The sequence below is a fragment of the Streptomyces sp. NPDC050433 genome (assembly GCF_044458565.1).
GTDB lineage: Bacteria > Actinomycetota > Actinomycetes > Streptomycetales > Streptomycetaceae > Streptomyces.
This window is the reverse complement of the sequence record NZ_JBITIB010000013.1, coordinates 1-190,779: the sequence shown is the minus strand read 5'-3', so window position 1 is coordinate 190,779 and position 190,779 is coordinate 1. Positions and strand designations below refer to the sequence as shown.

Annotated in this window: 175 protein-coding genes, 3 tRNA genes and 7 pseudogenes; 104 read left to right on the top strand and 81 right to left on the bottom strand. The window is 69.8% G+C overall.

The window, feature by feature from the left end:
- Positions 1-454: 454 nt before the first annotated feature.
- From rsmG to rpmH, 6 genes are all read right to left on the bottom strand, one after another.
- Positions 455-1,171, bottom strand: a complete 717-nt coding sequence (gene rsmG, locus ACIBLA_RS18405) for a 16S rRNA (guanine(527)-N(7))-methyltransferase RsmG (protein WP_363240666.1) — start codon at positions 1,169-1,171, stop codon at positions 455-457.
- 110 nt (positions 1,172-1,281) lie between these two features.
- The gene (locus ACIBLA_RS18400; protein WP_363240665.1) at positions 1,282-1,794 is read right to left on the bottom strand and encodes a R3H domain-containing nucleic acid-binding protein; all 513 of its coding nucleotides are present in this window, start codon (positions 1,792-1,794) and stop codon (positions 1,282-1,284) included.
- 50 nt (positions 1,795-1,844) lie between these two features.
- A complete protein-coding gene (yidC, locus tag ACIBLA_RS18395; protein ID WP_363240664.1) occupies positions 1,845-3,119 on the bottom strand; it encodes a membrane protein insertase YidC in 1,275 nt (424 codons plus the stop codon).
- Between the two features lie 3 nt (positions 3,120-3,122).
- On the bottom strand, positions 3,123-3,488 hold the full coding sequence (yidD, locus tag ACIBLA_RS18390; protein WP_363240663.1) for a membrane protein insertion efficiency factor YidD: 366 nt from the start codon (positions 3,486-3,488) through the stop codon (positions 3,123-3,125).
- Positions 3,485-3,856 (bottom strand): ribonuclease P protein component, encoded by a 372-nt coding sequence (gene rnpA, locus ACIBLA_RS18385; protein WP_363240661.1) that lies wholly within the window; start codon positions 3,854-3,856, stop codon positions 3,485-3,487. Before rnpA ends, yidD begins: the two co-directional genes overlap by 4 nt.
- A gap of 18 nt (positions 3,857-3,874) precedes the next feature.
- Entirely contained in the window at positions 3,875-4,012 is a 138-nt protein-coding gene (gene rpmH / locus ACIBLA_RS18380; RefSeq protein ID WP_014047156.1) for a 50S ribosomal protein L34, read from the bottom strand.
- 358 nt (positions 4,013-4,370) lie between these two features.
- Here rpmH and dnaA point away from each other — a divergent pair, with 358 nt between their 5' ends.
- From dnaA to ACIBLA_RS18320, 12 genes are all read left to right on the top strand, one after another.
- Positions 4,371-6,179, top strand: coding sequence for a chromosomal replication initiator protein DnaA (dnaA, locus tag ACIBLA_RS18375; protein ID WP_399199140.1), 1,809 nt, complete (start codon positions 4,371-4,373; stop codon positions 6,177-6,179).
- A 903-nt stretch (positions 6,180-7,082) separates the two neighbouring features.
- On the top strand, positions 7,083-8,213 hold the full coding sequence (gene dnaN / locus ACIBLA_RS18370; RefSeq protein ID WP_189106438.1) for a DNA polymerase III subunit beta: 1,131 nt from the start codon (positions 7,083-7,085) through the stop codon (positions 8,211-8,213).
- A 135-nt stretch (positions 8,214-8,348) separates the two neighbouring features.
- Entirely contained in the window at positions 8,349-9,287 is a 939-nt protein-coding gene (gene gnd / locus ACIBLA_RS18365) for a phosphogluconate dehydrogenase (NAD(+)-dependent, decarboxylating) (protein ID WP_363240659.1), read from the top strand.
- Positions 9,288-9,339: 52 nt separating this feature from the next.
- On the top strand, positions 9,340-10,479 hold the full coding sequence (recF, locus tag ACIBLA_RS18360) for a DNA replication/repair protein RecF (RefSeq protein ID WP_363240658.1): 1,140 nt from the start codon (positions 9,340-9,342) through the stop codon (positions 10,477-10,479).
- On the top strand, positions 10,476-11,042 hold the full coding sequence (locus tag ACIBLA_RS18355; protein ID WP_363240657.1) for a DciA family protein: 567 nt from the start codon (positions 10,476-10,478) through the stop codon (positions 11,040-11,042). Before recF ends, ACIBLA_RS18355 begins: the two co-directional genes overlap by 4 nt.
- A 489-nt stretch (positions 11,043-11,531) precedes the next feature.
- Positions 11,532-13,610 (top strand): DNA topoisomerase (ATP-hydrolyzing) subunit B, encoded by a 2,079-nt coding sequence (gene gyrB / locus ACIBLA_RS18350; RefSeq protein ID WP_363240656.1) that lies wholly within the window; start codon positions 11,532-11,534, stop codon positions 13,608-13,610.
- A gap of 55 nt (positions 13,611-13,665) precedes the next feature.
- On the top strand, positions 13,666-16,293 hold the full coding sequence (gene gyrA, locus ACIBLA_RS18345; RefSeq protein ID WP_363240655.1) for a DNA gyrase subunit A: 2,628 nt from the start codon (positions 13,666-13,668) through the stop codon (positions 16,291-16,293).
- 89 nt (positions 16,294-16,382) lie between these two features.
- Complete coding sequence (locus ACIBLA_RS18340) at positions 16,383-17,030, top strand: DUF3566 domain-containing protein (RefSeq protein ID WP_399199139.1); 648 nt, start codon at positions 16,383-16,385, stop codon at positions 17,028-17,030.
- Between the two features lie 81 nt (positions 17,031-17,111).
- A tRNA-Ile gene (locus ACIBLA_RS18335) sits at positions 17,112-17,188 on the top strand.
- Positions 17,189-17,476: 288 nt separating this feature from the next.
- Positions 17,477-17,716, top strand: coding sequence for a hypothetical protein (locus ACIBLA_RS18330; protein ID WP_363240652.1), 240 nt, complete (start codon positions 17,477-17,479; stop codon positions 17,714-17,716).
- Between the two features lie 413 nt (positions 17,717-18,129).
- Positions 18,130-18,264 (top strand): DLW-39 family protein, encoded by a 135-nt coding sequence (locus ACIBLA_RS18325; RefSeq protein ID WP_363240651.1) that lies wholly within the window; start codon positions 18,130-18,132, stop codon positions 18,262-18,264.
- A gap of 258 nt (positions 18,265-18,522) precedes the next feature.
- Positions 18,523-19,824 carry a hypothetical protein gene (locus tag ACIBLA_RS18320; protein WP_399199138.1) on the top strand — a complete coding sequence of 434 codons (1,302 nt, stop codon included), beginning with the start codon at positions 18,523-18,525 and terminating at the stop codon, positions 19,822-19,824.
- Here ACIBLA_RS18320 and ACIBLA_RS18315 read toward each other — a convergent pair.
- A complete protein-coding gene (locus tag ACIBLA_RS18315) occupies positions 19,815-21,281 on the bottom strand; it encodes a protein kinase (RefSeq protein WP_399199137.1) in 1,467 nt (488 codons plus the stop codon). The two genes, ACIBLA_RS18320 and ACIBLA_RS18315, sit on opposite strands and share 10 nt — an antisense overlap.
- 98 nt (positions 21,282-21,379) lie before the next feature.
- Complete coding sequence (locus ACIBLA_RS18310; protein WP_363240647.1) at positions 21,380-21,928, bottom strand: DNA-binding protein; 549 nt, start codon at positions 21,926-21,928, stop codon at positions 21,380-21,382.
- A 180-nt stretch (positions 21,929-22,108) separates the two neighbouring features.
- Between ACIBLA_RS18310 and ACIBLA_RS18305 the strand changes: the two genes are divergently transcribed.
- Positions 22,109-22,181 (top strand) — tRNA-Ala (locus ACIBLA_RS18305).
- A gap of 46 nt (positions 22,182-22,227) precedes the next feature.
- Here the strand turns inward: ACIBLA_RS18305 and ACIBLA_RS18300 are convergent.
- Positions 22,228-23,310 (bottom strand): annotated as a pseudogene (locus tag ACIBLA_RS18300) (sensor histidine kinase); the annotation flags it as partial.
- Positions 23,303-23,998, bottom strand: a complete 696-nt coding sequence (locus tag ACIBLA_RS18295) for a response regulator transcription factor (protein WP_399199135.1) — start codon at positions 23,996-23,998, stop codon at positions 23,303-23,305. The pseudogene ACIBLA_RS18300 and the gene ACIBLA_RS18295, both read right to left, overlap by 8 nt.
- 322 nt (positions 23,999-24,320) lie before the next feature.
- On the opposite strand from ACIBLA_RS18295, the gene ACIBLA_RS18290 reads away from it, so the two are divergent.
- On the top strand, positions 24,321-25,304 hold the full coding sequence (locus ACIBLA_RS18290) for an endonuclease/exonuclease/phosphatase family protein (protein ID WP_399199157.1): 984 nt from the start codon (positions 24,321-24,323) through the stop codon (positions 25,302-25,304).
- Positions 25,305-25,550: 246 nt separating this feature from the next.
- Positions 25,551-26,705 carry a peptidoglycan bridge formation glycyltransferase FemA/FemB family protein gene (locus tag ACIBLA_RS18285; RefSeq protein ID WP_363240645.1) on the top strand — a complete coding sequence of 385 codons (1,155 nt, stop codon included), beginning with the start codon at positions 25,551-25,553 and terminating at the stop codon, positions 26,703-26,705.
- Between the two features lie 31 nt (positions 26,706-26,736).
- Here ACIBLA_RS18285 and murF read toward each other — a convergent pair whose 3' ends face one another.
- Entirely contained in the window at positions 26,737-28,080 is a 1,344-nt protein-coding gene (murF, locus tag ACIBLA_RS18280; RefSeq protein WP_399199134.1) for a UDP-N-acetylmuramoyl-tripeptide--D-alanyl-D-alanine ligase, read from the bottom strand.
- A 196-nt stretch (positions 28,081-28,276) separates the two neighbouring features.
- On the opposite strand from murF, the gene vanH reads away from it, so the two are divergent.
- Genes vanH through vanX form a run of 3 tightly spaced genes read left to right on the top strand, consistent with a single transcriptional unit; the run spans position 28,277 to position 30,925 of the window.
- Positions 28,277-29,287 carry a D-lactate dehydrogenase VanH gene (gene vanH / locus ACIBLA_RS18275; protein WP_399199133.1) on the top strand — a complete coding sequence of 337 codons (1,011 nt, stop codon included), beginning with the start codon at positions 28,277-28,279 and terminating at the stop codon, positions 29,285-29,287.
- Positions 29,280-30,320 carry a D-alanine--(R)-lactate ligase VanA-Sc gene (vanA-Sc, locus tag ACIBLA_RS18270; RefSeq protein WP_399199132.1) on the top strand — a complete coding sequence of 347 codons (1,041 nt, stop codon included), beginning with the start codon at positions 29,280-29,282 and terminating at the stop codon, positions 30,318-30,320. The genes vanH and vanA-Sc overlap by 8 nt, the downstream gene beginning before the upstream one ends.
- On the top strand, positions 30,317-30,925 hold the full coding sequence (vanX, locus tag ACIBLA_RS18265; RefSeq protein WP_399199131.1) for a D-Ala-D-Ala dipeptidase VanX: 609 nt from the start codon (positions 30,317-30,319) through the stop codon (positions 30,923-30,925). The genes vanA-Sc and vanX overlap by 4 nt, the downstream gene beginning before the upstream one ends.
- Here the strand turns inward: vanX and ACIBLA_RS18260 are convergent.
- A complete protein-coding gene (locus ACIBLA_RS18260; RefSeq protein ID WP_363240638.1) occupies positions 30,918-31,553 on the bottom strand; it encodes a TetR/AcrR family transcriptional regulator in 636 nt (211 codons plus the stop codon). The two genes, vanX and ACIBLA_RS18260, sit on opposite strands and share 8 nt — an antisense overlap.
- A 91-nt stretch (positions 31,554-31,644) precedes the next feature.
- On the opposite strand from ACIBLA_RS18260, the gene ACIBLA_RS18255 reads away from it, so the two are divergent.
- Both ACIBLA_RS18255 and ACIBLA_RS18250 read left to right on the top strand, forming a co-directional pair.
- Positions 31,645-32,535 carry an NAD(P)-binding domain-containing protein gene (locus ACIBLA_RS18255; RefSeq protein WP_363240637.1) on the top strand — a complete coding sequence of 297 codons (891 nt, stop codon included), beginning with the start codon at positions 31,645-31,647 and terminating at the stop codon, positions 32,533-32,535.
- A gap of 165 nt (positions 32,536-32,700) precedes the next feature.
- Positions 32,701-33,087, top strand: coding sequence for a DUF6344 domain-containing protein (locus ACIBLA_RS18250; protein ID WP_363240636.1), 387 nt, complete (start codon positions 32,701-32,703; stop codon positions 33,085-33,087).
- A gap of 93 nt (positions 33,088-33,180) precedes the next feature.
- Here ACIBLA_RS18250 and ACIBLA_RS18245 read toward each other — a convergent pair whose 3' ends face one another.
- Entirely contained in the window at positions 33,181-33,861 is a 681-nt protein-coding gene (locus ACIBLA_RS18245; protein WP_399199130.1) for a DUF5324 family protein, read from the bottom strand.
- Positions 33,862-34,247: 386 nt separating this feature from the next.
- On the opposite strand from ACIBLA_RS18245, the gene ACIBLA_RS18240 reads away from it, so the two are divergent.
- A complete protein-coding gene (locus tag ACIBLA_RS18240; RefSeq protein ID WP_363240634.1) occupies positions 34,248-34,775 on the top strand; it encodes a peptidylprolyl isomerase in 528 nt (175 codons plus the stop codon).
- Positions 34,776-34,930: 155 nt separating this feature from the next.
- Complete coding sequence (locus ACIBLA_RS18235; protein ID WP_363240633.1) at positions 34,931-35,824, top strand: rhomboid family intramembrane serine protease; 894 nt, start codon at positions 34,931-34,933, stop codon at positions 35,822-35,824.
- Between the two features lie 300 nt (positions 35,825-36,124).
- On the opposite strand, the gene crgA is transcribed toward ACIBLA_RS18235, so the two are convergent.
- Positions 36,125-36,382: a cell division protein CrgA gene (gene crgA / locus ACIBLA_RS18230; RefSeq protein WP_363240632.1), complete on the bottom strand. Its 258-nt coding sequence runs from the start codon at positions 36,380-36,382 to the stop codon at positions 36,125-36,127.
- Between the two features lie 142 nt (positions 36,383-36,524).
- Between crgA and ACIBLA_RS18225 the strand changes: the two genes are divergently transcribed.
- The 5 genes from ACIBLA_RS18225 (at position 36,525) to ACIBLA_RS18205 (ending at position 40,545) form a co-directional block, all read left to right on the top strand.
- Complete coding sequence (locus ACIBLA_RS18225) at positions 36,525-37,292, top strand: DUF881 domain-containing protein (RefSeq protein WP_363240631.1); 768 nt, start codon at positions 36,525-36,527, stop codon at positions 37,290-37,292.
- A 179-nt stretch (positions 37,293-37,471) separates the two neighbouring features.
- The gene (locus ACIBLA_RS18220) at positions 37,472-37,645 is read left to right on the top strand and encodes a hypothetical protein (RefSeq protein ID WP_363240630.1); all 174 of its coding nucleotides are present in this window, start codon (positions 37,472-37,474) and stop codon (positions 37,643-37,645) included.
- Entirely contained in the window at positions 37,642-38,283 is a 642-nt protein-coding gene (locus ACIBLA_RS18215) for an aminodeoxychorismate/anthranilate synthase component II (protein ID WP_399199129.1), read from the top strand. Before ACIBLA_RS18220 ends, ACIBLA_RS18215 begins: the two co-directional genes overlap by 4 nt.
- Positions 38,280-39,635 (top strand): class E sortase, encoded by a 1,356-nt coding sequence (locus ACIBLA_RS18210; protein ID WP_363240628.1) that lies wholly within the window; start codon positions 38,280-38,282, stop codon positions 39,633-39,635. Before ACIBLA_RS18215 ends, ACIBLA_RS18210 begins: the two co-directional genes overlap by 4 nt.
- Positions 39,636-39,882: 247 nt before the next feature.
- A complete protein-coding gene (locus ACIBLA_RS18205) occupies positions 39,883-40,545 on the top strand; it encodes a class E sortase (RefSeq protein WP_363240679.1) in 663 nt (220 codons plus the stop codon).
- A 93-nt stretch (positions 40,546-40,638) separates the two neighbouring features.
- Here the strand turns inward: ACIBLA_RS18205 and pknB are convergent, their stop codons facing one another.
- From pknB to ACIBLA_RS18175, 6 genes are all read right to left on the bottom strand, one after another.
- Positions 40,639-42,642 carry a Stk1 family PASTA domain-containing Ser/Thr kinase gene (pknB, locus tag ACIBLA_RS18200; protein WP_399199128.1) on the bottom strand — a complete coding sequence of 668 codons (2,004 nt, stop codon included), beginning with the start codon at positions 42,640-42,642 and terminating at the stop codon, positions 40,639-40,641.
- A 334-nt stretch (positions 42,643-42,976) separates the two neighbouring features.
- A complete protein-coding gene (locus ACIBLA_RS18195; protein ID WP_363240626.1) occupies positions 42,977-44,437 on the bottom strand; it encodes a penicillin-binding protein 2 in 1,461 nt (486 codons plus the stop codon).
- Positions 44,434-45,843, bottom strand: a complete 1,410-nt coding sequence (locus tag ACIBLA_RS18190) for an FtsW/RodA/SpoVE family cell cycle protein (RefSeq protein WP_399199127.1) — start codon at positions 45,841-45,843, stop codon at positions 44,434-44,436. The genes ACIBLA_RS18195 and ACIBLA_RS18190 overlap by 4 nt, the downstream gene beginning before the upstream one ends.
- 25 nt (positions 45,844-45,868) lie before the next feature.
- Positions 45,869-47,389, bottom strand: a complete 1,521-nt coding sequence (locus ACIBLA_RS18185) for a Stp1/IreP family PP2C-type Ser/Thr phosphatase (protein ID WP_363240624.1) — start codon at positions 47,387-47,389, stop codon at positions 45,869-45,871.
- Positions 47,390-47,530: 141 nt separating this feature from the next.
- A complete protein-coding gene (locus ACIBLA_RS18180) occupies positions 47,531-48,043 on the bottom strand; it encodes an FHA domain-containing protein (RefSeq protein WP_363240623.1) in 513 nt (170 codons plus the stop codon).
- A 10-nt stretch (positions 48,044-48,053) separates the two neighbouring features.
- Entirely contained in the window at positions 48,054-48,917 is an 864-nt protein-coding gene (locus ACIBLA_RS18175) for a DUF3662 and FHA domain-containing protein (RefSeq protein ID WP_363240622.1), read from the bottom strand.
- A 314-nt stretch (positions 48,918-49,231) separates the two neighbouring features.
- Between ACIBLA_RS18175 and ACIBLA_RS18170 the strand changes: the two genes are divergently transcribed.
- A tRNA-Leu gene (locus tag ACIBLA_RS18170) sits at positions 49,232-49,318 on the top strand.
- Between the two features lie 198 nt (positions 49,319-49,516).
- Here ACIBLA_RS18170 and ACIBLA_RS18165 read toward each other — a convergent pair.
- The 4 genes from ACIBLA_RS18165 to ACIBLA_RS18150 all read right to left on the bottom strand — a co-directional run bounded on the left by ACIBLA_RS18165 (position 49,517) and on the right by ACIBLA_RS18150 (position 53,747).
- On the bottom strand, positions 49,517-50,020 hold the full coding sequence (locus tag ACIBLA_RS18165) for a hypothetical protein (protein WP_399199126.1): 504 nt from the start codon (positions 50,018-50,020) through the stop codon (positions 49,517-49,519).
- 386 nt (positions 50,021-50,406) lie between these two features.
- Positions 50,407-51,588 (bottom strand): aldo/keto reductase, encoded by a 1,182-nt coding sequence (locus tag ACIBLA_RS18160; protein WP_399199125.1) that lies wholly within the window; start codon positions 51,586-51,588, stop codon positions 50,407-50,409.
- Positions 51,589-51,861: 273 nt separating this feature from the next.
- Positions 51,862-52,695: an ABC transporter permease gene (locus tag ACIBLA_RS18155; protein WP_399199124.1), complete on the bottom strand. Its 834-nt coding sequence runs from the start codon at positions 52,693-52,695 to the stop codon at positions 51,862-51,864.
- Positions 52,692-53,747, bottom strand: a complete 1,056-nt coding sequence (locus ACIBLA_RS18150) for an ABC transporter substrate-binding protein (protein WP_399199123.1) — start codon at positions 53,745-53,747, stop codon at positions 52,692-52,694. Before ACIBLA_RS18150 ends, ACIBLA_RS18155 begins: the two co-directional genes overlap by 4 nt.
- Before the next feature lie 179 nt (positions 53,748-53,926).
- Between ACIBLA_RS18150 and ACIBLA_RS18145 the strand changes: the two genes are divergently transcribed.
- The 6 genes from ACIBLA_RS18145 to ACIBLA_RS18120 all read left to right on the top strand — a co-directional run bounded on the left by ACIBLA_RS18145 (position 53,927) and on the right by ACIBLA_RS18120 (position 63,007).
- On the top strand, positions 53,927-54,985 hold the full coding sequence (locus ACIBLA_RS18145; RefSeq protein WP_363240609.1) for a LacI family DNA-binding transcriptional regulator: 1,059 nt from the start codon (positions 53,927-53,929) through the stop codon (positions 54,983-54,985).
- A 37-nt stretch (positions 54,986-55,022) separates the two neighbouring features.
- On the top strand, positions 55,023-56,087 hold the full coding sequence (locus ACIBLA_RS18140; RefSeq protein ID WP_399199122.1) for an amidohydrolase family protein: 1,065 nt from the start codon (positions 55,023-55,025) through the stop codon (positions 56,085-56,087).
- A 292-nt stretch (positions 56,088-56,379) separates the two neighbouring features.
- Positions 56,380-58,788 carry an MMPL family transporter gene (locus ACIBLA_RS18135; RefSeq protein ID WP_363240607.1) on the top strand — a complete coding sequence of 803 codons (2,409 nt, stop codon included), beginning with the start codon at positions 56,380-56,382 and terminating at the stop codon, positions 58,786-58,788.
- 132 nt (positions 58,789-58,920) lie between these two features.
- Positions 58,921-60,219, top strand: coding sequence for a sensor histidine kinase (locus tag ACIBLA_RS18130; RefSeq protein WP_399199121.1), 1,299 nt, complete (start codon positions 58,921-58,923; stop codon positions 60,217-60,219).
- Between the two features lie 896 nt (positions 60,220-61,115).
- On the top strand, positions 61,116-62,354 hold the full coding sequence (locus ACIBLA_RS18125) for a histidine kinase (RefSeq protein WP_363240604.1): 1,239 nt from the start codon (positions 61,116-61,118) through the stop codon (positions 62,352-62,354).
- Entirely contained in the window at positions 62,351-63,007 is a 657-nt protein-coding gene (locus ACIBLA_RS18120; protein WP_363240603.1) for a response regulator transcription factor, read from the top strand. Before ACIBLA_RS18125 ends, ACIBLA_RS18120 begins: the two co-directional genes overlap by 4 nt.
- A 96-nt stretch (positions 63,008-63,103) precedes the next feature.
- Here ACIBLA_RS18120 and ACIBLA_RS18115 read toward each other — a convergent pair.
- Positions 63,104-63,370, bottom strand: a pseudogene (locus ACIBLA_RS18115) (translation initiation factor IF-2); the annotation flags it as partial.
- Between ACIBLA_RS18115 and ACIBLA_RS18110 the strand changes: the two are divergent.
- A pseudogene (locus ACIBLA_RS18110) lies at positions 63,370-63,636 on the top strand (response regulator transcription factor); the annotation flags it as partial. The pseudogenes ACIBLA_RS18115 and ACIBLA_RS18110 overlap by 1 nt on opposite strands.
- A gap of 55 nt (positions 63,637-63,691) precedes the next feature.
- On the opposite strand, the gene ACIBLA_RS18105 reads toward ACIBLA_RS18110, so the two are convergent.
- The 6 genes from ACIBLA_RS18105 to ACIBLA_RS18080 all read right to left on the bottom strand — a co-directional run bounded on the left by ACIBLA_RS18105 (position 63,692) and on the right by ACIBLA_RS18080 (position 70,564).
- Entirely contained in the window at positions 63,692-65,164 is a 1,473-nt protein-coding gene (locus tag ACIBLA_RS18105; RefSeq protein WP_399199120.1) for an MFS transporter, read from the bottom strand.
- A gap of 191 nt (positions 65,165-65,355) precedes the next feature.
- The gene (locus ACIBLA_RS18100; RefSeq protein ID WP_399199119.1) at positions 65,356-66,213 is read right to left on the bottom strand and encodes a DedA family protein; all 858 of its coding nucleotides are present in this window, start codon (positions 66,211-66,213) and stop codon (positions 65,356-65,358) included.
- Positions 66,214-66,331: 118 nt separating this feature from the next.
- Positions 66,332-67,507: an NAD(P)/FAD-dependent oxidoreductase gene (locus ACIBLA_RS18095; RefSeq protein ID WP_399199118.1), complete on the bottom strand. Its 1,176-nt coding sequence runs from the start codon at positions 67,505-67,507 to the stop codon at positions 66,332-66,334.
- Positions 67,504-67,701, bottom strand: coding sequence for a ferredoxin (locus tag ACIBLA_RS18090; RefSeq protein ID WP_363240597.1), 198 nt, complete (start codon positions 67,699-67,701; stop codon positions 67,504-67,506). Before ACIBLA_RS18090 ends, ACIBLA_RS18095 begins: the two co-directional genes overlap by 4 nt.
- A gap of 71 nt (positions 67,702-67,772) precedes the next feature.
- Positions 67,773-69,002, bottom strand: coding sequence for a cytochrome P450 (locus tag ACIBLA_RS18085; protein ID WP_399199117.1), 1,230 nt, complete (start codon positions 69,000-69,002; stop codon positions 67,773-67,775).
- Positions 69,003-69,358: 356 nt separating this feature from the next.
- A complete protein-coding gene (locus ACIBLA_RS18080) occupies positions 69,359-70,564 on the bottom strand; it encodes a cytochrome P450 (protein WP_399199116.1) in 1,206 nt (401 codons plus the stop codon).
- Positions 70,565-70,824: 260 nt separating this feature from the next.
- Between ACIBLA_RS18080 and ACIBLA_RS18075 the strand changes: the two genes are divergently transcribed.
- Positions 70,825-71,454, top strand: a complete 630-nt coding sequence (locus ACIBLA_RS18075; protein WP_363240594.1) for a helix-turn-helix domain-containing protein — start codon at positions 70,825-70,827, stop codon at positions 71,452-71,454.
- A gap of 461 nt (positions 71,455-71,915) precedes the next feature.
- A pseudogene (locus ACIBLA_RS18070) lies at positions 71,916-72,509 on the top strand (transposase); the annotation flags it as partial.
- Positions 72,510-72,519: 10 nt separating this feature from the next.
- Here the strand turns inward: ACIBLA_RS18070 and ACIBLA_RS18065 are convergent.
- Positions 72,520-73,314 carry a helix-turn-helix transcriptional regulator gene (locus ACIBLA_RS18065; RefSeq protein WP_399199114.1) on the bottom strand — a complete coding sequence of 265 codons (795 nt, stop codon included), beginning with the start codon at positions 73,312-73,314 and terminating at the stop codon, positions 72,520-72,522.
- 181 nt (positions 73,315-73,495) lie between these two features.
- Here ACIBLA_RS18065 and ACIBLA_RS18060 point away from each other — a divergent pair, with 181 nt between their 5' ends.
- A complete protein-coding gene (locus ACIBLA_RS18060) occupies positions 73,496-74,233 on the top strand; it encodes an SDR family oxidoreductase (protein ID WP_363240592.1) in 738 nt (245 codons plus the stop codon).
- Positions 74,234-74,388: 155 nt separating this feature from the next.
- A pseudogene (locus ACIBLA_RS18055) lies at positions 74,389-74,505 on the top strand (IS481 family transposase); the annotation flags it as partial.
- A gap of 9 nt (positions 74,506-74,514) precedes the next feature.
- Here the strand turns inward: ACIBLA_RS18055 and ACIBLA_RS18050 are convergent.
- Positions 74,515-74,643 (bottom strand): hypothetical protein, encoded by a 129-nt coding sequence (locus ACIBLA_RS18050; protein WP_363240591.1) that lies wholly within the window; start codon positions 74,641-74,643, stop codon positions 74,515-74,517.
- Positions 74,644-74,648: 5 nt separating this feature from the next.
- Here ACIBLA_RS18050 and ACIBLA_RS18045 point away from each other — a divergent pair, with 5 nt between their 5' ends.
- Positions 74,649-75,233, top strand: a complete 585-nt coding sequence (locus ACIBLA_RS18045; RefSeq protein WP_399199113.1) for a DinB family protein — start codon at positions 74,649-74,651, stop codon at positions 75,231-75,233.
- A gap of 260 nt (positions 75,234-75,493) precedes the next feature.
- Here the strand turns inward: ACIBLA_RS18045 and ACIBLA_RS18040 are convergent, their stop codons facing one another.
- The gene (locus tag ACIBLA_RS18040; protein ID WP_363240589.1) at positions 75,494-76,105 is read right to left on the bottom strand and encodes an NAD(P)H-dependent oxidoreductase; all 612 of its coding nucleotides are present in this window, start codon (positions 76,103-76,105) and stop codon (positions 75,494-75,496) included.
- A gap of 151 nt (positions 76,106-76,256) precedes the next feature.
- On the opposite strand from ACIBLA_RS18040, the gene ACIBLA_RS18035 reads away from it, so the two are divergent.
- From ACIBLA_RS18035 to ACIBLA_RS18020, 4 genes are all read left to right on the top strand, one after another.
- Positions 76,257-76,613, top strand: a complete 357-nt coding sequence (locus tag ACIBLA_RS18035; RefSeq protein WP_363240588.1) for a helix-turn-helix domain-containing protein — start codon at positions 76,257-76,259, stop codon at positions 76,611-76,613.
- 100 nt (positions 76,614-76,713) lie between these two features.
- Entirely contained in the window at positions 76,714-78,159 is a 1,446-nt protein-coding gene (locus ACIBLA_RS18030) for a DUF2252 domain-containing protein (RefSeq protein ID WP_363240587.1), read from the top strand.
- A gap of 102 nt (positions 78,160-78,261) precedes the next feature.
- Positions 78,262-79,203 carry a J domain-containing protein gene (locus tag ACIBLA_RS18025; protein WP_363240586.1) on the top strand — a complete coding sequence of 314 codons (942 nt, stop codon included), beginning with the start codon at positions 78,262-78,264 and terminating at the stop codon, positions 79,201-79,203.
- A gap of 68 nt (positions 79,204-79,271) precedes the next feature.
- A complete protein-coding gene (locus ACIBLA_RS18020; RefSeq protein ID WP_363240584.1) occupies positions 79,272-79,616 on the top strand; it encodes a rhodanese-like domain-containing protein in 345 nt (114 codons plus the stop codon).
- Between the two features lie 68 nt (positions 79,617-79,684).
- Here the strand turns inward: ACIBLA_RS18020 and ACIBLA_RS18015 are convergent, their stop codons facing one another.
- From ACIBLA_RS18015 to paaA, 5 genes are read right to left on the bottom strand one after another with little or no spacing between them, the layout of a single operon-like run.
- Positions 79,685-80,749 carry a 2Fe-2S iron-sulfur cluster-binding protein gene (locus ACIBLA_RS18015; protein WP_363240583.1) on the bottom strand — a complete coding sequence of 355 codons (1,065 nt, stop codon included), beginning with the start codon at positions 80,747-80,749 and terminating at the stop codon, positions 79,685-79,687.
- A complete protein-coding gene (gene paaD / locus ACIBLA_RS18010) occupies positions 80,750-81,247 on the bottom strand; it encodes a 1,2-phenylacetyl-CoA epoxidase subunit PaaD (RefSeq protein WP_363240582.1) in 498 nt (165 codons plus the stop codon).
- Positions 81,241-82,011 carry a 1,2-phenylacetyl-CoA epoxidase subunit PaaC gene (gene paaC / locus ACIBLA_RS18005; protein ID WP_399199156.1) on the bottom strand — a complete coding sequence of 257 codons (771 nt, stop codon included), beginning with the start codon at positions 82,009-82,011 and terminating at the stop codon, positions 81,241-81,243. The genes paaD and paaC overlap by 7 nt, the downstream gene beginning before the upstream one ends.
- A 53-nt stretch (positions 82,012-82,064) precedes the next feature.
- Positions 82,065-82,355, bottom strand: a complete 291-nt coding sequence (paaB, locus tag ACIBLA_RS18000; RefSeq protein ID WP_189106154.1) for a 1,2-phenylacetyl-CoA epoxidase subunit PaaB — start codon at positions 82,353-82,355, stop codon at positions 82,065-82,067.
- Complete coding sequence (gene paaA, locus ACIBLA_RS17995; RefSeq protein ID WP_399199112.1) at positions 82,352-83,392, bottom strand: 1,2-phenylacetyl-CoA epoxidase subunit PaaA; 1,041 nt, start codon at positions 83,390-83,392, stop codon at positions 82,352-82,354. The genes paaB and paaA overlap by 4 nt, the downstream gene beginning before the upstream one ends.
- 177 nt (positions 83,393-83,569) lie before the next feature.
- Here paaA and ACIBLA_RS17990 point away from each other — a divergent pair, with 177 nt between their 5' ends.
- From ACIBLA_RS17990 to ACIBLA_RS17980, 3 genes are read left to right on the top strand one after another with little or no spacing between them, the layout of a single operon-like run.
- Complete coding sequence (locus ACIBLA_RS17990; RefSeq protein ID WP_399199111.1) at positions 83,570-84,292, top strand: DUF5819 family protein; 723 nt, start codon at positions 83,570-83,572, stop codon at positions 84,290-84,292.
- A complete protein-coding gene (locus tag ACIBLA_RS17985; protein ID WP_363240580.1) occupies positions 84,289-85,623 on the top strand; it encodes an HTTM domain-containing protein in 1,335 nt (444 codons plus the stop codon). Before ACIBLA_RS17990 ends, ACIBLA_RS17985 begins: the two co-directional genes overlap by 4 nt.
- Positions 85,624-85,657: 34 nt before the next feature.
- The gene (locus ACIBLA_RS17980; RefSeq protein ID WP_363240579.1) at positions 85,658-86,410 is read left to right on the top strand and encodes an RNA methyltransferase; all 753 of its coding nucleotides are present in this window, start codon (positions 85,658-85,660) and stop codon (positions 86,408-86,410) included.
- Between the two features lie 51 nt (positions 86,411-86,461).
- Here the strand turns inward: ACIBLA_RS17980 and paaN are convergent, their stop codons facing one another.
- Positions 86,462-88,171, bottom strand: coding sequence for a phenylacetic acid degradation protein PaaN (paaN, locus tag ACIBLA_RS17975; protein ID WP_399199110.1), 1,710 nt, complete (start codon positions 88,169-88,171; stop codon positions 86,462-86,464).
- Between the two features lie 255 nt (positions 88,172-88,426).
- Between paaN and ACIBLA_RS17970 the strand changes: the two genes are divergently transcribed.
- Both ACIBLA_RS17970 and ACIBLA_RS17965 read left to right on the top strand, forming a co-directional pair.
- On the top strand, positions 88,427-89,959 hold the full coding sequence (locus ACIBLA_RS17970) for a 3-hydroxyacyl-CoA dehydrogenase (RefSeq protein ID WP_363240577.1): 1,533 nt from the start codon (positions 88,427-88,429) through the stop codon (positions 89,957-89,959).
- Complete coding sequence (locus tag ACIBLA_RS17965; protein ID WP_363240575.1) at positions 89,956-90,552, top strand: TetR/AcrR family transcriptional regulator; 597 nt, start codon at positions 89,956-89,958, stop codon at positions 90,550-90,552. Before ACIBLA_RS17970 ends, ACIBLA_RS17965 begins: the two co-directional genes overlap by 4 nt.
- Positions 90,553-90,555: 3 nt before the next feature.
- Here the strand turns inward: ACIBLA_RS17965 and ACIBLA_RS17960 are convergent, their stop codons facing one another.
- Entirely contained in the window at positions 90,556-91,074 is a 519-nt protein-coding gene (locus ACIBLA_RS17960) for an Lrp/AsnC family transcriptional regulator (protein ID WP_363240574.1), read from the bottom strand.
- A gap of 175 nt (positions 91,075-91,249) precedes the next feature.
- Between ACIBLA_RS17960 and pdhA (ACIBLA_RS17955) the strand changes: the two genes are divergently transcribed.
- The 7 genes from pdhA (ACIBLA_RS17955) (at position 91,250) to ACIBLA_RS17925 (ending at position 99,287) form a co-directional block, all read left to right on the top strand.
- Positions 91,250-92,434: a pyruvate dehydrogenase (acetyl-transferring) E1 component subunit alpha gene (pdhA, locus tag ACIBLA_RS17955; protein WP_399199109.1), complete on the top strand. Its 1,185-nt coding sequence runs from the start codon at positions 91,250-91,252 to the stop codon at positions 92,432-92,434.
- The gene (locus tag ACIBLA_RS17950) at positions 92,431-93,462 is read left to right on the top strand and encodes an alpha-ketoacid dehydrogenase subunit beta (RefSeq protein ID WP_399199108.1); all 1,032 of its coding nucleotides are present in this window, start codon (positions 92,431-92,433) and stop codon (positions 93,460-93,462) included. Before pdhA (ACIBLA_RS17955) ends, ACIBLA_RS17950 begins: the two co-directional genes overlap by 4 nt.
- Positions 93,462-94,775: a dihydrolipoamide acetyltransferase family protein gene (locus ACIBLA_RS17945; protein WP_363240571.1), complete on the top strand. Its 1,314-nt coding sequence runs from the start codon at positions 93,462-93,464 to the stop codon at positions 94,773-94,775. The genes ACIBLA_RS17950 and ACIBLA_RS17945 overlap by 1 nt, the downstream gene beginning before the upstream one ends.
- Before the next feature lie 143 nt (positions 94,776-94,918).
- Positions 94,919-95,815: a DUF6457 domain-containing protein gene (locus tag ACIBLA_RS17940; RefSeq protein ID WP_363240674.1), complete on the top strand. Its 897-nt coding sequence runs from the start codon at positions 94,919-94,921 to the stop codon at positions 95,813-95,815.
- Positions 95,812-97,119: a molybdopterin molybdotransferase MoeA gene (locus ACIBLA_RS17935; RefSeq protein WP_399199107.1), complete on the top strand. Its 1,308-nt coding sequence runs from the start codon at positions 95,812-95,814 to the stop codon at positions 97,117-97,119. Before ACIBLA_RS17940 ends, ACIBLA_RS17935 begins: the two co-directional genes overlap by 4 nt.
- 20 nt (positions 97,120-97,139) lie before the next feature.
- Positions 97,140-98,195: a potassium channel family protein gene (locus tag ACIBLA_RS17930; protein WP_363240673.1), complete on the top strand. Its 1,056-nt coding sequence runs from the start codon at positions 97,140-97,142 to the stop codon at positions 98,193-98,195.
- A gap of 105 nt (positions 98,196-98,300) precedes the next feature.
- Positions 98,301-99,287, top strand: a complete 987-nt coding sequence (locus ACIBLA_RS17925) for an NAD(P)H-quinone oxidoreductase (RefSeq protein WP_363240569.1) — start codon at positions 98,301-98,303, stop codon at positions 99,285-99,287.
- 65 nt (positions 99,288-99,352) lie between these two features.
- On the opposite strand, the gene ACIBLA_RS17920 is transcribed toward ACIBLA_RS17925, so the two are convergent.
- The 7 genes from ACIBLA_RS17920 to ACIBLA_RS17890 form a co-directional block, all read right to left on the bottom strand.
- Complete coding sequence (locus ACIBLA_RS17920) at positions 99,353-100,315, bottom strand: hypothetical protein (protein WP_399199106.1); 963 nt, start codon at positions 100,313-100,315, stop codon at positions 99,353-99,355.
- Positions 100,316-100,578: 263 nt separating this feature from the next.
- Positions 100,579-101,133 (bottom strand): bacterial proteasome activator family protein, encoded by a 555-nt coding sequence (locus ACIBLA_RS17915; protein WP_363240567.1) that lies wholly within the window; start codon positions 101,131-101,133, stop codon positions 100,579-100,581.
- 88 nt (positions 101,134-101,221) lie between these two features.
- The gene (locus ACIBLA_RS17910) at positions 101,222-104,206 is read right to left on the bottom strand and encodes an ABC transporter permease (protein ID WP_363240566.1); all 2,985 of its coding nucleotides are present in this window, start codon (positions 104,204-104,206) and stop codon (positions 101,222-101,224) included.
- On the bottom strand, positions 104,203-104,943 hold the full coding sequence (locus tag ACIBLA_RS17905; protein WP_363240565.1) for an ABC transporter ATP-binding protein: 741 nt from the start codon (positions 104,941-104,943) through the stop codon (positions 104,203-104,205). Before ACIBLA_RS17905 ends, ACIBLA_RS17910 begins: the two co-directional genes overlap by 4 nt.
- Positions 104,944-105,038: 95 nt before the next feature.
- Positions 105,039-105,704 carry a PadR family transcriptional regulator gene (locus tag ACIBLA_RS17900; RefSeq protein WP_363240564.1) on the bottom strand — a complete coding sequence of 222 codons (666 nt, stop codon included), beginning with the start codon at positions 105,702-105,704 and terminating at the stop codon, positions 105,039-105,041.
- A 160-nt stretch (positions 105,705-105,864) separates the two neighbouring features.
- On the bottom strand, positions 105,865-106,581 hold the full coding sequence (locus ACIBLA_RS17895; protein ID WP_399199105.1) for a hypothetical protein: 717 nt from the start codon (positions 106,579-106,581) through the stop codon (positions 105,865-105,867).
- Between the two features lie 126 nt (positions 106,582-106,707).
- Complete coding sequence (locus ACIBLA_RS17890) at positions 106,708-108,354, bottom strand: protein kinase (protein WP_363240562.1); 1,647 nt, start codon at positions 108,352-108,354, stop codon at positions 106,708-106,710.
- A gap of 386 nt (positions 108,355-108,740) precedes the next feature.
- Between ACIBLA_RS17890 and ACIBLA_RS17885 the strand changes: the two genes are divergently transcribed.
- Positions 108,741-110,339: a protein kinase gene (locus ACIBLA_RS17885; protein WP_363240561.1), complete on the top strand. Its 1,599-nt coding sequence runs from the start codon at positions 108,741-108,743 to the stop codon at positions 110,337-110,339.
- Between the two features lie 12 nt (positions 110,340-110,351).
- Here the strand turns inward: ACIBLA_RS17885 and ACIBLA_RS17880 are convergent, their stop codons facing one another.
- The 3 genes from ACIBLA_RS17880 to ACIBLA_RS17870 form a co-directional block, all read right to left on the bottom strand.
- Entirely contained in the window at positions 110,352-111,356 is a 1,005-nt protein-coding gene (locus ACIBLA_RS17880) for a phosphotransferase (RefSeq protein ID WP_363240672.1), read from the bottom strand.
- Positions 111,357-111,476: 120 nt separating this feature from the next.
- Positions 111,477-111,977 (bottom strand): pyridoxamine 5'-phosphate oxidase family protein, encoded by a 501-nt coding sequence (locus ACIBLA_RS17875; RefSeq protein ID WP_363240560.1) that lies wholly within the window; start codon positions 111,975-111,977, stop codon positions 111,477-111,479.
- Positions 111,978-112,128: 151 nt separating this feature from the next.
- Positions 112,129-112,788, bottom strand: a complete 660-nt coding sequence (locus ACIBLA_RS17870; protein ID WP_399199104.1) for a response regulator — start codon at positions 112,786-112,788, stop codon at positions 112,129-112,131.
- 325 nt (positions 112,789-113,113) lie between these two features.
- Between ACIBLA_RS17870 and pdhA (ACIBLA_RS17865) the strand changes: the two genes are divergently transcribed.
- The 4 genes from pdhA (ACIBLA_RS17865) (at position 113,114) to ACIBLA_RS17850 (ending at position 118,057) form a co-directional block, all read left to right on the top strand.
- Positions 113,114-114,283, top strand: a complete 1,170-nt coding sequence (pdhA, locus tag ACIBLA_RS17865; protein ID WP_363240558.1) for a pyruvate dehydrogenase (acetyl-transferring) E1 component subunit alpha — start codon at positions 113,114-113,116, stop codon at positions 114,281-114,283.
- Positions 114,284-114,285: 2 nt separating this feature from the next.
- Complete coding sequence (locus tag ACIBLA_RS17860; RefSeq protein ID WP_363240557.1) at positions 114,286-115,266, top strand: alpha-ketoacid dehydrogenase subunit beta; 981 nt, start codon at positions 114,286-114,288, stop codon at positions 115,264-115,266.
- A gap of 14 nt (positions 115,267-115,280) precedes the next feature.
- Positions 115,281-116,669: a dihydrolipoamide acetyltransferase family protein gene (locus ACIBLA_RS17855; RefSeq protein ID WP_399199103.1), complete on the top strand. Its 1,389-nt coding sequence runs from the start codon at positions 115,281-115,283 to the stop codon at positions 116,667-116,669.
- Between the two features lie 224 nt (positions 116,670-116,893).
- Positions 116,894-118,057 carry a methyltransferase domain-containing protein gene (locus ACIBLA_RS17850; RefSeq protein ID WP_399199102.1) on the top strand — a complete coding sequence of 388 codons (1,164 nt, stop codon included), beginning with the start codon at positions 116,894-116,896 and terminating at the stop codon, positions 118,055-118,057.
- Positions 118,058-118,075: 18 nt separating this feature from the next.
- Here the strand turns inward: ACIBLA_RS17850 and ACIBLA_RS17845 are convergent, their stop codons facing one another.
- The 3 genes from ACIBLA_RS17845 to ACIBLA_RS17835 all read right to left on the bottom strand — a co-directional run bounded on the left by ACIBLA_RS17845 (position 118,076) and on the right by ACIBLA_RS17835 (position 120,453).
- Positions 118,076-118,540: a hypothetical protein gene (locus ACIBLA_RS17845; RefSeq protein ID WP_399199101.1), complete on the bottom strand. Its 465-nt coding sequence runs from the start codon at positions 118,538-118,540 to the stop codon at positions 118,076-118,078.
- Between the two features lie 9 nt (positions 118,541-118,549).
- Positions 118,550-119,413: an RNA methyltransferase gene (locus ACIBLA_RS17840; protein WP_399199100.1), complete on the bottom strand. Its 864-nt coding sequence runs from the start codon at positions 119,411-119,413 to the stop codon at positions 118,550-118,552.
- Positions 119,414-119,547: 134 nt separating this feature from the next.
- On the bottom strand, positions 119,548-120,453 hold the full coding sequence (locus ACIBLA_RS17835) for a serine hydrolase (protein ID WP_363240552.1): 906 nt from the start codon (positions 120,451-120,453) through the stop codon (positions 119,548-119,550).
- A gap of 252 nt (positions 120,454-120,705) precedes the next feature.
- Here ACIBLA_RS17835 and ACIBLA_RS17830 point away from each other — a divergent pair, with 252 nt between their 5' ends.
- On the top strand, positions 120,706-121,380 hold the full coding sequence (locus ACIBLA_RS17830) for a GntR family transcriptional regulator (RefSeq protein ID WP_399199099.1): 675 nt from the start codon (positions 120,706-120,708) through the stop codon (positions 121,378-121,380).
- A gap of 110 nt (positions 121,381-121,490) precedes the next feature.
- Positions 121,491-122,732, top strand: coding sequence for a nitrate/nitrite transporter (locus ACIBLA_RS17825; RefSeq protein WP_399199155.1), 1,242 nt, complete (start codon positions 121,491-121,493; stop codon positions 122,730-122,732).
- A 21-nt stretch (positions 122,733-122,753) separates the two neighbouring features.
- On the opposite strand, the gene ACIBLA_RS17820 is transcribed toward ACIBLA_RS17825, so the two are convergent.
- On the bottom strand, positions 122,754-123,578 hold the full coding sequence (locus tag ACIBLA_RS17820; protein WP_363240549.1) for a maleylpyruvate isomerase family mycothiol-dependent enzyme: 825 nt from the start codon (positions 123,576-123,578) through the stop codon (positions 122,754-122,756).
- A gap of 177 nt (positions 123,579-123,755) precedes the next feature.
- Between ACIBLA_RS17820 and ACIBLA_RS17815 the strand changes: the two genes are divergently transcribed.
- The gene (locus ACIBLA_RS17815) at positions 123,756-124,568 is read left to right on the top strand and encodes a carbon-nitrogen family hydrolase (protein WP_399199098.1); all 813 of its coding nucleotides are present in this window, start codon (positions 123,756-123,758) and stop codon (positions 124,566-124,568) included.
- Positions 124,569-124,620: 52 nt separating this feature from the next.
- Here ACIBLA_RS17815 and ACIBLA_RS17810 read toward each other — a convergent pair whose 3' ends face one another.
- Both ACIBLA_RS17810 and ACIBLA_RS17805 read right to left on the bottom strand, forming a co-directional pair.
- Positions 124,621-125,115 carry an LURP-one-related/scramblase family protein gene (locus ACIBLA_RS17810; protein WP_399199097.1) on the bottom strand — a complete coding sequence of 165 codons (495 nt, stop codon included), beginning with the start codon at positions 125,113-125,115 and terminating at the stop codon, positions 124,621-124,623.
- Entirely contained in the window at positions 125,112-126,350 is a 1,239-nt protein-coding gene (locus ACIBLA_RS17805) for an MFS transporter (protein WP_363240546.1), read from the bottom strand. The genes ACIBLA_RS17810 and ACIBLA_RS17805 overlap by 4 nt, the downstream gene beginning before the upstream one ends.
- Before the next feature lie 82 nt (positions 126,351-126,432).
- Between ACIBLA_RS17805 and ACIBLA_RS17800 the strand changes: the two genes are divergently transcribed.
- On the top strand, positions 126,433-127,422 hold the full coding sequence (locus ACIBLA_RS17800) for a winged helix-turn-helix domain-containing protein (RefSeq protein WP_363240545.1): 990 nt from the start codon (positions 126,433-126,435) through the stop codon (positions 127,420-127,422).
- Between the two features lie 187 nt (positions 127,423-127,609).
- On the opposite strand, the gene ACIBLA_RS17795 is transcribed toward ACIBLA_RS17800, so the two are convergent.
- Positions 127,610-128,533 carry a hypothetical protein gene (locus ACIBLA_RS17795; RefSeq protein WP_399199096.1) on the bottom strand — a complete coding sequence of 308 codons (924 nt, stop codon included), beginning with the start codon at positions 128,531-128,533 and terminating at the stop codon, positions 127,610-127,612.
- Between the two features lie 111 nt (positions 128,534-128,644).
- Here ACIBLA_RS17795 and ACIBLA_RS17790 point away from each other — a divergent pair, with 111 nt between their 5' ends.
- Complete coding sequence (locus ACIBLA_RS17790; RefSeq protein WP_399199095.1) at positions 128,645-130,480, top strand: NHL domain-containing thioredoxin family protein; 1,836 nt, start codon at positions 128,645-128,647, stop codon at positions 130,478-130,480.
- 94 nt (positions 130,481-130,574) lie between these two features.
- Here ACIBLA_RS17790 and ACIBLA_RS17785 read toward each other — a convergent pair whose 3' ends face one another.
- Together ACIBLA_RS17785 and ACIBLA_RS17780 are read right to left on the bottom strand one after the other, a co-directional pair.
- Entirely contained in the window at positions 130,575-131,879 is a 1,305-nt protein-coding gene (locus ACIBLA_RS17785) for a M18 family aminopeptidase (RefSeq protein WP_399199094.1), read from the bottom strand.
- 301 nt (positions 131,880-132,180) lie between these two features.
- A complete protein-coding gene (locus ACIBLA_RS17780; protein WP_363240540.1) occupies positions 132,181-134,007 on the bottom strand; it encodes an acyl-CoA dehydrogenase in 1,827 nt (608 codons plus the stop codon).
- A gap of 218 nt (positions 134,008-134,225) precedes the next feature.
- Here ACIBLA_RS17780 and ACIBLA_RS17775 point away from each other — a divergent pair, with 218 nt between their 5' ends.
- The 3 genes from ACIBLA_RS17775 (at position 134,226) to ACIBLA_RS17765 (ending at position 137,056) form a co-directional block, all read left to right on the top strand.
- Positions 134,226-134,690 carry an SseB family protein gene (locus ACIBLA_RS17775; protein WP_363240671.1) on the top strand — a complete coding sequence of 155 codons (465 nt, stop codon included), beginning with the start codon at positions 134,226-134,228 and terminating at the stop codon, positions 134,688-134,690.
- Positions 134,691-134,879: 189 nt separating this feature from the next.
- Complete coding sequence (locus ACIBLA_RS17770) at positions 134,880-135,833, top strand: pirin family protein (RefSeq protein ID WP_399199093.1); 954 nt, start codon at positions 134,880-134,882, stop codon at positions 135,831-135,833.
- A gap of 152 nt (positions 135,834-135,985) precedes the next feature.
- Positions 135,986-137,056 carry an AI-2E family transporter gene (locus ACIBLA_RS17765; protein WP_399199092.1) on the top strand — a complete coding sequence of 357 codons (1,071 nt, stop codon included), beginning with the start codon at positions 135,986-135,988 and terminating at the stop codon, positions 137,054-137,056.
- Between the two features lie 35 nt (positions 137,057-137,091).
- Here the strand turns inward: ACIBLA_RS17765 and ACIBLA_RS17760 are convergent, their stop codons facing one another.
- Complete coding sequence (locus ACIBLA_RS17760) at positions 137,092-139,227, bottom strand: SpoIIE family protein phosphatase (protein WP_363240536.1); 2,136 nt, start codon at positions 139,225-139,227, stop codon at positions 137,092-137,094.
- A gap of 210 nt (positions 139,228-139,437) precedes the next feature.
- Here ACIBLA_RS17760 and aspS point away from each other — a divergent pair, with 210 nt between their 5' ends.
- Together aspS and ACIBLA_RS17750 are read left to right on the top strand one after the other, a co-directional pair.
- Positions 139,438-141,201: an aspartate--tRNA ligase gene (aspS, locus tag ACIBLA_RS17755; protein WP_363240535.1), complete on the top strand. Its 1,764-nt coding sequence runs from the start codon at positions 139,438-139,440 to the stop codon at positions 141,199-141,201.
- 277 nt (positions 141,202-141,478) lie between these two features.
- Positions 141,479-142,276, top strand: coding sequence for a L,D-transpeptidase family protein (locus ACIBLA_RS17750; RefSeq protein ID WP_399199091.1), 798 nt, complete (start codon positions 141,479-141,481; stop codon positions 142,274-142,276).
- 2 nt (positions 142,277-142,278) lie between these two features.
- On the opposite strand, the gene metG is transcribed toward ACIBLA_RS17750, so the two are convergent.
- The gene (gene metG, locus ACIBLA_RS17745; RefSeq protein ID WP_363240532.1) at positions 142,279-143,892 is read right to left on the bottom strand and encodes a methionine--tRNA ligase; all 1,614 of its coding nucleotides are present in this window, start codon (positions 143,890-143,892) and stop codon (positions 142,279-142,281) included.
- Between the two features lie 207 nt (positions 143,893-144,099).
- Between metG and ACIBLA_RS17740 the strand changes: the two genes are divergently transcribed.
- Positions 144,100-144,771, top strand: a complete 672-nt coding sequence (locus ACIBLA_RS17740) for a response regulator transcription factor (RefSeq protein WP_363240531.1) — start codon at positions 144,100-144,102, stop codon at positions 144,769-144,771.
- Positions 144,768-145,907 (top strand): ATP-binding protein, encoded by a 1,140-nt coding sequence (locus ACIBLA_RS17735; RefSeq protein ID WP_363240530.1) that lies wholly within the window; start codon positions 144,768-144,770, stop codon positions 145,905-145,907. Before ACIBLA_RS17740 ends, ACIBLA_RS17735 begins: the two co-directional genes overlap by 4 nt.
- A gap of 61 nt (positions 145,908-145,968) precedes the next feature.
- Here the strand turns inward: ACIBLA_RS17735 and ACIBLA_RS17730 are convergent, their stop codons facing one another.
- From ACIBLA_RS17730 to ACIBLA_RS17720, 3 genes are all read right to left on the bottom strand, one after another.
- Complete coding sequence (locus tag ACIBLA_RS17730; protein ID WP_363240529.1) at positions 145,969-146,463, bottom strand: hypothetical protein; 495 nt, start codon at positions 146,461-146,463, stop codon at positions 145,969-145,971.
- 85 nt (positions 146,464-146,548) lie between these two features.
- Positions 146,549-148,357, bottom strand: coding sequence for an alpha/beta hydrolase (locus tag ACIBLA_RS17725; protein WP_399199090.1), 1,809 nt, complete (start codon positions 148,355-148,357; stop codon positions 146,549-146,551).
- Positions 148,358-148,366: 9 nt separating this feature from the next.
- The gene (locus tag ACIBLA_RS17720) at positions 148,367-148,828 is read right to left on the bottom strand and encodes a hypothetical protein (RefSeq protein WP_363240527.1); all 462 of its coding nucleotides are present in this window, start codon (positions 148,826-148,828) and stop codon (positions 148,367-148,369) included.
- A gap of 138 nt (positions 148,829-148,966) precedes the next feature.
- On the opposite strand from ACIBLA_RS17720, the gene ACIBLA_RS17715 reads away from it, so the two are divergent.
- Complete coding sequence (locus ACIBLA_RS17715) at positions 148,967-149,464, top strand: hypothetical protein (RefSeq protein ID WP_363240525.1); 498 nt, start codon at positions 148,967-148,969, stop codon at positions 149,462-149,464.
- Positions 149,465-149,539: 75 nt separating this feature from the next.
- Positions 149,540-149,965: a GNAT family N-acetyltransferase gene (locus tag ACIBLA_RS17710; protein WP_399199088.1), complete on the top strand. Its 426-nt coding sequence runs from the start codon at positions 149,540-149,542 to the stop codon at positions 149,963-149,965.
- On the opposite strand, the gene ACIBLA_RS17705 is transcribed toward ACIBLA_RS17710, so the two are convergent.
- From ACIBLA_RS17705 to ACIBLA_RS17685, 5 genes are all read right to left on the bottom strand, one after another.
- Positions 149,958-150,434: an HIT family protein gene (locus ACIBLA_RS17705; RefSeq protein ID WP_399199087.1), complete on the bottom strand. Its 477-nt coding sequence runs from the start codon at positions 150,432-150,434 to the stop codon at positions 149,958-149,960. The genes ACIBLA_RS17710 and ACIBLA_RS17705 overlap by 8 nt on opposite strands.
- A gap of 12 nt (positions 150,435-150,446) precedes the next feature.
- Positions 150,447-150,773 (bottom strand): MazG nucleotide pyrophosphohydrolase domain-containing protein, encoded by a 327-nt coding sequence (locus ACIBLA_RS17700; protein ID WP_399199086.1) that lies wholly within the window; start codon positions 150,771-150,773, stop codon positions 150,447-150,449.
- Between the two features lie 77 nt (positions 150,774-150,850).
- Entirely contained in the window at positions 150,851-151,042 is a 192-nt protein-coding gene (locus ACIBLA_RS17695) for a DUF397 domain-containing protein (RefSeq protein WP_399199085.1), read from the bottom strand.
- Positions 151,035-151,244, bottom strand: coding sequence for a DUF397 domain-containing protein (locus ACIBLA_RS17690; RefSeq protein ID WP_399199084.1), 210 nt, complete (start codon positions 151,242-151,244; stop codon positions 151,035-151,037). The genes ACIBLA_RS17695 and ACIBLA_RS17690 overlap by 8 nt, the downstream gene beginning before the upstream one ends.
- Positions 151,223-152,068, bottom strand: coding sequence for a helix-turn-helix domain-containing protein (locus ACIBLA_RS17685; protein WP_399199083.1), 846 nt, complete (start codon positions 152,066-152,068; stop codon positions 151,223-151,225). The genes ACIBLA_RS17690 and ACIBLA_RS17685 overlap by 22 nt, the downstream gene beginning before the upstream one ends.
- 122 nt (positions 152,069-152,190) lie before the next feature.
- Between ACIBLA_RS17685 and ACIBLA_RS17680 the strand changes: the two genes are divergently transcribed.
- The 7 genes from ACIBLA_RS17680 to ACIBLA_RS17650 all read left to right on the top strand — a co-directional run bounded on the left by ACIBLA_RS17680 (position 152,191) and on the right by ACIBLA_RS17650 (position 156,550).
- Entirely contained in the window at positions 152,191-152,373 is a 183-nt protein-coding gene (locus tag ACIBLA_RS17680) for a hypothetical protein (protein ID WP_399199082.1), read from the top strand.
- 35 nt (positions 152,374-152,408) lie between these two features.
- A complete protein-coding gene (locus ACIBLA_RS17675; RefSeq protein WP_399199081.1) occupies positions 152,409-152,639 on the top strand; it encodes a hypothetical protein in 231 nt (76 codons plus the stop codon).
- A gap of 120 nt (positions 152,640-152,759) precedes the next feature.
- A complete protein-coding gene (locus ACIBLA_RS17670; RefSeq protein WP_399199080.1) occupies positions 152,760-153,230 on the top strand; it encodes a hypothetical protein in 471 nt (156 codons plus the stop codon).
- Positions 153,227-153,844: an RraA family protein gene (locus ACIBLA_RS17665; protein WP_363240515.1), complete on the top strand. Its 618-nt coding sequence runs from the start codon at positions 153,227-153,229 to the stop codon at positions 153,842-153,844. The genes ACIBLA_RS17670 and ACIBLA_RS17665 overlap by 4 nt, the downstream gene beginning before the upstream one ends.
- Before the next feature lie 195 nt (positions 153,845-154,039).
- Positions 154,040-154,705 (top strand): helix-turn-helix domain-containing protein, encoded by a 666-nt coding sequence (locus ACIBLA_RS17660; protein ID WP_363240514.1) that lies wholly within the window; start codon positions 154,040-154,042, stop codon positions 154,703-154,705.
- 9 nt (positions 154,706-154,714) lie between these two features.
- Complete coding sequence (locus ACIBLA_RS17655; protein ID WP_399199079.1) at positions 154,715-155,482, top strand: SDR family NAD(P)-dependent oxidoreductase; 768 nt, start codon at positions 154,715-154,717, stop codon at positions 155,480-155,482.
- Between the two features lie 27 nt (positions 155,483-155,509).
- Entirely contained in the window at positions 155,510-156,550 is a 1,041-nt protein-coding gene (locus ACIBLA_RS17650; RefSeq protein WP_399199078.1) for an NAD(P)-dependent alcohol dehydrogenase, read from the top strand.
- On the opposite strand, the gene ACIBLA_RS17645 is transcribed toward ACIBLA_RS17650, so the two are convergent.
- Together ACIBLA_RS17645 and ACIBLA_RS17640 are read right to left on the bottom strand one after the other, a co-directional pair.
- Entirely contained in the window at positions 156,531-156,671 is a 141-nt protein-coding gene (locus tag ACIBLA_RS17645) for a hypothetical protein (RefSeq protein ID WP_399199154.1), read from the bottom strand. The genes ACIBLA_RS17650 and ACIBLA_RS17645 overlap by 20 nt on opposite strands.
- A 210-nt stretch (positions 156,672-156,881) precedes the next feature.
- Complete coding sequence (locus tag ACIBLA_RS17640; RefSeq protein WP_399199077.1) at positions 156,882-157,706, bottom strand: IclR family transcriptional regulator; 825 nt, start codon at positions 157,704-157,706, stop codon at positions 156,882-156,884.
- A gap of 153 nt (positions 157,707-157,859) precedes the next feature.
- Here ACIBLA_RS17640 and ACIBLA_RS17635 point away from each other — a divergent pair, with 153 nt between their 5' ends.
- Genes ACIBLA_RS17635 through ACIBLA_RS17625 form a run of 3 tightly spaced genes read left to right on the top strand, consistent with a single transcriptional unit; the run spans position 157,860 to position 161,475 of the window.
- Complete coding sequence (locus tag ACIBLA_RS17635) at positions 157,860-158,816, top strand: DUF1177 domain-containing protein (RefSeq protein WP_363240509.1); 957 nt, start codon at positions 157,860-157,862, stop codon at positions 158,814-158,816.
- Complete coding sequence (locus ACIBLA_RS17630) at positions 158,813-160,174, top strand: cytosine permease (protein ID WP_399199076.1); 1,362 nt, start codon at positions 158,813-158,815, stop codon at positions 160,172-160,174. Before ACIBLA_RS17635 ends, ACIBLA_RS17630 begins: the two co-directional genes overlap by 4 nt.
- On the top strand, positions 160,171-161,475 hold the full coding sequence (locus ACIBLA_RS17625) for a M20/M25/M40 family metallo-hydrolase (RefSeq protein WP_399199075.1): 1,305 nt from the start codon (positions 160,171-160,173) through the stop codon (positions 161,473-161,475). The genes ACIBLA_RS17630 and ACIBLA_RS17625 overlap by 4 nt, the downstream gene beginning before the upstream one ends.
- Here ACIBLA_RS17625 and ACIBLA_RS17620 read toward each other — a convergent pair.
- The 3 genes from ACIBLA_RS17620 to ACIBLA_RS17610 form a co-directional block, all read right to left on the bottom strand.
- Positions 161,394-162,476 (bottom strand): leucine-rich repeat domain-containing protein, encoded by a 1,083-nt coding sequence (locus ACIBLA_RS17620; RefSeq protein ID WP_399199074.1) that lies wholly within the window; start codon positions 162,474-162,476, stop codon positions 161,394-161,396. The genes ACIBLA_RS17625 and ACIBLA_RS17620 overlap by 82 nt on opposite strands.
- Before the next feature lie 254 nt (positions 162,477-162,730).
- Positions 162,731-163,267: a hypothetical protein gene (locus ACIBLA_RS17615; protein ID WP_363240505.1), complete on the bottom strand. Its 537-nt coding sequence runs from the start codon at positions 163,265-163,267 to the stop codon at positions 162,731-162,733.
- Positions 163,268-163,346: 79 nt separating this feature from the next.
- Positions 163,347-164,336: an esterase/lipase family protein gene (locus tag ACIBLA_RS17610; RefSeq protein WP_399199073.1), complete on the bottom strand. Its 990-nt coding sequence runs from the start codon at positions 164,334-164,336 to the stop codon at positions 163,347-163,349.
- Between the two features lie 370 nt (positions 164,337-164,706).
- Here ACIBLA_RS17610 and ACIBLA_RS17605 point away from each other — a divergent pair, with 370 nt between their 5' ends.
- Together ACIBLA_RS17605 and ACIBLA_RS17600 are read left to right on the top strand one after the other, a co-directional pair.
- Positions 164,707-165,750 (top strand): NlpC/P60 family protein, encoded by a 1,044-nt coding sequence (locus tag ACIBLA_RS17605; RefSeq protein WP_399199072.1) that lies wholly within the window; start codon positions 164,707-164,709, stop codon positions 165,748-165,750.
- Positions 165,751-165,911: 161 nt separating this feature from the next.
- A complete protein-coding gene (locus ACIBLA_RS17600; RefSeq protein WP_399199071.1) occupies positions 165,912-166,862 on the top strand; it encodes a hypothetical protein in 951 nt (316 codons plus the stop codon).
- A gap of 14 nt (positions 166,863-166,876) precedes the next feature.
- Here the strand turns inward: ACIBLA_RS17600 and ACIBLA_RS17595 are convergent, their stop codons facing one another.
- Together ACIBLA_RS17595 and ACIBLA_RS17590 are read right to left on the bottom strand one after the other, a co-directional pair.
- On the bottom strand, positions 166,877-167,692 hold the full coding sequence (locus ACIBLA_RS17595) for an alpha/beta hydrolase (protein WP_363240501.1): 816 nt from the start codon (positions 167,690-167,692) through the stop codon (positions 166,877-166,879).
- Between the two features lie 47 nt (positions 167,693-167,739).
- Complete coding sequence (locus ACIBLA_RS17590; RefSeq protein WP_399199070.1) at positions 167,740-168,408, bottom strand: DUF4097 family beta strand repeat-containing protein; 669 nt, start codon at positions 168,406-168,408, stop codon at positions 167,740-167,742.
- Positions 168,409-168,654: 246 nt separating this feature from the next.
- On the opposite strand from ACIBLA_RS17590, the gene ACIBLA_RS17585 reads away from it, so the two are divergent.
- The gene (locus ACIBLA_RS17585) at positions 168,655-169,395 is read left to right on the top strand and encodes a helix-turn-helix domain-containing protein (protein WP_399199069.1); all 741 of its coding nucleotides are present in this window, start codon (positions 168,655-168,657) and stop codon (positions 169,393-169,395) included.
- Between the two features lie 40 nt (positions 169,396-169,435).
- Positions 169,436-169,741, top strand: a complete 306-nt coding sequence (locus ACIBLA_RS17580) for a hypothetical protein (RefSeq protein WP_363240498.1) — start codon at positions 169,436-169,438, stop codon at positions 169,739-169,741.
- Here the strand turns inward: ACIBLA_RS17580 and ACIBLA_RS17575 are convergent.
- The gene (locus tag ACIBLA_RS17575; RefSeq protein WP_399199068.1) at positions 169,731-170,480 is read right to left on the bottom strand and encodes a VWA domain-containing protein; all 750 of its coding nucleotides are present in this window, start codon (positions 170,478-170,480) and stop codon (positions 169,731-169,733) included. The two genes, ACIBLA_RS17580 and ACIBLA_RS17575, sit on opposite strands and share 11 nt — an antisense overlap.
- On the opposite strand from ACIBLA_RS17575, the gene ACIBLA_RS17570 reads away from it, so the two are divergent.
- Both ACIBLA_RS17570 and ACIBLA_RS17565 read left to right on the top strand, forming a co-directional pair.
- A complete protein-coding gene (locus ACIBLA_RS17570) occupies positions 170,473-170,913 on the top strand; it encodes a hypothetical protein (RefSeq protein ID WP_399199067.1) in 441 nt (146 codons plus the stop codon). The two genes, ACIBLA_RS17575 and ACIBLA_RS17570, sit on opposite strands and share 8 nt — an antisense overlap.
- Before the next feature lie 418 nt (positions 170,914-171,331).
- On the top strand, positions 171,332-173,398 hold the full coding sequence (locus ACIBLA_RS17565; protein ID WP_363240495.1) for a PhoX family phosphatase: 2,067 nt from the start codon (positions 171,332-171,334) through the stop codon (positions 173,396-173,398).
- 63 nt (positions 173,399-173,461) lie between these two features.
- On the opposite strand, the gene ACIBLA_RS17560 is transcribed toward ACIBLA_RS17565, so the two are convergent.
- Positions 173,462-174,769, bottom strand: a complete 1,308-nt coding sequence (locus tag ACIBLA_RS17560) for a sensor histidine kinase (RefSeq protein WP_399199066.1) — start codon at positions 174,767-174,769, stop codon at positions 173,462-173,464.
- A gap of 412 nt (positions 174,770-175,181) precedes the next feature.
- Between ACIBLA_RS17560 and ACIBLA_RS17555 the strand changes: the two are divergent.
- The 4 genes and pseudogenes from ACIBLA_RS17555 to ACIBLA_RS17540 all read left to right on the top strand — a co-directional run.
- A pseudogene (locus tag ACIBLA_RS17555) lies at positions 175,182-175,952 on the top strand (ATP-binding cassette domain-containing protein); the annotation flags it as partial.
- Positions 175,953-176,075: 123 nt separating this feature from the next.
- Positions 176,076-176,817, top strand: a pseudogene (locus tag ACIBLA_RS17550) (ATP-binding cassette domain-containing protein); the annotation flags it as partial.
- A 204-nt stretch (positions 176,818-177,021) separates the two neighbouring features.
- Positions 177,022-177,486 (top strand): RNA-binding S4 domain-containing protein, encoded by a 465-nt coding sequence (locus tag ACIBLA_RS17545; RefSeq protein ID WP_399199065.1) that lies wholly within the window; start codon positions 177,022-177,024, stop codon positions 177,484-177,486.
- Positions 177,487-177,515: 29 nt separating this feature from the next.
- Complete coding sequence (locus ACIBLA_RS17540; RefSeq protein ID WP_399199064.1) at positions 177,516-177,914, top strand: ATP-binding protein; 399 nt, start codon at positions 177,516-177,518, stop codon at positions 177,912-177,914.
- A gap of 76 nt (positions 177,915-177,990) precedes the next feature.
- On the opposite strand, the gene ACIBLA_RS17535 is transcribed toward ACIBLA_RS17540, so the two are convergent.
- Positions 177,991-179,985: an FUSC family protein gene (locus tag ACIBLA_RS17535; RefSeq protein ID WP_399199063.1), complete on the bottom strand. Its 1,995-nt coding sequence runs from the start codon at positions 179,983-179,985 to the stop codon at positions 177,991-177,993.
- Between the two features lie 249 nt (positions 179,986-180,234).
- Between ACIBLA_RS17535 and ACIBLA_RS17530 the strand changes: the two genes are divergently transcribed.
- From ACIBLA_RS17530 to ACIBLA_RS17505, 6 genes are all read left to right on the top strand, one after another.
- On the top strand, positions 180,235-180,564 hold the full coding sequence (locus tag ACIBLA_RS17530; protein WP_399199062.1) for a hypothetical protein: 330 nt from the start codon (positions 180,235-180,237) through the stop codon (positions 180,562-180,564).
- 101 nt (positions 180,565-180,665) lie between these two features.
- Entirely contained in the window at positions 180,666-181,730 is a 1,065-nt protein-coding gene (locus tag ACIBLA_RS17525) for a hypothetical protein (protein ID WP_399199153.1), read from the top strand.
- A 105-nt stretch (positions 181,731-181,835) separates the two neighbouring features.
- On the top strand, positions 181,836-182,441 hold the full coding sequence (locus ACIBLA_RS17520) for an NAD(P)H-dependent oxidoreductase (protein ID WP_363240489.1): 606 nt from the start codon (positions 181,836-181,838) through the stop codon (positions 182,439-182,441).
- A gap of 92 nt (positions 182,442-182,533) precedes the next feature.
- Entirely contained in the window at positions 182,534-183,529 is a 996-nt protein-coding gene (locus tag ACIBLA_RS17515) for an ATP-binding cassette domain-containing protein (protein WP_399199061.1), read from the top strand.
- Complete coding sequence (locus ACIBLA_RS17510) at positions 183,526-184,386, top strand: ABC transporter permease (protein ID WP_363240486.1); 861 nt, start codon at positions 183,526-183,528, stop codon at positions 184,384-184,386. The genes ACIBLA_RS17515 and ACIBLA_RS17510 overlap by 4 nt, the downstream gene beginning before the upstream one ends.
- Before the next feature lie 151 nt (positions 184,387-184,537).
- On the top strand, positions 184,538-185,677 hold the full coding sequence (locus tag ACIBLA_RS17505) for a MerR family transcriptional regulator (RefSeq protein ID WP_399199152.1): 1,140 nt from the start codon (positions 184,538-184,540) through the stop codon (positions 185,675-185,677).
- 161 nt (positions 185,678-185,838) lie between these two features.
- On the opposite strand, the gene ACIBLA_RS17500 is transcribed toward ACIBLA_RS17505, so the two are convergent.
- Positions 185,839-189,237, bottom strand: coding sequence for an ATP-binding protein (locus ACIBLA_RS17500; protein WP_399199060.1), 3,399 nt, complete (start codon positions 189,235-189,237; stop codon positions 185,839-185,841).
- Positions 189,238-189,372: 135 nt separating this feature from the next.
- Between ACIBLA_RS17500 and ACIBLA_RS17495 the strand changes: the two genes are divergently transcribed.
- The 3 genes from ACIBLA_RS17495 to ACIBLA_RS17485 form a co-directional block, all read left to right on the top strand.
- Complete coding sequence (locus tag ACIBLA_RS17495; protein WP_363240483.1) at positions 189,373-189,996, top strand: GrpB family protein; 624 nt, start codon at positions 189,373-189,375, stop codon at positions 189,994-189,996.
- 76 nt (positions 189,997-190,072) lie between these two features.
- Positions 190,073-190,660 carry a TetR/AcrR family transcriptional regulator gene (locus ACIBLA_RS17490; protein ID WP_363240482.1) on the top strand — a complete coding sequence of 196 codons (588 nt, stop codon included), beginning with the start codon at positions 190,073-190,075 and terminating at the stop codon, positions 190,658-190,660.
- Between the two features lie 11 nt (positions 190,661-190,671).
- The coding region (locus ACIBLA_RS17485; protein ID WP_399199151.1) for a PHP domain-containing protein at positions 190,672-190,779 on the top strand (108 nt) is incomplete at its 3' end.

The following is a 190,779-nucleotide window of genomic DNA, read 5'->3' as shown; positions in this document are numbered from 1 at the left end:
CCCCGGGCGCGCCCGGGGCCCCCCGCCCCCGGGGGGGGCGCCGGGGGGGGGGGGGGGCGCGGGGGGGGGGGGGGGCGTCACCCCCCCCCCCCCCCCCCCCCCGACGACTCGGAACGGGGGCCGGGGACCGGATCGGTCATCGGTCCCGCGATGTTGGCGTCGGACCGCAAGGATTCACTCTCCTCGACTTCAGGCTCGCAATGAGGAGAGCCTGCCATGCTTTCGGGGTCGGGAACCAGCGAGGCCCGTGGTTCTGTGGATGAATCCATATCTGTGGCCAACCCGGTACCTCTTACGAGGGGTTTCTTGCCCCGCGGTTCGGAAGCGGCGCGACCTCGGCCGATAATGCCCTGCAGCAGTGAGCGACGTTTCACGTGAAACACGATGCACTCGCCGCAGGGTCAGACCGTCACGACACTCCGCAGTCGATGGCCAGGGCTGCTTCTATGGAGCATCACCGGCGACGGCGTACCCGGTCCGCACGGGCGGCCTTGGCACGCTTCGCGGCGAACCGCACCCCTCCGGGACTCTCCCCGACCTCGGCACGCACCACGGTGGCCGGCGGATCCACCAGCCCCTCCCCGACCCGCAGCACCGAGGAATCGATCACACCGAGCTTACTCAGCGCCGACCTGGCGCCCTTCAGCTCCTCCTCGGCCGTGTCCCCCTTGAGCGCCAGCATCTCCCCGTACGGCCGCAGCAGCGGTACGCCCCAGCCGGCCAGCCGGTCCAGCGGCGCCACGGCGCGGGCCGTCACCACATGGACGGGCTGGAGGGTCCCGAGTACTTCCTCGGCCCGCCCCCGTACCACCGTCACATGGTCCAGGCCCAGCAGCTCGACCACTTCCTGGAGGAAGTTCGTCCGCCGCAGCAGCGGCTCCAGCAGCGTGATCCGCAGATCCGGCCGTACCAGCGCCAGCGGGATCCCCGGCAGCCCCGCGCCCGAGCCGACGTCGCAGACGCTCACGCCCTCGGGCACGACCTCGGAGAGCACCGCGCAGTTCATCAGGTGCCGCTCCCAGAGCCGCGGCACCTCACGCGGCCCGATGAGCCCGCGGGTGACGCCCGCGTCGGCGAGAAGCTCCGCGTACCGGACGGCTGCCGGGAGGGAGTCTTTGAACACCGTCCTCGCCTCGTCCGGCGCAGGGGGAAGCTCTGCTGCCTCCGTCACGGGAACCGTCCTTCCGTACCGAACCACCGGACGGTGGTTCACAGTCACTGTCAGGCTGACAAAGTTCGGCCCCGTCTGTGGACAGACGGGGCCGAGAACCGGGAGACCGCTCAGGCGGGGAGCACGACGACGAAGCGCTGCGGCTCCTCGCCCTCGGACTCACTGCGCAGTCCGGCCGCCGCGACGGCGTCGTGCACGACCTTGCGCTCGAAGGGCGTCATGGGGTTCAGCTTCACCGGCTCACCGGTGCTCTTCACCTCGTCGGCCGTCCTGGCGCCCAGCTCGGCGAGCTCGGTGCGCTTCTTGGCCCGGAAGCCCCCGATGTCCAGCATCAGCCGGCTGCGGTCGCCGGTCTCCCGGTGCACCGCGAGCCGCGTCAGCTCCTGGAGCGCTTCGAGCACCTCGCCGTCCCGCCCGACGAGCTTCTGCAGATCACGGCCGCTCACATCGCTGATGATCGAAACCGCGGCCCGGTCGGCCTCGACGTCCATGTCGATGTCGCCGTCGAGATCGGCGATGTCGAGCAGACCTTCGAGATAGTCGGCCGCGATCTCGCCTTCCTGCTCAAGGCGGGTGAGGGTGTCGCCACCCTCGACGGCGGCGGAGATGGTGCCTTCCGACACGGAGGGACTCCTTCTTGCTACGGACTGGCTACGGGCTACGGGGGCTGCGCTTACTTCTTGGTCGGGTGCTTGGGCCGCTGCTGACCACCGCGCGGCCCGGACTTGGCCCGTGCTCCGCCGTTGCCCTTCTTGCGCGGAGGCTGCTTGGGCTGACGGTCCTCAGGCTCGTCGTTCTTCTGCAGCGACGTCTTCGGCGCCTCGTCGGTGGCGTCGGAAGGCTTCGCCCCCGAGGTCTTGGACGGGGTCTGGTGACCGCCGCCGGCCTGCCGCTTCGACTTGGGCTGACGCTTGGGCTGCTGCCGCTTCGCGGCGTGCGACTCGCCCTCGGGCAGGGCCTCGCCCTTGATCACGGTGCCGTCCGGCTGTGCGACAAGACCCGTCTTGGAGAGGCTGGTGATGAACTTGCGCTCATTGTCGTTGCGGTCGGGCCCCTTGGCCACGATCGCCGAGACGATGTTGCGCCGGCGCTTCGAGCGGACCTCGTTGTGCGTGGCGATGCTCTTGAGCAGCCGCTCCAGGTACTGGTCCTGGGCCTTGCTGCCCGGCGTCGGGTTCTGGTTGATCACGTACATCTGCTGGCCCATGGTCCACACGTTGGTGGTCAGCCAGTAGACGAGGACACCGACGGGGAAGTTGATGCCCGTCACCAGGAAGATCACCGGGAAGATGTACATCAGCATCTTCTGCTGCTGCATGTACGGCGTCTTGACCGTCAGGTCGACGTTCTTCGTCATCAGCTGGCGCTGCGTGTAGAACTGCGACGCCGACATCAGGACGATCATGATCGCGGTGACGACACGTACGGAGGTCAGCGTCGCGTCCAGGGAGGCGACCTTGTCGGCGCTGTCCGTGAACTTGGCCGCCAGCGGGGCGCCGAAGATGTGCGCCTGGCGCGCGCTGTCGAGCAGCGACTGGTTGATGACACCGACCGTCTTGCCCGACGCGATGCTGGACAGCACGTGGTACAGGGCGAAGAAGAACGGTGACTGCGCCAGGATGGGGAGGCACGAGGAGAGCGGGTTGGTGCCCGTCTCCTTGTACAGCTTCATCATCTCTTCGGACTGACGCTGTTTGTCGTTCTTGTAGCGCTCCTGGATGGCCTTCATCTTGGGCTGAAGGACCTGCATGTTCCGGGTCGACTTGATCTGCTTGACGAACAGCGGGATCAGACAGATCCGGATCAGGACCACCAGGGACACGATGGACAGCCCCCAGGCCCAGCCCGTATCGGGACCGAAGATCGCCCCGTACACACTGTGGAACTGGACGATGACCCACGAGACGGGCGTGGTGATGAAGCTGAAGAAACTGGCAATCGTGTCCACTAATCAGGCTCCTTGAGCATGGGACGAGGTCTCTGCGGCCGGACTCGGGGTTTCGGCGGCCGATGCCGAACCCCCGGAAGGCACGCCGGCGGCGGATTGCCCGCCCTTCGTGCCGCGCCACGCGTTGCGCAGCAGTTCATGCCACCGCGGGCGCTTGCGCGGTGGGACGTGGTCCACCCCGCCCGGCGACCACGGATTGCACCGCAGAATGCGCCAGGCCGTCAGACCGATGCCCTTGACCGCGCCATGCCGGTCGATGGCCGTGTAGCCGTAGTGCGAACACGACGGGTAGTACCGGCAGACGGGCCCGAGCAACGGGCTGATCGTCCACTGGTACAGCTTGATCAGAGCCAGCAGCGGGTACTTCATCGCGCGCCCCCTCCCAGCAGCCGCTCAAGGGCGGCGTCCAGGTCTTGGGCCAGCTGTGCATGGTCGGCGTCGCCCGCACCGGGCAGCGCTCGTACGACAACCAGGCTACCGGGGGCCAGCCGGGACAGCCGATCGCGTATGAGGTGACGCAGTCTCCGCTTCACCCGCGTCCGTACAACGGCCCCGCCCACGGCTTTGCTTACGACGAAACCCGCCCGCGTCGGGGGATCGCTCTCCCCAGGCGCGTGCGGGCCCGTAGTACCGCTACGAAGATGTACGACAAGGAGCGGGCGTCCGGCCCGGCGTCCCCGGCGTACCGCGGTCGCGAAATCCTCGCGCCGCCTCAGCCGATTCTCGGTAGGCAGCACGTCATAACCTGTTCGCGATCAGGCGGACAGGTTGGCGCGACCCTTGCCACGGCGGTTCGCGAGAATCGCGCGGCCGGCGCGGGTGCGCATACGGAGCCGGAAGCCGTGGGTCTTGGCACGACGGCGGTTGTTCGGCTGGAAGGTGCGCTTGCTCACTCGGGGGCTCCAGAGATGATGATGGGAAGGCGGGACATCGCCTGGCTGTCACCGTGCGCCCACGAGTAGCTCGCGTTACGCCCGAGTGCACCGCTTCACAACCACGGATCGTGATCTTGCCCATCGGAGGCAGGCGGCAGCAGCCATCGACAACTCGACCTGGTCACGGTACGCGCGGCTACGCCATACGGTCAAACCAGCCAGCTGCCACGGTCCATTATGCACAGCCTGTGGACAACAACTTGAACCGCGCGGGTCGGCCTGACTACCGTGACCGAACTCCGGATTCTTTTCCGCCGGTCTTCCCACCCCGTCCCGAGAACCACACATTCGTGGGACCAGCGAGAGAGCGTGCCCTGTGGCTGACGTACCTGCCGATCTTGCCGCAGTGTGGCCACGAGTGCTGGAGCAGCTGCTCAGGGAGGGCCAGCAGGGCGTCGAGCCCAAGGACAAACAGTGGATCGAGCGCTGCCAGCCCCTCGCGCTGGTGGCCGACACGGCTCTGCTGGCGGTGCCCAACGAGTGGGGCAAGAGGGTGCTCGAAGGCCGCCTCGCCCCGCTCATCAGCGAGACCCTGAGCCGCGAGTGCGGCCGGCCGATCCGTATCGCCATCACCGTCGACGACTCGGCCGGGGAGCCCGTCCCTCCGCTGCCGCAGCAGAACCGCTACCAGAACACGCAGCACGACGACGTCCGCGACCCCCGCGACCGTGATCCCCGTCACGACAACCCGCGGTCGGACGACTCCCGGCACGACGACATGCGCCCGGACGGCGGCGGCTACCACCCCTACGGCCGCCGCTCGCCCGACGACGACGGCATGCCGACGGCCCGTCCCGCGTACCCGGACTACCAGCAGCAGCGCCCCGACCCCGGCTCCTGGCCCCGGACCCAGGAGGACCTGTCCTGGCAGCAGCAACGGCTCGGCGGCTTCCACGACCGTGACCCGTACGCGACCGCGCGACCGCAGCAGCCCCAGCACGACTACCGGGGGCCGCAGCCACCGGAGAGCCGGCCGTACGAGCCGCAGCGCCCCGAGCGGCACGACCAGGACCAGGAGCTGCCGCGGCACGCCGGCCGGACGACCGGGCCGCTCGGCGCGCAGGTCTCGCCGCCGCCGGGACCCGGTGAGCACCACGCACGTCTCAACCCCAAGTACCTCTTCGACACCTTCGTCATCGGGGCGTCCAACCGGTTCGCGCACGCGGCGGCCGTCGCCGTCGCGGAGGCACCGGCCAAGGCGTACAACCCGCTCTTCATCTACGGGGAGTCGGGACTCGGCAAGACGCACCTGCTGCACGCCATCGGCCACTACGCGCGCAGCCTCTATCCCGGCACGCGGGTGCGGTACGTCAGCTCGGAGGAGTTCACCAACGAGTTCATCAACTCCATCCGTGACGGCAAGGGCGACACCTTCCGCAAGCGCTACCGGGACGTCGACATCCTGCTCGTCGACGACATCCAGTTCCTGGCGAGCAAGGAGTCGACGCAGGAGGAGTTCTTCCACACCTTCAACACGCTCCACAACGCGAACAAGCAGATCGTGCTGTCCTCGGACCGGCCGCCCAAGCAGCTGATCACCCTGGAGGACCGGCTGCGCAACCGCTTCGAGTGGGGTCTGACCACCGATGTGCAGCCGCCGGAGCTGGAGACGCGAATCGCGATCCTCCGTAAGAAGGCCGTGCAGGAGCAGCTGAACGCACCGCCCGAGGTGCTGGAGTTCATCGCCTCGCGGATCTCGCGCAACATCCGTGAACTGGAGGGCGCGCTGATCCGCGTGACGGCGTTCGCCTCACTGAACCGGCAGCCGGTGGACCTCGGACTGACCGAGATCGTGCTCAAGGACCTCATCCCCGGCGGCGAGGACTCGGCCCCCGAGATCACCGCGGGCGCCATCATGGCGGCGACGGCCGACTACTTCGGGCTGACCGTGGAGGACCTGTGCGGTTCGTCCCGCAGCCGGGTCCTGGTGACGGCGCGGCAGATCGCCATGTACCTCTGCCGTGAGCTGACCGATCTGTCACTGCCCAAGATCGGCGCGCAGTTCGGCAACCGCGACCACACGACGGTGATGCACGCGGACCGGAAGATCCGCGCGCTGATGGCCGAGCGGCGCTCCATCTACAACCAGGTCACCGAACTCACCAACCGCATCAAGAACGGCTGACGGGCCGGCACAAGGACCCGCACAGGGGTCGGCCGCCGGGTTCAGGGCGCTTCGGGACACCGTTCCGGGGCGCCCTTCGTCATGTCCGGGGAGTCAGCGGCGGGTGACGCGCGCTCAACCGCTGTTCGAATAGAGGGCGTTGCGGGCGGCTTCTCCACAGAAAGCGGCCCGATCTCCCGTCCACACCCTGGGGATCGATAAGTTGTCCAGACTGCGTCCACAGGCGGGCCGACCGGAAGTGGATCATGCCAGGTCAGACCCCTGGGGATTTGTGGCCAACTTTCCTCCACAGCCTGTGGACAGTTTTTTCGCCCACAGGCACGCGCTCCGGTTGTCCACCGGCGGCCCACAGGCAACGGCCCGTTGCCCACAGCTTCGCCCCGCTTCTCCACATCGCTGTCCACTGTTCGGCAACGAAACACGGCTGTTCACCGAGTCGAGTGAAAGGCGTCACACCGAGGTTGCCTCGGCCCCTGTGGGGAACCCCGGAAAACCTGGGGACGGCCCTGGGGAGAAGTCGGGGTGACCTGTGCACCGCATGTGCAGAACTTTCGGCCGTCCACAGAACGACGGGGTTGTCCACCGTCGGCGCCCACAGGACCGGTGGACAAAAAAGCTGGCCTGAGCTGCGGGAACGACGTTATCCACGGAATCCACAGGCCCTACTACTACTAACACCTGGAGTTACCTGGGAATCCGTTTGCAAGTGGGTGCTGTGCACAACTCGGTGCCCGACCGCACCCCGCCGGTTGTCTCGACTTGACCCCGAGCAGCACCGAGTGTCGGTGCCGTACGTCAGACTGTTCCCCGGCAAGCTCACCCTGCCCATGGCGGAGTGAGCTCATGCCGACGACGAAGAAGAAGGCCGGCAGGGCGAGTCAGCAACAGCAGGAGGCGGTTCCGGTGAAGATCCGGGTGGAGCGCGATGTACTGGCGGAGGCGGTGGCCTGGGTGGCCCGTAGCCTCCCGGCCCGTCCGCCGGCCCCCGTTCTTGCGGGCCTTCTGTTGAAGGCCGAGGAGGGCGCGCTCAGCTTCTCCAGCTTCGACTACGAGGTCTCGGCCCGTGTCTCGGTGGACGCCGAGGTCGAGGAGGACGGCACCGTCCTCGTCTCCGGCCGGCTTCTCGCCGACATCTGCCGCGCCCTCCCCAACCGGCCGGTGGAGATTTCCACAGACGGTGTACGGGCGACGGTGGTCTGCGGCTCCTCGCGGTTCACACTGCACACACTGCCTGTGGACGAGTATCCGGCGCTGCCGCAGATGCCCACCGCCACCGGCACCGTGCCCGGTGAGGTCTTCGCCTCCGCCGCCGCCCAGGTGGCCATCGCGGCGGGCCGTGACGACACGCTCCCGGTGCTCACCGGCGTACGGATCGAGATCGAGGGCGACACGGTCACCCTCGCCTCGACCGACCGCTACCGCTTCGCCGTCCGCGACTTCCTGTGGAAGCCGGAGGTCTCCGACATCTCCGCGGTCGCCCTGGTGCCCGCCAAGACGCTGCTGGACACCGCCAAGGCCCTCACCAGCGGTGACACGGTCACCCTGGCGCTCTCGGGCTCCGGTGCGGGCGAGGGGCTGATCGGTTTCGAGGGCGCCGGCCGGCGGACCACCACCCGGCTACTTGAGGGCGACCTCCCGAAGTACCGGACGCTGTTCCCGACGGAGTTCAACTCGATCGCGGTGATCGAGACCGCGCCGTTCGTCGAAGCCGTCAAGCGCGTGGCGCTGGTCGCCGAGCGCAACACCCCGGTGCGGCTCAGCTTCGAGCAGGGTGTGCTCATCCTCGAAGCCGGTTCCAGCGACGACGCACAGGCTGTGGAGCGGGTCGACGCGAAGCTCGACGGCGACGACATCTCGATCGCCTTCAACCCGACGTTCCTGCTCGACGGCCTCAGCGCCATCGACTCGCCCGTCGCGCAGCTCTCCTTCACGACCTCCACCAAGCCCGCGCTCCTCAGTGGGAAGCCGGCGCTGGATGCCGAGGCCGACGACGCGTACAAGTACCTGATCATGCCGGTGCGGCTGTCGGGCTGATCGGCGCGCACCGCCGGGCTGGGGCGTAAGGACCGTCCCACCGGGCCCGGCGTAGGCTCGGGCCGGGGCCCGCGGCACTGTCGCCGCCCGCCCCGTGCCTGAACGACTGTCGGCTCAACGCTTAAGGAACCACTGATGGAGCTCGGTCTCGTCGGCCTCGGCAAGATGGGCGGCAACATGCGCGAGCGCATTCGCCGCGCAGGCCACACCGTCATCGGATACGACCGGAACGCGGACGTCGCGGACGTCCACAGCCTCGAAGAGCTGGTGGGCAAGCTCAAGGGCCCCCGTGTCGTGTGGGTGATGGTCCCCTCGGGTGCGGCCACGCAGTCGACGATCGACGAGCTGGCGGAGCTGCTGTCCCCCGGCGACGTGGTCGTGGACGGCGGCAACTCCCGCTGGACGGACGACGAGAAGCACGCGGTGGAGCTGGGCATCAAGGGCATCGGCTTTGTCGACTGCGGTGTCTCCGGCGGCGTCTGGGGCCTGCAGAACGGCTACGCGCTGATGTACGGCGGCGACGCGGACCACGTCGCGAAGGTCAAGCCGATCTTCGACGCCCTCAAGCCGGAGGGCGACAAGGGCTCGGTCCACGCGGGCAAGGTCGGCGCCGGCCACTTCGCGAAGATGGTCCACAACGGCATCGAGTACGCCATGATGCAGGCCTACGCCGAGGGCTGGGAGCTGCTGGAGAAGGTCGACTCGGTCACCGACGTCCGCGAGGTGTTCCGCTCCTGGCAGGACGGCACGGTCATCCGTTCCTGGCTGCTGGACCTGGCGGTCAACGCGCTGGACGGTGACGAGCACCTGGACGCCCTGCGGGGTTACGCGGACGACTCCGGCGAGGGCCGGTGGACGGTCGAGGCGGCCATCGACCACGCGGTGCCGCTGCCCGCGATCACCGCGTCGCTGTTCGCCCGGTTCGCGTCCCGGCAGGACGACTCGCCGCAGATGAAGATGGTCGCCGCGCTGCGCAACCAGTTCGGTGGCCACGCGGTCGAGCAGGCGGACGAGAGCACACCGGGCAAGCCCGGTAAGCCCGTCAAGCCGGCCGGTCCCAAGAACAAGAAGTAGGCCCTTCGCACACGCGGGGGCGACGCGGGAACAGGGGAGGTCGGGTCGGTCCATGCACGTCACGCATCTCTCGCTGGCCGACTTCCGTTCGTACGCCCGGATCGAGGTGCCGCTCGATCCGGGCGTCACCGCGTTCGTGGGGGCCAACGGGCAGGGGAAGACCAATCTGGTCGAGGCGGTCGGCTATCTCGCCTCGCTCGGCAGCCACCGGGTCTCCTCGGACACCCCGCTGGTGCGGATGGGCGCCGAGCGCGCGGTGATCCGCGCCGCCGTGACTCAGGGCGAGCGCTCGCAGCTGATCGAGCTCGAACTCAATCCGGGCCGTGCGAACAGGGCCAGGATCAACCGGTCTTCGCAGGTCAGGCCGCGTGATGTGCTGGGGATAGTGCGGACGGTGCTGTTCGCGCCGGAGGATCTGGCGCTGGTGAAGGGCGATCCCGGTGAGCGCCGGCGCTTTCTCGACGAGCTGATCACGGCGCGCTCCCCGCGCATGGCGGGCGTGCGCTCGGACTACGACCGGGTGCTCAAGCAGCGCAACACCCTGCTCAAGTCGGCGGCGATGGCACGTCGGCACGGCGGGCGCGGGATGGATCTCTCCACGCTCGACGTGTGGGACCAGCATCTGGCCCGTGTGGGCGCGGAGTTGCTGGCGCAGCGGCTGGACCTGATCGAGACGTTGCAGCCGCTGACGGACAAGGCGTACGAGCAACTGGCGCCCGGTGGCGGGCCGGTGGCGCTGGAGTACCGTTCCTCCTCCGCCGGCTCCGAGGAGTCGGGCGAGGAGCCGCGTACGCGCGAGGAGCTGTACGGGCAGTTGATGGCCGCGCTGGCGGGGACGCGTAAGCAGGAGATCGAGCGGGGGGTCACGCTGGTGGGTCCGCACCGGGACGAACTGCTGCTGAAGCTGGGCCAGTTGCCGGCCAAGGGATACGCGAGCCACGGCGAGTCCTGGTCGTACGCGCTGGCGCTGCGGCTGGCCTCGTACGACCTGTTGCGCGCCGAGGGCAACGAGCCGGTGCTGGTCCTCGACGACGTCTTCGCCGAACTGGACGCGCGGCGCCGGGAGCGGCTGGCGGAGTTGGTGGCGCCGGGCGAGCAGGTGCTGGTCACGGCGGCGGTGGAGGACGATGTGCCGGACATTCTTGCCGGGGTGCGGTTCACGGTGGCCGACGGCACGGTGGAGCGGGCATGAGCGGCCCGGAGCGGCCCGATCCGGCCGGTGCCGCGGCGCAGCCGGCCGCTGCGGCGCCCGTCGAGGCGTCGGGCGTCGACCTGGCGCGGGTCGCGCTGCGGGCGGCGAAGGAGCAGGCGCGGGCGCGTGGCGCCGAGGCCCAGCAGAAGAAGCAGGCCAGACGGGGTGGCGGCCTGCGGTCGGGCTCGGGGAGAGACGGCCGTGATCCGCTGTCGCTGGGCGCCGCGATCAACCGGCTGATCACCGAGCGCGGCTGGGAGACGCCGGCCGCCGTGGGCGGGGTGATGGGCCGCTGGCCGCAGATCGTGGGCGACGACCTGGCCAAGCACTGTGTGCCCGAGCGGTACGAGGAGGACGAGCGGATCCTGACGGTGATCTGTGACTCGACGGCCTGGGCGACGCAGCTGCGGCTGCTGGCGCCGCGGCTGGTGGCCCGGCTGAACGAGGACCTGGGGCACGGCACCGTGAAGGTGATCAAGGTGCGCGGCCCGGCCGGTCCGCCGCGGCGCTTCGGCGGACTGCGGGCGCCGGGCAGCAAGGGGCCGGGGGACACGTACGGCTGAGCCGGAGGCGTACGCGGGCGAACACCGCCCGTACATCCCCGTACATCCCCCCGACAGGCCCGGAGAGCTGCGCCCACCGTTGCCCCTTCACGCCGCCCGGAGCGCCCCGAGGGTCCCAACAACCCCTCTGCTGACCCCACTTCACGTACGTCCCCAGGCACCGCACCTGACCCTTCCGAAGACCGCTGTGACCTCCTCGTACGGCTGCGGAGGGTGAGGTGTCCCTCACGGTAGCCGGAGGTTGACAGCCCGAAGCGCTCAAAGCCCGTGTGAGCCTCTTGGAGCCCCTGCCCGAATATGGGGAGTCGGCAGCCGCTGGTTCAGGGCGGCACATGCGGACTCAGGTACCGGCAAACCCCCATTCGGGTCGCCGCTACCGGTAGACTGATGAAGAATCCCGCCTCGTCGGCGGGACTCGCTTACCAAGACTGTCAAACACTGTCGCAAGCCGAACGACGCAGCCGCTCCCGCCTGCCCGGAGAACGGCCTGTGCTGTGCCAGAAAGGGCGCTTCGTGGCCGATTCCGGCAACCCCAACGAGAACACTCCGTCCGTAGCCACCGGTGAGAACGGCGAGGTAACAGGCTCGTACAACGCCAGTGCCATCACGGTGCTGGAGGGCCTGGACGCGGTCCGTAAGCGTCCCGGTATGTACATCGGCTCGACCGGTGAACGTGGCCTTCATCACCTGGTGACCGAGGTCGTCGACAACTCTGTCGACGAGGCCCTGGCCGGGCACGCGGACACCATCGACGTCACGATCCTCGCCGACGGCGGCGTACGCGTGGTCGACAACGGCCGCGGTATCCCCGTGGGCATCGTCCCGTCCGAGGGCAAGCCGGCCGTCGAGGTCGTGCTGACGGTCCTGCACGCGGGCGGAAAGTTCGGCGGTGGCGGCTACTCCGTCTCCGGCGGTCTGCACGGCGTGGGTGTCTCCGTGGTGAACGCGCTGTCGACGAAGGTCGCCGTCGAGGTCAAGACCGACGGCCACCGCTGGACGCAGGACTACAAGCTCGGGGTGCCGACGGCGCCGCTGGCGCGCAACGAGGCGACCGAGGAGACGGGCACGACGGTCACCTTCTGGGCCGATCCCGATGTCTTCGAGACGACGGAGTACTCCTTCGAGACGCTGTCGCGGCGCTTCCAGGAGATGGCCTTCCTCAACAAGGGCCTGACCCTGAAGCTGACGGACGAGCGTGAGTCGGCGAAGGCCGTCGTGGGCGCCGACGTCGCGGGTACGGACTCGGCCGAGACGCCCGGCGAGGAGCCGGTGCGCAGCGTCACGTACTTCTACGAAGGCGGCATCGTCGACTTCGTGAAGTACCTCAACTCCCGCAAGGGCGAGCTGATCCACCCCACGGTCATCGACATCGACGCCGAGGACAAGGAGCGGATGCTCTCGGTGGAGATCGCGATGCAGTGGAACTCGCAGTACAGCGAGGGTGTGTACTCCTTCGCGAACACGATCCACACGCATGAGGGCGGTACGCACGAGGAGGGCTTCCGCGCGGCGATGACCGGCCTGGTCAACCGCTACGCGCGCGAGAAGAAGTTCCTGCGCGAGAAGGACGACAACCTGGCGGGCGAGGACATCCGCGAGGGTCTGACCGCGATCATCTCCATCAAGCTGGGCGAGCCGCAGTTCGAGGGCCAGACGAAGACCAAGCTCGGCAACACGGAGGCGAAGACCTTCGTACAGAAGATCGTGCACGAGCACCTGACGGACTGGTTCGACCGGCATCCCAATGAGGCGGCCGACATCATCCGTAAGGCGATCCAGGCCGCCACGGCCCGCGTCGCGGCCCGTAAGGCGCGGGATCTGACCCGTCGCAAGGGCCTGCTGGAGTCGGCGTCGCTGCCCGGCAAGCTGAGCGACTGCCAGTCGAACGACCCGGCCAAGTGCGAGATCTTCATCGTCGAGGGCGACTCGGCCGGCGGCAGCGCGAAGTCCGGCCGCAACCCGCAGTATCAGGCCATTCTGCCGATCCGCGGAAAGATCTTGAACGTCGAGAAGGCGCGGATCGACAAGATCCTCCAGAACACCGAGGTGCAGGCGCTGATCTCGGCGTTCGGCACCGGTGTGCACGAGGACTTCGACATCGAGAAGCTCCGCTATCACAAGATCATCCTGATGGCGGACGCCGATGTCGACGGCCAGCACATCAACACGCTGCTGCTGACGTTCCTCTTCCGCTTCATGCGCCCGCTGGTCGAGGCCGGGCACGTGTTCCTCTCCCGTCCTCCGCTCTACAAGATCAAGTGGGGCCGGGACGACTTCGAGTACGCGTACTCGGACCGGGAGCGCGACGCCCTGGTGGAGCTGGGCAAGCAGAACGGCAAGCGGATCAAGGAAGACTCGATCCAGCGCTTCAAGGGCCTCGGTGAGATGAACGCCGAGGAGCTGCGCATCACGACGATGGACGTCGACCACCGCGTACTCGGCCAGGTCACGCTCGACGACGCGGCGCAGGCCGACGACCTGTTCTCGGTGCTGATGGGCGAGGACGTCGAGGCCCGGCGCTCGTTCATCCAGCGCAACGCCAAGGACGTCCGCTTCCTCGACATCTGAGTCGGTCCCCCGCTGACGACCGCTTCGCACAGGCCGAAAGGAACACTGACCAGCAATGGCCGACGAGAACACCCCCGTGATGCCCGAAGAGGTGCCCGCCGTGGAAGGCGTGGGCATGCGTGTCGAGCCCGTAGGGCTTGAGACGGAGATGCAGCGCTCGTACCTCGACTACGCGATGTCCGTCATCGTGTCGCGTGCGCTGCCCGATGTACGGGACGGTCTGAAGCCCGTCCACCGCCGGGTGCTGTACGCGATGTACGACGGCGGCTACCGGCCCGAGAAGGGCTTCTACAAGTGCGCCCGCGTCGTCGGTGACGTCATGGGCACGTACCACCCGCACGGTGACTCCTCCATCTACGACGCGCTGGTGCGTCTCGCCCAGCCGTGGTCGATGCGGATGCCGCTGGTGGACTCCAACGGCAACTTCGGCTCTCCCGGCAACGACCCGGCCGCCGCCATGCGGTACACCGAGTGCAAGCTGATGCCGCAGTCGATGGAGATGCTCCGCGACATCGACGAGGAGACCGTCGACTTCACGGACAACTACGACGGCCGCAACCAGGAGCCGACGGTCCTGCCGGCGCGCTTCCCGAACCTGCTGATCAACGGATCGGCCGGCATCGCCGTCGGTATGGCCACCAACATCCCGCCGCACAACCTGCGGGAAGTCGCCGCGGGCGCGCAGTGGGCGCTGGAGCACCCGGACGCCTCGCACGAGGAGCTGCTGGACGCGCTGATCGAGCGCATCAAGGGCCCGGACTTCCCGTCCGGCGCGCTGGTCGTGGGCCGCCGGGGCATCGAGGAGGCGTATCGCACGGGCCGTGGCTCGATCACGATGCGCGCGGTCGTCGCGGTCGAGGAGATCCAGAACCGGCAGTGCCTGGTCGTCACGGAGCTGCCGTACCAGACCAACCCCGACAACCTCGCGCAGAAGATCGCCGACCTGGTGAAGGACGGCAAGGTCGGCGGCATCGCCGACGTGCGTGACGAGACGTCCTCGCGTACGGGGCAGCGGCTGGTGGTCGTGCTCAAGCGCGACGCGGTCGCCAAGGTCGTGCTGAACAACCTGTACAAGCACACCGATCTTCAGACGAACTTCGGCGCGAACATGCTGGCGCTGGTGGACGGTGTGCCGCGCACGCTGTCGATCGACGCGTTCATCCGGCACTGGGTGACGCACCAGATCGAGGTCATCGTCCGTCGTACGCGCTTCCGGCTGCGCAAGGCCGAGGAGCGCGCGCATATCCTGCGTGGCCTACTCAAGGCGCTCGACGCGATCGACGAGGTCATCGCGCTGATCAGGCGCAGCGACACCGTCGAGACGGCGCGCGGCGGCCTGATGACGCTGCTGACGATCGACGAGATCCAGGCGAACGCGATCCTGGAGATGCAGCTGCGCCGGCTGGCGGCGCTGGAGCGGCAGAAGATCGTCGCCGAGCACGACGAACTCCAGGCGAAGATCGACGAGTACAACGCGATCCTGGCCTCGCCCGAGCGGCAGCGGCAGATCGTCAGCGAGGAACTGGCGGTGATCGTCGACAAGTTCGGTGACGACCGGCGTTCCAAGCTGGTGCCGTTCGACGGTGACATGTCCATCGAGGACCTGATCGCCGAGGAGGACATCGTCGTCACCATCTCGCGTGGCGGCTATGTGAAGCGTACGAAGACCGACGACTACCGCTCGCAGAAGCGCGGCGGCAAGGGTGTGCGCGGCACGAAGCTCAAGTCGGACGACATCGTCGACCACTTCTTCGTGTCGACGACGCACCACTGGCTGCTGTTCTTCACGAACAAGGGCCGGGTGTACCGGGCGAAGGCGTACGAGCTGCCCGACGCCGGACGGGACGCGCGGGGCCAGCACGTGGCCAACCTGCTGGCGTTCCAGCCGGACGAGAAGATCGCGCAGATCCTCGCCGTGCGGGACTACGAGGCGGCGCCGTATCTGGTGCTGGCCACGAAGGCCGGTCTGGTCAAGAAGACGTCTCTGAAGGATTACGACTCACCCCGTTCAGGCGGTGTGATCGCGATCAACCTCCGTGAGACGGACTCGGGCGCGGACGACGAGCTGATCGGTGCCGAACTGGTGTCGGCGGACGACGATCTGCTGCTCATCAGCAGGAAGGCGCAGTCGATCCGGTTCACGGCGACGGACGACTCGCTGCGTCCGATGGGCCGCGCGACATCGGGCGTGAAGGGGATGAGTTTCCGCGAAGGGGACGAGCTGCTGTCGATGAATGTGGTGCGGCCCGGTACGTTCGTGTTCACTGCTACCGACGGCGGCTACGCGAAGCGGACCAACGTCGACGAGTACCGCGTTCAAGGACGTGGCGGCCTCGGTATCAAGGCCGCGAAGATCGTGGAGGACCGCGGGTCGCTGGTCGGTGCGCTGGTGGTGGAGGAGACGGACGAGATCCTCGCCATCACCCTGGGCGGCGGCGTGATTCGTACGCGAGTCAACGAAGTCAGGGAGACGGGCCGTGACACGATGGGTGTCCAACTGATCAACCTGGGCAAGCGCGATGCCGTGGTCGGCATCGCTCGTAATGCCGAGGCAGGTCGTGAGGCTGAAGAGGTCGAGGGAGTCGTCGGCGAGGATGCCGACGAGGCTCCGGCGACCGATGGGGCCGCGGCTGCCGAGGACGCTGAGGGCACCCAGCCCTCGGTGGCGGAGCACGAGGAGTAGACAGCGTGAGTGGAGCCACGGGCGCCGGATCGGCCGCTTCAGGAGCGAACGGTGCCCGTGGCCCTGCCACGGACTCCCAGGGGGTTACGGTGACCGACACCCGGGGGCAGCAGCCCCCCTACGACACGTACGGATCCGAGCAGCCGCAGCAGGCGGCGCAGCCGTACCACCCGCCGCAGGCGTATCCGACGCCGTCGGGCGGGGGGACACAGGGCGGACAGCAGCGACCGGGCGTACAGCCGCCGCAGGCCCAGCCGCATGTCCAGGTCGGCCACGGGCCGGGACAGACGACACATACGGGCGGCGGCCGGCAGCCCACGGCGGCGGGCGTACGCCTGCCGCGCACGGGGGCGCGTACGACTCCGCGCACCCGCAAGGCGCGGCTGCGGGTGGCGAAGGCCGACCCGTGGTCGGTGATGAAGGTCAGCTTCCTGCTCTCGATCGCGCTCGGTGTGTGCACGGTCATCGCGTCGGCGGTGCTGTGGATGGTCATGGACGCGATGGGCGTCTTCTCGACGGTGGGCGGGACGATCAGCGAGGCGACGGGCTCGAACGAGAGCAACGGCTTCGACCTCCAGTCGTTCCTCTCGCTGCCGCGGGTGCTCATCTTCACGTCGGTGATCGCCGTGATCGACGTGGTGCTGGCGACGGCTCTGGCGACGCTCGGATCCTTCATCTACAACCTGTCGGCGGGCTTCGTGGGCGGCGTCGAGCTGACGCTCGCCGAGGACGAGTAAGAGGCCGGGCAGGAGGAGAGAGCGGTCCCCTTATCGATTTTGGGACTGGCCCTGGAGTGCGCTAATCTTCAGGGGCAGCGCGGGGCTATAGCTCAGTTGGTTAGAGCGCATCCCTGATAAGGATGAGGCCACAGGTTCAAATCCTGTTAGCCCCACCAGAATTGACGTGGCTGTCAGAAGCCCGGCGGATCTCAGGATCTGCCGGGCTTTTCTGTGTGTGCGTGGTGTGTGTGGTGCTGCGGTCACGACCAGGACACCCCCCCAGGGCCCAAGCTTCCGGTTGGGCCTGGGGTTGGGCCTTGGGGCCCATGCCGGGGGGTCCGGTGCCGCCGTATGTTTCTCATGTCGCCAGCGAGACCGGCCAGGAGGAAGCCGGAAACGCGAGTGACACCAAGGACTCGTACGAGTCGGCCGGTACACGGCCGGCCGACACAAAGGGGAATCTCATGTCGAACGTCACGCTGAAGGCCGCCACCAACGCCAAGCTCTACGTCGGCACCTGGGCCAACACCGCCGTCACCGCCCTGAAGCGCCGCAGCGACAAGGGCCAGGGTGCGGTCGAGTACGTGGGCGTCATCGTGCTGGTGGCGCTGATCATCGCCGCGATCGTCGGGTCCGGTGTCGACGAGTCGATCTCCGAGGGCCTGTCGAACACCGTGGACGAGATCCTCGGCGGCGGAGAGTAAGACCCCACAGCCTCAGCGGTTGTAGTACGACCGCTGTCGCTCCGGCGGGGTTCGCCGGCCGCACCGCTGACGGCCACGGCGCGCGGCACCCGGAGCGACAGCGTGTGTGGACTGAAGGAAGCAGTCGTAGAGGCAGATCAGCGAGGGTACGGCGCTGAACTGCGGGCCATTCGAACCGCGTGGCGAGTCCTGACGAGGATGACGCCGCAGGCTCGAATCCCATTGCCCCACAAGGGCTGATCCGCCCGGACAGTGAGACTCCTGTCCGGGCGGATCGCTTTCTGTTGTTTGGGTGTTGACTGGACGTCGTGGCCCTTGAGTTGGGGGCGCATGTAGGTCACCGATCGGTATCGGTCGGTGTGTATAGTCGGGCGCCAGAAGGCCCCTAAGACAAGGAAAGACGAGGTCGCGCGGTGAAGAAGCTTCTCCTGGTCGTACTGGCCGCCATCGGCGGGCTCCTCGTGTACCGCCAGATCCAGGCGGATCGCGCCGAGCAGGATCTGTGGACGGAGGCTACCGACTCCGTGCCCGCAGGTTCGGGTGTGTGAGACCCAGTAGTCGGTAACGGGCCCCGGTCGCTGAGGCGACCGGGGCTTCGTGCTGTCCGGGGCTCGTCGGCTTCGCCTTGGTGAACGATTTGATTGCTTTTGTGAAATTCCGGCCGGGTGGGAGCGTACGGATCGGCTGCCCGCGCAGACAGGGGCGGGAGCGGCGGGGCAGGATGGACCGGCACCCTCACCGTCCTGCGGCGGGTGCGGGCTGTTGGCGGTGGGCGGCGCGGTCGCCGGGACGACAAGGGGAAGCTCGTGAAGAGGCTGCGCGACAGGGGCCGGGTCGCGGTGGTCGCGGCGGTGGCGATGTGCGCGGTGGCGGCGCAGCCGGGGCTGCCGGGACTGGCCGGTACGGCTCGGGCGGCGGACGGGTCCAGTGAGTACGCCTTCGATCCGCAGGCCGTGAACATCAAGGGTGCGGAGAGCGCCGACGCCGCGGACCAGCTCGAACCGGGCTCCACGTACCGCGATTCGATCGAGCCGGGGAAGAAGCTCTACTACCGGCTGGAACTGGACGACGAGAAGAACGCGTACGTGTCGGCCACCGCGGTGCCCGAGTTGAGGACGCGGGTGGCGTACGGCGACGAGCTCACCGTCACGGTGCAGGACAGCGAAGGCGAGGAGTGCGACTCCGGACAGGCCCGGGTCCTGCCGACCAGTGACTATCCGCAGCCGCTGACCGCGTACGCGTCCCGGACGCTCGGCCCCGATGGGGACGGGGCCTGCCGGGAGGCCGGTACGTACTACGTGGTCGTGGAGCGGGAGTCGAAGGCCACGTTCACGCAGGGCGCGTGGGGGCTGGAGCTGCGCCATCTGTCCGAGCCGAACCTGAAGTCCGGGATGCCCACCGAGGCGGACGAGGACTGGTCGAGCGAGGCCCCCGAGCCGCCGTCCGGCGCTCGGGGGAAGCAGGGCGGCGCCGGTTTCAGTAACGCGGTGGCTCTGGAGACGGGCAGGTGGACGGCGGACATCGATCCCGGTGAGTCGCTTTTCTACCGGGTGCCGGTCGACTGGGGCCAGCAGCTGTTCACCAGTGCGGACCTGGGCAGTTCGCAGGGAACCGGCATTGTCATCGGGGCGATGACCCTCGCCGTCTACAACCCGGCGAGAGGGCTCGTCGACAGCACCGGATCGATGTCCTACAGGGGCAAGCAGAAGTCGTTGTCGACGGATCCGGCGCCGCCGGTGGATTACGCGAACCGCTTCGGTTCCACCGCCGACGAGAGGGCGATGCGTTTCGCCGGCTGGTATTACGTGCGGGTGAGCCTCAACCCCAAGGTGGGCGAGGAGTTCGGGTTGGGGCCGCACGAACTGACGCTGAGCGTGACGGTCGACGGTACGGCGACGGGCGGGCCGGGGTACGACGGTCCGGCGGGCGAGTTCGACGTGTCGTACAACGGCCCGGATCAGGCGGACGCCGGGGCCGTGGGCAGCGACGACAGCGGCAGGATGCAGCTGATCGCGGCGGGTGGGATCGGCATGGGGACGGTGCTGATGCTGGGGCTCGGCGGGTGGATGCTGGTCGCCCGGCGGCGGGGGCTTGGCCGTCAGGTCTGAGCGAGGGCCCAGAACCCGACGGCGAAGCAGACCAGTGCGAGCAGGAGAACCGGGATCGTCACCTTGGGTGGCGGTCCCGGTCGTCTGTGCGGGGCCGGAGTGGGGGCCGTGGCCGGAGTTGGGGCGGGGGCGGGCGCCGACGCGTACGGGGCTGGTGGGTACTGGGTGGGAACTCCGGGCTGCTGAGCGGTGTATCTACGAGTGTGCTGGAGGTCGTGCGGCACCGCGGCGGTGGGTGCCTGCGACGGATCGGGTGCGGCGGGGGAAGGGGACGCGAGCGGATGCGGGGACGGCTGCAACGGGTGGGGCCCGGAGGGGGGTTGGTGAGTGTGCTGTTGCTGGTCCGTGGGCGGCGGTGGGGGGAGATGGAAGCTGCCGGTCTCCGACATGGAGGTCCCAGGCGCCGGCTGCTGCTGGTCGGCGGGCGTGCCGGCCGTCCAGGTGGCGCTCTGGGCGCTGTGCGGCGGCTGCCCGCCGCTCACCCCGCCCGTCACTCCCCCGGTGATTCCACCCGTGTACGGGTCTCCGTACGAGGGCGCCTGCGGAGCCGGTGCCGGCCGTCTCGGGTCCGTCTCCGTGACGGGCCCGTCGGGACCGAACGGGTGCGGCAGCGGCCCGAGTTGGTCGAAGACCTCGACCGGCTCGTCGTCCAGCGCCTGCTCGGGCAGCAGCTCGACGGCCGACGTGAGCGCCTTGCGTGCCCCCGTCGCCGTACGGAACCGGGCGTCCGGGTCCGGCTGGAGCAGCCCGGCGAGCACCTGCCACAGCGGCTCGGGAATCCCTTGCGGCGCTCCTGGGGTGCCGTGCGCGGTGAAGTACTCCACCAGGGCCTTGGAGTCGGGTTTCTGGCCCTCCAGCAGATAGAGCGCGACCAGGCCGACGGCGAAGAGGTCGGCGGGGAAGTCCGGCTCCGCGCCCATCATCTGCTCCGGTGCGAAGTAACCGGGCGTGCCCACCACGTAGTTGGTCTCCGTCAGGCGCGGCTCGCCCTTGCGCATGGAGATCCCGAAGTCGGACAGCCTCAGATGCGGCCGGCCGGTCCCGGTGGCGTCCAGCAGTATGTTGGCGGGCTTGATGTCGCGGTGGACGACCCCCTCCGCGTGCACCGCCGCGAGACCGGAGAGCAGCTGGTCGAGCAGGAGGCAGACGAAGCGCGGCGGCAGCGGACCGTAGTCGCCGATGACATGTGCCAGAGATCCGCCGCTCACCAGGTCCATGGTGAAGAGGACCTTGTCGTCGTCGGCGGCCCAGCTGGCCGGTGCGAGCACATGCGGGTGATCGATCCGCAGGGCCTGTTCGCGTACGAAGCGCAGCAGGGTGTGCGCGTCGCTCTGCTGGAGCACCTTGGCCGCCACGTACCGGCGGCGCCGGTGGTCCCAGGCACGCCAGACGGCGCCCACACCGCCACGTCCGATCGGGTCGACCAACTCGTACCGACCAGCGAAGACCTCACCCATTGCGCCGCGCTCGCTCCCAGTCGTCCTGTCCGGCGGACCGTCGCCCTCGTGCCGCGGTCACTGTCGTGCCCGCCATGCCTGCCGTGCCCAGCCCCGGTCTAGTTCTGGTGCGCCTCGTAGTGCGCGACCGCCTCGGCGGTGCGCCCGGCTCCGTACACCCGGAGGAACTCTGCCAGTTCGGGGTGGCTCGGAGCGAGGGAATCCGCCGCGTCGATGATGTCACCAGCGGCGGCCACCGACCGCAGCAATGACTGGATCTCGCGGACGACCCGCCGCACGGTCGGTGCGCCCGTGCTGTTCGTCGTCTGGCTGGTGCCGGTGAGGACGGAGCCGCCCTGCGACTTCTTGACCTCCTCCATCCGGGAGGTGGCCTCGGCGGCGCTGACGCTGCCGTCGGCGACCTGTCCCGCCAGATCCTGGAGCGCCTGAACGCGCTGGACCACGGCGGGATTGCCGATCTTGGCGCGCTGGCCGCTCATCAGCTGGGAGAGCATCGGGGCCGACAGACCGAGCACCGCGGCGAGCCTGGCCTGATTCAGACCCAGGTCATCGATGAGCCGGCGGAAGAGTGCTCCCAGTGGCTCCCCGTACCAGCTGCGCTGGAGTTCTCTGGCTCTGGCTGTCGATTCCTGCTGTGCGGCGTCCATTCGCGTCTCCCCATCGCTTCCCCAGGCGGCAGCTTCGCTGCTGCGAACCTCTGGGGCATCCTACGGAGCGGCGTCGCACACCGGGAGTCCCAATCCTTTTGCGGGATCACGGTGGACACCCGGTACTCTGGTCCCCGGCGGTCACCGAGACGTCCTGCGGAACCGTCGTACACCCCTTTCGGGGCCTTAGCTCAGTTGGTAGAGCGCTGTCTTTGCATGGCAGATGTCAGGGGTTCGACTCCCCTAGGCTCCACTCCTTGAAAGCTCCTCTGACCTGCGGAAACGTGGCTCGGAGGGGCTTTTTGCGCTGTCGCGGGCAGTACGACGGTGATGCGGAGCCCGCCGTCGGTGCGCGGGGTGACGGTGAGCGTGCCGTCGTGTGCGTGGGCGATGGTCTTGACGATGGCCAGGCCGAGGCCGACACCTGCGTGATCGGTGTGCACGCGTTCGGTGCCGCGCTGGAACGGTTCGGTGAGTGTCGCGGCCAGTTTCGGTGTGATCTGGTCGCCGGTGTTCTCGACGGTGAGAACCGCGGTCCTGGGCCGGACGCGGGTAATCACCCACACGGTGCCCTGTTCGGGCAGGTTGTGGACTATCGCGTTGTGTACGAGGTTCGTGGTCAGTTGCAGCAGGAGCGCCTGGGAGCCGAGAGCCGGGGCGATGTCACCGGTGGTTTCGATGGTGACACCGCGCTTCTCGGCGAGCGGGAGCAGTGTCTCGGTGGCCTCTTCCGCGAGTAGGGACAGGTCGACATGTTCTCCCGTGAAGGACCTCTGTTCAGCGCGACTGAGCACGAGTAGCGCCTCGGTGAGTTCGATCGCGCGGGTGTTGACGGCGCGAAGACGGTCGACGAGTTTGCCGGGCTCTTGGGTCGGATCGTTGTGGGCCACGTCGAGGAGCGACTTCGAGATCGCGAGCGGCGTGCGCAGCTCGTGAGAGGCGTTGGCGGCGAATCTCCGCTGTTCGGCGACGTGAGCTTCGAGCCGGGCGAGCATCGTGTCGAAGCCGTCGGCGAGTTCACGGAACTCGTCTCTGCGGCCCGGCAACCGGATCCGGTGGGAGAGCGATCCGTTCGTGGCCATGCGGGTGGCGTCGGTGATGCGAGTCAAGGGGGCAAGCATACGGCCGGCGAGGATCCACCCTCCCAGGAGGCCGAATATCAGGAGGAACACCATGACGGCGGCTGCCGTTGGGGCGAAACCGAGCACGAAGGCGGTGCCTGGAGTTGCTCTCCATGCCCCCTCTTCGTTGGTCTGCAACCACCCCTGCCGCACGAGAAACAACCCGATGGCGGCAAGTAGCAGCGCACCGGCGACCAGGAGGAATCCGGTGTAGCTGAGGGTGAGTTTGAGGCGCACACTCAGACCGGGCTGCCTATTCACCGTCTTGTCCCTCGCGTTGGGTGCCGGGTGCTGCGTCGATGCGGTAGCCGACGCCCGGCACGGTGGTGATGATCCGGGGTTCGCCGAGACGTTTGCGCAGTGCCGAGACGGTGATGCGTACGGCGTTGGTGAACGGGTCGGCGTTCTCGTCCCACGCGCGTTCCAGGAGTTCTTCGGCACTGACGACCCCGCCCTCGGCGGCGACGAGGACTTCGAGCACGGCGAACTGCTTCCTGGTGAGCGCGACGTAGCGCCCGTCCCGGTAGACCTCCCGGCGGAACGGGTCCAGGCGCACACCCGCGATCTCCCGCACGGGGGGCCTGTTGATGGCGCGCCGGCGGTCGAGGGCTCTGAGCCTGAGCGCGAGTTCCCGGAGTTCGAAGGGTTTCGTGAGGTAGTCGTCGACGCCGAGTTCGAACCCGGTGGCCTTGTCGTCGAGACGGTCCGCCGCGGTGAGCATGAGGATCGGCATGCCGCCGCCGGAGGCGACGATGCGTCTGGCGATCTCGTCACCGGAGGGGCCGGGAATGTCGCGGTCGAGGACGGCGATGTCGTAGGTGTTGACGCTCAGCATCTCCAGAGCGGTGCCGCCGTCACCCGCGATGTCGGCCGCGATCGCTTCCAGGCGTAGGCCATCGCGGATGGCTTCCGCCAGATAGGGCTCGTCCTCGACGATCAGCACACGCATGGCATTGAGGCTACGAGCCGCCGCATATGGTCGGCGTATCGAAAACCGCATACGTGCCGACAACACCGCACCGCCTTGACTGGCGGTAAGACGGCTGCCACCGACGACGGGGTGGAGTTCTCGGTCGACAGCGGCCGGCGTTCCCCGGCGTACCGGAATCAGCTTCTGCCGATCCCACCCAGGACCCGAGGACGCAAGAGTGACAGGCCGTGAGCGAGGACAGACGACGACGCGGGTGGAAACGGCGGAGGCCGGGCAGGAGGGCGTCGCCGGCCACCGGGACACCGGCTCCGCTCCCCGGCGCGCGGGTGTCCGCCGGGCACTGCGCACGGTCTCCCGGCCGGAGCCGTGGAAGCGCGGCCCGGTGCTCGTGGCGCTCGCGCTGCTGCTCGGCCTGGTCATGCTGTTTCACGCGCGGATCACGGGCCGCGGGGGCATCGGCAGTCTGGTGGAGACCTTCCTGCCGTGGTTGGGCCTGTTCGTCCCGGTGCTGCTGGTGGGCGCGCTCCGGCGTCGCTCCGCTGCCGCGGTGGCCGCTCTGCTGCTGCCGGTCCTGGTGTGGCTGAACCTCTTCGGTCCGCTGCTCGCCGACAAGTCCCGCGCGGGCGGCGACCTCACCGTCGTCAGCCACAACGTCGGCGCCGACAACCCCGACCCGGTCGGCACCGCCCGCGACCTGGCCGCCTCCGGGGCGGACGTACTGGCGCTGGAGGAGATCACCCCGCAGGCGAAGCCGCTGTACGAGAAGGAGCTGGCGACGGCGTACCCGCACCACACGGCGCAGGGCACGGTCGGGCTGTGGAGCACGCTGCCGCTGTCGGACACCCGGCTGGTCGACATCAAGCAGGACGCCGGGCCGCTGGGGGCCACCAAGCCGGCCGAGGTCACGAGGGACTACGCGCGGGCGCTGCGTACGACGCTGGCCACGGACCAGGGGCCGCTGGCGGTGTATGTGGCCCACCTGGGGTCCGTACGCGTGAACCCCAGGGGTGGCTTCTCGACGGGGTCGCGGGACAGGGGAGCGCGGGCGCTCGGCGAGGCGATCGCCGCCGAACGCAACGAGCGGGTGGTGCTCCTCGGCGACCTGAACGGCTCCATGGACGACCGCGCGTTCGACGGCATCACCTCGCGGATGCGCTCGGTCCAGGCCGTGGCCGGGGACGGCTTCGGTTTCACCTGGCCCGCGACGTTCCCGATGGCGCGCATCGACCAGATCCTTGTCCGCGGCGTGGAGCCGCGGAGCTCGTGGTCGCTGCCGGCCACCGGCAGCGACCATCTGCCGGTGGCGGCCAAGATCAGCTGGTGAACACGCGTCATGCCGCCGGATCCGTCCCGCGCCTCCCGCAGGCTCCGCCGGCGCGACGCCTCGTGAGGCTACGCGCGGGCGCATATCGTCGGCGTATCGAAAACCGCATACGTGCCGACTACACCGCGATGCCTTGACTGGCGGCATGCCCTACAGCGAACCAGCCCGAACAGCGGCCCCGACCTGGTGGTACCCGAGGTGCGTGAGCGCCCCGTCCGAGAACGCCGACGTGAGGATGACGGACCAGTGAGCCGGACCGCGCACCACCGAGGGGTTGGCGCCGCGGGCGCGGGTCTGACCGTCGAACCGATCAGCGCAGCCGAGCACTTGGCGTTCGTACGGACACAGCGGTCGGTCAGCTTTCTGCAGACCCCGGCGTGGGGCCGCGTCAAGACCGAGTGGCGCAGCGAGTCCCTCGGCTGGTACGACGGCGGGCGGCTGGTCGGTGCCGGGCTCGTCCTGCACCGACCGGTGCCGCGGCTCGATCGCTTCACGCTGGCCTACCTGCCCGAGGGCCCGGTCATCGACTGGACGGGCGATGTCGACGCGTGGCTCGACCCGCTGGCGGCCCATCTCAAGGCGCACGGCGCGTTCGCGATCCGGCTCGGCCCGCCGGTGTGTACGGACACCTGGAGCGCCGCCCAGGTCAAGGAGGGCATCGCCGACCGGGGCATCAAGCGGCTCACCGAGATGCCCGGCCAGGAGACCGACCCGGTCGGCGCCCGCGTGACCGGCCGGCTCAGGGACGGCGGCTGGTTGCCGCAGAACCCGCAGGACGGCTTCGGCGTCGGGCACCCGCAGTTCAAGTACGAGATTCCGCTGGCCGGCAGAACTGAGGACGACCTGCTCAAGGGCATGAACCAGCTCTGGCGCCGCAACATCAAGAAGGCGGCCAAGGAGGGCGTCGAAGTCACCGTCGGAGACGACCTGAAGGCGTTCCACGACCTCTACGTCCACACCGCCGAACGCGACCGCTTCACACCCCGGCCACTGCGCTACTTCGAGACCATGTTCGCGGAGCTGAGCGCCGAGGACCCCGAGCGGATCAAGCTCTATCTGGCCCGGCATCAGGGCGATCTGGTCGCCGCCACCGTCCTGATCCGCGTCGGCGCCCACGCGGTGTACTCCTACGGAGCCTCCTCCACCGAGAAGCGCGAGGTGCGCGGCTCCAACGCCTGCCAGTGGGCGATGATCCGCGACTCGCTGGCGGCCGGCTGCGACGTCTACGACCTGCGCGGCATCACCCCCACCCTCGACGCCGACGACCCGCACGTCGGGCTGATCCACTTCAAGGTCGGCACCGGCGGTCAGGCGGTGAGATACGTCGGCGAGTGGGACCTGCAACTGCGGCCGATGGTCTACCGGGCCTTCGACTTCTACATGAAGCGGCGCGCGCGATAGGCCCGGAGCTCGTGCGCTCTGCGGACACGGCTTACGCGAGCGCGGCGGCGACCTCGTCGAGGCGTGCCCCGCGGGAGGCCTTGACGAGCACTACATCGCCGGTGGTGATGTGCTCGCGCAGCCAGTCGACGGCGGCGTCGTTGTCTGCCAGTACCACCGCCCGCTGCCCCGCTCCGTCGGCGATCGGCCGGGCGGCCTCGCCGACCACCGCCACCACATCGGCTCGGGAGGCGGCGTACTCCCCGACGCGGCGGTGTTCGGCGGCGCTGTCGTCGCCGAGTTCGAGCATCTCGCCGAGGACGGCGATGCGCCGCCCGCCCTCGACCGCCGCCAGCGCGTCCAGGGCGGCGCGGGTCGAGTCGGGGTTGGCGTTGTAGGAGTCGTTGAGCAGCCTCGCGCCACTTGCGAGGTCGCGCGGCTCCATACGCCACCGCGACAGCGAGGCGGTGGCCAGCTCCGCCGTGGCCAGGTCGAGGGTTACGCCGGCGGCCAGCGCCGAGGCCGCGGCAGCCGACGCGTTGAGCGCCTGGTGGGCCCCCACGTGCGGCAGCGCGACGGGAACCGAGGCGTCGGCGGTCCGCAGCGTGCAGGACGGCCGGCCGAGCGGGTCCAGCACCAGGCCGAGAACCCGCACGTCGGCGTGGTCCGCCCGGCCGAAGGTCAGCACCGGGCCGTCGGTGAGCGCGCGCATCGCGACCACACGGGGATCGTCGGCGTTGAGTACGGCGGTGCCGCCGGGCGCCAGCCCGCGTACCAGTTCGCCCTTGGCCTCGGCGATGGCCGCGCGCGACCCGAACTCGCCGAGGTGGGCCTGGCCGACGTTGAGGACGACGGCGATGTCGGGCGCGACCAGGCCGGTGAGTTCGGCGATGTCGCCGATGTGGCGGGCTCCCATCTCCAGGACGAGATACCGGGTGGCCGCGCCGGTGCGCAGCATGGTGAGCGGCACGCCGATCTCGTTGTTGAGCGAGCCGATCGTGGCGATCGTCGGCCCGGCGCTCGAAAGCACGGCCGCCAGCAGGTCCTTGGTGCCGGTCTTGCCCTGGGAGCCGGTCAGCCCGACAACGGTCAGCCCGCCGCGCAGCCGGGCCACGACGTGGGCGGCGAGCGTCTGGAGCGCGGCCCGGACGTCGACGACGACGACGGTGGGCAGTGGTGTGGGCCGGGAGCCGAGAACGGCAACCGCGCCGGCCCGGCCGGCCTGGCCGGCGTAGTCGTGGCCGTCGACGTACTCGCCGGCGAAAGCGACGAAGAGGCCGCCCGGCTCGGCCTGCCGGCCGTCGAGTACGGCGGGGGCGGTCACCGTCACGGCGCCGTCACCCTCGACCGTCCCGCCGACGACCGCGGCGATCTCGCCGAGGCTGAGCGGGATCATGGCCGGGCGCCGTGGAGGTGGTGGCTGACGGAGTCAGGTTCGTCGTAGGTCATGCCGCCAAGTCAAGGTGGTGTGTTGTCGTCGCCACGTATGCGCTTTTCGATATGCCGACGATATGTAACCGCTGGGTAATATATCGTCGGTATATCGAAAACGGCATACGCGCCGACAACACCGTGATGCCTTGACTTGGGGCATGACCCACAGCGAACCAGCGCGAACAGCGGCGGCCCCCCGCACCCGATCGCCGGGAATCACCATTTATGGATGCGGGCAGGACGAGGCCGTTCTGTTCCGGGCGACGGCACCCCGCTTCGGCGTCATTCCCACCATTACGGAGGCGGCGGTATCCGAGGCGAACATCGAACTCGTCTTCCGGAACCGGTGCATCAGCGTAGGTCACAAAACGCGGATCGAAAATTCCACCCTGCTTGCCCTCGGTAAAGCCGGTGTCACATACATCTCCACGAGGAGCATCGGTTACAACCACATCGATGTGGAGTACGCGGACCGTGTCGGAATTACGGTGGAAAATGTCGCCTACTCGCCCGACAGCGTGGCCGACTACACGCTGATGCTGATGCTGATGGCGGTACGGAACGCGAAATCCATGGTCCGCCGCGCGGACATGCACGACTACCGCTTGAACGATGTGCGCGGGAAGGAACTGCGCGACCTGACCGTCGGAGTGGTCGGAACAGGGCGCATCGGCACGGCAGTCGTGGACAGACTGCGGGGTTTCAGCTGTCGAGTACTGGCGTATGACATTCACCCCGAGATCGCCGCCGATTACGTTCCTCTCGACGAGTTGCTGCGGCTGAGCGACATCGTGACGCTCCACGCACCGCTCAACGCGGATACGCACCATCTCCTGAATCGTCAACGCATCGATCGCATGAAGCGCGATGCGTTCGTCATCAATACCGGCCGCGGTCCTCTGCTCGACACCGAGGTCCTTGTTGCGGCACTGGAAAGCGGCAAATTGGGCGGTGCGGCGTTGGACGCCCTCGAAGGAGAGGAAGGAATATTCTACGCCGACTGCCGAAACGAAGCCATCGAAAGCAAGCTGCTGGTGCGGCTGCAAAAGCTGTCGAACGTGCTCATCAGTCCGCACACCGCGTATTACACAGACCATGCCCTGAGCGACACGGTCGAGAACTCCATCGCCAACTGCCTGAAATTCGAGAGCAGGAATCAGCATGGCTAGGTTGAAGGTCGGAATCATATTCGGAGGCTGCTCCGAAGAACACCCCGTCTCCGTCAAGTCCGCGCAGGAGGTCGCACGAAACCTCGATATCGAGAAGTATGAACCGTTCTACATCGGGATCACCAGGAGCGGCGCCTGGAAGCTCTGCGACCATCCTGACCCGAACTGGGAGAACGGAAGTTGCCGTACGGTCGTGCTGTCACCGGACACAGGCGCACACGGACTGCTCGTTCTGGAGCAGGGACGATACGGGACGATCCGTCTGGACGTCGTCCTGCCCGTTCTGCACGGCAAGCTCGGTGAGGACGGTGCGATGCAGGGCTTGCTGGAACTCTCCGGAATTCCCTACGCGGGCTGCGATGTCCAAAGCTCTGCCCTGTGCATGGACAAATCCCTTGCCTACATCGTCGCCAGAAGCGCGGGAATCGCCACACCGATGTTCTGGACCGTCGCGGCGGACGAGAAAATCGATCCCGACCCGCTCACCTACCCTGTCTTCGTGAAGCCGGCCCGTTCGGGGTCGTCCTTCGGAGTCAGCAAGGTATCCGGAAAAGAGGAACTGCCGAGCGCGGTGGAAACCGCGAGGCAGTACGACTCGAAGGTGCTGATCGAAGAGGCCGTCGTCGGCAGCGAGATCGGCTGTGCCCTCCTGGGGACCGATCTGGATCTGGTCGCGGGCGAGGTGGACCGTATTTCCCTCTCGCACGGCTTCTTCAGGATCCATCAGGAGGAGGAGCCCGAAAGCGGCTCTGAGAACTCCATGGCGATCGTTCCCGCCGACATTCCGGTGGAGTCGCGATTGCTCGTTCAGGAGACAGCCAAGGCCGTGTACCGCGCCTTGGGGTGCAGGGGACTTGCGCGGGTGGACATGTTCCTCAGGGACGACGGAGAAGTGGTCCTCAACGAGGTCAACACGCTGCCGGGTCTGACGTCGTACAGCCGTTATCCGAGGATGATGGCAGCCGCCGAGTTGCCGCTCGCCGACGTGATCGACCGGTTGGTGTCGCTGGCACTGACGGGGAAAAGCCGATGAAGATTGATTTCGCCTTCGTGGACGATCTTGTGTCCGGAATACGCTGGGATGCCAAGTACGCCACCTGGGACAACTTCACCGGCAAACCGGTGGACGGCTACCTGGCAAATCGAATCGTCGGCACGAGGGCTCTCTGTGCGGCTCTTGAGAAGGCGCAAGAAAAGGCCGGATCCCTCGGCTTCGGCCTGCTTCTGTGGGACGGTTACCGCCCTCAACGCGCCGTGGACTGCTTTCTGCGCTGGTCACAGCAGCCGGAGGACGGCCGGACGAAGCCACGGCACTATCCGAACATCAACCGGGCCGAGATGTTCGACCTGGGATACGTGGCCGCCAAGTCGGGCCACAGCCGGGGCAGCACGGTTGACTTGACGCTCTACCACCTGGCTACCGGTGAACTCGCTTCCATGGGCGGCGGCCATGACCTGATGGATTCGATTTCCCACCATGGAGCGAACGGGATCACGCAGACCGAAGCGACAAACCGCGAACATCTGCGCTCCATCATGGATGCCTGCGGTTTCAGCTCGTACGCGTGCGAGTGGTGGCACTACACACTCAACGGTGAACCCTATCCGGGCACCTACTTCGATTTTCCCGTCACGTAGGTGAGCCGGCGGCCGTCGGGGGCGCGTACAGGTTGATCAGCTGGGCGAGGTGGTGGCCGGCGGTCAGCAGTGGGCGTTCGTTCCGGGAGACCTGGGCCGCAAGTTCGGCGCCTTCCAAGGTGCTGATCACCGTATGGGCCAGGTCGTGGGCGTCGTCCTCCGCGATACCGGCGCGGCGAAGACGGGCATACACCAGGTCGCGCCAGTTCGCGAACGCGGCAGCCGCGGCCTCCTGGATGTCCGGAGCGCGGCCGGCCGTACCGAGTGCCGTGGCGGTGACCGGGCAGCCCTCGACCCAGTCGGACTCGCGCAGCCCCTCCGCGAGGCGGTGCGCGCAGTCCATCACGGCCTGGGCCGGGTCGGAGGCCGAGTCGAGGGCGAGGGTCAGTTCGTCGGCGAACTCGCGCTCCCCGTGGCCGATCGCGGCGACGGCCAACTGCTGCTTGCCGCCGGGGAAGAAGTGGTAGACCGAGCCGAGTGTGGCTCCGGCCTCGGTCGAGATCTGTTTGATCCCCGTGCCGTCGTAGCCCTGACGCTGCATGAGCAGCGAGGCCGCCCGGACGATTCTCTCGCGCGTGCCGACCGGGCGTTCCGCTCCCGTGGTGGGGTCCTGCTCCGCTGTCCTCACAGCCGCATCCTACTGGATAGAGCGCTCGCTCTAGGGCGTGCTATGTTCCTCGCTGGATAGAGCGTTCGTTCTAGCGAGAGTGGCATACCTGATGAACACGCATACGAGTGCGCCCGCGGTGACGGTGATCGGTCTCGGTCCCATGGGGCGGGCGATGGCGGGCGCGTACCTGGACAAGGGGTACGCGGTGACGCTGTGGAACCGCAGCGCGGGCAAGGCCGACGAACTCGTGGCCAGGGGCGCGACCCTCGCCGCCTCGGTCGACGAGGCCCTGGCGGCAGGCGGGCCGGTCGTTCTCAGCCTGACCGACTACGACGCGATGTACGCGATCCTCGAACCCGCCGCGGCCGGCCTGCCGGGGAGGGTGGTCGTCAATCTGACCTCGGACACCCCGGAGCGGGCGCGTGCCGCGGCGGACTGGTTCGCCGGCCACGGTGCCCGGCATCTGACCGGCGGGGTGAACACTCCGCCCTCAGGCATCGGCACGTCGGAGGTCTTCACCTTCTACAGCGGCCCCCGCGACCTGTTCGACGAACTGGCCCCGACGCTGGAGGTGCTGACGGGCACCGACTACCGGGGTGAGGACCAGGGGCTGGCGGCGCTGTACTACCAGATCGGGATGGACCTGTTCTGGACGACGATGCTCAGTTGGGTGCACGCCCTCGCGGTGGCGGACGCCAACGGTATCTCGGCTGCGGAGTTCCTGCCGTACGCGTCGGAGAGCACCGCCGGGATGTCACGGTTCTTCGAGTTCTACACACCCCGGATCGACGCGGGCGATTTCCCCGGTGACGTGGACAGACTCGCCATGGGGGTGGCCAGCATCGAGCACGTCCTGCACACCACGGAGGCGGCCGGGGTCGACACGGCACTGCCGGCGGCGGTGCTGGAACTGTTCCGGCGAGGCATGGCGGACGGCCGTGCCGACTCCAGCTTCACCAGCCTCTTCGAGGTCATGAGGGGGAGCCGGAAAGCCGCCTGACCCGGCATCAATAACGATTAACGGCGCCCGTTGCACCGTACGGGTGGTGTTCATCAGAAGAACTGCGCAGTGCTGGCGTTGGTCCCTCGATTCCCAAGATGCGTACACATCATGAGGAAGGTATGTAGATCGCTCAACCCGAGCGCAACCTGAAAGCGAGGGGCCATGGCCGCCTTCAAGGTCAGAAAACTGTGGACCGTCTTCCTGACCGCGTTCTTCGCGGTGCTCACCACCCTGGGGCTGACCGCCCCCGCCGCGGCGTCGGACGCCGCCGTACAGCAGCCCGCCGAGCAGCCCGCGAAGGGTCAGTCGCCGGTCGCCGCCGATGAGCGGGGCGGAGGCGAACCGGCACCCGCCGTGCGACGGGCACACCCGGAGAACGCGCGGCCCGCGGACACCTCCCGGCCGCCGACCATCGAGCAGCGTATCCGCGCCGAAGCACACGGCTCGTCACCTTCGGTTCGGCGCCTGCCCGTCGACACCCGTACGGCCGCCGACGTGGCGCGTGACAACGAGTCGGCCGCCGACGCGGCGCTCACGGCCGCCGCGTGAGGAACCGGGATTCCCTGAGGACTCCCGGCGCCCGCACTCCGCGCGTCACCGGCGGCGACAGCACCACCGGTCCCGCGGATCACCGGTCACCCGTCACGGGCGGTCGTTGCGATCCTTCGCCTCCTGCTCGGCCTGCTTGGCCCGTGCCTCCGGATCGAGCGCGCCCTGGCTGCCGTCGACGGACGACAGCGACGTGTTGTGCTCGGAGACCTCTGTAGGAGCGGGCGGTTCCACCAGCCAGTCGGGATTGGCCTGCTTGTCCCACCACTTCCACGCGGCGACAGCGCCACCGGTCAGTACACCGAGGACCACCAGGCCCTTGGCGAGCCGTCCGGCCCTGGCCCGTCGCTCATGCTTTCGCACAAGCTTCTGGACCTCCTTCACCGTGATCTGACCGCGCAGCGCGGCGAGAGCGGCAGCGGAACGAGCCGCTGCTTCCCCCGCGACCGGCTGTGCGACAGAGACCGCGTGCTCGACGCGCGGCACCGTGTAGCAGGCCGCCTGACGCGCCGCTTGGCGCGTCCGAGCCGCCGCACGCTGTGCTGCCATGTCGACCTTCGGGGGCACATGCGGCGCCACGCGGGCGCCGTACTGAACACGAGCCTGCTTCGCGGCCTTCGACACCTTCGGTGCGAGCCGGACGCGGGCCTCTTCGGCGTACAACGCGGCCTGCTCCTTGGCCGTTTCGGCGTAGGGCGCCACCGCTTCCGCGGCGTGCAGCACGCTCTCCCTCGCCGAATCGGTAGCGGCGCGCACGCTGTCCATGCGGGTCACAGGATCCTCCTCCTCGGTGGCGGTCAGGGGCTTGGGGGTTTCCCCCGTTATTGGACAAAGATCCGCCTGTCCACCCAGACCGAAATCATGCCTGGCGCCCGCCGGACCGGCATGTGGTGCGGGCATCCGGGTCATGGACGGCCGCGGACGGTCGTGGCAGACGACTTGGGTCGATGCCTGGGCATTGCGGTACAAGAGGGCTTGTCGACGACAATGCCACGGTTCGCCGCGCCGTGTCCCGCCAAGGGCACGACTGCCCCGCCGACGGACGTTGATTCCCCGTTCACAGGACGGCCCGCGGGCCCTTGAGGGGTACGGGGCGGGCGGCGCGATCGCCGTCCGTGCGAGGATCGGCAGGGTCAGAGCAGACTTACGGAAGGCAGATCGTGGCCGAGCAGCTTTACGCCACCCTGAAGACCAACCACGGCGATATCGAGATCCGGCTCCTGCCGAACCACGCGCCGAAGACGGTCAAGAACTTTGTGGAGCTCGCCAAGGGCGAGCGCGAATGGACGAACCCGGCGACCGGCAAGAAGTCCAGCGACCCGCTGTACGACGGCACCGTCTTCCACCGCGTCATCAGCGGTTTCATGATCCAGGGCGGGGACCCGCTGGGCAACGGCACCGGCGGTCCGGGCTACGAGTTCGAGGACGAGTTCCACCCGGACCTCTCCTTCGACAGGCCCTACCTCCTGGCCATGGCGAACGCGGGTCCGGGCACCAACGGCTCGCAGTTCTTCGTCACCCTGGCGCCCACCGCGTGGCTGACCCGCAAGCACAGCATCTTCGGCGAGGTCACCGACGAGGCGAGCAAGAAGGTCGTGGACGCCATCGGAGCCACCCAGACCAACCCGCGCACCGACCGTCCGGTGGAGGAAGTCAAGATCGAGTCGGTCGTCGTCGAGTCCCGCTAGGCCGGACACGACCGCCGCCCCCGAAGACGCGTCTCCGCCGTCTCGGATTCCCCTTCGGGGAACCTCCCGCCCTGCCCGTCCGTAGTGGTTACATACCGGACGGGGAGGGCGGTGCGCTGTGCGCCCTCCCGCCGCCACGAGTACCGAGGGGACCGATGGACCAGCAGACCGGGGGGCCGGAGCGGCCCGCCGCCGACACCACACCCCACTGTTACCGGCACCCGGACCGTGAGACGGGCATACGCTGCACCCGCTGCGAGCGCCCCATCTGCACGGACTGCATGATCAGCGCCTCCGTCGGATTCCAGTGCCCGAACTGCGTACGGGAGGGGTCCGGTACGGGCATGTCCCCGACCGCCACCCGTCCGCGCACGATCGCCGGCGGCACCATCGCCGCCGACCCTCGGCTGATCACGAAGATCCTGCTGGGGCTGAATCTCGCGGTCTTCGTGGCCGTCCTCGTCAGCGAACAGCGGGTCGTGGGTGAGCTGGATCTCATCGGGTACGCGATCAACCCGCAGCTCGGCGAGATCGTGGGCGTCGCCCACGGGCAGTGGTATCGCCTGTTCACGGCGATGTTCCTGCACCAGGCCGTGTGGCACATCGCCTTCAACATGCTGGGGCTGTGGTGGCTCGGCGGTCCGCTGGAGGCGGCGCTCGGCCGGGTGCGCTTCATCGCGCTGTATCTGATCTCCGGTCTGGCGGGCAGCGCCCTGACCTATCTGATCGCCGCGCCGTACCAGCCGTCGCTCGGTGCCTCGGGGGCCATCTTCGGGCTCCTGGGCGCCACCGTCGTACTCATGCGCCGGATGAACTACGACATGAGGCCGGTCCTCGCGCTGCTGGCGCTGAACCTGCTCTTCACGTTCACCTGGTCCGGGATCGCCTGGGAGGCGCATCTCGGCGGTCTGGTGGCGGGCACGGCGATCGCCGTCGGCCTCGTGCACGCGCCGCGTGAGCGCCGGGCGCTGGTGCAGTGGGGCACCTGCGCGGTGGTGCTGCTGGCGACCGTCGTAACCGTCGTGATCAGGACCAGTCAGCTCACCTGACGTCCTCGCGCCCCAGGATCAGGGCCCTCGGAGACCTGTGAACCACACAGTTGTCCACAGCGTGTGCCGGATCTTGTGCAATCTGTGGGGGAACATCAGTGCCCCTTGTCGCTGATCAGGGTTTTCCCAGCAGAGACAAGGGGCGAGACGCTTCATCACAACGGCCGAGGAGGGTCTTCCAGTCACACCGGCGTCAACCTGCCGTGGAGTTATCCACAGATCGTCAGACCTTTTCCCCCGGCTGTGGACAGCGCTGTGGATAAGTCTCTGGGTAGAGCTTGACGCCGGTCGCCGACGCCGCTATTTCCACTGCGTGGAGACACCGAAGCCGGCGGCGATGAACCCGAAGCCGACCACGATGTTCCAGTTGTCGAAGGCGTCGACGGGCAGCGAGCCCTCCGTCACGTAGAAGACGACGATCCAGGCCAGCCCGACGAGGAACAGGGCCAGCATGACCGGCGCGACCCAGCTCCGGTTGGTCAGCTTTATCGTGGTCGACTGCTTCGCCGCGGGGGGCGGCGTGAAATCGGCCTTCTTGCGGATACGTGACTTCGGCACGAGGGACTCTCCTGTCGATGCGCTGCGTGACCGCGCAGGTAACTGAAACGGAGTGCCGGGGGTGAGGAGCAGGGGGAACGCAGCCTCTTCCGGGCGTCCGTTAGCGTAGTGCTTCCGCGGCGCCTAAGGAGATAAGGGTACGTTGAGCAATTCCGCCGACTCCCCCGAAGGGCCGGTCCGCCGACCGATCTGGCGACCGGTCCGGCTGCTCACGGCCGGGGTCTTCGCCCTTGCCGGCCTTATCTTCGTCACCAGCTTCAACACGGCGAAGGGCACCAACCTCCGTACGGACGACTCCCTGCTCAAGCTCTCCGACCTGATCCAGGAGCGCAGCGACAAGAACGCCGAGCTGGAGGAGTCCACCGGTGCCGTGCGGAAGAACGTCGACACCCTCGCCAACCGCGACGACGGCTCCACGAAGGCGGAGGACGCCGAACTGCGCGGGCTGGAGAACGCGGCCGGGACCAAGAAGGTCTCCGGCCAGGCCCTCACCGTCACCCTGGACGACGCCCCGCCGGACGCCACGGCCAACCCCGGATACCCCGAGCCGCAGCCCAACGACCTGGTCATCCACCAGCAGGATCTGCAGGCCGTCGTCAACGCCCTCTGGCAGGGCGGCGCGAGCGGCATCCGTGTCATGGACCAGCGGCTGATCTCCACCAGCGCGGTGCGCTGCGTCGGCAACACCCTGATCCTCCAGGGCCGGGTCTACTCACCGCCGTACAAGATCACGGCCGTGGGGGACCAGGGCAAGCTCCGCAAGGCGCTGGAGGATTCGCCGGCGATCCAGAACTACCAGCTGTACGTGCAGGCGTACGGACTGGGCTGGAAGGTCGACGAGCACCGTGAGACCACGCTCCCCGGCTACACGGGCACCGTGGATCTCCACTACGCGAAGCCGGTGAAGTAGCCCGGCCGTGCGGCCCGGCGCGGCCCTCCTCCTGAAGAAGCCTGAGAAGAAGGAGGCCAACGGCACACCTGACCCATGCGCCGCCCACGTGACCCCGCGGCCCCTTAGTCTGGTTCGGTACCGCGCGACGCCGGAACGGCGGTGTGGGCGGGGAACGGGTACGGAACGGAAGGGACAGCATGTACGGCTGGATCTGGCGGCATCTGCCGGGCAACGTGTACGTGCGGGCGGTCATCGCGCTCGTGCTGGCGCTGGCGGTCGTCTTCGTGCTGTTCCAGTACGTCTTCCCGTGGGCGGAGCCGATCCTCCCGTTCGGGAACTCGACGATGACCGGCGCGGGAGGCACCCCGTGAGCGGCGCCCGTGTGCTCGTCGTGGACAACTACGACAGCTTCGTCTTCAACATCGTCCAGTACCTCTACCAGCTCGGCGCCGAGTGCGAAGTGCTGCGCAACGACGAGGTGTCGACGGCGCACGCCCAGGACGGCTTCGACGGTGTGATGCTCTCCCCCGGTCCCGGCGCGCCCGAACAGGCCGGTGTCTGCGTCGACATGGTGCGCCACTGCGCCGCCACCGGTGTTCCCGTCTTCGGGGTGTGCCTCGGCATGCAGTCGATGGCGGTGGCGTACGGCGGTGTGGTCGGCCGGGCCCCCGAGTTGTTGCACGGCAAGACCTCGCTGGTCACGCACGAGGGCAAGGGCGTGTTCGCCGGGCTGCCCTCGCCCTTCACCGCGACCCGCTACCACTCGCTGGCCGCCGAGCCGGCCGAGCTGCCGGACGAGCTGGAGGTCACCGCGCGCACGGCCGACGGCATCATCATGGGCGTGCGCCACCGGGAACTGGCCGTCGAGGGCGTGCAGTTCCACCCGGAGTCGGTGCTGACCGAACACGGTCATCTGATGCTGGCCAACTGGCTCGCGCAGTGCGGTGATCCGGGCGCCGTGAGCCGGTCGGCGGGCCTGGCGCCGGTGGTGGGCAAGGCGGTCGCGTGACCGCACGCCGCCCCGAGCACGACGCGGGATACGGCGCCTCGTACGAACAGCGTGAACCGTACGAGGAACCAGGCGCGTTCGAGGCGGCGGTGGACGGACTCGCGGATCCGTTGAACGATCCCCTTCCCGGGCAGGGCGCCGCGCCGCCCCCGGCGTCGACTTCCGCTCCTTCGGAGCCCTCGCAGCCTCTGTCGCCCGGCCCCTGGGCGGCGGGTGACGGGATATCGGGGCCGCCCTCGACGGAGTGGCCGGGTTACGGGCCGTACCCGTACACGACGGAGGCGCCCGCCGGGTACGGGCAGGACTGGGCGGCGCAGGCCGCCCCGGAGCCGGCGCCGGTCCCTGCGCCTCCGCCCGTATCCGCGCCCGCGCCTGTACCGCCGCCTCGACCGGATCCCGGTCCGCCCTACGTCCCCGTCCGGGACGACGTGACCGCCGGGGGCGCCGAGGAGGCCACGGCCCTCCTGTCCACCGTCTCCGAGGAAACCGGCCCGGAGCGGCCTGTGCGGGCCGAACCGCCCACCGGGGGCCGTGCCGAGCGCCGTAGAGCGGCCAAGGGAGGCCGTGGACGCGGTCGTACGCGCCCGCCGGCCGCAGGAGGTCCGGGAGGTGCTCCGGCAGCCTCGACGCCCGCCAGGCCGCTCTCCCGCGTCGAGGCGCGGCAGGCCGCCCGTGCGCTCAAGGACAGTCCGGGAGTGATCCTCAGCCGCGCGGTCGGCGAGATCTTCATCAGCCTCGGCGTGCTGATGCTGCTGTTCGTCGCGTACCAGCTGTGGTGGACGAACATCCAGGCCGATCTGTACGCGGGCAAGGAGAAGGACAAGATCCAGGAAGGCTGGGCCAAGGGCCGCCAGCCCGGTGCCTTCGAGCCCGGCCAGGGATTCGCGATCATGCACATCCCCAAGCTGGACGTGGTCGTTCCGATCGCCGAGGGCATCGACAAGGCCAAGGTCCTGGACCGAGGCATGGTCGGCCACTACTCGGAGGGCAGGCTCAAGACGGCCATGCCGTCGGACAAGCAGGGCAACTTCGCGGTCGCGGGGCATCGCAACACCCACGGTGAGCCGTTCCGCTACATCAACCGCCTGAAGCCCGGCGACAAGATCATCGTCGAGACGCAGGACACCTACTTCACGTACGACATGGCGAGCATCCTTCCGCAGACCGCGCCGTCGAACACGGGCGTGATCGGCCCCGTGCCGCCCGGCTCCGGATTCTCGGAGCCGGGTCGATACATCACGTTGACGACCTGTACGCCGGAATTCACCAGTACGTATCGAATGATCGTGTGGGGCAAGATGGTTGAGGAACGGCCACGCGGCGAGGGGAAGCCCGACGCCCTCGTCGGCTGAACGGATCACGACGGAGACCAGGGACCAGGGGACGGGTGCTGTGGCAGCGGGAACAGGGCACGACGACGGGCGTGCGAGCACACCCGAAGAAGCAGGGAAAAACGATACATCCGCGACAACCGGGGTGGTCGAGCCCGCGTCTGAGCCTGCTGGGCCCGAATCCACCGAGCGCGAGCCCGAGGCCGAGCCCGGAGAGGCCCCGGCCCCGGCCCCGGCGCCGGTCCGCCCGCGGCGCCCGCGGAGCCGTATCGCCGCCGCCGTCAGCGTCTTCGGTGAACTCCTCATCACCGCGGGCCTGGTGCTCGGTCTCTTCGTCGTCTACTCGCTGTGGTGGACGAACGTGCTGGCCGACCGCGAGGCCACGAAGCAGGGCAACCAGGTACGCGACGGCTGGACCGAAGGCCGCGGCGGCCCCGGCGCCCTCGACGTCAAGGACGGCATCGGCTTCCTGCACGTGCCCGCGATGAAGAACGGCGAGGTCCTCGTAAAGAAGGGCACGGAGCCCAAGTCCCTCAACGACGGCCTCGCCGGCTACTACACCGACCCGGTCAAGTCCGCGCTGCCCCAGGACAAGCGGGGGAACTTCTCGCTGGCCGCGCACCGCGACGGGCACGGTGCGAAGTTCCACAACATCCACAAGCTCAAGACCGGTGACGCGATCGTCTTCGAGACGAAGGACACCTGGTACGTCTACAAGGTCTTCAAGGACCTCCCGAAGACCTCGAAGTACAACGTGGACGTGCTCCGGCCGGTCCCCAAGGAGTCCGGCAAGAAGAAGCCCGGCCGCTATCTGACGCTCACGACGTGCACGCCCGTCTACACGTCCGACTACCGCTACATCGTGTGGGCCGAGTTGGAGCGCACGGAGAAGGTCGACGAGAACCGGACGAAGCCGGAAGAGCTGCGCTGACTCGCCCCCTGCGACGCACCCGAAGCACGAAGAAGCCCCGGCACCCTCCACAGGATGCCGGGGCTTCTTCACCTTCTCAGGAGGTGCCGAACCTCAGCCGCCGCCGTCGTTTCCGTTGGGGCCGCCGATGAAGCCTCCGTTGCCGCCGCCCCCGTTGTTCCCGCCCACAGGAGCCACGAACAGCGTCACCGTGCTGCCCTTGTCGACCTGCTGGCCGCCCTGCGGGTTGGTCGCGAGCACGCGCGCGTTGGGATCGTTCGGCGAGTTCGGCCCCAGCGCGACGACCAGCCCCATGGCTTCCAGCTGGGCCTTCGCCTCGGCCACCGTCTTGTTCGCCAGGTCGCCGGGGATCTGCACCTTCTCCGGCTGCGCCGGTCCCTTCGAGACCTGGAGCGTGACCTGACTGTTCTTGGGCGCCTTGGAGTTGCCCTCAGGGGTCTGGCCGACGACCGTGTTCACCGGCTTGTCGGAGTCCACGTCCGTACGCGCGACCGTGAAGCCGAGCGTTTCGAGCTGGCTCTTCGCCGCGTCGAACGTCTGGTCCGTGACGGACGGCACCGAGACCTGCGCCTGCTTGGCGACGGAGAGCGTGACCGTCGAGCCCTTCTCCGCCTCCGAGCCGCCGTTCGGCTTCTGGCTGACGACCGTGCCGGGGTCCTGGTCGCTCTCGACCTGCTTGGTCTCGACCTCGAAGTCCGCTTCCCGAAGCGTCTTCGTGGCGTCCTCGACGGTCTCGTCGGCGACGTCGGGCACCTGGACCTTCGGCGCGCCCTCCGAGACGACGACCTGGATGGTGTCTCCCTCGGTCATCTTCTCGCCGGACTTCGGGGTCTGAGAGCAGATGGCGCCCTTGGGCTGGTCGCAGCGGTCCGTCCCGGACTGGGAGACCTTGACCGACGCGTTGCTCGCCAGTCCCTTCGCCTCCTCCAGCGTCACACCCACCAGCTGCGGTACGGGGATCTGGTCCGAGCCGCCGCCGTCGCCGCCGAAGACCGCCTTGCCGATCAGGATCGCGCCCGCGAGCACCAGGATGCCGGCGAGGATCAGCAGGATCGTCGAGGTGTTGGACTTCTTCTGCCGGCGCCGGTCAGGGCGGTCGTCGTAGTTGCCGTAGCCGCCGTCGTCGGGGTTGACCGGCGGCATCATCGACGTCTGGCCGCCGCCGGGCGGGGCGGTGCGCAGGGCCGCGGTGGGCTGGTCGTCGCCGTAGCCGCCCGCGTAGCCGACCGCGCCCATCGCCGCCGTGGCCGCGACGGGCTGGCCGTCGAGGCAGGCCTCGATGTCGGCGCGCATCTCGTCCGCCGACTGGTAGCGGTAGTCCGGGTCCTTGACGAGCGCCTTCAGCACGATCGCGTCCATCTCGGGCGTGATCTCGGGGTCGAAGGTGCTCGGCGCCTGCGGCTCCTCCCGTACATGCTGATACGCGACGGCGACCGGTGAGTCCCCGATGAAGGGCGGGCGCACGGTCAGCAGCTCGTAGAGCAGACAGCCGGTGGAGTACAGGTCGGAGCGCGCGTCGACCTGCTCGCCCTTGGCCTGCTCGGGGGAGAGGTACTGCGCGGTGCCGATGACCGCGGAGGTCTGGGTCATCGTCATGCCGGAGTCGCCCATGGCGCGGGCGATGCCGAAGTCCATGACCTTGACCTGGCCGGTGCGCGTCAGCATGACGTTCGCCGGCTTGATGTCGCGGTGGACGATCTGGGCGCGGTGCGAGTACTCCAGCGCCTGGAGGATCCCTACGGTCATCTCCAGCGTGCGCTCGGGCAGCAGTCTGCGCCCGGAGTGCAGCAACTCGCGCAAGGTGGACCCGTCGACGTACTCCATCACGATGTACGGGATGGACACCCCGTCGACGTAGTCCTCGCCCGTGTCGTAGACAGCGACGATCGCGGGGTGGTTGAGCGAGGCGGCCGACTGGGCCTCTCGGCGGAACCGGGCTTGGAAGGACGGGTCGCGGGCGAGGTCGGCCCGAAGCGTCTTCACAGCGACGGTGCGGCCGAGCCGGGTGTCGTGCGCGAGGTACACCTCGGCCATGCCACCACGGCCGAGCACCGAGCCCAGCTCGTACCGGCCGCCGAGGCGACGCGGCTCTTCCATACTGTTCCAGCCCTCTCCGTCTGTCCCGACCGCACCGGTGTGCGGTCCGGCGGTGTGCTGTTCGCGCATACGCTACCGGCCACGCCGCATCCGGTCCGACCGTCCCTGGTAGCTGATACAGGACTGGTACTTCAATGGCCACATATCGGTCGTTAACGCTCTGGGCTTCGACCGTGAGGCAGATCACCGGCCGGCCATCGGCGGCCCGTCACCGGGACGCCGAGGCGATACCGGGCGCCGAATTCCGATTCTCTTCGGACAATGGCCCGGACAGCGTCTCGACAGCTGTCCGGGCCATTGTCCGGCCAATACGGGAATGCCCGACTGGTTCCGGCTATTTCTTGCTGTCGATCACGGCCTCCATGACGTCCTTGGCGATCGGGGCGGCGAGACCGCCGCCGGAGATGTCGTCGCGGACCGCGTCGCTGTCCTCGACGACGACCGCGACCGCGACCTGCGACCCGTTGTCGTCCTTGGCGTAGGAGATGAACCAGGCGTACGGGTTCTTGCTGTTGTTCTCGCCGTGCTGCGCGGTACCGGTCTTGCCGCCGACGGTCGCGTCGCGGATCTGCGCGTTCTTGCCGGTGCCCTCGTTGACGACCGTCTCCATCATCTCCTGGACCATCTGCGCGTGCTCCTGGCTGAGGGGCTGGCCCATCTCCTCCGCCTCGGTCTTCTTGATCACGTCCAGGTTCGGCGCTTCGAGCTGGTCGATCATGTACGGCTTCATCAGCTTGCCGTCGTTGGCGATCGCGGAGACGACCATGGCCATCTGGAGCGGGGTGGTCCGGGTGTCGAACTGCCCGATGGAGGAGAGCGCGGTCTGCGAATCGTTCAATTCCTCGGGGAAGACGGAGGCATTGGCGCGGACCGGGACGAACTGCTCCTCGTTGAAGCCGAATTTCTTGGCGGTCTCCAGCATCTTGTCCTTGCCGACGTCATAGCCGACCTTGCCGAAGACGGTGTTGCACGAGACCCGCAGCGCTTCCCTGAGCGTCGCGTTCTCGCAGGGCAGGTCGCCGTCGTTCTCCAGGGGCGTCTGCGTCCCCGGCATGATCCACGGGAGCGGGGAGTCGGTCTTGGCGTTGATGTCGTCGACAACGCCGTGCTCCAGGGCCGCCGCGGCCGTGACCACCTTGAAGGTGGAGCCGGGCGGATACGTCTCGCGCAGCGCGCGGTTGAGCATCGGCTTGTCCGCGTCCTTGCCGAGCTTCTTCCACGACTTGGCGTCCTTGTCGCCGTAGCCCGCGAAGGACGCGGGGTCGTACGAGGGCGTGGAGGCGAGCGCGAGGATCTTGCCGGTCCTCGGCTCCAGGGCGACGACGGCGCCCTTCTTGCTGCCCAGTCCCTCGAAGGCCGCCTTCTGCGCGGCACCGTTGAGGGTCGTGACGACGTTGCCGCCCTTCGCCTCGTCACCGGTGAACATCGCCATGGTGCGGTCGAAGAAGAGCTGGTCGTCGTTGCCGGTGAGGATGCCGTCCTCGATGCTCTCGATCTGCGAAGCGCCGAAGGCCTGGGAGGCGTAACCGGTGACCGGTGCCCACATGGGGCCGTCGAGATAGGTCCGCTTGTACTTGAAGTCGGTGTCGTCCGTCTTCGCCGATCCGGTGATGCGCTTGCCGTCGACGACGATGTTGCCGCGCTCGCCGGCGTAACGCTCGATCAGGACGCGGCGGTTGCGCTCATGGCTGTTCAGCTCGTCCGCCTCCACGTACTGGAGCCAGTTGGTGCGCAGCAGCAGGGCCAGGACGAGCAGCCCGCAGAAGATCGCGATGCGTCGCAGGGGCTTGTTCACGGTCGGACCACCTGGGTCATCTCGGCGTCGGTTGACGGGGCCGGCGCGGGGGCGGGACGGCGCGCGGTGTCGCTGATACGGATGAGAATGCCGATCAGCGCCCAGTTGGCGATCACCGACGAACCACCGGCCGCGACGAACGGCATCGTCATACCGGTCAGCGGGATGAGGCCCATGACGCCGCCGGCGACGACGAAGACCTGGATGGCGAAGGCGCCGGAGAGGCCGATCGCCAGGAGCTTGCCGAAGGGGTCACGGGCGGCGAGCGCGGTCCGTACACCGCGCTCCACGATCAGGCCGTAGATCAGCAGGAACGCCATCGTGCCCGCGAGACCGAACTCCTCGCCGACGGTGGAGAGGATGAAGTCGGAGTTGGCGGCGAAGCCGATCAGGTCGGAGTTGCCCTGGCCGAGTCCGGTACCGAGTGTGCCCCCGGCGCCGAAGGACATCAGCGCCTGGCCGACCTGTTCGCTCTGGTCCCAGGTCGACTGCGCGAAGGGGTTGAGCCAGAACTCGACGCGCTGCTGGACGTGCGGCTCGAACGTGGCGACACCGACCGCGCCCGCGGCCGACATCACCAGGCCGAAGATGATCCAGCTGGTGCGCTCGGTCGCGACGTACAGCATGATCACGAAGAGGCCGAAGAACAGCAGCGAGGTGCCGAGGTCGGTCTCGAAGACCAGGATCAGGATGGACATGGCCCAGACCATCAGGATCGGGCCCAGGTCGCGTCCGCGCGGCAGGTAGATGCCCATTACACGGCGGCTGGCGAGTGCCAGGGCGTCGCGCTTCACCATCAGATAGCCGGAGAAGAAGATCGCGATGATGATCTTCGCGAACTCTCCCGGCTGGACGTTGATGGGGCCGAGGCTGATCCAGATCTTCGCGCCGTTCCTCGCGGGGAAGAACATCGGCAGGATCAGCAGGACCAGTGCCACGGCCATGGAGATGTACGTGTAGCGCTGAAGGATGCGGTGGTCCTTGAGCAGCAGCAGGACGGCCACGAACAGCGCGATGCCGATCGCCGAGTACATCAGCTGCTTGGGCGCGTCCGGTGAGAACGACCCGTACAGATTCGTGGCGCGGGTGTGCAGCCGGGGCGACTGGTCCAGCCTCCAGATGAGGACGAGTCCGAGGCCGTTGAGCAGGGTGGCCAGCGGCAGCAGCAGCGGGTCGGCGTACGGGGCGAACTTACGCACCACGAGATGGCCGACACCGGCCAGCAGCCCGATGCCCAGGCCGTACCCGATCATGCCGCTGGGCACCTCGTCGTTGACCGCCAGGCCCACGTTCAGATAGGCCAAGACCGGGATGGCGACGGCGAAGGCGAGCATGGCGAGCTCGGTGTTGCGGCGGCTCGGTGCTTCGATCGCGCCGATGGTGGTCGTGTTGGTGACAACGCTCATGGTGGTGAAGGCCCCCTACGGCCGGCTACTGCTTACCGCAGTTCGAGGCGAGCTTCTGCTCCTCCTCCGAGAGGCTGGGGCCCGGAGTGGGAGTCGCCGATGTCGACGTTTCTGGCTTGGTCGTACTGCTGCCGGTCTGGGGCTTCGTCCCGGTCGTGCCGCCGGCCTCGCCCTCGCCGGTGATCGCGTCCGCCGCTCGCTCGGACTCGCGGCGCTGTTCGTCCTTCTTGCACGCCTCGGCCTGCTTGGAGAGGTCTTCGATCTTGGTGCGCGCCGAGGCCTTGCTGCCCTCGGCGATCGTGTCCTCGACCTGCTTGCGCTGGTACGGCGGCAGGTACTTGAGTTCGACCTTGGTGAAGTCCTGTTCGACCTTCGACAGCGACACCCAGGCCAGATCCTGGCTGATGCCCCGGTAGAGCGCGACGTGCTCCTCGTTGGCCCCGACGTAGTACTGGGTCTGGGTCCAGCGGTAGCCGCCGTACAGACCGCCGCCGACGACCGCGAGCGCGAGCACGGTGAAGAACGACCGCTTGAGCCACTTGCCGCCCGAGCGCGGCTTGCTGAAGTCGTCGTCGTTGTACGCGCCGAAGCCGGCCTCCGGCGGCATGCCGCCGTAACCGGCTCCGTCTCCGCTGCCCGGCGGGCCGAAGCCCCCCGGAGGGGGCTGGTGCTGCTGCGGTACGGGACGGCCCAGGCCGGCGGCGCGGCCGGCGGGCGTCTGCATCGACGGGTCGCTCTCGGCGGCGTGCAGCTGCTGGTTCTCGGCGACGGCGCCGACGACGACCGGGGTGTCGCTGAGCTGCCCGGCCAGGGTGTCGTTCGACTCGACGTCCAGGACGTCGGCGACGATGCAGGTGATGTTGTCGGGACCGCCGCCGCGCAGAGCGAGCTGGATGAGGTCCTGGATGGTCTCCTGCGGGCCCTGGTAGCTCGCCAGGGTCTCTTCCATGGTCTGGTGCGAGACGACGCCGGAGAGGCCGTCGGAACAGATCAAGTACCGGTCGCCCGCCCGCACTTCGCGGATCGAGAGATCAGGCTCGACATGGTCGCCACTGCCCAGCGCGCGCATCAGCAGGGAGCGCTGCGGGTGGGTGGTGGCCTCTTCCTCGGTGATGCGCCCCTCGTCGACGAGGCGCTGCACCCAGGTGTGGTCCTGCGTGATCTGCGTGAGCACGCCGTCGCGCAGGAGATAGGCGCGGGAGTCCCCGACGTGTACGAGGCCGAGACGCTGGCCCGTCCACAGGAGGGCGGTGAGCGTCGTGCCCATGCCCTCCAGCTGGGGGTCCTCCTCGACCATCACGCGCAGCTGGTCGTTGGCGCGCTGCACCGCCGTACCGAGCGAGGTGAGGATGTCCGATCCCGGCACGTCGTCGTCGAGCTGCACGAGCGTGGAGATCACCTCGGACGAGGCGACCTCACCGGCGGCCTGGCCGCCCATGCCGTCGGCGATGGCCAGGAGGCGGGGACCGGCGTAGCCGGAGTCCTCGTTCCCCTCCCGGATCATGCCTTTGTGCGACCCGGCGGCGAAGCGCAGAGAAAGACTCATGCGCGCCTCTCCTGTCGGTTCGCCAGCCGAATGTGGCGCCAGCCGGTCTCGAGCCACACTGCCCACCCTCCGGTCGGGAGCCTGTCGCGGTCCCACGTCAGGACCGCCGCGGCTCGCTCGCTCCGCTCGCTCATTGTCGTACTACTTCCGCAGCTCGATGACGGTCTTGCCGATGCGAATCGGCGCGCCCGGCGGAATCGGCGTCGGCGTGGTGAGCCGGGTCCGGTCGAGATACGTGCCATTGGTGGACCCGAGATCCTCGACGATCCACTGGCCGTCCCGGTCCGGGTAGATCCTGGCATGCCTGCTGGACGCGTAGTCGTCGTCCAGCACGATCGTTGAGTCGTGCGCCCGGCCCAGAGTGATGGTCTGCCCCTGGAGGGCCACCGTGGTGCCGGTGAGGATCCCCTCCGAGACGACCAGCTTCGTGGGCGCCCCCCGGCGCTGGCGACCACCCTGCTGCCGCTGTGCGGGCGGGGCGGCCTGGCGCGCGGCGCCCTGCGGCGGACGCGCGTCGGCGTTGCGGCGTGAGCCGCGCTGCGTGACACGTGTGCCGAACAGGTCGCTCCGAATGACCTGCACGGCCACAATCACGAACAGCCACAGAACGGCTAGGAAACCTAGCCGCATGACCGTCAGGGTCAGCTCTGACATTGCCCCCGCTTCACCCTTCGGCTTGCCGGTAAACGATGGTGGTTTGGCCCACGACGATCCGCGAGCCGTCGCGGAGCGTAGCGCGGGTGGTGTGCTGTCCGTCTACCACGATGCCGTTCGTGGACCCGAGATCCTGGATCGTCGAGGGCGTTCCGGTCCGAATCTCGCAGTGCCGGCGGGAGACGCCGGGGTCGTCGATCCGCACGTCGGCGTCGGTGCTGCGGCCCAGCACCAGCGTGGGGCGCGAGATCTGGTGGCGATTGCCGTTGATCTCGATCCAGCGGCGGACCTGGGCTCCCGGCATCGCTCCGGGGGGCGGTGTCGAGGGGGGCTGTGCGGCCTGTCCCGGACGCCCGGCGCCCGGCGGGGGCGTCGCGGGCATGGGAGGCGGGGACGAGGGCGGGTAGCCGTAACCACCGGGCGGTGCGGCCGGCGGGGCGGCGGGGCCCCGGCCGTGGGCGGGTGCGGGTCCCGGTCCGTGCTCGGGGCCCTGTGACGTACTCGACGCCAGGGTGCGGCTGCGCACCCGGTACAGACCGGTGTCGAGGTCGTCGGCCTTCTCCAGATGGACCTTGATCGGACCCATGAAGGTGTAGCGCTGCTGCTTCGCGTAGTCCCGGACGAGCCCGGAGAGTTCGTCGCCGAGCTGTCCCGAGTACGGGCTGAGGCGCTCGAAGTCCGGCGCGCTCAGCTCGACGATGAAGTCGTTGGGGACGACGGTTCGCTCGCGGTTCCAGATCGTGGCGTTGTTGTCGCACTCACGCTGAAGGGCGCCGGCGATCTCCACGGGCTGGACCTCGGACTTGAACACCTTCGCGAAGGTGCCGTTGACCAGACCTTCGAGTCGCTGCTCGAAGCGCTTCAGGACTCCCATGGGGCACCTCCTTCGTCGTTGCCGTCCTGGTACTGCTTACTGATCGTATCCACGCGTAGGGAAATCGGCTGGTTCCCCTTGTCTGCCCCGTCGATGAGTGTCACCTCTCACACGGATCGTAGAGGCGGCCCCAGGACAGTGTCCCGCATGCGGGGTGCACTCCGGAGGAGTGGGGGAGGCCGCTCCAGGTTGCCTGTTCCCCGGCAGGGATGCCGAGACAAACGGATGTGATTCCACCCTGTGCACCGTGCTAATCTTTTCGATGTCGCCAGGCGATCACACCAGCAGGTGAGAGACCGGACGGCACACCCAATGCGCGGGTGGCGGAATAGGCAGACGCGCTGGATTCAGGTTCCAGTGCCCGCAAGGGCGTGGGGGTTCAACTCCCCCCTCGCGCACCAAGGTCAACCGACCCAATGATGCCGGTCGAAGCGACGGAATGTCGCTTTGACCGGCATCTTTGCGTGGTCAGAGGTCTGGAGAGTTGTCGAGCCAGGCAGCGAGTTTGCGCCTGTTGGCGTGGGCGATCTGAAAGGACAGCAGGAGGCTCTGGGCGGCCAGACCGCGGACGCGGCGGGTCTGGCAGCGTTCGATGGAAATTAGCGGTGCACCCAGAGCGCGGAGCCGTGTTCCGTCTCTTGCCAGAAGCGGCTTCCGGTACGGCGGTTGAACGTGACCGATTCGCGTCGGCAGATCTCGGGCGGTCCGGCCGGTGAAGGGGTGACATCCACCACAGCGAGTCGTGGGTCGCGTCCGAGGCTCCGTCGTTTGAGAGGACAGGCCGCTGTGGGGCGGGTGCCGGCGCGGGGCAAAGCAGGCGCTGGGCGCCGCGTGCGTCCGGTGAGGGCCTTGGGGCAGTGCCGGCCGCCGTCGATCAGGAGCGCTCGCGCGTTGGAACCCTGCACGCCGAGCTGGTCGATGCGGTAGGCGAAGACCAGCCGGTAGTCCAAGTCGCGAGCGAGGTCGTGAAAAGTCTCGGGCCTCGCGCTGCTGTAGGCGCGGTCGACGGCCAGGATGCCCGCGGGGTAAGCGCGGCGTCGGAGGTGGGTGAGAACGGCGATGGCGTCTCCTGCCGGGTCGTGGCCAGGCCGGTCGACGGACATGCCGAGCCCAGGGCCGGGACCCGCAAGGACGAGTCTGTTCGGCCGAAAGATCAAGGGCCTGTCCGTTGGCGTGGTTGGCCGCCATGTTGCGGTCTCGAAAGGGCCTCAGAACGTCGGCCATGAGTCAATTTCACCTACGGGCAGCGACACCGGCTCGGCTCGTTGCCCACCGGCGCACCGACCGGTACGAGGTAGGCGCGCCGGCGCCTCAATCCCACCCGCCTCGTACCGGGTCCGCCACGCGATCACCGTTTGGGCACGCCTGCCCGGCGGCCGATCTCGGTGTCCGGCAGTCCCTCGGAAGTCGGCGACTCCTTCCGAGTCCGCTGCACATGCCCACCGCAGCCGTCGGAGCCGATGGAGCCGATGGAGCCGACGTCCTTTGGTCACACTGTTTGGTCGACCATCTCCATCTGCATTTCATTCATACGGTCGCCGCGCACTTCAATTTCAGCGAAAGCGGTTTCGATGTCGCCAAGATCTCCGGGCGAGAGCTGAACTTTGATTGCCCCCAGGTTCTCGTTCAGGTGCTCCAGGTTTCGGGTGCCCGGGATCGGTACAATCCATGGCTTCTGCGCCAGAAGCCAGGCCAGGGCAACCTGGGAAGGTGTCGAGTTCTCGTTCTCCGAAATCCTCCTGAGTAAATCAACGACAGGCATGTTGGCTGCCAGGTTTTCTGGAGAGAAACGATCGAACGTGGATCGAATGTCTGTCTTCGGGTCGAACTTTGAGCGAGCGCTTATTTTCCCCGTGAGGTATCCCATTCCTATGGGGCCCCACGGGACAAAACCGATTCCAAGTTCCTCGCAGATCGCGAGCACACCGTTCTTCTCCGGGTCCCGTTCGAGTAGCGAATATTCCGTCTGGACCGCTGTGACGGGCTGAACGGCATGCGCTCGGCGGATTGTTCTGGCGCTCGGCTCGGAAAGACCGAAGTGCAGAACTTTTCCTTCCGCGATGAGTTCCTTGACCGTGCCGGCCACATCCTCAATCGGCACATCCGGATCTACCCGGTGCTGGTAATACAGATCGATGTGGTCCGTTCGAAGGCGTTTGAGTGAGCCCTCGACCACTTTTCTGATGTGGTCCGGCCTGCTGTTCAGCCCGCTTTTTGCTTCGCTGTCAAAGCCGAACTTGGTCGCGATCTTGACCTCGTCGCGGAAAGGTTCGAGTGCCTTGCCCACAAGCTCCTCGCTTGTGTGCGGGCCGTACACTTCGGCGGTGTCAAAGAACGAGACACCCCTTTCGCGGGCCTCGCGAAGAACCCTGATTCCCTGGTTTATGTCGGTGGGAGGACCATAGTTCGCGCTAATACTCATAGCGCCGGCCCCCATTTCCGACACTTCCAGTTCTCCGAGCTTTCGTGCCTTCATTCCGTTGCCCCCAGTAGATGCGACTTCATCGCTCCGGCTGCTGTTGGATTGGGACTGATCCGAGCAAGCAGACAAGAGCGTTGGAGCGACGACCAATCCGGCTCCGAGAAATCCGCTCCTGGCCATGAATTTGCGGCGGCTGAAGGCGCCGTCATCCCGATTGTTCGGATCAGTTGCGTGCTTGCGATTCTTCATGAAGATTCCTTCGGATCGGTGCAGCTATCGTCTTCATAGTTGCTCGGCTGGGGTATGCGTCTCCTTCTCGTGCCTCAAGGGGGAAAAGTCCATACGACACCGACGGTGCAGAGCTGAATTCATTGCTTTACTCGGCGCCCTTCTCCGGTGCAGACCATGCAACCGGTTGCCGGGAGGGGGAAGAAGGCGCTGCCGGAACGTGTACTGACAGCCCACCCCGCGTGAACGTCGCTGCCCTCACGGCCGGTGAACTTCTTGGTGACGCCTCGGATCTCAATCACGTGTGCTCCTTGCGGAATTCCTGGGGGCTGCCCACGGTGTGGCTTTGCGTTCGGCCCAACGGGCGGCGGCGATCAGCGCGAGTGCTTCGGCGAGAATGATGACGATGGTCGCGTACAACTTGGGAGCCTCGAAGAGGCTGCGGTACTCGAGAATGAGACCGCCGAAACCGACCGACACCATGAGCAGTTCGACGATGACCATTCCGGTGACGGCACGGCCGAGTGCGAGCCGGACGCCGGTCATGATGGCGGGCAGGGCGCCGGGAATGAGAACGCGCCGCCAGATCTGGGCTTCCGACGCTCCGTAGGTACGGCTCATTTCGATGAGCGAGGCGTCGATCTGCCGTATTCCGGCACGGGCGTTGACGATTACCATGACGATCGAGAAGAGAGTCACCAGGATCACCCGGGACAGCAGACCGAATCCCACCGACATCACCAGCAGCGGAATGACGGCGGCCATCGGCGTCACCAGCAAAATGCTGAGGTAGATGTCGGTGTAGCGCTCGACGGTACGGAAGCGTCCCAGCAGCAGTCCGGCCGGCACGCCCAGGACGACGGAAGCGACGAAGCCGAGCACCAGTGCCTGGTTGCTCAGCCAGAGGGCCTTCCACAGCTCGGCCTCGCCGAGCAGTTGTACGGTCGCCACCGCCGTGTCGGAGAAGGGCGGGAGCAGGATGCCGCCCCAGTACCGGCCGTAGATCTCCCAGGCGGTCGCGAACACGGCGAAGGTGAGCAGTTGGTAGGGGAAGGTGCCGTGCGCCGCCTTCCGTAGCAACCGGGGTGTGGTGCGACGGCTGGTGGCGGAGATACCGGGAGCGGTCATGAGCCTTCTCCCCGTTCCTGTTCGGTTGTGGCGCGGTTGACGAAGCTGAGATCGGCCACGTCCTCGGTCCGCATGTGTTTGATGATTCCCGCGTCGGTGAAGAAGTCGACCGTCCGTTGGAGGCTCGTCGACGTCAGCCCCCCGGCGTCGAACAGCCCGGCCTCCACGTACCGTTGACTGGTGGCCTTCGCCGTGGCGTCGTCATAGGCGTCCGGCAGGTATTTCTTGGTCAGGGACGCGAGACGGCCGGGGTCCGCGTTGATCTTCTTGTGCTCGGCGACGAGCGCGCCGATGAACGTCTGACTGGCCTCGCTGTGCTGGTCGAGGTAGTCCTCGTTGGCGTACACGGTCTGCGGATGCAGCCCGGGAAAGACGTCCTTGAAGTCCGCCAGTTTGTGCAGTCCGTTGCCCCCGCCGGTCCGCTCCAGGGTTATGGCGTCGGTCAGCTCGAGGGCGGTGGCGTCGATCTGGCCGGACAGCAGCGCCTGCGCGCGGGCGTCGGAGCCGCCGATGGTCAGGAACTCCGGTTCGGAACCGTCCCGGCAGTCCTTGCTCACCCACTGCCGGACCATCGCCGTCGCCACGGCACCCTCACTGAAGATCCCGAAGGGACGGCCCTTCAACTGGTCGCAGGTGTCGCGGTTCCCGGCGCCGTACACCGCCCACTGGTTGCCGACGACATCGGCGACGATACGAATCGGCGCACCTTTGGAAATCGCGATCAGCGCCGGGCTCGTCGACTCCGCCGAGAACTGGTAGTCCCCGCGGACAAGTCCTTCGATGGCGAGTTCCGGTTCGGCGGCCTCCTCGACCTTGACGTCGAATCCCTCCGCACGGACGGCATCGACGGCAGCGAGAAGCGGAACCGTGGTGATGTCGGGCTCGATCAGCGCGATCGTGAAGGAAGTGTCGCCGCCTCCACCACCGCACCCGGTCAGCATGAGGGACGCCATGAGGATGGCGGAGCCGTACGCCCCAGGCCTTTTCCAGCGTTTCGGGAAGTGCCCGGAACCGGGCACTTTGGACTTCATCTTCACCGAGCGACTCGACAATGGGTCGCTCCTCTCTGCGAAAAGCCGCCGAGGCCTTGTCACCTTGCCAGGACAGCGTGCCATACTGGTTATGCATTCGATTGCGCTTACGTGTGCATAATCATGAACAGGCCGGAACGAGCCCGTCAACCCGGCTGCACCAGGAAAGTTCCCCGCCGCCGACCAGAGAGAGAGCACCGGTGACCGCATCAGGCGGTACGACACCCGGCCCCGCGCAAGGCGCCCGGCGCCGCCCGACCATGGCCGATGTGGCTCGCGAGGCGGGCGTGAACCCGTCGACGGTCTCCCGCGCCCTGGACGAGCGCCACGCGTTCTCCCGAAGCGCCACGGCCAACCGGATCAAGGAGGTCGCGCAGCGCATCGGGTACACGCCCAACGCGGCGGCGGCCAGCCTGCGCCGGCAGAGCACCCGCACGATCGGCGTCGTCGTCCCGAGACTCTCGGACACGGTGATGGCGATGCTGTACGAGGAGATCGCCGACGCCTGTCGCGACCACGGGCTGCACGCCCTGGTCGCGACCACCCACGACGAGCCGACGGCCGAAGCCGTCCAGGGCAAGCTACTGCTGGACCGCATGGTCGACGGCCTGGTGCTCACCACCGCCCGGCTCGACACCGAGAGCGAGCTCGTACGGGAGCTGGCCGCGCGGGACATCCCGTACGCCCTCGCCCTCCGCACCGACGGACGTGGTCCGGCCGCCGTGGGCGACGACAAGCTCGGCGGATATCTGGCGGCCCGCCATCTGCTCGACCTGGGGCACCGCCGGATCGCCGTGATCGCGGGTCCCTCGTACGCCTCCAACGCCCGGGGCAGGCTGGATGGTTACCGCACCGCCCTGCGGGAGGCGGCGACGCCGGTGGACGAACGGTTCGTCCGGGCCTCGGAGTTCTCCATGGAGAGCGGCGAGCAGGTGGCGACGGAGCTGCTGTCCGGCCTGTCCGCCGGTGAGCGCCCGACGGCCGTCATGACCGTCAACGACAACACCGCGGTCGGTGTACTGGCGGCGGCCAGACGCCTCGGAATCGGCATCCCCGGAGAGCTGTCGCTGGTCGGATACAACGACACCCCTCTGGCCGCGCGTCTCCCGGTTCCCCTGACCAGCGTCCGTGTGCCGCTGCGCGAGATCGGACGCGGCGCGGTCGACATCCTGCTGCGAGCCATCGAGAACAAGCCGACGACCTCCTCCGTCCACGCACCCACACTCATCCCACGCGAGTCGTCGACTCCCGCCCCCTGAACGCCCGGCCGCCATCAACCACTTGGAGAGGAACAGCGTGTCCGAGACGCCCGAGACGCTTGAGAAAATCGACGCCTTCTGCCATGTGCTTCCCCGCGACTACGCCGAGCGCCTGGTCGCGCTCGACGGCGTCCCCGCCGTCGCCAACCTGCGCAAGCGGATCATGAACATCCCCGCGCTGGTCGACCTCGACGTGCGCTTCCGGCAGATGGACGAGTTCGCCGACTACCGCCAGATCATCAACCTCGCAGCCCCGCCAGTGGAGGACTTCGGCAGCCCGGCCATCTCCGCCGAGTACGCCCGCATCGGAAACGACGGCCTGGCCGCGCTCACCGCCAAGCACCCCGACCGCTTCGTGGGCTTCTGCGCCGCCGTCGCGCTCAACGACGTGGACACCGCTGTCGCGGAACTCGACCGTGCCGTGGGCGAGTTGGGTGCGGTGGGTGTCCAGATATACACCCACGTCAACGGCCACCCCCTGGACGAGCAGCGTTTCGAACCGTTCTGGCAACGCGCCGCCGAGCTCGGACTACTCGTCCAGGTCCACCCCTGCCGCAACTCTTCCTGGGCCGACTACCCGACCGAGGAACGCTCCAAGTACGAGATCTGGTGGACCTTCGGCTGGGAGTACGACCTGTCCGCCTTCATGGCCCGCATCGTCTTCGGCGGCGTACTCGAACGCCATCCGAACCTAAAGCTCCTCATCCACCACGGCGGCTCCATGATCCCGCACTTCTCCGGCCGGGTCGGCCCGGGCTGGGACCAGCTCGGCTCCCGCACCCCGGATCACCTGCGCGAGGACGTCACCGGCTACCCGCTCACCAAGCGCCCGCTGGACTACTTCAAGATGTTCTACGCCGACACCGCACTGTTCGGTGCCCCCCACGCCCTGCGCTGCGCCCTGGAGTTCTTCGGCCCCGACCGCGTGCTGTTCGGCTCCGACTCGCCTTACGACCCCGAGAAGGGCCCCGGCTACATCCGCTCCGGTATCGCCGATCTGGCGGAGATGGACCTCACCGCCGTCGAGCGCGCCGCCATCTTTTCCGGCAACGTACGCAGACTGACCGGCTCCCGGCTGACGGCCAAGACTGCCGCGCGGTGAGACGCGTGTGGCTCTTTCCCGTACAGGGCGCAGAGCAGCACGGCCCAGGCGGTGGCGTCGACGAGGGGGAACGCACGCGGCGGCCGTGGCCCGGCCGCCGCTTCTCTCGATCAGGGCATCGCCGACCGGCGGGCTTCGAGGAGGACAGGGAGTAGCACCGGGGTACTAAGGGACCACGCCGGATTCGGTTCCGCGGTACAGGATGGTCGCCCGGTACCGCTCCTAGGTTTGAGATCGCGGGTCAGTCAGGCCCAGCTCACCCAATGATCTCTTCTCCTGGTGGGAGTTATCTGTGGCCACCTTTCTCTATCGACTCGGTCGACTGACCTTCCGACGACGGCGCCTCGTCGTGATGCTGTGGATCGCCGTCCTGGCCGCCATCGGCATCGGCGCCATGAGTGCGCCCGGCACCTCCTCGGGGAGCTTGAGCGTTCCGGGTACGCAGTCGCAGCAGGCCATCGACCTGCTGCGGAAGGAGTTCCCGCAGGCATCCGCCGACGGCGCCACCGCGCGCGTGGTCTTCGAGGCGCCCGGCGGGCAGACACTCACCTCCGGCGTCAACAAGGCCGAGGTCGAGTCCCTGGTGGCCAAGCTGGAGCAGTCGCCGCAGGTCTCGGGCGTCTCCGACCCCTTCACCAGCGGCATGGCCAGCGAGTCCGGCACCATCGCCTACGCCCAGGTGTCCTACAAGGTTGCCGAGGCCGACGTCAGCGGCGCGGCCCACGCCGTCCAGGCCGACGTCGTCGCGCAGGGCGAGAAGGCCGGTCTGAAGGTGAGCCTGGGCGGCAACGCCGTCGAGGGCAAGTCTGCGAGCAAGGTGGCAGAGCTGATCGGCGTCGGGGTCGCCGCCGTTGTTCTGGTGATCACCTTCGGCTCGATGATCGCGGCCGGACTGCCCCTGCTCACCGCGATCCTCGGGGTGGCCGCGGCAGTCCTGTCGGTCACGCTCGCCACGCACTTCTTCGACCTGGCCTCGTCCTCCACGACTCTGGCACTGATGCTGGGCCTGGCCGTCGCCATCGACTACGCCCTGTTCATCGTCTCTCGCTACCGCAACGAGATCCGTGACGGCCACGAACCCGAGGAAGCGTGCGGACGGGCCCTGGGCACCGCCGGCTCGGCGGTCGTCTTCGCGGGCCTGACCGTGATCGTCGCGCTGAGCGGCCTGAGCGTCATCGGCATCGCCATGCTCACCTCGATGGGTCTGGCCTCCGCTTTCGCCGTCGCCGTCGCTGTGGTCATCGCACTGACCCTGCTGCCCGCCATGCTCGGCTTCGCCGGGATGCGGATCATGAAGGGGAAGCTGCTCACCCGCCGTAAGAAGGCGCTGGAGCGCGGTGAGGGCGAGTCGCTGGGCGTGCGCTGGGCGAAGTTCGTCACCCGCAACCCGGTCAAGGTGCTCGCGGTCTCGGTGGCCGGGCTGGCCCTGCTGGCCATCCCTGCGATGTCCCTGCAGATGGCCCTGAACGACGACTCCGGCAAGCCCCCTGGCAGCACCCAACGTATCTCCTACGACACGCTCAGTAAGGGTTTCGGGCCGGGCTTCAACGGCCCGCTCACCGTGGTCGTCGACGCCCGGGACAGTGACAGTCCCAATGCCGCCGCCCAGGACGCGTACGCCATGCTGGGCAAGCTGGATGACGCCGCCGCTGTTCGTCCCCCTTCCTTCAACCAGGCCGGCGACGTGGCTCTGCTCGGTGTCGTCCCCAAGAGCGCCCCCACCAGTGAAGCCACCAAGGACCTCGTCAACGAGATCCGCGACAAGAGCGCCGCCCTGCACCAGGACACCGGCGCCGACCTGATGGTCACCGGCCTGACCGCCGTCAACATCGACGTCAGCACCAAGCTCTCCGACGCGCTCGTGCCCTACCTGGCCATTGTCGTGGGCCTGGCCCTGGTCCTGCTCCTGTTGGTCTTCCGGTCGATCGTGATTCCTCTCAAGGCCGCCCTCGGCTTCCTGCTCAGCGTGTTCTCCACCCTCGGAGTCGTGGTCGCGGTCTTCCAGTGGGGCTGGCTGAAGGACCTCTTCGGTGTCGACCAGACCGGCCCCATCGTCAGCCTGCTGCCCATCGTGCTGATCGGCGTGGTGTTCGGACTGGCCATGGACTACGAGGTCTTCCTCGTCTCCCGCATGCGTGAGGAGTACGTGCACGGTGCCGGACCCACGAAGGCCATCGTGCAGGGTTTCCGGCACAGCGGCCGGGTGGTGACCGCAGCCGCGGTCATCATGGTCTCCGTCTTCTCCGGATTCCTCCTCGACGTCGAGGTGCTGATCAAGTCCATCGGCCTGGGGCTCGCCGTCGCCGTGTTCTTGGACGCCTTCGTCGTCCGGATGACCATCGTCCCGGCGGTGATGGCCCTGCTCGGCCACCGCTCCTGGACCCTGCCGCGGTGGCTGGACCGGGTCCTGCCGAACGTGGACGTCGAGGGCGAGAAACTGCGCCACGCGCTCGAAGCCGAGCAGACGGACTCCGCGCCCGTACCCGTGCTCGCCGGTGTCGCCGCCGGGGTCCACACGGGCTCGGACGACCACAGGGACGTACCCGCGCCTGCCCAGCAGGCGCGGGGGAAGGCACGAGGACTGTCCAGGCTCAAGCAGCGCCCGGCACGAGGTGGCGACGCCACCGTCCCCGCCGACACTTCGGAGCCGACGGCGCCGGCACGCAGGAAGCTGCTGAAGAACCCGATCCGCAGGCGTTGACGAGAGCGAGCACTGGCCTCCGCTCAGCTGCTGACATGGCGGCCGACTCTCACCGGCCGTCTCTCCTGCCCCGCCCGCCGGTCCGATCCCCCCGGGCCGGCGGGCGGTCTCGACACCGCGAAGGGCCCACCCGTGACCGCACCGAGCACGCCCGCTCCCGGCCCACGCCCGGTCGAGCACCAGTTCCTTCAGGCCCTGACGAACGATCCCGAGCAGCGTGTGATCGTCTCGGTCATCTCCCGGTTCGCCTCGTGGCGGCGGGCCGACCGGGCTCGTCCCTGGGTCCGGCGGTGGGGTGTCCCGGTCTTGTGCTTCGCGGGCGGCAGCGACGCCTACCTCAACCCTTACAACGTCAGCGACCCCCAGCTGCCGATCATCCTCGCCTTCTGCGTCCCGCTGCTGTGGCGGGAACGACACTCCATGCTGGTCTTCGCCCTCACCACGGCCGTTTCCATCGTGTCTCTCCCCCTGGGTGTGCTGACCAGCGCCGAATTCGCCCGGATGGTCGCCCTGTTCAACGTCGGCCGCCACTGCCCCCCACGCCTGCTGGCCGCCGCCACCGGCATCACCCTCGTCCAACTCGTCGCATGGGCCTACTTCTTCTGGCGCGGACACCAGTTGGAGTACGTCACGCGTCCGGAGCCCGTGACGTTGCTGGCGATGATCACCGTGGTGGCGTTCGCGGCACTCGGCCTGCTCCTGCGGCTGGCCAACGCGTACATCGACGCCCTGAAGAAGCAACGCGACCAGCAGGCCCGTCTCGCCACGGCGCAGGAACGCGCCCGTGTCTCCCGCGAGATGCATGACATCCTGGGCCACACCCTCGCCGTCATCGTCAGCCTCGCAGACGGTGCCGCCGGGCTCGCCGAGACCAAGCCCGAACGCGGCGCCCGGACCCTCCGCACCATCAGCGCCAGCGGCCGAGACGCCCTGGCCGAACTGCGCCGCCTGCTCGCCGTCATCGACGACGACCGTGACGGCCGGGACCGCTGTCACGACGTCCCCCTCGCCCCACAGCCCGGCCTCGCCGACCTCGACGCGCTGCTCGACCGGGTCCGCGCCGCCGGCCCCACCGTCGCTCTGCACGTGCACGGCAACCTCACCGACCTGGCCGTGGGACTACAGCTGTCCGTCTACCGCATCGTCCAGGAGGCCCTGACCAACACCGTCAAGTACGCCGCCTCCGACACCTCGGTCCATGTCTCCATCGCCGCCGATCCCGACACCGTCCGTCTCACGGTCGAGGACACCGGACCGCCCAGTACTCCAGGTGCGGGCCGTGGCCGGGCGGGCAGCGGACGGGGCCTGGTCGGTATGCGTGAGCGCGCCGCCCTCTACCGGGGTGAGGTCACCGCCGGGCCCAACCCTCACGGCGGCTGGACCGTCCACGCCATCCTCATCCCCAACCCGCCGACCAACTCCCCGGAGTAGCACTCCGCGTGACCACCGGCCCCGTGGTCGACAACCCTGCACCACGGGTCTTCCAGCCGTCGGCGACCGGCCCGGCCGATCCCCCGCTCCGCGCTCGTCCCCGGCACGGCTTCCCACAGAAAGAACACCGGCCGCATGCCCACCGTTCTCATCGTCGGCGATCAGGAGCCGCAACGCCTCGGACACCACCACCTGCTGCGCCAGGCGGGACTTTCGCAACGCGCCCTACAGTTAGTACCGCAGTACTAACCGATGCCGCCGCATTCCCGCCCGCAGTGCCGTAGCGCCGGCCGATACCGCTTCTAGGTTGAAGCCCCGGGCCTGATCAGGCCCGTCCACACAAAGACCTCTTTCCTGGCGGGAGCAATTCCGTGGCCACCGTCCTCCACCGACTCAAGCCGGTCGGTATTCCACCCACTCAGGATGGCCGGACCGGTCACGATGCCGCTTCCGCTGTTCTTCCGCTCGCTCCCGGACCCGCCCAAGCCGCGTTCGTCCTGAGACTCAACGTGGCGTCGGACTGCGTCTCGCCTCCCATATTCGAAGCCGAGAAGCCGCGCCGCCCACTTGTGGCCCAGCAGAACGCCCACTCCATGGCCGCCTTCTCCCCGGGGCCGGTGCCCGGCTCCGACGACGCGTGCGCCGACCAGGCCAGGACGACCGCCGACCCGGAGCCGTTGTCAGCCGTACGATCACGGAAGAGCGGTCGGCCCCGGTCGTCGCTCTCCCCAGTCGCCGCCCGTCCGTCCCATCCCCCGAGACAGGCGCGCGGCTCGCCTGCACCGCGAAGGGCACAGACCTTGACCCCTCCGCCGCCGAAGGATTCCCGGCCCGGTCGACGCGTCCCCGGCCGGCCAGAACTGCCTGAGGCACTGACGAACGACGCTGAGCAACGGGTGGTCGTTTCGATCATCGCGCGGCTGTCCGCCTGGCGGTGGGCGGACCGGGCCCACCCTCGGGTCCGGCGGTGGGGTGTACCGCTGTTCTGCGCCGCCCTGGGCCTGCCGTCGATACTCAACCCCGCCGGCGAATCCGGTCTCGCCGAAGAGCTGGTCCTCACCGTCGCTCTGACCGTTCCCCTGCTGTGGCGGGAGCGCCGGCCCATGCTGGTCTTCGTACTCACCACAGCCACCGCCGCGCTGACGGCCTATGCGGGGTCCCTCCACGGCGCCGACGCCAGCGCCGACGTGGCCCGCATCGTGGCGCTGTTCAACGTGGGCCGTTTCGGCACCCCACGCCAACTGCTCATCGCCGTCGCCATCGCTCTGGCACAACTGGTCGCCTGGGCGGCCACGTTCGGGAGCGACGGGCAGCTGGGATACGCCGGACGCCCGGAACCGGTGGTGCTGCTGGGGATCGTGACGGTGACGGCCATCGCGGGCCTCGGCCTGGCCACCCGCTTGGTCAACGTCGTCATCGCCGCCCTGCAGAAGGAGAAGGACCAGCAGGCCCGCCTCGCGGTCGCTCAGGAACGCGCCCGCGTCTCGAAGGAGATGCACGACATCCTCGGCCACACCCTCGCCGTGATCGTCGGCCTCGCCGACGGCGCCGCGGGCCTGACCGAGAAAAAGCCCCAGCGCGGTGCCGAGACCTTGCGGACCATCGCAGACAGCGGCCGCGGGGCGCTTACCGAACTGCGCCGGCTCCTCGCCGTCGTCGGCGATGACAACGACCGGCCGCACGATGCCCCGCTCGCTCCGCAGCCCGGACTTGCCGACCTCGATCCGCTGATCGACCGAGTCCGCGCCGCCGGACCGAGCGTCACCCTCAGCACCGACGGCGACCTCACCGCGCCGGCCCCAGGCCTCCAGCTCGCCGTTTACCGCATCGTCCAGGAAGCGCTCACCAACACCCTCAAATACGCCGCCCCCGACACTTCCCTCAGCGTCCGGGTAACCGTCGGCTCCGGCACCGTCCGCGTCGACGTCGAGGACACCGGCCCCTTCCGCACTCCCCGCTCGCGACGACGGAGCGCTGGAAACGGCCGCGGCTTGGTCGGCATGCGCGAACGCGCGGCCATCTACCAGGGCAGGGTCACCGCCGGACCCAATCGCCAAGGCGGCTGGAGCGTCCACGCCCGTCTCCTGACCACCCCGCCCGCCGTCACGACCACAACGGAGAACCCCCGCGCATGACCACCGTGCTCATCGTCGACGACCAGGCCCTGCAACGCCTCGGCTTCAGCATGCTTCTGGAACAGCACCCGGACCTTACCGTCATCGGTGAAGCCACCCACGGCGCCGAGGCCGTCCGCAAGGCCGCCGAACTCAAGCCCGACGTCGTCCTCATGGACGTCCGCATGCCCGGCATGGACGGTATCGAGGCCACCAGACGCATCATCGAGTCCGGCGGACGCTCCCGCATCCTGGTCCTGACCACCTTCGACCTCGACGAATACGCCTACGACGCCCTGCGCGCCGGAGCGTCCGGGTTCCTGCTGAAAGACGCCCTGCCCGACGAACTCATCGCCGGCATCCGCGCTGTGGCCGCCGGAGACTCCGTCATCGCTCCCGGCCTGACCCGCAAGCTCATCGACGCCTTCACCAGCCACCTGCCCGGCCACACGCTCGAACAGCAGCGGCAGCTCGCCCGCCTCACCAACCGCGAACGCGAAGTACTCACCGCCATAGCGACCGGCTTGACCAACACCCAGATCGCCGAACAGCTCTCACTCGCCGAGTCCACCGTCAAGTCCCACGTGAGCAGCATCCTCACCAAGATCGGGGTCCGGGACCGGGTCCAGGCCGTGATCTTCGCCTACGACACCGGCCTCGTCAGACCCGCCTGAAACGGCCGGAGCGCCGCGTAGCGCTCCCGGACGCCGGTTCCTGGGCCTCAGGAAGCGGGCGTTTGTGCGACGAAGTCCCCGGTGGCGTCAGGATATTCATCGTGCCTTCTGGCCCTGAGGAGACTGGTCGTTCGGATCGTCGGCTCGGGGACGCCGCAGTTGCCAGACGTGGGCGGGAGGCAGATTGGCCCACACGGCCCACCGGCCTGTCCCGTACCTGCTCTGGTAGGTGGCCATGACCTCGTCGACCGCCGCGTGGCGGCGCGCTTCTGTGCGTGAGGCGGTCAGTGACCTGGCCGCCCTGGTGCCCTGGTGGGCGAAATAGGTCAGAGTGCCGCCGGGGTGAAGCAGGTCGATGTATCGCGGCCCGGCGCCTCATCGACCGCTACCACGCGGCCAGCCGGCCGCAGGTCACCGCGGCCCAAGCCCGGCTGGACCGGCTCACGCCCCGCGAACGCGACGTACTCGCCCTGCTCGCCCAAGGCAGCACCAACGCCGACATCGCCACCCGCCTCGCCATGCGCGAGAGCACCGTCAAGGCCCACGTCAGCCGCATCCTGACCTCACTGGAGGTCACCAACCGTGTCCAGGCCGCCCTCCTGGCCCGCGACGCGGGGCTCACAGCCTGACGAGCGGAGACAGGGAACAGGGAAGGCGAGTTTCGACAGCCTCGAAGCAATGCCCCTACTCCGCCCCCGCTGCCTCCGCGGCGGCTGGCTCCGCCGAGGCGGGGACCGCCGTCGGCGCTCTGCGGGGAATGAGGCTCGCGAAGGTGAAGGTGAGGACCCCCGCACCCACACCCAGGGCCAGGACAGCCCGCAGGCCGTTCTCCGTCGGGATGTGCACGCCGTTGAAGTCGGTGGTCATGTGGGCCAGGATCAGGCCGGCGACGGCGCTGGAGACGGTCGTGCCGATGGAGCGCATGAGCGCGTTGAGGCCGTTGGCGGCGGCGGTCTCGGACACCGGCACGGCTTCCATGATCAGCGCGGGCAGCGCGCCGTACGCGAAGCCCACTCCGGCCGCCACGATGCAGGAGGCCACGATGACCTGCCAGATCCCAGACATCATCACCATGGTGATGAGGTAGCCCACTGCCACGATCGCGGACCCGATCATGAGGGTCACCTTCGGCCCCTTGCTCTTGGTGATGCGCGCTCCGTACGGAGAGACCGCCATCATCACCAGGCCCTGCGGAGCCATGACCAGGCCGGTGACGATCAGGGACCTGCCCAGACCGTAGCCGGTGGCCTCAGGCATCTGGAGGAGTTGAGGCAGCGCCATGTTCATCGAGAACAGGACGAGGCCCAGTGCCAGCGCGGCGAGGTTGGTGAGCAGTATCTGCGGTCGTGCGTTGGTGCGCAGGTCCACCAAGGGCTGCGGCGTGCGCAGTTGGAACCAGCCCCACAGCGGCAGCACGATCACGGCCGCGGCGAACAGGGAGAGGACCGTGCCGCTACCCCATCCCCAGTCGTGGCCCTTGGAGACCGCGAGCAGCAGGCAGACCAGGCCCAGTGCCATGCCGGCCGTCCCCGTCAGATCGAAGCGCCCGCCCGTACGCGCCCTCGATTCGGGCACCAGCAGGACGACGAGTCCGGCGGAGACGGCACTGAGGACCGCGGAGACCCAGAACAGTACGTGCCAGTCGAAGTTGTCGACCATGACCGCGGAGACGGGCAGACCCAGGGCGGCGCCGACGCCGAGGGAGCCGACCATCGCCGACATCGCCGCGGGCAGTTTCTCGGCGGGCAGAACCTCACGCATGATGCTCACGCCCAGCGGCACCACGCCCGCCGCCAGGCCCTGCGACGCCCGGCCGACGATCATCGGAGCGAGGGAGTCGCTCAGCGCGCAGATCACCGAGCCCACCAGCATCAGGTAGATGCCGAGCAGGAGCATGCGCCGCTTGCCGTACATGTCGCCGAGCCGACCCGCCACGGGGGTGGCGACGGCGCCGCACAGCAGCGTGGCCGTGATGGCCCAGGCGGTGTCCGAAGCCTTGGCGTCCAGCAGTTGGGGCAGGAGGGGAACGATCGGGATCACCAGGGTCTGCGTCAACGCGCCAATGATGCCGGTGAGGGTGAGGGCCGCCACCATGGCGCCCAGCCGCGGTGGCAGGGAATTCCGCGCCTCGGCGGCCGACGGGTGTGTTCTGGACATGGGTGGGCCTCCGTGTGTCTGGTGCGGGGCCGGGAGCGGCCGCGACGGGCTGGGTGGGGGTTCCTCCTGCGAGCCCTGGCCCGTGTGCACCGGCCTGGAGCGCGGTGGGTTGTGCCGGCAGGCGACATCGCCTGCCCCGTTCAGGTTCGGCGCGACACGGCAGTACGCGTGCCTCCTTCCCCGCGGCCACCTCACCCGGATGTGTTCGTTTCGACGTTCGCGGTCGCTGCGCTCTTCCGGCGTCGGTTGCGGCGCCTGAGGAAGAGGGGGACGCCCACGGCGAGGGCGCCGAGGAGGGCATACGGGACGTAGCCCATGACGTCGACCACTCGGTGCCAGTTCTCGCCGAGCAGGTATCCGGAGCCCAGCAGCATGGCGTTCCACAGCAGGCTGCCGATCGCGGAGAGGGCCACGAACTTCGGCAGCGGCATCCGCTCGACCCCGGCCGGGATCGAGATGAGGGGACGGACGACGGGCAGCATCCGGCCGAACAACACCGCCTTGGCGCCGTGCCGGGCGAACCAGGCCTCGGCGCGGTCGACGGTTTCCCGCTTGATGCCCGGGACCTTCACCAGCAGCACTCGCGCGCGGTCACGGCCGAGCCGCGCGCCGAGCGTGTACTGGACGAGACTGCCCGCGACCACTCCCGCGGCGGCGCAGACGATGGCGACGCCGATGTTGATCGCGCCCTGGCTGGCGGTGTACCCGATCAACGGCAGCAGCACGTCGACGGGGAGGGCCCCGAAAGCCAAGCTGTCCAGGGCGGTGAGCACCCCGACCCCCGGCCCGCCGAGTGCGTCGATCACATCGAAGGCCCAGCCGGCCACGCCCCCTGTCGGTTCGCCGGCGGTCTGGGCGAGGTACAGCGTCATGTGTTTCCTCCGGGAGATGTCGACAGGGATGTGAGCTGAGCCCCGGTCCTCGGCCTTGGACACCGGGAGCAGCAGGCGCATCCGTCCGGTTGTCGGACCGACGGCACCGGTGAGTTCGGAGCGTCCGCCCGTGCCTACCTTCGACTCGGGCACGGGCAGCACGACGAGGACGGCCACGACGGTGCCGAGGGGAGCCGGTGGGGACGGCGATACGGAAAGGGGACCTTGTGGCGGTCACAGGGCTGGGCGCGCCTTGCGGGGTTCCTCAGCCCCGCGCCGCGTACACGCGTGTCGCCTACGGCCGATTCGGAACGGCGTCGTGCCAGGCGGCGCGGACAGCGATGACCTGTCGCCATTCCCGGACGACCCTGGGCGGCATGCCCACCGCGAGGGCTCCGGTGATCCGGTCGCCGGAGCGGTACACGGCAAGGAAACGGCGCTCGGCCAAGTCCCCTTCGACAACGGCGACTTCGTCATGGCCGCGCAAGTAGCCGTACGCCTGGATCTTCATGTCGTACTGGTCGGACCAGAAGTACGGCACCGGCGTGAACGGTTTGAGCGCCCCGGGAGCCGCGAGCAGGTTGCGGGCGGCGGCCATGCCCTGCTCGGCCGCGTTGGTGCGGTGCTCGATCCGCATCGAGGTGCCGAACAGAGGGTTGTACCAGCGGGCTACGTCCCCGGCCGCGTAGACGTCTGGCGCGGCCTGGCAGTACTGGTCGCAGACCACGCCGTCGTCGACCGTGAGACCGCTGCCGGCCAGCCAGTCGGTGTTCGGCAGTGAGCCGATCGCGACCAGGATCTCGTCGCCCTCCACGACCTCGCCGTCCGCCAGCCGCACCCCGTTCTCGGTTGCTTCCGTGACGGTGACCCCGCACCGCAGCTCCACGCCCCGCTCCCGGTGAGCCTGTGCCAGCGCCTGCCCCACCTCCAGGCCCACCGCGTGCGCCAGCGGTACCGGCGCCGGCTCCAGCAGGGTCACTTGAGCGCCCAGTTTCGACGCCACCGCCGCTGCCTCCGCCCCCAGGAATCCGGCACCGACCACCACCAGCCGTTGTCCCGGTCCTATCCGGTCCCGCAGGGTGAGCGCGTCGTCGAGGGTGCGCAGGACGTGGGTGCCACGGTCCCCGGGAAGGCGCCGTGGCCGTACGCCGGTCGCGACGACCAGCCCGTCGTACGGCACTGTCGAGCCGTCCGCCAGCCGCACCAGACGTCCGACGGGGTCGAGGCCGGCCGCTGCGACGCCGAGCCGCAGATCGAGGCCGAGGGCGGCGAGGTCCTCAGGGGTCCGCAGGGCCGTCCTGTCGCCGTCCCACTGACCGGACAGGACCTGTTTGGAGAGTGGCGGCCGGTCGTAGGGCGGGTGGGGTTCGTCGCCGACCAGGGTGAGCGTGCCGTTGTAGCCTTCCCGGCGCAGTGTCTCGGCCGCCGCCAGCCCGGCGGCCGAGACACCGACGACCACGATCCGCTTCACAGCTCGGCCAGGCGGATCGCCGCTGCCGGGCAGACGGCTACGGCCTCCCGCACGCTGTCCAGGAGTTCGGCGGCGGGATGCTCCTCCAGCACCACGGCGACGCCGTCCTCGTCCCGTTGGTCGAACACCTCAGGGGCGACCACTACACACTGTCCGGCCGCGACGCATTTCGGTTCGTCCAAGTCCACGCGCATGGTTCTCGTCCTCGGTTCTTCAGGGGGGTGGGGCTTCAGGGAGTGGTTCTTCAGCGGTGGCGGCCTTGGGGCTACCAGGCGACGGGCAGCTCGTGCACTCCGTAGACGACCATGTCGTGCCGGAAACGCACTTCTTCCAGAGGTACGGCCAGGCGCAGGTCCGGCAGCCTGCGCAGCAGCGCGGGCAGGGCCTCCTGCAGTTCCACGCGGGCGAGGGACTGTCCGAGACACTGGTGGACGCCGTAGCCGAAGGCCACGTGGCCCTGGGCGTCGCGGTCGAGGTCCAGGGCGTCGGCGGTCCCGAAGACGCCGTCCCGGTTGGCGGAGGGCAGACCGGAGACCAGCATCTCGCCCTCCCGCACGAGGTGACCGCCGACGATGATGTCCTCGGTCGCTACGCGCACGAGCATGTCTTGGGCGATCGTCAGATAGCGCAGCAGTTCCTCGACGGCGGTGGCGACGACCTTGGGGTCGTCGGTGTCCCGGATGCGGGCGGCCTGCTCGGGGTTCTCCAGCAGGGCCAGCGTGCCCAGCGCGATCATGTTGGCCGTGGTCTCGTGCCCCGCGTGCAGGATGACCATGCTGTTCATGGCCACGTCGTGATGGGTGAGTTCGCCGGTGGTGACCACCCGCTCGGTGATCAGCCGGCTGATGAGGTCGTCCCCCGGCTCGCGCTCCTTGCGCTTCACCAACTCCAGGAGGTAGCCGAACAGTTCGCCGCTCGCCGCTTTCCTCTCCTCCTGCGGGGTTCCTTTGCGCATCAGCGTGGCGCTGCGGGTCTGGAAGAAGGTGTGGTCGTCGTAGGGCACCCCGAGCAGCAACGAGATCACCAGGGACGGGATCGGCAGGGCGTACGCGCGCACGAGGTCCGCCGGCGAACCTGCGGCGATCAGCTCTTCGAGGAACCGGTCGACCAGCGACCGGACGTGCGGCCGCATCGCCTCGACCCGCTTGACCGTGAACTCGCCGGTGAGGGTGCGCCGGATGCGGGAGTGCTCCGGGTCGTCCATCCGAGGGAACGCCTGCGGCTGGCCGTGTTGCTGGGTTTCCATCAGCTGCGGGTAGCGATGTCCGTCGGCACTGAGCCGCGGATCGCCCAGTAGCTGCTTGACATCGTCGTACCGGGTGACCGCCCAGGCGATGCGGCCATTGCTCAACCGCACCTGGGTCAGCCCGTTGGCGCGCCGCCAACCGGCCTGTACGGGGGGCGGGTCGAAGGGGCAGCGGGAGGAACGCGCGCCAGGGTAGTCGGGAAGGTCGGTGCCGTCGTTCGGCTGGGTCTGGCCGGTCGCCGTACTCATAGTCGCTCCTGTGGGGGTATGGGCGAGCAGTGATCCGCCGGAGCAGGCGTGCACGGCGCCTGCTCATGAGGGGTGTGTGGTTCTCCGCGGCAGGTGGGCCATCGCCATGCCGGGGCTCCCCGGGGACGAAGTAGTCGGTCTCGTCCCGGATCGGGTCCAGGTGGTCGCGTACGTACTCGGCCGTCAGCGCCGGGTTGTGGTAGCCCCGCGTCCGGCCGGAGAAGAAGCCGCGCCCTGTGCGGCAGCCGCGGTGTGGATCTCACCGGACACCGAGCAGCCCTCGGAGAACATGCTCGGTGTTCGATGGGGGAAACGGGGTGTCCGTGGTCCTCGTGCGGCAGGGCGCCCGAGAACTGTCACCAGGCGACCGGCAGCGCGTGGACGCCGTAGACGCCCATGTCGTTGCGGAACCTGATCTCCTCCGGCGGCACCGCGAGCCGCAGGCCGGGGAGCCGGCGCAGAAGCACGGGCAGGGCGATCTCGAGTTCGGCGCGGGCCAGGACCTGTCCGAGGCACTGGTGTACGCCGTGTCCGAAGGCCACGTGTCCGCGGGCGTCGCGGTCGATGTCGAGGCGGTCGGGGTCGCTGACGAACCCGGGATCCCAGTTTGCTGCCGAGAGGTTCATGACCAGGAGGTCACCGGCGCGGACGAGTTGGCCGCCAATCTTGATGTCCTCCTTGGCCACGCGGGTGACCAGGCTGTGCACGATCGTGAGGTGGCGCAGGAGCTCCTCCACCGCGCGCGAGACCACCTTCGGGTCGTCCGTGTCGCGGATCCGCGCGAGCGCGTCCGGGTTCTCCAGCAGCGCAAGGGTGCCCAGCGCGATCATGTTCGCGGTCGTTTCGTGCCCGGCGTTGAGGAGGATGAAGCCGTTCACCGCCAAGGTTTCGCGGCTCAGCTGCCCTTCCTGGAGGTGCTCGCGCGCGACGCGGCTGATCAGGGCGTCGTCCGGTTCGCGTTCCTTCTTCCCGATGAGGTCGAGCAGATAGCGGAAGATCGCCCCTCTGGCCTTCTGCCTCTCCTCCTCCGTGGCGGTGCGGCTCATCAGGACGGAGGTGATGTCCTGGAAGAAGGCGTGGTCGTCGTAGGGCACCCCGAGCAGCATCGAGATCACCAGGGACGGAATCGGCAGCGCGTACGCCTGGACCAGGTCCGCGGGGCCGCCCGAGGCCACCATGGTGTCGATGAACTGGTTCGCCGTCTCCTCCAACCGCGGGCGCATCGCCTGGACCCGCTTGACCGTGAAGTCCTTGGTCAGCATGCGGCGCAGCCGGGCGTGTTCGGGGTCGTCCATCCGCGGAAACAGCTGAGCGGCGGGGCCCAGGCCGATCTGCTGCATCGGGACCTCGGCGCTGATCCGCGGATCCGTCATCGCGGCCGTGACGTCCTCGTACCGGCTCACGGCCCAGGCGGCGTGGCCCCTGAAGTTCACCCGGCGCAGACCACCCGTCTCACGCCACTCCCGGTACTCGGGGGCGGGGGCGAGAGGGCAGTGTGCGTCGCGGTCAGCGGGGAACTCGGGAAGACCGGTGGCGTCATCGGTGTCGGTCGTGGTGGACACGAAACCTCCTGGAGCGTTGTGGGGGAAGGCACCGAGGTACTGGTGAGCGAGCCGTCGTAGCCACTCGAAGAACGCAGAGGCGCTGCGCGTGTCGTGGACCGCGCATCGCGCATCGCGCTCGGCGTTCGCCACTCACCGGATCATGCGGGAGCCGTCGAGCGGCAGTAACTGGCAGTCGACTGCCATTTCCATGATGCCCGCGATGCAATTGGCAGTCAACTGCCTCTTAGTCACTCTGTCCTCGTGGATACCCTGTCCTCGTGGCCACCGATTCCGAGCGACTCCTGCGGACGGACGCAGCCCGCAACGCCGAGCGGATCCTGCGCTCCGCCCGCGAGGTCTTCGCCGAGAGCGGCCCCGACGCGCAACTGGACGAGATCGCCCAGCACGCCGGGGTCGGAATCAGAACGCTCTACCGGCGCTTTCCCAACAAGGCCGTCCTCGCCAAGGCCGCCTTGGAGCAGGGCATCGCCGAGTACATCGCTCCCGCCATCGAACAGGCACTCCTCGATGACGACCCGCTGGGCGCACTCACCTCTGTCATCGACGCCGCCATGTCGCTGGCCGCACGCGAGTACAACACCCTGGCCGCCGCGAGGAGGGCCGGCGCCGTCCTCTCGGACGCCGTCGGCCCGTACTACGCGTCGCTGACCCTGCTCACCCGACGTGCCCAGGAGGCCGGACATATCCGCGCCGACCTCGTTCCGGACGACCTGCCCAGGATCCTGGCCATGCTCTTCAGCCTGCTGTGGACCATGGACCCGGCCAGCGACGGGTGGCGCCGCTACCTCTCCCTCATCCTCGACGGGCTGTCACCTGCGGCGGCGACCCCTCTTCCCGAGCCCGTTCCGCTACGGCCGTCATCACGGTCGAAGAACTGGCAGATCTGACGCGGAGGGCTGAACGGCGGCCCTCGGCAGGACTCCGCACGGGCATCCTCGCTCCCGGGCGCGCAGACAAGGACGCTCCCGCCTGCGGCACCAGTACACGAGCCGGGCGTTCGCCGATGCCTGCGGACGAGCCGGCGTCCGGCAGTCCATGAGAGCGATCGGCTCCAGCGCGGACAACGTCCCTCGCCGCGCGCCGCTGGCTGCACCGCTACGACACTCAGCGTCGTGTCAACTCAGCGAGGGTGGCAGGAGCCGATGGTGATCGTTCCTCGGCGTACAAGCTCATCGACGTACGCGTTCGGACGCGGCGCCGACCCGTAAGCCCAGTCCCTGGCGTCCAGCCGCCAGGGCACCTCGCGGTGATCAACGTGTCTGAGCTTGCGTTTAAGGTTCCGGTCCGAAATGCGCCTCGTACTTGGTCGCTCACCCGCGCATTCGCCAGACGCGTGGATGGCCCCGGCTTGCCGGTCCAGATCCTGGGCCGGATGCGCTCGGACCGAGTCCTACGTCGCCCCACCCCGGCCCGCGTCTACGATCCCAAGGGCGGCCGACCGCCCAAGCATGGAGCCGAGTTCGTCTTCGGCGACCCCGCCACCTGGGGCGAAGAGCAGGCTGTCACCGTCACCGGCACCCGCCTGTATGGCAAAGCGACCGCTCGGGCTTGGGACCGGCTGCATCCGCGGTTGACGAAGCGTGCGGTGTGGCTTGGGCACGACGGGCCGCTGCCCATCATCGAGGGCACCGTCGCCGCCCACACCCAGCTCCGGCTCGCCCGTCCTCTGGCGGTCGATCTTCGCCGCCCGTGGGAGAAGAAGGCCGAGCCGCACAGACTTACCCCGGCTCGGGTCCCCCGGGGGTTCCGCAACCTCCACGTGAAGACCCTGTCGCCTACCCGTGCACCTGAACTTTCCGTTCCCGGTCCTGGACGCCCGCCGGGTTCGAAGAATCGCCGCCCGGCACCACGACACGAGGTGGGCCGCGTCCTGGCCACCGGCGAGGCATACACCCGACCGGCTCACCACCAGAAAGGCACGAAGCCACGCCGTACGGGGTAGTCGGCAGAGCTTAATCGGCCTCCCGCTCGTCGGAGTAGATCACCAGCGTCTGTTCCGGCTGTTCGGCCAGGTGGAATGCGGTGTAAGCGAAATCGACCGCCCCGCGTCCCTGGCGCCATAGCCGTTTCCGTCCGCCGTGCCGGGCCTGCACGTCGTACTGCGGCCACCAGGCACGCACTTCCGGGCTGCCCGCGTTCAGCTCGTCGATCAGCCGGGTGTACTGGGGGTTGCCTGGGTGGCGTCCGGCCAGCGTCCGCAGCCGGGCGAGTAGGCCGCGTGCCTCGAGCTCCCAGTCGACGAGAACTTCCCGGGCCGCAGGTTCGAGGAACACCCAGCGGGCGAAGTTCGCCGGCCGGTCCGCCGCGGTGAGGTTCGGGAAGAGTTCGTCGGCGGCCTGGTTGTGGCTGAGCACGTCGTAGTTGCCGCCGATGATGTACGCCGGGTGCGGTTGGAGCAGGAGTGGGACGGCCGCCACCTCGGCAGCGAGCGGCTCAGGTTCTTCTGTTTCGGCTGCAGGCGCGTGACCGGCGAGCTGGAAGAGATGACCGCGCTCGTGTCGGTCGAGCTGCAGCACCGAAGCGAGGGCGTCGAGCACCTGGTCCGAGGCGCGGATGTCCCGGCCCTGCTCAAGGTACGTGTACCAGGTTGCGCTGATCCCGGCGAGTAGCGCGAGTTCCTCCCGGCGTAGACCCGGGGTCCGGCGTCGGCCAGTGTGGGGCAGTCCGACCTGGTCGGGGGTGATCCGCTCTCTCCGGCTGCGTAGGAAAGCACTCAGCTCACGGCGTTGATCCGGTTGTTTCTGCATAGCAGCCCTAGTTCCAGAATAAACACGCTCTGGATACCAGGTTAAAGCAGTCGCACACTGAAGTCCGAGTGGGGGGCATAGCTCTCACTGTGGACGGTCACCCGGCGCCCAGGATCCTGGCGCGCGGACGCCTTCCGGGCGATCCACCGGAACCGGTACCGAGAAAGAAGAGGAAGACACCATGTCAGGAATCGACGGCAAGGTCGTGGCGATCACGGGAGCCAGCAGCGGCATTGGCGAGGCGACCGCACTGCTGCTTGCCGAGCGAGGCGCGCGGCTCGTTCTGGGTGCGCGCCGATCCGAGCGCCTCGCGGATCTGGTGGCGCGGATCGAGAAGTCGGGTGGCGCGGCCGTGCAGACCCGCACGGATGTGACCCGACGGGACGACCTGGACGCCCTGGTCGCCTTGGCCGGTGAGCGATTCGGCCGACTCGACGTTCTGGTCAGCAACGCCGGGGCCGGTACGATCTCGCCTCTCGACGATCTGCGCGTCGACGAGTGGGACCAGATGGTCGACGTCAACGTCAAGGGTGTGTTGCACGGAATCGGCGCCGCGCTCCCGGTCTTCCGGGCGCAGGGCACGGGCCACTTCATCACCACCGCCTCCACGGCCGCGTTTCGCATCGTGCCGACAATGGCGGTCTACGCCGGCACGAAGTTCGCGGTCCGTGCCATCTGCGAAGGTCTGCGCCAGGAAGCCGGTGAGACCCTGCGGGTGACCACCGTCTCGCCCGGCGTAGTCGGAACCGACTTCGCTGACGCATCAACGAATCCGCAAGTCAGAGCGCAAATTGCGGAGATGCGGGACCGGATCGCGATCCCGCCTGAGGCGATCGCCCAAGCCATCGCGTTCGCAATCGAGCAGCCTGCAAACGTCGACGTGAACGAGATTGTCGTCCGGCCCACGGCTCAGAACTGAGCCCGCTCAAGTTCGAGGCGTATTTCGGACCCGGACCTTAAAACGCAAGCTCAGTGCTTGAACGGTATCCGCCACGTCGAGTGGGGAGGTGCCCGACTTCAGAACGTGGTTCGCAACTGTGGCTGCTGTCGCGACTCGCAGGGGTCGGCCCAACGATCGCAGTCTGGAACATCCACTACAACTATCACCGCCCACACAGCGGAGCAGGCGGACGACCGCCCGCGTCACGGCTTCGGACAGGCGTCACCAACGTCCAGCCCTCCTGCATCTAAGAGGTTGTCTCACGTGGCAAGTTTCGCGAGCTTCTTGTAGCAGGTCAGGGCGGCGGCCATGGCCGGGCCTCGGCGCTGCCAGTCGTTGCGGACCATGTACGGGATCTTGAGGCCACGAGTAGCCCATGGGAGGCTCATGCCGCATGATCGATGAATTCGCGAAAGACAACCTGCACGGGAGAATGCGGCGGGACCGCAAGGCGCTGCTCTGGAAACTCGACGGCTTGTCCGAATACGACGCCCGCCGGCCTTTGACAGCGACCGGGACCAACCTCCTCGGCCTGGTCAAACACGTGGCCACCGTCGAGGCCAGGTACTTCGGCGAGGTCTTCGACCGCCCTTCCCCGGAACTGCTGCCCCGGTGGCAGGACTCCGACGGCAGCGATCTGTGGGCGACCGAGGACGAGACCCGCGATCAGATCATCGGGTTCTACCGGCGCACGTGGGAACACTCGGACGCGACGGTCAACGAGCTTCCTCTCGACGCCCCCGGCCACGTGCCGTGGTGGCCGGAGCCTTATGCCGACACGAACCTGTTCGCCGTCATGGTCCATGTCCTCGGCGAGTCCATCCGGCATGCCGGGCACGCCGATATCCTGCGCGAGGGCCTCGACGGCCGGACCGGGTTGCGCGCCGAACACGAGAAGCAGATCGACGAGGAAGCCCGTGCAGCCTACTGCGCGAAGATCGAGCAGGCCGCCAGGTCGGCCGCACCAATCAAGGCTTAGATGTTGTCTCACGTGACGTGATGTTCGTGCGGCATGCTGCCGGTCGTGGGTGCTGATCTATCGAAGCGTCTGCCTTCGTCGGCCGACTCGATCGGGGCAGCGGCGTGCAACAGGGCTCGCCCCGTGACCCACGTCACGGGGCGAACCCTGTTGTGCTGTTCGCGACTCTTGACGAACAGGTCGCCGGCGGCGGCTCCTTGTGGGGCGGCTTGTTGGCCTGCTTGTACCGGAGCGGGCGGGCCGGGGTGTGGTCGTAGAGGTCAGGCCGCGAAGCGGGTGGCCAGGGTCTTGGCCTTCTGTGCGGCCTCTTCGTGTGCCTTCGTACGGGAGGCGTCGGCGAGCGGGATGAGGTCGGCCATCGCGGGCACCGTGCGGGCCAGGGTCAGTTCGGCGACGATGAAGTCGACCTCGACGCCGAACATGCCGTTCAGGACCTTCTCCAGATAGTTCTGGACGAACTCGCAGTCCTCGCGCGGGGTGCCCGCCGCGTACGAGCCGCCCCGGCTGGCGACAACCGTGAACGGCCGGCCCTTGATCGGGCTGTCCTCGCCTGTGTTGGCGCCGGTGATGATCACGTGGTCCAGCCACGCCTTCAGGGTGGACGGGATCGTGAAGTTGTACATCGGGGCGCCGATGAGAACCGCGTCCGCGGCTGCCAGTTCGGCGGCGAGTTCGGCGCGCAGCGCGCTCTCCGCGCCCGCCGTCACGGCGGCGACGTCCAGGTGTGGCAGCGGGGTGGCGGCGAGATCGCGGTAGACGACCTCGCCCTCCGGGTGCTGTTCGCGCCAGCCCCGCACGAAGGCGGCGGTGACGTCGCGCGAGGCGGATCCCTGCGGGAAAACGGCGGAGTCGAGGTGGAGCAGTGTGGCCATGAGGGTCTCCATGGGGCGGGGGTGGGGCGGATGTGGACGGGCGCGGCCCGGCGGAGTGCCTGGACCGGCTCGGCACTTTCGTGCGTACCTATGAATAACACAGTAGCTTACTTTTTATTAGGTACTCATGGCTCCGCAGTACGCTGAGGGCATGGAGGAAACCCACGGGGACCCGTGCAAGCCGGTGGACGTGGGGATGACTCGTGTCTTCGAGCTGTTCGGCAAGCGGTGGACCGGACTGATCGTGTCCGTCCTGATGCAAGGTGCCGTGCACTTCGCGGAGTTGCGGCGGGCGATCCCCGGTATCAGCGAGCGCATGCTGTCCGACCGGCTGACTGAGCTGGCGGCTGCCGGGCTGCTCGTGCGTGAGGTCGACGAGGGGCCGCCGCTGCGGGTCGCGTACCGGCTCACGGAGGCGGGGGCGGCGATGGAGCCCGCGCTGCATGAGCTGGGGCGATGGGCCGAGAAGCATCTGGCGGGCGAGAGCGGCTGCCCGGAGCGGGACTGAGCGGGATCAGGGTTGTCCACAGGGGGAGGCGGGCGTCGGGGAGCGGCGGTACCGTCGTGACCAGTTGATGTAGGCCGAGTGCGGGGGGAGGCGGCGCGCCATGGGTGAGGCCGGTTCGGTGGTGACGGACGAGCGCATTCCGGTGGTGCCGGGCTTCGCGCGGCGCGTGAGGTCGGGCGGTGTGCGGAGCACGCCGAAGGACGAGGGGAAGGCGCTGCGGGAGCGGGTGTCGCGGTCGTCGCACGATTCGCTGGTGCTCTCGGCCGCGAGGCCGGACGCGGTGCGGGCCGTCGAGGAGTCGAGCCGGGGCCGGGTGCCCGAGCTGGCGCCGCTGCGGGTGGGCCGCATGGCCGCGACGCCCTTCGCGTTTCTGCGGGGTGCGGCCGGTCTGATGGCACACGACCTGGTGGGGACGCCGGTGACGGGCGTGGGGGCGCAGATCTGCGGTGACGCGCACGCGGCGAACTTCGGGTTGTACGGGGACGCGCGAGGGCGCCTGGTCATTGATCTGAACGACTTCGACGAGACGGTCGTCGGCCCCTGGGAGTGGGACGTCAAGCGGCTCGCGACCTCGCTGGTGCTCGCCGGGCGGGAGGCGGGCGCCGACGAGGAGACGTGCCGGCGCGGCGCCCAGGACGCGGTGGGCGCGTATCGGCGCACGATGCGGCTGCTGTCGAAGCTGTCGGCCCTGGACGCGTGGAACGCGATCGCCGACGAGGAGCTTGTCTCCCACACGGACGCGCGCGACCTGGTGGGGACGCTGGAGCGGGTCTCGGAGAAGGCGCGGAAGAACACGAGCGCGCGGTTCGCCGCCAAGTCGACCGAGGCCGTGGACGGCGACGGGAGCACCGGCGCGGTGGCGCAGCGGCGGTTCGTCGACGCGCCACCGGTGCTGCGGCGGGTGCCGGACACGGAGGCGGCGGCGGTTGCCGCCGCGCTCGGTGAGTACGTGGGCACGCTCTCGGAGGACCGGCTGCCGCTGCTCGCGCGGTACGCGATCCACGACGTGGCGTTCCGCGTGGTCGGCACGGGCAGCGTCGGGACGCGGTCGTACGTGGTGCTGCTGCTGGACCACCGGGGCGAGCCGCTGGTGCTCCAGGTGAAGGAGGCGCGGGCGTCGGCGCTGCTGCCCTTCGTGGAGGCGGCGGGGTTCGAGGCTCCGGATGTGGAGCACGAGGGGCGCCGGGTGGTGCTCGGGCAGAAGCGGATGCAGGTCGTCAGCGACAACTTGCTGGGGTGGACGACGGTGGACGGCAGGCCGTATCAGGTACGGCAGTTCAGGAACCGCAAGGGCAGTGTGGACCCGGCGGCGCTCCCGGCCGACGAGGTCGACGACTACGGGCGGATGACCGGCGCGCTGCTGGCCAGGGCACACGCGCACAGCGTGGACCCGAGGCTCGTCGCGGGCTACTGCGGCAAGAGCGAGGAGCTGGACGAGGCGATCGCCGCTTTCGCCGTCGCGTACGCGGACCGGACCGAGGCGGATCACGCCGAGCTGCTGACGGCCGTCAAGAGCGGACGGATAGCCGCCGAGCTCGGGGTGTGAGGGCGGCGGGATCCGGCGCGCGGCCGGGTTCCGCAGGGCGTGGCGGGGCGCGGGGCCAGGGATGTGGAGGAGTGGGGGCGCGTTCGCCCGTAGGCTGGACGGGTGACTCAGGACGCCTTCCGGGAGCCGACGATCCGTAACGACGACGAGCAGGACGTGCCAGACGTGCCGGACGCGACGACCGATGCCGCCACGGACGCGGACGCCACGACGGGCGCGGGGGACGCGACGGGCGGGGATGCCGGTGCCGGTGCGGGGGCGGGGTCCGAGCGCCCGGAGGCGCGGCTGGAGCGGGCCGTCCGGGCTGCCGAGCAGGCGCTGATCGAGTTCGAGATCGCGCTGGAGACGTTCCGGGTCGAGGTGGAGAACTTCTCCCGGCTGCATCACCAGCGGCTCGGCCCCATGTACGCGCGACTGGACGAGCTGGACGCGATGATCGCCGAGGCCCGCGCGTCCAGGTCGGGTGACCCCGAGGATCTGCGCAAGGCCCGTGAGGCACGGGCGATGGTGCAGCCGATGCCGGGCATCGAGGAGCTGTTCCACGACTGGCTCGACTCCGACGGTCTGTCGGCGGAGGCCGCGGCCATGCTGACCGACCAGCCCGTGCAGCCGCCCAAGCGGGTGCGGCCGACCGACGAGGTGCGCAAGCTCTACCGCGACCTGGCCCGCAAGGCGCACCCGGATCTCGCGCAGGACGACACCGAGCGGGCCCGGCGGGAGGAGTTCATCACCCGCGTGAATGCCGCCTACGGGCGCGGCGACGAGGCGCTGCTCCGGCAGCTCGCCGAGGAGTGGGCGGCGGGGCCCGCGCCCAAGGAGCCGCGTCTGAGCGAGAGCGAGGAGCTCTACGCCCGGCTGGAGTGGCTGGCCCAGCGCAAGGAGCTGCTGACCCTCGTGGCGAAGGAACTGGAGGAGAGCGCGATCGGCGCGATGCTTCAGATGGCGCCCGACGACCCCGACCGGTTGCTGGAGGAGATCGCGGAGCAGCTGCTGGCCGAGGTTTCGGGACGCGAGTCGGAACTGGCCAGGTTGGTGCAGCGGTAGCGCGTCCCGTACGCGAGGCTGTACCTGTCGCACCCGCAGACATATCCGTACGAGAGAAGGCACATCACATGAGTTTCGCCCAGCTGCCCGCGGTGGATGTCGCGGCCGTACCGTCCGACGCCCTGGTGCTCGACGTCCGTGAGCACGACGAGTGGGCGGCCGGCCACGTCGAGGGTGCGCTGCACATCCCGATGAGCGACTTCGTGGCGCGCTTCGGTGAGGTGACCGAGGCGGTGGCCGGCGGGCGCACGGCCTTCGTCATGTGCCGGGTCGGCGGCCGGTCCGCGCAGGTCACCCAGTATCTGGTCCAGCAGGGCATCGACGCGGCGAACGTCGAGGGCGGGATGCAGGCCTGGGACGGCGCGGGTCGCCCGATGGTCACCGACAACGGCAGCCCTGCGTTCGTCCTCTGACGAGCCGCTACCGGCTCACCGCGTCGGTGAGCCGGGGCCCGCACCGTCCCCCGGGCGGCGGTCCCGTGTCAGCGGTCGAAGTCCAACTCGACCTCGGCGGTGGCCGGATGGGACTGGCAGGCCAGGACGTAACCCGCTTCCGTCTCCTCGGGCTCCAGGGCGAAGTTGCGGTCCATCCGGACCTCGCCGGAGACCAGGAAGGCCCGGCAGGTGCCGCAGACGCCGCCCTTGCACGCGTACGGCGCGTCCGCGCGGCTGCGGAGCACGGTCTCCAGCAGGGAGTCGCCGTCCTGGACCGGCCAGCTGCCGGAGCGGCCGTCGAGCGTCGCGGTGAGCGTGCTCCCGGCGGGGGCGCCCGACGCGGCGGCGGTCATGGCGGGTGTGGCCGCGTTCAGCGCGCCGTCGTCGACGTGGAAGATCTCCTGGTGGATCACGGTCCGGCGGACGCCGAGGCCGCGCAGCGCCCGTTCCGCACCCTTGACCAGACCGAGCGGGCCGCACAGGAACCAGCCGTCGACGCTGTCCACCGGGAGCAGCGCGGGCAGCAGCTCCGCCAGCCGCTCCTCGTCCAGCCGGCCCGAGGGAAGCCCGGCCTGCTGTTCCTCCCTGGACACCACCGTGATCAGCTGGAAGCGGTCCGGATGACGGTCCTTGAGGTCGGCGACCTCCTCCAGGAACATCGTCGAAGCCACCGTGCGGTCGCTGCGGATCAGACAGAACCGGGCGTCCGGCTCCCGCGCCAGGAGCGTCGAGGCGATCGACAGCACCGGCGTGATGCCGCTGCCGCCGACGATCGCCGCGAAGTGCCCGGCGCGCGGAGTGAGTTGGAAGCGGCCGGTCGGCTCCATGACGTCGACCGTGTCGCCCACGGCGAGTTCCTTGAGGGCGTACGTCGAGAACTCGCCGCCCTCGACCAGCCGGATGCCCACCCGCAGCACGGGGCGCTCGCCGGCGGGCGCGCAGATCGAGTACGTACGCCGGATCTCCTCGCCGTCCACGACGCGGCGCAGCGCGATGTGCTGACCCGGTGTGTGCCGGAACGTCTCGTCCAGCTCGGGCGGCACGGCGAAGGTGACGGTCACCGAGTCGTCGGTGAGCCGCTCGACCTCGCTGACGCGGAGCGGATGGAACATCTACAACTCCTTGAAGTGGTCGAACGGTTCACGACAGGCCGAGCAGCGGCGCAGCGCCTTGCACGCCGTGGAGGAGAACCTGCTCAGCAGCTCCGTGTCCGTCGAGCCGCAGTGCGGGCAGCGGATGGCGAGGGTGAGCGGCACCGGTCCGTCCGTGCTGTGCGGGCGGGGCGGGGCAATGCCGAACTCCGAGAGTTTGCGGCGGCCTTCGGCGCTGATGTCGTCCGTCGACCAGGCGGGGGAGAGCACCGTGACGACGGAGACGTCCGGTATCCCGTGGTCGTGGAGCACGCGCTCGATGTCCGACGACATCGTCTCGATCGCCGGGCAGCCGGTGTAGGTGGGGGTCAGCTCGACCTCGACGCTGCCGGGTCCCGAGACATGGACGGAGCGCAGCACGCCCAGCTCCTCCAGGGTCACCACCGGCAGCTCGGGGTCGGGCACGGAGCCGGCGAGCGCGCGCAGTTCGCTCTCCAGAGCGGTCGGTCCGGTCACCATGACGCCCCCGGATGGCTGCGGTGCAGATGCTGCATCTCGGCGAGCATCCGGCCGAACGACTCGGTGTGCAGGCCCTGCCTGCCCGCGCCCGCCGTCCAGGCCCCGGCGCGCGGTCCGTCGGGCACGGTCAGCGTCGCGCGCTCCAGCACGGAGGTGACGGAGGAGAGCCAACGCTGCTCCAGCTCACGCCTGTCGACGCCGTCCAGCCCGGCGCCGTTTCCGTGGCCGTCCACGTCCACGTCCCCGTCGCCGCTGCCGCCGATCGGCTCGAACATCTCGCCGGTGAAGCGCCACAGCGCCGTGCAGGCACTCTGCATGCGCTCATGGCTCTCGGCGGTGCCGTCGCCGAGCCGCAGCGTCCACTGCTCGGCATGGTCCTGGTGGTAGTCGACTTCCTTCACGGCCTTGGCGGCGAGTCCGGCGAAGGGGCCGTCCCCGGTCGCCAACTGGCCGTACAGCAGCCGCTGGTAGGTGGAGAAGTAGAGCTGGCGGGCGATCGAGTGCGCGAAGTCGCCGTTCGGCTGCTCGACCAGCTGGAGATTGCGGAAGGCGCGCTCCTCGCGCAGATAGGCCAGCTCGTCCTCGTCCCCCACCAGTGAGTACAGGATCCGGGCCTGGCCCAGCAGGTCCAGTGCGATGTTGGCGAGGGCCACGTCCTCCTCCAGCTCGGGCGCGTGTCCCGCCCACTCCCCCAGCCGGTGCGACAGGATCAGCGCGTCGTCGGCGAGGGCGAGGGCCGAAGTGGCGAGTGCCGTGGTGTCGATCCCGGTCCCGGCCCCGGCCCCGTCCGTGGTGTGCGTGTCCGTCGGGGTGCTGTTCACAGGTGGCGCACCCCCTCCGGGATCTCGTAGAACGTGGGGTGCCGGTACGGCTTGTCACCGGCCGGCTCGAAGAAGGAGTCCTTCTCGTCCGGCGAGGACGCCGTGATCGAGGCGGAGGGAACCACCCAGATCGACACGCCCTCGCTGCGCCGGGTGTAGAGATCGCGCGCGTTGCGCAGGGCCATCTCCGCGTCCGGGGCGTGCAGGCTCCCCGCGTGCGTGTGCGAGAGCCCGCGGCGGGACCGCACGAACACCTCCCACAGAGGCCACTGGGTCGAACCGCTCATGCCGTCGCCTCTCTCGCAGCGTCGCTGCCGCTGCCGTTGTTCTCGCCGTTGCTGTTGCTGTCGCTGTTGCGGCTGTGCTTCGCCGCGTACGCCGTCGCCGCCTCGCGCACCCAGGCGCCTTCCTCGTGCGCGCGGCGGCGCTGGCTGATCCGCTGTTCGTTGCAGGGCCCGTTGCCCTTCAGGACCTCACGGAACTCGTCCCAGTCGATCGCCCCGAAGTCGTGCTGCCCCCGCTCCTCGTTCCACTTCAGGTCCGGGTCGGGGAGCGTGAGACCCAGCGCCTCGGCCTGGGGGACGCAGATGTCCACGAACCGCTGGCGCAGTTCGTCGTTCGAATGCCGCTTGATCTTCCAGATCATCGACTGCGCCGAGTGCGCCGACTCGTCGTCCGGCGGGCCGAACATCATCAGCGAGGGCCACCACCAGCGGTTCACCGCGTCCTGCGCCATCTCGTGCTGTGCGGGGGTGCCTCGGCCGAGGGCGAGCAGTGATTCGTACCCCTGGCGCTGGTGGAAGGACTCCTCCTTGCAGATGCGGATCATCGCGCGGGCATACGGGCCGTACGAACACCGGCAGAGCGGGACCTGGTTCGTGATCGCGGCGCCGTCCACCAGCCAGCCGATCGCACCGACGTCGGCCCAGGTCAGCGTCGGATAGTTGAAGATCGACGAATACTTCTGGCGTCCGGCGTGGAGCTTGTCGAGCAGCTCGTCCCGGCTCGTGCCCAGCGTCTCCGCCGCGCTGTAGAGATACAGCCCGTGTCCCGCCTCGTCCTGCACCTTGGCCATCAGGATCGCCTTGCGGCGCAGGGAAGGCGCGCGCGTGATCCAGTTCGCCTCCGGCTGCATGCCGATGATTTCCGAGTGGGCGTGCTGGGCCATCTGGCGGACGAGCGAGGCGCGGTAGGCCTCCGGCATCCAGTCGCGGGGCTCGATGCGCTCGTCGGCGGCCACGGCGGAGTCGAAGGCCGCCTCCTGTGCCTGTGCCGCTGTCTCCACCGTTGCCTCCACAGCCGTCCCCGCGGTCACTGCCGTCATCCGGGCCCCCTACCGACCGATCGTTCGGTTCATGGACTTCAATGGTCGGTCGGTGGCCCGTAGGGTGTCAACCCTGTGGATAACCGACTGTGGAAAGACGGGGATCGGGGCGGGATGGATTCGTACGACGACAAGGGTGAGAGCCCTGAGCCACCGCCGGGTCCCCCACCGGGCCCCGTGCCGGCTCCACCACGCGGGATAGCCGGGCTCTCCTTCCCGTACCAAGTCCTCGCCGCGGTCGCCCTCGCGGTCGTCGCACTGGTCGCCCTGGGCCATGTGACCATGGTGTTCCTGCACGTCGCGCCCTCGAACACCGTCTCCAAGGAGTACGGCGAGCAGGTCGGCGACTGGGTCTATCCCGAGTTCGAGCAGAACTGGAAGCTCTTCGCGCCCAACCCCCTCCAGCAGAACATCGCCGTCGAGGCGCGTGCCGAGGTGGAGAAGGCGGACGGCTCGCGCGGGACGACCGGCTGGATCAACCTGACCGCCGAGGACGGCGCGGCGATCCGCGGCAACCCCCTCCCCAGCCATGTCGACCAGAACGAGCTGCGCCGGGGCTGGGACTTCTACGTCGACTCCCACGACGAGAAGGCCCGCCCCAACGGTCTGCGCGGACAGCTCTCCGAGAGGTACATACGCCGGATCGTCATGCTGCGCCTGGAGTCGCGCGATCTCGGCGGCCCCGTCGAACGCGTCCAGCTCAGGTCCGTCACCCGTGCTGTCGAGCCGCCCCCGTGGAGTGACGAGAAGATCAACACGAAGCCCGGCTACCGGGTCTTCCCGTGGTGGACCGTGACATCCGAGGACCTGGCCGAAGGCGTACGGAACGAAGGCGCTCGGAACCAAGACGCACGGAATCAGGGCGCGCCGAACAACGGCCGTACGGAGGCCCGCGGATGAGCCGCCCCGCCCACGAGCTGCCCGCCGACCGCAAGGCCGCGCTCGCCCTCCAGCGCGTCACCTCCCGCGCCCTCGGCCCCCACCAGAGCGCCGTCGTCCGTATCGGCTTCGCCGCGGCCTGGCTCTTCTTCCTGCTGCGCGAGCTGCCGAACCGCCGTGAGCTGTACGGGCCCGGCAGCCCGTGGAGCTGGGACATGGCCCAGCAACTGATCGCGGGCAACAACGCGTTCACCACGCTCATGTGGTCCGACAGCGGTGTCTGGTTCGAGATCGTGTACGCCGTCGCCGTCCTGTCCAGCGCCCTGCTGATGCTCGGCTGGCGCACCCGCACCATGGCCGTGCTCTTCATGGTGGGCGTGCTGTCGCTGCAGAACCGCAGCATTTTCATGGGCGACGGCGGCGACAACGTCATCCACCTGATGGCGATCTATCTGGTGTTCACGCGCTGCGGCCAGGTCTGGTCGCTGGACGCCCGCCGCCGGGCCCGTACGGCGCGCGTCGTGGCGTCCGGCGGGAAGAAGCCGGTGGACCGCGTCGGACCGCTCCTGTGGGCCGTGCTCGGCGTGGCCCTGCTGGGCACACTGCTGGACAGGACCGGCGGCGAGTGGTGGGTGACGGTGCTGCTGTGGACGCTGTGGCTCTCGCAGGGGCTGTGGTGGGTGGTGAACCGCTACGCGCCGGACAGCGAGCCGCGCGCGCTGCTGGACGTCGTCGCCAACCTCATCCACAACGGCACACTCGTCGTGATCATGGTGGAGGTCTGTCTGATCTACGCCACGGCCGGCTGGTACAAGATCCAGGGTTCGCGCTGGCAGGACGGCACCGCGCTGTACTACCCGCTGCACCTGGACTACTTCGCGCCCTGGCCCGCCCTCTCCGACATCCTGGCGTCCAGCGGTGTGATCGTGATGGTGCTGACGTACGGCACCGTCATGGTGCAGGTCGCGTTCCCGTTCACGCTCTTCAACCGGCGGGTCAAGAACGTCCTTCTGGTGGCCATGATGCTGGAGCACGCGGGTATCGCCGTGCTGCTCGGGCTGCCGTTCTTCTCGCTCGCCATGATCGCGGCCGACGCCGTCTTCCTGCCGACGGCGTTCCTGATCCTGGTCGGTGACACGGCGACCAAGGTGCGCAGGCGGTTCACCGCCGGGCCGTCGCCGCAGGGCCTCAGCCTGAGCCCGGGCGGCGACGGAAGCGGAGGCGGAGGTGTGGGCGGAGGCGGGGGCACCGTGCCGGACCAGCGCCGGAAGGACGACGCCGGGCCGGGCACCCACGACACGACGCCTCCGTCGCCGCCCGGCAGCGACGTGGACCCGTCGCTCGTGCGGTGACGGCTCTCCGCGCGTGCCCGCCTACGCTGGGGCGATGAACGACGTCGATCCCGCGAGCGCCCTTCGGCTGTGGCACGAGAGCGCACCCGGCGCCGTGGTGCTCGACGGCTTCCACGCGCTGAAGCACGCCCTGCGGTTCGGGGCGGACGTGCGGCTCGCCGTGACGAGTGACAAGGAGTCCGTGCTCGCCCTCGCGGACGAACTCGCCGACGACCTGACCGGCATCCTGCGGAAGACCCTGGTGCAGGTGCCGGCCGACGAGCTGCGGGAGCTGGTGCCGAAGGTGCACCCGACGCGGGTCGTGGCGCTGGCGGTCAGACGCGGCCGTACGGACAACCTGGCCGAGCTGGCGGCGGCGCCCCGGCGCTCCCCGGTCGTCGTGCTCGACAACCCGCGCAATCTCGGGAACGTCGGGGCCGTCGTGCGGCTCGCGGCCGGCTTCGGGGCGACCGGGGTGGTGACCACCGGGGATCTCGATCCCTGGCATCCGAACGTCGTCCGGGCGGGCGCCGGGCTGCACTTCGCCACCGTTGTGGAGCGGCTGTCCCTCGACGCGTTCCCTCCGGGCCCGCTGTACGCCCTGGACCCGGAGGGCGACGACATCCGGTCGGTCACCCTGCCCGACGACGCGCTGCTCGCCTTCGGCTCCGAGCGGCACGGGCTCAGCGCCGAACTGCGGGAGCGGGCCGACACGTTGCTGGCGCTGCCGATGCGGCCCCAGGTCTCCAGCTACAACCTCGCCACCAGCGTGGCCATGACGCTGTTCCACTGGGGCGGGCCGAACTGACCGGCGCCCGGCCGCCGTTGGACGGCCGGGGCGCCGCGCGTGCGGGTGTCGTCACGCCTGGCGGCGGACCTCCACCGTACGGAAGCGGTTGGCCACGAAGGCCGCGTCGCACAGCGCCGCGTTCGCCGCCGGATTGCCGCCGGAGCCGTGGAAGTCGGAGAACGCCGCTGTCTGGTTCACATAGACGCCGCCCGTCAGATTCAGCGACAGCTGGGCCAGCTCCTCCAGACAGACGTCCTCGACGGCGCGCTCCGTCTCGGCCGATGTCGTGTACGCCCCGACGGTCATCGCGCCCTTGTCGCGCACCGTGCGGCGCAGCAGCTCCAGCCCCTCCTCGGTCGAGTCCACGGCGACCGCGAACGAGACCGGGCCGAAGCACTCGGCGAGATACGGCGCCTCGGAGCCGGTGGCCCCCTCCGCCGGGTCCCACTGCTTGCGCGAGCCGTCGGACTTGACGATCGCCGGCGTGCGGACCACGGCGTCCGGGAAGTCCGGGTTGGCGATCTCGCGTGAGGCGAGGGCCACGTCGCCCAGCGAGGGGGCGGCGTCCAGCCTTCCCTTCACGTCCGGGTTGACCAGCGCGCCGAGCAGGCCGTTCGCGCGGGCGTCGTCGCCCAGCAGGCCACTGACCGAGGCCGCCAGGTCGGCGACCACCTCGTCGTAGGACTTCGGGCCCGCGTCCGTCGAGATGCCGTCGCGCGGGATGAGGAGATTCTGCGGGGTCGTGCACATCTGGCCGCTGTAGAGCGAGAGGGAGAAGGCCAGATTGGCCAGCATGCCCTTGTAGTTGTCGGTGGAGTCCACGACGACCGTGTTGACCCCCGCCTTCTCCGTGTAGACCTGCGCCTGGCGGGCGTTGGTCTCCAGCCAGTCGCCGAAGGCGGTGGACCCGGTGTAGTCGATGATCTTGATCTCGGGGCGGACGGCCAGGGTCTTGGCGATGCCCTCGCCGGGGCGCTCGGTGGCCAGGGCGACCAGGTTCGGGTCGAATCCGGCCTCGGTGAGGACCTCGCGGGCCACCCGCACCGTGAGGGCGAGGGGCAGCACCGCGCGCGGGTGCGGCTTGACGAGGACCGGATTGCCGGTGGCCAGCGAGGCGAACAGGCCCGGATAGCCGTTCCACGTCGGGAAGGTGTTGCATCCGATCAGCAGGGAGATGCCGCGCGGCGCGGTCGTGAAGGACTTCCGCAGCTCCAGGGGGTCGCGCTTGCCCTGGGGCTTGGACCAGTCGGCGTCGGCGGGGGTGCGGGTCTGCTCCGCGTACGCGTACGCCACCGCCTCCAGGCCGCGGTCCTGGGCGTGCGGGCCGCCCGCCTGGAAGGCCATCATGAACGCCTGTCCGCTGGTGTGCATGACGGCGTGGGCGAACTCGTGGGTGCGGGCGCTGATCCGGGCCAGGATCTCCAGGCTGACCAGGGCACGCGTCTCGGGTCCCGCCGCGCGCCAGGCGCTCATGCCCGCGCGCATGGCGGGGAGCAGGACGTCCACGTCGGCGTGCGGATACTCGACGCCGATCTCCGGCCCGTACGGCGAGGTCTCGCCGCTCGTCCAGCCGTCGGTACCCGGCTGGTCCAGATCGATACGCGTGCCGCGCAGGGCCTTGAACGCGGCCAGGCCGTCGGCCGGCGCGCTTTCGCCGTACGCCTTCGGGTGCTCGGGGTGCGGTGACCAGTAGGCACGGTCGCGAATCGCGTCGAGGGCCTGGTCGAGCGTGGGCCGGTGCTTGTCGTTGAGCTGCTGGGGGCTGAGCTGGGCGGCCATGACTGACCAACTCCTCGTCGAGCTGGGCGGGACAGGGACATGAGCGACAGGGGGACACGGGCAACGGACAGGGTTAGAGTAACCGAACGATCGGTCGGGACAAGGGGGGCTGTGGAAAACCCGTGTTTTCCGGCCGCCCGGCCGTCGGCGGCGGACGGTGTCGTTCCGGTCAGTTCCGGCTGATCGCCGCCGGAGACCGGCCCCCTTGGGGAGGTCCCGTACCGCCGGGAAAGTGCATACAGGAGGATCGGGTTCATGACTGCAATCGAGCGCTCCCGCGTCGTCGCGGTGGTCGGCACCGGCACGATGGGACAGGGAATCGCCCAGGTGGCTCTCGTCGCGGGCCATCCCGTGCGCCTCTACGACGCCCTGCCCGGCCGCGCCCAGCAGGCGGCGGACGCCGTCGGGGCCCGGCTGGACCGCCTGACGGAGAAGGGCCGGCTCGACGCCGCCGCCCGCGACAGCGCCAAGGCCCGGCTGCTCCCCGCAGCGGAACTCTCCGAACTCGCCGACGCCGCACTGGTCGTCGAAGCCGTTCTGGAGCAACTGGCGGTCAAACAGGAGCTGTTCGCGACGTTGGAGGACATCGTCGGCGACGACTGCCTGCTCGCCACCAACACCTCCTCCCTCTCCGTCACGGCCGTCGCCGGCGTCCTGCGCCACCCCGGCCGCTTCGTGGGCCTGCACTTCTTCAATCCCGCGCCCCTCCTGCCGCTGGTCGAGGTCGTCAGCGGTCACGCGACCGACGAGGCGACGGCCGCGCGCGCTACGGCGACGGCGGGGGCGTGGGGCAAGACGCCGGTGCGCTGCGCCGACACTCCCGGCTTCGTCGTGAACCGCGTCGCCCGGCCCTACTACGCCGAGGCGCTGCGGCTGCACGAGGAGCGGGCCGCCGACCCCGCGACCATCGACGCCGTCCTGCGCGAGTCCGGCGGCTTCCGGATGGGCCCCTTCGAACTGACCGATCTCATCGGCCAGGACGTGAACGAGGCGGTCACCCGCTCCGTCTGGGAGTCCTTCTTCCAGGACGTGAGGTTCACGCCGTCGCTCGCCCAGCGGCGCCTCGTGGAGTCCGGCGGACTCGGCCGCAAGTCGGGCCGGGGCTGGTTCTCCTACGAGGACGGCGCCGCCGCCCCCGTACCGCACACCGCGGCGCCCGCCGACCCGCCGTCGACCGTGGTCGTCCAGGGCGAGCTGTTCGCGGCGGGCGTGCTGCCCGAGCTGATCGAAGAGGCCGGGATCGAGGTCATACGTAAAGAGGACGCCGTCCCCGGATTCCCCGGCTGGCTCGAACTGCCCTGCGGCACAAGGCTCTTCCTCACGGACGGCGAAGCCGCGGACGGCTCCGGCCTTCGGCTGATCCACTTCGACCTCGCGCTCGACTACCGCACCGCGACCCGGATAGCCCTGGCGCCGTCCGGCACGGTGCCCGAGGAGTCCGTCCGTACGGCCGTCGGCCTCTTCCAGGCGCTCGGCAAGCAGGTCAGTGTGATCGCGGACGTCCCCGGCATGATCGTGGGCCGTACGGTCGCCATGCTCGTCGACTTCGCACTCGACGCCGAGGCACGCGGCGTCGCGTCCGCCGAGGACATCGACACGGCGATGCGGCTCGGGGTGAACTATCCGCGCGGGCCGCTCGACTGGGGCGCCGAGCTGGGGGCCGGGCGGACGCTCCACCTGCTGGAGCGGCTGCACGAGGAGTATCCGTCCGGCCGGTACGCAGCCTCACAGGCACTGCGCCGCCGCGCCGCCGCCGAGGCCGCCGCGTCGGAAGGGGCGGGCTCATGACGACCGCCAAGCGGGACACGTACACCCCCGAGACACTGCTGACCGTCGCCGTCCGCGTCTTCAACGAACGCGGCTACGACGGCACGTCCATGGAACATCTGTCGAAGGCCGCCGGTATCTCCAAGTCCTCGATCTACCACCATGTGGCGGGCAAGGAGGAACTGCTGCGCCGCGCGGTCAGCCGGGCCATCGACGGCCTCTTCGGGATCCTCGACGAGCCGGGGGCCGGGCGCGGCAGGGCCGTCGAGCAGGTCGAGTACGTGACGCGCCGCACCGTCGAGGTCCTGATGGCGGAGCTGCCCTACGTGACCCTGCTGCTGCGGGTGCGGGGCAACACCAAGACCGAGCGGTGGGCCATGGAGCGGCGGCGTGAGTTCGACCAGCGGCTGGCCGATCTGCTCAAGGCGGCGGCGAACGACGGCGACCTCCGCGCGGACATGGACATCCGGCTGGCGACGCGGCTGCTCTTCGGCATGATCAACTCGCTGGTGGAGTGGTACCGGCCGCAGGCGGGCGGCGGCTACGACAGCGACCAGGTGGCCGAGGCGGTCGTACGGATGGCCTTCGACGGGCTGCGCACGGAAACCTCGTAGAGGTCAGGGCGCGGGCGGCGCCGTGGCCTGAGGGTCGAGGTCGGTCTCCTCGAAGACCAGCAGGGTGCGGGTGGACAGCACCTCGGGGATGGACTGGAGCCTCGTGAGGACCAGCTCCCGCAGCGTCCGGTTGTCCGGCGCGTGGACCAGCAGCAGCACGTCGAAATCGCCGCTGACCAGCGCGATGTGCGTGGCGCCCGGCAACTCCTGGAGCTGCTCGCGCACGGTGCGCCAGGAGTTCTGCACGATCTTGAGCGTGATGTACGCGGAGGCGCCCTGACCTGCCCGTTCGTGGTTGATCCGGGCGCCGAATCCCCGGATGACGCGGTCCTCGATGAGCCGGTTGATCCGCGCGTAGGCGTTGGCGCGCGAGACGTGGACGCGCTCGGCCACCGTCCGTATCGAGGCGCGGCCGTCCGTCTGGAGGATGCGCAGGATGTCGCGGTCGATCGCGTCCAGGGGCCGGGGCGGCGGCTCCTGGCCGGTCCGGCCCCAGTCCTCGGCCATTTGTTCACCCGCCATGTCCCCCACCTCTCCACTCTTGGACACGTTGTGCCCATCACAGGCTGTGCAGAACCGTTTGTCCACAGGCTGAGGGCGCCAGTAGCCAAAATGGCTCGGCAACCGAACAATCGGTAGGTGAGGCGCACCACACTCATGCGCCGCCCATGCCCGCTCCCATGAGGAGGTGCACGCGTTGAAGAAGAGCAGCACGACGGTCCAGGAGCCTCCGGGTGCCGTCGTCCACCGGTCCACCCCGCCCCCGGCGTGGCAGCCCCGCACGGACCCCGCCCCGTTGCTCCCCGACCGCGAGCCGTACCGCGTCCTGGGTACGGAAGCCGCGGCGGACGCCGACCCCGAGCTGCTGCGGCGGCTCTACGCGGAGCTGGTCCGCGGCCGTCGGTTCAACGCACAGGCCACCGCCCTCACCAAGCAGGGCCGACTCGCCGTCTACCCCTCCAGCACCGGTCAGGAGGCCTGCGAGGTCGCCGCGGCCCTGGTGCTCCAGGAGCAGGACTGGCTCTTCCCCAGCTACCGCGACACCCTCGCCGTCGTGGCGCGCGGCCTGGACCCCGTCCAGGCCCTCACGCTGCTGCGCGGCGACTGGCACACGGGATACGACCCGCGCGAGCACCGCATCGCGCCGCTCTCCACACCGCTGGCCACCCAGCTGCCGCACGCCGTCGGGCTGGCGCACGCCGCGCGCCTCAAGGGTGACGACGTGGTCGCGCTCGCCCTGGTGGGCGACGGCGGCACCAGCGAGGGCGACTTCCACGAGGCGCTGAACTTCGCCGCCGTATGGCAGGCGCCCGTGGTCTTCCTCGTGCAGAACAACGGCTTCGCCATCTCCGTCCCGCTCGCCAAGCAGACCGCGGCGCCGTCGCTGGCGCACAAGGCCGTCGGCTACGGAATGCCGGGCAGGCTGGTCGACGGGAACGACGCCCCGGCGGTGCACACGGTGCTCACCGAGGCCGTGCGGCGGGCCAGGAGCGGCGGCGGCCCGACGCTCATCGAGGCCGTGACGTACCGCATCGACGCTCATACGAACGCGGACGACGCGACGCGCTACCGCGGCGACGGCGAGGTCGAGGCGTGGCGCGCCCACGACCCCGTCCGGCTGCTTGAGCACGAGCTGACGGAGCGCGGGATGCTCGACGAGGACGGGATCAGGAAGGCCGCCGCCGACGCCGACGCGATGGCCGCGCGGCTGCGCGACCGGATGAACGCCGAGCCGGAGCTGGACCCCATGGACCTCTTCGCGCACGTCTACGCGGAGCAGACCGCGCAACTGCGCGAGCAGGCCGCGCAGTTGCGGGCCGAGCTGGACGCGTCGGCCGAGCCCGCCGACGACGACGCACCGGGACAGGGTGAGGCGCGATGACCACCGTTGCCGCCACGGCAGCCGAGACCGTCAGGGCGGCGAAGCCGGCCACGATGGCGCAGGCGTTGCAGCGCGCGATGCGTGACGCGATGGCCGAGGACCCGGCCGTGCACATCCTCGGTGAGGATGTCGGCGCGCTCGGCGGAGTCTTCCGGGTCACCGACGGACTCGCCGCCGAGTTCGGCGAGGACCGCTGTACGGATACGCCGCTGGCCGAGGCGGGGATCCTGGGCACGGCGGTCGGCATGGCGATGTACGGGCTGCGGCCCGTCGTGGAGATGCAGTTCGACGCCTTCGCCTATCCGGCGTTCGAGCAGCTGGCCAGCCATGTGGCCAAGATGCGCAACCGCACGCGCGGCGCGCTGCCGCTGCCGATCACCATCCGGGTGCCGTACGGCGGCGGGATCGGCGGCGTCGAGCACCACAGCGACTCCTCCGAGGCGTACTACATGGCGACGCCGGGCCTCCATGTCGTCACCCCGGCGACGGTCGACGACGCGTACGGGCTGCTGCGGGCCGCCATCGCCTCCGACGACCCGGTGGTCTTCCTGGAGCCCAAACGGCTGTACTGGTCGAAGGCGCAGTGGTCGCCCGAGTCGCCGGCCCCGGTGGAGCCGATCGGCCGCGCCGTCGTGCGGCGTACGGGACGGAGCGCCACGCTCGTCACGTACGGCCCCTCCCTCACCGTCTGCCTGGAGGCGGCGGAGGCGGCGCGCGCGGAGGGCTGGGAGCTGGAAGTGGTGGACCTGCGCTCGCTGGTGCCCTTCGACGACGAGACGGTCGTCGCCTCCGTACGGCGCACGGGCCGCGCGGTGGTCGTCCACGAGTCCAACGGCTTCGGCGGGCCCGGCGGGGAGATCGCGGCGCGGATCGGCGAGCGGTGCTTCCATCATCTGGAGGCGCCGGTGCTGCGGGTCGCCGGATTCGACATCCCGTATCCGCCGCCCATGCTGGAACAGCACCATCTGCCGGGTGTGGACCGGGTGCTCGACGCGGTCGCGCGGCTTCAGTGGGAGGCGGACAGCTGATGGCCCAGGTGCTCGAATTCAAACTGCCGGATCTCGGTGAGGGACTGACCGAGGCCGAGATCGTCCGCTGGCTGGTGGGGGTCGGCGACGTCGTCGCGATCGACCAGCCCGTCGTCGAGGTCGAGACGGCCAAGGCGATGGTGGAGGTGCCGTGCCCCTACGGGGGCGTGGTCACCGCGCGGTACGGCGAGGAGGGCACGGAGCTGCCGGTCGGCGCGCCGCTGCTGACGGTGGCGGTGGGGGCGGCCGGCTCGGCCGACGGGGCGGGGTCGGATTCGGGGTCGGACGAGACGTCCGGGAACGTGCTGGTCGGATACGGCACGGGCGCCCCGGCCGCCCGGAGGCGCCGGGTCCGCCCGGCGACGGCGGCACCTGTCGCGCTGGTCGATCCGGCACCGGCACCGGCGCCGACCCCCGCTCCGGATCGTTCCGGGCCCGTGCCGGTCATCTCGCCCCTGGTGCGGCGGCTGGCCCGGCAGAACGGGCTCGACCTCCGGACGCTGGTCGGAACGGGCCGGGACGGGCTGATCCTGCGGTGCGACGTCGAGCTGGCCATCGAGCGGATCGGGCGGTCCGCCCAGACACCGCCCGCGCCCGCGCCTGCCGCGCCCGTGTCCGGGGCGGTCACCGAGCGCGTACCGCTGCGCGGTGTACGGGGCGCGGTCGCCGACAAGCTCAGCCGCAGCCGGCGCGAGATCCCGGAGGCGACCTGCTGGGTCGACGCGGACGCGACGGAGCTGCTGGCGGCCAGGACCGCGGCCAACGGGGCGGGCGGACCGAAGATCTCCCTCATCGCCCTGCTGGCGCGGATCTGCACGGCCGCGCTCGCGCGGTACCCGGAGCTGAACTCCACGGTGGACACGGAGGCCAGAGAGATCGTCCGCCTCCGCGACGTCCACCTCGGGTTCGCCGCCCAGACAGAGCGCGGGCTGGTCGTTCCCGTCGTACGGGACGCGCAGAACCGCTCCGCGGAGTCGCTGAGCGCGGAGTTCGCGCGGCTGACGGAGGCGGGCAGGTCGGGGACGCTGACCCCCGGTGATCTGACTGGCGGGACGTTCACGCTGAACAACTACGGCGTGTTCGGCGTCGACGGCTCCACGCCGATCATCAACCACCCCGAGGCCGCGATGCTCGGCATCGGCCGCATCGTCCCCAAGCCGTGGGTGCACGAGGGCGAGCTGGCCGTACGCCAGGTCGTCCAGCTCTCGCTCACGTTCGACCACCGGGTGTGCGACGGCGGCACGGCGGGCGGCTTCCTCCGCTACGTGGCGGACTGCGTGGAACAACCGGCGGTGCTGCTGCGCACGTTGTAGGACCCGGATGCCCGACGGCACACCCCATGGGCGGATTCGCAGGTCGGGCTCCGCCCTGGGCCCCGTCAACATCACGGTCCGACATCGCGGTTGGCCTCGGGTGCCGGTGGCGGGTGGGCGCGGACCATACTTTAGGCATGACCGTGACCGCCCATGACGCCATCGTGCTCGCCGGAGGTGCCGCCAAGCGGCTTGGTGGGGTCGACAAGCCCGCCGTCAGCGTTGGTGGGCGGGCTCTGCTCGATCGGGTGCTCGGTGCGTGCGGGGGAGCCGGGCGGATCGTTGTCGTGGGGGGTCGGCGGCCCACCGTGCGGGCCGTGCACTGGGCGCGGGAGGAGCCGCCCGGCGGGGGGCCCGTCGCCGCGCTCGACGCGGGGGTGCGGCAGGTACGGGCGGAGACCGTGCTCGTGCTCTCCGCCGATCTGCCGTTCCTGACGCGGGAGACCACGCACCGGCTCCTGGACGTACTCGCGGCGGACGGCGGACGCGAGGGCGTGCTGCTCACCGACGCGGACGGCCGTGACCAGCCGCTGGTCGCGGCGTACCGTACGGAGCCGCTGCGCCGTGAGATCGCCCTCCTCGCCACCGAGTACGGCAGTCTCGCCGGGCTGCCGCTACGACTGCTGACGCATGAACTCGACCTCGCCCGGCTCGCCGCGGATGCCGACCCGCTCGCGTCCTTCGACTGCGACACCTGGGAAGACATCTCCGCGGCGCGGACACGCATCAGGGAGCATGGGAACGTGCTGGACGAATGGATCACCGCAGTCAAGGACGAACTCGGCTACGAGTTGGACGTCGACATCACCCTCCTCCTCGACCTGGCCCGCGACGCCGCGCACGGTGTCGCCCGGCCCGCCGCGCCGTTGACGACCTTCCTGGTCGGCTACGCGGCGGGCCGCGCCGCGGCCGGTGGCGGAGGCCCCGAGGCGGTGGCGGAGGCGGCCCGGAAGGCCACGGCGCTCGCCCTGCGCTGGGCGGACGAGGCGGACGGGACCGCCGACGGTGGCGGTAAAGCCGAGGCGGCTGACGCCGGATGACGGCCCCGGACCGTGAGGTCGACGGCGTCGAGGACGTCCTGGCGCTGTTCGCCAGGCAGCCGGACCCCGGCCCCCGCGCCGGCAGGCACCGCGCCACGCCGTGGGCCGACGCCCGTGCGATCGCAGCCCGCTCGGGCCGCACCGCGGCCACCGCCGCCGACACCAGGCGCCTCGACCAGGCACTCGGCCATGTCCTCGCCGAGCCCCTGGCCGCGCTCACCGACCTGCCCTCGTTCGACACCTCCGCCATGGACGGGTGGGCGGTCTCCGGACCCGGCCCCTGGTCCGTCCTCGACACCGGCATACTCGCCGGGCAGGCCGCCGGCACCCCGCTCGCCGACGGCACGGCCGTACGGATCGCCACCGGCGCCCGTATCCCGCCCGACACCACCGCCGTGATCCGCAGCGAGCACGCCCGCACGGACACCACCGGCCACCTCCACGCCGAACGCGCCGTGGTCCACGGCCAGGACATCCGTCCGCGCGCCCAGGAGTGCCGTTCCGGCGACCAACTCCTGCCCGCGGGCACCGTGGTGACCCCGGCGGTGCTCGGCCTGGCAGCCGCCGCCGGCTACGACGAACTGCTCACCGCCCGCCGCCCCACCGTCGACGTCCTGGTCCTCGGCGACGAACTGCTCGTGCGCGGACTACCCCGCGACGGCCTCATCCGCGACGCGCTCGGCCCGATGATCGCGCCCTGGCTGCACGCACTCGGCGCGGACGTCATCGACACCCGCCGGGTCGCCGACGACGCGCACGCCCTGTACAGGGCGGTCACCGAGTCCGAGGCCGATCTGGTCCTCACCACGGGCGGTACGGCCGCCGGTCCCGTCGACCATGTCCACCCGGTGCTCACCAGGGCCGGCGCCGAACTGCTCGTGGACGGCGTCGCCGTACGCCCCGGCCACCCCATGCTGCTGGCCGGGCTCACCCCCGGCCGTCATTTGGTGGGCCTGCCGGGCAATCCGCTCGCGGCCGTATCCGGGCTGCTGACGCTCGCCGAGCCGCTGCTGCGGGCGCTCGGCGGGCGGGCGACGCGGCCCGCGCACCACGCGCCCGTACGCGACGAGGTGCACGGCCATCCGCACGACACCCGGCTCGTTCCCTTCGTCCACCGCGACGGCCGCCTCGTGCCGCTGCACTACAACGGTCCCGCCATGCTGCGCGGGATCGCCGTCGCCGACGGCCTCGCCGTCGTGCCGCCCGGCGGCGCGCGGCCGGGGGACCCGCTGGAGGTCCTGGAGCTGCCCTGGGGTGCGAGGGCCGGTGCCACCGCATCCGTCGACGACGGGTGTTTCACGTGAAACTTCCCGGCCAGGACGCCATGGCGCGTCATGCCGACGAACACCTGGTCACCGGCCGGGTGAAGCTGCCGCGCCGGATCGTCGACCGCCCGCTGAGGCAGGTCAGCAAGCGACTGCTGATGGCGCTGGGAGTGCTGGCCACCACGGTCTTCATCGTGTGGATCGACCGCGCCGGCTACCACGACAACGCCGACGACTCCGTCGACTTCCTCGACGCCGTCTACTACGCCACCGTCACCCTCTCCACGACGGGTTACGGCGACGTCGTCCCGTACAGCGACTCGGCCCGGCTCATCAACGTCGTGCTGATCACGCCGCTGCGCGTGCTCTTTCTGATCATCCTGGTCGGCACCACTCTTGAGGTCCTCACGGAGCGCACCCGAGAGGAGTGGCGGCTGAACCGCTGGAGGTCCAACTTGCGTGACCACACCATCATCGTCGGCTTCGGCACCAAGGGCCGGTCGGCGATGCAGACCCTCTGTGCCACCGGGCTCAAGAAGGACCAGATCGTCATCGTCGACCCGAGCGCGAAGGTGATCGAGGCGGCCAACGCGGACGGATTCGTGGGCGTCATCGGCGACGCGACCCGCAGCGATGTGCTGCTGCGGGCCGAACTCCAGCGGGCGCGGCAGATCGTGATCGCCACCCAGCGCGACGACACGGCGGTCCTGGTCGCGCTGACCGCGCGGCAGCTCAACCGCGGCGCGAAGATCGTCGCCGCCGTGCGTGAAGAGGAGAACGCGCCGCTGCTGCGCCAGTCCGGTGCCGACGCCGTGATCACCAGCGCCAGCGCGGCCGGCCGGCTGCTCGGGCTCTCGGTGCTCAGCCCCGCCGCGGGCACGGTGATGGAAGACCTGATCCAGCAGGGCAGCGGCCTCGACCTCATCGAACGGCCGGTGATAAAGGCCGAGGTGGGGCAGAACGTACGGGAGACGGACGACCTGGTGGTCAGCGTCCTGCGGGGGCACCGGCTGCTGGGGTACGACGATCCGGCGGCCAGTCCGCTCCAGCTCACCGACCGGCTGATCACGATTGTGCGGGCGGATCCCAAACCGGAGCAGGACAAGTCGGATTGACCGCCGGGACCGCGGACACCCCCTGACGTCCGCACCGACAAAGCCTCCTACGGGCGCGAGCCCTTGTCGGTACTGCGGACGGGACCGGGGGGTAGCCTCCCGACCATGTATGCGATCACGATCCCGGAACCCGGTGGCCCCGAGGCGCTCGTCTGGGCCGAAGTGCCCGATCCCGTACCCGCCGAGGGCGAAGTCCTCGTCGATGTCGTGGCGAGCGCGGTCAACCGCGCCGATCTGCTGCAACGCCAGGGCTTCTACGATCCGCCGCCCGGCTCGTCCCCGTACCCCGGTCTGGAGTGCTCGGGCCGCGTCGCCGCGCTCGGCCCCGGCACCGAGGCCTCGGGCTGGTCGGTCGGCGACGAGGTGTGCGCCCTGCTCTCGGGAGGCGGTTACGCGGAGAAGGTCGCCGTCCCCGTGGGCCAGCTGCTGCCCGTACCCGACGGCCTGGACCTGGCGACGGCCGCCGTGCTTCCCGAAGTGACCTGCACCGTCTGGTCGAACGTCTTCATGATCGCCCATCTGCGCCCCGGCGAGACGCTGTTGGCGCACGGCGGCGCGAGCGGCATCGGCACGATGGCGATCCAGCTCGCCAAGTCGGTCGGCGCACGGGTCGCCGTCACGGCGGGCGGGCCCGAGAAGCTGGCGCGCTGCGCCGAGTTGGGCGCGGACATCCTGATCGACTACCGCGAGCAGGACTTCGTCGACGAGCTGAAGAAGGCGACGGACGGAGCGGGCGCGGACGTCATCCTGGACATCGTCGGCGCGAAGTACCTCGACCGGAATGTGAAGGCCCTGGCCGTCAACGGGCGGCTCGCCGTGATCGGTCTCCAGGGCGGGGTGAAGGGCGAACTCAACCTGGCCGCCCTCCTCGGCAAGCGCGCCGCGGTCACGGCGACCTCGCTGCGCGGGCGTCCCCTCGGTGAGAAGGCGTCGATCGTCGCCGCCGTACGGGAGCATGTCTGGCCGCTGATCGGCGCCGGGCAGGTACGGCCCATCGTGGACCGTACCGTCCCGATGCCGGACGCGGCGCAGGCGCATCGCGCGCTGGAGGCCGGCGAACACATCGGCAAGATCCTGCTGTCGCGCCCGTAAGACCCCTGAACGTGTTCCGGTCGGTCTCCGCGAGCCCGCCCGCGAAGACCGACCGGACTCGGGACCTAACCGGCGAGGTCGCTCTTGTAGAAGACGCTCGCCTCGAACTGGTCAGGACTGGTCGCGACCTTGGCGGAGAAGCCGAAGGAGAGCCGCGGGCCGCTCGACGACCGCCAGATCGCCATCCCCTGGGGTTCGCGGCCGGGCAGTGAGTTCCCCGCTTCCGTCGGGAACACGTGCTCGTACGATCCGCCGGTCTTGTTCATGTCGATACGGACCAGATACGAGGGCTTGGCCGGGTCCGTGGGCTTCGCGGGCGGACCGCCGTAGCTGAGGTAGGCGTACTGGCCGTAAGAGGTCACGCCCTGGAAGTGGTCCGCGTCGGTGAGACGGAGCTGGGCGTTGGTCGGCAGGGCGCGCTGGGTGAGGATACGGGTGGAGGGGGTGAAACCCGCGCGCTTGACCTCGTCGAGGTCGAACAGCGCGAGGCGCCACGGAGTCGTCGTCCCCATGTACCGCAGGAGCAACCGGTTCGTGTAGGGATCGATCGACGGCCTTGGACAGTCCACGAAATCGGAGAGACCGATCGGGAACTCCCGCACCCTGCCCTGGTGATTGAAGTAGTCGATGAGGCCGTCGTCGACATACTTGAAGCGGGCGATCTTGTGGCTGTTGGGCTCCGTGCCGGGGCTCAGGCTCTGCCAGTCGCCGGCGATCCACACATACGGCGCTCCGGGGGTGTCCGGCTCGATCCCCATCGACGAGCCGTGGTCGAACGAGTGGAGCGCCATGGCTCCCAGCACATTGCCCGACAGATCGGTCCTGGTCATCCAGAGGTCGCCGGTCTTGCTTCCGGGCTTGGTCTGCACGAAGTAGATGTGCCCGTGGACATGGTCGTAGGCGAAGGACTGCATCGCCCAGTAAGGCTGGTGAAGCGTGCGCCGCAGGACGGGATCACCGCCGGCCCCGTCGAGTACGAAGTGCTGCGACGCGGGAACGACCGCGTTCGCCGTCGGGGCCGAGAGCAAGGAAAAGCCGCCGCTTGCTGCTGCGGCGGCTATTCCTGTGCCGGTTCTGAGGAGCGTGCGACGACTTATGGAATTCGCTTCTCCGTTGTGACTTCTGCCGTTGTGACGTGTGCCGTTGGGACTTCTTCCGCTCAAGTGCGTCACCTTTTCGGCCGGTTGGTCGCTCTGGCTGATCGCAGATCGCTGATCGTGATCAACCTAGCAATCGGACCGGTAAGCGTCGATAAGGTGAAGTCAGGGCGAGATATGCGTACTTCGCTTATCTAGAGATACGGCCCCGACCGGATCGCGCCGTGACCGCCCGGCTCCTCGCCGTCCTCGCCCTCGTGCGACGCACCCGGCGGCAGCGCCCGTCGCATCTGCTCCAACTGCGCCCGCGCCGCCATCTGCTGGGCGAACAGCGCCGTCTGGATCCCGTGGAACAGGCCCTCCAGCCAGCCCACCAACTGGGCCTGCGCGATGCGCAGTTCGGCCTCGGAGGGGATGGCCTCGTCGGTGAAGGGGAGCGACAGCCGCTCCAACTCGTCGACGAGTTCGGGGGCGAGCCCGTCCTCAAGCTCCTTCACCGAACCGGCGTGGATCTCCTTGAGCCGTACCCTGCTCGCCTCGTCCAGAGGAGCCGCCCGCACTTCTTCGAGCAGCTGCTTGATCATGCTGCCGATACGCATGACCTTCGCCGGCTGTTCGACCATCTCCGTCACCGGGATCTCGCGCGACTCGTCGTCCTCGTGGCCGCCGCCGAGCGCCATCCCGTCCTGTCCCACCACGAGGACATGGGGGTTGCTCTCCTGTGACCGTTCGTTCCTCGGCATTTCCATACGGCCATTCTCTCGCACCTGGGTGCGAAGCGCGGTGAGCCCCCGTAGGAGATCCGCCCACGGGGGCCCACCGCTCGATCAGACCGCGTCAGATCGCCGCCCGGCGCGCCAGCGCGCCTCGCGAGCGGGTGACCAGGGCGGCCAGCACCGCGGCGCCGAGCGGGACGACGAGGAGCAGCAGGCCCAGCGTCTCCCACGGGATGACCACGGGCACGAACGGTGCCGTGGCATCCGGTCCGCCGCCCCATCCCTCGTCCAGCATCCGCGTGTACATCCGGTCCTCCGCGCGGCGTTCGGTGAAGCGCAGCCCGATGGCGGGCAGGATCCCCGACGCCGAGCCGAGCACGACACCCATCGCGGCCACCACCCCGCACTGGAAACCGCTCAGGGCCTTGCGGACCCGCGGCGGCGCCCCGACGGCGGCCAGTGTCTTGAGGTCGGGCTCGGCGTCCGCCTGGGCGAGACCCGTGGCGATACCGGCGGCACCGATGGTGATCAGCCCCGCGAAGACGGCGAGTGCCAGCAGCGTGGTGCTGTTCTCCGGCGTGAAGCCCTTCTCGATGGTCAGCATGGAGTCGCTGCCCGTCTTGGCCAGCTCGCCGTTGAGCTTCTGCTCCTGTGTGTCGCTCGGCAGCCGCTCGGTCGAGAAGAAGGAGCCGTACGGGACGGTTGTGAAGCCCGCCTTCTCGGCCACGTCCGGAGGCACGATCATCGTGACGCCGTACGCGTTCGGGCTGCCGGAGATCTGGTGGGCGGGGATCGACTTGACGGTGCCCGGCGGCTCCCGGCCCTCCATGTTCGCCGCTTCCAACTTGTCCATGTCGGCCGCGGAGGTGAGGCGGATGTCGATCGTGCCGTTCACGCCGCCCTTGGGAGCCACCACCTCCAGGGGAGGCAGTGTGTCCTCGGGCGCCACCGCGCCGCCACGCGCGCCGCCCTTGCCGTCCGCCGAACCTTTTCCGTTCCCGACTTCGGTGTTGATGTTCCTCTTGGCGAAGGACACGGCCTGCCCGTTGGCCAGCGCCTCGCTCGCGTCCGGGTTGTCGATCTTCAGGACCCTGAGCAGCTTCTCGTCACCGACCAGGATCTCGCCGCCCATGCTGCCGAGGCCGTCGTTGTCGTAGGAACAGCGCCAGTCCTTGGCGAGCTTGCGCTTCTCCGCCTTGGACAACTTCTCCGTGGGGTCCTCGTCCGTGCCGTCGGACGCCCACAGCGGGCACTCGTACGCGGTGGGCCGGACGATCTCGTACTGTCCGCAGTCGTCGCCGCCCCCGTAGGCCGAACAGCTCTTCTTGCCGACCACGACCCGGTCCACATCCGCCCGCACGTCCGTCGGAAGCAGCTTCTGCACGTTGTCCCGCATCGACGGGACATCCGCGGCGGACTCCGGGGACAGGATCGCGACCGTGCCGTACGGCACGCTCGCCTCGTACCGGGCCTCGGCCTGGGCGTCCGAGCTGGCCGTGTACGTCGCGACGGCCACCGTGCCCGCGACCGCCGCCAGCACCGCCGCCACCGCCGGAGCCGTACGGCCCCTGTTGCGTACGGCGTCCCGCAGCGCGAGCCGCGGTGAGAGCGGCAGCCAGCGGCCGATCCGGCCGAAGAGGCCCACCAGCGCGGGGGTCAGCGCGACCACACCCAGCTCGGCGAGCGCGCTGCCGCCGCCGACGAGCATGGCCTGGTCGGACATCGTCGAGCCGTACAGCGCGATGCCCGCGCCGAGCACGACGGCGGTCAGGCCCACGACCGGCAGCGCTCTGTTGGACTTGCGGATGCCGCGGCGGCCGGTGAGCGAGGCGACGACGGTCTGCCGGGACGCGGTCACCGCGGGCACGATCGCGGCCAGCAGGCCGGTGACGACCGCGAGCAGCGCGATCCCGATCAGCTCCAGCGGCCGGATGTCGAAGCCCCCGAAGCGCTTGCCGAGGACGTCCTCCAGCAGCGGCTGGAACGCGAAGGTCAGGCCGACGCCGAGCACCGTACCGACCACCGCCGCGACCACGCCGATCACCAGTCCGCCGCTGAGGACGATGGCCCGGATGTGGTTGCGGTCGCCGCCGTTGGCGCCGACCAGGCCGAGCTGGCGGCGGGAGCGGCGGGCGCCGACGGCGAACGCGGGGCCTGCCAGCAGGCAGATCTCCAGCATCACGAGGCCGACGACGGTGCTGAGGATGGCGAGCTGGGTGGCGTTGCCGGAACTGCCGACGTTCTCGGACATGCCCTCCACGTCGTACAGCGGCACGTCCGATGCGGCCGGCGGGTCGAGTACGACCGCCCGTGAGATGACGATGACGCCCTTGGTGTTGGTCGCCTTGACCATGTTCCACGTGAAACCGGCGTCGCCGGGCACATCGGTCAGATAGGTGCTGGACGCCCCGGTGCCGGGCAGCTCCGCGGCGGCGAGCGCCTTGTCGAGCGGGCCCAGCAGGGCGCCGGGAAGCGCGTTGACCTGGGCACTGTCCAGGTCGTCCGGCAGCTCGTACGCGCCGACGATCCGGTACGTGGTGTCGAGTCCGCGCGCCGTCAGTTTCGAACCGACATGGAGACCGCTGCTCTCCAGGAAGCTGTTGGTCGCGGCGACCTCGTCGGGCTCGCGCGGGAACCGGCCGCGGTCGAGGGTCATGATGCCCTCGGCCATCGGGTCCGCCGCCTTGAGCTCCCGGATCGAGGTGTTCAGCAGGCCGTGGGTGGTCTTGAGCTTGGCCATGCCTTCCGAGTCGATGAGGGACTTCGCGTCGGCCGGGATGACCGCCGTGATGTCCGTGTCGCCCTCGGGCCACGGTTTGTCGTCGTAGTCCCCGACCGGCGTGTAGTTCTCCCCCTTGGGGTTCTGCATGATCGGGGCGCCGCCGAGACTCGGATCGTCGATGCGGGCGTCGGCGCGCCCCAGATCGCGGTCGAGCGACTGGGCGGCGGAGAGGTCGGCGCTGCGTATCGTCAGATCGGCGGCGCTCACACCGAGAATCGGCAGAGCGAGCATCGCGAGGACGAGGAAACTGCGTCCCTTGAAGCGCCAGGCGTCACGGCGGGCTATCCGGATCGCGGCGCGCCAGGAGTGGTACCAGTTCTTCACCGTTCGGCCGCCTGGCCCGTGAGGAGCGAGTCGGCCTGGCTGCGGATCGTCTGGTCGACGACGGCGCCGTCCCGGAGGAAGACCACGCGGTCGGCCCAGGCCGCGAAGCGCGGCTCGTGCGTGACCAGGACACCGGCCGCGCCCGCGTCGCAGCGGCTGCGGAGCAGGGCGAGCACGGACTCGCCGGTCTCGGAGTCGAGGGCGCCGGTGGGCTCGTCGGCGAGGACGAGGCGGCGGTCGCCGACGAGCGCGCGGGCGATGGCCACGCGCTGCTGCTGGCCGCCCGACATCTCGTCCGGGAAGCGGTCGGCGAGGGGCTGGAGGTCCATCTCGCTCAGGGCGGCGACGGCCTCGGCGCGGGCCTTGCGGGCGGATGTGCCGTCGAGTTCGCGGGGGAGGGCGACATTCTCGGCGGCGGTGAGGGCCGGGATGAGGTTGTAGTCCTGGAAGACGTAGCCGATGCTGCGGCGGCGCAGCGCGGCGATCTGCTTGCGACCCGCGGTGGTGAGGTCGGTGTTCTCGACGATGACCTGGCCGGAGGTCGGGGTGTCGAGGCCGCCGGCGATGGTGAGCAGCGTGGACTTGCCGGAGCCGGACGGGCCCATGACGGCGACGAGTTCGCCGGGGTAGACGTCGAGGTTGATCCCGCGCAGGGCGTGGACCTCGGTGGCGCCACTGCCGTGGACGCGGGTCAGGTCCTTGAGTTGGAGCACGGGATGAGGTGCCTGGTCAGGCATGGGTGGTCCCCCCTTGAGAGCGGATCTTGTGCGTAGACGCGCAGAGCGCGCAGGTCTGTGGACGGGTGTGCGGGCGTTGCGGGCGTGGCCTGTTGTCAGCGGCTCCTGGAGCGGGCGGCCGTCGGCTTCTCCCCCGGCGGAACCGGATCGGCGGCGTTCCGCCGCTCCTCCTCCCCGTCCTGCTCCTCCGCCCGCTCCTTCTTCTGCTGCTTCTCCTTCTGCGCGGCCATCAGCGAGAGCCGGACGAGCCTGGCCTCGCAGTGGTCGAGCCAGCGCGCCTCCGCCTCCGTCTGGAAGATGAGCTGTTCGAGCACGAGCAGCCATGCCACCTCGTCCCGGTTGTCCGGGGAGACCTCGGTGGCCTGGGCCTTGAGCCGGGTGTAGTCCTGCATCGCCTGCACCGTGTGGTGGCGCTGCGACTGGATCACGTCGCGGATGTCGATTCCGGGTGCGCCGACGGCCATCGCGAGTTTGATGGCCAGTTCGTCGCGCGGCGGACTGCGCCGGTCGACCGGTGAGCGGAACCAGTTCAGCAGTTCCTCACGGCCGGCGTCCGTGATCACGTAGAGCGCGTGCCCGGCTTCGTCCTCACCGTCCTGGACGACCATGCCGTCGCGTTCCAGACGGTTGAGCGTCGTATAGACCTGGCCGACGTTCAGGGGCCAGGTGGCGCCGGTGCGCGACTCGAACTCCGTACGGAGCTGAGAGCCGTAGCGCGGTCCCGGTTCAAGGAGGGCCAGAAGGCCGTGGCGGATCGACATACTCAGTATGTATACCGAGTATGTACTCGACGGCAAGGGTCTTGAGGGGGACGTCACGCGTCCGTCGTAAGGAGGAGGTAAGGGTGGTGCGAGATGTACGGGGGCGGCGAAGGCGCAGCTCAGAGGCGGTGCGCGGACCGGCGGGACGGGTGCCGTGGGGTCAGTGTCGCCGGAGTCGTAGGCCCAGAAAACCGATACCGAGACCCATCAGCGCTATTCCGATACCGAGGGTCAGCGCGGGCACGGCGCGGGTGACCGGCTCGGAGACGGCCTGGCTGTTCTGCTCCTGTGCGGTGGTGTCCTGAGGGGGCGTACGGGGTGGGACGGGTGCGTCCGCCGAGGCCCCGTAGTCGTCCGACAGGAGACCTCCCTCATCCCGGTCGTCCTCGTCCGGGCGGTCCGGCTCCCGTTCGGGTTCCGTCTCGCGGTCCCTCTTCTTCTCGCTCTTCCTGTCGTTCTTCGGCTTGCCGGAGGCCGACGCCGAGCGGCTGGGAGATGGCGAAGCGGAACCGGACGATGGTCTTCCACTCGCACTCGGCGACATCGGCGGGATCGGTGACATCGCCGGGTACGTGGCGTCCGCGGGGTCGTCGACGGCTTCCGACTCCGACGCCGACTCCGACGCCTCCGGACTCGCCGTCGTCCGCCCCGGCCTGGGCCGTCCTTGCCCGGCCTGATTCCCGGCCAGCGAGGAGGTCGCGCTCGGGGTCGGCGACGACGGGTCGACGCGCGAGGGCTCGCCCTCCTCGGCGTACGCGAGAGTCGCGGCAAGCAACGGGCCGGCGAGAACGGCGAAAGCGAGAGCGAGAGCGAGAACGACCGCGACCGCGTTCGCTCTCGCGCAGCGGGTGCGCTGTCCTGCGTGGAGCCGTGACATCACCGACTCAGCGTCACATGTGGTGACAGAAGCGGCATCTCGGCGACATTCGACTGTCCCCGGCCGCCGTACACTCCCGCGCGACCCCTACGTGCCGACGCCTACGTGCCTACGCCACGTTCGCGGCTACTCCGGGTTGCCCGTGGAGATCGTCAGCTCGAACTCCTGGTCCTTGGGCAGCACCGCCGAGCCCTGGCGCGGGAACTGCTCGACCACGATGTCCTTGGCCTGCGTGGGGTCGTTGACCTCGGTCACCTTCCACGTCCACTCCGCGGACCGCAGGCACTCCTTCACGGAGAGGATGTCCTTGTAGCGCAGGTCGGGTGCCTGGACCTTGGTCGGGTCGACCCCGTCCTCGTACGCGTCCGAGCACTTCTCCTTGTCGATGGTCCGGTTGCGCTCCGGCGGCCGGTGCCCTTCCACCGCCGAGCCGCTGGGCTTGGCCTCCGAGCCCTTGTCCTCGTCGCCGCCCGACTGGAGCGCGAAGACCAGACCGGCGATCGCCGCGACCGCCACCACGACCGACCCGACGATGACCGGCATGTTCCGCCTGCCGCCGTTGCCGCCACCGCCGTGCCCGCCATGCCCCCCGTGTCCGACCTGCCCCGACCCCATCGGCGCCGTCTGCGGTGACATCGAGTACGAGGGCGCGGGGGTCTGGTACCCCTGGTTGGGCTGCGGCGGGTAGCCGTAGGTCGGGGGCGGCGTCTGCATCGGCGCCGGGTTCTGCATGGCCGGCGTCGGCGGGCCGTACGCCCCCGGCTGGTACGGCGTCTGCATGCCGCCCTGCGACGGCGCCGGCGTCCCCTGGTCCACCGGCGGGAAGACCGCCGAGCCCACGCCCGAGCCGCTCGTCGACGGGGCGCCCTGCACGATCACCGGCGCGCCGGTCTGGCCCTGCGGAAGCACCCGCGCGCACTCGTCGCGCATGGCTGCGGCGCTCGGAAACCGCTCGTTCGGGTTCTTCTTCAACGCCCGCGCGACGAGCGCGTCCACGGCGGGAGTGACCGAGCGGTTGATGGAGGAGGGGGCGACCGGCTCCTCCTGAACGTGCGCGTACGCGATCGCCAGCGGTGAGTCCGCCTCGAAGGGCAGTCGGCCCGTCAGCAGCTGGAAGAGCATGATGCCGACCGAGTACAGGTCGGAGCGCGCGTCGACGCCGCGCCCCAGCGCCTGCTCGGGGGAGAGGTACTGCGGCGTGCCGACGACCATGCCGGTCTGCGTCATCGACGTGACACCCGACTGCATGGCCCGCGCGATGCCGAAGTCCATCACCTTGACGACGCCGCGCTTGGTCATCATCACGTTGCCGGGCTTGATGTCGCGGTGCACCAGGCCCATCTCGTGACTGGTCTCCAGCGCGGCCAGCACGTCCGCCGTCACCTTCAGCGCGCGGTCGGCCGGCATCGCGCCGTACTGCTGGATGTCCGTCTGGAGCACGGAGCCGAGCGGCTGCCCCTCCACGTACTCCATGACGATGTACGGCATGAGCGAGCCGTCCAGCTCGTCCTCACCGGTGTCGAAGACCGAGACGATGTTGGTGTGCGACAGTTTCGCGACGGCCTGCGCCTCGCGCCGGAAGCGCTCGCGGAAGGACTGCTCACGGCCCAGTTCGGTGTGCAGCGTCTTGATCGCGACCTGTCGGTCGAGCGCCGCGTCGTACGCGAGGTAGACGGACGCCATGCCGCCCTCGCCGAGCAGGTCACGAAGCTGATACCGGCCACCCGCGACCGAACCGCCCGCATAGCGGCCCTGTGCGCCGTCGTTGCTCATGACTGTGCTTCCCCCTCGGCGCGGCGACGCGGTGTTCTCAGTGGCTTCGCGCTGATCCGTACTCACGTGATCCCGTATTTACGGGCCAAGTCTGCCGCAGGCCACTGACACGTCAAGCCGGGTGCCCGTTCCGTGACCGTACGCACAACAAGCGTCTCGGAAGCGTTACAGGAACAGCATGGAATTTGCGTACGCGCAGCCGCACCGGGTTTGATGGCCGGTCCATCTCCAATTGGCGTGCCGTGCGAAGGCTGTAGCGTGACCGGGGCACAGCACCGTCCAGGATCCGTACCGGCTCCTGGGCCCCATACCTTCATCCATCCCAGGCACCACCGCGACCCCGTGCACGCGGGCGGCACGCGGAACAGAAACGACGGCGAGGACTGATGGCACCCGAACCCGAGGCAGGCGGCGGCGGAGTGCCTGATGCGACGGACTCATGGGGCGTCGGCGCACTGGTCGGCGACGGCCGCTACCGGATGACGTACCGCCTCGGCCGGGGCGGTATGGCGGAGGTGTACGCGGCGGAGGACGTCCGGCTCGGCCGCACCGTGGCCGTCAAGCTGCTGCGGTCCGATCTCGCCGAGGACCCCGTCTCCAAGGCCCGCTTCACCCGCGAGGCCCAGTCGGTGGCCGGGCTCAACCACCATGCTGTGGTGGCGGTGTACGACTCCGGTGAGGATGTCGTGGGCGGTCAGACCGTTCCGTACATCGTCATGGAACTGGTCGAGGGCCGCACGATCCGCGATCTGCTGATCAACGCCGAGGCGCCGCCGCCGGAGCAGGCGCTGATCATCGTCTCCGGTGTGCTCGAAGCGCTCGCGTACTCGCACCAGCACGGCATCGTGCACCGTGACATCAAGCCCGCGAACGTGATCATCACCAACGGCGGCGCGGTCAAGGTGATGGACTTCGGCATCGCGCGCGCCCTGCACGGCGCGCAGTCGACGATGACCCAGACCGGCATGGTCATGGGCACGCCGCAGTACCTCTCCCCCGAGCAGGCGCTCGGCAAGGCCGTCGACCACCGGTCCGACCTGTACGCCACGGGCTGTCTGCTCTACGAACTCCTGTCGCTGCGCCCGCCGTTCACCGGTGAGACGCCGCTGTCCGTCGTGTACCAGCACGTCCAGGACATCCCCGTCCCGCCGTCCGAGGTCTCGGACGTGGTGCCGCCGGAGCTGGACGGGCTGGTGATGCGCTCGCTCGCGAAGGACCCGGACGACCGGTTCCAGAGCGCCGAGGAGATGCGCGGTCTCGTCCAGTACGGCATGCAGATGCTCCAGCAGCAGGGCAGCCACACCGGCACCTGGAACACCGGCCCCGTCGACTCCCACGACGGCGGCACCCCGGCGATGGGCGTCGCCGCGACGGCCGCGCTCGGTCACCCGCCGCACGGCGACACCACGCAGCGCCCGCTGCTGCCGCCGCAGAACCCGCACGACGGCGGTTACGACGGCGACCGGCACGGCAACGGGCGGCGCGGTGGCCGCGGCAAGATGTGGCTGTTCGCGCTGCTCGCGGTGGTCGCGATAGTGGCGGGCGCCGCGTACGCGGTGAACACCATGGGCGACACGGGCAACGAGAACAAGCAGGACCAGAAGACCACCCAGAGCCCGTCCACCAGCCCCAGCGAGGAGCCGTCGAAGTCGGACGAGGAGTCCGCGCCCACCGACGACGAGCACGACACCTCGACGGGGGGCAACCAGCAGCCGGACTACCCGACGGAGGACTCCCCGAGCGAGTCGCCGTCGGAGTCGGACACGCCGTCCGGCCCGCCGTCGTCGACCGATCCGGGCGACGACGAGGGGACGACGGAGGGCGGTACGGGAGAGCCGTCGTCGGAACCGACGCCGTCGGGGGACCCGGGCGGCACGGAAGGGACGAGCGAGGGCACCACCGAGGGCGGCACGGGGACGCCGGGCGGCGCCGCGGGCGACCCCGGTGGCGGAGTCGTCGAGGGCACCGCCGCCGGCGCGGGCTGATCCGGGCCGCGATCAGCCCGCGAACGCCTCGCACACCTCCTCGTACCTCCGCGTCCACCACACCGCCAGGGCCGACACCGCAGGGAACTGCGGGTCGGCCCTTCGGTCGTCCAGCTGGTAGCGCCAGCGCAGTATCCAGAAGTCGTTCAGCCGCTCCCACCACACCCGGTGGACGGCCGCGGCCAGTTCGGCGTCGTCGGCCCCGGACGCCAGCCGGTAGGCGCGCGCGTACGCCCGTACCTTCACCAGGTCCAGCTCCCCCGACGGCCGTACGAAGAAGATCGCCGCCGCCCGGACCGCCTCCTCGGCGCGCGGCTGGACGGACAGCCGGTCCCAGTCGACGATCGCGACGTGCTCGGTGCCCCGGTAGAGCAGGTTCAGCGGGTGGAAGTCGCCGTGCACCCACCCGGTGGCCGTCGCGGCGGCCGGCGGCGGCCGGTGGTGGGCGTGCCGTTCCAGGAGCGTGCGCCGCTCCCGCAGCCGGTGTTCGGCGAGTGAGTCGAAGCCGTCGCGCGGGGTGCGCCCACGGGCGAGGGCCAGCAGTTCGTCGATGAGCGCGAAGGTGTCGGCGGGGCTGGCGCTGTCGTACACACCGTCATAGGCGCCGTCGTACGCGAGGCGACCGGTCGACCCCCGCGCCGACTCCATGACCTGTCCCAGACAGGTGTGTACGGCTCCGAGGAGCGACCCGAGCCGGCCCGACGCGAGCGGCGTGAGCCGGGCGCCGGTGCGGTGCCGGCCGTCGACCCAGGGGTGCAGGGCGTAGCAGCGGCCGTCGACGACGGTGACGGTGCCGCCCTCGGTGTCCCGGACAGGCGGCGCGACGGGCACACCCCGTGCCTGGAGCCGCCGGATGGCGCGGTGCTGGCGGGCGATGGACTCGCGGTCGCCGTCGAGATGGTGCTTGAGGAAGTAGGAGCCGTGGGTGGTGGTGAGCCGGTAGCCGCGATTCAGCAGGCCTTGGGCGACCGGTCGGCAGGCCAGCGGTTCGCCGCAGTACTTGTAGCGTCGGAGCAGGTCACCGAGCGGCAGGAGACCGAAGGGCAGGTCCACCACGGGTGGATTGGTCACGACATAGGGCTTGTAGGGCATCGTCGCAGTCGTTGCAGATGAGCGCGGCACCCTTCAAATGGTAGATCACGCAGCGTGGCGATCGTGTCGCGCTCCGCTACGGCTTCCGCTCGGCGCGGTCGAGTGCCCGGGTTCGCGCTCGGGATCGTGCTCCGGCTCGCGCTCGGGTTCCTGCTCTGTCGAGTATTCGAGGACGTGCACCGTCGCGAACTGGGGCGTCAGGCTCATGTAGACGGGCTCGAACGGTTCGCCGTCGACGCGGTGCGGTCCCGGCCCGAACAGGGCCAGCTCGTCCGACGTCGGCCTGATCATGCTGGCCGTGCCGGTGCACTGGACCGACCAGAGGTCGCGCTCGCCGCTGTTGAAGTTGTCGGCGCCGTACGCGATCACGCTGCCGCTGCACGCGCGGTGGTAGCCCATCCCGCGGTGCATCCGCAGGACGACGCTGTCGTCCGTGACGATATGGCGGGCGGGGGCCACGAAGGGCATCGCCCGCATGGTCGTCGCCACCCGTCCGTACCGGACCCGGTGGAGCAGCTCGATGGCGCGCAGATCATCGGTGGACATGACATCCACTCTCTGTCACCGATCGTCCACAGAACAGGGGAGCCCGCCCCGGATGAGGAGGACCTTGGTCCCTGCCCGGACTCGCGGAGACGCGGGCAGGTTGAGGCCCTTCGGCAGGTTTCAGCGCTGCCCGGCGCCGTGAGCGGCCGTTTCAGCGCTGCTCGGCCTGGAGTCTCGCCACGTACGCGGCGGCCTGCGACCGCCGCTCCATGCCCAGTTTGGACAGCAGACTGGAGACGTAATTCTTGATCGTCTTCTCGGCGAGATGCAGCCGCTCGCCGATGGCCCGGTTGGTCAGGCCCTCGCCGATGAGATCCAGGATCTTGCGCTCCTGCTCGGTGAGGTTCGTGAGCCTGTCGTCACCCTTGGGGGTGTTGCCCTCGCGCAGCCGCTGGAGCACCCGTGCCGTCGCGACCGGGTCCAGCAGTGACCTGCCGGCCGCCACGTCCCGGACGGCGGCCAGCAGCTCGTCGCCGCGGATCGCCTTGAGTACGTAACCCGAGGCGCCGGCCATGATCGCGTCGAACAGCGCCTCGTCGTCGGAGTACGAGGTGAGCATCAGGCACCGGATGCCCTCGTCCCTGGCGCGGATGTCCCGGCAGACCTCGACCCCGCTGCCGTCCGGCAGCCGTACGTCGAGCACCGCGACGTCCGGCCGGGTGGCCGGGATCCTGCTCAGCGCGTCGGCCGCCGTACCCGCCTCGCCCACGACCTCGATGTCGTTCTCGCCGGCGAGCAGCTCATGGACACCCCGCCTGACGACCTCGTGATCGTCCAGCAGAAATACGGTGATTTTTCCCTTTTCAGGCACGAGATCAGTCAAACACACTTCCCCCTATCCCCGTCGTGGGCGGCCGGGATAACGTGCCGTTGTTCCGGCGGCCTGCAAGGCTGTGACCAGTGGTTGTCCCCGCGCTCTGCCATTTACTTGGAAATCCAAGCAAAATCGCAGGTCAATAGGGGTTTCGCAGGAATGCGACCCACTGGGTAACGTGCCTGTGACAGGGCGCTCGCCGGGGCACCTGTCACGCCTGTCCCGGCCGGGTCGCACCCACCCCATGCACGCGTCCGGAAGCAGGCGAGCCGCACTGGTTCCCGGCGGATCCCGGGGACCGGACCGACGGAGGAGCACGCACGTGACCGTGGAGAGCACTGCCGCCGCGCGAAAGCCGCGACGTAGCAGCGGCACCAAGCGCGCCGGCGCAAAGACGGCGTCGCAGCCGAAGGCGTCCGAGCCCCAGCTCGTACAGCTGCTGACGCCCGAGGGCGAACGCGTCAAGAACGACGAGTACGACGGCTACCTGGCCGACATCACCCCCGAATCCCTGCGCGGGCTCTACCGCGACATGGTCCTCACACGCCGTTTCGACGCCGAGGCCACATCCCTCCAGCGCCAGGGCGAGCTGGGCCTGTGGGCCTCGCTGCTCGGCCAGGAGGCCGCCCAGATCGGCTCGGGACGCGCGCTGCGCGACAGCGACTACGTCTTCCCGACCTACCGGGAGCACGGCGTCGCCTGGTGCCGGGGAGTCGACCCGACGAACCTGCTCGGGATGTTCCGCGGTGTGAACCACGGCGGCTGGGACCCCAAGACCAACAACTTCCACCTCTACACGATCGTCATCGGCTCGCAGACGCTGCACGCCACCGGCTACGCGATGGGCGTGGCCAAGGACGGCGCGGACTCCGCCGTCATCGCCTACTTCGGCGACGGTGCCTCCAGCCAGGGCGACGTGGCGGAGTCGTTCACCTTCTCGGCCGTCTACAACGCGCCGGTGGTCTTCTTCTGCCAGAACAACCAGTGGGCCATCTCCGAGCCGACCGAGAAGCAGATGCGCGTGCCGCTCTACCAGCGCGCACAGGGCTTCGGCTTCCCCGGCGTCCGGGTCGACGGCAACGACGTACTGGCCTGTCTGGCCGTGACGCGCGCCGCGCTGGAGCGCGCCCGCAGCGGCGGGGGCCCGATGCTCGTGGAGGCGTTCACCTACCGGATGGGCGCGCACACGACGTCCGACGACCCGACGAAGTACCGGGCGGACGAGGAGCGCGAGGCGTGGAAGGCGAAGGACCCGATCCTGCGGCTGCGCGCGTATCTGGAGCGGGAGTCGGCCGCGGACGAGGCGTTCTTCGCGGCTCTGGAGGAGGAGAGCGAGGCGCTCGGGCGGCGGGTGCGTGAGGCGGTGCGGGCGATGCCCGACCCGGACCACCTGGCGATCTTCGAGCATGTCTACGCGGACGGGCACGCGCTCGTGGACGAGGAGCGGGCGCAGTTCGCGGCGTACCTGGAGTCGTTCGAGGAGGGCAAGTAGCCATGGCCGTACAGAAACTTCCCCTCGCGAAGGCGATCAACGAGTCGCTGCGCGTCGCCCTCGAAACCGACCCCAAGGTCCTGATCATGGGCGAGGACGTCGGCAAGCTCGGCGGTGTCTTCCGGGTCACCGACGGGCTCCAGAAGGACTTCGGCGAGGGCCGGGTCATCGACACCCCGCTGGCCGAGTCGGGCATCGTCGGTACGGCGATCGGCCTCGCGCTGCGCGGCTACCGGCCCGTCGTGGAGATCCAGTTCGACGGCTTCGTCTTCCCGGCGTACGACCAGATCGTCACGCAGCTCGCGAAGATGCACGCCCGTGCGCTCGGCAAGATCAAGCTGCCGGTCGTCATCCGCATTCCGTACGGCGGCGGCATCGGCGCCGTCGAGCACCACTCGGAGTCGCCGGAGGCGCTGTTCGGGCATGTGGCGGGATTGAAGATCGTCTCGCCGTCGACGTCGGGGGACGGCTACTGGATGATGCAGCAGGCGATCCAGAGCGACGACCCGGTCATCTTCTTCGAGCCCAAGCGGCGCTACTGGGACAAGGGCGAGGTCGACACCGAGGCCATTCCGGGCCCGCTGCACAAGGCCCGCGTCACCCGCACCGGCACGGATCTCACCCTCGCGGCGTACGGCCCCATGGTGAAGGTCTGCCTGGAGGCGGCGGCTGCCGCGGCCGAGGAGGGCAAGTCGGTGGAGGTGCTCGATCTCCGCTCGATGTCCCCGATCGACTTCGACACGATCCAGACGTCGGTGGAGAAGACGCGCCGGCTGGTCGTGGTCCACGAGGCACCGGTGTTCTACGGCTCCGGCGCGGAGATCGCCGCCCGGATCACGGAGCGCTCCTTCTACCACCTGGAGGCTCCGGTGCTGCGGGTCGGTGGATTCCACGCCCCGTATCCGCCGGCGCGCCTGGAGGAGGAGTATCTTCCGGGCCTGGACCGGGTGCTCGACGCCGTCGACCGCTCGCTCGCGTACTGAGGAGTGCCGTGACCATGACTGCTGACACTTCCACCCGCTCGGCGCGCTATCGCGAGTTCAAGATGCCCGACGTGGGCGAAGGACTCACCGAGGCCGAGATTCTCAAGTGGTACGTACAGCCGGGCGACACCGTCGTCGACGGCCAGGTGGTGTGCGAGGTGGAGACGGCGAAGGCCGCCGTCGAACTGCCCATCCCCTACGACGGGGTGGTGCACGAGCTGCGCTTCGACGAGGGCACGACCGTCGATGTCGGGGCGTCGATCATCACGGTGGACGTGGCACCGGGCGGCGAGGCGGCGCCGGAGCCGGAGCCCTCTCAGGAACCGGAGCCTGCGCCGGCTCCGGAGGCCGCCGAGCCGAAGGGGCGCCAGCCGGTGCTCGTGGGCTACGGCGTCGCGGAGTCGTCCACGAAGCGGCGGCCCCGCAGGGGGGCGTCAGCGGTCCCCGAGCAGGGCGCCGCGGCTGCGGCGATCCAGTCGGAGATGAACGGCGTGTCGTCCGCTCCCGCCGCCGACGCACTGTCCCGCCCACTGGCGAAGCCGCCGGTGCGCAAGCTCGCCAAGGACCTGGGTGTGGACCTGGCGATGGTCACGCCGACGGGCCCGGACGGGATCATCACGCGCGACGACGTCCACGCGGCGACGGCACCGGAGGCGGAGGCGCCTGAGCCGCCGGTCGTGACCCCCGCGCCCGCTCCCGCCGGCCGGGAGACCCGTATCCCCGTCAAGGGCGTACGCAAGGCCACGGCGGCGGCGATGGTGGGCAGCGCGTTCACCGCGCCGCACGTCACGGAGTTCGTGACGGTCGACGTGACGCGCACGATGAAGCTGGTGGACGAGCTCAAGTCCGACAAGGACATGGCCGGTGTCCGGGTCAACCCGCTGCTGCTCATCGCCAAGGCGCTGCTGGTGGCCATCAAACGCCACCCCGAGGTCAACGCCACCTGGGACGAGACCGCCCAGGAGATCGTGCTCAAGCACTACGTCAACCTCGGCATCGCGGCGGCGACCCCACGCGGCCTGCTCGTCCCGAACATCAAGGACGCGCAGGACAAGACCCTGCCCCAACTCGCCGAGTCCCTGTCCGAGTTGGTGTCCACGGCCCGCGAGGGCAAGACCACCCCGTCGGCCATGCAGGGCGGCACGGTGACCATCACGAACGTCGGCGTCTTCGGCGTCGACACGGGCACACCGATCCTCAATCCGGGCGAGTCCGCGATCCTCGCGGTCGGCGCGATCAAGCTCCAGCCCTGGGTCCACAAGGGCAAGGTGAAGCCCCGCCAGGTCACCACACTGGCGCTGTCGTTCGACCACCGCCTGGTGGACGGCGAACTGGGCTCCAAGGTCCTGGCGGACATCGCGGCGATCCTCGAACAGCCGAAGCGGCTGATCACCTGGGGCTGACGGCTCACGCAAAGACCGAAGGGTCGCGACTCCGCGCGGAGTCGCGACCCTTTCGCTTCTACGCGCCCCTGATGGTCACGGAGCGAAGCGGGTATATCTGTTTTGGTGACCGCCCGCAGTCGGCCGGTCAGAGACCGAGGGGAGACGCTCATGGGTGAGCACGGTGACGGCAAGGGCGGCACAGAAGGGGACCAGAAGCAGACGCCGAAGGAGTCGGACGGTCAGTGGACCAGGCCTGTTCCGCCGAAGAAGTGAGTGACGGTTACGCGCGGCTGCTGGCCGGTCTGACCAAGTCCGGTGCGCTGGAGGAGGGTTGGCGGGGCGCGTTCGCGCGTGCCCCGCGGGCGGAGTTCGTGCCGGAGGTCGTGTGGGCGCCCGACGACGGCGCCCCGACCGGCCACCGGCGCGTCAGCCGAGCCGTCGAGCCCGATACGTGGTGGGCGCTGGTCGACGCCGACGGGGTCGTCGTCACGCAACTCGACGACGGCGCCGACGACGGCCCCGGCATCCCCACGTCGTCCGCGTCCAAGCCCTCGTTGGTCGCGTCGATGCTCCGGCATCTGGAGGTCACCGACGGCGCCCGGGTCCTGGACGTCGGTACGGGCACGGGCTGGACAAGTGCCCTGCTGACGGCCCGACTCGGCGCCGAGGCCGTCACGACGGTGGAGGTCGACCCCCGCATCTCCGCCGAGGCCGCGCACCGTCTGAAGTCCGCAGCGCTCGCCCCTGCCCGGCTGGTGGTCGGCGACGGCCTGACCGGGTGGCCCGAGGGCGCACCGTACGACCACATCCACTCGACGGCGGCCGTACGCCGCGTCCCCCGCACCTGGATCGCCCAGACCCGGCCCGGCGGCACGATCGTGACGCCGTGGGGCACGCCGTTCGCCAACGCCGGCCTGCTGCGCCTGGTGACGGGCGAGCCCGGCGGCCCCTCGTGCGGCCGCTTCGTCGGCAACGTCAGCTTCATGTGGATGCGCGCCCAACGCCCCCACGCCGTAACTCTCCCACCCACGGACCCCGACACCCACGGCCCGTCCGCCATGGACCCGGAGCTGGCGCTGGCGAACGTGGACGTGGCGTTCACGATCGGCCTCCGCGTCCCGGACGCGCGCTACGCCCACACCTGGGACGCCTCGAACCCGTCGACCACGTACCGAATCGTCCTCTCGGACGGCAACGGCTCCTGCGCATCGGCACGTTACGAGTCCTGGGACGCCCCCGACGCGGTCCGCCAATGGGGCCCCCGCCGCCTCTGGGACGAGATCACGGCGGCGCGAACCTGGTGGGAGGACAGAGCCCGCCCGCCCCTGACCCGCTTCGGCCTGACGGTCACGGCGCGGGGACGGCAGAAGGTGTGGCTGGACGTTCCGGCGAACCTGGTGGGGTGAGGGGCGTGGTCCCGCCGCTCACAGCGGCCTTAGGGTGAAGAGGTTGTCGGACGGATCCACGACTGCCTTGAAGCTCGCGCCTACCCGGAAGCGCTCCTCGTGGTCGCATTGGTAGGTCGCCTCGAAGGACGGGACGTCCGTGCCGCTGATCCGCAGGGTCAGCACGGAGATGTCCGCCGAGCCGTCTTCCGGGTCGACCCGTTTCGCGGCGATGATCTTCGCCACCGCCGGCCGTCCCGACTGCCGCAGCCGTGCCGTGTCCGCCTTCGCCTCAGCCACGTCGGACCAGATGACAGAACCGCTCAGGACCATCAGCAGTGAGAAGAACGACCAGGCCCAGTGGAGATCGCCGAAGACGGCCAGGGCGGGCAGGACCGGGGCGCCGACCCAGCAGCCCAAGGCGATGACCCGGCCCACCACCTGGAGGACGGCGCCGCCTATGTTCGCCTGTCGGGCCGTCCCCGTGCCTTTGTCGACCGTCATTCCACGAGGTTAATCGTGTATATGAAGCGGCGTGCCCCGCTTGGCAGATCCTGAGGCAGCCCGACGGCGCTGGCGCGCGGCCTCGTACAGGACCACCGTCGCCGCGTTCGACGCGTTCAGGGAGCTTGCCGAGCCCGACATCGGGATGCTCACCACGTGGTCGCACAACTCGCGCCAGCCCGCGCTCAGGCCGGCCGTCTCGTTGCCGATCAGCAGCAGCACCGGCTGGGTGAGGTCGAATTGGTCGGCGTCCGCCTCGCCGTGCTCGTCCGTGCCGACGACCGCGACGGGGCGGCCCTGCCCGCGTTCCTTCGTCAGCCACTGCGCCACCTCGTGGTGCGACGGGCTGCGGACGACCGGGAGCGCGAACAGGGAGCCTGTGGTGGCGCGTACGGCCTTCGGGTCGTAGACGTCCGCCGCGTGGCCGGTGACGATCAGCCCGTCCGCGCCGAACGCGTCCGCCGAGCGGATGATGCTGCCGATGTTGCCCGGCTGGGTGGGGCGGTCGAACAGCACGCCCAGGAAGGCTTCATGGACGGCGATCCGGCTCAGATCGTCCGGCCGCATCTCGACCACGGCCAGGACCTCGGGCGCGCCGTCGCCGCGTTCGCCAAGTTCGGCGAGGAGTTCGGGGGCCATCGCCACCCGGTCCGTACTGATGCCGCGCAGCAACTCCTCGGCCCACCGCGAGAGCGGGCGGCTCGCGTCGTACAGCAGGGCGCGTACGGTCCAACCGTGCTCGACGGCCATCGTGATGGGCCGTACGCCCTGGACGAGGAACTCGTTCTGGCGCTTGCGCTTGTTGCGGTTGGCGAGCAGCGCGTGCCACTGCTGGAAGCGGGCGTTGCGGGTCGTGATCCGCTGACCGGCCACCCGTCCTCCTGGCTGTCGGGAGATCTCTGACCGGGGAAGGCTACAACGGCGGGCAGCAACTCCCGGCAACAACAAGGGGCGCGGCCACCCGGTGGTGGCCGCGCCCCTTACTCGGTCCCGCAGGGGGTCAGTGGTCAGTCGCGCTGTGCGCCCGCCGGGAGTTGGCGGAGCTGCATCGTCTTGGCCGTCGACACGCCCGAGTAGTAGTCGAGCAGCTTCGCCGCGTCGGTGTAGCGGTCGGTGCCGTTCAGGATGACGCCGATGTGCGTCTTGCCGTTGCGGGTCGCCGCGAAGATCAGGCAGGGGCCGGCGGCCGTGCCCGTGCCGGTCTTGACGCCGAACGCGCCCGAGTACGAGCCGAGCAGCTGGTTCGTGTTGTACCAGGTGTAGGTGCGGGTGCCGCCCGTGCTGGTCGTCGCCGTGGTCTTGTAGCTCGTGGCCTTGACGACCGTGCGCAGCGTGGAGTTGTTCATCGCGTAGTCGGCGATCGTCGCCAGGTCACGCGGGGTCGTGTAGTTGTCGCCGGCCGCCGAGATGCCGTCGAACGAGTCGAACTTGGTGTTCGTCAGGCCCAGTTCGGTCGCCTTGGCGTTCATCTTCGAGATGAACGACTTCGTGCGCGCCGCCACCGTCGACCCGGTGCCGATCGCGTCCGCGAGGGCGTACGCCGCGTCGCAGCCGGACGGGAGCATCAGGCCGTAGAGGAGCTGGCGGATCGTCACCTTGTCGCCGGTGCGCAGGTCCGCGGTGCTCGCGCCCTCGCGGACGACGTAGTCGCGGTACGTCTGCTTGATCGTGACCTGGCGGTTGAGGTCGATGCCCTTGGTGTTGAGCACGACGGCCGCGGTCATGATCTTGGTGGTGCTCGCCATCTGGCGGCGGATGTCCGCGTTCTTGCCGTACCGCTTGGCGCCGGTGGTGTCGTCCAGCAGGAAGGCACCCTTGGCCGAGAGGGTCGGCAGCGCGGCGGCGGCCTGGGCGGCGGGGGCGGACTCGGTCGCCTGGGTCGCCGGGGCGACGAGGACCGTGCCTGTCAGCATGGCGCCGGCGGTGAGGGCCACCACGGTGGAACGACGCGCGTTTCTGCGAAGGCCCGGGAAGCTGCTTATCAAAGGAACGCTCCGATGTCGCGAATGCGTTGGTCTGAAGTGAATTGGTCTCGCGCTCGTAAAGAGGGAGTCCAATGAAAGACGCATGAGCGACATGAATGGATGCACAACACGCCGGAAATCTTCTGTTCCGCGATACGGACGGGATCCCCGTCGCATCCCTGTTGTATCTAAGCTGTGCGCATGCCTGCCGCACCCGCCATACCCGCCGCCGCTCCCGTCAAACAGCCACCCGCCGCCGACCGTGTCTACAGCCACATCAAGCAGGGCGTGCTCGACCGGCACTACCAGGGCGGGACCCTCCTTACGGAGGGGGAACTCGCCGAGGCCGTCGGGGTGTCGCGTACGCCCGTACGTGAGGCGCTGCTCAAGCTGGAGGTCGAGGGGCTGATCAAGCTCTATCCCAAGAAGGGCGCCCTCGTGCTCGCCGTCTCCGCGCAGGAGATCGCCGATGTCGTCGAAACCCGGCTGCTGGTCGAGGAGTTCGCGGCCCGCAAGGCCGTCCCCGCGTCCGCGCGGCTCCTCGCGCGCCTGGAGGAGCTGCTCGAAGAACAGCACCGCCTCGCCGACGAGGGGGACCCGGCCGCCGTGGCCGTCGCCGACCGGTGCTTCCACGCCGAGATCGTCCGCAACGCGGGCAACGAGATCCTGTCGAAGCTCTACGACCAGCTCAGGGACCGGCAGTTGAGGATGGGCGTCGCCGTCATGGAGGCGCACCCCGAGCGCGTCCGGACCAGCATCACCGAGCACAGCGAACTCCTCGAAGCCATCCGGGCCGGTGACGCCGACGCCGCCGCGCGGTGCGTGCGCGCCCACGTCAGCCGCGTCAAGGTGCTCATCCGGGGTGAGGCCAGGTGAGTACGGGACCCTCAGGACCGTCCCGACCCTCAGGACCGTCCCGACCCTCCGGACGCGGCCCCGCCCTCGGCCTTCCCGGTGACCCGCCCGGCGGCCGGCGGGCCGTCGCCGTGTGGAGCATCGGTGTCGCCGTCTACTTCGTCGCCGTCATCTTCCGTACGAGCCTGGGCGTCGCCGGACTCGACGCCGCCGACCGCTTCGACGTCAACGCCTCCGCACTCTCCACCTTCTCGATCCTCCAGCTCCTCGTCTACGCCGGCATGCAGATACCCGTCGGCCTCATGGTCGACCGGCTCGGCACCCGCCGGGTCCTCACCATCGGCGTGACGCTTTTCACGCTCGGCCAGCTCAGCTTCGCCCTCGCCCCCTCCTACGGCATGGCCCTCGGCGCCCGCGCCCTTCTCGGCTGCGGGGACGCGATGACCTTCATCGCCGTACTGCGCCTCGGCGCCCACTGGTTCCCCGCCCGCCAGGGGCCGCTGATCGCGCAGTTCACCGGCCTCTTCGGGATGGCCGGCAATCTGGTCTCCACCCTCGTCATCGCCCGCCTGCTGAGCGACCTGGGCTGGACGACGACGTTCGTCGGCAGTTCGATGGCCGGTGTCGTCGTCCTCGTACTGATGCTGTTCTTCCTCAAGGACCACCCCGAGGGCCACGAGCCGCCGCCGTCCGAGCACGCCGGTGCGACCTATGTACGGAGGCAGATCGCCGAGTCGTGGCGGGAGCCCGGCACCCGGCTGGGGCTCTGGGTGCACTTCACCACCCAGTTCCCCGCGATGGTCTTCCTTCTGCTCTGGGGCCTGCCGTTCCTCGTCGAGGCCCAGGGGCAGTCCCGTGCCACGGCGGGCGATCTGCTGACCCTCATCGTCCTCGTCAACATGGTGATCGGCCTCGTCTACGGGCAGATCATCGCCCGCCACCATGCCGCCAGGGCACCGCTGGCCCTCGGCACGGTCGGTGTGACCGCGCTCGTGTGGGCGTCGACCCTCGGCTACCCCGGCGCCCACGCGCCGATGTGGCTGCTGATCACGCTCTGCGTCGTCCTCGGCGCCTGCGGACCCGCCTCGATGATCGGCTTCGACTTCGCCCGGCCCGCGAACCCGCCGGCCCGTCAGGGCACCGCCTCCGGCATCGTCAACATGGGCGGGTTCGTCGCCTCGATGACGACGCTGCTCGCCGTCGGCGTGCTGCTCGACGCGACCGGCGGCGACTACCGGGTCGCGTTCTCGTCCGTCTTCGTCCTCGAAGCGCTCGGGATCGTCCAGATCCTGCGGCTGCGGGCGCGCACGGCGCGGCGGGAGCGGGAACGGCTGGTGGCGAGCCGGGTGGAGGCCGTGCACGTCCCCGCGTGAGCGTGCGGGTACGGCTACCGGCTACGGCGTGACCGCGAACTCCCGCAGGATCGCCGCCGCCAGCTCCGTGTCCCCGTCCGTCTTGATCCGGTCCGGCACCGCGGCGGCCCGTACCCGCCCGCACGCCAGCCGGAAGTACGTCTCCCAGTCCATCGCCAGCGTCACCGCGGGGCCGAGCGAGGGCGAGCCGTCGATCGTGCCCCGGCCGTCCGCGTCGACCCGGACCGTCCGCAGGAACTCGACGGGGCCGTGCACGTCGAGCACGACGGCCGTGTACGGCGGCGCGCCCGCGTTCTTCGCGACCACCTTCGGGAGGGCTTCGAGGAGTACGTCGCGTGTGACGAGCGCGCCGGCGGAGTCGAGGTTGCCGGGCTTGCTCAGCGTCGTACGGAGATCCTGCTCGTGCACCCAGATGTCGAACGCGCGGTTGCGCATGGCCTGTTCGAGCGTCTGCTCGGCGCCGAGCGGGGCGCGGACCATGGTGCCGGGCTCGCGGTTCTCGTTCCGCAGCTGGCGGTTGCGGCGGATGATCGTGTACTCCAGCTCGGAGGTCATCTCCGGAGCGGTGTGGTGGCGCCGTACGTCCACCTGCATCTCCATGTAGCGGGAGATCTCGCTCCGCACGTGGTACAGGTCGCGGGGCAGTGTGTGGATGGGCCGGGGGTCGCCGAGCATCTCGGTTTCGAGCCCGATGACGTGCGAGACGATGTCCCGCACCGACCAGCCGGGGCACGGCGTGCGCCGGTTCCACTCACCCTCGACGAGTGGCTGTACCAGCTCGGCTATGGCTTCAATGGAGTGGGACCAGGCATCGGCGTAGTTCTGAAGGCTGGGATGGACGGTCACGGGACCCCTCGACGGTTCTGCGGTTAGCGGGCTGGGCTGCTGACTGCGGGCGGCGGGCTGCGGGCTGCGGGGGAGGTTCGAGAGCCTAAGTTACGCTGCCCGTTGGCACCCCGGCAGTGCTTTCGTGTGACGATCGTAGGCCCGTGTAGACGGCTCGAATGCCAGGACGGTGGTAGTGTGCGCGCCTCCCTCATCCAGATCGCAGTAGACCCGGACGAATCGATCAATTCCCGTAGGCGGCGCGCGGCCTCCTTGGTAAGGCAGCAGCGCGGCGCCGACCTCGTGGTCCTGCCCGAGCTGTGGCCGGTGGGCGCTTTCGCGTACGAGTCGTTCGCCACCGAGGCCGAGGCGCTGGACGGTCCGACCTTCCGGGCGATGTCCGAGGCGGCGAGCGACGCGGGCGTCTGGCTGCACGCCGGGTCCATCGTGGAACGGGCCCCCGAGGCCGTTCTGGACGGCGCGGCCGACCTCTACAACACCGCGCTCGTCATCGCGCCGGACGGCTCCCTCGTGCGCTCGTACCGCAAGATCCACCGCTTCGGCTTCGACAAGGGCGAGGCGACGCTGATGGGCGCGGGCGACGAACTGGTGACCGTCGCCCTGCCGGACGCGGTGCTGGGCCTCGCCACCTGCTACGACCTGCGGTTTCCCGAGCTTTTCCGGGGACTGCTCGACGAGGGCGCACAGCTCTTCGTGGTCCCGGCGGGCTGGCCGGCGCGCCGCCGCGCGCACTGGACGCTGCTGGCGCAGGCGCGCGCGGTGGAGAACCAGGCGTACGTGCTCGCCTGCTCGACGGCCGGCACGCACGCCGGGGTGGAGCAGTCCGGGCACAGCATCGTGGTCGACCCGTGGGGCGAGGTGCTGGCGGAGGCGGGGGCGGGCGAGGAGGTGCTGAGCGTCGAGTTCGACCTGGGGAAGGTCGCGACGACGCGCGAGCAGTTCCCGGTCCTGAAGGACCGTCTGCTGGGTGTGACGGCGCCCCGCGGCTGATTCCCGAGGGGCCCCCGCCCGGGTCCCGGCCCAGCCCCGCCGGGGCCGCCGCTCAGCCCTCCCCGCGCTCCTTCTCCGCCATCCGGATCACGCACACCGCCACCGCGATCAGCAGCGCCGTGTCCGCGTCCTCCCTGATCACATCCACGGCGTACGTCTCCCGCACCCGGAACCACCGGCGCGAGACATGCGCCAGCAGCTCGCCGTCGTACTCGATCGCGAACTCGCGGTCCAGGATCCGCCCGCTCACATCCAGCTCGGTGCCGTCGGCCAGGGCGACCCGGTAGTGGTCACGGAGCAGCGACAGCCTCTTCTTACGGATGGTGGCCAGCGGCTCACCGTCCCGCTCGACGGTCATCGTGTCCCGCAGGCTGACCAGCTTCTGACGGAGCGTGATCAGGACGCGCCCCTGAGGGTCCTTCAGCTCCAGGGTGTCGCGCAGCCGCAACGCCTTTCCGTCCACGAGGAAGGCCTGGTGGCCCTGCTCGTCCTCGATCCAGTAGTCGTCGCCGATGGCGAAGATCTTGTCGCGCACCAAGTACTTCATGCCGTATCGGTACCCACCGGGCTGCCGGGGGACGGCGCCGCGGCGTCATCTGTACGCGTACGGACGACAGGCGGCACCGCGTCCTCACGCAGCCCGCGCGCCAGCGCGAGGGTCACGGTGAGCGAGGCCGCCGCCAGCACCGTGATGCCCGTCGCCGGCGAGGTCTGCTCGGCGACGGCGCCCGCCAGGAGGGCGCACACCCCCTGCATCGTGAGCATGCCGGAGGAGTGCAGCCCGAGCGCGTGGCCGCTCAGCTCGTCCGGTGTCAGGGCCATCAGGCGCTCCTGGGAGATCAGGCTCGCCGCGTAGCCGACCGTCGCGAGCGTGACCAGGGCCAGGGCGAGCGGCAGCGCCGGGCCGAGGAAGAAGAACAGGTGCGGCACGGCCAGGAGCAGCAACAGCGGGACCGTGAGCCGCGCGCGCCAGCGGCGCGGGACGAACCGGCCGATCAGGATGTCCCCGGCGAGCATGCCCGCCGCACCGGCGGCGAAAAGGAGCCCGGCGTGCTCGGGGGCGTAGGGCACGTACAGGGATTCACAGCCGACGACCAGGCCGTTGGGTACCCAGAGCGCCAGATACACGGTGCGGCGCGGCCGGGACGACCACAGGCGCGCGTTGTTCCGCCAGGTCTGGCCGACCGAAGGGCGGCCGGTGGCGCGCGGCGGCCTCCTACTGAGGCCGAGTCGCGCCACGGTCGCCGCCGTGAGATACAGCGCGGCGCCGGTGAGCAGCGCCCCGCGCGGCGAGAGCAGTGCGACCAGCGCACCGCCGGTCGCGTACCCGCAGATCTGCATCAGGCCCGAGGACATGTTGAGCGTGGACCGGCCGAGCAGATAACCCTCCTTGGGGAGGACTTCGTTGAGGAGCCCGAGACGCACCCCGCCGCCGAGTGCGGAGAGCACACCGAGACCGAGGACGATCGCGAGGATCGCCGGGACGGGCAGACCGGGCAGGGCCGCGGCGGCCATACCGAGGGCGAACAGCAGCGACAGCGCGGCCAGCGTCGCGCGCGGGGGCAGCCGGTCGGCCGCCGACAGCAGCATCGTCGCGCCGATCACCTGGGCGAGGGAGGGGCCGAACATGGCGAGCGCGGAGAGCAGCGGCGAGCCGGTCGCCGAGTAGACGAGGGTGCCCAGCGCCAGCCCGCTCACGGTCTGGGCCGCCACCTGTCCGGCGGAGGTGAGAAAGAGCGGGGTGAACTCCGGAGTACGGAACAGCTCTTGGTAGGTGCGCATCCCCGGAGTCTCTGAGGTGCGCGGGACGGGGCGTTAGTGTTTCGCGACAGCGCGAAACATTAGAGAGGGCGGGAGACGGGGCATGGGCTGGTGGCAGGTCGACGCCGACACGCTCGCCGGGAGCCGGTTCGTCGTGTCGCCGCTGACCGAGGCGGTGGCGAGCCTGCGGGCGCTGGAGGAGGGGCAGGCGGCGCACTCCGGCGAGCGCGCGTGGCTGGCCGCCCATCTGCCCGCCTACCGGGCCAGGCAGGCCGCCGACCCGATCACGGCGCTGCTCGTACGGGCGGCCTTCGGCCGCACCTGGAACGCGGACTTCATCACCCCCACACCCACCGGGGGCGCCCTGACCGAGCAGACCTTCGAGGAGGAGCTGGTGCGGATGCGCCGGACCCCGCCCGAGACCGTACGAGCCGACCTGCTGGTCTCCCTGAACGGCCCGCTCCCCGCCCTTCTCAAGGACCGCGACGACCTCCCGCAGCGAGCTGCCGCCGTCGTGGAGTGGGTGTGGGCCGAGACGGTGCTGCCGTACTGGCCACGGCGCCGGCGGCTCATCGAGGCCGACATCGTCGCGCGTACGGCGCAGTTGAGCCGGGGCGGCTGGGCGTCCGCGCTGGGTGACATGCGCCGCGGGATGCGCTGGCTCGGCGGCAGCCGGCTCCAGATCTCCACCCGCGCCGGCCGGTCGCAGGAGATCCCCGGCGTGCGGCTGATGTTCGTGCCGGTGACACCGCGCGAGAGCTGGGTGTCGTGGGACGCCGACCGGTACGCCGTGGTGTACCCGTGCGCCGGGGCCCTCGCCGACGAAGGCGCCCGCCCGCCGGTGCCCGAGCCGCTGCGAGCCCTGCTCGGCCCCGGCCGGGCCGGGGTGCTCGCCCTGCTCGGCTCCCCGAAGAGCACGACGCAACTGGTGGCGCTGACCGGCCAGGGCCTGGGCTCGGTGGGCCGTCACCTCAGGGTCCTGCTGGACGCGGGTCTGATCGGCCGCCGCCGCTCGGGGCGTTCGGTGCTCTACTTCCGTACGGAGGCGGGCGAGGTCCTGGTCCGGGCGCCCGGCCCCGGCGACTCACGCTGATGGCTGTCCGGCAGGTGGGTTCGTGGCCGATGGCCGGTGATCGCCTCCGACCGGGGCGCATCGCCGAAACGCGGCGAAGCGGCTGTAGGACCAGGCGACATCCGGGCTGCTGTTGTCTCCGTCGCCAGGGAAAAGTACCAGCCCCATGTGCCCTCCTGCATGCCGACGAAGATCCGCCGGACAACCCCTACGCGTTCGCCCTCCGCAGGCGTTCGGCCGCCTGCGCGCGGACAGCCTCACACGACACCGGGGGGTCGCCGTGCAGGGCCTCCCAGCGAGCGTTGTGCGCCGCCGGCCACAGACTGGCCGCCCACGCGATCTCCTGCTCCTCCGCGGTGAACCGGCGCCCCCGTAGCTTCTGGTACGCCGCCAGGAACGCGGCGGAGCTCTCGACCGGGGCCAACGTCGGCGGCGATGCACTGGCGAACGCCCCGCACGCCGCACCCACCAACGCCGCCTCCGGCTGCCAAGCCAGGCTGTCCCAGTCGTGCACGGCCCACACCTGGCCGTCACGCCACCGCAGGTTCTGCGCCTCGAAGTCGGCGTGGCCCAGCACGCACGGCAGATCGGCGGCGGCCAGCATCCGCCTGCGGGCCCGCTCGGCCGTGTCGACGACGTAGGCGGGCACGGCGCCCCGGTCCCGCCGGTCGAGGAAGCCGATCGCCGGCCACAGCCCGGAGTCCGTGTGGTCCCAACGAGCCCAGCGCGGATTCGGCAGCGGCGGCGCGACGGCCACGTCGGCCAGCTCGGCCATCAGCCGCGCGAACACCGCCGCGCAGCGCTCCGCCACGTCCGTCGAGTCGCCGCGCAGCAGTTCACCGCCGGGGCGGCACTCCTCGGCGTGCACGGCCAGCGCACCGACGCCCACCACGGGCGTGAGCGGCCGGGCGCACGGGAACCCCCGCGCCGCCAGCCGGGCCTGCGCGGCGACACACGACGCGGCCCGGCCCTCGTCCTCCCGCGTCTTCACCACGACGTCCCGCCCGTCGGCCAGCCGCAGCCCGAACACCGCTGAAATCGACCGCAGTTCGAAGAGAACACCGACCGGCTCGGCCCCCAACCGCTCCCCGCACCAGCCCGGCATCCAGGCCGGCAGATCACCCAACGACATGCTGCCGACTGTGCCACGTGCGTCGCACACGACGGAAGCGGCGCAAACGGCGAAAGCGGTGCACGGCGGACCCTGGATCAACCCCCGCCCCCAGGGTGGCAAGCTTGAAGGATGAACGACGCCGCCCAGCCCACCCCCGCGCCCGTCCCCCGCCGCCGTGCCCGAGTCCGGGCCCCCGAGCTGATCGGCAAGGGCGGCTGGCTGAACACGGGTGGCAAGAACCTGACGCTCGCGGATCTACGAGGTAAGTGCGTTGTTGTAGATTTCTGGACCTTCTGCTGCGTCAACTGCCTGCATGTCCTCGACGAGTTGCGGGAGCTGGAGCAGAAGCACAGCGACACCGTCGTGATCATCGGTGTCCACTCGCCGAAGTTCGTCCACGAGGCCGAGCACGCCGCCGTCGTCGACGCCGTCGAGCGGTACGGGGTGCACCACCCCGTCCTGGACGACCCCGAGCTGGCGACCTGGAAGCAGTACGCGGTACGGGCCTGGCCCACGCTCGTCGTCATCGACCCCGAGGGGTACGTCGTCGCGCAGCACGCCGGCGAGGGGCACGCGCACGCCATCGAGAAGCTGGTCGAGGAGCTGGAGGCCGAGCACGCTTCCAAGGGCACCCTGCGTCGTGGCGACGGGCCCTTCGTCGCGACCGAGCCCGCCGCCACCGACCTGCGCTTCCCCGGCAAGGTGCTCGCGCTGGACTCGGGGAACTTCCTGGTCTCCGACTCGACCCGGCACCAGCTGGTCGAGCTGGCGGCGGACGGCGAGAGCGTCGTGCGGCGGATCGGCGGCGGCGAGCGCGGTTTCGGGGCCGAGTCGTTCAACGAGCCGCAGGGGCTCGCCCTCCTGCCCAACGGCCGGATCGCGGTCGCCGACACCGTGAACCACGCGATCCGCGCGTACGACCCCGCCACCGGCACCGTCGAAACCCTCGCCGGCACCGGCCGGCAGTGGTGGCAGGGCTCGCCCACCCACGGCCCCGCGCTCGATGTGGCGCTCTCCTCGCCGTGGGACGTGGCGTGGTGGAACGACCGGCTGTGGATCGCGATGGCCGGGGTCCACCAGCTGTGGACGTACGACCCGAAGACCCGCACCGTCGGCGTCGCCGCCGGGACCACCAACGAGGGTCTGGTCGACGGCCCCGCCGCCGAGGCGTGGTTCGCGCAGCCGTCCGGGCTCGCCGCGGCCGGGGAACGGCTGTGGGTCGCCGACTCGGAGACCAGCGCCCTGCGTTATGTGGAGCGGGACGGCGAGGGCTTCGCCGTACGGACGGCCGTCGGCGCCGGGCTGTTCGACTTCGGCCACCGTGACGGCGCCGCCGGGCAGGCCCTGCTCCAGCACCCGCTCGGTGTGACGGCGCTGCCGGACGGCTCGGTGGCGGTGTCGGACACGTACAACCACGCCCTGCGCCGCTACGACCCGGCGACCGACGAGGTCACGACCCTCGCGACCGACCTGCGGGAGCCCTCCGGCGCGGTGCTCGTCGGCGACGACATCGTCGTGGTCGAGTCCGCCCGGCACCGGCTCACCCGGCTGCGGCTGCCCGAGGAGGCCGTCCGCGTCGAGGCGGTCGCGCACCGCACGCAGCGCGCCGCGACGGACGTCGCGCCGGGCACGCTGCGGCTCGATGTTGTCTTCGAGGCGCCCAAGGGGCAGAAGCTGGACACCCGTTACGGTCCCTCGACCCGGCTCCTGGTCTCCGCGACCCCGCCGGAGCTGCTGGCGGAGGGTTCCGGTGCGGGGACGGAGCTGGGCCGGGAGCTGGTGCTGGCCGACGGGGTCACCGAGGGGGTGCTGCACGTCTCGGCGATGGCCGCGTCCTGCGACGACGCGCCGGAGATCGAGTACCCGGCGTGCCATGTCCACCAGCAGGACTGGGGTGTGCCGGTACGCGTCACCGCGTCGGGCACGGACCGGCTGGGCCTGGTGCTGGCCGGCCTCGACGCGTAGGGCCGACGGGCAGCGGGGCCGACGGGCCGGGGCCGCGATGCGGGTACCCGGCCCGGTAACGGCCACGCAGGCGCAGCGGAGTTGGGCCTTCCGCTCAGCGCTCCAGGAACGAGGCCAGCGCGTTCGCCAGCAGGAACGGGTCGTCCGCGCCGCACAGTTCGCGGGCGCTGTGCATCGACACGATCGCCGCGCCGATGTCGACCGTCTTGATGCCGTGCCTGGCGGCGGTGATCGGGCCGATCGTCGTGCCGCAGGGCATCGAGTTGTTCGACACGAACGTCTGCCACGGCACCCCGGCCCGCTCGCACGCCGCCGCGAACACCGCGCGCCCGCCGCCGTCCGTCGAGTACCGCATGTTGACGTTGACCTTGAGGATCGGGCCCCCGTTGACACGCGGGTGGTGCGTCGGGTCGTGCCGCTCCGCGTAGTTGGGGTGCACGGCGTGCCCGGTGTCGGAGGAGAGGCAGACCGTGCCCGCCAGGGCCCGCGCCCGGTCCTCGTACGAACCGCCGCGTGCCAGCACCGAGCGCTCCATCACCGTGCCCAGCAGCGGCCCGTCGGCGCCGGTGTCGGACTGGGAGCCGGTTTCCTCGTGGTCGAAGGCGGCGAGGACCGGGATGTACGGCGGGGCCGTGCCCGATTCGGCGGCGCTCGCGACGGCGGCCAGCGCGGCCGTACCGGCGTGCACTGACAGCTGGTTGTCCATCCGCGGCCCGGCCACCAGCTCGCGGTCGCGCCCGAGATAGGCGGGCGGCTCGACGGAGTGCGGCATCAGGTCCCAGCCGGTCACGTCGGCCGCGTCGACCCCGGCCTCCTCGGCGACGAAGCGGATCAGGTCGCCCTCCTCGGCCTCGCCGAGGCCCCAGATCGGCTGCATGTGCCGTTGCGGGTTCAGCTTCAGACCGTCGGCGTTGACCCCGCGGTCCAGGTGGACGGCCAGCTGCGGTACGCGCAGCAGCGGCCGGTCCACGTTGACCAGCCGGTGGGTGCCGTCGCGCAGCGAGATACGGCCGGCGAGCCCGAGGTCCCGGTCCAGCCAGGTGTTGAGCAGCGGTCCGCCGTACACCTCGACGGCGACCTGCCGCCAGCCGTACGCACCGGTGTCCGGCAGCGGTTTCACGCGGAGGTTGGGGGAGTCGGTGTGCGCGCCGACGATCCGGAACGGCGTGTGCGGCTCGGCCCCTTCGGGGACGTACCAGGCGATGAGCGCCCCGCCGCGCAGCAGGTACTTGCCGCCGGCGGTGCCCTCCCACGCGTCCGTCTCCCGGACCTGCCGGAAGCCGGCCTTCTCCAGATGCGTCGCCGCGTTCGCCACCGCGTGGTACGGCGTGGGGCTGGCGGCGAGGAAGGTCATCAGGTCGTCGGTGTGGCCGCGGTCGAAGCGGGCGGATGTGGTCATGGGGTCACCATAACGAGCCATGGTTCGGCGTCTCCGGCGCGGACGGGGCTTGTACGCGAGCGCCGGACAGGCTATGCGGCCCGTCCGGCGCTCGGCGCCCTGGAAGGCCTGAGGCCTAGGCCGTGTCTGACAAATCCCGCCTGGCGCGCGACGCCCGGCACGCACGCTCGCCGCGTTGGCAGCGCTCTCGAAGGCATCCGAGTACGCCCAGTACGAGAGCGATCCTCCGCCTTCCGATCGCACGCACCGGACGCCGCGCGCCCCGCCCCAAGGGCGGACGGCGCTATTTGTCAGACACGGCCTAGAACGCCGCCTCGTCCAGCTCCATCAGCGAGTTGTCGACCGACTCCGCGACCGCGCGCTCCACCGAGACACCCGGCAGCACGCTCGCCGCGAAGAACTTCGCCGCCGCGATCTTGCCCTGGTAGAAGGGCACGTCCTTCGCGGTGGCCGTCTCCAGCTTCTCCACGGCCACCGCCGCACCGCGCAGCAGCAGATAGCCGACGACGACGTCGCCCGAGGCCATCAGCAGGCGCGTGGTGTTGAGGCCCACCTTGTAGATGTTCTTCACGTCCTCGGCGGTGGCGGTGAGGTCGGTCAGCATCCTCCCGACGATCGCCTCCAGGTCGACGGCCGCCTTGGCGAGCGCGTCGCGTGCCGGGGCCAGTTCGGTGCCGCCGGTGCCGACGGCGAGGAACTGCTTGATCTCCTCGGAGAGGGCGTTCAGCGCCTGGCCCTGGTCACGGACGATCTTCCGGAAGAAGAAGTCCTGGCCCTGGATGGCGGTGGTGCCTTCGTACAGGGTGTCGATCTTGGCGTCCCGGATGTACTGCTCGATCGGGTACTCCTGGAGGTACCCCGAGCCGCCGAGCGTCTGGAGCGACTGGGCCAGCTGCTCGTACGACTTCTCGGAGCCGTAGCCCTTGACGATCGGCAGCAGCAGGTCGTTCAGGGCGTGCTCCGCCTTGACGTCCTCGCCCTCCGCCGCCTTCTTGGCGATCTCGTCCTGGAGGGAGGCGGTGTACAGCACCAGCGCGCGCATGCCCTCCGCGTACGCCTTCTGCGTCATCAGCGAGCGGCGCACGTCGGGGTGGTGCGTGATGGTGACCTTGGGCGCGCTCTTGTCCATGAACTGGGAGAGGTCGGGGCCCTGGACGCGCTCCTTCGCGTACTCCAGCGCGTTCAGATAGCCCGTCGAGAGCGCGGCGATGGCCTTCGTGCCGACCATCATCCGGGCGAACTCGATGATCATGAACATCTGCCGGATGCCCTCGTGCTTGTCGCCGACCAGCCAGCCCCTGGCGGGGTGCCGGTCGCCGAACGTCAGCTCGCACGTGTTGGATGCCTTGAGGCCCATCTTGTGCTCGACGTTCGTCGCGTACACGCCGTTGCGCTCGCCCAGCTCGCCGGTCTCCCAGTCGAACTCGTACTTCGGTACGAGGAAGAGGGACAGGCCCTTGGTACCCGGTCCGGCGCCCTCGGGGCGGGCCAGCACGTAATGAAGGATGTTCTCCGACATGTCGTGCTCGCCGGAGGTGATGAAGCGCTTCACGCCCTCGATGTGCCAGGAGCCGTCCTCCTGCTCGACGGCCTTCGTCCGGCCGGCGCCCACGTCGGAGCCCGCGTCGGGCTCGGTGAGCACCATCGTGGAGCCCCACTGCTTCTCGACGGCGATCTCGGCGATCTTCTTCTGCGCCTCGTTGCCCTCCTCGAAGAGGATGCCGGCGAAGGCCGGTCCCGAGGTGTACATCCAGATCGCCGGGTTCGCGCCCAGCAGCAGCTCCGCGTAGGCCCAGATCAGGGAGCGGGGGGAGGTGGTGCCGCCGATCTCCTCGGGGAGGCCGAGGCGCCAGTACTCCGAGTCCATGAAGGCCTGGTAGCTCTTCTTGAAGGAGGCGGGCACCGGAGCGGTGTTGGTCTCCGGGTCGAAGACGGGGGGATTGCGGTCCGCGTCGGCGTAGGACGCGGCCAGCTCGGACTCGGCGAGCCTGGTGACCTCGGAAAGAATCGTCCTGGCTGTCTCGACGTCCATCTCCGCGAACGGTCCTGTGCCGTACAGCTTGTCGCGCCCGAGGACCTCGAAGAGGTTGAACTCGATGTCGCGGAGATTCGACTTGTAATGCCCCATGGCGACGGCTCCGTAAGCGGTTGGGAGGCGAATTCCTCGTACGCGTGTCAGTACTGCTGTCGATGATGCTACCCGCCGGTAATAAGATGCAACCCCCGCCGGGCATCTGTGACGAGGACGACGGTGAGGGTGACGGCGATGACGAGGATCGCGACGGCGAGGACGACGAGCGGTGCATGCGGCCCATCGGCGGGCCTTTCCTCAGTAGTCTTGGGTGCATGTACGGCTACGACCAGAACGCTGGCCCTCAGCAGCAGTACGCACCCCCGCAGCAGCCGATGGGCGGCGCCGGCTACGGGGAGCAGCCGCTGTACCCCGAGCCGTCCCCTCCGTCGCTGGCGGACGCGGTGCGGGCGTTCACGACCGGGTCGCTCTCCGCCGAGGACTTCCAGCAGATCTTCGCGACGTCGAAGGTCTACTGCCCGCGCGGTGACAACCCCGGCTTCCTGGCCCTGCACAACACCCAGCAGCCGGTCATCCCGATGTTCAGCACGCTCAAGGAGCTGCGGCGGTACGCGGGCAAGGAGTCGAAGTACTTCGTCATCACGGGCGCGGAGGTCATCGACCTGCTGCCGACGGGGTACGGCTTCGTGATCGACATGGAGGGCGAGCACCGGATGGTCTTCGACGCCAAGGCCGTGGAGCAGATGGTGGACTTCGCGATGCGGCGGATGTACGGCTGATCCCGCTCCTCCTGCGGGCTCCTCCCGCGGAGTACGGAAGGCGCCGGCCGGGCTGATGCAGCCCCGGCCGGCGCCTTCGTGTGAATGGCGACGGCTACGGCTACGGTTCCCGACGGCTCCGGAATACCGGCCGCCTTGCCAGATGTTCACTGTTCAACTAAATTGGAGCCCGAAGCCGAGGAGGCCCCCATGCCCGCCGTGACCGTCGAAAACCCACTGACCCTTCCCCGCGTCACGGCGCCCGCCGACGCCGTCTCGCGTCCCGTGCTCGCCGTCTCCACCGCGCCCGGCGGCTTCGAGGGCGAGGGATTCCCGGTGCGCCGGGCCTTCGCGGGGATCAACTACCAGCACCTCGACCCGTTCATCATGATGGATCAGATGGGCGAGGTGGACTACGCGCCGGGAGAGCCGAAGGGCACGCCCTGGCACCCGCACCGCGGCTTCGAGACCGTGACGTACCTGATCGACGGCACCTTCATCCACCAGGACAGCAACGGCGGCGGCGGGACGATCCGCAACGGCGACACCCAGTGGATGACGGCGGGCTCCGGCCTGCTGCACATCGAGGCGCCGCCGGAGTCCCTCGTGATGTCGGGCGGTCTCTTCCACGGCCTCCAGCTCTGGGTGAACCTGCCCGCCGCCGACAAGATGATGGACCCGCGCTACCAGGACATCCGCGGCGGCCAGGTGCAGCTCCTGACGTCGCACGACGGAGGCGCGCTGCTGAGGGTGATCGCGGGCTCGCTGGACGGGCACGAGGGTCCCGGCATCACGCACACGCCGATCACGATGATCCACGCGACGCTGCGGCCGGGTGCCGAGGTCACGCTGCCGTGGCGCGAGGACTTCAACGGCCTCGCGTACGTCATGGCGGGACGCGGCGCGGTCGGTACGGACCGGCGGCCGGTCCACACGGGGCAGACGGTGGTCTTCGGCGCGGGTTCGTCGCTGACGGTCCGCGCGGACGAGTCGCAGGACTCGCACACGCCGGACCTGGAGGTCGTCCTGCTGGGCGGCCGGCCGATCCGTGAGCCGATGGCGCACTACGGGCCGTTCGTGATGAACAGTCACGCCGAGCTGAAGCAGGCCTTCGAGGACTTCCAGTCCGGCCGGCTGGGCACGGTGCCGGCGGACGCCGCGTAAGCCTCCGTAAGGACGCCGCGTAAGTCCGACCGGGGTGGGTGTCGCGGCTCGGGCCGGGACACCCACCCCCGCTCCACCTCTGAGTGACACCCCGTCACCCACCCGGCCCCATCCGTGGGACACCGGCGCGAGCGCCGTGGTCCGCTGGGCGGATGGAGAACTCGCGCGGGGGCCCGCCCGGCGTGCTGCCCCCTGAGGTCTGGCGGGTGGGTGCCTGGTGTGCGCTCCTGCTGCTCGTCGCCGGGGTCGTCGGCGTCGGGGTGTGGATCGTCATCACCTTCAAGACCGCCGTCACCCCCGTCCTGCTCGCCATCCTCGGCACCGCGCTGCTCCGCCCGCTCCACCGGCGGCTCGTCGCCATGAAGGTGCCGAAGTCCCTGGCCGCCGGGCTGACCTGCCTGGCCGTGATCGCGGTCGTCGGCGGGGCGACGTACATCGTGGTCAGCGCGCTCATCGAGACCGGCGACCAGATCGTCGACTCGCTCAAGCAGGCCGGGCGGGATCTCAGCAAGCACTTCGGGGCCGCCGGAACGTCCCTGAACGATGTCGCGTCGAACGCGAAGAACCTGCTCGACAAGTTCGGCAGCACCGCGGCGTCCGGGGTGCTCACCGGGCTCAGCGTCGTCGGCGAGACGATCGCCACCGCCGTCCTCGCGCTCCTGCTGATGTTCTTCTTCCTCAAGGACTCCCACCGGGTCGCCGGCGCCCTGCGCTCGGTGGCCCCGCGCCGTACCGGCGACATCGTCGAGGCGATGGCGCGGCGCGCGTTCGGGGCGGTCGAGGGCTTCATGCGGGGGACGACCTTCATTGCGCTCATCGACGCCATCTGCATCACCGTCGGCCTGCTGATCCTGCGCGTGCCGGGTGCGGTCGGGCTCGGGGCGCTGGTGTTCGTGGGGGCGTACATCCCCTACCTCGGCGCGTTCCTGTCCGGCGCCGTCGCCGTGCTCGTCGCGCTCGCCGACCGGGGGGTGGTGATCGCGCTGTGGGTGCTCGGGGTGGTCCTCGCCGTGCAGGTGCTGGAGGGGCATGTGCTCCAGCCGATGATCCAGAGCCGTACGGTGCAGATGCACCCGGCGGTCGTCATGCTGGCGATCACGGCGGGCGCGAGCGTGGCGGGAATCCTGGGCATGCTGCTGGCGGTCCCGCTGACGGCGGCGGCGTTCGGGGTGGTGGCGGAGGTCCGGGAACGTTACGCGGCGCGGGCGCCGGACAGCGCGTAACGCACGAAAGAATCCGATTCAGCCCTCGTCGCCCCTCAGCCCGCGTCGCCCTTCTCGTAGATCTCGAACCAGATCGACTTGCCCTCGCCCCGCGGATCCACCCCCCACGAGTCCGCCAGCATCTCCAGCAGCACCAGCCCCCGGCCGCTCGACGCCAGCTCCCCCGGCCGGCGTCGGTGCGGGAGTTCGTCGCTCGCGTCCGCGGCCTCCACCCGCAGGCGCCGCTTGCCCCGCTCCCCCGCCGCCTCCACGATCAGCACCGCGTCGCCGTCGGTGTGGACCAGCACGTTCGTGGCCATCTCCGAGAGCATCAGCACCGCCGAGTCGACCTGCTCCTCGTCCGCCCAGTCGTGCAGCAGGTCCCTCAACTGCCGCCGCGCGTCGGCGACCTGCTCCGGTTCGGCCTGGGCGATCGTCAGCACCGAACGGCGCGGGGGCCGGCGCACGGGCGCGCTGGTGCGCGAGAGCAGCAGCAGCGCGATGTCGTCCTCGCGGCGGTCGGCGAGCGGGCCCGTCGTGTAGTGCGAGCTGGGGCCGTGGACCGCGCCGATCAGCGCGTCGGCGAGCTTCTCCAGCGAGAGGCCGGTGTTGTCCTCCAGGACGGGCCGCAGCCGTGTCCAGCCGCTCAGCATGTCGTGCCCGCCGGTCTCGATCAGCCCGTCGGTGCAGAGCATCAGGGTGTCGCCGGGCTCCAGGACCACACGGGTCGTCGGATAGTTCGAGTCCGCCTCGATGCCCAGCGGCAGCCCGCCCGCCGTCTGCCGGATGAGCGCCGAGCCGTCCGCCGTGCGGATCACCGGGTCCGGGTGCCCGGCCCGTGCGATGTCGAGGGTGCCGGATTCCGGGTCGACCTCCATGTACAGGCACGTCGCGAAGCGCGGCACGGTGTAGTCGGAGTCCTCGCCCGTGTCGCTCTCGTCGGGGTGCGTGGGGCCCTGGGCGGTGGAGAACTCGTACATGCCGTGCAGGAAGCGCGAGGCACGGGACAGTACGGCGTCGGGCCGGTGCCCCTCGGCGGCGTACGCGCGCAGGGCGATCCGCAGCTGTCCCATCAGGCCCGCCGCCCGTACGTCGTGCCCCTGGACGTCCCCGATGACCAGCGCCACCCTCCCGCCGCCCGGCAGCGGGATGATGTCGTACCAGTCGCCGCCCACCTGGAGCCCGCCGCCGGTCGGCACGTAGCGCGCGGCCACGCTCATCCCCGGAATGTCCGGCCCCAGCGTCGGCATCATCGAGCGCTGGAGCCCCAGCGACAGCTCGCGCTCCGTCTCCGCGACCTCGGCGCGCGCCAGCGCCTGCGCGAGCATCCTGCCGACCGTCGTCAGCACGGACCGCTCGTCCGGCGTGAAGGTCACCGGCGTCTTGAACGCGGCCATCCAGGCGCCCATCGTGCGCCCGGCGACGATCAGGGGGACGAAGGCCCAGGACTGCCGGCCGAAGCCCCGCACCAGCGGCCAGGTGGCGGGGTAGCGGTCGTGGTACTCCTTCGGGGTCGGCAGATAGATGGCCCGGCCGGTCCGTACGACCTCGGCCGCCGGGTAGTCCGTGTTCACGGACATGTCGCTGAAGGGCTCCTCCGCGCCCTCCTCCTGCCCGTGGTGCCCGATGATCGTCAGCCGCTCGCCGTCGACGCCGAAGACGCCGAGCCCGTCGGGGGAGAAGCCCGGCATGGACAGCGACGCCGCGACCCGCAGCACCTCGGAGGTGGAGCGCGCCTCGGCGAGCGCCCGGCCGGCGTCGAGCAGGAACGCCTCGCGCGAGCGCCGCCAGTCGCCGGCGACGGGGCTGCGGCCGGTCAGCGCGCCCGCCTGCGGTTCGACGATCTCCTGGAGGGTGCCGATCAGCTCGTAGTCCTCGCCGTACTCGCGGTGGGTGACCAGCGGCTTCGAGCGGGACCTGATGGTACGGATCACCCGCCCGTCCTCGCCCACGACCCGTACATGGGCCTCGGCGAGCGTCCCCTCGGCGACGGCGAGGCGCACGACGCCGTAGATCTCGTTCCAGTCGACCGGATGCAGGCGCGCGCGGGTGGCCGCCTCGCTGAGGACCGTGGGCTCGGCGGGCAGCCCGAGCAGCCGGGCGCCCTCCGCGTCGAGGGTGACGTACCCGGCCGCGTTGTCCCAGCGCCACACACCGGTCGCGATCGCGGCCAGCACATCCTCGGTGCGCATTGCACCACTTTAGACAGGTATGAGTGGGGAGTGCGGTGTCAGGCGGGCGTGCGGGTGGCCGGGCGGGGACCGGTGCGACCGGTGCCAGGCCCGGCGGGGACCGGTGCCCGTGCGGCGTCCCCCGCAAATGCGGGGGAAGTGGTCTTGGCCCTGCCGGTAACCTGGTGCGGCCAAGCCCACCCGCCAAGAGCTAAGACTGGATGAACGACGATGCATCGGTACAGGTCCCACACCTGCGGCGAGCTCCGCGCCTCTGACGTCTCCACCGACGTCCGGCTGAGCGGCTGGCTGCACAATCGTCGAGACCTGGGCGGCATCCTCTTCATCGATCTCCGCGACCACTACGGTCTCGTCCAGCTCGTCGCCCGCCCCGGCACCCCCGCCAACGAGGAGCTGTCCAAGCTCACCAAGGAGACCGTCGTCCGTATCGACGGCAAGGTCTCCGCCCGCGGCGCGGACAACGTGAACCCGGAGCTGCCGACCGGCGAGATCGAGATCGAGGTCGCCGAGGTCGAGGTGCTGGGCGCCGCCGGTCCGCTGCCGTTCACGATCAACGCCGAGGACGGCGTGAACGAGGAGCGGCGGCTCGAATACCGCTTCCTGGACCTGCGCCGCGAGCGCATGCACCGCAACATCCTGCTGCGTACGGCCGTGATCTCCGCCATCCGGCACAAGATGACCGCCCTGGGCTTCAACGAGATGGCGACCCCGATCCTCACGGCGACGTCCCCCGAGGGCGCCCGCGACTTCGTGGTCCCCTCCCGGCTGAACCCGGGCAAGTTCTACGCGCTGCCGCAGGCCCCGCAGCAGTTCAAGCAGCTGCTGATGATCTCCGGCTTCGACCGCTACTTCCAGATCGCGCCCTGCTTCCGCGACGAGGACGCCCGCGCCGACCGCTCGCCCGGCGAGTTCTACCAGCTCGACGTGGAGATGTCCTTCGTCGAGCAGGAGGACGTCTTCCGGCCGATCGAGAAGCTGATGACGGAGCTGTTCGAGGAGTTCGGCGGCGGTCGGCACGTCACGTCGCCCTTCCCGCGGATCCCGTTCCGCGAGTCGATGCTCAAGTACGGCAACGACAAGCCGGACCTGCGCGCCAAGCTGGAACTGGTCGACATCTCGGACGTCTTCGCGGGCTCCGAGTTCAAGGCGTTCGCGGGCAAGCACGTGCGCGCGCTGCCGGTGCCGGACACGGCCGGCCAGTCCCGTAAGTTCTTCGACGGCCTCGGTGAGTACGCGGTCGAGCACGGCGCCAAGGGCCTCGCCTGGGTGCGGGTCGGCGAGGACGGCGCGCTGGCGGGCCCGATCGCCAAGTTCCTCACCGAGGAGAACGTCAAGGTCCTCACCGAGCGCCTGTCGCTCGTCCCCGGCCACGCGGTCTTCTTCGGCGCGGGCGAGTTCGACGAGGTCTCGAAGATCATGAGTGCGGTCCGCGTCGAGGCGGCCAGGCGGGCCGGCCACTTCGAGGAGGGCGTGTTCCGGTTCTGCTGGGTCGTGGACTTCCCGATGTACGAGAAGGACGAGGACACCGGCAAGATCGACTTCTCGCACAACCCGTTCTCCATGCCGCAGGGCGGTCTTGAAGACCTGGAGACCAAGGACCCGCTGGACATCCTGGCGTGGCAGTACGACATCGTCTGCAACGGCATCGAGCTGTCGTCGGGCGCGATCAGGAACCACCAGCCGGACGTGATGCTCAAGGCGTTCGAGATCGCGGGCTACGACCGCGAGACCGTCGAGCACGAGTTCGCGGGCATGCTGCGCGCGTTCCGCCTCGGCGCCCCGCCGCACGGCGGCATCGCGCCGGGCGTCGACCGCATCGTGATGCTGCTCGCGGACGAGCCCAACATCCGCGAGACGATCGCCTTCCCGCTCAACGGCAACGCGCAGGACCTGATGATGGGCGCGCCGACCGAACTGGACGAGACGCGGCTGCGCGAGCTGAACATCCAGCTCCGCAAGCCGGTCGCGAAGTAGCCGCGCGGTCGCTTCGTCTCTTCGTCGCTTCGAGGGCCCGGAACCGTACGGTTCCGGGCCCTTTGTATGCCGCAATGGCGTCTTCTCGCCACGGGGCAACCTGACGCCGCCCCCGGCGCGTTGACCGGACAGACAGGGGCGTCCAAGTCAGTGTCTGTGTGGCCGGGGCGGGCGCGCGTTCACGGATCGTGGACGACGTACGCGACATGATCCCGGTGCGGACTGTCCCGCCCTCCCCGTCGGGCTGACGCCCATGCGACGAACTGAAAGGTCTCACATGTCTCACCGCGCACGGCCGCACGGCGTGGCCGCCCTCCTGCTCGCCGCCGGTCTGCTGCTCAGCGGCTGCGCGGGCGGGTTCGGCGGAAAAGCGGGTTCGTCCGTCCCGACGGCGGTGGACGACAAGGGCGCCACCGGCGGAGCGAGCGGCAGCGTGAGCCGGGCCGCGCTGGGTGCGCAGACGGAGAAGCGGGCCGTACGCCCAAGAGAGATCCCGTCACTCGGCCCGAAGACCCGCTCGCAGATCCCCAAGGACAGCCGCCAGGCCGTCGTGGTCACCGGCGACGCCCCGGACTCCAACCGCGCGACCCTGGTCCTCTACGAACGCGACCCGGTCGAGGGCTGGCGTTCCGTCGGCGACCCCTGGCCGGCGCGCAACGCCCTGAAGGGCTGGACCGACGACCACCGGCAGGGCGATCTCCAGAGCCCGATCGGCGTCTTCGGCCTGACGGACGCGGGCGGCATGCTGCCCGACCCGGGCACGGAACTCCCGTACGACCGGGGCCCGGCCTTCACGGTCAGCGGCACCGGCTTCGACGGCGAACCACTGGCCGGGTCCTTCGACCATGTCGTCGCCATCAACTACAACCGCGAACCGGGCACCACCCCCCTGGACTGGACCCGCCCGCTGGGCGAGGACAAAGGCGGCGGCATCTGGATCCACGTGGACCACGGCGGCCCGACACAGGGCTGCGTCTCCCTGCCCATGCCCCGGATGAAGGACCTGCTCCGCTGGCTGGACCCAGCGAAGCACCCCCAGGTGGTGATGGGGGACGTGTCGTCGCTGGGGCGGTAGCTTTACGCCGGCTTCTCCTCCAGGCGCGGGAACAGCACCGCGCCCTTCGTCACCGTCGTGCCCGCCGGCAGCTGGCCCCACGTGCCCGCGTCCGTCACCCGCTGGTCCGTCAGCGCGCCCAATGCGGCGTCCGCGCCCAGTGAATCCCACAGCTTCTGCGACGTCTCCGGCATCACCGGGTTGAGCAGCACCGCGATCCCGCGCAGCGACTCCGCGGCCGTGTAGAGGATCGTCGCGAGCGCGGCCTGGCCCTCGGGGGACGTGTCCTTCGCGACCTTCCAGGGCTCCTGCTCCGTGATGTAGCCGTTGACCTGCTTCACGAAGTCGAAGATCGCCAGGATGCCGCCCTGGAAGTCCAGCTCCTCGCCGATCTTCCGGTCGGCCTCGGTGACCGCCTTCGCCAGCCCGTCCCGTACGGCCTGCTCGGCGGCCCCGCCGGACGTTGTCTCCGGCAGCGTGCCGCCGTAGTACTTGCCGACCATCGCCGCGACGCGCGACGCGAGGTTGCCGTAGTCGTTGGCCAGCTCGGAGGTGTACCGGGCGGAGAAGTCCTCCCAGGAGAACGAACCGTCCTGGCCGAACGCGATGGCCCGCAGGAAGTACCAGCGGTACGCATCCACGCCGAAGTGCGACGTCAGGTCCTGCGGCTTGATGCCCGTCAGGTTCGACTTGGACATCTTCTCGCCGCCGACCATCAGCCATCCGTTCGCGGCGACCTTGCCGGGCAGCGGCAGGCCCTGGGCCATCAGCATCGCGGGCCAGATGATCGCGTGGAAGCGCAGGATGTCCTTGCCGACGAGGTGGACGTCGGCGGGGAACGTCTCCTCGAACTTCGCCGGGTTCTCGTTGTAGCCGACGGCCGTCGCGTAGTTGAGGAGCGCGTCGATCCACACGTAGATCACATGCTTCTCGTCCCACGGCACCGGTACGCCCCAGTCGAACGTCGACCGGGAGATGGACAGGTCCTGAAGGCCCTGCCTGACGAAGTTCACGACCTCGTTGCGCGCCGACTCGGGCTGGATGAAGCCGGGGTTGGCCTCGTAGTGCGCGAGGAGCTTGGGGCCGTACTCGCTGAGTTTGAAGAAGTAGTTCTCCTCCTTCAGGATCTCCACCGGCGTCTTGTGGATCGCGCAGAGCTTCAGCCCCGCGAACTCACCCTCGCCGTCGAGCAGTTCGCCCGGAAGCTTGTACTCCTCGCAGCCGACGCAGTACGGGCCCTCGTAACCGCCCTTGTAGATCTCGTCCTTGTCGAACAGGTCCTGCACGAACTCCTGGACGCGGTCCGTGTGACGCTTCTCCGTCGTCCGGATGAAGTCGTCGTTCTTGATGCCGAGGTGTTCCCAGAGAGGCCGCCACGCCTCGTCGACGAGCTTGTCCGCCCACTCCTGGGGGCTGACACCGTTCGCCTCGGCCGTGCGCATGATCTTCTGACCGTGCTCGTCCGTGCCGGTGAGATACCACACCTTCTCGCCACGCTGGCGGTGCCAGCGGGTGAGCACGTCACCTGCGACGGTCGTGTAGGCGTGGCCCAGGTGAGGAGCGTCGTTGACGTAGTAAATGGGGGTGGTGACGTAGTACGCCCGCCCACCCTGCTCTTCGGATCCAGTGGCGGCCATGGTCGAAATCCTAACGGTCCGGCACAGGTGCCTTCACCTGGGTTAAACCTGAGAGTGTGGTTAAAGAGTGTGGATTCGGCACAACCTATGGCCCCTGTGAAGGCATCTTAAGAAGCAGAAGGGAACGAAGAAGGACGCAGAACGTCGAACAACAGCGCAGAACGGCGCAGAACGGCGAAGAAAGACGCCAGGGCGGGGAGGATCATCATGCGGGTGCTGGTCGCCGAGGACGAGGAAATCCTGGCGGAGCTGATCGCCACCGGGCTGCGCCGGGCCGGTTTCGCCGTTGACACCGTCTACAGCGGGGACGCCGCCCTCGCGTACCTCGGACTGCACGACTACGACGTCGTCGTCCTCGACCGTGACCTGCCCCGCGTCCACGGCGACGACGTCGCCCGCAAGCTCGTCGCCGAGGAGTCCCGGACCCGGATCCTGATGCTCACGGCGTCCTCCTCCATGGAGGAGCGCGTCAAGGGGCTCGACCTGGGGGCGGACGACTATCTGGGCAAGCCCTTCGAGTTCCCCGAACTGGTCTCGCGGGTACGGGCGTTGCGACGGCGCAGCGCGCGGGCGTTACGGCCGACGCTGGAGCGGCGCGGTGTGCGGCTCGACACCGTGAGCCGTACGGCGGTCCGTGACGGTCAGGCCCTCGACCTCTCGGTGAAGGAGCTGACCGTGCTCCAGATACTGCTGGAGGCGAACGGCAAGGCGGTGACCGCCCAGCAGCTGCTGGAGCGGGCGTGGGACGCGCAGACCGACCCGCTGGCCGGTGTCGTACGGGTGTGCGTGGGCCAGTTGGGAGCCAAGCTCGGCGATCCGGCGCTGATCCGGACCGTGGATGTGGGGACGGACGGGGACGGACGGGGCTACGTGCTGTGACAGGCGCGATCAGAAAGCGGATCGCCCTCGTCTACGGCGCGGCCTTCCTCGTCCTCGGCGGATGTCTGCTCACCGTCGTGAACCTGCTCTCCAGCGCCGGTACGGAGTCGGAGGCCGCCGAGATCGCGGCCCGCGTCGTCCCGGCGCACCCGCCGGCGTCGGGCAACGGCTACATGCTCACCGAGGAGGGCCATCTCGCGCCGGTCACCGTCACCCAGCTCACCGACAACGTCAGCGACGCCGCCTCGGACGAGCTGATGTTCTGGTCGGTGGGCGGGCTGCTGGTGATGGCTCTGTGCGCGGTGGGCGTCGGCTGGTGGACGGCGGGGCGGGTGCTGCGGCCGGTGCACGCCATGACGGCGAAGGCGCGGCTGCTGTCCGAGCGCAACCTCCACGAGCGGATCGGCTCCACCGGCCCCGACGACGAGCTGAAGGAGCTGGGCGACACGCTCGACGCGCTGCTGGGCCGGCTCCAGAAGGCCTTCGACAGCCAGAGCCGTTTCATCGCGAACGCCTCGCACGAGCTGCGGACGCCGCTGGCCACGCAGCGCACGGCGATCCAGGTGGGCCTCGCGGGCGCGGGCTCGGCGGAGGAGCTGGCCCGTACGAGGGAGATGCTGCTCGACAACAACCGGCGCAGCGAACGGCTCATCGAGGGGCTGCTGGTCCTGGCGCGCAGCGAGCGGGAGGTCGAGGACCAGGAGGAGATCCGGTGGGGCGAACTGGTGACGGAGGAGGCGGCGCGGCACGGTCTGACGGTGCGGGTGGCCGAACCTGGTGGCGTACGGGGCAACCGGGCGCTGCTGGACCGGCTGGTCGGCAATCTGCTGGCCAACGCGCAGGCGTACGGGACGGGCGAGGCGGACGTGACGGTGTCGGGGACGGCCCTGACCGTCCGCAACGACGGCCCGCCCATCGCGCCTGAGGAGATACCGGACTTCTTCGAACCGTTCCGCCGAGGCGAGGGCCGCGACCGGATGGGTCCGGGCGCGGGCCTCGGCCTCTCGATCGTCCGCTCGATCGCGACGGCGCACGGCGGAACGGTGACGGCGGAGCCGGGCGGGGAGGGCGGCGGGCTGTCGGTACGGGTGGAGCTGCCGGCGTCGGGCCCGCCGTGTCGACCGGACGGCCGCTAGGGCGTGTTTTAGAAGTAGCGTCGTCCGCCCATTAGGCCAGACGGGACTTCTCAAACACGCCCTAGACCTTCTCGCCGTCCGGCACCTGGTAGCAGCCGGAGGCGACCATCAGGTTGAGGTTCGGGGATTCGTCCTTCGCGAAGTGCCCGATCTTGACACTGTGTTTCTTCTCGTCGTTGTCGGCCGTGAGGCTGAGGTTCTTGTTCTTGCTCGTGTCCGGCCCGTACTTGACCACTTTCCAGCCGTGCTTGGGCAGTTCCGCCCTGAGCCGCTCCATCACACCGTCCAGCAGGTCGGCCGATGCCGGAGTGAAGGTCCACGCGTGAAAGATCTGGAAGTACTTCTCCGGGTCCTTGTCGCCGCACTCCGAGACCCCCGGTCCGGCCTCGGACGCCTTTCCCTTGATGCCGATCAGGTCGTACAGCTCGCTGGAGACCTGCTCCGCCCGGTCGGCGGCGTCCGCGGTGGAGCTGGTGCCCGCGCTGGGGATGTCGCCCGAGCCGGCTTCGGGGCCATCGGAGGCGCCTGCGCCGTCGGAGCCATTGCTGTCAGTCATGCCGCATCCAGTGAGGGTCGTAAGGGCGAGGGACATGAGGAGCGCGGACGCGCCCAGCGTGATCTTCAAGTCGTCCAGCTTCTTCCTACCTCGAATGCGTGTAGCGGTCCGGCGGCGGCTTCAGCTCGGCGTCGTCGCCCTTGCCCGCCACCACGAGCCCCTGGTTCCGCAGGCTGTCGGTGCTCTCTTTCCAGTAGTCGCTGTGGCCTTCGGTGTCCGTCTGCAACTGGTTGGCGCCGAAGCGTTCGTCGCTGGGGATGGTGAAGGCTCCGTTCCAGTCGGTCCCGCCGTGCCCGAAGCGGCCGATGTCCGGGACGACATCCCCCTTCGCCTCCTGGTTCCAGACGTGCCCCTTCGGGACATCCATCTGGTCGGCGTTGCTCACCTGCACGCCGGGGCTGCCCGCGAAGATCACGTCGTCCACGTTGAGATCACCCTGCCGGGCCGCCGAGCCTATGAGGGTGGTGCCGTACGAGTGGCCTATCGCCGTGCGGTGCGGGTCCGAATCGGCCGTACGCGAAGAGTCGAGGCCGTCGAGGAAGCGGTTGTAGGCCGGGGCGCCGTCATTCGCGTAGTGGCTGAACGGCGCGTCCTTGACGATGTCCTGCGGGGCGTCGTACCCGAGCCACGTGATCGTGGAGACCGAGCCGTTCCCGGCGCCGGCGGCCACGCGCCACACATTCTCCATCCGGCCGATGTCACCGCCGATGCTGCCCAGATTCGATGTCGTACCCGGCACATACACCGCCTGGTGGTCGGCTGTGTCCGGATTGCCGTTGGCCACGATCGCCCGGCCGTTGCCCTCCGGGCTGAACCCGAGCAGGTACGCCTCGGGCAGACCTCTCTCGCCAGTCCTGTCGAAACGGTCCTGGATGCTCCCCATGCCCTTGAGGGACTTGTTGAGCTGCTCGTACCGGTCCCCGTACTTGTTGTGCCACGCCATCCACTCGTCCGTGTGCACCTTGGACGGGTACATACCTGCGGTGATCCACGTCCACTCGTTGGCGGGCGGCTTCGGGATGGAGTCCAGTTCCATCTGGAGCTGCCCCCGCTTCTCCTCCAGGACGACGCGGTTCGCCTCGTCACGAAGCGTGGCGGGCAACCCGTCGAGCGCCCCCACCGTGTCGGGCCGCAGCGACAGCCACGCCGCTTGCTCCTCCGGGCTGAGCCCCTTCCACCAGGCCGCGTTGGCAGCGGGGGTGCTGTCCTTGGGGGCCTGAGGCAGGGAGTCGAGATAGGTCTTGCCCGCCTCCCGGACCCCGCCCATGTCCGACTGCGCGTCGGCCCAGTCCTGTTTGGAGACGGTCAGGTCGTCATCGGCCTTCAGCGCGCGCAGTTTCGGCGCCCACTTCGCGTCCGCGTCGGTGGCTTCCTTCAGGGCGTCGGCGATCCGGTTCGCGTACGCCATCGCCCTGCCGTAGTACGGGTTGGGGTGTATGCCCGCCGCCTGCCGCTCCAGGGCGTCGGACGTCGCGTCGCCCCCGGCGCTGCCGGACACCGTGCCGCCCGGCTCGTTCTTCTCCTCGCCCGGCTTCTTGCCGGCGGGATAGCTGACCGAACCGTCCTGCTGGACCGTGCAGTTGTCGGCGCGGGCGTCCTCGATCGCCGCGTCCAGCTTGCGCTTGGCCGCCGCCATGTCGAAGGCGAAACCGTTCAGCGCGGTGCTCACCAGACCGCACTCGGTCTGCGCGTAGTGAAAGTTCTTCGACAGGCTGCGCAGCTCCCGCACGGCGGCCGTCGCCGCCTCGCCCTTCAACTGGGCGGTCACGCCCGCGCTGATACGGTCCATGATCGCGTCCTTGGCGGCACCGGCCATGTCACCGGTCGCCCGGTAGCCGTCAGCGGCCTCCTCGTACTCCGTCGGCTTGAAGCCCTTCAGCGTCGCGAGATCCATGACAGCGGATCACTGTCCCTTCGCCCGGCCGCCGACGGCCTCGGTGTCCGCGTATCTGACCTTCAGCTGGTCCAGGTCCGCGAGGACGGACTGGTCGGACTTCTGGAGATCGTGGCCCGCCCTCTCCAGCAGCCCGCCGAGCGCACCGCAGCGGTCGCTCACGTCGCTGACGTACTTCTTCCAGGAGTCGTACAACTCCTTCTGCGCGGCGGCACTCTGGCATCCCGTCGTGTCGCCGAGCCCCGCCTGCGCGTTCTCCAGCGTGGTCAACGCCTTGCCGATGTCGGCCTTCAGGCCGGTGACGCCCTCGCCGGCCTTCACCCATGCCTTCTTGTCCGACTTCAGACTGTCGGAGGAGAACGGGTTCCCGCCCTCGCCCCCTGGATCGGCCGGCGTCTGGTTCAGCCGCATCTGTGTGGAACTGCGGTCCGCCGCATCGGCCTTGAGCCCTTCCCACTCGTCCCACGCCATCCGCGAAACCTCCCCCGTTCCCCGTTGCCCGTGCCCCCCCGCTGTCCCGTTCTCGGGCGGACCGACATGCTCTCCGGCCGCGGGGACGAAATCAACCATGGACCGGCCTGTCCGGGACCCTTACGGAACAATGGCGGCATGAACAAGAAAGTGTTGATCATCGTCGCCGGTGTGTGCGTCGGACTGTGGGCCATCGGGTCGGTGCTGAAGCCGGTGCTGAAGAAGAACGACGAGCACTTCCCGGACACGTTCAACGACATCGTCCTCGGCGAACGCATAAAGACCTTTCCGACGGCGTCCGGCGCCCCGGAGTCCGGCGACGGTGAAGGGATCTTCGTCCTGCCCGCGTGGGTCCCGGACGACGCCACGGACGTGACGGTCAAGGCGGAGACCACGGGCAACGCGAAGCTCATGCGCTTCACCCTCGGCGACACCCCGCTTCAGCTGGGCAACGAGAAGGCCTGCGCGGAGGGGGCGTTCTCGGACGGGCCGAAGCTTGCGGCGAACTGGTTCGCGGCGGACGCGAATGACATCTCCGGGGCGCGGACGGACTGCTCGGAGCAGTACCAGTACCGGGTCGCGGTCAAGGACCGCGAGGTCTACGCCTGGAGCAACGGAGACCTCGCGGAGGCGTAGGCCTTCGCACTCGCCTCGGTGTCCGACGGGTGAAATTGGCTGCCCGGCCGGTCGCGCTCCTGCTAGACAGCGCCCATGAGCAAGGTCAAGATCCGTACCGCCAGTCTCACCGAGGTCCCCGCCCTGCTGGCTTTCTGGGCCCGCTCGGCCGAGGGCGCCAGCATCACCGACGACGTGGACGGGGTCACCCGTCTCCTCGTCCGTGACCCGGACGCCCTGCTGGTCGCCGAGTCGGACGGCGGGGCGATCCTCGGCACGGTCATCGCGGGTTACGACGGCTGGCGCTGCCACCTGTACCGCCTGGCCGTCGACCCCGGCCGGCGCCGCCAGGGCATCGCCGCCGCCCTGCTCGCCGCCGCGCACGAACGCTTCGTGGCTCTCGGCGGACGCCGGGCCGACGCGATGGTCCTGGACCGCAACGAACTCGCCCAGCACGCGTGGCGCAATGCCGGTTACGACGCGGAGGAGCAGTGGAGCCGCTGGGTCAGGCCGCTCAGCTGAGCGCCGCGCGCAGGCGGCTGACCAGGTCGGCGATCTCTTCGGGGGTCGGCGCGAGGACCCCGTTCTCCGCCATGAGGGCGTGGTACTGCTGCCGCTCCGGCGGCACGCCGGGCGGCAGCGCGGCGATGTGCCAGTGCAGATGGGAGTTGGCCTGCTGGCTGCCGAGCGACAGCAGATACGTACGCTCCGGCCGCAGCACACTCTCGACGGCGAGCGCGACGCGCCGTACGACGAGCATGAGGTCCGTGTACGCCTGCGCGTCCAAGTCGCGCACGACGTGCTCCACGTGCGCCTTGGGCGCGACGAGGACCCGGCCGGGGAGAGTGGGCCAGCGATCGAGGAAGGCGATGTGCGCGTCGTCCTCGTAGACCGTCTCGTGGCGGTAGCCCGGATCCCCGGAGAGAAACGCGCAGACGAAGCAGGGTCCGTTGCGGGCGCGATCTTCGTACGCGGCGAGATCCATCTCCATGGGCGGGCGGCCTCACTTCGGTGGTAGTTGGGCGGTGATCGAGCGGTCGAGTTCGTCCATGGTCCGCCGGAAGGCGTGGTCGAGGTCGACGCCGTACCGGTGGGCGAGGATCAGGACGGACCAGAGGCAGTCGGCCAACTCGTGCTCAAGGGCCCCGCGTCCGCCACCGGGCCGGGCGCCTTCCTCGGCCATGACGAGCTTCGCGAGGTCTCCTACGTCTCCGACGAAGCCGAGCATGAACTCCTCGCGGGTCCACACCCGGCCGCGGGTGTGCTGGTTCAACTCGTCGTAGAGGTCGTGGATCCGCAGGGCGCGTGCCTGCAACTCGTGTAGTTCCACCGGCTTTTACGGCTCCGTCAGGTGCGTCGGACATCTGATGAACCACCGGGCGGCTCGGCCGCCGCCCGGTGGACCGATCAGACTGAGGCAAGGAAGCCGGCCCAGGCGGCGGGGTTGAGGACGAGGACCGGGCCGCTGGGGATCGTCTTGCTGTCGCGGACGAGGATGATGCCGGGGTGGTTGTCGGCCACCTCGACGCAGTTGCCGCCGTCTGGGTTGCTGTAGCTGGACTTGCGCCAGTGTGTGGTGCTCAGGTTCGGGCTAGCCATGGGTGTGGGTGGCGGCAAAGGCGACGAAGTCGCCCCAGGCGGCGGGGTTGAGGAGCAGCACCGGGCCGGTGGGGGTCTTGCTGTCGCGGACGGGGATGACGCCGGGGCAGCCGTCGGCGACCTCGATGCACTGGCCGCCGTCGCCGTTGCTGTAGCTGGACGTACGCCACTGTGCGGTGCTCAGGTCGGGTCGGGGGCGCATGGTTTGTTCTCCTCCAGCAGTCGCTCGATGAACGCCACGGTGTCCTGTGGCGACAGGGCCAGGTCCCTCAGTAGATCGTAGGACAGGCGCAGTTTCTCGACGTCTGACGGATCTTCGATCAACTTCCCCGAGTGAGCGTCTTCCGTGTATGCGACCGCCCCGCCGTCAGGAAGCCAGAGGATGGTGGCCGAGGTGCCCAACAAGGCGTGTGGCCCCGCATCAAAAGGCAACACCTGAAGGGTGACGTTTGGCAACTGGCTTGCTTCAAGCAGGTGTTCCAGTTGGCGCGTCCACTCCTTGGGGTCGCGGGTGTTGCGCCGCAGTACGGATTCGTCCAAAACCGCGCGGAAGTGCGGCGCGTTTTCGCGTCGTAGCAGCTCTTGCCGTCCCAACCGTGCCGCGATCTCTTCGGAGAGTTCGTTCTCGTCGCGTGGTCGCGTTGCTTGAAACACTTCGCGGGCGTAGCCCTCCGTCTGGAGAAGACCATGAATCGCGCCCACTGAGTACGCGTACTGAACCGTCGCCTTCGCCTCCAACTCCATGAACCGCTTGTACTTGTCGGCGAACGCGTCCTCCCGCGCCAGCACCCACAGCATCGACAGATGCTCACCCGCCCCGTACACCGCTTGCAGCGCCGCAATCACCTCCGGGGACCCCACCCGCGCCCCCGTCTCCAGCTTGTGCAGATACGCACGGTCATACGTCGTCTCCTCGCCCAGCTCGGCCAAGGACTTCCCCGACTCCTCCCGCAGCCGCGCCAGTTCCTTCGCGAGCATCTGCCGGGCCGACGGCTTCTGACCTGCGTTCGACTTCCGTGCCCCCATGACAACTCCCCTGTGTCCAAAGCCAACCGGGCTATGGCCAAGCCCTTTTGGACACGGCCCCGTCTGCCGATTCTTGATGCACGGAACGTAATTGCGCAATGACGGAAAGGCGCATCTCTCTCATGTTCGAATCAGAGACTCGAACACCACCCCGTGCCACCGCCGATGTGGCCGAGCTGGAAGCCGTCGTACACGCCGGCGGTTTCTGGCGGCTCGTGCCCGAGGCCGTCCCCCGTGTGTACGCACCGGTGACACCTGAGCTGCTGCTGCGCGTTGAGCAAGGACTGAAGCGGGTGGCGGGATGAGCGGCAGCGAAGCGCGGCGGATTCTGTCCCGGTTGATGAGTACATTCGGTACGGATGGGGTGCTGGTGGTGCGGAAACTCGACAGCGACGACGGCAACGCCGACATGGAGCAGATCCTCGGACCGGGCGCCGCGCTCGCCTGGCCCAAGTGCCAGTGCGGCAACACGAAGTGCCCGGACTACGAACCGCCCGCACCGCCCCCGACGGGGCTGAGCGCACGCCTGGCGGAGCGCAACCAGTACAGCTGGCGGCGCGGGCTGTTGTGAGGAGTGGGACCGATACCCTCCGCCACCGAACATCACCCGCCAACACCGCCTCCGCCGCCGGGCTCACCTCCCACGATCTGAGGGATCCGGCGCCGAGCCGACGCGCGTAGTGTGACCGCGATGCACACAGAGCCTGGTGAGACACCGTTCCGCGCGGAGGCGCCGCCGCGCGAGCGCGCACTCATGCCACTGCGCATCCCGTCCGGCTGGGCGGTCGTGTTCAACATCTTCGTGGAGTTCCCGGACGACGATCCGCCGACCCCGGCCGAGGTCTCGGCCTACTTGTCGGAAGACATTCTCCTGGTCCAGCCGGTCAGCTACACCGGGAGCGGGTGGGCGGTCGACACCGATCCGTCCCGCTGGTTCATCGACCTGGGTTGGTACTCCTCGGGAGACCCCGACGGCACCTACCGACTGTGCCTTGTCCGGGACGGTTGGAACGAGGTACCGGTCCGGTTCGAGCACCGTGACTGCCACGCCGTGCAGAAAGCCTTCAACACCCTGACGGCCATGCTGGCCGAAGGGAGCGGCACGGAACTGATCGCACGCGTGCTGGACGACCCACGGTTCCTGGACGAAGGAAGCAGATGAACGACGTCAGCGGATTCAAGGACATTCCCCCGACCACCCTCGCCGACCTTCTGGGTCGCGAACAGGTCATGGATATCGGCATTCGCCCGCTCTGGCCCTCGATGCCGCGCATCGCCGGACCGGCATTCACCGTGCGCTGCCCGGCCGGTGACAACCTCATGCTGCACGCGGCGATCTACCGGGCGGAGCCCGGCTCGGTCGTCGTCGTACAGGCGGGCGATGTGGATTACGCGCTCGCGGGAGGGAACGTCTGCGCCGTCGCGCAGCGGCGCGGGATCGCGGGGTTCGTCATCGACGGCGTCATCCGCGACCTGGCCGAGGTACGGGAGATGGGTTTCCCGGTCTTCGCGCGGGGCGTCATCCCCATCCCCGGCACCAAGGCGGCGGTCGAGCCGCTGAACCGTGAAGTGCGGTGCGGCGGGGTGACGGTGCACGCGGGCGACATCGTGGTGGCCGACGAGGAGGGCATTGTGGTGACGCCGCACGCCCGCCGGGAGCAGGTGCTTTCCGGCGCGCGGGCGAAGTTGGCCAAGGAGGCGGCGGAGACGCTGGACGAGTGGGAGACGGCGCACCGCGCCCGTATCGACAAGATCCTTTCCGAGAGCGACTTCTAGCAGGGGAGTGTCGTTAAGTCGACACACCCGGCCAAGGAGCCGCTGTCCGAGAACTGGCTGCGCCAGGTCGTCCGCCCGGGAATCAGCGAGGAGTACGGACTCTCCGAGCGCACCGGCGACAAACAACACCCTCTCAGTAAGAGTCCCGGTGAGACATGTGTCCCAATGGGACATCATGGGCGTATGCTCGTAACCATGAAGGCGACGGAGCCAGTCCACCCGACCCAGAACCGGCGGCAGCGCAAGGCGCAGCAGACGCGGAACGCGCTGGCCTGCGCCGCTGTGGAGCTGATCCTGGAGCGCGGGCTGGCGGCCGCGACCGTCGAGGAGATCGCGGAGCGGGCCGACGTCACCCGCCGCACCTTCAGCCGGCACTTCACCGGCAAGGAGGACGCGGCCCTGGACTTCGTTCGGGGTGACGGCGACCGCATCAACGCGCTGCTGCGCGCCCGGTCGGCCGCAGAGTCGCCGCTGCTCGCCTACCGGCGGGCGGTGCGCGCGTGGCTCGCCGACCAGGAGAACCCGGCCCACCATCTTCGGCCCCAAATGCGGCGGCTGCTGACCCTGGTGGACGCCGAGCCCGCCTTGTTCGCCGCCTACGAACGCATCCGGGTCGACGCCCAGGAGGAGTCGATCCGCATCATCGCCGAACGCCTCGGCACGGACGACGTACGGGACATGCGCCCGGCCGTCGTCGTGGACGCCGCCGCAGGAGTCCTCACCGCCGCGCTGCGCGTCTGGGCGCGCGGCGGTGAGCCCCACGACTCGGGAGCCGCAGACCTGGCCGCCCTGGTGGAGCGGGCCTACGACGCCCTGATCTCGGAGGCCGCCGCGGCCGCCGAACCATCTTCCGAAGAGTGAGAACAGCACATGAACACCAGCTACAGCAGTGAGTTCGCCAGCCGTACCGCCCTGGTCACCGGCGCCGCCTCCGGCATCGGCCTGGCCACCGCCCGCCGCCTCGGGGCCGGCGGCGCGAACGTCGTCATCGCCGACTACAACGCCGAGGGCGCGGCGCAGGCCGCCGAGGACCTCAAGGCCGAGGGCATAAAGGCCGCCGCCGTGAAGCTCGACGTGACCGATTCCGAGTCCGTGGCCGCCGCCGTCGCCTTTGCCGTGGACACCTTCGGCTCCCTGCAACTCGCCGTGAACAACGCCGGCATCGGCGGACCGAGCGCCCCGACCGGCGAGTACGACCTCGACGCCTACAACCGGGTCATCCGCACCAACCTGGACGGAGTCTTCTACTCCCTTCGCCACGAGCTCCCCGCCATCGACGCGGCCGGCCAGGGCGGCGCGATCGTCAACGTGGCCTCCATCCTCGGATCGGTCGGCTTCGCCGGCTCCTCCGCCTACGTCGCCGCCAAGCACGGCGTGGTCGGCCTGACCAAGACCGCCGCCGCCGAGTACGCCGCGAAGAACATCCGCGTCAACGCCGTCGGCCCCGGCTTCATCGAGACCCCGCTGCTGAAGGACATGGACCAGGAGGCGTACGACGGCCTGGTCGGCCTGCACCCGATCGCCCGCCTCGGCCGCCCCGAGGAGGTCGCCGAGCTGATCGTCTTCCTGCTCTCCGACCGCGCCTCCTTCGTGGCCGGCGGCTACCACCTGGTCGACGGCGCCTACACCGCCGTCTGAGCCGCGGCGCAGAAAGGATTTCGCATCATGAAGGCACTTCAGTACCGCACGATCGGAGCCGCCCCCGAGGTGGTCACGGTCCCCGACCCCGAGCCCGGCCCCGGCCAGGTCCTGTTGAAGGTCACAGCCGCCGGCGTCTGCCACTCCGACATCGCGGTGATGAGCTGGTCCGCCGAGAACTTCCCCTACGAGCTTCCGCTCACCCTCGGCCACGAGGGCGTCGGCACGGTCGCCGCGCTGGGCGCGGGCGTCAGCGGTGTACGCGAGGGCGACGCGGTCGCGGTGTACGGGCCCTGGGGCTGCGGCACTTGCGCCAAGTGCGCGGAGGGCAAGGAGAATTACTGCCTGCGGGCGGACGCCCTCGGCATCCGGCCGCCGGGGCTCGGCTCGCCGGGCGCCATCGCCGAGTACCTGCTCGTCGACGACCCGCGCCACCTCGTACCCCTCGACGGTCTGGACCCGGTCGCCGCCGCCCCGCTGACCGACGCGGGCCTCACTCCGTACCACGCGGTCAAGCGGTCGCTGCCGAAGCTCGTCCCCGGCTCGACGGCCGTGGTCATCGGCACCGGCGGCCTCGGGCACGTGGCCATCCAGCTGCTGCGCGCACTCACGCCGGCCCGGGTGATCGCCCTCGACGTCAGCGAGGACAAGCTGCGGCTGGCGAAGGAGGTCGGCGCCCACGAGACGGTGCTCTCCGACGCGGGAGCGACCGCCGCCGTACGCACCCTGACCGGTGGGCTCGGCGCCGAGGCCGTCTTCGACTTCGTCGGCGCCGAGCCCACCGTGCGGACCGCGGGTGCCGTAGCCGCCGTGGAGGCCGACGTCACCATCGTCGGCATCGGCGGCGCCGCCCTGCCCGTCGGCTTCGGGTCCCTGCCCTTCGACGTGTCGGTCGCGGCGCCCTACTGGGGCAGCCGGAGCGAACTCATCGAGGTGCTGAACCTGGCCCGCTCGGGCGCGGTGTCCGTACACACCGAGACCTACTTCCTCGACGAGTCCCCACTCGCCTACGAGCACCTGCACGCCGGGAAGGTCGACGGCCGAGCGGTCATCCTTCCCAACCGCTGAGCCACGTACGGCGGTTCACAGCCGCCGGCGCTCCGCCGGCCCCGGTTGCGCCGGGCCGGCCGCCCGTGCCGATCACCCACCGATGCACCACGACCGTGGGGTCCACCGCCCGGAACGTCAGGCGGTGGACCCCCGTGCGTTTGGTCGTGTGCCTCGTCGCCGAGAGTTCACGTGGTCCAGGCTGTCCGGGTGGCAGAACGAGTACGCGTCCGCGAGGTCGATGACGATGAGGGCCGACGGCTGCTGACCCTCCGGCTCAGGGGGCGCAACACGGCGGCCGGGGCGGCGGGGGGTGCGCCTCGATCGGGTTCCCCCGCGAGGCGATCGAGATTCACGGATTGCGCCTCGAAGGAGTGCGGCGCGGGGGCTGGGGCGGATGGGTGAGGCGTCTTTCTAGTGCGGCGGCGGCGTTGCGCAGGGTGTCGAGGCGGTCCTCGGGCCCGTTCGGGAAGAGTTCCTCGGCGCCGCCCAGGCTGAGGCTTCCGTAGGGCTCGCGGCCGACGAAGACCGGCACCGCGACCGTGGCGATTCCGGTGTCGTACTCGCCCACCGTCCACGCGTACCCCTGCGCCCGCACCCGCAGGAATTCCCGCTCAAGGAGATCGGGATCGGTGACCGTGCGCTCCGTGAAGCGGGCCATCGGGCGGTCGCGGAACAGGCGGTGGCGCTGTTCGTCGGGCAGGAAGGCGTAGTACGACTTGCTGGTGGCGCCCGCGTGTGCCGGGTACAGCTCGCCGACCAGCGGGTAGTAGCGGAGCGGCCCGGACTTGCCCTCGGCCCCCGCCACGCAGCGCATGTGGAAGCTGTCCGGCAGGCAGAACAGGACCGTGTCCCCGGTGGTGCGCCCCAGCTCCTCCAGGATCGGGCCGGCCAGCAGCTCCAGTGAGCCCGAGCGCTCCCACAGCCGGCCGAGGCGGAGTGCCGCCGGGCCGATGCGGTAGCGGCGGGTGGCCGTGTCCGACACGAGGAACCCGCGCCCGGCGAGTGTCGACAGCAGCCGCTGGGCCACCGACGTGTCCCAGCCGAACTCCTTGGCGATCTCCGTCACGCCCCAGTCCGGCCGGGTTCGCTCGAAGGCCAGGAGCACGAGCAGAGCCCGGTCGACGGTTTGCAGGGCACCGGCGGGTGTCCGGCGGTGCGGCGGAGTTTCGGACACGGCATCTCACCATCCAGACACGTATTGCAGATAACGGGAAAGAGTTGCCGAGAATGCTAACCCCTCCGACTCTGCTTCTCAGCGCCGGGTGAACGAAGCCCGCCGGCCGCTCGGAAGAGCCGGCGGGGCCCGGGGTGCGCAGAAAGGCCACCCATGTTGAAGTACGTGCTGGACGTCGTGGATCTCCTGGACGATCCGGGCGCCAACGGCAAGCGGGTCGTGGAGTACCTCGACTCGGTCGCGGGGCCCGACGGCTCGGGCGCCCGGGTCACGACCGTCGTCGGTGACAGGGGCACCACGGACTTCGTCAGCATCCACATCGCCGGACGGACGGGACGCACCGTCGGAGGAGCGTCCCGCACGCTTGGCGTGATCGGGAGGCTCGGCGGGGTCGGAGCCCGGCCCGACGCGACGGGCCTGGTCTCCGACGCGGACGGCGCCGCCGCGGCCCTCGCCGCCGCGGCCAAGCTCCTCGACATGCGGTGCCGTGGCGATCACCTCGACGGAGACGTGATCCTTGCCACCCACATCTGCCCGGACGCCCCCACCGAACCACACGACCCGGTGCCGTTCATGGGCTCGCCGGTCGACATGGCCACCATGAACCGGCACGAGGTGACCGGGGAGATGGAGGCCGTTCTGTCCATCGACACCACCAAGGGCAACCGCATCATCAACCACAAGGGCCTGGCCCTGTCACCCACCGTCAAGGAAGGGTGGGTGCTCCGGGTCAGGGAACAGCTGGGCGAGCTGCTCGCCGTCGTCACCGGTGAGCCGTTGGTCACTTATCCGGTGACGAACCAGGACATCACGCCCTACGGTAACGGTGTCCACCACATCAACTCGATCCTTCAGCCTGCCACCGCGACCGCTGCCCCGGTCGTCGGTCTCGCGGTCACCTCGGCCGCCGCGGTGCCCGGCTGCCAGACGGGCGCCAGCCACGAGGTGGACATCGCCTCGGCCGCCCGCTACGCCGTCGAGGTCGCCAAGGCCTACGGCGGCGGCCTCCTGGACTTCCACGACGAGGTGGAGTTCGCAGATCTCGTCAGCCGTTACGGGTCGCTGTCCCACCTGCAGACCCTCGGCCGTCCCTCAGGGGAGTCCTCATGACCACCACCGCCACACCCGCGAAGCAGTTGGGCAGCGACGACTACTCGCTCTCCCGCGTGCCGCGCGACAAGCGCCTCGGCTTCTGGACGATGCTGCTCCAGTGGCTCGCTCAGTCCGGCTCCATCTCCCAGTTCACCCTCGGCGCCACGATCGGCGTCGGCATGACCTTCGGTGACGCCTTCCTCGCCTTCACGCTCGGCGCCGTCATCCTCGAAGTCGTGATCTTCGCGATCGGGCTCGCCGGCATGCGAGAGGGGCTGGCCACCCCGCTGCTCACCCGCTGGACCGGCTTCGGCCGCAACGGTTCGGCGCTCGTCAGCTTTGTGATCGCGCTCAGCCTCGTCGGCTGGTTCGGCGTCCAGAACACCATCTTCGGCACCAGCGTCTCCGCGATCGTCGGCGGCCCGTCCTGGATGTGGTGCGTGCTCGCGGGCATCGCCATCACCGCCCTCGTCATCTTCGGCTTCCGCTGGATGGCGCTCTTCGCGAAGATCGTCACTCCGCTCTTCTTCGGCTTGGTCGCCTGGTCCGTGATCAGCACGCTGTCCGAGCACTCCATCAGCGAGCTGATCAGCTCCCCGCCGCCCGGCGAGCACCTGCCGCTCGCCGTCGCCGCCACGGCCATAGCGGGCGGCTACATGACCGGCGCGATCGTCTCCCCGGAGATGACCCGCTACAACCGCAAGGGCAACCACGTCCTGGTGCAGTCCGCCGCGTCGATGATCCTCTCCGAGTACATCGTCGGCATGACCGGTGTGCTGCTGGGGCACATGGTCAAGAGCAACGAGGTCACGCACATCGTGCTCAGCACCTCCGGCGTGATCGGTGTGGCCATCGTCCTGATGTCCACAGCGAAGATCAACGACTGGAACCTGTACGGCTCCTCACTCGGCGTCGTGAACTTCTTCCAGGTCGTCTTCGGAAAGCGCCTGCACCGTGGTGCGGTCACCGTGGCCCTCGGCCTCGCGGGCACCCTGCTCTCCGCGGTCGGCATCATGACCCACTTCACCGAGTTCCTGTCCGTGCTCGGCGTCGCCATCCCGCCGATCGGCGGGATCATCGTGGCCGAGTACTGGGTCGTACGCCGCATGCGCAGGCCGCTGGACGACACCCGCGCGGCCGGGACACTGCCGGCGGCCTCACCGACCTGGGTGCCGCTGTCGCTGGTGATCTGGGTGGCCGCGTTCTGTGTCGGCAAGTACGTCACCGTCGGCATCCCGGCGCTCAACTCCCTCGCCACGGCGTTCGTGCTCTACTCCGTGCTGGGCCTGATGGGGCTCGTCCGGTCGTACGGCACATCGACCTTGCAGGACGAGACAACGACCGTCCCGGCGCCGGCCCCGGCAGGTGTCAGATGACCTCCTCTGCCTCCGAAGAGGCGCAGAGGGAGGTCGTCGAACTGTGCGCCGAGCTGATCCGCTTCGACACGTCCAACCCGACGAGCGACGAACGCGCCTGCGCCGACTGGGTGGTGGCGCGGCTCGCGGAGGCCGGCATCGACTCCGTGCTCGTGGAGTCGGCCCCGGGACGCGCGAACGTGATCGCGCGCATCCCCGGCGCGGACCCCGCCCGCGGCGCCCTTCTGGTCCACGGCCACCTCGACGTCGTACCGGCCGACGCGTCGGAGTGGCAGGTGCCACCGTTCTCCGGAGAAATCCACGACGGCTACCTGTGGGGCCGCGGTGCGATCGACATGAAGGACACGGTGGCCGTGATGCTGGCCACGGCCCGCCACTTCGCCCGCACCGGCACCCGCCCTTCCCGCGACCTGGTCCTGGCCTTCCTCGCCGACGAGGAGGCGGGCGGGACCTACGGCGCGCACTGGCTGGTGGAACACCGGCCTGAGCTGTTCGACGGGGTCACCGAGGCGATCGGGGAGGGCGGGGGATTCTCCTTCGCCCTCGACGACGCCCACCGCCTGTACCCGATCGAGAACGCCCAACGCGGCATGGCCTGGCTGGAGTTGACCGCGACGGGCCGGGCCGGACACGGCTCCTCACCCAACGACGAGAACGCTGTCACGGACCTCGCCGAAACCCTGACCCGCATCGGACGGCACACCTTCCCGATCCGCCTGATCGAACCGGTCCGGGCACTCCTCGTCGAGGCGGCCCGCATCCAGGGCATCGCCTTCGACGAGGAGAACCTGGAGGCGACGCTGGCCGAGTTGGGCCCGGTGACCGAATTCGTCCAGGTGGTGCTCCGCAACTCGGCGAACCCGACCATGCTGTCCGGCGGCTACCAGACCAACGTGATACCCGGAAAGGCCACGGCCCGCGTGGACGGGCGCTTCCTGCCGGGGCACGAGCAAGAACTCCTCGACAGCCTCGACGAGTTGTTGCTCCCCTCGGTCACCCGCACTTTCGTCCACCAGGGTGCGGCACTGGAGACATCCTTCGACGGCCCACTCGTCGACGCCATGTGCGCGGCGGTACGGGCCGAGGACCCCGACGGCCACCCGGTCCCCTACTGCAATCCGGGCGGCACCGACGCCAAGGCCTTCACCCGCCTCGGCATCCGCTGCTTCGGCTTCAAGGGCCTCAAACTGCCACACGACCTCGACTACGGCCGCCTTTTTCACGGCGTCGACGAACGCGTCCCGCTGGACGGACTGCGATTCGGGGTGCGGGTGATGTCCCGGTTGTGGCAGACGTGCTGACGGGCGGTGAGTTGCTTCAAGGACGCAGGCAGGTCGGTCAGCCGGTTACCACGGAGCACCAGGCTTTTGAGTGCGGTGAGGTTGCCCAGCGAGGCGGGCAACTCGGTCAGCTGGTTGCCGTTGATGTCGAAATGGGCGAGGGCGGACAGGTTGCCCAGCGATTCAGGCACCACCGTGAGCCGGTTGCCGCCGAGGTTGAGTCCGGTGAGGGCGGTGAGATCACCCACCCAAGCGGGCAGCTCGGCAAGGTCATTGCGGTCGAGGTTCAGCCAAGTGAGGGCAGTGAGGCCGCCCAGAGCTGTGGGCAACCGGCTGAGCCGGTTGCTGCCCAGGAGAAGATGGGTGAGGGCACCGAGGCCGCCCAACGATTCGGGCAGCTGGGCAAGATGATTGAAGTCCAGGTTGAGTTCGGTGAGGGCGGTGAGGTTGCCCAGTGACTCCGGCAACTCGCTGAGCTGATTACCGCTGAGGTTGAGGGCGGTGAGGGCGGTGAGGTTGCCCAGCGAGGCGGGCAGCTCGGTCAGCTGATTACCGCTGAGGTTGAGTTCGGTGAGGGCGCTGAGATCACCGACCCATGCGGGTAGCTCGGTGAGCTGGTTGCCCTCTAGGTTCAGTTCGGTGAGCTCCGAGAGATCAGCCATCCATCCCGGCAGCTGAACGAGGTGATTACCGCTGAGGTTGAGTTCAGTGAGGCTGGTGAGATTGCGCATCGACACCGGCAACTCGGTGAGCTGAAGATCAACCAGGTCGAGACGCGTGAGCCCGGTGAGATTTCCCAGGAAGTCGGGCAGCTCGAAGAAGTTGCCACTGAGGTCGAGTTCCGTGAGCGCCGTGAGCTCGCCCAGCGAAGAAGGTATGACGTTCAAGTCGAGGAAGCCGAGGTCCAATGATGCGGCGCCGCCGAGAAGTGCCTCGCTTATACGTTCCTCGGCCTCCTCCAGCGCATCTGTCTCTGCCATCTCCTCCAGCTCATCCTCAAGCAGTTCGTCATAGTCAGACATGGTGATCCTCAGGAAGCAGCCCACGGGACAGTGAAGATCTGATTCTGGCACTCAACCCCGCGGTCCGGCCGCGCGTGGCATCGGGGCCGGTGTCACGGCGGTGAGGGGGGCTCCGTCCTCGTTTTCGGCGTTCTGCCCTCGGGCTCTGACGAACTTGGCGAGTCCGTTGAGAATGCCGCCGATCAGTACGCCGGAGGGTGGCCCGGTCGGACCTGTTGGACTGACAGGCCCGACCGGGCCCCTTTCAGGTCTGGTCAGTGCGAGAAGCTGACCTTGGCCACGAGGGCGGCCGGTGAGGTGGACATGACCCGGATCTTCGGAGTGGCGGCGCTGTTGCCCCAGGGCACGCTGATGCGGGTGGTGGTCGAGCCGGTGCCGCCCGAGATGCCACCGGCCTTGTACCAAGTTCCCTTGCCCTCGGGGGAGATGCCGAAGACCTCGACCACTGCGCGCTGCTGGCCGGCGTTCTTGTCGCCCCACAGCTCGTAGGTGAGCGTCTTGGTGGTCTTGCTGCCGATGAAGGCGCACTCGGACTGCCCGGTGATCCACTTGCCGGGAAGGCCGATGGCGGAGCCCTGGCACTTGCTCGCGGTGGCCGTGCTGTTCTGCTGCTGGCCGGAGGCCGCGCTGGAAATGGCGTAGCCGGACTTGGTCTCGGCCTTGGCCTCGGTGGTGGTGCTGAACAGGCCGCCGGCAGCGGCACCCGCGGAGCCCCCGGCGAGGAGGCAGGCGGCGAGGGCGGCGATAGCCAGCGGACGGACCTTGTTGGTTTCGGCATTGCGGATACGCATGTTGGTGCTCCTTGTGTACGTGATGGGTTTGGGTCGCGCCGGATGGCGGGCGCTGTCTACCGTTCGGTCTGGACGGGTGTCACCAGCGGGAGTGGAAGTACAGGGCGTTGAAGGCGGCGCGTATCGGGGCGACTGCCTCGTCGTTGTCCCGCCAGTTGGAGCCCGCGTCATTGGAGTGCTCCATCGGGTACGTGCCTTCGGTCAGCTCGCGGAGCCCGCCGTGGTCGATGCCGGCCGTCAAGCCGTAGAGCACGAGGTGGCGGATGCCGATGTCGCTCGGGGTTGAGCTGCCCGGCAGGACCGCGGTGTCTGTTCTGGATCCGATCGCCGTCCAGTCGGTGCCGCCCTCTGCCTGCGCCGCGTCGGTCTTGTTCAACCAGCCCATGAATTCGGAGGTCGCAGTCATGTCCCTGCACTGCTGGTTGTTGTGCCCGACGAAGCAGAGCTCCGAGGCAATTGCTCCTTGGTGGGGGCCGCCGAGAGTGACGGCGTCCTCGACGTACACGTAGGGCGGCCAGTCCTTCTCACCGCGCTCGGTGCCCGCGAGCGCCGCCCTGATGATCACGCTGCCCATGGAGTGGCCGACCACGTCGACGCTGCGGCCCCATTGGGAGTGGTTGAGGTGGATGTTCCAGGCGAGTCGGCGGCCCAGCTCCTTGATGCCCAGATCGCGGGTGCCGTCCTTCTTGGCCAGGTTGATGTCGCATTTGTAGTCTTCGGTGTAGAAGCCGACCCGGACGAAGTTCTTCTTGCTCTTCGCCCAGCCCCACTTCTTCATGGCCTTGATCGGCTTGTCCCAGCGGTAGCCACAACTGACGCCGGGGACCTCGTCCTTGGTGTCGTCGTAGCCCTTGACCATGTACACGGTCTCGGTGCCGCCGTCATTTCTCGGCGGCGGAGTCGGCCCCGGATCGGCGGCACTCTTCTGCTGCTGGGCCGCCAAGTTGGCGATCGTGTCGGCGGGCTCGTCGACGGTGAAGAGGTCGGTGGTGCCGGCGGTGATGCCTCCGGCCAGTAACCCGGCGGCGACGGTGGCCACCGCCAGTCCGCGGGTTCGTTTTCTGCGCATGCTGATGCTCCTTGAGTAAGGACTGGGTGGAAGGTGCCGGGCTGCTTCGTACGAAGCGCGGGGCGTGCCCCGTAACTGCCGCTGGAGGGCGCCTTGTTCAGGCGGCGGCCGAGCGGTGCGGGGCGATGAGAGAAGCTTTGCCGCCGGGTTCGGGGTGGGGCAATGGATCGCGGCGTCCTGGACTGTCCGGGTGCGTCCGTGCTGGTCAGAGGTGGTGGGCGGGGGTGGTCGGACGGTCCGGCGGGGCGGGTTGAGGATGCCTGGACGGTCCCGGACTGTCCGGGACGCCTGAGGATCTGGCGGGACACCACGACGGCGATACAGCCTCGTCTCGGAGCTGCGGAGGTCGCAGCCCGAGAGGGAGGTTGTGATGGCCCAGCAGACGCTGCTCAGGCCCTCGCCGCGCACGGCGCAGGCGCAGGCACGGGTTCACGCACGGGTTCAGGCGAAGAAGCCGGTGTCGCACCGCAAGCCGCAGAGCACGGGGCGAACCGAGCGCAGGGACCGGCTGTGGTCGGCGGCCCTGCTGGTGGTGATGTTCGTGCTCTCCCTGGTGTGCGGGGTGCTGCTGGCGGTGCACGGCCCGTCCTCGGACTCGTCGTCCACGGAGGTCCGGCCGACACCGACACCCGCTCCCGCGCCGCCGACACCGCACGGGCCGGAAATGCCCAAGCCCGTGTGGGAGACGCCGAAGAAGCCGGCCGGTCCGGACGGGTCCGGCACCGCGGACGTCGAGAAGGTCGCCCTGCGCACCGGTGACACGCTCTACGCCCTGGCCGGTGCTCACGGCACGACCGTCAAGGCGCTCCAGGAGCTGAACGATCTGGGCACCTCGACGCTCATCTACGCCGGGGAGACGTTGCGCGTCCCTGCCGAACCGGACTCCGCGCGGTCGCAGATGGGGTCTGTCGGGGTGGATCGGCTGGAGATGGATCCGCAGGAGATGGACCGGCAGGAGAGCGACCCGGCCGAGACGGATCCGCCGAAGAACGACCCTCCGAAGAACGACCCTCCGAAGAAGAAGACGCCGAAGCCGGACAAGCCCAAGAAGGAGGCGACGGCGTCGGGGGCGAAGGCGGTCGTCGCGTTCGCGCGGGACCAGCTCGGTAAGCCGTACGTCTGGGGTGGCACCGGCCCGAACGGTTTCGACTGCTCCGGTCTGGTGATGCGGGCCTGGGAGAAGGCCGGGGTCGAACTCCCGCGTACCACCTGGGACCAGGTGAACGCCGGCAAGTCCACGACCCGAGGCAAGCTGGTTCCGGGTGACCTGATCATCAGCAACAAGGGCGGGCACGTGAGCATCTACATCGGGGACGGAAAGGTCATCCACGCCCCCGGCCGCGGCAAGCAAGTCACCACCGCGCCGCTCCCCGACCGCTCGGACGTCGTCAGCTACCGCCACATCACCCGGTGACCGAAACGGGAGCCGCCTGCGCCTGTCGGATTCCCTCCCAATTCCCTTTCGCATTAGTGTCCTTCGGACACGGGGGCGACAGGGGGAAACAGGTGGGGACAGGGACAGGGACGGGGCCCGATCCGAAGGCCGCGCGTACACCGGCGGAATTCGTCCGGTCAATGCGCCAGTTGCGCAGCTGGGCCGATCTCAGCTACCGGCAGTTGGAACGCAGAGCGAGCGACGCGGGTGACGCACTGCCGCGCGCCACGGTTTCCGGCGCGCTGGCTCGGGAGGACCTCCCCCGCGAGGAGCTTCTGACCGCCTTCGTCCGGGCGTGTGGGGTCGACGCCGAGACGGTCGATACGTGGCTGGAAGCCCGCCGGCGACTGGCGATGGCCGTGGTCATGGAGGAGTCCGCAGCCCCGGACTGGGGCAGCGGAGAGCCAAGACCGGACCCGGATCCGGTACTGGATCCCAAGCCGGATGATCCCGGACCGGATCCCGGACCGGATCCCGGACCAGGCCCCGAACCGGACCCCGAGCCCGGCACCGGCACCAGCACGGCACCAGGCACCAGCACGGAACCGGGCACCAGCACCCCCGAACAACCGCCCGCCACCCAGCCGCCGCCGCAGCTGGCGCAGGAAGGCTCCGCCCCAGCGCTGCCGGAGCCGACGAAGCCGGCCCTGCGCCGCGCCAAGCGGGGAGGCCTGGCCGTCACGCTCGCCGCTCTGCTCGTGATCCTGACAGCCACGGCCACATACATGCTCCGGCCGAAGCAGGACACCGCCGAGCCGCAGGACAGCCGAACGAGCGGACCGGCAGTCACGGCCTCCCCTGCGGACACGGCCGGCAACTCCCCGGCCGCCAAGACCTCCAGCGACAGCACCCCCAAGCCCACGAAAGACGAAGCCGCAACCGACCGGACCGGCGATGCCGGGCAACCGCCTCCGGCCGAGAAGACGACACCCTCGAAGGAACCTCAGCCCACGCCGAGTACCTGGACACCGCAACCGCCCCCGTACGAACCACCGCCGACGACCGACACGCCACCCCCCGATGACGGTGGTGGCGGTGGCGATCCCTTCCCGGAGGAGACCTGTTGGGACGTCAGCAACGACTGCGTCTGAGTCCGACCTGTGTCTCATGAACCAGGGTGAGCGGCGACCTCGCGTACGGCCTTCGCGACAGCGGGGGCGTCCTTCTTCAGGATCGCACCGTGGTTGCTGGCGACCTTCATGCCGATTTTGATGTTCGGGTTGCGAACGGTCACCGCTTCGAGGCTGGCGCGTATCCGCTCCTGCTCGTCCCCGCGACTCCCCAAGGACGACCCGGACGCGACCACGTACCGCACCGGAACGGTGATGCTGTCCAGCACGGGCGCCAGCTCGCTCTCGCGCGAGAGCCTGCCCAACTCGATGTTGCTCTCCGCCTGTTCGGCGGGGCTCATCCGCGGGGTCAGGCCCGTCGGACGCAGCAGCGGCGTGAACCAGCCCATCCGCCGGAACAGCTTCCGGATCCGCTGCTCCATGGCCGCGTCGAGCCAGTCGTGCGGGAAGGCGCCGTCGACCAGGACCGTACCCAGGGCCCGCTCCGGATTCCGTTCGGCCCAGTGCGCCGCGACGACCGCCCCGTAGGACCAGCCGACCACGAGCGCCCGGTCCACACCCCTGGCCGCGAGTACGGCGTCGACGTCGCGGACGGCGGCCTCGAAGGAGTAGTCCGCGGAACGCTTCGACTTCTTGCCGCGAGCCCGCTCGTCGTACGTGATGTGCCGCCATCCCGTGCCCAGTTCGGCGATGACCCGTCTCCAGTAGCCCTGGGTGGCGAACTGGCCGTTGAGGTAGACCACGGGGACACCGGGACCGCCGGTGTCGGTGACGGCCAGGGCCGTGTCGTCGACGGGCACCATGCCGGTCCACTGCGAGTCGGTCGAGGAGGGAGTGCTGTTCTTCGTCATGGCGGAACTCCTTTGGATGGTGCGGGGTGCGGGGGTCAGCGTGCGGATCAGAGGCTGCGCGCGGTGATGTCGCCCTGCGCGGTGGTCGCGTGGATGGCCAGGTCGGCGGTGCCGCCGGCGTTCTTGAGCGAGTTGTGGATACGGCCGTAGGTGGTGCCGGCGTCCAGTGAGGCGGAGACGCCGTGCGCGGCGCCGACCGACACGTCGCCGGACTCGGTGCGCAACACGACCGTGCCGCGCACTGCTTCGGTGATCTGGATGTCGCCCTTCTGGATGCTGATCTCCGCGGGGCCGTCGAGGCGTCCGACCGAGACATCACCGGCGAGGGCGGTGAGGCGGACGCTCGTGGCCTCGTCGAGCTTGGTCGCGCCGTGCGCACCGTCGAAGACGACGTCGCCGAGCCGTCCGACGGCCCGGAGTTCGGCGGCTGCCGCCTTTCCTTCGACGCGGGAGCCGGCGGGCAGCTTGACGGTCACCTCGATCGATCCGGAGGGGCCGAGGATCTGGTGCCGCGCCGCCGAACTCGCGATCCGCAGAACGCCGTCGGCGTATTCGACCGTGGTCTGCTCCGCGGCCTTCACGTCGCGGCCCTTCGAGGCGTTCGAAGGCAGGACCTCAACGGTGGTGTCGATCCGGTCGGCGGCGATGAGCTGGATGCGTCCGGCGGGGATGTCGAGGACGGCGGAGATCGGGGTGGGGGTGTCGTACTTCTGCATCGTGCTCTCCTCTTGCGTTCGCGCTTCTTTGTTTCTGATACCGGAAACGCTACGTAGCGTTCATGGATTGCGCAACATGTTTGTTGCTATGGAAGTGCATCGACGCAGGTAAGAGCAGCGCAATCGTTGCAATGAATGTGAGGGCAATGCAACGTCTGTCGTTCCAAGTCGTTGCATTGGAGTAGGAGTGAACGCTATGTTGGCGGCTTCGCGGAGCACACAGCACGCAGCACAGAGGAGATCGCGATGCCGGGAGGCAGACTCACCCAGCAGGAACGCCAGCAGATCGCGCTGGGGTTGGCCGACAGCCTCGCCTACGCGGAGATCGCCAGACGTCTCGACCGCCCCACCTCGACGATCACGCGCGAGGTGATGCGCAACGGCGGCCCCACCGCCTACCGCGCCGACCTCGCCCACCGCGCCACCGAGCGCCGCACCCACCGCCGTCGGCGGACGGCGCCCCCAGGACCCCACACGCCCGCGACGGCCCACGGGCGTGACCTTGAGGCGGTGCGCGAGTACGAGGAGACCTTCACCACCCTCCTCATGCAGTCGGGCCTGCCCAAGATGGTGGCCCGAGTGCTGACTTGCCTCTTCACCGCCGACGCGGGCAGCCTCACCGCGTCCGAACTGGCCCAGCACCTCCAGGTCAGCCCGGCATCCATCTCCAAAGCGATCACGTTCCTCGAAAGCCAGGGCCTCGTGCGCCGGGAACGCGACGACCGCCGCCGTGAGCGCTACGTCGCCGACGGCGACGTCTGGTACCAGTCGACGATCGCCAGCGCCCGAGGCAACCTCCAACTCGCCGAGACCGCGCGGCAGGGCGTCGCCATCCTCGGCCGTGACACCCCGGCAGCCGTACGCCTGGAGAACATCGCCCGCTTCGTCGACTTCATCGGCGAGAGCATCATCCGCGCCGCCGAGCAGGCTCGCGAGATCCTCCACAGCGCACCCGAAACGCCCTCCGGCGACACCGACACGGCATAGGTCCGATATGGGCCCAGCGCTGGGCCCGAGGGCCTTCGTAATGGGTCTCGGGCGTACCTACTACGAGATCGACGCGCCGGGTGGCATCGACATCAACAAGACGTTCAAGGACGACAGCAGGTACGACTACGAAAACGAGGTCGCCTTCCCCGGCGGGATTGATTTGTCGTACATCAAGGGCGCCTGGACGCTCCAGGACGACGGCAGTTGGGGCGAGTGGGTGGACAACCCGTTGAATTCCACGGCCCGGTGGGCCATGTTCGACGCGAAAACGCGAGGCACCCCCGCAGGGGCCCTCGCGTTTTCGCTGTCGTGGATCCGATTACCGGGCTTGATCAGGCCTTAAGGGCAGACCACCAGGCCGGGAGTGCCGCGAGCAGCTTGGCGTAGAACTCCGCGTCCGGGACGTCCTTCGGGGCCGGGCCCGCGTGGAAGAACGAGACGTTCGCGGCCTTCTCGTCCGCGCCCAGCTTGCGCGCGAAGTCGAAGCCCTTCGCCTCGTGCTCGCCGAACGCCACGATCTGCCAGAACAGCGGAAGCTTCGCCGCCTCGGCGAACGCCTTCTCCGCCACCTGCTTGGCCTCCGGCGCGCCGTCCGTCTGGAAGATCACCAGCGCCGGGCCGGGGTTGCCCGCTTTCTCGTGCAGGGTGACGACCTCTTCCACCGCGCGGTGGTAGTTCGTCCGGCCCATGTGGCCGAGTCCGGCGTGCAGTTCGTCCACCCGGTTCTCGTACGACGTGAGGGAGAGGTCACCCGTACCGTCGATGTCGGTCGAGAAGAAGACGACCTGCACGTTCGCCTTCTCGTCCAACTGCGCCGAGAGCGCGAGCGCCTGCTCGCCGAGGTGCTGGGCGCTGCCGTCCTTGAAGAACGGGCGCATGGAACCCGAACGGTCGAGCACGAGATAGACGGTCGCGCGCTTCCCGGTCAGACCGAGGTCCTTGAGCGCGACGCCGGCCGCCTTGTGCATGTCGGCGAGGCCCGGCGCGCGGGTCTTGACGCGGGCGCCGGAGTACGCGGGCTTGCCGGCGACCTCGGGCGCGGGCGCGGCTACGACCTCGGCCTCGGCCTCAACCGTGGCCACCGGCTCCGGTTCAGGCTCCGGCTCCGCCACCGGCTCCGGCGCGACCTCCGCCACCGGCTCCGGCTCCGGCTCGATCAGCGGCTCCGGCGCGGGCTGCGCCTGTGCCGGGACCGTCGCCGTCTTCGGCTCCTCCCGCTTCGTCTGTGCCGGGACGCTTGGCTCCGGCGTCGTCGTACGCGGGTTGTCGAAGGCCGCGGCGACCAGGTCGTCGGCCTTCTCCGTCTCCTTCTCGGTCTCCGTCTTCGTCGTCGTGGACTTCTCCGCGGCGGGCGACGGCTCCTTCGCCGGTGCCGGCACCGAGGCGGTGGCCTTCGCGGCCGTTGTCGCGGTCGTCGCCGTCGAGGTTGAAGTCGTAGCACTCGTTGACGTCGTGCTGGTCGTCGAAGGCGTGGTCGTGGTCGTCGTCGCGGCTGGCGTCGTGGGCTCTGGCTGATGCGTGCGCTCGGTCTGTGCCGGTACCGTCGTGGCCGCCGACTCGTCACGCTCCGCACGCTCGCGTCCAAACACCTTGCGCAGCAAGCTCCGAATGCCCATGGTCGAGGCCTTTCAGATGAGTTGGGTGCGGCATATATCCGTACTTGGAACAGGGGATCCGGGGTCTTGCCCCGACCGAAACTCAGCATCCCTGGCCACGGCGGATACGTAAGGTTAGCGGCCACTCGGCGCCCTCTCCGGCAGGGGCGCCCCGCGAACTGGAACGTGGCCCCTTCCGGTACCCGGTCGACTCACATTCATTCCACGTTCACCTTGAGGCCGCTGTACCGGCGGCCTACGCGCATAGCGTCGCCGCCGTACATATCCCGACACAATGTCGGCGCAGGCGCGCCGAGCAAGTCCCATCGGAGGGGAAAGTGCGCAAACTGCTGCCGCTGTTCAGCTCGCACCCGGGCGGACGTTCCGCCATGACCTGCCGTTACCGCTGCGGTGACGCGTGTTTCCACGAGACGCCCAACACCAGTGACAACGAGTACGCCGGCGACGTCATAGCCGGTGCGCTGTCCCGTCGGTCGATCGTGCGCGGTGCCGCCGTGGTGACCGTCGCCGCCGCCGCGGGTACCGCGATCGCCGCGGGCACCGGTGGCACCACCCCCGCCTCCGCCACCCCCCTCGTCGGTGGCGACAACGGCTACGGCAGCGGCGGCAAGAACGACGGCGCCCGCGGCCTGCGCTTCGCGCCCGTCGCGCCCAACACCGCCGACAAGGTGACCGTCCCGGACGGCTACTCGCAGAACCTCGTCATCCGCTGGGGTGACCCGATCCTGCGCGGCGCCCCCGAGTTCGACCCGAACAAGCAGACCGCAAAGGCGCAGGCCGGCCAGTTCGGTTACAACAACGACTTCCTGAGCCTGCTCCCGCTGAAGGGCGAGCGCGGCAAGCAGCTCCTCGTGGCCAACCACGAGTACACCGACGAAATCCTGATGTTCAAGGGTTACGACGCCGACAAGCCCACCCGCGAGCAGGTCGAGATCGCCTGGGCCGCGCACGGCCTGTCGGTCGTCGTGGTGGACGAGGACTCCCGCAGCGGAAAGCTCACCGTCGTACCGCGTCACGAGCTGAACCGCCGTATCACCGTCACGAGCGAGTTCCGGCTCACCGGACCGGCCGCGGGCTCCGCCCTGCTGCGCACCTCCGCCGACTCCTCGGGCGAGAAGGTCTACGGCACGCTGAACAACTGCGCCGGCGGCACCACCCCGTGGGGCACGATCCTGTCGGGCGAGGAGAACTTCAACCAGTACTTCGCCAACGGATCGAGCGCCACCGACAAGCGTTACGGCATCGGCACTACCGCCACCGAGCGCAAGTGGGAGCAGTTCGACAAGCGCTTCGACCTGAAGCAGGAGCCCAACGAGGCGCACCGCTTCGGCTGGGTCGTCGAGCTGGACCCGTACGACCCCGACTTCACGCCGCGCAAGCGCACGGCGCTCGGCCGCTTCAAGCACGAGGCCGCGCAGCCGCGCCTCACCGCCGACGGCCGCCCGGTCGTCTACATGGGCGACGACGAGAAGTTCGACTACTTCTACAAGTTCGTGTCGTCCAAGTCGATGCGGAAGGGCAACAGCCGCGCCGACCGCGAGCACAACCTCACGCTGCTGGACGAGGGCACGCTGTACGTCGCGAAGCTGACCGGCGACAGCCCGGTAGAGGACATCGACGGCTCCGGCAAGCTGCCCAAGGACGGCGAGTTCGACGGCTCCGGCGTGTGGATCCCGCTGGCCACCGGCGATGTCTCGCACGTGCCCGGCATGACCGCCGAGGAGGTGTACGTCTTCACGCGCCTCGCCGGTGACAAGGTCGGCGCCACGAAGATGGACCGCCCCGAGGACGTCGAGCCCTCGCCGCGTACCGGACGCGTGTACGTCGCGCTGACGAACAACAGCGACCGCGGCGCCGCGGGCAAGGCGGGCGTGGACGAGGCCAACCCGCGCAAGGCCAACAAGCACGGCCAGATCCTGGAGCTGGCCGAGAACTGGGACGACGCGGCGGGCGACGGCTTCGCCTGGCGGCTGTTCCTGGTCGCGGGCGACCCGAAGGACCCGGCGACGTACTTCGCCGGCTTCCCGAAGGACAAGGTCAGCCAGATCTCGTGCCCGGACAACGTGGCCTTCGACGCGCACGGCAACCTGTGGATCTCCACGGACGGTGCCCAGCTCGGTTCGCACGACGGCCTGTTCGGTGTGGCGACGCAGGGCGAGCGGCGCGGTGAGCTGAAGCAGTTCCTCACCGTCCCGAAGGGCGCGGAGACCTGCGGCCCGATCATCCAGGACCGGCGCGTGCTGGTCGCGGTGCAGCACCCGGGCGAGATCGACGGTGCGACGGTCGAGAACCCGCTGAGCGCGTGGCCCGACGGGCCCGGGAAGATGGTCCGCCCGGCGGTCGTGGCGGTCTGGCGCAAGGACGGCGGCGAGATCGGCGTCTGAGACGCCGTGAACTGATGTGCTGATCGCCGGACGGGCTGTTTCCCTCAGCCCGTCCGGCGATTGTCATCTGCCCGGAGGCGAGTGCCACGGCAGCCGTGCGCTCAAGGTGAACGTGCCGTCCACGGAGCCGTGCCGCAGCTTGCCGCCGTCCAGTTCGACGCGCTCGTGCAGCCCGGTCAGACCCGCGCCCGCGCCGGGGATCGCCGATTCGGGCACGCCGACCGGCAGCGGATTGCTGACCTCGACGGTCACTTCGGTACGTGGGGAACCGGCGTACAACCGGACCGTCACGGGCGAACCGGGCGCGTGTTTGCGGGCGTTGGTAAGGCCCTCCTGGACCACGCGGTAGGCGGTGCGCTGGAGCTGTGGCCGGGGTGACTCCGACTCGGAGCTGTCCTCCGTACGGAAGTCCACCGTCTGGCCCGCTGCCCGCGCCTCGTCCACGAGAGCCTTCAGATCGGCCATCGTCGGCTGTGGCGGGGCGGTTTCGCCGTTGTCCGTATCGGTGCGGAGCACGTACAGGACGTCGCGCAGCTCGTTCAGCGCCTGGTGCGCGGTGTCGCGGATGACCTGCGCGCTCTCGGCGATCTCCGCGCCGCTCAGCTCCGGCCCGGCGCCGGCCTCGGCCTTCCGTGTGCGGTACGCGAGGGCCCCGGCGTGCACGGAGAGCAGCGAGATGCGGTGGGCGAGGACGTCGTGCATCTCGCGTGCGATGGCGGTGCGTTCGGTGCGCCGGGACTCGGCGAGGCGGCGGGCGTGCTCCGTACGCTCGCGGTCGGCGTCCTCGCGCAGCTTCAGGACGAGCAGCCGGCGGGCCCGGAGCGCGCTGCCCCAGGCGAAGAAGACCACGTGGTAGGCGAGGACGAAGACCGCGGCGGTCCAGCCGCCCTCGTACGGGACGGAGTAGATCAGTACGTACGGCGCGACGGCCGCGATCATCAGGCACAGCACCGGCAGCGCCCGCTGCCAGGGCACCCGCAGCGCGAGGTTGAGGATGATCACCGCGCCCGCGCCGACGCCGGTGTTGGCCAGGGCGCCGACGGGCACCAGGACCAGCGCCACCAGCAGCGGGAAGCGGCGCCGCCACCAGAGGGCGAGACAGGCGACCGCGCCGAGCCACGGGTCCAGCGAGACGAGCCAGTCCGGGAGATGGCCGAGCGTGGGGTTGCGGGTGATCATCAAGGCCCACAGGCCCACGGCCCAGACGAACGCGAGACAGTCGACGGTCCAGTCACGGACGGTCCGGCGCACCGGGCCGCCGCACCCGCCGCTCTCGCCGCGGAAGACCAGCGCGCCGGGCAGCAGCGACCGCGGTACGGACACGGAGTCGTACTCACCGCTGTCGCGATCCGGACGGCCGGGGTGGGTCATGAGGCGAGCCTAAGCGGGCACGGGCGGACGACGAAACGCCTTACTCGGGCACCCGGAGCCCGCACGGGGCGGCGCTCCGCGGGCCTTTCCGGGAGGGCGTTCCGGCCGAGCCGGACATGCTCCCGACGGCACTGTCGGTGCCCCGCTCGGCACGGGGAACGCACCGCCGGGAGGTGGCCGACAGGAGACACCCGTGAAACCCGACCGTGGAGGCGGGCGCCCAAGCCCCGGCCCTCGCCCTCGCCCCCGCCCCCCCCGGAGGAAACCCTTTGCCTCCGTCGCCCCCGTCCCCTATCGTTCACCACGTCCTTGTTGTCTCCGATAGAGGTGGACGTTGCGCATCTGAGGTTCGCGATCATCACGCCCTACGGCTCCGGTTTCGGCTCACGCCCCCGCCCGTACGCCCGCGTGCATGCGACCTCGATGCATCCGCCGTCCCCGACCTCTCGGACAGCCGCATCTCCCCCAGGGCTCAAGCCCTCGGCGCTCCCGCGCCCGGTCGCCGCGTGGTGCTCGCATACGACGCCCCCATCCGCCCGCGCCAGCGAGGACCACTGCCATGTCGACCACCATGTCCGCCCCCACGCCCCCCAGCGCCTCCCTCACCTGCTCCGCGCTCTCCTTCCGGTGGGCGGACGGTACCCCCGTCTTCGACGGGCTGTCCCTCAGCGTCGGCCGGGGCCGCACCGGGCTCGTCGGTGCCAACGGCACCGGCAAGACCACGCTCCTGCACCTGCTGGCGGGCGAGCTGCGCCCCTCCGGCGGGTCCGTCACCGTCGGCGGCAGCCTCGCGTACCTGCCGCAGAACATCACCCTCGACACCGCCCTCCGCGTCGACCAGGCGCTCGGCATCGCGCGGCGGCGCGAGGCGCTGCGCGCCATCGAGAGCGGAGACGTACGCGAGGAACACTTCGAGACGGTCGGCGAGGACTGGGACGTCGAGGAACGCGCCGTCGCCATGCTCGGCTCCCTCGGGCTCGGCGCGATCGACCTGGACCGCACCGTCGGCGAGATCTCCGGCGGCGAGACGGTCCTGCTGCGCCTGGCCGCCCTGCTCCTGGAGCGACCCGACGTCCTCCTCCTCGACGAGCCGACGAACAACCTCGACCTGCCCGCCCGGCACCGGCTCTACGAAGCCGTCGACTCCTGGCGCTCCGGCGTGCTCGTCGTGGTCAGCCACGACCGTGAGCTGCTGGAGCGCGTCGACCGCATCGCGGAGCTGCGCGCCGGGTCGGTGAGCTGGTACGGGGGCGGCTTCTCCGCGTACGAGGAGGCGCTCGCCACCGAGCAGGAGGCGGCGGGCCGCATGCTGCGCTCGGCCGAGGCCGACGTACGGCGCCAGAAGCGCGAGCTGGAGGAGACGCAGATCAAGAACGCCCGCCGGCAGCGCCAGGACAAGAAGCTCAACGCCCAGCGCAAGGCTTCCCGTATCGTCGCGGGCGGCCTGAAACGGTCCGCGCAGGAGTCGGCCGGCAAGTCGCGGGTCCTCCAGGAGGAGCGGCTGAGCGAGGCCCGCGAGCGCCGCGAGGAGGCGGCGGACGCGATCCGCGACGACGCCGAGATCCGGGTGAGCCTGCCCCGTACCGCAGTGCCCGCAGGCCGTACGGTCCTGACCCTGCGCGAGGTACGGCCCCGCTTCGGGCGGCTGCGGGAAGGGACGCTCGACGTACGCGGCCCGGAACGCGTCGCCCTCGTCGGACGCAACGGATCCGGCAAGACGACCCTGCTGCGTACCCTCACCGGGGAACTCGCGCCGCTGTCGGGGGAGGCGCGGACCTTCGTGCCGTCGCGGTTCCTGCCGCAGCGTCTCGACGTGCTGGACCCGGAGCTGAGCATCGCGGCGAACGTCGCACGCCTGGCGCCCGGCACCACCGACAACCACATCCGCTCGCAGCTCGCGCGCTTCCTCTTCAAAGGGCCGCGGGCGCAGCAGCTCGCCGGCACCCTCTCCGGCGGTGAACGCTTCCGCGCCGCTCTCGCGGCGATGCTGCTTGCCGCACCCGCCCCGCAACTGTTGATGCTGGACGAGCCGACGAACAGCCTCGACATGGCGAGCGTGCGGCAGTTGACGGGCGCGCTGGAGTCGTACGAGGGCGCGCTGCTGATCGCGAGCCACGATCTGCCGTTCCTCGAATCGGTGGGGATCACCCGCTGGTTGGTGGTCGGCGACGAGCTGACGGAGACGTCGGCGGACGAGGTGCGGGACGCGCTTTCCGACGGGGAATCGGGGGAGACGCTTTAAGCTCGGGTGCATGGCTGCTGCTGAAGCTCAGACCGGTAACGGCACCGGGACCGGGGACCAGGGGAGCGTACGCGCCGACGTCTGGATCTGGTCGGTGCGGCTGACCAAGACCCGTTCCCAGGCGGCGTCCGCGTGCCGCGCGGGCCACGTCCGCGTCAACGGGGAGCGGGTGAAGCCCGCGTACCTGATCAAGCCGGGCGACGAGATCCGGCTGCGGCACGCGGAGCGCGAACGGGTGGTCGTGCTCACGCGGGTCATCCGCAAGCGCGTTGGCGCCCCGGTGGCGGTCCAGTGCTACGTGGACAACAGCCCGCCGCCCCCGCCGCGCGAGTTCGCGGGCCCGGTGGCGGTCCGGGACCGCGGCGCGGGCCGCCCGACGAAGCGCGAGCGGCGGGTACTTGACGAACTCCTGGGGGCACCGCCCCGTGGGCCGGTACCCAACCGCACACAGTCACCTCGCGCGCACGGAAAGTAAAAGTCGTCGTCGTGGGGAAGGTCATCTCCATGAACCGCGACTGTGACCAGCACATGAGGCTCCGCCTCCCCCGCCACCCCCGCAGCGTCGGCCGCGCGAGGGAGGCACTGCTGACGTCCATCGGCCTGCCGGGAGAGCTGGGCGACACGGCCGCGTTGCTGCTGTCGGAGCTGGTCACGAACGCGCTGCGACACGGGTCGCCGCCGGGGCGGGAGATCGTGGTGACGGCGCGGCGGGCCGACGGGCTGCTGTGGCTGGAGGTCGAGGACGCGGGGGACTCGCTGCCCCGGCCCCGTGATCCCGACCTCGTCGACGAGTGCGGGCGCGGGCTGGCGCTGGTCGCCGCGCTCGCGGACGACTGGGGGGTGGCGCCGAGGCAGGGGCCGGGGAAGCGGGTCTGGGTGACGCTGAAGGCGCCGGACTACTGACTGGGCCGCCGACCGACCGCCGCCCGAACCGCCGACCGGAGTGCTGAACCGTTTCACCGGCCCTGCGACTCCGCCCTCACCCCCGCTGCGACGTGATCGCCTGCGCCGCCCGCACCTCCCGCCGCAGCGGCGCCAGAACCCCTTCGTCGTCGGCCGCCGACCACTCCTCGCGCACGTCCACCAGGACGACACTGGAGCGCACCCGCGCCGCCAGTTCCCGCAACTGCCGCTCCGCGTCCGCGATTTCCGCCGCGCCGGGCGGCGGCGCCCCGTGGTTGACGCGCACGCGCGCGGCCGTCGTCGCGTCGACGATCCGTTCCAGCGCGACGACCAGCGGCCACCAGGCGGCGGCGCGCGTCCCGGTGGGCGGCGGTTCGGTGAGCGCGCGCTGGAACTCGGTGCGTACGACGGACAGATCGCGGTAGATCACGCGCCGCCGCCGTACCCGCTCGGCCTGGTCCGCCGCCGTCTCCTCCTCCGTACGGCCGGTGGTGGGGCCGAAGGCGTACGTGAGGTAGTCCGCCGTGTCGTCGACGGCGTCCGCCAGCCGGTCCCCGATCCGGCTGTGCCAGCTCTCCGGCCAGAGCAGATAGCCCGCGATCAGCGCGATCGCGCAGCCGATGAGACTGTCCACCAGACGCGGCAGGACCAGTGCGAATCCCTGGTGGTTGAGCACGTCGGAGAGCAACAGGATCACGGGCGTGATGGCCGCCGTCTGGAAGGCGTAACTCTTCGCCGAGACCGCCGGAATGCACCCCGCGAGCATCAGCAGCACCGGCACGTCCCACCAGCCGCGCGGCACCTGCGACAGCACGGCCGCGGCGGTGACAAGACCGGCGGCCGTACCGAGCGCGCGCAGCACGCCGCGCGAGAAGACCGAGCCGAAGTCCGGTTTGAGGACGAAGGTGACGGTGAGGGCGACCCAGTACGAGCGCGGTACCGCGATCATCGACACCAGGATCTGCGCGAGGCCGATGCACAGAGCGAGGCGCAGCCCGTAGCGCCAGGACGACTCGCTGAACAGCATGTCGCGCCCGGCACGCCGGATCCGGACGCCGAGCGCGGCGGGGCGGCCGAGGCGGTCGTCCACGTTGTACGGGTCGGGGTCCGCCTTGTGCACGACGCGTGCGGCATGCCGCAGCGCGGCGTCGACGGCCCGCTCGGACGGGGTGGCGGGGGCCGGCAGGTCGAGTTCGGTGCCGCCGAGTCTGCTCTCCTCGATCGCCTGTGCCAACTCCCTCACGGCGGCCGGGATCTCGTCGGGGAGCGGGCGGCTCCGCAGCTGCGCGGCGGGCGCTGCTTCGACCAGCGGGATGAGCACGCTGAGCTGCGCGAGCAGCCGCACGAGCGGGCCGCGCCTGCCGTGGTCGCGGGCGCGGCGGGCGAGGACGAGGTCGTACGCCTGGTTCAGCGCCCCGGTGACGGCCTGGCGCAGCGCGTCGTAGTCGGTGTCCGCGCGGCCGGCAGACTCCAGGAGGTCGGCGCAGGCGCGGTACGCGTCGGCGACCGCGGTCCGCTCGGCGACCCGGCCGCGGAAGGGCCAGCCGAGCAGGGCGAGCAGCAGCACGCAGAGCCCGCCGCACGCGAACAGCAGCGGGGCCAGCCACCAGGGGCCGGGCAACGGGAGACCGGCGCCGACGACGGAGTTGATGAGCAGGAGCAGTCCGGCGACGGAGGCCACCGCGCCGATGGAGGAGATCATCCCGGAGACGAGCGCGACCAGTGTCAGCGTGGCGACGGCGATCCAGCCCTGGCCGAAGACGAGGCTGCCGAGGGTGAGGCCGAGCGCGCCGAACAGCTGGGGGATCGCGATGTGCAGCAGCCGTAGCCGGTAGGCGTCGGCGGTGTCGCTGATCACGCCGTACAGGGCGCCCATGGCGGCGAGCGCGCCGTATGTGGGCCGGCCGAGGGCGAGCCCCACGGCGAGAGGCGTCGCGAGTGCGAGGGCCGCGCGGACGACGGCGCCCCACGGGATGGGGGCGGCCTTCGGGCGCAGGCCGCTGAGCAGCCACTCGGGAGGCGCGAGCCGGGTGGCCTGCCGGGCGGTTGCTCGTCGGCGGGGAGAGATCACGGTGGCCACAGTGACGTATGGGGGGTGGGGCTGTCAGCCCCGGCCTGTCCGAGTTGCCGGGGCGCGGTGGCGGGTGTGCCCTGGAAGAGGGGCGAGTGAGGCGAGCGGGAGGAGTTCCCAGCCATGGCCACACAGGCACCGACGTCCAGGCCTTCGGCCAGGCCCACGTCCGGACCCCGGCACGCGCGCCCGTCTCGCTTCTCCTTGCGGGGCACGGGCGGCGGGAGGCCGCGTATCCCCGTCCGGGCCGTGGCCTGGCCGGTCGGCCTGGGCATCCTGTACGGCATCTGGGCACCGTTCATCCAGCGCCACGGCACCCCGCTCAACGCGCTCCAGATCACCCTGGGCGTCGTCTCCGGCCTCGCACTGGCCGTGCTCGTCTTCATACTGATGCGGCTTCCCACGACGATGACGACCGAGCTGCGGGCCGCGGCCTTCGGCGTGGTGGCGGGCGTGTCCGTGGGCTTCCTGCACAGCCTGACGTACGCGAGCGTGCTGCGGTCGTCCGGCATCGGGCTCACGGTGGGTGGGGCGGCGGCGATCGCGACGTTCTACTTCTTCCATACGCGGGAGGACTGAGCGGGGTCCAGGCGTAATTGGGTTGGCCCGCCGTCGCCGAGCCGGGATGATTCGCAGGTTCCGGACTCGGACTCGGGGGAGGGCGACGTATGACGGGACGTATGACGGTGTTCGCGTGTACGGGATGCGACGCCGTGCTGAGTGCCCCGCTGTCGCGGGTCGCGCTTCCCGTCCACACCCGCCAGGTCTGGGGGAACGGGCTGCTCCCCGTACTGATGGAATCGGGCACGTACGCCGTCGACCTGGAACCTTCCGGGCCGCCGTGGCGGTGGTGGAGCGAGGTCGGCGCGGAGGAGGCGGAAGCCCGCGGTGTGTTCGCGCCCGTGTCGCGCCTGTCCTTCGGCGCCGCGGGAGCGATCGTCGTCGCGCCGGGGGACACGCGTGGCACTGTCCTGATCCCGGAGCGATGCGGCGGCTACTGCTGCGGACTGGACGGGCGCGACGGCCCCAACCTCGCGTGCGAGCGGTGCGGCCGGGTGGTGGCGACCCGTGTGGACGACTGCTCACTCTGGCAGGAGGTGAGGTTCGCTCCGGACGGGGTGCGCGCCGTGCCGGATCCTGATCACCTCGATGACCGCGACGCTCCGGGCCGGGAGACGGTTGCCACGCCCCCGATCGACCAGTCCGGGTACTGGAACCCTCGGTGGGGTGCGGCGGTCGGGGCCGGGCTGGCCCACCTGCTGGCGGTTTCCGGGGGCACACCCGTGGCCGTTCCCGACGGCCTCGTCGCGGAGACGTTCGCCCGCGCACTGGACGCGCTGTACGGGCTGCTCCCGCCGGGGAAACCGGCGACGGCGAAGACGGTGGCTCTGGCCGGGCCGGGCCTGCCCGCCCCGGACTCGGCCCCGGACATCCTGCTGGTCCCGCGGCATCCGCGTACGGGGGAGACATGGCAGCCGTCCGACGGCGCGGCGACCGTGCCACTGGCCGCCGATGTGTGGACGCATCTGGCTTTCCACCGCGAACCCCCGATGGTCCCCGCGCCGGGCAGACTGCCCGACGGCGTCCTCCGCGACGATCCACTGCCGCGCCGCCCGCATTCGCTGTTCCGACCCGACAGGGGAGTGTTCCTCGCGACACTGGCCCGCCTGCCCGCCGTCCGCCAGCCGTGGCTGCGGGGGATCTACGACCGCGTGAGAGAGCCCTGGCCCGCGGGCCCGTTCTAGGTTCTCACGACCCGCGCGCCCGCCAGATCTGATCTGGCGGGCGCGCGCTCGCGTCTAGCGCCTACTGAGTGACGGCGGCCGAGGGCGAGGAGGGAGGCCACCCACATGCCGGAGTGCGACGAGGGGGAGTGGGACGGCGCGGCGGAGCCGCTGCGCGTCGCGGTCATCATCGGCAGCACCCGCGAGGGCCGGCTCGGTGACGCGATCGGCCGGTGGTTCGCCGAGCGGGCGGCCAAGCGGGACGAGTTGGCGGTGTCGGTCGTCGATCTGGCCGACTTCGACTTCCCCGCGCGTTATCCCGACCGGGTCACGGAGCCGATGGCGGAGTTCACCGCCGAGGTCGACCGTGCCGAGGCGTTCGTGGTGGTGACACCGGAGTACAACCGCTCGTTCCCCGCCTCCCTCAAGCAGGCCGTGGACTACGCGTACGACGAGTGGCAGACCAAGCCGGTCGCGTTCGTCAGTTACGGCCACGGGTCGGGCGGGATGTACGCGGTGGAGGGCCTGCGCTCCGTCTTCACCGAGCTGCACACGGTCACTCTGCGAAACGGGGTGTCGATCAACCTCTTCGACTGCGGCGACGACGTGCTCGATGTCGACGCGGCGACCGGGGAGCACCGGGACCGTGCGGCGAGTGTGCTGCTCGACCAGCTCGGATGGTGGGGCCTGGCCCTCCGCGAGGCGCGGGAGGCCCGCCCGTACATCTGCTGAGCGGCCCGGCTGATGAGTTACGGGCGCTCCGGGAGTCCTAAGACGTACGACGACACAGAACGACGACCAGACAGAACGACAAGGACTGAGTGATGAGTAAAGATCTCGCGATCGAGACCACAGGGCTGGTGAAAGTCTTCGGCTCGAACCGCGCCGTGGACGGAGTCGATCTCGCCGTGCCGACGGGCACGGTCTACGGAGTGCTGGGTCCGAACGGCGCGGGCAAGACCACCGTCGTACGGATGCTCGCGACGCTCCTCCGCCCGGACGGCGGCGAGGCCCGTATCTTCGGCAAGGACGTGGTGAAGGACGCCGAGTCGGTCCGCAGCCGGGTCGCGCTGACCGGGCAGTACGCGTCGGTGGACGAGGACCTGACCGGCTCGGAGAATCTGGTCCTGCTCGGCAGGCTGCTCGGGCACACCAAGCCCGACGCCCGCGACCGCGCGGGGCAGTTGCTGGACGCCTTCGGTCTTACGGAGGCGGCGGGCCGGCAGGTCAAGAACTACTCGGGGGGTATGCGGCGCCGTATCGACATCGCCGCCTCCATCCTCAACACCCCCGACCTCCTCTTCCTGGACGAGCCGACGACCGGCCTCGACCCGCGCAGCCGTAACCAGGTGTGGGACATCGTGCGGGCCGTCGTCTCGCAGGGGACGACCGTGCTGCTGACGACCCAGTATCTGGACGAGGCGGACCAGTTGGCGTCCCGTATCGCCGTGATCGACCAGGGCAAGGTGATCGCCGAAGGCACCAAGGGCGACCTGAAGGCGTCCGTCGGTTCCGGCGCCGTGCATCTGCGGCTGCGCGAGGCGGCCCAACGGCCGGACGCCGAGCGGGTGCTGGCCGCCGCACTGCGCGCGGAGGTCGTGCTGGACCCGGACCCGCTCGCCCTCACCGCCACGATCAGCGGCTCGGGCACCGACCGGGGTGGGGCCGAGCAGGCCGGGAGGGCGCTCGCCGAGCTGGCGCGCGAGGGGATCGTCGTGGACAACTTCTCCCTCGGCCAGCCCAGCCTGGACGAGGTCTTCCTCGCGCTGACGGACAAGAAGAAGAGCAGCACCGACGTGAAGGAAGGGGCGGCGGCATGACCACCGTAGCCACGAAGACGCAGGACCTCGACGACCTCGACCTCGCCGCACCCACGGCGGACGACCTCGCCGCGCTGCTGGTGAACAAGGAACGGCCGCGGAGGCCCAGCGCCCTCTCCGCGTCGCTGACGTTCGGCTGGCGGGCGATGCTGAAGATCAAGCATGTGCCCGAGCAGCTTTTCGACGTGACCGTCTTCCCGGTCATGATGGTGCTGATGTACGCGTATCTCTTCGGCGGTGCGCTGGCCGGGTCGGTCTCCGAGTACATCCAGTTCCTGCTGCCCGGCGTCATGGTGATGAGCGTCGTGATGATAACGATGTACTCGGGCGTCGCGGTCAACACCGATATCGCCAAGGGTGTCTTCGACCGCTTCCGTACGCTCCCGATCTGGCGCCCGGCACCGATGGTCGGCTATCTGCTCGGTGACGTGATCCGCTACATGATCGCCGCGATCGTGATCCTCGGCGTGGGCCTCGCCATCGGATACCGCCCCGACGGCGGTCTGCCGGGCATCGTGGCCGGCGTGGCGCTGCTGCTCGTCTTCTCCTTCTCGTTCTCGTGGATCTGGACGATGTTCGGGCTGATGCTGCGCACCGAGAAGTCGGTGATGGGCGTCAGCATGATGGTGATCATGCCGATGACGTTCCTGAGCAACGTCTTCGTCGACCCGAAGACGATGCCGGGCTGGCTCCAGGCGTTCGTCAACAACAGCCCCGTCTCCGAACTCGCCAGCGCGGTACGCGGGTTGATGGCGGGCGACTGGCCGGCCCATGACATAGCGGTGACGCTCGGCTGGTCGGTGGGGTTGGTGCTCGTGTTCGGTACGTGGACGATGAGGCTCTACAACCGGAAGTGAGCCGGTGCCGCCGGGTGGCCTGTGGTCTGCGACTCCTCGGGGGGAGAGCCGCAGACCACAGGCGTTGACTCTGCCCAAGGGGCAAGCCCCAGCATCGGTCGTGCCGGGCGAGGCGTCCGGTACGAGGAGAGGGGCGGCGGTGACCGGAGACATGGACGAACTGACCATCGGCGCGTTCGCGCGCGCGTCCCGGCTGTCTCAGAAGGCGCTGCGCCTCTACGACGAGCTGGGGCTGCTGACACCGGCTCGCGTGGACGAGGTGACCGGCTACCGGTATTACACCGAGGCGCAGTTGGAGCGGGCCCGGCTGGTGGCGTGGCTACGGCGCGTCGGGATGCCGCTGGTCCGGATCGGTGAGGTCTGCGCTCTGTACGAGACGGATACGCCGGCCGCCGGCCTGGCCGTCGGGGCGTACTGGGCGCAGGTGGAGAAGGAGACCGCCGCGCGCCGGGACCTGGTGACCTTCCTCGTCGACCAACTGTCGGGGAATCCGGCAGGGAAGGGCGTCGAAGCGATGTCTCTACCGGGCAGGAACACAGTGATGCGTTACGCGGCCGGGTCGGACCGAGGACTGGTCCGTCCGGTCAACCAGGACACGGCGTACGCCGGTTCGCGGCTCCTCGCTGTCGCGGACGGGTTCGGGGAGGACGGGGCACGGGCGAGCGGGGCGGCGGTCGAGGCGCTGGTGGCGCTGGAGGGGTCGGTGCGGGGTGCCGATGTACTCAACGGCCTGGCGGACGCGGTGGACCGGGTGAACCGGGCCAGTGGGGCCAGTGAGTCCGGGACCACGCTCACGGCGATGCTGTGGACCGGATCCCGGCTGGCACTCGTGCATGTCGGAGACACCCGCGCCTATCTGCTGCGGGGCGGTGAGGTCTCCCGGATCACGCACGACCACACCCTGGTCCAGTCGATGATCGACGCGGGCACCCTCACCCCCGACGAGGCGGCCTCCCACCCCCAACGGGCCCTGCTGCTGCGCGCCCTGGACGGCACGGAGGCCCACGCCCGCCCCGATCTGCGCCTGCACGACGTGGAGCCGGGAGACCGCTATCTGCTCTGCTCCGACGGTCTGTTCACGGTCGTACGCCCCGACGACATCGGGCGCGTCCTCCGTACGACAGCGGACCCGGAGGACGCCGTGCACGAACTGATCGCACTCGCCCTGGCGGCGGGCGCCCCGGACAACGTGACGTGCGCGGTCGCCGACGCCGTGGTCGCCGACGCGGTCCCAGCCCGGTCAGGATCAGCTCGGCTCGATGGCGCGTTCCGTGGGCAACGCTTCTCGTAGTGCGGCGATGAAGGCCTCGACGGCGGGATGCGCCGCCGAGCCCCCGCGGAAGGCGACCTCGCCACGCGGTGCCATGAGCGGGCGTGCCGGGCGTGGGCAGGATCCACGGTGCGTGGCGCCACCTCGGTACGGGGTCCGGGTCCGGGCTCCCAGGCCGGGGCTCACAGCCGCCAGTTGAGCCCGTCGGAGGGGCCGCCGGATGTGCCGTCCTCCGCGAGTTCGGGACGGTACGCGCAGGTTGAGCCCGTGGTCACCGACTTCCGGAGATGCGTGGCAAGTTCGGGGTGGAGCGCGTCGAGTTTGCGGAGGGTGTCGCGGATCCGGGCCGTGACCGTCTTACGGGCCCGTTCCGCCTCGTCGCCCAGCCGCCGGGTGCGTCCGCCGAGCCCGGCGGCGGTGCGCAGTTCGTCCAGGAGGGCCTGCCGTTCCCTGTCGTACGCGGCGGCGCGCGCGGCGTCGCCCCGCTCGCCCGCGCGGTCTATCTCGTGGTCCAACTGGTCGAGTCGGCGCCGATATTCGGCCTTGGCCCGTTCGTCCAGGACCGGGTCACCGCCCATCGCGTGTGCGGCGACGGCGGTCTCGCCGCCGTCGGGGGCGAGCAGCCGGACGGCGGGGAAGTCGGTGCCGGGGTGCGCGAGCAGCGTGTGCAGATCCCGCAGCCCCTTGGCGTCGGGCACATGGACCGCGCGCCCGTCGAAGCCGAGCGCCCACACGGCCCCGTCCCGCCTGAACTCCGGTCCGGGGGAAGGTGGTTGTGTCTGCGGGGAGAGGTCGGTGCGGGTGCCGGTCCCCACGCCCGGCCCGCGTGGTCCGGCGTCGTCCGCCCAGGGGCCGTTCACCCACGGCCCCCGCTCCCCGTCCGGCGGGGTGGGCGGGCCGGGCCGGTCGGCTCCCTCGGGCCGTACCACCGCCGGCCCTTCCACCGGCACCTCCAGCGCCGGCACCGCCCCCGCCGCCTGCTGTCTCTCCAGATGCCGCAGCCCCATCGCCTTTGCCGCCCGCGAGTTCTCCGCGCGCAGGGTGGCCTCCGCGGCGGCGTCCCCTGCCCCGCCGCGGGCCCGCAGCGCGTCCGCCAGGGCCAGGCCCGCGCGCAGGGACCACGGTCTCGCCTGGAGGCGGTCTGCGGAGTCGCGCGCCGACGTGAACGCCGCCACCGCCCCGTCCCAGCGCCCTTCTGCCGCGTCCAGCATGCCGAGCCAGAGGTCGATCGGCCCGCTGATGTCGCAGCCGTACAGCGCGACGAGCCACTGGCCGCTGTGCGCGCCGAGCGCGTCCCGTGCCTCGGCGATCAGCGCGGGCTCGCCCGACGCGGCGGCCGTGTGCGCCAGCAGCCGGAACCACAGCGGCCCGAAGACCCGTCCGACCGGCTCCGGCCGCTCCGCCACCTCGCGCAGCAGCCGCCGCGCCCGCGCCGTGTCGCCCCGCTCGATGGCGGAGATCCCGTCGAGCAGCAGCGGGAGCGGGTAGTCCACGCCGTCGAGGGCGTGCGTGACGGCGTCGGCCTCGTCGAAGCGCCCCCGGATCATGTGCAGGGACCAGAGCAGATGCCAGGCGAGAAAGCCGTACGGCGTGTGCTCGCGCGCCATTTCGAGCGTGTCGGCGAAACACGTCTCGGCCTGCTCGAAGTCGCCGGTGAGCGCGGCGACGATCCCCACGTCGACGGTCTTGCCCAGCAGGTACCTGCGCTTGCCCGCGCGCTCGGCCACTCCCGCGTACGTACGCAACTGGCTCAGATAGAGCGGATCGCCCAGCTCCAGCAGCGTCACCCAGCGCATCGCCGCGGCGTGCAGCTCCATGTCCATGTTCTGGGTGCGGCGGGCGACGGCCGACATCTCGCCGGTGAGGGCGAGCCGTTCGTCGGAGGTCCCGAGGCCCCAGATGGTGTCGTGCCGCGCCCAGAGGGAGAAGGCGAGCGCTTCGTCGTCATCGTCCTGCCGGGCGAGGTCGGTGGCACGGACGGCGAGATCCTGCGCCATCCGCTCCCGCTCCTCGTCACCGCTGCCCCCGCCGTCGCCACCGTCCTCGTCGCCGACCAGCGCCCGATACGCCTCGTGCAGCAGGTCCCCCGCCAGTGAGCCGTGGCCGGGGATGTCCTGCTGCCGGTGGAGCGTGAGCGCGACGCGGGCCAGCAGCGCGGGATCGCCCAGCTCGCGCGCCGGTGTCACCGCGCGGTCGAAATACCGCCGGGCCTCCTCGTCCCTGCCGTAGTGCAGCAGCTCACCGGCGAGGTCGAGCGCGATGACGACGGCCCGGCGCGGATCGCCCTCACCCGAGGTCTCCGCCACCTCCAGGGCGCGCCGGAAGTGCCCGACGGCCTCGTCGAACGCGAGCCTGCTCGACGCGTCCCGCGCCGCCACGAGCAGCAGATCGATGCGGTGGCCGCGGTCCACGGTGTCACCGGCGAGATGGGCGTGCCGGGCCAGATCGGCGGGGACGATCTTCTCGCCCAGGGCCGGGGCGGTGTCCAGGGCCCGGACGACCGCGCCGTGCAGCCGGCTCGCGTCCGCCTCCTCCAGCGACTCGTACAGCGTCTCCCGGACGAGGTCGTGGGCGAAGGCGAACCGGCCGCCCCTGCGCGCCACCACGAGCCGGGCCGACACGGCCCGGTCCAGCAGCCGGTCCACGTGCGGCACGGGCGCCGATGTCGCGGCGGCGAGGACCTGCCGGTGGAACTCCCTGCCCAGCACGCTCGCGGTGACCAGCAGATCCCCGACCGCCTTCGGCAGCATCGACAGCCGCCGCCGCACGGCCTCGCGCACACCGGGGGCGATCGTGCTGACCGGGCTGCCGCCGTGCCAGAGCCGGGCGGTCTGCTCGACGAAGAACGGATTGCCGCCCGTGCGGCTGTGCACCTCGTCCACCAGGGCGGGCTCCGGCTCACGGCCGGTGGTCAGCGCGAGGAGCGCGCCCACGTCGTCCCTGTCGAGCCCGGTCAGTGTGACGGCTGTGGTGGCGCGGGCGACGAGCGGCAGGATGAGCTGCTGAAGCGGGTGGCCGGGCGCCTCCACCTCCACGTCGCGATACGTCCCGATGAGCAGCAGCCGCTCGAACCAGGCGTGCTGGGCGGCGAATTCGAGAAGTTTGAGTGACGCGGTGTCCGCCCAGTGCAGGTCGTCCAGGACGACGACGACCGGTCGCTGCTGGGAGATCGTGACGAGGGCGGTCGTCACCGCGTCGTACACGGAGAAGGCGTCCTTGGCCTCCGGGGTGCCGGTGTCGTCGTCCCCCTCCGCCGCCGCCTCGCCGAGCAGCACCGCGAGCCGCCCGCCCGCCGCCTTCTCGGCCTTGGCCCACTCCACCTCGTCGAGGCCGCGCCGCATCCCGCGCACGACCTGCACCCACGGCCAGTACCCCGGAGCGCTGCCCTCCCAGCAGGAGCCGCCGAGCACCAGCGCCCCGCGCTGCCGGGCCTCCTGGGCGGCGGCCGTGACCAGAGTGGTCTTGCCGATACCCGCCTCGCCGGCGATCAGCACGAGACCCCCGTGGCTGTCCGTCGCCCGGCCGATCTCCGCGCGAAGGACGCCTGCGGGGTGGTCACGCCCGATCAGTGCAGGGGTCATGACCAAAACGATAGAAGGCACCACTGACAATCGGCATACGAAATCTTTGCTGACGGACAGAACCGCAGGTGGCAGCGGCCACGGTAGGATCCGCGCCCGCGAATCAGCCGCCCCGGACGACGACGAGGAGACGCGGTGGACGACGACGGCGGACAGACCCCGATGACCGACGAGGAGATCGAGGCGGCCAGCCTCGGCGCGGCCCAGCGCGTCAACGGGCAGGTCGTGTTGGGCGAGTACGACTCGCGGTGGCCCGCGGTCTACGAGCGTGAGGCCGCGCTGATCGGCACGCGCCTCGCCAACGCCGGGGCGGAAACGGCAGGTTCGACCGGGCCCTACCGGCTTGAGCACGTCGGATCCACCTCGGTGCCCGGACTGCCCGCGAAGCCCGTCATCGACATGCTGCTGATCGTCGCGGACCCCGGCGACGAGGCGAGCTATGTCCCCGCCCTGGAGGCCGTCGGCTACGCGGTCGCCATTCGGGAGCCGGACTGGTACGAGCACCGCGTGCTCAGGAAGCAGGACCTCGATCCTTCTGCCGGCTCGGCCAACTTGCACGTACTGCCCGCCGGTTGCCCCGAGGCCGACCGCATGCTGCTTTTCCGGGACCGGCTGCGTACACATCCCGGCGACCGTGAGCTGTACGCGGAGACGAAGCGGCAACTGGCGGGGCGGGAGTGGAAGTACCTGCAGAACTACGCCGACGCGAAGACCGAGGTGGTCGAACGGATCCTGGAGCGGGCCCGCCCGGCCCGGTGATGACGGCGATCCTCCTGAACGAGCGTTCTGAACCAGTGTTCTGAACGAACGTTCAACTCTGGGGTACGGTGTCGCCATGGGACACCGCGAAAAGCTGATGGCCGGGGCCCGGCGCTGTCTTGAGGAGCGTGGGTACGCGCACACGACCTCCCGCGACATCGCCGCCGCCGCCGACGCGCCGCTCGGCACGATCAACTACCACTACGGCTCCAAGGAGGCGCTGCTCAACGCCGCCATGCTGGAGTCCATTCACGAATGGGGCGCCAAGGTCCAAGAACCCCCGGCGGACCCGGCGGACTCCGGGGCCGATGGCCCCGTCCCCGTCGGGGCGCGGCTGGAGGCCATGTGGGGGCAGGTCATCGAGTCCGGGGCCACCCACCGGCCCCTGCTCGTCGCCGCGACCGAGGGGATCGCGCAGGCCGAGCGGTCGCCCGAGGTCCGGGCGCAGATCGCGGAGGCGTACGAGCGTGCCCGGCCGCGGCTCGCCGCCGACCTGCACGGCATCAGCGACGAAGCGACGGCGCGGGCCGTCGGCTCGGTGCACATGGCGTTGGTCGCCGGGCTGACGCAGCAGTGGCTCATCGACCCCGAACACGCGCCGTCGGCGGGCGAGATCGCCGCCGGCCTGCGGGCCATCGCCCGGAGTCTCGACGCGGACGAGTGAGCGGATCAGCGATGGGGTCGACCGAGCCGCCGTTCACGCATCTGCATGTCCACACCCAGTACTCGCTGCTGGACGGTGCGGCGCGGTTGGGGGACATGTTCAAGGCGTGCAATGAGATG

Bases quoted from the DNA above. Each gene is read 5' to 3' on its own strand.
- paaA (WP_399199112.1), bottom strand. From the start codon at position 83,392: ATGACGGCAGTGACCGCGGGGACGGCTGTGGAGGCAACGGTGGAGACA.
- ACIBLA_RS18175 (WP_363240622.1), bottom strand. From the start codon at position 48,917: ATGGGAGTCCTGAAGCGCTTCGAGCAGCGACTCGAAGGTCTGGTCAAC.
- ACIBLA_RS17800 (WP_363240545.1), top strand. From the start codon at position 126,433: ATGGGCTGGTGGCAGGTCGACGCCGACACGCTCGCCGGGAGCCGGTTC.
- ACIBLA_RS17775 (WP_363240671.1), top strand. From the start codon at position 134,226: ATGTACGGCTACGACCAGAACGCTGGCCCTCAGCAGCAGTACGCACCC.
- ACIBLA_RS17895 (WP_399199105.1), bottom strand. From the start codon at position 106,581: ATGTCACGGCTCCACGCAGGACAGCGCACCCGCTGCGCGAGAGCGAAC.
- ACIBLA_RS17765 (WP_399199092.1), top strand. From the start codon at position 135,986: ATGGAGAACTCGCGCGGGGGCCCGCCCGGCGTGCTGCCCCCTGAGGTC.
- vanH (WP_399199133.1), top strand. From the start codon at position 28,277: ATGACCCACAGCGAACCAGCGCGAACAGCGGCGGCCCCCCGCACCCGA.
- ACIBLA_RS17760 (WP_363240536.1), bottom strand. From the start codon at position 139,227: ATGCGCACCGAGGATGTGCTGGCCGCGATCGCGACCGGTGTGTGGCGC.
- ACIBLA_RS17680 (WP_399199082.1), top strand. From the start codon at position 152,191: ATGTTCGAATCAGAGACTCGAACACCACCCCGTGCCACCGCCGATGTG.
- ACIBLA_RS17900 (WP_363240564.1), bottom strand. From the start codon at position 105,704: ATGTCGATCCGCCACGGCCTTCTGGCCCTCCTTGAACCGGGACCGCGC.
- ACIBLA_RS18235 (WP_363240633.1), top strand. From the start codon at position 34,931: ATGGACCAGCAGACCGGGGGGCCGGAGCGGCCCGCCGCCGACACCACA.
- ACIBLA_RS17660 (WP_363240514.1), top strand. From the start codon at position 154,040: ATGAAGGCGACGGAGCCAGTCCACCCGACCCAGAACCGGCGGCAGCGC.
- ACIBLA_RS18155 (WP_399199124.1), bottom strand. From the start codon at position 52,695: ATGACCGCTCCCGGTATCTCCGCCACCAGCCGTCGCACCACACCCCGG.
- ACIBLA_RS18045 (WP_399199113.1), top strand. From the start codon at position 74,649: ATGATCGATGAATTCGCGAAAGACAACCTGCACGGGAGAATGCGGCGG.
- ACIBLA_RS17790 (WP_399199095.1), top strand. From the start codon at position 128,645: ATGAACGACGCCGCCCAGCCCACCCCCGCGCCCGTCCCCCGCCGCCGT.
- ACIBLA_RS17935 (WP_399199107.1), top strand. From the start codon at position 95,812: ATGACGGCCCCGGACCGTGAGGTCGACGGCGTCGAGGACGTCCTGGCG.
- ACIBLA_RS17610 (WP_399199073.1), bottom strand. From the start codon at position 164,336: ATGCGCAGAAAACGAACCCGCGGACTGGCGGTGGCCACCGTCGCCGCC.
- ACIBLA_RS17525 (WP_399199153.1), top strand. From the start codon at position 180,666: ATGACGGTGTTCGCGTGTACGGGATGCGACGCCGTGCTGAGTGCCCCG.
- ACIBLA_RS17585 (WP_399199069.1), top strand. From the start codon at position 168,655: ATGCCGGGAGGCAGACTCACCCAGCAGGAACGCCAGCAGATCGCGCTG.
- ACIBLA_RS17860 (WP_363240557.1), top strand. From the start codon at position 114,286: ATGGCCGTACAGAAACTTCCCCTCGCGAAGGCGATCAACGAGTCGCTG.
- ACIBLA_RS18030 (WP_363240587.1), top strand. From the start codon at position 76,714: ATGGGTGAGGCCGGTTCGGTGGTGACGGACGAGCGCATTCCGGTGGTG.
- ACIBLA_RS17520 (WP_363240489.1), top strand. From the start codon at position 181,836: ATGCCGGAGTGCGACGAGGGGGAGTGGGACGGCGCGGCGGAGCCGCTG.
- ACIBLA_RS17785 (WP_399199094.1), bottom strand. From the start codon at position 131,879: ATGACCACATCCGCCCGCTTCGACCGCGGCCACACCGACGACCTGATG.
- ACIBLA_RS17670 (WP_399199080.1), top strand. From the start codon at position 152,760: ATGCACACAGAGCCTGGTGAGACACCGTTCCGCGCGGAGGCGCCGCCG.
- ACIBLA_RS17885 (WP_363240561.1), top strand. From the start codon at position 108,741: ATGGCACCCGAACCCGAGGCAGGCGGCGGCGGAGTGCCTGATGCGACG.
- ACIBLA_RS17540 (WP_399199064.1), top strand. From the start codon at position 177,516: ATGAACCGCGACTGTGACCAGCACATGAGGCTCCGCCTCCCCCGCCAC.
- ACIBLA_RS17930 (WP_363240673.1), top strand. From the start codon at position 97,140: ATGGCGCGTCATGCCGACGAACACCTGGTCACCGGCCGGGTGAAGCTG.
- ACIBLA_RS18040 (WP_363240589.1), bottom strand. From the start codon at position 76,105: ATGGCCACACTGCTCCACCTCGACTCCGCCGTTTTCCCGCAGGGATCC.
- ACIBLA_RS17945 (WP_363240571.1), top strand. From the start codon at position 93,462: ATGGCCCAGGTGCTCGAATTCAAACTGCCGGATCTCGGTGAGGGACTG.
- ACIBLA_RS17635 (WP_363240509.1), top strand. From the start codon at position 157,860: ATGTTGAAGTACGTGCTGGACGTCGTGGATCTCCTGGACGATCCGGGC.
- ACIBLA_RS18310 (WP_363240647.1), bottom strand. From the start codon at position 21,928: ATGGACGCCGCACAGCAGGAATCGACAGCCAGAGCCAGAGAACTCCAG.
- paaN (WP_399199110.1), bottom strand. From the start codon at position 88,171: ATGGCCGCCCAGCTCAGCCCCCAGCAGCTCAACGACAAGCACCGGCCC.
- ACIBLA_RS17950 (WP_399199108.1), top strand. From the start codon at position 92,431: ATGACCACCGTTGCCGCCACGGCAGCCGAGACCGTCAGGGCGGCGAAG.
- vanA-Sc (WP_399199132.1), top strand. From the start codon at position 29,280: ATGGCTAGGTTGAAGGTCGGAATCATATTCGGAGGCTGCTCCGAAGAA.
- ACIBLA_RS18065 (WP_399199114.1), bottom strand. From the start codon at position 73,314: ATGCAGAAACAACCGGATCAACGCCGTGAGCTGAGTGCTTTCCTACGC.
- ACIBLA_RS17650 (WP_399199078.1), top strand. From the start codon at position 155,510: ATGAAGGCACTTCAGTACCGCACGATCGGAGCCGCCCCCGAGGTGGTC.
- ACIBLA_RS18035 (WP_363240588.1), top strand. From the start codon at position 76,257: ATGGAGGAAACCCACGGGGACCCGTGCAAGCCGGTGGACGTGGGGATG.
- ACIBLA_RS17970 (WP_363240577.1), top strand. From the start codon at position 88,427: ATGACTGCAATCGAGCGCTCCCGCGTCGTCGCGGTGGTCGGCACCGGC.
- aspS (WP_363240535.1), top strand. From the start codon at position 139,438: ATGCATCGGTACAGGTCCCACACCTGCGGCGAGCTCCGCGCCTCTGAC.
- ACIBLA_RS18255 (WP_363240637.1), top strand. From the start codon at position 31,645: ATGAACACGCATACGAGTGCGCCCGCGGTGACGGTGATCGGTCTCGGT.
- ACIBLA_RS17980 (WP_363240579.1), top strand. From the start codon at position 85,658: ATGAACGACGTCGATCCCGCGAGCGCCCTTCGGCTGTGGCACGAGAGC.
- ACIBLA_RS18295 (WP_399199135.1), bottom strand. From the start codon at position 23,998: ATGCGTGTGCTGATCGTCGAGGACGAGCCCTATCTGGCGGAAGCCATC.
- ACIBLA_RS18090 (WP_363240597.1), bottom strand. From the start codon at position 67,701: ATGCGCGTGGACTTGGACGAACCGAAATGCGTCGCGGCCGGACAGTGT.
- ACIBLA_RS17685 (WP_399199083.1), bottom strand. From the start codon at position 152,068: ATGGGGGCACGGAAGTCGAACGCAGGTCAGAAGCCGTCGGCCCGGCAG.
- ACIBLA_RS17720 (WP_363240527.1), bottom strand. From the start codon at position 148,828: ATGGCGTGGGACGAGTGGGAAGGGCTCAAGGCCGATGCGGCGGACCGC.
- ACIBLA_RS17965 (WP_363240575.1), top strand. From the start codon at position 89,956: ATGACGACCGCCAAGCGGGACACGTACACCCCCGAGACACTGCTGACC.
- ACIBLA_RS17890 (WP_363240562.1), bottom strand. From the start codon at position 108,354: ATGAGCAACGACGGCGCACAGGGCCGCTATGCGGGCGGTTCGGTCGCG.
- ACIBLA_RS17630 (WP_399199076.1), top strand. From the start codon at position 158,813: ATGACCACCACCGCCACACCCGCGAAGCAGTTGGGCAGCGACGACTAC.
- ACIBLA_RS17560 (WP_399199066.1), bottom strand. From the start codon at position 174,769: ATGACCCACCCCGGCCGTCCGGATCGCGACAGCGGTGAGTACGACTCC.
- ACIBLA_RS17600 (WP_399199071.1), top strand. From the start codon at position 165,912: ATGCGCCAGTTGCGCAGCTGGGCCGATCTCAGCTACCGGCAGTTGGAA.
- paaD (WP_363240582.1), bottom strand. From the start codon at position 81,247: ATGGTGACCGGACCGACCGCTCTGGAGAGCGAACTGCGCGCGCTCGCC.
- ACIBLA_RS17655 (WP_399199079.1), top strand. From the start codon at position 154,715: ATGAACACCAGCTACAGCAGTGAGTTCGCCAGCCGTACCGCCCTGGTC.
- gyrA (WP_363240655.1), top strand. From the start codon at position 13,666: ATGGCCGACGAGAACACCCCCGTGATGCCCGAAGAGGTGCCCGCCGTG.
- ACIBLA_RS18330 (WP_363240652.1), top strand. From the start codon at position 17,477: ATGTCGAACGTCACGCTGAAGGCCGCCACCAACGCCAAGCTCTACGTC.
- ACIBLA_RS17750 (WP_399199091.1), top strand. From the start codon at position 141,479: ATGTCTCACCGCGCACGGCCGCACGGCGTGGCCGCCCTCCTGCTCGCC.
- ACIBLA_RS17915 (WP_363240567.1), bottom strand. From the start codon at position 101,133: ATGGAAATGCCGAGGAACGAACGGTCACAGGAGAGCAACCCCCATGTC.
- ACIBLA_RS17615 (WP_363240505.1), bottom strand. From the start codon at position 163,267: ATGCGTATCCGCAATGCCGAAACCAACAAGGTCCGTCCGCTGGCTATC.
- ACIBLA_RS18190 (WP_399199127.1), bottom strand. From the start codon at position 45,843: ATGAGCGTTGTCACCAACACGACCACCATCGGCGCGATCGAAGCACCG.
- yidD (WP_363240663.1), bottom strand. From the start codon at position 3,488: ATGAAGTACCCGCTGCTGGCTCTGATCAAGCTGTACCAGTGGACGATC.
- ACIBLA_RS18060 (WP_363240592.1), top strand. From the start codon at position 73,496: ATGTCAGGAATCGACGGCAAGGTCGTGGCGATCACGGGAGCCAGCAGC.
- vanX (WP_399199131.1), top strand. From the start codon at position 30,317: ATGAAGATTGATTTCGCCTTCGTGGACGATCTTGTGTCCGGAATACGC.
- ACIBLA_RS18015 (WP_363240583.1), bottom strand. From the start codon at position 80,749: ATGTTCCATCCGCTCCGCGTCAGCGAGGTCGAGCGGCTCACCGACGAC.
- ACIBLA_RS17985 (WP_363240580.1), top strand. From the start codon at position 84,289: ATGAGCCGCCCCGCCCACGAGCTGCCCGCCGACCGCAAGGCCGCGCTC.
- ACIBLA_RS17490 (WP_363240482.1), top strand. From the start codon at position 190,073: ATGGGACACCGCGAAAAGCTGATGGCCGGGGCCCGGCGCTGTCTTGAG.
- pknB (WP_399199128.1), bottom strand. From the start codon at position 42,642: ATGGAAGAGCCGCGTCGCCTCGGCGGCCGGTACGAGCTGGGCTCGGTG.
- ACIBLA_RS17605 (WP_399199072.1), top strand. From the start codon at position 164,707: ATGGCCCAGCAGACGCTGCTCAGGCCCTCGCCGCGCACGGCGCAGGCG.
- ACIBLA_RS18020 (WP_363240584.1), top strand. From the start codon at position 79,272: ATGAGTTTCGCCCAGCTGCCCGCGGTGGATGTCGCGGCCGTACCGTCC.
- ACIBLA_RS18160 (WP_399199125.1), bottom strand. From the start codon at position 51,588: ATGAAGAATCGCAAGCACGCAACTGATCCGAACAATCGGGATGACGGC.
- ACIBLA_RS17770 (WP_399199093.1), top strand. From the start codon at position 134,880: ATGCCCGCCGTGACCGTCGAAAACCCACTGACCCTTCCCCGCGTCACG.
- ACIBLA_RS17960 (WP_363240574.1), bottom strand. From the start codon at position 91,074: ATGGCGGGTGAACAAATGGCCGAGGACTGGGGCCGGACCGGCCAGGAG.
- ACIBLA_RS17780 (WP_363240540.1), bottom strand. From the start codon at position 134,007: ATGGGGCATTACAAGTCGAATCTCCGCGACATCGAGTTCAACCTCTTC.
- ACIBLA_RS18185 (WP_363240624.1), bottom strand. From the start codon at position 47,389: ATGAGTCTTTCTCTGCGCTTCGCCGCCGGGTCGCACAAAGGCATGATC.
- ACIBLA_RS17715 (WP_363240525.1), top strand. From the start codon at position 148,967: ATGAACAAGAAAGTGTTGATCATCGTCGCCGGTGTGTGCGTCGGACTG.
- murF (WP_399199134.1), bottom strand. From the start codon at position 28,080: ATGATCCCGCTCAGCCTCGGCGAGATCGCCGCGGTCGTCGGCGGGACG.
- ACIBLA_RS18085 (WP_399199117.1), bottom strand. From the start codon at position 69,002: ATGAGTACGGCGACCGGCCAGACCCAGCCGAACGACGGCACCGACCTT.
- ACIBLA_RS17500 (WP_399199060.1), bottom strand. From the start codon at position 189,237: ATGACCCCTGCACTGATCGGGCGTGACCACCCCGCAGGCGTCCTTCGC.
- ACIBLA_RS18165 (WP_399199126.1), bottom strand. From the start codon at position 50,020: ATGTCCGTCGACCGGCCTGGCCACGACCCGGCAGGAGACGCCATCGCC.
- ACIBLA_RS17810 (WP_399199097.1), bottom strand. From the start codon at position 125,115: ATGAAGTACTTGGTGCGCGACAAGATCTTCGCCATCGGCGACGACTAC.
- ACIBLA_RS17740 (WP_363240531.1), top strand. From the start codon at position 144,100: ATGCGGGTGCTGGTCGCCGAGGACGAGGAAATCCTGGCGGAGCTGATC.
- ACIBLA_RS18315 (WP_399199137.1), bottom strand. From the start codon at position 21,281: ATGGGTGAGGTCTTCGCTGGTCGGTACGAGTTGGTCGACCCGATCGGA.
- ACIBLA_RS17710 (WP_399199088.1), top strand. From the start codon at position 149,540: ATGAGCAAGGTCAAGATCCGTACCGCCAGTCTCACCGAGGTCCCCGCC.
- ACIBLA_RS17795 (WP_399199096.1), bottom strand. From the start codon at position 128,533: ATGTCGTTGGGTGATCTGCCGGCCTGGATGCCGGGCTGGTGCGGGGAG.
- ACIBLA_RS17595 (WP_363240501.1), bottom strand. From the start codon at position 167,692: ATGACGAAGAACAGCACTCCCTCCTCGACCGACTCGCAGTGGACCGGC.
- ACIBLA_RS17545 (WP_399199065.1), top strand. From the start codon at position 177,022: ATGGCTGCTGCTGAAGCTCAGACCGGTAACGGCACCGGGACCGGGGAC.
- ACIBLA_RS17925 (WP_363240569.1), top strand. From the start codon at position 98,301: ATGTATGCGATCACGATCCCGGAACCCGGTGGCCCCGAGGCGCTCGTC.
- ACIBLA_RS17620 (WP_399199074.1), bottom strand. From the start codon at position 162,476: ATGTCTGACTATGACGAACTGCTTGAGGATGAGCTGGAGGAGATGGCA.
- ACIBLA_RS18220 (WP_363240630.1), top strand. From the start codon at position 37,472: ATGTACGGCTGGATCTGGCGGCATCTGCCGGGCAACGTGTACGTGCGG.
- ACIBLA_RS17705 (WP_399199087.1), bottom strand. From the start codon at position 150,434: ATGGAGATGGATCTCGCCGCGTACGAAGATCGCGCCCGCAACGGACCC.
- recF (WP_363240658.1), top strand. From the start codon at position 9,340: ATGCACGTCACGCATCTCTCGCTGGCCGACTTCCGTTCGTACGCCCGG.
- ACIBLA_RS17690 (WP_399199084.1), bottom strand. From the start codon at position 151,244: ATGCGCCCCCGACCCGACCTGAGCACCGCACAGTGGCGTACGTCCAGC.
- ACIBLA_RS18355 (WP_363240657.1), top strand. From the start codon at position 10,476: ATGAGCGGCCCGGAGCGGCCCGATCCGGCCGGTGCCGCGGCGCAGCCG.
- paaB (WP_189106154.1), bottom strand. From the start codon at position 82,355: ATGAGCGGTTCGACCCAGTGGCCTCTGTGGGAGGTGTTCGTGCGGTCC.
- ACIBLA_RS17515 (WP_399199061.1), top strand. From the start codon at position 182,534: ATGAGTAAAGATCTCGCGATCGAGACCACAGGGCTGGTGAAAGTCTTC.
- ACIBLA_RS17805 (WP_363240546.1), bottom strand. From the start codon at position 126,350: ATGCGCACCTACCAAGAGCTGTTCCGTACTCCGGAGTTCACCCCGCTC.
- ACIBLA_RS17675 (WP_399199081.1), top strand. From the start codon at position 152,409: ATGAGTACATTCGGTACGGATGGGGTGCTGGTGGTGCGGAAACTCGAC.
- ACIBLA_RS17835 (WP_363240552.1), bottom strand. From the start codon at position 120,453: ATGCTGACAGGCACGGTCCTCGTCGCCCCGGCGACCCAGGCGACCGAG.
- ACIBLA_RS17695 (WP_399199085.1), bottom strand. From the start codon at position 151,042: ATGGCTAGCCCGAACCTGAGCACCACACACTGGCGCAAGTCCAGCTAC.
- ACIBLA_RS17905 (WP_363240565.1), bottom strand. From the start codon at position 104,943: ATGCCTGACCAGGCACCTCATCCCGTGCTCCAACTCAAGGACCTGACC.
- ACIBLA_RS17845 (WP_399199101.1), bottom strand. From the start codon at position 118,540: ATGACGGTCGACAAAGGCACGGGGACGGCCCGACAGGCGAACATAGGC.
- ACIBLA_RS17625 (WP_399199075.1), top strand. From the start codon at position 160,171: ATGACCTCCTCTGCCTCCGAAGAGGCGCAGAGGGAGGTCGTCGAACTG.
- ACIBLA_RS17590 (WP_399199070.1), bottom strand. From the start codon at position 168,408: ATGCAGAAGTACGACACCCCCACCCCGATCTCCGCCGTCCTCGACATC.
- gnd (WP_363240659.1), top strand. From the start codon at position 8,349: ATGGAGCTCGGTCTCGTCGGCCTCGGCAAGATGGGCGGCAACATGCGC.
- ACIBLA_RS17505 (WP_399199152.1), top strand. From the start codon at position 184,538: ATGGACGAACTGACCATCGGCGCGTTCGCGCGCGCGTCCCGGCTGTCT.
- ACIBLA_RS17875 (WP_363240560.1), bottom strand. From the start codon at position 111,977: ATGTCCACCGATGATCTGCGCGCCATCGAGCTGCTCCACCGGGTCCGG.
- ACIBLA_RS17855 (WP_399199103.1), top strand. From the start codon at position 115,281: ATGACTGCTGACACTTCCACCCGCTCGGCGCGCTATCGCGAGTTCAAG.
- ACIBLA_RS17665 (WP_363240515.1), top strand. From the start codon at position 153,227: ATGAACGACGTCAGCGGATTCAAGGACATTCCCCCGACCACCCTCGCC.
- ACIBLA_RS18120 (WP_363240603.1), top strand. From the start codon at position 62,351: ATGACCACCGTGCTCATCGTCGACGACCAGGCCCTGCAACGCCTCGGC.
- metG (WP_363240532.1), bottom strand. From the start codon at position 143,892: ATGGCCGCCACTGGATCCGAAGAGCAGGGTGGGCGGGCGTACTACGTC.
- ACIBLA_RS17510 (WP_363240486.1), top strand. From the start codon at position 183,526: ATGACCACCGTAGCCACGAAGACGCAGGACCTCGACGACCTCGACCTC.
- ACIBLA_RS17830 (WP_399199099.1), top strand. From the start codon at position 120,706: ATGCCTGCCGCACCCGCCATACCCGCCGCCGCTCCCGTCAAACAGCCA.
- ACIBLA_RS17730 (WP_363240529.1), bottom strand. From the start codon at position 146,463: ATGACTGACAGCAATGGCTCCGACGGCGCAGGCGCCTCCGATGGCCCC.
- ACIBLA_RS18050 (WP_363240591.1), bottom strand. From the start codon at position 74,643: ATGAGCCTCCCATGGGCTACTCGTGGCCTCAAGATCCCGTACATGGTC.
- ACIBLA_RS18180 (WP_363240623.1), bottom strand. From the start codon at position 48,043: ATGTCAGAGCTGACCCTGACGGTCATGCGGCTAGGTTTCCTAGCCGTT.
- ACIBLA_RS17725 (WP_399199090.1), bottom strand. From the start codon at position 148,357: ATGGATCTCGCGACGCTGAAGGGCTTCAAGCCGACGGAGTACGAGGAG.
- ACIBLA_RS18105 (WP_399199120.1), bottom strand. From the start codon at position 65,164: ATGTCCAGAACACACCCGTCGGCCGCCGAGGCGCGGAATTCCCTGCCA.
- ACIBLA_RS17580 (WP_363240498.1), top strand. From the start codon at position 169,436: ATGGGTCTCGGGCGTACCTACTACGAGATCGACGCGCCGGGTGGCATC.
- ACIBLA_RS18250 (WP_363240636.1), top strand. From the start codon at position 32,701: ATGGCCGCCTTCAAGGTCAGAAAACTGTGGACCGTCTTCCTGACCGCG.